Annotated in this window: 152 protein-coding genes, 3 tRNA genes, 1 other RNA gene and 1 pseudogene (1 of these 157 cut by a window edge); 16 read left to right on the forward strand and 141 right to left on the reverse strand. The window is 42.2% G+C overall.

From position 1 onward, the window contains the following. From DWW70_RS01805 to DWW70_RS01970, 34 genes are all read right to left on the reverse strand, one after another. Positions 1-760: the 5' portion of a HipA domain-containing protein gene (locus DWW70_RS01805; protein WP_117548932.1), read on the reverse strand. The gene continues 191 nt to the left of window position 1, outside the view; the window shows 760 of its 951 coding nt (coding positions 1-760); it begins with the start codon at positions 758-760; its stop codon lies off the left edge, out of view. Beyond that, positions 757-1,092 (reverse strand): HipA N-terminal domain-containing protein, encoded by a 336-nt coding sequence (locus DWW70_RS01810; protein WP_082418041.1) that lies wholly within the window; start codon positions 1,090-1,092, stop codon positions 757-759. Before DWW70_RS01810 ends, DWW70_RS01805 begins: the two co-directional genes overlap by 4 nt. Beyond that, complete coding sequence (locus DWW70_RS01815; protein ID WP_015534972.1) at positions 1,092-1,292, reverse strand: type II toxin-antitoxin system Y4mF family antitoxin; 201 nt, start codon at positions 1,290-1,292, stop codon at positions 1,092-1,094. Before DWW70_RS01815 ends, DWW70_RS01810 begins: the two co-directional genes overlap by 1 nt. 248 nt (positions 1,293-1,540) lie before the next feature. Further along, positions 1,541-2,122: a dipicolinate synthase subunit B gene (locus tag DWW70_RS01820; RefSeq protein ID WP_117548931.1), complete on the reverse strand. Its 582-nt coding sequence runs from the start codon at positions 2,120-2,122 to the stop codon at positions 1,541-1,543. A 47-nt stretch (positions 2,123-2,169) separates the two neighbouring features. Then, a complete protein-coding gene (locus DWW70_RS01825) occupies positions 2,170-3,087 on the reverse strand; it encodes a dipicolinate synthase subunit DpsA (protein ID WP_117548930.1) in 918 nt (305 codons plus the stop codon). A 60-nt stretch (positions 3,088-3,147) separates the two neighbouring features. Further along, on the reverse strand, positions 3,148-4,335 hold the full coding sequence (locus DWW70_RS01830) for a D-alanyl-D-alanine carboxypeptidase family protein (protein WP_118649157.1): 1,188 nt from the start codon (positions 4,333-4,335) through the stop codon (positions 3,148-3,150). Positions 4,336-4,436: 101 nt separating this feature from the next. Next, a complete protein-coding gene (gene scpB, locus DWW70_RS01835) occupies positions 4,437-5,111 on the reverse strand; it encodes an SMC-Scp complex subunit ScpB (protein WP_015534975.1) in 675 nt (224 codons plus the stop codon). Positions 5,112-5,124: 13 nt separating this feature from the next. Continuing rightward, positions 5,125-5,883, reverse strand: coding sequence for a segregation and condensation protein A (locus DWW70_RS01840; protein WP_022216424.1), 759 nt, complete (start codon positions 5,881-5,883; stop codon positions 5,125-5,127). Positions 5,884-6,005: 122 nt separating this feature from the next. Next, positions 6,006-7,472 (reverse strand): stage IV sporulation protein A, encoded by a 1,467-nt coding sequence (gene spoIVA / locus DWW70_RS01845; protein WP_118649158.1) that lies wholly within the window; start codon positions 7,470-7,472, stop codon positions 6,006-6,008. Between the two features lie 174 nt (positions 7,473-7,646). Then, on the reverse strand, positions 7,647-18,293 hold the full coding sequence (locus DWW70_RS15305; protein WP_118649159.1) for a Cna B-type domain-containing protein: 10,647 nt from the start codon (positions 18,291-18,293) through the stop codon (positions 7,647-7,649). A 217-nt stretch (positions 18,294-18,510) separates the two neighbouring features. Next, a complete protein-coding gene (locus DWW70_RS01855) occupies positions 18,511-19,500 on the reverse strand; it encodes an NAD(P)H-dependent glycerol-3-phosphate dehydrogenase (RefSeq protein WP_022216421.1) in 990 nt (329 codons plus the stop codon). A 375-nt stretch (positions 19,501-19,875) separates the two neighbouring features. Beyond that, positions 19,876-20,535 carry a glycerol-3-phosphate 1-O-acyltransferase PlsY gene (plsY, locus tag DWW70_RS01860; RefSeq protein WP_015534979.1) on the reverse strand — a complete coding sequence of 220 codons (660 nt, stop codon included), beginning with the start codon at positions 20,533-20,535 and terminating at the stop codon, positions 19,876-19,878. Between the two features lie 2 nt (positions 20,536-20,537). Next, on the reverse strand, positions 20,538-21,860 hold the full coding sequence (der, locus tag DWW70_RS01865; protein ID WP_117874205.1) for a ribosome biogenesis GTPase Der: 1,323 nt from the start codon (positions 21,858-21,860) through the stop codon (positions 20,538-20,540). A 25-nt stretch (positions 21,861-21,885) separates the two neighbouring features. Next, positions 21,886-23,196, reverse strand: coding sequence for a DUF512 domain-containing protein (locus tag DWW70_RS01870; RefSeq protein ID WP_015534981.1), 1,311 nt, complete (start codon positions 23,194-23,196; stop codon positions 21,886-21,888). A 62-nt stretch (positions 23,197-23,258) separates the two neighbouring features. Then, on the reverse strand, positions 23,259-24,104 hold the full coding sequence (pgeF, locus tag DWW70_RS01875) for a peptidoglycan editing factor PgeF (RefSeq protein WP_055222865.1): 846 nt from the start codon (positions 24,102-24,104) through the stop codon (positions 23,259-23,261). A 13-nt stretch (positions 24,105-24,117) separates the two neighbouring features. Continuing rightward, positions 24,118-24,477: a YraN family protein gene (locus DWW70_RS01880; protein ID WP_015534983.1), complete on the reverse strand. Its 360-nt coding sequence runs from the start codon at positions 24,475-24,477 to the stop codon at positions 24,118-24,120. A gap of 40 nt (positions 24,478-24,517) precedes the next feature. After that, a complete protein-coding gene (locus DWW70_RS01885; RefSeq protein WP_015534984.1) occupies positions 24,518-25,273 on the reverse strand; it encodes a ribonuclease HII in 756 nt (251 codons plus the stop codon). Positions 25,274-25,337: 64 nt separating this feature from the next. Beyond that, entirely contained in the window at positions 25,338-26,363 is a 1,026-nt protein-coding gene (lepB, locus tag DWW70_RS15375) for a signal peptidase I (RefSeq protein ID WP_022216417.1), read from the reverse strand. Next, positions 26,364-27,212, reverse strand: a complete 849-nt coding sequence (gene ylqF / locus DWW70_RS01895; protein WP_015534986.1) for a ribosome biogenesis GTPase YlqF — start codon at positions 27,210-27,212, stop codon at positions 26,364-26,366. Between the two features lie 10 nt (positions 27,213-27,222). Beyond that, positions 27,223-27,795: a signal peptidase I gene (gene lepB, locus DWW70_RS01900; RefSeq protein ID WP_015534987.1), complete on the reverse strand. Its 573-nt coding sequence runs from the start codon at positions 27,793-27,795 to the stop codon at positions 27,223-27,225. 110 nt (positions 27,796-27,905) lie between these two features. Then, entirely contained in the window at positions 27,906-28,253 is a 348-nt protein-coding gene (gene rplS, locus DWW70_RS01905; RefSeq protein ID WP_022216416.1) for a 50S ribosomal protein L19, read from the reverse strand. A 319-nt stretch (positions 28,254-28,572) separates the two neighbouring features. Then, positions 28,573-28,914: a transfer-messenger RNA gene (ssrA, locus tag DWW70_RS01910) on the reverse strand. A 94-nt stretch (positions 28,915-29,008) separates the two neighbouring features. Then, positions 29,009-29,356 carry a hypothetical protein gene (locus tag DWW70_RS01915; RefSeq protein WP_015534988.1) on the reverse strand — a complete coding sequence of 116 codons (348 nt, stop codon included), beginning with the start codon at positions 29,354-29,356 and terminating at the stop codon, positions 29,009-29,011. Between the two features lie 154 nt (positions 29,357-29,510). Further along, on the reverse strand, positions 29,511-29,984 hold the full coding sequence (smpB, locus tag DWW70_RS01920; RefSeq protein ID WP_022216414.1) for an SsrA-binding protein SmpB: 474 nt from the start codon (positions 29,982-29,984) through the stop codon (positions 29,511-29,513). Then, positions 29,947-32,130 carry a ribonuclease R gene (gene rnr, locus DWW70_RS01925; RefSeq protein ID WP_022216413.1) on the reverse strand — a complete coding sequence of 728 codons (2,184 nt, stop codon included), beginning with the start codon at positions 32,128-32,130 and terminating at the stop codon, positions 29,947-29,949. Before rnr ends, smpB begins: the two co-directional genes overlap by 38 nt. Positions 32,131-32,246: 116 nt before the next feature. Then, entirely contained in the window at positions 32,247-32,498 is a 252-nt protein-coding gene (gene secG / locus DWW70_RS01930; RefSeq protein ID WP_015534991.1) for a preprotein translocase subunit SecG, read from the reverse strand. Between the two features lie 91 nt (positions 32,499-32,589). Next, complete coding sequence (locus tag DWW70_RS01935) at positions 32,590-35,253, reverse strand: YfhO family protein (RefSeq protein WP_118649161.1); 2,664 nt, start codon at positions 35,251-35,253, stop codon at positions 32,590-32,592. 107 nt (positions 35,254-35,360) lie between these two features. After that, the gene (gene thiD, locus DWW70_RS15380) at positions 35,361-36,842 is read right to left on the reverse strand and encodes a bifunctional hydroxymethylpyrimidine kinase/phosphomethylpyrimidine kinase (RefSeq protein WP_082431249.1); all 1,482 of its coding nucleotides are present in this window, start codon (positions 36,840-36,842) and stop codon (positions 35,361-35,363) included. Positions 36,843-36,867: 25 nt separating this feature from the next. Continuing rightward, the gene (gene thiE / locus DWW70_RS01945) at positions 36,868-37,512 is read right to left on the reverse strand and encodes a thiamine phosphate synthase (RefSeq protein WP_201858981.1); all 645 of its coding nucleotides are present in this window, start codon (positions 37,510-37,512) and stop codon (positions 36,868-36,870) included. A gap of 71 nt (positions 37,513-37,583) precedes the next feature. Continuing rightward, positions 37,584-38,405: a hydroxyethylthiazole kinase gene (gene thiM / locus DWW70_RS01950; RefSeq protein ID WP_118649162.1), complete on the reverse strand. Its 822-nt coding sequence runs from the start codon at positions 38,403-38,405 to the stop codon at positions 37,584-37,586. 140 nt (positions 38,406-38,545) lie between these two features. After that, positions 38,546-38,965 (reverse strand): large conductance mechanosensitive channel protein MscL, encoded by a 420-nt coding sequence (gene mscL, locus DWW70_RS01955; RefSeq protein WP_015534993.1) that lies wholly within the window; start codon positions 38,963-38,965, stop codon positions 38,546-38,548. Positions 38,966-39,110: 145 nt separating this feature from the next. After that, complete coding sequence (gene gpmI, locus DWW70_RS01960) at positions 39,111-40,655, reverse strand: 2,3-bisphosphoglycerate-independent phosphoglycerate mutase (protein WP_015534994.1); 1,545 nt, start codon at positions 40,653-40,655, stop codon at positions 39,111-39,113. A 109-nt stretch (positions 40,656-40,764) separates the two neighbouring features. Next, entirely contained in the window at positions 40,765-41,523 is a 759-nt protein-coding gene (locus DWW70_RS01965) for an exodeoxyribonuclease III (protein WP_055144946.1), read from the reverse strand. A 267-nt stretch (positions 41,524-41,790) separates the two neighbouring features. Next, positions 41,791-45,426: a carbohydrate binding domain-containing protein gene (locus DWW70_RS01970; RefSeq protein ID WP_158576500.1), complete on the reverse strand. Its 3,636-nt coding sequence runs from the start codon at positions 45,424-45,426 to the stop codon at positions 41,791-41,793. Between the two features lie 224 nt (positions 45,427-45,650). Between DWW70_RS01970 and DWW70_RS01975 the strand changes: the two genes are divergently transcribed. Next, entirely contained in the window at positions 45,651-46,409 is a 759-nt protein-coding gene (locus DWW70_RS01975) for a helix-turn-helix domain-containing protein (protein ID WP_022216405.1), read from the forward strand. Positions 46,410-46,542: 133 nt separating this feature from the next. On the opposite strand, the gene tpiA is transcribed toward DWW70_RS01975, so the two are convergent. From tpiA to gap, 3 genes are all read right to left on the reverse strand, one after another. Beyond that, positions 46,543-47,295 carry a triose-phosphate isomerase gene (tpiA, locus tag DWW70_RS01980; protein WP_004852916.1) on the reverse strand — a complete coding sequence of 251 codons (753 nt, stop codon included), beginning with the start codon at positions 47,293-47,295 and terminating at the stop codon, positions 46,543-46,545. 92 nt (positions 47,296-47,387) lie between these two features. Next, on the reverse strand, positions 47,388-48,602 hold the full coding sequence (locus DWW70_RS01985) for a phosphoglycerate kinase (RefSeq protein ID WP_022216404.1): 1,215 nt from the start codon (positions 48,600-48,602) through the stop codon (positions 47,388-47,390). A gap of 214 nt (positions 48,603-48,816) precedes the next feature. Then, on the reverse strand, positions 48,817-49,854 hold the full coding sequence (gap, locus tag DWW70_RS01990) for a type I glyceraldehyde-3-phosphate dehydrogenase (RefSeq protein WP_004852921.1): 1,038 nt from the start codon (positions 49,852-49,854) through the stop codon (positions 48,817-48,819). A 334-nt stretch (positions 49,855-50,188) separates the two neighbouring features. Here gap and DWW70_RS01995 point away from each other — a divergent pair, with 334 nt between their 5' ends. Beyond that, positions 50,189-51,010: a histidinol-phosphatase HisJ family protein gene (locus DWW70_RS01995; protein ID WP_243017641.1), complete on the forward strand. Its 822-nt coding sequence runs from the start codon at positions 50,189-50,191 to the stop codon at positions 51,008-51,010. A 155-nt stretch (positions 51,011-51,165) separates the two neighbouring features. On the opposite strand, the gene DWW70_RS02000 is transcribed toward DWW70_RS01995, so the two are convergent. The 18 genes from DWW70_RS02000 to thyA form a co-directional block, all read right to left on the reverse strand. Beyond that, a complete protein-coding gene (locus DWW70_RS02000) occupies positions 51,166-51,624 on the reverse strand; it encodes a hypothetical protein (protein WP_147360129.1) in 459 nt (152 codons plus the stop codon). Positions 51,625-51,875: 251 nt separating this feature from the next. Continuing rightward, complete coding sequence (gene mnmA, locus DWW70_RS02005) at positions 51,876-52,961, reverse strand: tRNA 2-thiouridine(34) synthase MnmA (protein ID WP_262563259.1); 1,086 nt, start codon at positions 52,959-52,961, stop codon at positions 51,876-51,878. 39 nt (positions 52,962-53,000) lie between these two features. Then, positions 53,001-54,182, reverse strand: coding sequence for a cysteine desulfurase NifS (nifS, locus tag DWW70_RS02010; RefSeq protein ID WP_055222707.1), 1,182 nt, complete (start codon positions 54,180-54,182; stop codon positions 53,001-53,003). Between the two features lie 164 nt (positions 54,183-54,346). Continuing rightward, the gene (locus DWW70_RS02015; protein WP_055144343.1) at positions 54,347-55,834 is read right to left on the reverse strand and encodes an MATE family efflux transporter; all 1,488 of its coding nucleotides are present in this window, start codon (positions 55,832-55,834) and stop codon (positions 54,347-54,349) included. A gap of 600 nt (positions 55,835-56,434) precedes the next feature. Continuing rightward, a complete protein-coding gene (locus tag DWW70_RS02020; RefSeq protein WP_015535002.1) occupies positions 56,435-57,496 on the reverse strand; it encodes an electron transfer flavoprotein subunit alpha/FixB family protein in 1,062 nt (353 codons plus the stop codon). Between the two features lie 27 nt (positions 57,497-57,523). Then, positions 57,524-58,309, reverse strand: a complete 786-nt coding sequence (locus DWW70_RS02025; protein WP_022058361.1) for an electron transfer flavoprotein subunit beta/FixA family protein — start codon at positions 58,307-58,309, stop codon at positions 57,524-57,526. A 17-nt stretch (positions 58,310-58,326) separates the two neighbouring features. After that, a complete protein-coding gene (locus tag DWW70_RS02030) occupies positions 58,327-59,493 on the reverse strand; it encodes an acyl-CoA dehydrogenase (protein ID WP_004852934.1) in 1,167 nt (388 codons plus the stop codon). Between the two features lie 42 nt (positions 59,494-59,535). Further along, on the reverse strand, positions 59,536-60,408 hold the full coding sequence (locus DWW70_RS02035) for a 3-hydroxyacyl-CoA dehydrogenase family protein (protein WP_022216397.1): 873 nt from the start codon (positions 60,406-60,408) through the stop codon (positions 59,536-59,538). A gap of 154 nt (positions 60,409-60,562) precedes the next feature. Next, positions 60,563-61,354 carry an enoyl-CoA hydratase-related protein gene (locus DWW70_RS02040; RefSeq protein WP_004852940.1) on the reverse strand — a complete coding sequence of 264 codons (792 nt, stop codon included), beginning with the start codon at positions 61,352-61,354 and terminating at the stop codon, positions 60,563-60,565. Positions 61,355-61,379: 25 nt separating this feature from the next. Continuing rightward, a complete protein-coding gene (locus DWW70_RS02045) occupies positions 61,380-62,564 on the reverse strand; it encodes an acetyl-CoA C-acetyltransferase (RefSeq protein WP_022058363.1) in 1,185 nt (394 codons plus the stop codon). 140 nt (positions 62,565-62,704) lie between these two features. After that, a complete protein-coding gene (locus DWW70_RS02050; protein ID WP_118649166.1) occupies positions 62,705-64,684 on the reverse strand; it encodes a YgiQ family radical SAM protein in 1,980 nt (659 codons plus the stop codon). A gap of 4 nt (positions 64,685-64,688) precedes the next feature. After that, positions 64,689-65,681: a rod shape-determining protein gene (locus DWW70_RS02055; protein WP_015535004.1), complete on the reverse strand. Its 993-nt coding sequence runs from the start codon at positions 65,679-65,681 to the stop codon at positions 64,689-64,691. 112 nt (positions 65,682-65,793) lie between these two features. Then, complete coding sequence (locus DWW70_RS02060) at positions 65,794-69,303, reverse strand: hypothetical protein (RefSeq protein WP_243017643.1); 3,510 nt, start codon at positions 69,301-69,303, stop codon at positions 65,794-65,796. Between the two features lie 79 nt (positions 69,304-69,382). Then, on the reverse strand, positions 69,383-71,719 hold the full coding sequence (locus DWW70_RS02065) for a tetratricopeptide repeat protein (RefSeq protein ID WP_118649167.1): 2,337 nt from the start codon (positions 71,717-71,719) through the stop codon (positions 69,383-69,385). 38 nt (positions 71,720-71,757) lie between these two features. Further along, positions 71,758-72,759, reverse strand: coding sequence for a rhomboid family intramembrane serine protease (locus tag DWW70_RS02070; protein WP_117874190.1), 1,002 nt, complete (start codon positions 72,757-72,759; stop codon positions 71,758-71,760). A gap of 15 nt (positions 72,760-72,774) precedes the next feature. Beyond that, positions 72,775-73,884: a heavy metal-binding domain-containing protein gene (locus tag DWW70_RS02075; protein WP_022216390.1), complete on the reverse strand. Its 1,110-nt coding sequence runs from the start codon at positions 73,882-73,884 to the stop codon at positions 72,775-72,777. Positions 73,885-74,005: 121 nt separating this feature from the next. Continuing rightward, on the reverse strand, positions 74,006-74,506 hold the full coding sequence (locus DWW70_RS02080) for a dihydrofolate reductase (RefSeq protein WP_015535005.1): 501 nt from the start codon (positions 74,504-74,506) through the stop codon (positions 74,006-74,008). Positions 74,507-74,548: 42 nt separating this feature from the next. Then, on the reverse strand, positions 74,549-75,379 hold the full coding sequence (gene thyA / locus DWW70_RS02085; RefSeq protein WP_022216389.1) for a thymidylate synthase: 831 nt from the start codon (positions 75,377-75,379) through the stop codon (positions 74,549-74,551). Positions 75,380-75,534: 155 nt separating this feature from the next. Here thyA and DWW70_RS02090 point away from each other — a divergent pair, with 155 nt between their 5' ends. Further along, positions 75,535-75,936, forward strand: coding sequence for a helix-turn-helix domain-containing protein (locus DWW70_RS02090; protein ID WP_015535007.1), 402 nt, complete (start codon positions 75,535-75,537; stop codon positions 75,934-75,936). 60 nt (positions 75,937-75,996) lie between these two features. Beyond that, positions 75,997-76,440, forward strand: coding sequence for a helix-turn-helix domain-containing protein (locus DWW70_RS02095; protein ID WP_015535008.1), 444 nt, complete (start codon positions 75,997-75,999; stop codon positions 76,438-76,440). 5 nt (positions 76,441-76,445) lie between these two features. Here DWW70_RS02095 and DWW70_RS02100 read toward each other — a convergent pair whose 3' ends face one another. The 5 genes from DWW70_RS02100 to DWW70_RS02120 form a co-directional block, all read right to left on the reverse strand. Then, positions 76,446-77,324 carry a TIGR01212 family radical SAM protein gene (locus DWW70_RS02100; protein ID WP_118649168.1) on the reverse strand — a complete coding sequence of 293 codons (879 nt, stop codon included), beginning with the start codon at positions 77,322-77,324 and terminating at the stop codon, positions 76,446-76,448. Between the two features lie 27 nt (positions 77,325-77,351). Next, complete coding sequence (locus DWW70_RS02105; protein WP_118649169.1) at positions 77,352-78,998, reverse strand: putative manganese-dependent inorganic diphosphatase; 1,647 nt, start codon at positions 78,996-78,998, stop codon at positions 77,352-77,354. 170 nt (positions 78,999-79,168) lie between these two features. Beyond that, entirely contained in the window at positions 79,169-82,375 is a 3,207-nt protein-coding gene (carB, locus tag DWW70_RS02110; RefSeq protein ID WP_055144327.1) for a carbamoyl-phosphate synthase large subunit, read from the reverse strand. Then, the gene (locus DWW70_RS02115; protein WP_022216387.1) at positions 82,375-83,448 is read right to left on the reverse strand and encodes a carbamoyl phosphate synthase small subunit; all 1,074 of its coding nucleotides are present in this window, start codon (positions 83,446-83,448) and stop codon (positions 82,375-82,377) included. The genes carB (DWW70_RS02110) and DWW70_RS02115 overlap by 1 nt, the downstream gene beginning before the upstream one ends. 192 nt (positions 83,449-83,640) lie before the next feature. Beyond that, positions 83,641-84,300 (reverse strand): epoxyqueuosine reductase QueH, encoded by a 660-nt coding sequence (locus DWW70_RS02120; RefSeq protein WP_118649170.1) that lies wholly within the window; start codon positions 84,298-84,300, stop codon positions 83,641-83,643. A 164-nt stretch (positions 84,301-84,464) separates the two neighbouring features. On the opposite strand from DWW70_RS02120, the gene DWW70_RS02125 reads away from it, so the two are divergent. Next, positions 84,465-84,695 (forward strand): hypothetical protein, encoded by a 231-nt coding sequence (locus tag DWW70_RS02125; protein ID WP_022216385.1) that lies wholly within the window; start codon positions 84,465-84,467, stop codon positions 84,693-84,695. A 98-nt stretch (positions 84,696-84,793) separates the two neighbouring features. On the opposite strand, the gene DWW70_RS02130 is transcribed toward DWW70_RS02125, so the two are convergent. From DWW70_RS02130 to DWW70_RS02160, 7 genes are all read right to left on the reverse strand, one after another. Continuing rightward, positions 84,794-85,210 (reverse strand): putative ABC transporter permease, encoded by a 417-nt coding sequence (locus DWW70_RS02130; RefSeq protein WP_022216384.1) that lies wholly within the window; start codon positions 85,208-85,210, stop codon positions 84,794-84,796. A 55-nt stretch (positions 85,211-85,265) separates the two neighbouring features. After that, positions 85,266-85,787 (reverse strand): DUF6106 family protein, encoded by a 522-nt coding sequence (locus DWW70_RS02135; protein ID WP_022216383.1) that lies wholly within the window; start codon positions 85,785-85,787, stop codon positions 85,266-85,268. Between the two features lie 67 nt (positions 85,788-85,854). Continuing rightward, positions 85,855-86,409 (reverse strand): 2-C-methyl-D-erythritol 2,4-cyclodiphosphate synthase, encoded by a 555-nt coding sequence (gene ispF / locus DWW70_RS02140; protein ID WP_022216382.1) that lies wholly within the window; start codon positions 86,407-86,409, stop codon positions 85,855-85,857. A 59-nt stretch (positions 86,410-86,468) separates the two neighbouring features. Then, positions 86,469-86,542 (reverse strand) — tRNA-Met (locus DWW70_RS02145). A gap of 12 nt (positions 86,543-86,554) precedes the next feature. Then, positions 86,555-86,627: transfer RNA gene (locus DWW70_RS02150), tRNA-Val, on the reverse strand. A 92-nt stretch (positions 86,628-86,719) separates the two neighbouring features. Next, entirely contained in the window at positions 86,720-87,253 is a 534-nt protein-coding gene (locus DWW70_RS02155) for a DUF1700 domain-containing protein (RefSeq protein WP_117548890.1), read from the reverse strand. A gap of 37 nt (positions 87,254-87,290) precedes the next feature. Further along, positions 87,291-88,358: a transglutaminase domain-containing protein gene (locus DWW70_RS02160; protein ID WP_243017646.1), complete on the reverse strand. Its 1,068-nt coding sequence runs from the start codon at positions 88,356-88,358 to the stop codon at positions 87,291-87,293. Positions 88,359-88,591: 233 nt separating this feature from the next. Here DWW70_RS02160 and argH point away from each other — a divergent pair, with 233 nt between their 5' ends. Beyond that, positions 88,592-90,001 carry an argininosuccinate lyase gene (gene argH, locus DWW70_RS02165; RefSeq protein WP_118649171.1) on the forward strand — a complete coding sequence of 470 codons (1,410 nt, stop codon included), beginning with the start codon at positions 88,592-88,594 and terminating at the stop codon, positions 89,999-90,001. A 5-nt stretch (positions 90,002-90,006) separates the two neighbouring features. Next, positions 90,007-90,204 (forward strand): hypothetical protein, encoded by a 198-nt coding sequence (locus DWW70_RS02170; protein ID WP_022216378.1) that lies wholly within the window; start codon positions 90,007-90,009, stop codon positions 90,202-90,204. Between the two features lie 91 nt (positions 90,205-90,295). Here DWW70_RS02170 and sigG read toward each other — a convergent pair whose 3' ends face one another. The 21 genes from sigG to DWW70_RS02280 form a co-directional block, all read right to left on the reverse strand. Beyond that, positions 90,296-91,078, reverse strand: a complete 783-nt coding sequence (gene sigG / locus DWW70_RS02175) for an RNA polymerase sporulation sigma factor SigG (RefSeq protein ID WP_022216377.1) — start codon at positions 91,076-91,078, stop codon at positions 90,296-90,298. Positions 91,079-91,246: 168 nt separating this feature from the next. Further along, positions 91,247-92,842, reverse strand: a complete 1,596-nt coding sequence (locus DWW70_RS02180; protein WP_055222719.1) for a peptide chain release factor 3 — start codon at positions 92,840-92,842, stop codon at positions 91,247-91,249. A gap of 21 nt (positions 92,843-92,863) precedes the next feature. Further along, positions 92,864-93,364 (reverse strand): helix-turn-helix transcriptional regulator, encoded by a 501-nt coding sequence (locus DWW70_RS02185; protein ID WP_015535018.1) that lies wholly within the window; start codon positions 93,362-93,364, stop codon positions 92,864-92,866. Positions 93,365-93,401: 37 nt separating this feature from the next. Continuing rightward, a complete protein-coding gene (locus tag DWW70_RS02190; RefSeq protein ID WP_158576501.1) occupies positions 93,402-94,148 on the reverse strand; it encodes a 4'-phosphopantetheinyl transferase family protein in 747 nt (248 codons plus the stop codon). 93 nt (positions 94,149-94,241) lie between these two features. Next, positions 94,242-96,812: a tubulin-like doman-containing protein gene (locus tag DWW70_RS02195; protein ID WP_118649173.1), complete on the reverse strand. Its 2,571-nt coding sequence runs from the start codon at positions 96,810-96,812 to the stop codon at positions 94,242-94,244. A 171-nt stretch (positions 96,813-96,983) separates the two neighbouring features. Beyond that, a complete protein-coding gene (locus DWW70_RS02200) occupies positions 96,984-97,946 on the reverse strand; it encodes an NYN domain-containing protein (protein WP_022216373.1) in 963 nt (320 codons plus the stop codon). A gap of 20 nt (positions 97,947-97,966) precedes the next feature. Continuing rightward, on the reverse strand, positions 97,967-99,397 hold the full coding sequence (locus tag DWW70_RS02205; protein ID WP_118649174.1) for an alanine/glycine:cation symporter family protein: 1,431 nt from the start codon (positions 99,395-99,397) through the stop codon (positions 97,967-97,969). 235 nt (positions 99,398-99,632) lie between these two features. Then, positions 99,633-102,356: an FtsX-like permease family protein gene (locus DWW70_RS02210; protein ID WP_118649175.1), complete on the reverse strand. Its 2,724-nt coding sequence runs from the start codon at positions 102,354-102,356 to the stop codon at positions 99,633-99,635. 1 nt (position 102,357) lies between these two features. Then, positions 102,358-103,059 (reverse strand): ABC transporter ATP-binding protein, encoded by a 702-nt coding sequence (locus DWW70_RS02215; RefSeq protein WP_117874179.1) that lies wholly within the window; start codon positions 103,057-103,059, stop codon positions 102,358-102,360. Positions 103,060-103,304: 245 nt separating this feature from the next. Beyond that, positions 103,305-103,946 (reverse strand): TetR/AcrR family transcriptional regulator, encoded by a 642-nt coding sequence (locus DWW70_RS02220; RefSeq protein ID WP_055144308.1) that lies wholly within the window; start codon positions 103,944-103,946, stop codon positions 103,305-103,307. Between the two features lie 97 nt (positions 103,947-104,043). Further along, positions 104,044-105,216, reverse strand: coding sequence for an ABC transporter substrate-binding protein (locus DWW70_RS02225; protein ID WP_158576502.1), 1,173 nt, complete (start codon positions 105,214-105,216; stop codon positions 104,044-104,046). Positions 105,217-105,330: 114 nt separating this feature from the next. Further along, a complete protein-coding gene (locus tag DWW70_RS02230) occupies positions 105,331-106,824 on the reverse strand; it encodes a GGDEF domain-containing protein (RefSeq protein ID WP_022216363.1) in 1,494 nt (497 codons plus the stop codon). Positions 106,825-106,884: 60 nt separating this feature from the next. Further along, positions 106,885-109,356, reverse strand: a complete 2,472-nt coding sequence (locus DWW70_RS02235; RefSeq protein ID WP_055279922.1) for a 6-pyruvoyl-tetrahydropterin synthase-related protein — start codon at positions 109,354-109,356, stop codon at positions 106,885-106,887. After that, the gene (locus DWW70_RS02245) at positions 109,353-109,802 is read right to left on the reverse strand and encodes a 6-carboxytetrahydropterin synthase (RefSeq protein WP_118649176.1); all 450 of its coding nucleotides are present in this window, start codon (positions 109,800-109,802) and stop codon (positions 109,353-109,355) included. The genes DWW70_RS02235 and DWW70_RS02245 overlap by 4 nt, the downstream gene beginning before the upstream one ends. A gap of 64 nt (positions 109,803-109,866) precedes the next feature. Next, on the reverse strand, positions 109,867-110,976 hold the full coding sequence (locus tag DWW70_RS02250; RefSeq protein WP_022216360.1) for a hypothetical protein: 1,110 nt from the start codon (positions 110,974-110,976) through the stop codon (positions 109,867-109,869). Beyond that, on the reverse strand, positions 110,973-112,379 hold the full coding sequence (locus DWW70_RS02255) for a TIGR03111 family XrtG-associated glycosyltransferase (protein ID WP_022216359.1): 1,407 nt from the start codon (positions 112,377-112,379) through the stop codon (positions 110,973-110,975). The genes DWW70_RS02250 and DWW70_RS02255 overlap by 4 nt, the downstream gene beginning before the upstream one ends. Next, positions 112,351-112,956 carry an exosortase family protein XrtG gene (gene xrtG / locus DWW70_RS02260; RefSeq protein WP_015535028.1) on the reverse strand — a complete coding sequence of 202 codons (606 nt, stop codon included), beginning with the start codon at positions 112,954-112,956 and terminating at the stop codon, positions 112,351-112,353. Before xrtG ends, DWW70_RS02255 begins: the two co-directional genes overlap by 29 nt. A 47-nt stretch (positions 112,957-113,003) precedes the next feature. Then, entirely contained in the window at positions 113,004-113,777 is a 774-nt protein-coding gene (locus tag DWW70_RS02265) for a Firmicu-CTERM sorting domain-containing protein (RefSeq protein ID WP_015535029.1), read from the reverse strand. A gap of 69 nt (positions 113,778-113,846) precedes the next feature. Next, complete coding sequence (locus DWW70_RS02270) at positions 113,847-114,299, reverse strand: 6-carboxytetrahydropterin synthase (RefSeq protein ID WP_022216358.1); 453 nt, start codon at positions 114,297-114,299, stop codon at positions 113,847-113,849. Between the two features lie 326 nt (positions 114,300-114,625). Beyond that, positions 114,626-115,909 (reverse strand): aminotransferase class I/II-fold pyridoxal phosphate-dependent enzyme, encoded by a 1,284-nt coding sequence (locus DWW70_RS02275; RefSeq protein ID WP_055144300.1) that lies wholly within the window; start codon positions 115,907-115,909, stop codon positions 114,626-114,628. 311 nt (positions 115,910-116,220) lie between these two features. Beyond that, positions 116,221-116,898, reverse strand: coding sequence for a TIGR00266 family protein (locus DWW70_RS02280; RefSeq protein WP_022216357.1), 678 nt, complete (start codon positions 116,896-116,898; stop codon positions 116,221-116,223). Between the two features lie 246 nt (positions 116,899-117,144). Here DWW70_RS02280 and DWW70_RS02285 point away from each other — a divergent pair, with 246 nt between their 5' ends. The 4 genes from DWW70_RS02285 (at position 117,145) to carB (DWW70_RS02300) (ending at position 123,183) form a co-directional block, all read left to right on the forward strand. Next, positions 117,145-118,032 (forward strand): transporter substrate-binding domain-containing protein, encoded by an 888-nt coding sequence (locus DWW70_RS02285; RefSeq protein WP_118649177.1) that lies wholly within the window; start codon positions 117,145-117,147, stop codon positions 118,030-118,032. Positions 118,033-118,092: 60 nt separating this feature from the next. After that, positions 118,093-118,803, forward strand: a complete 711-nt coding sequence (locus tag DWW70_RS02290; RefSeq protein ID WP_004853031.1) for an amino acid ABC transporter permease — start codon at positions 118,093-118,095, stop codon at positions 118,801-118,803. Continuing rightward, a complete protein-coding gene (locus tag DWW70_RS02295) occupies positions 118,787-119,611 on the forward strand; it encodes an amino acid ABC transporter ATP-binding protein (RefSeq protein ID WP_004853032.1) in 825 nt (274 codons plus the stop codon). Before DWW70_RS02290 ends, DWW70_RS02295 begins: the two co-directional genes overlap by 17 nt. Before the next feature lie 344 nt (positions 119,612-119,955). Then, positions 119,956-123,183: a carbamoyl-phosphate synthase large subunit gene (gene carB / locus DWW70_RS02300; RefSeq protein WP_118649178.1), complete on the forward strand. Its 3,228-nt coding sequence runs from the start codon at positions 119,956-119,958 to the stop codon at positions 123,181-123,183. 584 nt (positions 123,184-123,767) lie between these two features. On the opposite strand, the gene DWW70_RS02305 is transcribed toward carB (DWW70_RS02300), so the two are convergent. The 11 genes from DWW70_RS02305 to DWW70_RS02355 form a co-directional block, all read right to left on the reverse strand. Beyond that, positions 123,768-124,520 (reverse strand): alpha/beta fold hydrolase, encoded by a 753-nt coding sequence (locus DWW70_RS02305; RefSeq protein ID WP_004853039.1) that lies wholly within the window; start codon positions 124,518-124,520, stop codon positions 123,768-123,770. Positions 124,521-124,558: 38 nt separating this feature from the next. Next, complete coding sequence (locus DWW70_RS02310; RefSeq protein WP_118649335.1) at positions 124,559-125,029, reverse strand: hypothetical protein; 471 nt, start codon at positions 125,027-125,029, stop codon at positions 124,559-124,561. 17 nt (positions 125,030-125,046) lie between these two features. Further along, entirely contained in the window at positions 125,047-125,976 is a 930-nt protein-coding gene (locus tag DWW70_RS02315; RefSeq protein WP_330423945.1) for an acyl-CoA thioester hydrolase/BAAT C-terminal domain-containing protein, read from the reverse strand. Further along, complete coding sequence (locus tag DWW70_RS14960) at positions 125,973-126,122, reverse strand: hypothetical protein (protein WP_199669313.1); 150 nt, start codon at positions 126,120-126,122, stop codon at positions 125,973-125,975. The genes DWW70_RS02315 and DWW70_RS14960 overlap by 4 nt, the downstream gene beginning before the upstream one ends. Before the next feature lie 640 nt (positions 126,123-126,762). Beyond that, positions 126,763-127,047 (reverse strand): hypothetical protein, encoded by a 285-nt coding sequence (locus DWW70_RS02325; protein ID WP_118649180.1) that lies wholly within the window; start codon positions 127,045-127,047, stop codon positions 126,763-126,765. Between the two features lie 25 nt (positions 127,048-127,072). After that, positions 127,073-127,657 carry a DUF2318 domain-containing protein gene (locus tag DWW70_RS02330; RefSeq protein WP_243017647.1) on the reverse strand — a complete coding sequence of 195 codons (585 nt, stop codon included), beginning with the start codon at positions 127,655-127,657 and terminating at the stop codon, positions 127,073-127,075. A gap of 4 nt (positions 127,658-127,661) precedes the next feature. After that, positions 127,662-129,029, reverse strand: coding sequence for an urease accessory protein UreH domain-containing protein (locus tag DWW70_RS02335; protein ID WP_118649181.1), 1,368 nt, complete (start codon positions 129,027-129,029; stop codon positions 127,662-127,664). A 218-nt stretch (positions 129,030-129,247) separates the two neighbouring features. Continuing rightward, positions 129,248-130,663 (reverse strand): alanine/glycine:cation symporter family protein, encoded by a 1,416-nt coding sequence (locus DWW70_RS02340; RefSeq protein ID WP_022216350.1) that lies wholly within the window; start codon positions 130,661-130,663, stop codon positions 129,248-129,250. A 165-nt stretch (positions 130,664-130,828) separates the two neighbouring features. Continuing rightward, positions 130,829-132,157: a Na+/H+ antiporter NhaC family protein gene (locus DWW70_RS02345; RefSeq protein ID WP_022216349.1), complete on the reverse strand. Its 1,329-nt coding sequence runs from the start codon at positions 132,155-132,157 to the stop codon at positions 130,829-130,831. Between the two features lie 24 nt (positions 132,158-132,181). Continuing rightward, positions 132,182-133,771 carry a family 43 glycosylhydrolase gene (locus DWW70_RS02350; protein WP_118649182.1) on the reverse strand — a complete coding sequence of 530 codons (1,590 nt, stop codon included), beginning with the start codon at positions 133,769-133,771 and terminating at the stop codon, positions 132,182-132,184. Positions 133,772-133,909: 138 nt separating this feature from the next. Then, on the reverse strand, positions 133,910-134,344 hold the full coding sequence (locus DWW70_RS02355) for a hypothetical protein (RefSeq protein WP_118649183.1): 435 nt from the start codon (positions 134,342-134,344) through the stop codon (positions 133,910-133,912). A gap of 173 nt (positions 134,345-134,517) precedes the next feature. On the opposite strand from DWW70_RS02355, the gene DWW70_RS02360 reads away from it, so the two are divergent. Both DWW70_RS02360 and DWW70_RS02365 read left to right on the forward strand, forming a co-directional pair. Then, positions 134,518-134,901 carry a BlaI/MecI/CopY family transcriptional regulator gene (locus DWW70_RS02360; RefSeq protein WP_118649184.1) on the forward strand — a complete coding sequence of 128 codons (384 nt, stop codon included), beginning with the start codon at positions 134,518-134,520 and terminating at the stop codon, positions 134,899-134,901. 3 nt (positions 134,902-134,904) lie between these two features. Next, positions 134,905-136,743, forward strand: a complete 1,839-nt coding sequence (locus DWW70_RS02365; protein WP_118649185.1) for a BlaR1 family beta-lactam sensor/signal transducer — start codon at positions 134,905-134,907, stop codon at positions 136,741-136,743. On the opposite strand, the gene DWW70_RS02370 is transcribed toward DWW70_RS02365, so the two are convergent. The 10 genes from DWW70_RS02370 to pflB form a co-directional block, all read right to left on the reverse strand. Continuing rightward, positions 136,731-138,926 carry a DUF6070 family protein gene (locus tag DWW70_RS02370; protein WP_147360131.1) on the reverse strand — a complete coding sequence of 732 codons (2,196 nt, stop codon included), beginning with the start codon at positions 138,924-138,926 and terminating at the stop codon, positions 136,731-136,733. The genes DWW70_RS02365 and DWW70_RS02370 overlap by 13 nt on opposite strands. 273 nt (positions 138,927-139,199) lie before the next feature. Next, positions 139,200-139,379, reverse strand: coding sequence for a GNAT family N-acetyltransferase (locus tag DWW70_RS02380; RefSeq protein WP_330377939.1), 180 nt, complete (start codon positions 139,377-139,379; stop codon positions 139,200-139,202). A gap of 52 nt (positions 139,380-139,431) precedes the next feature. Further along, positions 139,432-139,827, reverse strand: a complete 396-nt coding sequence (locus DWW70_RS02385) for a C-GCAxxG-C-C family protein (protein WP_004854122.1) — start codon at positions 139,825-139,827, stop codon at positions 139,432-139,434. Between the two features lie 260 nt (positions 139,828-140,087). Further along, the gene (locus tag DWW70_RS02390) at positions 140,088-142,178 is read right to left on the reverse strand and encodes an ABC transporter permease (RefSeq protein ID WP_118649187.1); all 2,091 of its coding nucleotides are present in this window, start codon (positions 142,176-142,178) and stop codon (positions 140,088-140,090) included. Then, entirely contained in the window at positions 142,165-142,932 is a 768-nt protein-coding gene (locus tag DWW70_RS02395; RefSeq protein WP_055280061.1) for an ABC transporter ATP-binding protein, read from the reverse strand. The genes DWW70_RS02390 and DWW70_RS02395 overlap by 14 nt, the downstream gene beginning before the upstream one ends. Positions 142,933-143,167: 235 nt before the next feature. After that, on the reverse strand, positions 143,168-144,184 hold the full coding sequence (locus DWW70_RS02400) for a sensor histidine kinase (protein WP_118649188.1): 1,017 nt from the start codon (positions 144,182-144,184) through the stop codon (positions 143,168-143,170). Positions 144,185-144,242: 58 nt separating this feature from the next. Beyond that, the gene (locus DWW70_RS02405; protein WP_044998415.1) at positions 144,243-144,905 is read right to left on the reverse strand and encodes a response regulator transcription factor; all 663 of its coding nucleotides are present in this window, start codon (positions 144,903-144,905) and stop codon (positions 144,243-144,245) included. Positions 144,906-145,075: 170 nt separating this feature from the next. Next, entirely contained in the window at positions 145,076-146,290 is a 1,215-nt protein-coding gene (locus tag DWW70_RS02410; protein WP_118649189.1) for a 2-hydroxyacyl-CoA dehydratase, read from the reverse strand. Between the two features lie 363 nt (positions 146,291-146,653). Then, positions 146,654-147,496, reverse strand: a complete 843-nt coding sequence (locus DWW70_RS02415; RefSeq protein ID WP_118649190.1) for a radical SAM protein — start codon at positions 147,494-147,496, stop codon at positions 146,654-146,656. Between the two features lie 210 nt (positions 147,497-147,706). Beyond that, positions 147,707-149,983 (reverse strand): formate C-acetyltransferase, encoded by a 2,277-nt coding sequence (gene pflB, locus DWW70_RS02420; RefSeq protein ID WP_118649191.1) that lies wholly within the window; start codon positions 149,981-149,983, stop codon positions 147,707-147,709. A gap of 402 nt (positions 149,984-150,385) precedes the next feature. Here pflB and DWW70_RS02425 point away from each other — a divergent pair, with 402 nt between their 5' ends. Further along, complete coding sequence (locus tag DWW70_RS02425) at positions 150,386-151,081, forward strand: Crp/Fnr family transcriptional regulator (RefSeq protein WP_004854105.1); 696 nt, start codon at positions 150,386-150,388, stop codon at positions 151,079-151,081. A 98-nt stretch (positions 151,082-151,179) separates the two neighbouring features. On the opposite strand, the gene ftsH is transcribed toward DWW70_RS02425, so the two are convergent. The 9 genes and pseudogenes from ftsH to DWW70_RS02465 all read right to left on the reverse strand — a co-directional run bounded on the left by ftsH (position 151,180) and on the right by DWW70_RS02465 (position 157,982). After that, complete coding sequence (ftsH, locus tag DWW70_RS02430) at positions 151,180-153,000, reverse strand: ATP-dependent zinc metalloprotease FtsH (RefSeq protein WP_117874165.1); 1,821 nt, start codon at positions 152,998-153,000, stop codon at positions 151,180-151,182. Between the two features lie 386 nt (positions 153,001-153,386). After that, positions 153,387-153,460 (reverse strand) — tRNA-Cys (locus tag DWW70_RS02435). A 5-nt stretch (positions 153,461-153,465) separates the two neighbouring features. Beyond that, positions 153,466-153,557 (reverse strand): annotated as a pseudogene (locus tag DWW70_RS02440). Between the two features lie 97 nt (positions 153,558-153,654). Beyond that, positions 153,655-154,305: a hypothetical protein gene (locus tag DWW70_RS02445; RefSeq protein ID WP_004854102.1), complete on the reverse strand. Its 651-nt coding sequence runs from the start codon at positions 154,303-154,305 to the stop codon at positions 153,655-153,657. 126 nt (positions 154,306-154,431) lie between these two features. Further along, a complete protein-coding gene (locus DWW70_RS02450) occupies positions 154,432-155,214 on the reverse strand; it encodes a metallophosphoesterase (protein ID WP_022216336.1) in 783 nt (260 codons plus the stop codon). A gap of 102 nt (positions 155,215-155,316) precedes the next feature. Further along, entirely contained in the window at positions 155,317-156,159 is an 843-nt protein-coding gene (locus tag DWW70_RS02455; protein WP_055272816.1) for a TIGR02452 family protein, read from the reverse strand. Positions 156,160-156,246: 87 nt separating this feature from the next. Then, positions 156,247-156,624 carry a hypothetical protein gene (locus DWW70_RS15110; protein WP_243002884.1) on the reverse strand — a complete coding sequence of 126 codons (378 nt, stop codon included), beginning with the start codon at positions 156,622-156,624 and terminating at the stop codon, positions 156,247-156,249. A gap of 64 nt (positions 156,625-156,688) precedes the next feature. Continuing rightward, positions 156,689-156,877 (reverse strand): tRNA(His) guanylyltransferase Thg1 family protein, encoded by a 189-nt coding sequence (locus tag DWW70_RS15115; protein WP_055272812.1) that lies wholly within the window; start codon positions 156,875-156,877, stop codon positions 156,689-156,691. Between the two features lie 172 nt (positions 156,878-157,049). Beyond that, positions 157,050-157,982 (reverse strand): RNA ligase family protein, encoded by a 933-nt coding sequence (locus tag DWW70_RS02465; protein WP_243002883.1) that lies wholly within the window; start codon positions 157,980-157,982, stop codon positions 157,050-157,052. Positions 157,983-158,528: 546 nt separating this feature from the next. Here DWW70_RS02465 and DWW70_RS02470 point away from each other — a divergent pair. Further along, a complete protein-coding gene (locus DWW70_RS02470) occupies positions 158,529-159,782 on the forward strand; it encodes a deoxyguanosinetriphosphate triphosphohydrolase family protein (protein WP_055272807.1) in 1,254 nt (417 codons plus the stop codon). Between the two features lie 109 nt (positions 159,783-159,891). On the opposite strand, the gene DWW70_RS02475 is transcribed toward DWW70_RS02470, so the two are convergent. The 18 genes from DWW70_RS02475 to DWW70_RS02565 form a co-directional block, all read right to left on the reverse strand. After that, positions 159,892-160,449 (reverse strand): HD domain-containing protein, encoded by a 558-nt coding sequence (locus DWW70_RS02475; RefSeq protein ID WP_117874162.1) that lies wholly within the window; start codon positions 160,447-160,449, stop codon positions 159,892-159,894. 75 nt (positions 160,450-160,524) lie between these two features. After that, positions 160,525-161,292 (reverse strand): alpha/beta fold hydrolase, encoded by a 768-nt coding sequence (locus DWW70_RS02480; protein WP_118649192.1) that lies wholly within the window; start codon positions 161,290-161,292, stop codon positions 160,525-160,527. 48 nt (positions 161,293-161,340) lie between these two features. Next, positions 161,341-162,288 (reverse strand): cation diffusion facilitator family transporter, encoded by a 948-nt coding sequence (locus DWW70_RS02485; RefSeq protein ID WP_015535053.1) that lies wholly within the window; start codon positions 162,286-162,288, stop codon positions 161,341-161,343. Positions 162,289-162,323: 35 nt separating this feature from the next. Next, positions 162,324-163,838 carry an RNA-binding domain-containing protein gene (locus DWW70_RS02490; protein WP_015535054.1) on the reverse strand — a complete coding sequence of 505 codons (1,515 nt, stop codon included), beginning with the start codon at positions 163,836-163,838 and terminating at the stop codon, positions 162,324-162,326. Positions 163,839-163,945: 107 nt separating this feature from the next. After that, a complete protein-coding gene (locus tag DWW70_RS02495) occupies positions 163,946-164,224 on the reverse strand; it encodes a YrrC family ATP-dependent DNA helicase (RefSeq protein WP_243440908.1) in 279 nt (92 codons plus the stop codon). A gap of 401 nt (positions 164,225-164,625) precedes the next feature. Beyond that, positions 164,626-165,321, reverse strand: a complete 696-nt coding sequence (locus DWW70_RS02505) for a hypothetical protein (RefSeq protein WP_242857260.1) — start codon at positions 165,319-165,321, stop codon at positions 164,626-164,628. A 5-nt stretch (positions 165,322-165,326) separates the two neighbouring features. Beyond that, entirely contained in the window at positions 165,327-166,487 is a 1,161-nt protein-coding gene (locus tag DWW70_RS02510; protein ID WP_015535057.1) for a hypothetical protein, read from the reverse strand. A 13-nt stretch (positions 166,488-166,500) separates the two neighbouring features. Next, the gene (locus tag DWW70_RS02515) at positions 166,501-167,655 is read right to left on the reverse strand and encodes a hypothetical protein (RefSeq protein ID WP_015535058.1); all 1,155 of its coding nucleotides are present in this window, start codon (positions 167,653-167,655) and stop codon (positions 166,501-166,503) included. A 39-nt stretch (positions 167,656-167,694) separates the two neighbouring features. Further along, complete coding sequence (locus DWW70_RS02520; protein WP_015535059.1) at positions 167,695-168,213, reverse strand: hypothetical protein; 519 nt, start codon at positions 168,211-168,213, stop codon at positions 167,695-167,697. Positions 168,214-168,280: 67 nt separating this feature from the next. Further along, entirely contained in the window at positions 168,281-169,456 is a 1,176-nt protein-coding gene (locus DWW70_RS02525; RefSeq protein WP_055144236.1) for a hypothetical protein, read from the reverse strand. A 47-nt stretch (positions 169,457-169,503) separates the two neighbouring features. Further along, positions 169,504-170,229, reverse strand: a complete 726-nt coding sequence (locus tag DWW70_RS02530) for a metallophosphoesterase family protein (protein ID WP_055144234.1) — start codon at positions 170,227-170,229, stop codon at positions 169,504-169,506. Positions 170,230-170,262: 33 nt separating this feature from the next. Next, on the reverse strand, positions 170,263-171,012 hold the full coding sequence (locus DWW70_RS02535) for a hypothetical protein (protein WP_147360132.1): 750 nt from the start codon (positions 171,010-171,012) through the stop codon (positions 170,263-170,265). Between the two features lie 141 nt (positions 171,013-171,153). After that, positions 171,154-172,836 (reverse strand): type IV secretory system conjugative DNA transfer family protein, encoded by a 1,683-nt coding sequence (locus tag DWW70_RS02540; protein ID WP_015535062.1) that lies wholly within the window; start codon positions 172,834-172,836, stop codon positions 171,154-171,156. After that, positions 172,836-173,681 carry a hypothetical protein gene (locus DWW70_RS02545; RefSeq protein WP_015535063.1) on the reverse strand — a complete coding sequence of 282 codons (846 nt, stop codon included), beginning with the start codon at positions 173,679-173,681 and terminating at the stop codon, positions 172,836-172,838. The genes DWW70_RS02540 and DWW70_RS02545 overlap by 1 nt, the downstream gene beginning before the upstream one ends. Positions 173,682-173,891: 210 nt before the next feature. Then, a complete protein-coding gene (locus DWW70_RS02550) occupies positions 173,892-177,116 on the reverse strand; it encodes a CHAT domain-containing protein (RefSeq protein ID WP_015535064.1) in 3,225 nt (1,074 codons plus the stop codon). After that, positions 177,113-177,730: a hypothetical protein gene (locus DWW70_RS02555; protein ID WP_147360133.1), complete on the reverse strand. Its 618-nt coding sequence runs from the start codon at positions 177,728-177,730 to the stop codon at positions 177,113-177,115. Before DWW70_RS02555 ends, DWW70_RS02550 begins: the two co-directional genes overlap by 4 nt. Continuing rightward, positions 177,705-178,583 (reverse strand): hypothetical protein, encoded by an 879-nt coding sequence (locus tag DWW70_RS02560; protein WP_147360134.1) that lies wholly within the window; start codon positions 178,581-178,583, stop codon positions 177,705-177,707. The genes DWW70_RS02555 and DWW70_RS02560 overlap by 26 nt, the downstream gene beginning before the upstream one ends. Before the next feature lie 77 nt (positions 178,584-178,660). After that, positions 178,661-179,584, reverse strand: coding sequence for a hypothetical protein (locus tag DWW70_RS02565; protein WP_055144230.1), 924 nt, complete (start codon positions 179,582-179,584; stop codon positions 178,661-178,663). Between the two features lie 675 nt (positions 179,585-180,259). Between DWW70_RS02565 and DWW70_RS02570 the strand changes: the two genes are divergently transcribed. Beyond that, positions 180,260-180,529 carry an IS110 family transposase gene (locus DWW70_RS02570; protein ID WP_242857259.1) on the forward strand — a complete coding sequence of 90 codons (270 nt, stop codon included), beginning with the start codon at positions 180,260-180,262 and terminating at the stop codon, positions 180,527-180,529. A 144-nt stretch (positions 180,530-180,673) separates the two neighbouring features. On the opposite strand, the gene DWW70_RS02575 is transcribed toward DWW70_RS02570, so the two are convergent. From DWW70_RS02575 to DWW70_RS02595, 5 genes are all read right to left on the reverse strand, one after another. Then, positions 180,674-181,645 carry a transglutaminase domain-containing protein gene (locus tag DWW70_RS02575; protein ID WP_055144228.1) on the reverse strand — a complete coding sequence of 324 codons (972 nt, stop codon included), beginning with the start codon at positions 181,643-181,645 and terminating at the stop codon, positions 180,674-180,676. 422 nt (positions 181,646-182,067) lie between these two features. Further along, a complete protein-coding gene (locus DWW70_RS02580) occupies positions 182,068-182,667 on the reverse strand; it encodes a hypothetical protein (protein WP_055144226.1) in 600 nt (199 codons plus the stop codon). An 83-nt stretch (positions 182,668-182,750) separates the two neighbouring features. After that, the gene (locus DWW70_RS02585) at positions 182,751-183,224 is read right to left on the reverse strand and encodes a hypothetical protein (protein ID WP_147360135.1); all 474 of its coding nucleotides are present in this window, start codon (positions 183,222-183,224) and stop codon (positions 182,751-182,753) included. A gap of 157 nt (positions 183,225-183,381) precedes the next feature. Further along, the gene (locus DWW70_RS02590; RefSeq protein WP_055144224.1) at positions 183,382-184,503 is read right to left on the reverse strand and encodes a protein kinase domain-containing protein; all 1,122 of its coding nucleotides are present in this window, start codon (positions 184,501-184,503) and stop codon (positions 183,382-183,384) included. A gap of 3 nt (positions 184,504-184,506) precedes the next feature. After that, the coding region (locus tag DWW70_RS02595; protein ID WP_207664164.1) for a protein phosphatase 2C domain-containing protein at positions 184,507-186,426 on the reverse strand (1,920 nt) is incomplete at its 5' end.

The following is a 186,426-nucleotide window of genomic DNA, read 5'->3' on the forward strand; positions in this document are numbered from 1 at the left end:
TCACATTTCTCTTTTTCCCATTCATCGGTATCGCCAATTGCTCTGTATCCTCAGGCATGATAACATTTACCGGCAGCAGATCATAGGCTGGTGAGAGAACATAATCTCCGCTTCCCACCTCTGTTTCAATAAGCGAAAAATTCTTCAAATGCATATCGGAATTGCCAGTCACGAAAGAAAATACAATTCTCATATAGAATTCTGCCATATCCAGACCTACACGACTTGAATATTTTTCTATGATCTTTGCACATCGCTCGTATGAACCTTTATATTTGTCCTGTGTAAGACGATAGTCCAACTGACAGAAATCTTCCATTGCAAGCATTTCAACAGTTGTTTTCTCGAATATCCTATCCACTCTTTTAGTAATATATGCCATCTGCCCATTTCCTTTGATCAATGCATGCGGCACCGTTGAAATTCCTATCATATCAGCCATAGACATCACAAGCTGCTCCGCTTCAGGCATCGCTTTAAATTGATCAACCTGAGGTTTAAGTATATATCCTGTTGGGTAGTTTACCAATGTAAGTCTTGGATTACCTGGTTCAGAAAGCAGGTGTAACGACAGTTTCTTCTGCACACCCGGGACCGTATAACCCTTGTTTATACTTTCCTCTGCAAGGACTTTTAGTTTCTGATCATCTATATCTATATCTGGCAGCTTAGTCGTCGTAAAAAATCTCTTCACACAAGCTTTATGCCAGCCTGTTCCGTCGTCATTTTTCAAAGTTTTTCCACAGCACAAACAATTCATACGCGATCCTCCATGACACTTACATTGCCTATCGCATCGCGGCATGCAACAAGCAGCAATCCAAACCTGTCCCTTACATCTATTTTCCAGTTTCTGCTGACAACATCAAGCAGCCAGCCCTCGGGGATTAGTCCATCAAAAAAAGAAAATAAAGTCTTGGATCGATACATGTCCTTCGACAATGGCATGGTAAGTGATACAGCACTGGCATTTTCTCTCTCAAGATATTCTTCATCGTAAGAAAATGTATATCCCTCGTCGGTCTCACATAAAATTCCCGCAAATTCATTTCTTATATATACATAAGCCGTTCTAAAAGTATTATCCACCATCAATCATCCTTTCTCCCTGGAACCGCCTCCATGCCGAACATTGCAAGAGCTTCATTGACCTTGTCCATACGCACAGTTTCTTTCCCCTGTTCAAGTTCGCGGACAAATCTGAGTCCAAGGCCTGATCTTATTGCAAATTCTTCCTGTGTAAGACCCGCTTCTTTTCTGTTAGTCTTTATAAATTCAGCTATCTTATTCATCGTTATTACCTCTTATATGTGATTCCTCCTACACGTGATTTCTCTTACACGTGATTCTTCTTATACGCTATTCTCCTTATACGCTATTCTCCTTATATATTACACCCGATAAGGTATAATTTCAATCAAATATAATATTTTTTATACCATAACGGGTATAAAAAATATTATATAAAACAAAACTACACCCGATAGGGTATAATAGCCGCAATAAGCAACAAACTTATACCCTATCGGGTGCAGTGAAACTACTTTATGAGAACCGGCTGTATCTGCCTTCCCTCAAGAGCCTCCTCTATGGTGGCTGGGATTAGATCAAGTCTGCTTATGAGTGAATTGGGTTTTTTCACACAGTTATCCTGTTCAAATGGAACAAAATAAATATTTTTCATGTTCATGAGCTGACCGATATTCTTGAAGTTCATACCCATGGCATCATTTGTCGAAATCGATATGATGAGCGGCTTATTGTTCCTCAGATGCGCCTTTGCCGCCATGAGCACCGCGGTGTCAGTTATGCCATTTGTCAGCTTGGCGATGGTGTTGCCGGTACAAGGTGCTATGACCAGCGCATCAAGATAGGACTTGGGGCCTATAGGCTCAGCCTCCTGTATGGTGTAAATGCCTTTTCTCCCTGCTATCGTCTCAACGTCATTTACGAATTTGTCAGCTTTTCCAAATCTTGTGTCGTACTCTGCGGAGTGAGGCGAGAATATCGGATACACATTTATTCCCATCTCAACCATTTTCTTTATTTCTATCTTAATCTTATCAAAGGTACAAAATGAACCGGTTATAGCCATACCTACATTGCACTTTGATAAATCCATGTTATATACACTCCTATTTATTAAGCGTCAGTTCATACAAATCCATTTCAGCGGTGAGCCGACACTGCCTCTACCACTGCATCGGCAAGAATCATCCCCGAGGTCTTTGGAGACAGCTTACCCGGGATTCCCAGGCTGTGTTTATAAGGAATATCATGTTCCTTGCAATAATCAAAATCCACCCCTCCCGGCATAGATGCTATATCTATTACAACCGCATGTCTGCTGAGCAGAGACAGGATATCTTCACATACAACTCTCGCAGGTACTGTATTGAAGCAAAAATCCACTTCTGACAGTATATGCCTATATATCGGAATATCCTCAAATGACATAACCTTGTAGCCTATGAGCGCCGCATCACTCCTCTGCTTTGGACGTCTTGCCATAACTATTACATCTGCTCCCCAGGATGCAAGCCTTTCGGCAAGAACCCTGGCACATTTGCCAAATCCCGTCACCAGACATACGCTTCCGTCTATATTAATATCAGACAGCTCCTCCGCATCGCAGACTGCCCCCTCCGCGGTTGCAACTGCATTTCTCTCGGCCACAACATCATCTGCAAGAAAATCAAATACATAAGGACTATTTTCGTTTGTATCAGACATATATTTGCCTATCCCGCCTCCAAACACAATGTCAAATTCCTTGCTGCATTCCAGAATGCTGTTCACGGTGAGAAGGGTTCTGCCGTTGACAAATTCACCATCCCTCGTAACAGGCACAGGAAGAATGATAGCTTTCAGCATTTCTACAGATGGAGACGCACATTCGCCCTCTATCAGTCTGCGAAAGCCCACTCCTGAAGCCCCCGAAATAATGGTGACCGGCGAATGTCTCAGCAGATCGGCATCATATGGATCGAAATGAAACACATTACTGCCTTTCTCCGCCAGACTGAGAGACATATAGCAGCTTCTCCTGTCACCGCCTACCACGTAGTATACACAATCCATATCCATACCTCAGTGCACCGCCCTTATATTATTGATAATTTAGGATATGCCTGTGCCAGGCAAATGTTACATTGCAGCACGATATAAAACTTTTATTATCTCATCCTTAAATGTCACATCTGCTATCTCCTCGGACACAATAACATTCTCAACATCTATAAGTTCATCGTCCAGGTACACTTCAAGCGAACCGGCCACAGCGCCTTTATGCACAGGTGCCTTTAATGTATCCGCGACTTTGTATACATACTGTATACTACCTTCAGATGCTGTCACAGTCCTGTTCAGCCTGCATTTTGTCGCTGTGCTTCCATCTGCCGACGAGCCCGATGAATATGTTATCCTGATGTCAGGCGGAGCAGGCGCCTTAAGCTCCGTGTATATGGTGTGTTCCTGCGCAAATGCCACAAGTGCCCTGGAATCTTTCCATTTATAAGTCTTATTATTCGGCCATCCGCAGCCAAGGAGAGCCCATATATATGTATGTCCCTCAACCTCCGCAGCTCCTATATAGCAATATCCAGCATCGCAGGTAAAGCCGGTCTTTCCTGACAATGCGCATGGCATCATATCGAGAAATGCATTGTGATTAATGCATGCAAATGTTCTATTTCCGGTATTATCAGTGAATGTGTATGATTTTGTTCGGGTAATCTTCAGAAATTCATCCTTTTGGGGTGAAATAAGAATACAATACCTCATGATCCTGACAAGATCCTCCGCAGAGGTGCCATGGACGCCATTTTCGTCCTGGGCATCCAGACCATTTGGCGTGATAAAATATGTAGAATGGCAGCCTATCTCCTCAGCCTTTGCGTTCATCATCTCCGCAAAGTGCTGCACACTGCCACCGATATGTTCCGCTATGACTACAGCGGCGTCGTTGTAGCTCTCGAGCATCATGGCGTACAACATGTCTTCAAGTGTGTACTTCTCGCCGTCACGAACCCCAAGTCTGACCTCAGGCATCTTGGATGCATAGGATGAAGCTGTCACATCATCCGCCAGATTCCCGCACTCGATCGCAAGTATACATGTAAGTATCTTGGTCGTGCTGGCGTTGGGTCTGCGCTCATCACTACATTTGTCATATAGTATATCTCCAGTCTCCCCATCCAGCAGAATCGCATTTCTGGCAAATAGCTGTACATCCGCTGTATTGTCTTCTTCAGCATACGCTTTTATAAATATATTGTTACCAACGAGAAACTGTATTACCAGACTTGCTGCAGTCCAGGCTGCAACAAGCAACATAAACCGCCTTATGCGTGATCTTTTTCCTGTAGAAAACATATGCATATACCGTCATATCCTCATAATATTGGTCATGATATTATATTACAGGAACATGTCTGTTATTCTTCGGATGTCGTATCTACACTGAGCGTGAAATCTGCTTCCTCCAGCGCTTCTTTCTTGAAGTCCTCTATCTTATCAGGGCTTATCATCGGAAGATCATTTGTCGATGACACTCCAAAGCATCTGAGGAATTCCTCTGTTGTTCCAAACATGATAGGTCGTCCAGGAGCATCAAGTCTTCCAACCTCTTGCACGAGATTGTACTCTATGAGCTTGTTTATGGCATGTACACATGAAACTCCTCTTATAGCCTCGATCTCGGGCCTTGTTATCGGCTGTTTGTATGCAATTATAGACAAAGTCTCAAGAACAACATCCGTGAGGGAAAGCTTCTTCGGTGTATTGACAACCTTGGCGAGAATTCCATAGTATTCGTTGCGCGTACAGAGCTGAAGCGAACCGTCAAGATCTATGATCCTGATACCCCTGTCGCTGTTGTTGTAATTATATATGATACCCTCAAGCTGCTTTGTAAGCTTCCTCTTGTCCATCTCAAGAGCTGAGGCAAGTCTGTCGATCGATACAGACTCACCCACTGAGAAAAGTATAGCCTCGATGGCGGATGTGAGATAATCGTCACTGTACTCCTTGTCCGTCCTGGCCTCCTCATTCTCTTCTGAAGGGGTATTTACTTCGTCTATTTCCTCATTCTGTAAATCTTCGTTATTCATCGTTACCTCATCTCTATATAGTATCCAGAGAATCAATGATTATCTCTCCGAATATATCTTCCTGTCTGATCGCTATTGCGCCTATCTTCATAAGCTCAAGTATGGCAAGGAATGTGACTATGATATTCATCTTTGATGCCTGCATCTCAAGCAATGTCCTGAAGTTTATGCCCTCCAGTCCTCTGACTTCTTCTCTTACCTCCGCCATCTTCTCCTCAAGGGAAATCTCCTCCCTCTCGATCTCTTTGAATTTGCTTCGTATCGGATCTACCTTGTCGACCTGCTTACGCATAACCGATTTGAATATCTCATTGAGCTTCTGGAGATCCACATCAGCCTTGGAGATCAACTCATAAGGATCGACCTCCTGCTTGACATTCTTCACCTCAGCCGGTATGGTCGCCTTCTTGAAAAATGCCTTGTTTCCCTCAATCTCCAGATCCTTCAGTTCACCAGCAGCATACTTGTACATCTTGTACTCAAGCAGTCGTCTGACGAGCTCCTCTCTAGGATCCTCTTCATCCTCAGGATCCTCCTCATCCTTCGGCAGGAGCATCTTGGACTTGATCTTGATCAGAGTCGCCGCCATGACCAGAAATTCGCTCATGACGTCAAGATCTTCTTCCTCCATGTTGTTCACATATTCCAGATACTGCTCTGTGATAGTGACGATCGGAATATCGTATATATTGACTTTGTTTTTCTCTATCAAATGCAAAAGAAGATCCAGTGGACCCTCAAATACATTAAGCTTTACATCTATCGCAGACATATGTACGTCTCCATCCTGAATTGATAACCACCATAATGTTCCATGCCCGGACAATCAAATGTCTAAGGCATCCACCAGAACACCTTAGACATTTTAACATAGCCTGCCATAAATATGCAATCTTATATTATTATGCACACCATTCCGCCATTTCCGTCATTTACGATCTTCTCCATGGTATTCTGAAGCTTCTGCTGACTCTCCGCACCTATCTTGCTGACCTTGTTGTTAAGTCCATCGTCAACGAGTTGTTCTATGGTCTTGCCAAATATATTAACTCCCCACATATCTCCATCATCGCTGTTGTCAGATATGTATGTGACAAGATCATCCGCCTGCTCCTTGCTTCCCACAAGAGGCATGATCTCGGTGGTGATATTCGCCTTGATCATATGTACCGATGGCGCGCTTGCCGATATCTTCACTCCAAATTTTCCTCCGGTCTTTATAACCTCAGGACTTCCGAGCTGGACATTCGACTTATCCGGCATAACGAGGCCATAACCTCCATTGTTCACCTGCTCAAGCGCTCCCATGACACTCACACAATACTTACGATTATCTGCCATGGATTTGAGCTCAGTGATAAAATCGTACTCGTTTGTTATATCTGCGCCCATCATATCTGACAGCATTGCGTAATAATAATTATCGTAGATATCGACGTCTATATTCACACATCCATCCGCCATATTTATGCTGGAACACTTATACCTCTTGACATATTCATTCTCAGGGTAGTCCATATGATCGATATCCCTCAGGCTGTCTGCAGCCGCCATTATCTGGGCTGCATCACATATAACGCTGCTCTTGATCTCATTGTCATCATCGACAACCTCAAGCCATTTCGGTATCTCAAAATATATAGATGTGACAGGGAAGCTCATAAGAAGTTCTGTAAAAATATATGTAATATCCGATTCTCTGAGCTGCTCCACGTTTACCGGAATAACACTTGCACCATATGTATCGCTCATTTCTGCCGAGAGCGCGGCCGTCTGACTGCTGGATGGTTTGTCGGTGTTGAGAAGAATGACAAATGGCTTCCCAATGGCCTTCAGCTCATCAACAGTCTTCTGCTCAGCTTCAAGATAGCTCTCCCTCGGAAGCTCACCAAAGCTGCCATCCGTGGTCACAACAATCCCAACAGTTGAATGGTTATTTATAACCTTGTTTGTGCCTATCTCCGCCGCCTTGGAAAACGGAATGTCATAGTCAAACCACGGCGTTCTCACCATTCTCTCCTTGCCATCCTCAAACTGACCCTCGGCATCCTTGACGACATATCCCACGCAATCGATCATCTTTACCTTCATATCCAGATTGTCAGCAACATTGATTGATACAGCTTCCTTTGGTATAAATTTTGGCTCAGTCGTCATTATGGTCTTTCCTGATGCCGACTGCGGCAGTTCATCCTGTGCAAGCTGCCTGTCATTTTCCCCTGAAATGTTAGGAATAACCATCTGGTTCATAAATCTTTTTATAAATGTGGATTTTCCTGTTCTCACCGGACCGACTACGCCGATGTATATTTCTCCGTTTGTTCTCGCCTTGATATCCTGATATACCTGATACTCCTCCATACATCCTCCTGACATGCTATTTATTTACATAATTATATTACTGTAAACACAATAGATCTACGGTCATTTTCTATATATAGCATATGAATGTAACTGCTGTTTTATGAACAAAAAAATCCCCCAGAATACCACCATATAAGGTGATATTCCCGGGGGACATGTCACAGCTTTGTATTACTTGCTGCTCTGATTATCTTTTCTCTTTTTAGATGCCACAATAACACCGCATCCGGCAAGACTTATTAAGAGCACAACTGCTATTGGTACAACAGGAGCTCTGTCACCAGTATCCGGCTTGTTCTTGTCCTCTGTTGTTATTTCAGTTGTCTGTGTTGTCTCGGTTGTCTCTGTGGTTTCCGTAGTCTCGGTCGTTGTTGTCTTCTTATCAACCATTGTGATAGTCACTACAATATCCTCACCGGCTGCAACCTTATCATCAGAAACTGTGAACAGTATATCATCAGCCTTGTCATAGCCCGAAGGAGCCTTAACCTCTATGAGTGCATAGATCTTGCCAATTACAAGTACATTGTTGACTTCATGCGCACTGCCATCTGTTACCCACTCATCAATGAGTTTTCCATCAGCATCCTCGAGTCGAAGTGTTGCGCCCTTTACAGGAACACCATCCTCATCTACTTTCTCAAAGCTGTATTTTACTGAAGGTTCAAGCCATGTAATGTTTCCATTCTCATCAACTCTGGCTGTGACTTTACCTGTGTCAGTATTAAAACCACCGTCAAATGATTCAACTGTAATCTTTCCGTTCTCATCTTTCTTGAACTTGATTGATATTGGCTGTTCAGATACATAGTATCCATCCGGCGCCTGTATCTCTCTGATCGTATACTCTGTGCCGATCAAAATACCGTCAAACTTGAGAACTCCGTTGCTGTCTGTTGTAGCCTTAGCGACAAGCTCTTCCTCACCATTCTCGTTCTCCTTGTAGAGTCCGTATACTGAATTTGGAAGCTTTATGCCATTGTTCTCCTCTGCAACCTTCTCTATCTTGAGATCTGTTCTAGGAAGATCATTTATCAGTGTGTTATCCTGAACACCATTTAACACTGCATAAGTGTCAATGTTTGCCTCTGTTACCTCTGCTGTGTAGACTGTGTTATCGATAATATAATCTCCGATAGTCTTACTCTCTTTTACAAGATACGTACCAATCTTAAGATCCTTGAATGTCACAACACCATTTACACTTGTTGCTGTCATTACAGGATTCTCACACTCTGTATCTGTACCCTCATAGAGCGCAAACTCTACACCATCAAGCATTTTTACATCATCAGGTTCTTCAGCACATGACTCCTTATAAAGTCCAGCCTTAGTGAACTTGACAGTGCCAAGCTTGTAGGTATCAACGAACTCTACATCGGCTGTATTTCCACCAATAAGTGTTATTCCGGATGCATCTGTTCCTTCACCGTCTATTCCATCCACAGTATAGCTGACTGTTACCGCTGCTCCATCATATGCATATGATGTTTCCTCAACTGTATATGTACCATCCGGCACATTTACAAGAGTTATCTCATACTTGCCATTTCCAAGCTTTGCCACCTCAGAGTCTGTAAGCTTTATGATCTTACTGTAGCCTGCATTGTTTGTAACATTGAACGTTACATTTGCCGCTGCATCATCTGCTGTAATATCTCCATTTATGGTCTTGGTAAGTTTTATAACATTTGGTTTGTATGTGTTTGTTATGTCATATCCAGTAACAGATGCCTTGTATCCCGAAACAGCATTCTCTGATACAGAATACTTGATCAGGGTTCCATTATCTTTGTACTTTGGTAAATCTGTAAAGCTGTAATTCCAGTCAGTATCTGCTGTAACCACGAGGCTCTTTATAACAGTACCATCTGCAAGAAGCTTAACTGTTATTGAATCTGGTCTCTGACCATCGTGATCATCGTCATCAATCCACGTCTTAGTGCCTGATACATTGATCGTCTCAGGTGTGTGCTGATTGTCAACCACATATCCATCAGCTGCATTTCCTGTTATGACTGTTGTGTAACCATCTATAGTTGTAGTCTCCTCAACTGTGTAGCCGATGGTCTGTCCATTTTTCTTCTCGTCAAGAGCGTTCCATGTATGTGTCCAGTTATTTGCCTCGCTGAGTGTTACCCCAGAGCCAGCTACAACCTGTCCATCAGCCAGAAGACGAACCATTACGCTAGGTGTTCTCTTGCCGTCCTGGTTATCGTTATCACTCCACTTCTTTGTAACTGATACACTTGTCTTTCCCGGTGTGTAACTGTTCGTGATATTATAACCTGTAACCACACCTGTATATTCTGGTACATCAACCTCAGATACAGAATACTTGATCTGAATTCCACCATCTCTATACTTTGGAAGATTTGTAAAACTATACTCCCAGTTTTCTGCCTCGGTTACCGTCTTTGTAGCATATACGCTGCCATCTGCAAGAAGGTTTACCTTGATATTTCCAGGTCTCTTGCCGTCCTGATCGTCCGCATCATCCCATGTCTTGCTGCCGCTCACTGATGTCGTCTCTGGTGTATAGCTGTTCTTTATTGTGAATCCTGTCTCAGCATCGCCTGTGACTGTGGTTGTATATCCATCAATTGCGGTTATCTCTCTTACACTGTAGACGATATTCACACCACTCTTCTTGACATCAAGTCCTGCCCATGTATATGTCCAGTTGTTGTCAGCACTGAGAGTTGTTTCTGATCCAACGACAGGAGTTCCATCAGCAAGGAGTTCAACCTTTACTGAACTCTCTCTCTTGCCGTCCTGATTGTCGGCATCATCCCAAGCCTTTGTAACTGATACACTTGTCTTTCCTGGTGTGTAACTGTTCGTGATATCATATCCATTTACAAGTGTCTGATAATCCTCAACAGCATTTTCTGTGATACCGTATGTGATCTCGTTGCCACCTGCGTACTTTGGAAGATCTGTAAAGCTGTACTTCCAGCCGTTCGCAGCTGTAACTTCCTTATCAGCCACCTTCACTCCGTTTGCAAGAAGATTTACTGTGATCTTTCCTGGTCTCTTACCATCCTGATCATTTGCATCATTCCATATCTTCTTACCACTTATTGAAGTTGTCTCTGGTGTGTAACTGTTCTTGATGATATAACCGGTCTTCGCAGATCCTGTGATAACTGTTGCATATCCTTCAACCGATGTAATCTCTTCAACAGTATATTCAATAGGTGATCCATTCTTGTTGATATCAAGATCACTCCATGTATGACTCCAGTTGTTGGCATCACTGAGATCCACCTCAGAATCTGCAACTACGTTTCCGTCGGCAAGAAGTCTTACTTTTATATTTCTAGCTCTCTTGCCATCCTGGTTATCAGCATCATCCCAGGCCTTTGTAACTGATACACTTGTCTTTCCTGGCGTATAACTGTTCGTGATATCATATCCGTTGACAAGTGTCTGATAGTCCTCAACAGTATCCTCTGTGATGGTGTACGTGATTTTATTGCCATTTTTGTACTTTGGAAGATCCGTGAAATTGTACTTCCAACCATCTGCCTCAGTTACTTCCTTCGTAGCATATATGTCTCCATCTGCAAGAAGATTTACCGTAATCTTTCCTGGTCTCTTGCCATCCTGATCGTTTGCATCGTTCCAGGTCTTTGTTCCTTCTATATTGATCGTTTCAGGCGTGTGACTATTGGTAAATGTATATCCGTTTTCTGCGTCTCCTGTCACAGCTGTAGTGTATTCGGAAACAGCGTCCTCAGTTACTTCGTATGTTATCTCTGATCCATATGCATATTTAGGAAGGTCTGTAAAACTAAACTTCCAGTCATTTGCTGCTGTGACTTCAAGACTCTTGATCTTTGTTCCGTTTGCAATCAGGTTGACTGTGATACTTGGAGGTCTGATACCATCCTGATTCTCACCGTCGTCCCAGATCTTAACGCCCTTTACTGATGTCGTCTCTGGTGTGTAGCTGTTCGTAACTGTGTATCCTGTTGTCATATCTCTGGTTATCACTGGAGTATATCCTTCAGTAATATCTGTTTCTTCTACAGTGTAAGCTATCGCAGCTCCATCCTTGTTCACGTCAAGATCTGTCCATGTATGTGTCCAGTTGTTATCTGCTTTTAATATAGTCTCTGAGCCATCTACTGCTATTCCGTTCGCAAGCAGCTGAACCTTTACACTCGTAGGTCTCTTTCTGTCCTGATTGTTTGCATCATCCCAGCTCTTTGTGACTGATACACTTGTCTTTGCCGGTGTATATGTGTTTGTAATGTTATATCCGTCTATTACAGTAGCATAATCACCGACCGCATCCTCTGTAATGATATAAACTATCTTGTTGCCACTGCTATACTTTGGAAGATCTTTGAAACTATACTTCCAGTCTTCCTCAGCTGTAACAGTCTTTGTCTTGTATAACTGACCATCCGCAAGAAGATTTACAGTTATGCTCTCAGGTCTCTTTCTATCCTGATTGTTTGCATCATCCCATGTCTTTGTACCAGCTATATTGATGGTCTCTGGTGTGTAGCTGTTGGTTATTACAAATCCTGTCTTGGCATCACCCGTGACCTTCTTCGTATATCCGGTTACTGTGGCTGTCTCATCTACTGTATAACCTATAGCTGTACCGTTCTTATAAACTGCAAGATCTTTCCATGTATACGTCCAGTTGTTGTCCTCTTTAAGAGTTACCTCTGAACCGGCAACCTCTGTGCCATCAGCAAATAATTTGACAGTGATTTCTTTTGCCCTCTTGCCGTCCTGATTTCCAGCGTCATCCCAGATCTTCGTGACATTGACATCTGTAGTCTCTGGAACATGTGTGTTTGTAATATCATAACCATTTGGAGCTGCTGTATATCCCTCCACACTGTCCTCTGTGATGGTATACTTTATCTCCTGACCATTGCTGTACTTTGGAAGACCTGTAAAGCTGTACTTCCAACCTTCTGCCTCTGTAACAGTCTTTGTCTTGTAAGTCTGACCATTTGCAAGGAGATTTACTGTGATGCTCTTAGGTCTCTTACCATCCTGATCATTTGCATCATTCCAGGTCTTGGTTCCCTCGATATCAATAGTCTCAGGTGTATGACTATTGGTAACAGTGAAACCTGTCTTGACATCTCCTGTAACTTCAGCCTTATATCCTGGCACATTGCTTGTCTCTTCAACAGTATATGTTATATCCTTACCGCCGGACTTAAGTGGAATATCGTTCCATGTGTTTGTCCAGTTGTTATCGGCATTCAGTGTTACTTCTGAATCTGCAACATCTGATCCATCAGCAAGGAGCTTGACCTTAACACTGGTTTCTCTCTTGCCATCCTGATTATTGTTATCATCCCAAACCTTTGTCACTGAAATGCTTGTCTTACCAGGTGTGTAGCTGTTGGTGATGTTATATCCATCTATCAAAGTTGTATAATCTTTAACAGCATCCTCTGTTATTGTATACACGATCTCTGATCCGTTGTCATACTTAGGAAGATCTGTGAAACTGTACTTCCAGTTATCATTCTTTGAAACCTTCTTTGAAGCAACCTCATTGCCATTTGCAAGAAGTCTTACTGTAATCTCAGGAGCTCTCTTTCCGTCCTGGTTATCTGCATCATTCCATGTCTTTGTTCCGCTGATATCAATTGTCTCAGGTGTATGACTGTTGGTGATGACAAATCCAGTCTTCACGTCGCCGGTTATCTTGGTATCATAACCCGCAACCGCATCCTCTTTAACGGTATAAGCTATCTCATTGCCGTTATCATCGTACTTTGGAAGATCAGCAAAGCTGAAATTCCAGTTACCTGACGCATCAGGGGTAACCGTCTTACTTGCGACCTCAGTCGTTCCATTCATAAGACGGACTTTAATATCCTCAGCTCGCTTGCCATCCTGATTATTATTGTCATCCCAAACCTTGGTTCCACTTACCGTGATAAATGCCTTGTATTCATTCGCCACAGTCACAAGTGATGATGACGATGATGAAATAACAACATCCGCAGCCGTATTGCCTGTTGATGAACCTACAGTATATGTAACTTTATGTGTATATCCATCAAACGCTGCACTTGTCTCTGTTACAGTGTATTTTCCATATGGAGCATTATTGATAACGTAGCTTCCTAAGTAAAACTGATCATATGTTACGATTGTAGGTCCCTTGTATCCCTCAGGGCCTGATATTGTAAATGTGATCTGCTTCTTCTGTGCATCTGTGAGCTTTGTATCATCGAGGTCTCCGCTGAAGAACTTCGTGATAACAAGGCTTCCAACATTCAGCTTGTTTGTGATCGTTGCAGCGGTAACTACATCGTTCTCATCCTTTGTGAGCTGAACATCGCTTGTATATCCTTCTACGTCATTCTCATATACAGTGTAGTTGATAAGATTGCCATCGGCATCCTTCTTATCAAGATCTGTAAATGTTCCACTCCAGTTATTTGAATCATTGAGTGTAAGTGTCTTGTCAACGATCTTTGTTATATTGCCCGCCGCATCCTCTGTGGCAAGTGTAACTTTGATGTTCTTTGGTCTCGCTGACAGAATGTTGTCGCTGTCATCCCACTTCTTGGTTACAGGAATATCGATCGTCTCATTTGTCACCTTTGTATTGGTGTTCGTGATGGTGATCGTTCCGGTTGCTGTTCCATTATTACTTATTGTGACCTGGTAATCAGCATTATCGAAATCCTCTTCTGCAAAGTAGTAGAGGTAGTTGCCATTTGCATCAGCTACTTTAAGCTCTATCTCATCGCTTGTCCACTTATTTGCACTATTTAAGGTAATTGTCTTTACAACAGGATCTGTGTTCTTGTCGTAACTTGATGGATTAGTTGATGCATAGATCTTAACTGTTATACTGTCAACCGGAATATCCTTCAGTGTTCCACCTGCGGCATCCTTCCATACCTTTTTAACAGTTATCTTTCTGTTCTCAGGAGTGTTATCTACTGGCAGTGTATAATCCTGTGAACCTTTGCTGTCAAGGACTATGTCTGAGATAGAATCAGTTGTCACCTCAGCAGGTTTCGGTCCTGTCAGGCTGGATGAGATATTGTTCTCATATATGTATATAGGATCTGTGAGCTTCTCATAACCCTCTGGTGCTTCCACCTCTATAAGCTTGTAATAGTAATTATAATACAAACTTGATAATGTAAGTCTTCCCTGTTCGTTAGTTACTCTTTCCTCATCGCTTCCAGGTACCATGAGATTCCAGTTAGTGTCTGCACTGTTGTTTGGATCACCATATCTGTAAAGCTCAAACTTCGCACCAGCAAGCTTGATTCCTGTCATTATAGAGTCAGTTTTTATTATCGAAAGATTAAACTGCTCTGTATCAGTTCCCATTGATGAATCCTGATCATTGATGTTCGTGTCCGTCGATGACGAATCTGCCGAACTTGTAGATCCAAGAATACCAACGCTGTTCTTAACATCCGCTGTAAGCTTACCTGTATATACAAGAGTATATGTATACTTCAGAATAAACTTTGTCTCATCCGGCATGGTGAGTGTCAGTGTAGACATCTTAGCTGTCGTATCATCTGCATATGTATAGCTGTATTTGTCCGCCGGAACTTCAGCGCCTGTATCTGCGTACAGAAGCTTAAACGAACCATCCTTGATAAATACTCTCTTTACTGCATCCGCATTGCTGTAGTCATACTTGTCAACTACAGTTATGGATCCTGTATTGCCAAGAGCCTCACCCTTCTCATTGATATGCACAGTATATTCAATACTGTTGGTGTCATTATCATAGTTTCCTGCAGTTTTGGTAATATTCGGTCCAGTCACAGTAACCTTTGCGCTGTCATCCTTGGTCTTAGTTGAACCGTCGGTTCTGACAACTGTTGCCGAACAATTGTTGGTGAATTCCACGTCACTGCCACCAACAACGGATGATATATCCTTTGTGACCTTGACTGCATAGTAGACAACAACCTTGACATTTATGGTATAAAACTCAAGTGACTTTATGTCAAAACTAATACTGTTGCTTGCCACATTAAAGTTCTCTATATAATTATTTGCACCTGTCTGAGGTCTCGTCTTATTATCTGCATAATAAGAAACAAAATATATTCCAGCATGGCCAATAGTCTCTCCTACACCCTCTGGAAGCATATCACTCTTAAGGTATGTAGTATCGAGCTCAGTTCCTGCAGGAAGTGTATCTGTAAAGGAAAGTCTGTCTCCATCTCCATACGCAAAGTCACCGTTGAGAACTACCTTATATACGAACACATTGTTAGCCTTGTCATATCCTACAATGCTTTCTTTCTCATCAGTACCATTAGTGTAGCTGTACTTCTCTACAACAGACCCCTTCGTTATTCCAGATACAGGATGTGAATCCTGTGATGTCTTGGATGAACCATCAATAGTAAGAGTACCCTTGTTGACTGCCGTATACTTGCTGTCAGACTTTACTGTCGTATTATATGTGATAACATAATCTATCGGGGTCTCCTCCGTGCCTGTTATATCTCTGAGGAATTCTATTGTATATCCTATTATGTAGTTATCAGATGATGCCGGAACATCTGCAACGCTGTCAATAGTTGAAAGCGTTGGTGCCCATACATTTGAGAAGTCAGCGTATGTTACCTTTACCTTGTAGTCAACTCCCTCTGTGAGGCCAGCTATTGTAAGTCCGTTTATCTGATCTGCCGTAAAGTAATGCTTTGGAAGTGCTCCATTATCATATGTTACAGAGTCAGTATATGTATCATTCGCATTGAGCTTGTCAACGCCAGATATTGTAGACTTCCATGCAAGGGTATATGTATCATCGTTCTCCGTCTCTGATACGAATTCCTTCTTTACTGAATCACCGGCCACCTCTACAGTCGCCTCGGCGCTGTCCGTAACTCCGTTCTTCTCTATTGTCGCTACATTCTTATAAACATCAGTCAGCTTATCAAGCTTGGATGAATCTGTTGTGTAGGTGAACACGATCTTGGATTTGTTCTCTGTCACATCAACCCTTGAAGTTCCATCCGTCAAATAAAGTTTACCATTCTCTTCCACAAAGCTTGCAGGAAGATTGATAGTGGTTGAAACATCTGTGTCATTTATGGATACGCTGCACGTCTTTTCGTCTGTGAGCTCTGTCCCATTCTTTGTGAGTATATCCGATACTGACATTCCTGTCAGATTCTTCTTCTTATCCGCATTCACGGTTACTGTCCATGTTATGGTTGACTTGTCACCTGACAGTGAACCGGTCTTACTTATGGATGCTGTAGACTTGCCGGCATTGTACCATGTACTGCTGTCGTTATCAGTATGCTCGTCATGTGAATCATCTGACACGTCTACACAATTCTTATTGTGTACATTTATGCTTCCGATGTCATCGGCAATATCTGAGACAATAACCTCGTATGTGATCTCATACTGTGAATTAGCGTCAAGCTTCGGAAGCTTTCCATTTATAACTGTTTCACCATTTCCTATGGTTCCTGTTGCAGGAGTCACATATCCATTTGCTGTGACATCCGTGTACTGTCCGTTGCTGTCCTTGAGCTTGCATGTAACATTCTGTACTGTTCTCTTGGCATCAGATCCAAGTTTTGAGTCAAGTTCATTTGCAAGAATATCATCAAGTGTAATATCACCATCGCTTCCATACTCAGAACTTACTATAACCTTGTACTTGTAAATTATCTTGTGATCGTCAGGATCAATGCTCACACCATCTGAGGATTTTGTAACCTTGAGATCTGTGGCACCGTCCTTCACATATTTGTAGCCCTTGTTGGTCTGATCCTTATCATCAACCTTTGAATTCTTAGCCTCTGCAATATTGCTCTGGTTCAGATTGATCACGTCCTGAGAAAGATCATCGACTTTACTCTTTACTGTATAGGTTATCTTATATGACTCCTTTGCACCGAGTGCAGGAAGAGTTCCTTCTATAGTAGAGGTACTACTGTTATATGTGAGTGATGAGCTGCAGTCTGTGTTGTCAGACTTAATCACCTTTATATCTGTAACTTCAGGTATGACACCTGCTATGTCGTTGGCTATAACATCACTAAAGTTCAGATCCTCACTGGCACTTCCATGGTTGGATGAAACTTCTACGGTATAGTCAAAGTATACATATCCATCCTTAGGATCTGTAACTCTACCCTCGGATGCGGTCTTCTTCACATCCACATCAGGCTTGAAATCCACATCCACAGTCACAATCACAGTGCTTGTGAATTTGTTCTCGACCTGGTTTTTCTCATTGTACTTTGTGAGATCCATATCGATCCACGCCTTGAAGAAAGCCTTGAGCTGGGCTCCCCCCTCGAGTGCTGTATGATCGATCGTCGCAGTAAGGACTCCGTTCACAACTGAATACGAACCGATCCTGTTACCACTTCCATCAGTTATATTCTCATTCAGAATATCGGAATTAAACTTTATGGTATCCGGCATCGTATAAGTAAATGTTGCATCTTCACCAGACTCCACTATGCTATTAACAACATTTTCCGGAAACACTATATCCATAGACATCTGGATATCTACACCGGCTTTTGTAGGATCATTTGGATCTACAGGAAGCGGCGTTGTGGACGGTCTGGAACTGCTACCATATATATTACCTGCTTTATCAGCAATCGTAGCTCCAGTAATATAATCTTCAAGATTTCCGGTTACTGCTGCACTCGACAGCATTGCTATCGAATCAGTAGCCGTGGCGTATGCGTCTCCCCCTCTCGTCTCGGCCGCATTGGACCAACTATAATTAGAAGGCGAAATCAACGTAGTTATCATAACTACCGCCAGCAGCAGTGCTATAAGCTTTTTCGTAGTTTTTGCCATTGTAATACCTCTTTTCTAATTATTTTTCGACTTACACACTTGCTTTAAATTTATCATAACACATGGTAATTGTAAACAGTTTGTGAACAAAAAGAACAGTTTTCTGTTGCTTTTTTGTTCACATTTACTTTATCGTTTAATTATTAGGTGATTTTGTACTACTATTCTTCGGCAGCATAATCTATCGAAATATATCAAACATATAAAATATAATCGATTACAATTCACTCTTTCTGTCTCTGTTGAGAAGCTCTGTGAGAGCCTCTTTTGCCGTCATGCCATTAAATAATACGTTATTGACTGCTTCAACGATAGGCATCTCAACCCCATGCTCCCTGGCAAGTGCCAGTGTTGCCTTGGCAGAATAAACACCCTCAACAACCATCTTGACCTCCGCCATAGCTTCCTCATAGGTCTTACCCTGACCGATGAGATATCCGGCATTCCTGTTACGGCTGTGCTTGGATGTACATGTAACTATAAGATCTCCCATTCCTGAAAGTCCTGACAGCGTCTTGACATCTGCGCCCATGGCAAGTCCAAGTCTCATGATCTCCGCCATTCCTCTGGTCATAAGAGCAGCCTTCGTGTTGTCGCCAAGTCCAAGTCCATCTGATATTCCGGCTGCCAGAGCTATTACATTCTTCACTGAACCACCCAGCTCAATACCAGTCACATCAGTGCTTGTATATACCCTGAAATAATCGTTCATAAATGCGTTCTGGATTGTCTTTGCAATCTCTATATCACGGGCACCGGCAACTACCGTTGTAGGTATTCCGCGGCCTACTTCCTCTGCATGTGACGGACCCGAAAGGACAGCCACCTTAGCCTGTGGGATTTCTTCCTCAATGATCTCCACGAGAGCCTTGAGTGTGGACTCTTCTATTCCCTTGCTGACATTCACGATAAGCTGTCCGTTGCTCACCTTGTCAGCGATGTTCTTTGCTGTGCTTCTGACAAACGGAGAAGGCACTGCGCACACTATCATCTTCTGACCAATAACAGCCTTTGACGCATCTGTTGTATATTCAATACTGCTGTTAAGTATAACGCCCGGAAGTCTGTCTCTCTGCTCATGAAATTCCTTGAGCATGGCAACCTCTCTCTCATCTATAGACCACACTATAACCTCGTGTCCATTTCCTGCCAGCAGATTAGCAAGTGCAGAACCCCATCCACCTGCTCCGAGAACACCTATTTTCATCGTAAAATACCTCCAAAATATTTATATTTCTTTTTTCAATCCTTGAATCATTTTTTTCTATTTTAACTTTTTTTCATCATTTAATCCAGTCTATAGTGACAATACATGGATGTTTTTGCAAATTTTTACTGTATTTTTAGATTTCGGGCTAGTTATGTAAACTCACATTATTCTAATCAACAGTTTTTAATACACATTTCACTGCGTATAAATATCACATAACCATAATCTCGGTTTTATGTATACTCATTATGTTATCTGATTTTGTTTTATCCAGACATCTATAAAACGTTGCTCACTACAAAAAATCCCCTCCTTCCTGTTTTATCCAGTAAGGAGGAGATTCAATAACTCTCTATTCGCTTCCGCTTTCCATCAAGCCTTCTTAGAACCAAACGACAACTTATTCTCCGTTCCCGCTATCAGTCTCTTGATATTCTGCCAATGTCTTATCACGGCCATTCCGGCTATGATTCCCGCCATGATTATTCCTTCGATCATTTTTGCATTCGATGTGAAATTATAATCTCCATGAATTGCAAATACTGTGTATAATATGAAGAATCCGATCATGATCGTAAGTGATCCAACCGATACATATCTTGTTATCACAACACTTATAACGAACGCTGCAAGGAGTATCACTACCAATCTCCAGTCCCACAGACCTACTATCATTCCGCCGCTGGCAGCAATTCCCTTTCCGCCCTTGAACTGCATATAGAATGGGAAGTTATGACCAAGCACAACTCCAAGCCCTGTATACAGTACGAACATGTATGCATTACCTATACCTAGCTGGCCAAGTATGATATGTGTCAGTGAGCAGGCGATTATTCCTTTGAGGAAATCCCCCAGGAAAACTATCAGTCCAGCTTTCTTTCCAAGAACTCTCAGTGCATTTGTCGTTCCCGCATTTCCACTTCCATACTTTCTTATATCAACACCTTTTATCCTGCCGTAAATATACGCTGTCTGAATGAGTCCTACTCCATAGCCCCCAACCAGACATATAGCCCTAATCAACATCTCCATGACTACTTCTCTTTCCTCTCCCTGATTATGAATTTTAGAGGTGTACCTCTGAATCCAAAGGATTCTCTTATCTTGTTCTCTATATAACGTGTATATGAGAAATGCATAAGCTCCTTGTCATTTACAAATATGACAAATGTAGGAGGTTTAACTGACACCTGGGTAATATAATAGAGCTTAAGTCTCTTACCCTTATCTGATGGTGGCTGCTGCATAGCAACCGCCTCACTCATAATCTCATTCAGAACACCAGTAGCTATGCGGAGTGAATGATTCTCTATAACAGCATCTATGGTCTCGAACAGCTTTGGAAGTCTCTGTCCGGTCTGGGCTGATATGAAGAGCAGCTCCGCATACGGCATGTATGAAAGCTTGTTTCTGATCTCCTCTGTAAACTTATATATGGTCTTGTCATTCTTCTCGATAGCATCCCATTTGTTCACAGCTATTATCATTCCCTTGCCACGATCATGTGCGATTCCCGCGATCTTGGCATCCTGATCGGTTATTCCCTCCGTTGCGTCTATTACGAGGACTGCAACATTACATCTCTCAACCGCTGATACTGTTCTTATGATACTGTATCTCTCTATATCCTCTTTAATCTTGCTCTTTCGTCTGAGTCCCGCTGTGTCTATGAATACATATTCTCTGCCATTTCTGACGATCTCTGTATCCACGGCATCTCTTGTGGTTCCGGCTATATCTGATACAATAACCCTGTCCTCACCGAGAAGCTTATTAATTATAGAAGATTTTCCTACGTTTGGCTTTCCTATGATGGCGATTCTAGGTCTCTCATCCTCCGTGTCATCCTTTGCAGACTCATTGAAGTGTGATACCACCTCATCGAGCATATCTCCTATTCCAAGTCTGGATGAACCTGATATAGGATGTGGATCTCCAAGTCCAAGATTATAGAACTCATACACATCCGGCATGAACTTTTCAAAGCTGTCTACCTTGTTGACAACGAGAACTATAGGTTTCTTGGATCTTCTGAGCATATCGGCAACCTTGGCATCATCATCAACCATTCCCTGTCTGACATCCGTCATGAACAGGATGACGTCCGCTGTCTCTATGGCTATCTCTGCCTGTTCTCTCATGCTCTTAAGTATAATATTGTCTGACTCCGGCTCAATTCCTCCTGTGTCTATCAGAGTGAAATTGTAATCCAGCCAGTTGATATCAGCATAAATTCTGTCTCGCGTAACTCCCGGTGTATCCTGAACTATGGATATCTTTTCTCCGGCAAGCACATTGAACAGAGTTGATTTACCTACATTGGGTCTGCCCACTATGGCAACTATAGGTTTACTCATTCTATCTTCCTCCATATATAATTAATTACATATCATCGCCAATTACTGCATGAATAAAATCAGCACCACTTGATTCTACAATACAAACATCGACTTGTAAAGCATCTGTGAGCTCTGCAAGCGTCACATCATCAAGGAATTTTGGCTCATCCGCCATAAGAGTATTGGAAGGCAGTATAAGCCGCTGCCCAAGAGGCTTTCCTGTGAGCTGCTTTCTTATATCTCCACCCGTAAGCAATCCTGTCACGGTTATTCTATGTCCAAAAAAATCATTAATGATCTTATACAGATGCACCTTCACATTAGGGAACTTCTCAGGGATCCTGTTAGCAAGGAGCTTTATGGAATCATATACGAGCACTCCAGTAACCATGGACACCTCATACTCTCTGTCATCGCCCTCTACGCAGCTCCACTCTTCATCAAACTCATCTATGAGCAGTCTCACCATGCCCACACCATTTTCAAGCTGGATAAAGCCATCATACCTGTCAGCCTCAGGGAAATCCCTGCCAGCATTTATATACCATTCATCACTTGCCTGGACAAAATGTGTGCCATGCTTTTCAAATGCCTTTTTCTGAAAATGTTCTATTATATCAATAACCTCGCAGGCGTCCTCTCTGTTGAACGGTTCAAGATGGAACAAGCCATCTCTGTAATCTGACAAACCGACAGGGACCACGGATAAGCTCTCCATAACAGGAACAAACTCCATAAGATCAGAGATCGTACGCCACAATTCCTCCCCATCATTTATCCCCTTGCACAGAACTATCTGTCCATTCATAGGAATACCAGCTTCATAAAATTTCCTTATATAGTCAAGTATGGCACCGGCAAATCTGTTGTTCAGCATACTGCAGCGCAGCTTGGGATTGGTAGTGTGCACCGATATATTTATCGGAGCAAGGTGATAATTGATTATTCTGTCAATATCCTTTTCCTTCATATTAGTAAGGGTAATATAATTTCCCTGAAGAAATGACAGTCTGGAATCATCGTCCTTGAAATATATAGTGTCTCTCATACCTTTCGGGTTCTGATCGATAAAGCAGAATATGCACTTGTTATAGCAAGACTTGTAATTATCCATCAGGGAATTTTCAAAAACAATCCCTAGATCCTCGTCATAATCCTTATCTATCTCCAGAAGCCACTCCTCGCCGTCAGACTTCCTCACGAGAAGTTCTATATATTCGTCATTTATGAGATACTGATAGTCAAATATATCCTCTATAGGATGGTCATTGACCGCCAGAATATTATCTCCCGGTTCGATCTCCATCTCCTGGGCTATACTTCCCTCAAGTATTTCCTTTACAATATGTTCCATAATTTCCTCTTTTATATTAATTGTCTACTGATCAAAAGCTGCAGCAAATGAATAACGCCCTATCATTCAGGGAGCATGATCACTGCCGCAAGATTACCCCGCAGGCCTTTGCTCGCCCTGTGTGAAAAAAGCCATTCGCTGTTACAGCATGTACATATATTTGTCACGTCAATATTCTCAGGTTTTACACCTGAATCAACAAGATTGTAATAGTTGGCCTTGTGGAGATCAAGCAGATATTTGCCATTACCCTTGCTAAATACGATCTGAGCCGCCTCTGCTTCCGTATATGCCGCCATAAAGCGTTCAGCTACATCTTCACTCACCTCATAGCAATTCTTGCATATAGAAGGTCCTATGGCGCAAATGAGATTCTCTGGAGATGTTCCATATTCAGACTTCAATCTGTTTATCATATGTCCGCTTATCTTGCTGACGGTTCCCTTCCACCCGGAGTGATTCGCCGCAACAACCTTTTTCACCGGATCATAGAACAATACAGGGACACAGTCCGCATAAAATGTCATAAGTGGTATCCCCGGAACATCCGTCATAAGTCCATCGATCTCCAGAATATCCGACTCTCTGATTATTCCCTTTCCGGCATCCTTCTCTGTAACTTTATATATGTCTGTCTTATGCACCTGATCTGAGAACACAAGCTTTTCGTAATCATACCCCACTGCAGTGGCAAATCTGCGGTGATTCTCCATTACCAGATCCGCATCATCGCCTCTGTGGAAGCTCAGGTTCATGGAACCCAGATATCCCTCACTCACTCCGCCGATCCTGGTGGAGAATGCATTTACAACTCCGGCTCTGTCCAATTTGTCAAATGATATATAATCCACGCCATCCACCGTGTGGACATGTGTTGAATTGTCTTTCCTAATATACTTTATATCCATATCCGCCATCCTATCAATATCCCGAATACTCAAATGCATTTTCTATATGATGTATATCCTCACCAAGTATGGTTATCACATCAAATCTAACCGGGGTGTCCATTCCATATCCATATTTGTTCAGGAAGAATAATGCAGTCCTACATATCTGTCTCTGCTTGCGCACATCGACAGCCTCCTCCGGCAAGCCCTTATGTACTCCGGACCTATACTTCACCTCGATAAACACTATATATCCATCGTGTTTTGCCACTATATCTATCTCACCGCTGGCCACCCTGAAATTCCTGCACAGGATCTCATAGCCCCTGCCAGCCAGATGATCAGCAGCTAAAGCTTCCTTTTCATTACCGGTTGCTCTGCTGTTATACATCATTTCACCTTTCCATGAATATATGTGTGATGAACAATTGTTATACAAAGTTCTTGATAAACGTCCTTCTGTGTATTGCGCACGGACCGATCTTCTTGAGCGCATCAATGTGCTCTGCCGTACCATATCCCATGTTTTTTGCAAATCCATAACCCGGATACAGACTGTCATACTCAACCATAAGCCTGTCCCTTGTAACCTTTGCAATTATACTTGCTGCCGCAATCGACGCAGACAGCGTATCACCTTTTATTATGCCTACCTGCTCGATATCAACACCCGGAATATTAACCGCATCGTTTAACAGGAGCTGTGGTTTAACCTGAAGCTTCGATATAGCCTGCTTCATCGCCTCGTAATCTGCATTGAGAACATTTATCTCGTCAATTACTTTCTCGTTTGCCATACCCACGCCTACAGCTACAGCCTTCGCCATGATCTCATCGTATAGAGCCTCCCTCTTCTTCGGTGTGAGCTGCTTGGAGTCGTTGAGGTATAAAATATCACAGTCCTTTGGAAGAATGACTGCAGCAGCCACTACAGGGCCTGCAAGCGGGCCTCTTCCGACCTCATCTATACCACATATATATCCCTTATCAGCGTATTTTCTCTCAAATTCAAACATTTTATAGCTGCGGGCTTTTTCCTTTTCAAGAGCATTGATCTTTTTCTGAGCGGACGCTATGATCTTCTTTACCCCATCTCTCTCATCGTCGCCATACTTCTCGATAAGCCCCGAATATTCACTTATATCAGCATCAGCAAATACTTTTTTTATCTCCGCTATACTTTCCATATGTCCTCCACCTAAAAACAAGGACCATTGCCACTTTTTAGGCAACAGCCCCTGATATCTTATCCTATTCTATCTTGCCAAAACCGCCTGTAAATCTGAATACAGCCCTGCCGATGATGTCTTTCTTGTGTATATTGCCAACATCCTCCACACGGCTGTCACGGCTGTTGTTTCTGTTATCTCCCAGAACAAAGTACTCGTCATCACCCAGTGTGATCTCCTCGGCTGCAACTCCGCGCTTGTCGCTGGCTATGGCCTCTCTGCCATACACATCGCCCTCCAGAGGCTCGTCATTTATATAGATAACACCATCTTCGTCTATATACACTGTCTCACCCGGAAGTCCGATTATACGCTTGATGAAGAAGGTCTCATCATCGTCTCCATACGGGAATACAACCACATCAAATCTCTTCGGCGAGCCAAATTCATACTCAAGCTTGTCGATCCATAATGTATCTCCGCTGTGAAGAGTATTGCTCATGGACTCTCCACTGACCTCTGTTCGCTGTCCGACAAATGTGAGCACAGCCCAGCATATGCCAATTACTATTATTATATAAATACACAGAAATATGAGATCCTTGACAATATTGACTTCCTTTTCGGCCTTTTCTTTCTTTTTTGCCTCTTTCTTCTCTTTCCTGAGCTGCTTCTTTAAAGCCTTCTCGTCAAGTTCTCCATCCTCATTGTACACTTCTTCAGAAGAGTCTGTATTAACCGCTTCTGCAGTTTTATCTGAGCTCTCAGATTTAGCTGCTCCTGCAGCTTCTTCCGATGTCTCCTTCTGAGATGCTTCTTCCGATTTATCTGCTGTCTCCGCCTTTGCATCAGCCGAACTCTCAGCGACTGCTTTGTCCCAGGACCAGGAGGACTTCTCCTTATTTTCCTGCTCATCGTCGGCAGTTTTCTTTTCAGCTTCCTTTGCTTCCTTCGCAGCCTTTTTTGCAACCTTCTTCTGTTCTTTATCTATCGCTTTCTGACGCTTCTTCTCATATTTGGCGATCTCTTTGTCCCTTTCCTTCTTCGCAGGGTCATCCTCAAATATATCGTTTAACGCATCAGCAACATTCTTGTTTTCTTCACTCATCTAGTCTTCCTTCGGGGTCTCCAATGTAATACGCCCCAGCTTTCCCGATCTGAAATCATCGATCAGCAGAGCCGCAGCCTTGTCATAATCGAGCTCCCCGCCCTTCTTAATGCATTGTCTCTTCTCTGCGATACCTGTCAGCATCTGTACAGGATCATCAACACTTTCAATATTATACCTTTGAACAAGGGTATTACAATAGTTTGCCTGTAAAAATTTAATTAATTCAACCGCTATATCCGTTATGCTGAGTATCTCATCATTGATCGAACCTATGAACGCAAGTCTGAGACCAACGGCCTCATCATCGAATTTCGGCCATAAAATACCGGGAGTGTCCAAAAGCTCAATATTCTTTCCAAGTCTTATCCACTGCTTGCCTTTTGTGACACCAGGCTTATTTCCAACCTTGGTGCAGGCCTTTCTCGCATAGGAATTGATAAACGTGGATTTGCCGACATTCGGGATGCCGACTATCATCGCCCTTATCGGACGGTTTATGATTCCCCTTTTTCTATCCCTCTCTATCTTCTCTTTGCAGGCCTCCTGCACGATATTGTTGATACTCTTCATCCCCATACCGTCACGGGCATTTATCTTTGCAACGGCAAAGTCTTTATTCTTATAATAGTTTTCCCACTTTGTTGTGACTGCATCATCCGCAAGATCTGATTTGTTGAGGAGTATGAGTCTGTATTTGTTCTTTGCAAGCTCGTCTATATCAGGATTCTTACTACTGAATGGGATTCTTGAATCCACCAGCTCTATGACGATATCTATAAGTTTTATATCCTCCTGCATCATTCGTCTTGCTTTTGTCATATGTCCGGGATACCACTGTATATTCATATCTCTACCTCTATTTTATCTTTACTCTGCCCAGCATCTCGCTCTTTTGCACATTGCCAGCCGCCTGAAATCTTGAATCCTGGCTGTTGTCCGGATTGTCTCCGAGCAGGAAGTATTCATTCTCTCCAAGTGTGATCGCAGATTCCGCTATTCCGGCTGTTTTTATCTCACAGTCGACGGGATAATCTGCAAGCGGATTGCCATTTATATATACCTGACCATTCTGGATAAGCACAGTCTCACCCGGCAGACCTACCACTCTCTTGATGGAATAGTATTCGTCCTGATTCTCAACTATACGATACGCTACCACATCGTATCTTTCCGGGGATGTCACCAGATAAACAGCCTTATTGACCAGATACGATTCTCCATCCGTCAGTGTTGGCTCCATGGATGGTCCTACCATATATACCGTCTGGAATCCAAATGCAACAAAACCATAACCAAGTATAGCCGCTGTCAGTATCGATATGAACCAGCCAAGTGCGCTCTTCATAGTCTTTTTCAATGATCTCTGTTGTCTTCTCTGACGCCTTTTTTCTCTCCTTATCCTTCGGAGTCTGTCATATCTCTCACTCATGAATTCTATCCTTCAATCATCAATATATTTGTTCAGTTCATTTCATCCATTCTAAAAATGGCTGGAGTAGAAATACTCCAGCCACTTTTACTTTCATGTTACAAGCTTTATTATTTAACAAGCTCCTTAACCTTTGCTGCCTTACCAACTCTTGAACGTAAGTAGTAAATCTTAGCTCTTCTAACTTTACCTTTTCTTACAACTTCAATCTTCTCAACGAAAGGTGAGTGTACAGGCCATGTCTTCTCAACACCGCATCCGCTAGAGATCTTTCTAACTGTGAATGTCTCTCTGTTGCTTCCGCCCTGTCTCTTTACTACAGTACCCTCGAAGATCTGGATTCTCTCCTTGTTACCCTCTTTGATTCTGTTGTGTACCTTAACAGTGTCTCCTACGTTGAACTCATCAACGCTCTCCTTCATCTGTGAAGCTTCAAGATTCTTAATGTAATCGTTCATTGTGTTCCTCCTTAATATTCTGATGTTCTTACTACCATATCCACCGGATATATGGGCACAGAGGACCATCACTCTTTTCACAACTCATTTAATATAACATACTGAAATTGTAGATGCAAGAAGAATTTTCGGATTTTATCCGTTTTTTAGCAAACAGGGCATATAGATTGATTTCTATATGCCCTGTTGCATTAAATATCTTGTTCGACTTAATTCAGTCAAGTGGAGCAGACGCATTAGAAGGCGAACTTCGTTCGCAGGCGTCTGCGTGCTTCACAAGGATTCCTCCCACCTACGGCGGGCCCCTCCTTATGAAAATTAGTGGAGCTGGCGGGAGTCGAACCCGCGTCCAAAAGCTCATTCACTACAGTTTCTTCCATCACAGTCAGTGCTTTAACATTCCCTCAGCCTATCGCCCACTAACATGCTATAGACCTTAGTAGCTTCATGGATTTTCCTACATCGCAAAGCTTAGATGCAGGAGTTTGCCGAAAATCGACGCCATTCCTAAAGGCTCGGCGTTCCTAAAGGATGACGACTGCCCTTAGGCAGCGTATGCTAAATTATCGTTAGCGTTTATTTTTTTTCCAGCTTTTAGCGTGGCTCTGGTCCACGGATGGCTTCCATAGCTTCAAAACCCCTGTCGAAACCAGTCAACCCCTGATCATAGATCAGTGATAACCAATCATTTATAATATATGCAGCAAATATCAAAATAATACCTGCGCCTATATATCTTAATTTATCAGATGCTCTTACTCAGCGTCAGCAGTTGTATCTTCCTCTGCATCTGTCGCCTCTGCTGTATCTTCTGCATTTTCAGTTGTGTCTGCTGTGTCCTCAGCATCGGAAGCTGTAGCAGAAAACAGAGTGTCATAACCGCTGTCCTTCCAAGTCTTGTCTACATATTCTGACAAGCCTGAAGCATCAACATACTTAGGTATCGCCTTATATATCTTCACACCCGCAACGCTTCCAACTATAGCAGCGATAACAACAATCGTAACTGTTATAGCAATAATCTTCTTGATCTTCTGCTTCCTAAGTATCTCCTTGCGGTGCTTTTTCTCATATTTCTTCTTATCTACTTTACTCTGACTCATAACGCCCTTCTCCAGACTATCGTTTATTTGATTCCGATACACACATTATATCTGAACCAGCTTATCTTATTCAACACCTTGCTAGTATAACACAAGCTGCATTATAATTCCAATAATAAGTTTGATTTCACAGAAATTCCACAAACGCTCACGATCAGAAGTCCTTGCTCCTGCTCTTAAGATCTCTCTCCATCTCGCGCTTCATATCCTTCTTGGCGATATCCTCACGTTTGTCGTAGAGCTTCTTACCTCTTGCCAGACCTATCTCCATCTTGACAAGTCCATCTCTGATATATACCTTGAGCGGCATAATGGTATAACCCTTCACCTTCTGCTGTCCGATGAGCTTGTTGATCTCGTACCTGTGGAGCAGCAACTTTCTCGTCCTGAGCGGATCTTTATTGAATATATTCCCCCTCTCATATGGGTTGATATTCATTCTGTACACATACACCTCGCCGTGGTCTATTCCGACAAATGCTTCCTTGATACTGCAGTGTCCCTGTCTTATGGACTTTACCTCGGTTCCCACAAGCTCTATTCCGGCCTCAAACTTCTCTTCTATAAAATACTCGTGATATGCCTTTTTGTTATTTGCGATGAGAGTGTTTCCTCTTTCCTTTGACAAATGTATCCTCTCCTTTATATACAATACTGAAATCTATCGACTTCGTCATCTTGTCTGTATTCTTCACCTTTATCTGTATAGGATCACCGATGGCATATTGTTTGCCCGTGTCCTCACCTATCATAGCATAATCTTCCTGAGAAAAATAGTAATAATCGTCGCGCATATCTGCCACGTTCACAAAGCCTTCCACCGTATTCGGCAGTTCCACGAACATTCCCCGGTTTGTAACTCCTGAGACAAATCCGTCATAGACCTCGCCAATGTGAGCTGACATATATTCCACCTTCTTGAGCTTCTCCACATCACGCTCAGCTTCCTCAGCTCTTCTCTCCTTGCGCGAATTGTCATCAGCCACCCTGTCAAGTATCATGCTGTAATGTTCTATTCTCCTCGAGTCAAGTCTGCCATGTATATTTTCCTTTATTATACGATGTATCTGCAGATCTGGATATCTCCTTATAGGAGAAGTAAAATGACAGTAATACTTACACGAAAGTCCAAAATGTCCTGTGCACTCCGTTGAATACTTCGCCTGTTTCATGGTCCTCAGCGCCATCCTGCTCACAAGATTCTCATAAGGCTCACCCTTTATCCTGTCAAGCAGCTTCTGGAATTCTTTCGGATGTATATTCTCCTTTGATGCCTTAAAGTACATTCCAAAATTACTTATAAGGAGCGCCAGCTGCTCAACCCTGTCTGCATCAGGTGTCTCATGGACTCTGTACTCAAATGGTATATCCTGCCAGAAATAATCCTCAGCAATCGTCTCATTTGCAGCAAGCATAAAATCTTCAATGATCTCATTGGATCTGCGTCTCTCATATACACCTATTGATACAACTTTGCCGTCGGAGTCTATCTTGATCTTCGATTCGTCAAAATCAAAATCTATTGAGCCTCGCTTTCTTCTGTTAGCTCTGAGAAGATCCGACACATGAAGCATCATCTCGAACATAGGCACAAGCTCCTCATATTTTCTGGTCTCCCCTGGATCGTGATCCTCGACAATTGCAGACACACTTGTATATGACATTCTACGGTCCACATTGATCACAGTCTCACATATCTTATGTCCTACTATGTGGCCCTTCTGATCTATGTCCATAAGGCAGCTCAGCGCCAATCTGTCCTGCCCTTCATTCAGCGAACAGATACCATTTGACAACTTGTGCGGAAGCATAGGTATTACCCTGTCCACGAGATAACAGCTTGTACCTCTGTTAAGTGCCTCTTTATCCAGAGGGGAATTCTCCTTTACATAGTGGGTCACGTCAGCTATGTGCACACCAAGCTTGTACATTCCGTCCGCCTCATAGAGTGTTATGGCATCGTCCAGGTCTTTTGCATCCTCGCCATCTATCGTCACTGTCTGAAGATGTCGGAGATCCGTTCTGCCTGCCATCTCCGATGCGCTGACAAAATCAGGGATCTGTGAGAGGCTGTCCATGACCTCGTCAGGAAAATCGACTGGAATGTCCAGCGCTCTGACCACAGACAGCACGTCACTCTCCGGATCATTTATATGTCCAAGTATCTCTATAATCTTTCCCTCCGGAGACTTCACTTTGTCTCCATAACTGATGATCTCCGCCACAACCTTATGTCCAGCCATGGCGCCCATGGAATTTTCCTTGGATATAAATATGTCTCCATCTATTTTCAGATTGTCAGGTATGACAAATCCAAAGTTCTTATTCTTCTGATAGACTCCGACAACCTTCTTTAGTCCACGCTCAAGTACCTTTATAACCGATGCTTCCTGCTTCATTCCCTTCGGTCTGTCCTCCGCACGTATGAGGACTGTATCACCGTGGAACGCTCCCATGGTATTCTTCTCAGGGACAAAGAAATCCTCCTTCATGCCCTCAACGCGGACAAATCCAAAACCTCTCTGATTGCCGATAAATGTTCCCTTGTATGTCCCTTCTCCGACCTTCTGATATCGTCCTTTTGCCGATCTGATGATCAGTCCCTCCTCTGTGAGGTCATTCAGTATATCGAGAAATGTCTGTCTCTCATCTCCCGGGACCTGAAGGAATGTACACATCTCCTTGAACTTCATAGGCGGATAATCATCATCGCATATAAATTCATATACCGTCTGTTTTCTTCTGTTGTATAACTCCAAATCCTTATTATCCATAACAAACCCTTTCTATATACATTATGCCCGCATCCCTACCGCACAAATACATTGCATAATGAGCAAAAAAATGCTTACATATATCAGTTAATATATGTAAGCATCAGAAATCATTATTAGTTGAAAAGCTTTGAGTCAAGCAGTAATGCAAGTACAAAGAAGAGAACTGTGAGAACTGCTGTTATCTTCTTAAGTATCTCCTGCTTTGAGCTTCCCTTATTCTTGCTCCAGTAGGAATTGTCAAATCCGCCGCCTGCTCCTGATATGGAACTTGTAAGGCTCGCATCCTTTCCTTCCTGTGAAAGAACCACTATTGCTAATACTATACATACTATAACATAAATTACCATTAATATTGTCTTCAGCATCTTAACACCTCCGTTTCCGAAAAAATGGTGTGTGTATAATTTTAACACCAACTTGAAACATAATAACACAACAAAATAATATATTCAATAACTATTTTCTTCGTTTTCTGTAAAACTCCGCAAATACCAGCATTGCGATACCTATTATCGAACAGGCAATACCTGCGCCTGCATATTTCACATGGAATTTCATCTCAACAACATTCTCACCCTCAACAAGACTTATAGAATACAGGCTGTCTACCACCTTATCCGGCTGTACCTTCTGGCCGTTAACTTTGACTGTCCAACCATCACAGTAAGGAATAGATGTGAATAAACTCTGTCCTTCCTTGGCATTTACAACAAATTCTGCGCTGCCATTTTCTATATCCATCACATCAGGGGTATATTTCTCAAGCTCCTCTGCTATGCTTTTCAGCAAATCCAGATCAAGAACATAAAACTGCTCTGCTCCATCATCCAGATCTAGCTTCTGCTTTGAGTGAAGCACAACCTTGTAGTAATCACGATCCTCATTTACAGGAATATTGAACACTGACGGCGAAAGCCATCTGGCATATCTGGTCCTGTATATTCCATTGACATTCAGCTTTGCATTAAACAGACTGTTCCATGGGATATTGCCATAAGCGATGTAATTGCCTTCCGGGATCTCCATCTTGTATACACGCTTCTTCGCTTTACTTACAACCGTCTCGTACTTTAAAGGCTTATAGATCTCAACCTTTCTGCCGAGCAGCTCGCTGTAGAGCTCATTTTGATATTCAAACGGATTGCCGTTATATTTTGCCGCTGTATATTTGCCTGAATCATATACAAATGCCATAGGCAGGCTGTATGGGTTCTCGTATACACCGGCTCCATTTGCATTGTCTGCAATATCCTCTACTTTATCCATGCCCTCCAAAGCATAATCAGATACGATGTATCTGACTCCCAGCAGTGAATCAGTTCCAAGCACCGGCATGTTGACAACACTTAGGTTATCGCCTTCGCTCCTGTATCCCGTGTCCACAAGGAAGTTCAGCACTGTGCTGTCAGCGGTTGACACATACGATCCTATCGCCCAATACCCATAACCAAACGACTCGTCATAATTTGCTCTGACATTGTTCTTATATTTAAAATTATCATCCGTATCTTTGCCATTATTGTTTTTCTTTTTTTCGAGTGATCTTGTCGCCCTTGATCTGGTCTGGCTGATCCTGTATGTATCGGAATCATATTCTTTCAGATCATTTATAAGGCCTTCCATAGCCGTCTCATACTCAACAAAACTCTCACCGTTGTCGATATGGATATTGTCCATTTGCAACATCACGCTGTATCCTGTCTCAACAGTCAGCACTGCACACAGAATGACCGTAAATATAATTCCGAACACTCTTCCGGCTCCTACGTTTTTCGAAAGCCTGCTTATGAGTGCTATCAAAACGGCTACCCCTACAATAAGCGCATCGGTCAGCCATACAAGTTTGTTATCCTGGACTCCATGCAGATAGTTTACACCAAGCATAGCCGCACTGAATATCGCACTTGCAATGATAACCCGCCATTTTACAGCATTCAGATCCTCCGAGAGGAAAAATTCAGCGGCAAAGAATAATATGCAGAATATTCCAACATGTGAATATCTGTACCAATATGATCCAACCTCTTTGAACAGAGAAAATGCCATGCACAATGGATTCCAGTAAAACATGAGCAGCATTACCACAAGCGTGACAAATGCTAATATCTTCTGCTTTACATTGTGTTTCTTACCGATGAAGATTCCAATAAATCCTATCAACGCCAGACATCCGCAGTACAGAGACACGCTTCCCTTCTGACTCTGTGCGCCAAGCGAATATCCGTCTATCACAGATGAAACATCACCGATAAATGACATGTCGAGCAGAGAGCCTAAATCAAGACTTCCTCTTACACTGTAACGCATCGCACCTATCGTCGGAAGGAACAACACCCCACTGATCAGAACTCCCGCCAGCATTGAATATATAAACCGTCCAAGTTTTCCGGCAAAATCCTTTATGACAGTCTTCTCAGCCTTAGTATCCCCACTGTACAATCTTGAATATGCAAATTCAAACAAAAACCAGAAACAGGCAAATACACAGTTGATTCCGCCCATATACCAGTTGAACAGAACTGCCAATGCAACTGATACGGAAAGCATAACAGGCCTGCCACCGTTAACCACTCTGTACACGCCCAGCATTATGAGCGGTAACATATAGAAGCCGTCAAGCCACATTATATTACATGCCTGGGCGATTCCATACTGACTCACTGCATAGCTCACCGCCAGAAAAATGATAAGTGCCTGTTTTTTCACAGAACCATCATTCCACTCTTCAAATCTCCTGTTGAGATAAAATGCAAATGTCGCCGCCGCACAGGCAAGCTTTAACGTTATGATCACATGTACGAACAATACAAGCTGGGATTTGTCGAATAACAACAGCAATAAATTGAACGGGCTGGAAAGATAGTAACTGAATACTCCTATGCAGGCCCCTCCTATAGATTTGCTGAAAGAATAATCTATATTATTTTTGCCGTCAAATACATCCTTCAGATATGCCAGAAAATCAAGATACTGAAAATCAGCATCCTTGGATGCGAGTGAATGTACTCCGAACGGCACATACTTTTTTATATAAAACAGAAGCCACAGCAGGCAGAATGTGATAATGCCCGCTGTAAGCATCTGAATAACGAGCTGTTTTCTCTGTTCTTTCTCCATCATATTCTTCTCCAGATTATTTAGTTTTAATATAATACTACACAATCTGTGAAAATACTATATAGATTAAAAATTTTTAATGAAAGAATTTCTAACTTTTACATACTGATTTATAACATATACCTACTTCGTATATCGAAACCATGATTCAGCGGTCCACTGCCCGATCCCAGATCCAGCATGGCCGCCAGGGCACCGGATATATATTGTTTGGCCATTCTAACTGAATCACTTACATCATATTCCTTTGCGAGATTTGAAGCGATCGCACTTGAAAGCGTACATCCTGTGCCATGTGTATTCGGATTATCAATACGCTTACCCGAAAACCAGGTGATATTCTCCCCGTCAAAAAGCATATCATTTGCATCATTTATGCTGTGTCCACCCTTTACAAGGACAGCGCAGCCATACTTTCCGTATATACATCTGGCAGCATTCTCCATATCAGCTACGCTCTTCACCGATATACCAGTGAGCGCCTCAGTCTCAGGTATGTTTGGCGTTATGAGCTTTGCAAGTGGGAACAGTTTACCGGTCATGACCTCCACCGCATCATCGCTTATAAGCTTAGCACCACTGGTCGCCACCATCACAGGGTCAAGCACGACATTCTCCGCATTGTATCTGGCAAGTCTGTCAGCTATCACATCAATAAGTTCAGGAACAGATACCATTCCTATCTTGACCGCTTTCGGCCGTATATCGGTAAACACCGCATCTATCTGGGCGCCAAGTACATCAGGGATAACGTTCATGATAGCAGTCACTCCTGTGGTATTCTGAGCCGTGAGGGCTGTGATCGCACTCATACCAAATACGCCATTTGCCTGCATGGTCTTGAGATCCGCCTGCACACCTGCGCCACCTGAGGAATCGCTTCCGGCTATGGTGAGGACAGGCACAAGACGGCTTCTGTCAGAATTTATACTGCACAGCATGTCATCCATACTCTTAAAATAATGATCACAATGTGCTATAAGATCTCCCTGTCTGTCCCTGCTGGATTCGTCAAAGAGACCGACCACAACAAATCCTCCGTTCTGTGCTGTCTCCGCCGCATGATATGCGTCCTCGAATACAAATGTATCCGAAGCCGGAGTTCCCATAAACTCAGCCGCCATCTCATATATCTTAGGTGAGGCTGCCTTGCCCACGCCCACCTCAGAACATGTAAATATCCTGTCAACATACTTCATAAGTCCTGTCCGCACAAGTGCTGCCTCAACATGGCATCTGTCTGTGGATGTTGCAACAGTGACCGGGATATCATATCTCTTTAAGAACCTCAGCAGTTCAGGCACACCTGACTTCGGCTCAACTTTATTTGCATAGAAATCGCGCACAGTCTCATTGATACCGTCTATAATCTCCTTCGCGCTGAGTTCAAGTCCATAGTGTTCCTGCATATATTCTGCGCCCTTCATCATGGTCATGGTGAAAAGCACCTTCTCAAGATCAGGTTCTGCCTGTATCCCTTGCCCCGCCAGATACATCTCTCCGGCATGATCCCACATAGGCATAGAGTCAAGCAGAACCCCATCCATATCAAATATCGCACCTTTTATATCACTGATAACTATTTTTTTCATGTACACCTCTATATCATATATTTAGTCAGGCATCAAGCATATTCTCTACAGAAAACTTGAGCTCCTCTGTGGCCTTCTGTATGTCCTTCTGTCCGAATATGGCACTTATAACTGCCACACCGCATATTCCAGAGCCCGCAAGCTCGGCCACATTATCCTTTGTTATGCCGCCTATGGCAATGACCGGTATGGACACCGCCTCACAAATGGCCTTGAGAGTTTCATGGCTCACATCGTCCGCGTCATCCTTTGAACCTGTTGTAAACACTGCTCCTACACCAAGATAATCTGCGCCGTGCTTTTCCGCTATAATCGCCTGCTCGACAGTCTGTGCAGACACTCCAAGTATCTTGTCAGGGCCGAGTATCTTTCTGACGTCCATGGCCTCCATATCACTCTGTCCCACGTGTACACCGTCAGCATCTATATCTTTTGCTATGCTGACCTCGTCATTGATGACAAATGGAACCCCATATTCCTTACAAAGCTTCTGTATCTCCTTCGCCTCAGCGAGGAAGTCTTCTCTGTCGAGCTTCTTCTCCCTGAGCTGTACAAATGTTGCACCGCCGTCAAGTGCCTTCTTTACCTGATCATACAGAGTCTCTTCACCAAGCCAGTGTCTGTCAGTTACTGCGTAGAGCAAGAGCTCTTTCTCACTGCAATTTATCATACTATCCGTCCTTCCTATATGTTTCGATCCCGATCTGATGCAGATCCAGGCAATTATTAGACTTCCGTCAATTATCTAATTTCAAACTTTGCGCCCTGTTCAAGTGTATCCCCGTCCATATTGTATATGGCGTCGATTATCCTGTTCCTGTATGTTGAATTCCCCTCAAATGCCTGCAGATGGGAATAACCGATCTCCCCAGCAAGTCCCATGACCATGACAGCCACTGCAGCAGCCTCAAGCTTGTTGTCCTGATTTGCCACAACATATGCTGTCATCATTCCTGAGAGCTGGCAGCCTGTTCCAGTGATCTTACCCATCTCAGGACGGCCGTTTCTGATTACATAACATTTCTCGCTGTCCGCAACAAGGTCTATTGCGCCTGTTACAGCTATGATAGATCCCGTTTCAGCAGATAGCTTCTTAACAAATGCCACTGCATTATCAAGCGTATCCTCCGTAACCGCATCTGTCACATCGGCATCAACACCCTTTGTGCTGCCGGAACCATATGCCAGAGTTTTGATCTCAGAGATATTTCCCCTTATAACATCAAATCTAATCTCCTTCATAAGTCCAACAGCCGTATCAGTTCTGAGCTTACTTGCTCCTGCTCCAACAGGATCGAGAAGTACAACATGTCCAAGTTCATTTGCCTTCTTCCCTGCCAGGTACATTGATGGAATAGTGTTCTTGTTAAGTGTTCCTATGTTGATATTCAGACCACCACATATACTTGTGATATCCTCCACGTCACCCTCATCATCCGACATGATAGGACTTCCACCGCACGCCAGAATGACATTTGCCACATCATTTACAGTTACATAGTTTGTTATATTGTGTACCAGAGGTACATTCTTTCTCACATTTTCAAGGCACTCTTTTATCATGTTTTTCTATCTCCTTTATATATACTCTGTTGTTTATCTGCTAATCTTTTTTGTCGAAAAGCGGCCATACCATAAGGCACAGCCGCTTTTTTTATGCTGTATGTATCCCTACGCTGGCACTGATCCAGGTCAGACCTGATCTACTCCTGAGCAGGAGGTACATCAGATGTACAATGCATACACTTTGTTGCTTTGATATCTATCTCCCCCATACAGTATGGGCACTTTCTTGTGAGAGGAGCTGCCTCCTCTTTCTTCTTACCAAGATCCATGATCGCATTGATTCCCTTCATGATGACAAATATAACAAATGCCATGATTATGAAGTTGATAACTGCTGAAATAAACGCTCCATACTCGATATACTGTCCTGTATGGAATATCTGAAAATGTCCACCAATCTCTGCTCCACCGATGCTGTTGATTATTGGTGTGATGAAACAGTCTGTAAAAGATGTAACCAACGACTGGAACGCTCCACCAATGATAACACCGATTGCAAGACTCATCACATTTCCCTTAAGGGCAAACTCCTTAAACTCTTCCAAAAACTTCTTCATATGTATCCTTCCAACTGAATACAGCACCGATCATAACAATCTTATATTATAATTCGGTGCCGTATCTTTTATTTATTGTTTCTCGCGCGATTGATATGACATATATCTACATTTGCTGTCATCGCTCATCGCACATCATCTTTTTTTACTTTCTTACAATAAGTGACTTGCCTGTCATCTCCTTAGGCTGAGGAAGTCCCATAACCTCAAGAAGTGTAGGTGCGATATCTGCAAGACATCCGCCCTCACGAAGCTCTACATCTTCACCATAGTTGTAAAGGATAAATGGTACAGGGTTAGTTGTATGAGCTGTATGTGGAGCACCGGTCTCATAGTTGATCATCTGCTCTGCGTTACCATGATCAGCACAGATAAAGAGAACACCATCAACCTTATCAATTGCCTCTACAGCAGCGCCAACGCACTTGTCAACTGTCTCTACAGCCTGGATAGCTGCTGGGATAATACCTGTATGACCAACCATATCAGGGTTTGCAAAGTTGATGATGATCACATCATACTCGCCACCAAGGATAGCTGCATTGAGCTTCTCGCTTACCTCTGGAGCACTCATCTCTGGCTGAAGGTCATATGTTGCTACAGCAGGTGACTTTACAAGGATTCTGTCCTCGTTCTTGTTAGGCTCCTCAACACCGCCGTTGAAGAAGAATGTTACATGAGCATACTTCTCTGTCTCAGCAAGTCTGAGCTGCTTGAGGCCCTTAGCTGCAAGGTACTCACCAAATGTGTTGTCAATCTCTTCCTTCTTGAATGCTACAAGCTTGTTAGGTATTGACTCGTCGTAGTCCTTGAAACATACATATGTGAGTGGCATGCGGCCATTTGCTCTCTCAAATCCATCAAAATCATCACAGCAGAATGCTCTGGTGATCTCGCGTGCTCTGTCTGGTCTGAAGTTGAAGAATATAACTGAATCATTTGGCTTAACAAGTGATACAGGCTTACCATTCTCTGTGATTACGGTAGGAAGAACGAACTCATCATATACTTCCTTGTCATATGACTCCTGCATAGCCGCAACCGGGTCCTCAGCCTGAACGCCCTCACCTGTTACAAGTGACTTGTATGCAAGCTCTACTCTGTCCCATCTGTTATCTCTGTCCATTGCGTAGTAACGGCCTGACATAGATGCAACCTTACCTACACCAATCTCCTTCATCTTTGCGATAAGCTCCTCAAGGTATCCCTTACCTGATGCAGGCGGTGTATCTCTTCCATCGAAGAATGGATGAACGTATACGTTCTCAAAGTTCTGCTTCTTGCAGAGCTCAAGGATCGCATAAAGGTGTGTATTGTGGCTGTGAACACCACCATCTGAGAGAAGTCCCCAGAGATGAAGATCTGAATTGTTCTTCTTGCAGTTTTCTATTGCAGCAAGCATCTCCTCGTTCTCAAAAAAATCTCCATCAGCGATTGCCTTTGTGATTCTTGTAAGCTCCTGATATATGATACGGCCTGCGCCGATATTCATATGACCTACCTCTGAATTGCCCATCTGACCGTCTGGAAGTCCTACAGGAAGTCCTGAAGCTGCGCCCTGCACAAATGGTGCTGTAGCCATAAGTTTGTCCATAACAGGTGTCTTTGCAAGTGCTACTGCATTGCCCTCTGTCTTGTCACTGAGACCATATCCGTCGAGGACCATTAAAACTACTGGTTTCTTACTCATAATTTTTCTCCTTTTTATTTATTCCGGCTAAATGCCTCTTAATCATAATTCACTCATTTGAGATTATACTTATATAATGCCTATTTTTCAAGTTCAAATCCAACTCAAATCACAGGTCAATATCCAGTTCAACCGGGCAGTGATCAGATCCCATGATATCAGTGTGTATCTTGGCATCGACAAGCTTGTCCTTCAAACTCTCAGATGTGAGAAAATAGTCGATACGCCAACCTGCATTCTTCTCCCTTGCCTTGAATCTGTACGACCACCATGAGTAGATATTTTCCTGATCCGGATAAAAATATCTGAATGTGTCGATGAAGCCATCATCTAGAAGCACCGTCATCTTCTCTCTTTCCTCATCAGTAAATCCCGCATTCTTCCTATTTGTCTTTGGATTTTTCAGATCTATCTCATTGTGAGCCACGTTCATATCACCGCACACTATAACAGGCTTATTCTCCTCAAGCTTTTTCAGATATGCTCTGAAATCATCCTCCCACTTCATCCGGTAATCAAGCCTTGCAAGCTCGTTCTGTGAATTTGGTGTATATACCGTCACCATGTAGAAGTTCTCATATTCAAGTGTTATGACACGCCCCTCATGGTCGTGTTCATCTATGCCTATACCTTTTGTTTCACTCAAAGGTTTCTCTTTTGTGAAAATAGCCGTACCTGAATATCCCTTCTTATCCGCATAGTTCCAATACTGATAATATCCTGGCATATCAAGTGTGAGCTGTCCCTCCTGCATCTTGGACTCCTGTATACAGAATATGTCTGCATCTATGCTGTTAAAAAAGTCCATGAAGCCTTTACCGGCGCATGCCCTTATTCCATTTACGTTCCATGAGATAAGTTTTTTCATAAATTTATATACCATTTTATCCTTTCATTATTATTTGGGGAAAATCATGTTTTATTTTAACATGTCGCCTACCGGCTCCATGCAGGCATTCGCATTATGACGGCTTGCGCAAGCGCATCCGTCGCAATGCTCATTATATCATACAAACACCCATTCTGACTGTCAAATCATTTAAAAATTCACCAAAATCCTGCTATGGCCACAATGAAAAAGGCAGCGACGATCCGCCGCTGCCTAAGGGTATATATTATTTTTTAGGGGTCAAATTTAATTTTTTACAAATGATACATTTGATATAGAAACTGTATGTGCTCCAAGTGTGTATCCTTCAACATATCCCATTGAGAAGAATAATCCGGCACCTGTATCAACAGTGATACCATCTGTGAAAACTTCTTCCTTAGGTGTAATTGTGAGTGTTACATCCTTAGCCTCACCAGCTGTAAGAACTACATCTTCACCGCCATGCCATGCATATCCGGCTGAAGGAGTCATAACAGCAACCTTCACAACTCTATCAACATCAGAAACCAATGTACATTTAAGCGTATATGACTCGCCCTGCTCAAGAGATAATCCCATCTGCTTAAGCTGGATGTTCCAGTCTGCCTCACCCACGTTTTCAACACTGTATGTGATCTTTCCATCTCCAGCCTCAAATGTGGCATCTCCAGGAGCAGTTACTGCATTTTCCCAACCGGCAAGGCTACCATCCTCACTCATCTCAAATTCTGAATTTGTGATAAGATTCTTGCCTACAGGCACATCTATCTCTGGAGCTGAAGTCTTTTCAAGGACAATATTGTCAATACAGATTCTATGCTGATCAGTAATTGCCGAACCATTTTCTCCGCCTGCGCCAAGTGCAATATTGAAAATACTCTCTTCGTCTGTGTCACAGGCCATCTGGAATGTGTTTGAAACAGTCATATATTTCTGATCAGCCTGATCGTATGCATCAAGCTTTACTGTTTCCTGAACATATGGTGTCCAGTCCTCTGCACCTGTACTATCCTTATGCGTGCTTCCATCCCTCTGTATCGCATACTGAACAGTTCTCGACACAGAGCTCTTTATATCAAATGAAAGCTTGTACCACTGTCCTTTCTCAAGCTTGATATTATTCTGCTTGAGCTGTATCTTCCAGTTCTGGTCACCTGAATTCTTTATTGTGAAGTCAGCAGCATTGTCCTCCTTCTGGCTGTCCACAACAGACTCTGCATCCGCACTGCTGTCTATATACACATCATATCCAGCAAAATCTGCTGAAAAGTTCCCATTGAGAAGAAGTGAATCCTGCATTATCTTCACATTGTCTAACAGAACTTCTCCGCTGTTACCAAAATCAATGCTGATTGAACTGTCAGTCACTTCTTCTCCGGTCTCAAACTTGTAAACATAATTCTTAATTCCTTTATCCAGAGTTACAGCAAACTTTGAATCTCCTGTAGTGATAATTATATTCTTTCCCTCAGTTGCAGTCTCAGCATCAAATTTAAGTACATACTTTGTATTTGGGGCATACGCAAGCTCATCCTGTGATAATACGAAGTTGCCATCTATACTCTCATCCAATGACTTGTATGAAAATCTTCTTCCGTCAGACAGACCTGTCACCTTATACTCAGCACCGCAATTGTTGCTGACTGTCCAATATCCAAGTCTTCCTGTTCCTTCCTGAAATTCTCCATTGTAAACTAGGTTTCCATCAGCGAGGATCGTCTTCTTGTCAACTATCTCAGTCTGATTTGTCTTTACCAGCTTTACATTTGCAATATGTACACCAGCCACGCTTCCCTGATTGCCGAAGTTGAATTCTATTCTTCCCTTGTCATCAGATGAATCAGTCATCGTATACTCATACTCAAATGTCTGTTTCTCTGTTGTCATATCAAATTTTGTATCCTTAAGATATCTTCCCCATGATCTGGTTGGCGCTGAGACATCAATTATGCCTGTTCTCGCCTCATCCGCCCACGCATCAAATGAAAGCTTGTATGTGGCACCTTTTTCTACAGGAATATCAGGCTGTACCAACTGTATGCTGTAATCAACAGTTCCTGCATCAATTGTATTTATGTTGATTGTATTGTTCTCGATGACCGCTGTTCCTTCGCCGCCATTCTGCGCCATAAAAATCCAGTTTTCTGCATCTCCCAGATCCTCGGTCTCACTAAAATCACCATTTATTACATAATTGCCATTTTCATCCGGATCACGAATTATAACTTCACGCTCTGGCTTTGTCACATTTTCGTCATAAGACTCCTTCTGGTATACTCTCACATAATCAACATATAAGCTCTCACTGTTAATATAATCTGCATCTGCATCCGGATTTCCTGGCCAATTGCCGCCAACTGCAAGATTGAGTATTACATAGAATGGCTGATCAAACGGTGCCGGATAAGTAACTGTACCTTTTCCGGCAGTTGTAGAATACCAGTCATTTTCCTCATGCATCTTAACTTCATCTACATACCACGTAATTTTTCCAGGCTCCCAGTCACATGTAAATACATGATAGCTGTCCGCAAATGACTTTCCATTTGAAAGTGTATATTTTCCCTGTGACTCTGAATGCGGATTGCCATAGTGAATCGTTCCATAGGTTGTATATGTATTGTCTCCAAGAACCTCCATCACATCTATCTCACCACATCTAGGCCACTGTCCATACAGACTCTCATTTGTAGGCATCATCCATGCTGCAGGAAGATAGCCCTTACCTGTAGGTACCTTTGCTCTGAACTGTACTCTGCCATACTTGAAATCCTGCTTATTCTGTGTGTTTACTCTTCCCGATGTATATGATATAGAACCATCCTCATTCACTTTTTTCTTTGAGCTTATAATAAGTGTGCCATTCTTGACTTTTATATTATCTTCAGAATCAACATATGACTGAAGCTCATTATTGACCCAGCCAGGCTCATGGAGTTCAACATTCCAAATATCACGGTTGAGCTCTGTTCCGTCAAATTCATCATGCCATAAAAGTTTATACCCCTGCGACTCGTATTTATTTTCTACAGTCACCTTCTTATTTACAGTCACTTTACATGTTGCTTTCTTTCCTGAACCGTCAGCAGCTTTTGCTGTGATTGTAGCTGTACCTGGTGCTATAGCCTTCACAACGCCTTTTGCTGAAACCGTTGCAATCTTTTTATTGCTCGATGTCCAACTTAACGTCTTGTTGGTTGCCGATGCAGGAGCGACAGTAGCTGTAAGAGTTTTACTGCTTCCCTCTGTGATAGTGAGTGTTGCCGCTGAAAGCTTGATAGAAGTAACTGGCTGTTTTACTGTAATCTTACATCTTGCATATTTGCCACTTCCATCCATAGCCTTCGCAGTTATATATACTCTTCCAACCTTAACTGCTTTTACAACACCTTTCGAGGAAACTGTTGCTATTCTTTTATCTGATGATGACCACTGAATTCTCTTATATGTGGCATTCTTTGGAGCAATTGAAGCTTTTAACGTCCTGCTGGTTCCTTTAAACATGTTCACAGCCTTTGCAGACAATTTAACAGTCTTCGTAGGAACCCCAACATAAACATTAAACCTATACATTACCTTTGGGTTTGCAGCACTCTTCACTGCTACAACCGCTTTTCCTGATTTTACCGCTTTGACAACACCCTTGTTATCTACTGTAACTATCTTCTTATTTGATGATACATATGTTACTTTTTTGCTGATCTTACCTGTAACTACAACTCTAGGTTTCACCCGAAACTTTGTACCCTTTTTTAGTACAAGTTTATTTGTGACAAGATTTGTCACAGTTACAGACTTTACCGCAGCTTTTGATGTTCTAGCACTAACGTCTGATGGACACAGAGTGATCAACATACAAACTACAAGTATCATAGCCACAAGCTGTTTTAACCTTCTCATAAAATACTCCTCTCCAAAAATAAAATAATAATATTTACGACGTCGCATCTTTATAAAGTATTTTGATAATAACATCTTATACATTTGCCATATATCGTTTTATTGCTTTTTATATAGTTTACATGATATATTATAGAGGAGTTGTAAAGTAAGACTTTTATAAACTTTTGATAACATATAAATTTTTACCCTGACACAATTTACTGGAAAGGATTTATACACATATGAAATACTCAAAGGAAATATTCTACCAGGAATTTATAAGACGCGAAGATTCAACCAATAGAGCGCCCTATAACCCTGAACTTGAATTTTACTCAATAATACAAAATGGAGATATAGAACAGGTTAAAGAATTGTGTAAAGCCTCACCACTTAAGGATAAAAAAGGACTCGGCTTACTATCTGAAAAGCCGGTCAACAACATAAGATATCATTTTGTCATAACAACAGCCCTTGTTGCAAGATACTGTATTGAAGGTGGTCTCGATGTGGCAACTGCTTACAATCTCAGTGATTTTTATATAAAAAAGTCAGATACAATGAAGTCCGTGGAGGATATATCTGAATTACATGCGTTCATGTGCATCGACTATGCAAAAAAAATGCGAAACCTTAAGAAAAATTCCATATGCTCCAAACCGGTCGCAGAGTGCATAGACTACATATACGATCATCTGCATACTAGGATCACTGTTGAACTTCTGGCAAAACGTGTCAATCTCACCCCGTCATACCTGTCAAGGCTGTTCAAAAAAGAGACCGGAGATAATATCGGACATTATATAAAAATGCTAAAACTTGATACTGCAAGGAACATGCTCATATACTCTGATTATAGCCCTGCCCAGATAGCACAGACTCTCGCATTTCCAAGTCAGAGTTATTTTACCGAACAGTTCAGATTACATACTGGTCTAACACCTGCGAACTATAGAAATATAAATTTAAGGCAAACCCCATTTCATAAAAACAATACTTAGTTCCTGAAATATACCACCTTGTTTTTCTAAGCGTAAACAAAAGGGATTACCTTGTGATAAAGCACTTGATAATCCCTTTCAATATTCTATATCAGATTTAATCTAAAACTAATATATTTTGGCCTGTTTAAAATTACTTTCCAGCATTTACAACCTGACCGAAATCAGCCTTGAGTGAAGCACCGCCGATAAGACCACCGTCGATGTCTGGCTTTGCAAGAAGCTCAGCAGCGTTGCCAGCGTTCATAGAACCGCCGTACTGAATTCTTACCGCCTCAGCTGTATCTGTATCGTAGATCTCAGCGATGAGATCACGGATTCCCTTACATACTTCCTGTGCCTGATCTGATGTAGCTGTCTTACCTGTTCCGATAGCCCAGATTGGCTCGTAAGCGATAACCATTGACTTAACCTGATCTGCTGTTACGCCAGCGAGATCTGACTTGATCTGAAGACGGATCCAGTCCATAGTAACACCGAGCTCTCTCTGCTCAAGTGACTCACCACAGCAAAGAATAGGTGTGATACCAGCCTCAAATGCCTTCTTAACCTTCTTGTTGAGAAGAACATCATCCTCCTTAAAGTAATCACGACGCTCTGAATGTCCGATGATTACGTACTTAACACCAGCATCAACAAGCATTGCTGCTGAGATCTCGCCTGTGTAAGCTCCGCTCTCCTCGAAGTACATGTTCTCTGCACCTACGGCTACGTTTGTTCCCTTTGTTGCCTCAACAACTGGTACGATATCGATAGCTGGTACACAGTATACTACATCTACGTCATCATTCTTTACTAAGTCCTTTAACAGGTTAACAAGCTCAACAGCCTCGCTAGGAGTCTTGTTCATCTTCCAGTTACCTGCAATAATCTTCTTTCTTGCCATTGTAATCTACCTCTTATATTTGTATTTTTTGATGAGTACCGGCCTGAACCGGCACCCACCAGTATAATCTTTATATCTCAGCGATATACAAATTACTTGTCGTTAGCTGCTGCTACGCCCGGAAGCTCCTTACCCTCAAGGAACTCAAGTGAAGCTCCACCACCTGTTGAGATGTGGCTCATCTTTGAACCGTAACCAAGCTGGTTAACTGCTGCTGCTGAATCTCCACCACCGATGATTGTTGTAGCATCTGTATCAGCAAGTGCTGCTGCAACTGCCTTTGTACCGGCTGCAAGTACAGGGTTCTCGAATACACCCATAGGTCCATTCCAAACAACTGTCTTAGCTGTCTTAACTGCGTCTGAGTAAAGCTCGATAGTCTTAGGTCCGATATCGCAGCCTTCCTTGTCTGCAGGCATCTTGTCAGCGTCAAATACCTCTGTCTTGATGCTTGGATCGTCGATAGGGTTAGGGAAATCCTCGATCATAACTGTATCAACTGGAAGAAGAAGCTTCTTGCCAAGGCTCTCTGCCTTTGCCATCATCTCCTTGCAGTAATCGATCTTAGAATCGTCTACAAGTGACTTACCGATCTCATATCCCTTAGCCTTAAGGAATGTGTAAGCCATACCACCACCGATGATAAGTGTATCGCACTTCTCAAGAAGGTTTGAAATAACGTTCAGCTTGTCAGCAACCTTAGCACCACCGAGGATAGCTACAAATGGTCTAACTGGGTTCTCTACTGCATTGCCAAGGAAGTCAATCTCCTTCTGCATTAAGTAACCAACTACTGCTGTGTCAACAAGTCCAGCAACACCAACGTTTGAGCAGTGAGCTCTGTGAGCTGTTCCGAATGCATCATTTACAAATACATCACAGATGCTTGCAAGATCCTTAGAGAAAGCCTCTCCGTTCTTTGTCTCCTCAGCTCTGAAACGAGTATTCTCAAGAAGGATTACATCTCCGTCCTTCATAGCGTCAACTGCAGCCTTAACTGTATCATCAACAACCTCAAGGCTTGGTACGAACTTAACTTCCTGTCCGAGGAGCTCTGTAAGTCTCTTAGCAACAGGTGCAAGAGTCTTAGTCTGCTTGTCCTCCTCTGTCTTAACCTTTCCAAGGTGTGAACAAAGGATAACCTTTCCACCGTCAGCGATAAGCTTCTTGATAGTAGGAAGAGCTGCAACGAGTCTGTTCTCGTCTGTGATCTCTCCGTTCTTTAATGGTACATTGAAGTCGCATCTGCAAAGCACGCGCTTGCCCTTAACATTGATATCATCTACTGATTTCTTGTTTAATGACATTTCTAATTCCTCCTAAATAATGTTATAGAACAGAAAACTATAAGTTGTCATCTGCCCAGCTACCTACCCGCTCTTATGCGGGAACATAGAAACGCATAATTGCTTCCTACGAAGAAAAAAGGGCCCGGTCCTTGGAGACCGGACCCTCTATTAGGTCTAATAAATACTTTTAAATGAGCTTACATTATAAAAGCTAATTATAGCTTGAAATAACTTATGCTAACTCTGCGAAGTACTTGATTGTTCTAACCATCTGGCTTGTGTATGAGTTCTCATTGTCATACCATGAAACAACCTGAACCTCATATAAATCATCAGCGATCTTTGATACCATTGTCTGAGTTGAATCAAATAATGAACCATATCTCATACCGATAACATCTGATGAAACGATTGGATCTGTGTTGTAACCGAATGACTCTGAAGCAGCAGCCTTCATTGCAGCGTTGATTCCATCAACTGTTACATCAGCACCCTTAACAACTGCTGTAAGGATTGTTGTTGAACCTGTTGGAACTGGAACTCTCTGAGCTGATCCGATAAGCTTGCCATTTAACTCTGGGATAACAAGACCGATAGCCTTAGCAGCACCTGTTGAGTTAGGAACGATATTAGCAGCACCTGCTCTAGCTCTTCTTAAATCGCCCTTTCTGTGTGGTCCGTCAAGTATCATCTGATCGCCTGTGTAAGCGTGGATTGTTGACATGATACCAGACTGGATTGGAGCATAGTCATTAAGAGCCTTAGCCATTGGTGCAAGACAGTTAGTTGTACATGAAGCTGCTGAGATGATCTGATCATCAGCTGTTAATGTATCCTGGTTAACTGAGAATACGATAGTCTTAAGATCATTACCAGCTGGAGCTGAGATAACAACCTTCTTAGCACCTGCGTTGATATGAGCCATTGACTTCTCCTTTGAGCAGTAGAAACCAGTACACTCAAGAACTACATCAACACCGATCTTACCCCAAGGAAGGTTGTTTGCATCTGCCTCCTTGTAGATTGTAAGAGTCTTACCATCAACTGTGATTGTGTTAGCCTCATCATCAGCTGAAACTGTGTGAAGGTTCTCACCGATCTTGCCACAGTATCCACCCTGTGCTGTATCGTACTTGAGAAGATCTGCAAGCATTGAAGGCTTTGTTAAATCGTTGATTGCAACAACTTCATAACCCTCTGCACCGAACATCTGTCTGAATGCAAGACGACCAATACGTCCAAAACCGTTAATTGCTACTTTTACTGCCATTTTTTATTCCTCCTAGGTTTTTGAAATATAATAAAAGTATTTATCAATCTGCTACGCGGGAACGTAGCAAATAAATCGTGTTAAATACACAAGCTAATCATACATTCTTTAGGTATAAATTTCAAGCCTTAATCTCATTTTTTTAGTTATCATCTATCCAAAATAGACAAACTTGTTTTAACAAATTATACTAATGGGCTGAGACTACAGAAAAAATGTTACTACTACAATTTGATAATAATAAGATTACTCAACAACTTTGCTTTATATATTTTTTTCAGTGTTTTATGTTATAATATGAAGTGCAATGATTATAAACGGAGGTATACAGAAAATGATCATCTGTGATTCGCATATACATTCGGAGTTCTCAAGCGACTCTTCCGCCCCACTGGACAGCATAATCCAGCAGGCAATACAACTTGGAATTCCAAAGATCTGTCTGACAGACCACCACGATATAGACTTTCCTATCAATCCGGAGGACGGTTTTGACTTCCAGCTTGATTTCGATTCATATTTTGCTGCGCTGGATGAAATCCGGGACAGATACAGAGATAAGATAGACGTGAGAAGCGGCGTGGAGCTCGGTCTCATGAATACCGTTGCTGATAAGGCAAGGGATATTGCAGGCAAATACAAAAACGAACTGGACTTCATCATAGGATCATCGCATCTTGTAAGAGGTCTCGACCCATACTATCCAGCTTACTATGAGGGACGTACAGAGATAGAAGGCATCCGCGATTACTTTGAGTCCATCCTTGAGAATGTGACTCTGATAGATGACTTTGACGTATATGGTCATCTTGACTACGTAGTAAGATACTGCCCATCAGGCGAGAAGATCTTTAGGATGGCAGATTATAATGATGTGCTTGAACAGATTTTCAAAATAATCATCCCAAAAGGGAAAGGTATAGAGATCAATACCGGAAGCCTGTACAAGAATATGAGTTACGCACATCCTCACATGGATATCCTGAAACTCTACAAGGATATGGGCGGTGAGATCATCACAGTGGGGTCTGATGCACATAAGCCCGAATATCTGTGCTATGATTTTGAGACATATGCAAGGGATGCCCTCACATCACTCGGCTACAGATACTACTGTACATTCAAGAACAGAAAGCCGGAATTCAATCCGCTGTAAAATAAAAATTTCCAAATTCGAATTTTGAATTATAAAAAAGTTTGAATCATAAAAAAGATGGAACACATACACCCTTCTATGGCTTATATGTTTCATCTTTTTATGCTGTATTTTTAATTCTGACAATCACCTGACTACTCTAATTGTTTCATATCTCACTGTGTATTGTTGCCTGTATAGTATGGACTATGTGGTATATCATGAATGTCTGTTTTTCTCATTTTTTTAAGATACTCGCCGCCAGCGCCATCCAGATCACCATATATCGCATTGGGGCAATAACTAAGGATCGTGTCAAGGATTCTCTTCCTTCCCTTTCCTGTCTTATAGCCATTTAAATAGATATGTACATCATTTTCAGGATTTCCGGTATGCATACAATAGTATTCCAATTTTCCATATCTCATGCTCCTATATACATATGTTATGAGATACACATCCCATCTGTATGCAAGGTTATATCTTACTTTCTTTGATGCGATAACCTCATGTGAAACCATAATATATTTATCCTCATAGATAATATCGCCGTACAATTTGTCTGCCATTTCATACACACCGCCACCATGGTTTCTATTCTCCCGGTTAAGTAACTTCTCCGGAGTGCGTATCATCCTAATGCCATCCCATATGCATATAACCGAAATTACAGTCAGAAAAATCAATGGCCCTGTGAAACTATTCAATTCAAACTCTCCATTATGTATCATGGAGCATATAGTGATTATCATAAAAACAAAAATCACTGAAAAGATACCAAACAATATCCATCCACGCACTTTGACGTCTTTGCGCAAAACTTCTCTGCCTGTATCACCCATACGAAATCTCCTTATGTCAGACCATCACTCTTTGTAAAACCCTGTCAACAGATGCTTCCTCCGCCAAGCACATGATCATCTTCATAGAACACTACAGCCTGTCCCTTTGTCACAGCTCTTACCGGCTCGTCAAATACTGCTTCTACCAGATCTTCATCTATCTTTCTTATGGTACACATACTTCCCTTATGATTGTATCTGATCTTCGCCTTGACATGCATTGGCTCCGTGAGATCCTCTATGGACATAAAGTTCAGTCCGTTGCATATCAGCCTTTCTGAAAATACATCTCCGTTCTCTCCTATAACAACCTGATTTGTCTCAGGTATGATGTCCACCACAAATACCGGATGCCCCATCGCAAGTCCAAGTCCTTTTCTCTGTCCTATGGTGTAGTGTATGATTCCCTTATGTCTTCCGATCGCATTGCCATGTATGTCTACAAAATCTCCCGGAACCGCCTTAAGTCCTGCTTCATTCTCAAGATAACCGGCGTAATCTCCATCTGGCACAAAGCATATATCCTGGCTATCCGGCTTGTGAGCCACCATAAGTCCGTGATCCTCTGCAATTTTTCTGATCTCAGGCTTGCTGTACTCTCCAACCGGCATGAGTGTCCTGGCGAGCTGCTCCTGGGTGAGATTGTAGAGAGCATATGTCTGATCCTTCTCTATTCCCCTGGCCTCCTGGAGAGTATATCTTCCATTTGGAAGCTGTATGATCCTTGCATAGTGTCCCGTAGCAATATAATCGCCCCCGATGGCCATGCATCTCGTAAGCAGAGACTCCCATTTTACATATCTGTTGCATGCAATACATGGATTCGGAGTTCTTCCGCATTTGTATTCGTCCACAAAATAGTCTATTACGTACTTCTTGAATTCTTCCTTGAAATTCATAACGTAATACGGAATATCGAGCTGCGATGCCACACGCCTGGCATCATCCACAGCAGAAAGTCCGCAGCATCCGGCATGGGCACTCACCACGTCCCTGTCCTCATCCTGCCATATCTGCATGGTAACTCCTATTACATTGTAGCCCTGCTCCTTGAGCAAAAGTGCGGCAACCGACGAGTCGACTCCGCCTGACATTCCAACACACACTGTCTTCTTATCTGTATCGACCAAATTTTTTCCCTCTTTATACATAGTTATATCTTGTGTAATTTACATGTTTCTCCTGGCAAAATCCTGATACGCAGGTGACATTTTTCTGAGATTTTCCACGATTCTCTTGAGATTATCTACCACCGCATCCGCCTCATCCATGGTGTTCTCATATCCCAGAGTCAGTCTGACCGCACCATGGGATATCTCCTTCGGAAGCCCTATAGCTGTCAGCACATGGGAGGGATCAACAGAACCCGATGTACATGCGGAACCGGCAGAAGCACATATGCCCGCCATATCGAGCATGATGAGGATCGTCTCGCCCTCAACGAACTGGAAGCTGACATTTACATTGTTCGGAAGTCTGTCTTTGTCATGTCCGTTCAGTCTGGAATAAGGAATCTCCGATAAAATTCTGTGTATCATATGATCTCTGATATCTGTCTCCTGCTTCATCCGATCTTCCATTGAGAGCATCGCAAGTTCCGCAGCTTTGCCCACTCCTACAATCCCCGGTACATTCTCTGTTCCGGCACGTCTTCCTCTCTCCTGCTGGCCTCCGTGGATAAAGCTTCCAAGCTTTATTCCGCTCCGTATATACAGGAACCCGATTCCCTTCGGGCCATTAAGCTTATGTCCGCTGCTGCTGAGCATATCTATGTTCATGGCATTTACATCCAGTGGTATCTGTCCATACGCCTGAACCGCATCCGTGTGGAATAGAATGCCATGTTCATGCGCAATAGCTCCTATCCTGCTTATCGGCTCTATGGTTCCTATCTCATTGTTTGCAGCCATAACCGAGATGAGGATCGTATCCGGTCTTATCGCCGACTCCAGCCTGTCAGGATCAACCATACCCTTCTCATCCACATCCAGATATGTCACGTCAAAGCCCCTCTTCTCCAGATACTGACATGTGTGAAGAATGGCATGGTGCTCTATCCTGGTCGTAATTATATGTTTTCCCTTATCCTGAAAGGCTTCCGCTACAGCCTTTAAAGCCCAGTTATCCGATTCCGAACCACCGCCCGTGAAATAGATCTCCTCAGGCTTTGCGCCAAGCGAATCAGCAATTATATCCCTCGCCACATTTATCACATCCTTATTTCTCGATGCAAATGTATATACGCCTGAAGGGTTTCCAAACTTTTCTGTAAAATAAGGCAACATGGCGTCGAGCACTTCAGGTCTCACCGCCGTCGTCGCTGCATGATCCATATATATTAACTTTCCCATTTTCGCTCTCTTTCCATTACCTTTTCTGTCACTTGTCAATGACAAATGCAACACTGCATTCATCACACGAAACTATATTACTATATAGTATTCTACCACTATACAAATGCCACGTGCTATGTATATATTATTATGCTCTCATCATATCTCATTATCTTCGTCTCTTAATCTCTTTGGACGCTTTCCATAGGCTTTACTATTTTCTTATAGACCCTGAGAAGAAAGATCGTCGATATGATCACACTGAAAACCTCTGCGATAGGGAACGCTGCCCACACACCATTCACGCTGTTCATTGCTTTCGACAGGAAATATGCCACAGGAAGTATGACAAAAAGCTGTCTCGCCATAGACACTATCATACTGTACACGCCCTTTCCTACAGCCTGAAACATTCCCGAACATGTGACAGAAAATCCTGCAAATATAAACGCTGTACTCATGATCCTGACCGCTGGTATCCCCATCAACAGCATCTCATCTGTGGCATCAAATATTTTAAGTATCTGTCCCGGAAATACCTGCATGATAGCAAGACAGAATACCATAATGGAACAACCGACCATCACACCAAGCTTCATGGTGCGTTTCATTCTGTCAGGTTTCTGCGCTCCGTAGTTGTATGAAATTATCGGTATCATTCCGTTGTTCAATCCGAATACAGGCATAAATGCCATACTCTGCACCTTGAAATACGCTCCGAACACTGCAACGGCCAATTTCGAGAATGAGTACAGTATCAGATTCAGGAAATAATTCATCACAGAACCTATTGCAACCATGATAACCGACGGCACACCTACGCTGAGAATCTTACCAATTATCTCGCCATGTGGCCTGAATCTTCTGAGTGTTATATGGAGATCCGGATTCTTCTTGATATTGAATATCATAGCAAGAGTTCCGGCTATACACTGTCCACATACAGTTGCAATGGCAGCACCCTTTACTCCCATTTGTGGACATCCGAGAAGACCAAATATCATTATAGGATCAAGTATAAGATTGATGACAGCACCGAGTATCTGGGTTATCATACTGTACATTGTACGTCCCGTGGACTGCAGCAATCTCTCAAATGTCATCTGGAAAGCTATACCGAAAGCACAACAGCAGCACACCTCGAGATACTCTGTTCCATATTGGATTACCCGTGCATCCCCCGTCTGACTTTCCATGAATGTCCTTGCAAAGAATAAACCTATTATCAGGAATATCACATATCCTATCGCCTCAAGGAATATTCCCTGTCTGGCAACTTCATTTGCCCTGTCAAATTTCTTCTCTCCAAGTGCCTTGGATATAAACGCATTAAAGCCAACTCCCAGTCCCGAGAAAACTCCTATCATCAGATTCTGTATCGGAAATGCCGTGGACACAGCCGTAAGTCCGTCCATGCTGAATCTTGACACAAACACACTGTCCACAACATTGTACATAGCCTGGAACAGCATGGAAATAATCATAGGAAGTGACATTGACATCAGAAGCTTTCCCTCAGACATCACTCCCATCTTATTTTCTCTGCTCTCACCTGCGAACGCTTTTCCATTAGCAGATATTGTTTTATTATCAGATATTATTTTCTCACCAGATTTTTTCCTGTTATCAGGTGATTTTTCATTATTTTCGACGCTGTCTTTCTCTTTCATATGTACCTCTCCTCTGAATGCTCCTGCTGTGCATAATGTACTGTACCTGCCATTTGTGCTTATCCTCACACACACTTATCTTCACTTGCACTTATCCGCACATGCATACTCTCTTTATCTACTATACTCAAACTAATTAATACTACATTATTTTTGTATTATTTACAATACACTTGTATTTTGATTTTCGATCTCTATTTTCTGATTTCTAATTTTCGATTTATCGATTTCTCATCGACTCAATTCACTGACTCGTATATTGGACCCATATATTCACATTTACAATCATCAATTCATTTATAGCTCACTAATAATGCTATTCACTCATCATCGAGCAGAGTATCCCTAGTAATGAAAACGGACACTCAGCAAAGAACAGCACGTTATTTTTCGCCAGTATATCCTCAACACGACCCTCACGTAGCCGCACACAAATCGTTCCGTACCTGAATTCATCCTGCAACAGCCCTATGCAATTCAAACGATTCTACAATTCAGACCACCATACAGCTCAAAAAATCCCCCTCTTGAACATCAAATCCAAGAGGGGGACTTATAATTGATAATCTAAAATTATCTATATGACAAACAAGCTGTTAATTACTTATTAGCAAGCTCTGCCTTGATAGCCTCTGTAAGAGCTGGAACGATCTTGTTGAGATCTCCAACTACACCATAGTCAGCTACATCAAAGATAGGAGCATCCTCATCCTTGTTGATAGCAACGATGATGTCTGACTCTTCCATACCAGCTACGTGCTGGATAGCACCTGAAATACCGATTGCGAAGTATACCTGTGGACGAACTGTCTTACCAGTCTGACCAACCTGAAGCTCCTTTGGCTTCCAGCCTGAATCTACAACTGCACGTGAGCATGATACCTGTCCACCAAGTACCTCTGCAAGATCATCAAGGAGCTTGAAGTTCTCTGCTGAACCAACTCCACGACCACCTGAAACAAGGATTTTAGCATCCATGATATCCTTGATATCTGAGATAGCCTTTGAGATCTCAAGAATCTCAACATACTTGTTGTTAGGTACGAATCCTGGATTGTACTCGATAACCTCTGCCTTCTTACCAGCTACCTTGTCAAGCTTCTGCATAACACCTGGACGAACTGTAGCCATCTGTGGACGGTTGTCAGGACATGCGATTGTAGCGATTGTGTTACCACCGAATGCAGGACGTGTCATAAGAAGCTGATTGTGCTTCTGCTCCTGATTTGGAAGTGCAACAAGAGGGAAATCACCGATCTCAAGTAATGTACAGTCTGCTGTAAGACCTGTAGCAACTCTTGCTGAAACTGTTGGACCAAGATCTCTACCGATTGCTGTAGCACCAACTAAAACGATCTCTGGCTTGTACTCATTGATAACTGATGCAAGTGCGTGTGCATATGGCTCAGTTCTGTACTCCTTGAGCTCTGGATCGTCAACAACGATAACTCTATCTGCGCCGTACTCTGCAAGCTCATCTACAAGACCCTTAACGTCTGAACCGATAAGGACTGCAGTTACCTGCTCATCAAGCTTCTCTGCCAGTCTCTTTCCTTCGCCGATAAGCTCGAAAGAAATACCACTTAACTTATTATCTACCTGCTGTGCAAAGACAAATACGCCTTTGTAGTTCTTCATTTCTTCTGCGTTCATTGCGCCCATTTTATTCACCACTTTTCCTTTACTATATTAGATTACATGCTTATCCTTTAACTTGCCAACAATATAGCTAACTGCCTCATCTGGAGAATCAGGAACAACCTTCTCGCCTGCACCCTTTCTTACCTTATCTGAAGCCTTAGCGATCTTTGTAGGTGAGCCCTTAAGACCGATGTTAGAATCATCAACATCAACGAGGTCTGCTCTGCCAAGTGTTGTGATCTCTGCATTAACTGCATCGAAGATTCCACCTGGAGTCATGTATCTTGGCTCATTTAACTCAGAAAGTGCTGTTACAAGGCAAGGCATCTTAGCCTTTAACATATGATATCCGTCATCATACTGACGCTTAACGATAACTGCGTCTCCGTCAACCTTGATCTCCTGTGCATATGAAATTACAGGAATTCCAAGATGCTCAGCGATCTGTGGTCCAACCTGAGCTGTATCTCCATCGATAGCCTGACGACCTGTTATGATCAGATCATAATCAAGCTTTCTGAGAGCTCCAGCGATTGTTGTTGATGTAGCCCATGTATCAGCTCCACCAAGAACACGGTCTGTTACAAGAACACCCTTGTCAGCTCCCATAGCGATTGCTTCCTGAAGAACGTCAGCAGCCTTTGGAAGACCCATTGTAAGAACTGTTACCTCTGCACCATACTGATCCTTTAATCTAAGTGCAGCCTCAAGTCCTGCCTTATCATCAGGGTTCATGATTGTAAGCATTGCTGCTCTGTTTAATGTACCGTCTGGGTTGAACTGTACTCCACCCTTTGTATCAGGTACCTGCTTTATACAAACTATAACCTTCACGTTAAGTACCTCCTATATTACTTTAATAAGTTTGCAGAAATAACCATACGCTGAACCTCTGAAGTTCCCTCGTAGATCTCTGTAATCTTAGCATCACGCATCATACGCTCAACATCGTACTCCTTGATGTAACCGTAACCACCGTGTAACTGAACACACTTTGTAGTAACTTCCATAGCAACCTCGGCTGCGTAAAGCTTAGCCATAGCTGCCTCTACTGAGTAAGAAACCTTAGCACCGCTCTGGTACTCATCCTTCTTTCTTGCTGCCTTGTATACGAGAAGCTTAGCTGCCTCGATCTTTGTTGCAAGGTCTGCAAGAACAAACTGTGTATTCTGGAACTGAGCGATTGATCTGCCGAACTGCTTTCTCTCTTTAACATAGTTTACTGTTGTCTCGAGAGCGCCCTCTGCAATACCAAGAGCCTGAGCAGCGATACCGATACGTCCACCGTCAAGTGTGTGCATAGCGATATTGAATCCCTTACCCTTCTGTCCAAGAAGAGCGTCCTTTGGAATACGGCAGTCTGTGAAGATAAGCTCGTATGTTGAAGAACCACAGATACCCATCTTGTTCTCCTTTGTACCGAATGTAAATCCAGGTGTACCCTTCTCTACGATGAATGCTGAGATCTCCTTCATCTTTCTGCCACGCTTCTCAACGATACCAGTAACTGCGATAACGATATATACGTCAGCCTCTTTACCGTTTGTGATGAAGCACTTTGATCCGTTAAGTACCCACTCGTCTCCGTCAAGTACAGCCTTTGTCTGCTGTCCCTGAGCATCTGTACCAGCACCTGGCTCAGTAAGACCGAAAGCACCAAGCTTTCTGCCTGAAGCAAGATCAGGAACATACTTCTCCTTCTGAGCTGGTGTACCAAATGTTACGATAGGATCAACACAGAGTGATGTGTGTGCTGATACGATAACACCTGTAGTACCACAAACCTTTGAAAGTTCCTCAACGCACATAGCATATGTGAGAATATCACAGCCCTGTCCGCCTAACTCCTTAGAAACAGGGATTCCTAAGAAACCATACTTTGCCATCTTCTCTACAGTCTCTCTAGGAAATCTGTGCTGTTCGTCAATTTCCTGAGCAAGAGGCTTTACTTCATTCTGCGCGAACTCTCTGAATAAATTCTGCGCCATTTCATACTTCTTGTCTAAAGCGAAATCCATTCTAATTATTCCTCCATGAATATATTATATTACTTAGCACTATTACTGAGCATCAACTGGTGTCTTTGTACGATCAGCATTGTATACATAGAATCCTCTGCCGCTCTTAACACCAAGGTTGCCGCCACGTACCATCTTACGAAGTAATGGACATGCACGATACTTGCTGTCACCTGTCTCATTGTACAGAACGTCCATGATTGCAAGACAGATATCAAGGCCTACGAAATCACCTAACTCAAGTGGTCCCATTGGATGGTTAGCACCAAGCTTCATAGCAGCGTCAATACCAGCTATGTCTGATACACCTTCCATCTTGATGAATGCAGCTTCGTTGATCATTGGGATGAGGATTCTGTTTACTACGAATCCAGCAGCCTCGTTAACCTGTACTGGAGTCTTACCGATCTCCTCTGAGATCTTAACGATCTTCTCTACAATCTCAGCTGGTGTATTAACACCTGCGATAACCTCGATAAGCTTCATTCTGTCAGCTGGATTGAAGAAATGCATACCGATCATAGGACGTGTAAGACCATTTCCAATCTCTGTGATAGAAAGTGATGATGTGTTTGAAGCGAATACACACTCTGGCTTGCAGATCTTGTCAAGCTCAGCAAATGTTGTCTTCTTTACTTCCATGTTCTCGAAAGCAGCCTCAACTATAAGGTCGCAGTCTGCACATAAGTCTTCCTTAAGACCTGGAGTGATGCTGGCAAGAATACCATCAACCTTCTCCTGTGTCATCTTTCCTTTTTCTACGAGTCTTGCATAACCCTTAGCGATCTTGTCCTTACCGCCTTCAGCCCACTCCTGCTTGATATCACAGAGTGCAACCTCGTATCCGTCAACCTGAGCAAATGCCTTAGCAATGCCCTGACCCATGGTTCCTGCACCAATTACGCCAACCTTCATTTTTATGTCCTCCTAAATCTTTTTTTCCGGTAAACATGAGAAATTCATATACGTTTCGTTTAACATGCTACCATAATACTTATATCACACATTTAGGATGGTTTACCTTTATCAGATTCCCCACCCTAAATGTTAATATCAGAACTGTTAATTATTACTTATTCTGGAAAGGAACAACCTTAAGTTTCTTCTCCTTGTCTTTCTCAAGGAAATTGCCCATTCCTGCCTTCTGATCCTCTGTCTCGAAACAGTCACCAAAAAGCTTCTCTTCAATAACAATTGCCTGATCCATATCTACCTGTAAGCCATCGTTGATAGCCTTCTTGCAGTTTCTTACTGCAATAGGAGCGTTTGCTGCGATTCCGGCTGCCATCTTCTTAGCTGCTGGAAGGAGCTCCTCAAGTGGATAAACAGCGTTCACAAGACCGATTCTGTAAGCCTCATCTGCCTTGATGTTTCTTGCTGTGTAGATAAGCTGCTTAGCCATGCCTGCACCTACAAGACGTGCAAGTCTCTGTGTTCCGCCAAAACCAGGTGTGATTCCAAGACCAGCCTCTGGCTGACCGAATATTGCATTCTCTGAGCAGATTCTGATATCACAGCTCATTGAAATCTCGCATCCGCCGCCAAGAGCGAATCCATTCACTGCTGCGATGACTGGGATAGGGAATGTCTCAATGGCTCTGAACACATCGTTACCCTTCTTACCGAAGGCCTCTCCCTCTGCCTTTGTGAGTGTTGACATCTCACCTATATCAGCTCCGGCAACAAATGACTTCTCACCGGCACCTGTAAGAATAAGACATCTTGTTGTATCAAGATCAACTGCCTTGAATGTTGCATCAAGCTCTTCAAGAACTGCACTGTTGAGTGCGTTCAAAGCCTTTGGACGGTTGATTGTGATAATTCCTACATATCCATCCTGTTCGTATGTAACAAACTCCATGATGTATCTCCTTTATTATCTAAAATTAGTCCTCGATCTTAACGACTGTTGAGCAGCCCATTCCACCACCGATACAGAGAGTAGCAAGACCTGTCTTAGCACCCTTTGCCTGCATCTCATGAAGAAGTGTAACAAGAATACGGCATCCTGAAGCTCCAACTGGATGTCCAAGAGCGATAGCACCACCGTTAGGGTTAACCTGCTTGTCAACATCAAATCCAAGTTCCTTAGCAACTGCTACTGACTGTGCAGCAAATGCCTCGTTTGCCTCGATAACATCGAAGTCCTCAATCTTGAGACCAGTCTTAGCCATAACCTTCTTGGTTGAAGCTACAGGTCCGATACCCATGATTGAAGGATCAACTCCGCCAAGTGCTCCAGCTACCCATGTAGCCATAGGCTTAACGCCAAGCTCCTTAGCCTTCTCCTCGCTCATAACAACGATAGCTGCAGCACCATCATTGATACCTGAAGCGTTACCAGCTGTAACAAATCCGTTAGGATTGATTGTTCTGAGTCTTGAAAGTGTCTCAACTGTTGTACCAGGTCTTGGTCCCTCATCCTTCTTGAACTCAACCATCTCTTTCTTCTTCTTTACCATAACTGGAACGATCTCAGCATCAAATGCACCTGACTCCTGAGCTGCAACAGCCTTCTGCTGGCTCTTTGCTGCAAACTCATCAATCTCCTCACGTGTAAGACCCCACTGCTCACAGATATTGTCAGCTGTCTTGATCATGTGATAATCATTGAATGCATCCCAGAGAGCATCGTTTACCATTGTATCTACGAGTACACCATTGTTCATTCTGTAACCGAAACGACCCTTCATCATAGCGTAAGGAGCCATAGACATATTCTCCATACCACCTGCAACTACGATATCAGCATCTCCTGCCTCGATCATCTGTGCAGCCATGTTGACACAGTTAAGACCTGAACCACAGACAACGTTAACTGTAACAGCAGTTGTCTCGATTGGAAGTCCAGCCTTTATTGAAGCCTGACGTGCTACGTTCTGTCCCTGACCAGCCTGGATAACACATCCCATGTATACGTGGTCTACCTGATCTGCAGGAACTCCTGCTCTATTGAGAGCCTCCTTGATAACGATTGAACCAAGCTCTGTAGCTGGTGTTGTGCTGAGTGATCCACCCATTGTTCCGATAGCTGTACGACATGCGCCTGCTAAAACAATCTTCTTTGCCATTTTCAAATCCTCCATTTAAAAAAATATTAGTGTGACATAAGACTACATATAAAAAAACCTTAAAGGTTCACACAATCTGCCATAATTCTAGCACAAAAGCATGTGCCACGCAACCAAAAATGAACGACTCCGCGAAGGAGCTATTTCCTTTTATTCCTGTTTTTGCCATTTTTAGCATTCTTCTGCCCGGATGATTTTGTGTTTTTCTGTGGAACAACTTTATTATTTTTGCTGTTTTTACCATTATTGATTGAATTGTTCTTACTTTTATCATTTTTGCCATACGAACGTTGTCCCTGGTGTTCACCTTTCCTGTCCATCTTTCTCGGCGCTATCAGACATTTTTTATCAAAACCGATAAGATCCTGTCTGCCGGCCTTTATGAGCGCCTCTTTGACCAGATCATAATTCTCCGGTTTTCTATACATCATAAGAGCCTTCTGCATTGCCTTTTCATGTGGATTATGAGGTACATATACCGGTTTCATGGTTCTAGGATCGACTCCGGTATAGTACATACATGTGGATATCGTGGACGGCGTAGGATAGAAATCTTGCACCTGTTCAGGCATATAGCCTATATCCCTTACATATTCGGCAAGCTCCACCGCCTCCTTCAGCGTGGATCCGGGATGTGATGACATCAGGTACGGAACAACATACTGCTGCTTTCCAGTCTTTGCATTTACCCTTTTGTATCTATCAATGAATTTCTCATATACACTGTTCTGTGGCTTGCCCATCATCCTGAGAACATTATCCGATACATGCTCCGGCGCAACTCTGAGCTGTCCGCTTATGTGCTTCTCGCAAAGCTCTTTCAGGAATTCATCGTTGCTGTCCGCCATCACATAATCGAATCGTATTCCCGATCTGATAAATACTTTTTTCACACCTGGAACCGCTTCCAGCTTCCGCAGAAGCTCAACATAATCCTTGTGGTCAACCTTCAGATTCCTGCACGGTTCCGGGAACAGACACTGCTTGTTGGTGCATACACCATATTTATCCTGCTTTGCACATGATTTATGCCTGAAATTCGCAGTCGGCCCTCCGACATCATGTATATAGCCTTTGAAATCAGGATCATGCGTCATGCGCTCCGCTTCCTTTATCAGTGACTCGTGGCTTCTTGTCTGTATGATCCTGCCCTGGTGAAATGTCAGTGCGCAGAAGCTGCATCCTCCGAAGCAGCCCCGGTTGCTCGTCAGGCTGAATTTTATCTCTGATATAGCCGGGATACCGCCCGCCTCCCCATATATCGGATGGTAGTTATTCATATATGGCAGATCATACACATCGTCCATCTCCATCTGGGTGAGCGGATAAGCCGGAGGATTCTGAACAACATATCCTCTGTTTCCGTATCCCTCAACCAGCGTTTTAGCCGAGTATGGATCTGTATTTATATACTGTGTATAAAAGCTTCTTGCATATTCCAGTCTATCCTTTGAAAGACTGTCATAATCCGGCAGTATAATGGAATCCTCGGGCACACCGGATATATCCTTTGTCCTGTAGCATGTACCCCTGACAAATGTGATATCTTTCACATCTATTCCGCTGTCGAGCGCCTCCGCTATCTCTATCATGCTGTGCTCGCCCATGCCATACGAAAGTATATCGGCGGATGAATCCACCAGAATGGAATGTTTCAATTTATCAGACCAATAATCATAGTGTGCCATACGTCTGAGGCTGGCCTCTATACCTCCGATTATGATCGGAACATCCTTGTACGTTCTCCTTATCAGATTACAGTATACCGTGGTGGCATAATCAGGCCGAAGTCCCATCTGTCCACCTGGAGAGTACGCATCCTTCTGTCTTCTCTTCTTGGACACAGAATAATGGTTCACCATGGAATCCATATTGCCTCCGCACACCAAAAAGCCCAGTCTTGGTCTGCCAAAAACATCAATGCTCTTGTCATTCTTCCAATCAGGCTGGGCAATCATACACACCTTATATCCATATCTCTCAAGCAATCTGCTTATGATTGCAGGGCCAAATGAGGGATGGTCAACATAGGCATCACCTATGACAAACACAAAGTCCGCCTGTGTCCACCCTCTCTTCTTCATGTCCTCCATGCAGATCGGCAAATAATCTCTTTCCATACATTTAATCTTCTTTCTTATCGCTGAGGTTGACAGACATTCCAGCGCCGAGAGCCACTGCCTCAAGTGCTTTTTCCGATACATATGCCTCTATCCCTGTGCGCTCTTTGATTATTCTGTCCATTCCGTATATAAGACTTCCTCCTCCGGTAAGCACAATGCCCGATACCGCAATGTCAGCCACCAGCTCCGGCGGTGCAGTCTCAAGAACATTGTGTATTGCTCCAAGAATATGCTCTGTAGTCTCCTCAAATGCATCCACTGTTTCATTCGCAGTTATTGTTACAGCCTTTGGAAGTCCCTTGATAAGATCACGGCCCTTGATCACATACTCAATATCTTCATCACGCTTTACGACTGAGCCAACAGCAATCTTCGCATTCTCCGCTGTCTGATAACCTATAAGCAGGTTGTATTTTCTTCTGGCATACTTGATGAGTGCATTATTATAGTCATCTCCGGCGTATTTTATGGAGCTGCTCTCCACTGCACCACCAAGGGATACGACCGCAATATCCGTGGTTCCACCGCCTATGTCGACCACCATATTACCCTTTGCCTCATAGATATCTACATTTGCTCCTACAGCAGCAGCCAAAGGTTCCTCCATGACATACACAGTCTTGGCACCGGTCTTGTACACTGCTTCCTCAACAGCTCTTCTCTGCACCTCGGTAACACCGCTTGGAACACACACGCATATCCTTGGTCTTCCAACTCCCGAACGTTTCTCCATTGCGCTTCTGATAAATGCCTTGAGCATTATCTCCGCTATTGTATAATCAGATATAACTCCCTTATTGAGAGGTCTGACGACCTCTATATTCTCCGGAGTCTTTCCTATCATTTTCTTGGCTTTTGTTCCTATTGCTATTACTTTTTTTGTAGATACTTCATATGCGACAACAGACGGCTGGTTTACAACAATTCCCTTACCTCTTACGCTGATCAATACATTTGACGTTCCTAAATCTACTCCAATATCAGTTGAAAGCATATAAATTCTCCTTTATCACAACAAAATAATACCAGTGCTATAACACAGATATTATAAGCACTGGTATTGTTTTTTTCAACAAAATTCTACAACGGTATATCCGTCACAAAACTTATTTTATCTCTTTTTTAAGAATCTTCTTGTCGATAGGATCTCTGGTCTCAGCAGCCTTCATGGCATCATCCATAGCACCGAGAAGTCTGTCGATATTTCCTGACTCCATCGCCATCAAAGCATTCTTTATAGCTGTATCTGCTCCGCTCTCAAGCTTGAAGCCCTTCTCATCAGCGTAGCACTCTGCCACATTGATCATTCCACTCTCATTGATCTGGTCAAAGTATACTCTGTTGTTGAACGATCTTGCCTGAGTCATATTTGCTGCAAGCATATTGCTGAGAGCTGTCTTCTCTCCTGTGAGGATGATCTTAACATCATTCTTCTCAGGTGAACACATATCAACCATCTCTTTGAATCTCTCAGGTGTTATAAGTCCTGCACTCTCAATGATAAGACATCCGCCCTTGAGCTTGCCAACTGCTCCTGCAAGCTTACCGCTGTTTATAACCTTTGCCTTAACCTTTGCCTTTGCCTCAGACTTGCAGATTCCCATATCATAATAGAACTTTGCAAAATCCTCACCGACCATGGTAAGTCCAAATCCGTGCTGTCCAAGAATAACAACATTCTTAGATCTCTTAGGATCTACCTTGAGAGTCTGGAGAACGTTAACGATCTGTGCACCAGCAGGCTCGACTCCGAGATACTTGTAGAGGTACTTTGCCTCCTTAGGCAGTGATTTACGTCTCGCAGCAACAGCCTCACTTACTGAAGCAGCCATAGTTGCTTCTTCATCCTGTGTGATAACCTGTGCAGCTTCCTCAACCTTGCCTTCCTTCAGAAGCTCTTCCTGCTTCTTGTACTCTTCCTCACGCTTTATAGCCTTTTCAAGTACCTTTGCAGCAGCAGTAGCCTTGCTTCTTATATCCTCGAGCTGTTTCTTGACATCAGCCTCGGCCTTGTCTATTGCTGAGAGATCTTTCTTCTTCTTCTCCTCAGCCTCGGCCTTGGCCTGATCAGCAGCCTCTTTTCTTGCAACAACGCGCTCAGCCTGTTTTGTCTTGAGCTCAGCGATCTTGTTCTTTAACTCTTCTTCTTTCTTCTTTGCATCATCGAGAAGCTTCTTAGCATCAGCTTCAGCCTTTGTCTTCATATCTGAGGCTTCCTTCTCAGCCTTCATAGCTGCAGTCTGAACCTTCTCGAGCTCACTTGCCTCTGCCGTAGCATACTTCTCTTCCTCAGCAGCAAGGAACACCTCATGCTTGGTCTCTCTATCTTTTCCTTCTGCCGTAAGCTTATCTGTCTTTTCCTTGGCAGCAGCTTCCGCATTCTGGATCTCAACCTCTTCTGCGATCTTAGCCTCTTCGACTACCTGCTCTGCTTCCTCGGCAGCAGCCTCTGCCTTTGCCAGAAGATCCTCAGCCTCAACAAGAGACTTCTTAGCTGAATCGAGAGCTTCCTGAGCCTCTGCCTTCGCAGCCTTGAATGAGTCATTCTCCTTCTTTGCAGCGGCAACATCCTCACTGATCTTCTTGTTGTCGTTCTCAGCAGTTGTAATCTGATCAGCAACCTTCTTTATGAACTCTTCGCTGTCTGAAATCTTCTTCTGAACCTCTTCCTTGGCTTTCTTTGCTGCCTCAAGAGCCTTTGCAGCCTCCTCCTCAACCTTCTCTGCCTTCTTCAGTTCTTCCTTCTGTATTGCAAGCTTTGTGTTTGCATCATTTCTGCTGTTCTTTGCATTCTTAACAGCCTTCTCTGACTCCTCAAGCTTCTTCTGGAGCTCATCAAGAGTCTTCTGTGACTGACTCTCCATCTCAGTGGTATTCTTAAGATTAGCATCAGCCTCTTCCTCAGCCTTCTTAGACTCGCTGAATATTGCACCAGCCTTTGTCTTGTCTGCCTCGGCAGTCTTCATGATCTTGGCTGCTCTTGCTTCCTCATCTGTGCGCTTCTTCTTGGCCGTCTCTATAGACTTCTTCTTATCCGCATCTATGTCTGCCAATTTCTTCTTATCAGCATCAACAGCCTTGTTGTACTCAGCAACACCCTTATCCACATTAGTCTTCTTGGTGTCTGCAAGTGCCTTTATAGCCTTGTCGGCAGCAGCCTGAGCCTCATTGATCATATTGTTCTTATATGTATCAGGATTACTCTCCTTGAGGATTCTGTCTGACTCTTTCTTAGCAGATTCATTTGTATCTGATATCTCTTTCTTGAGCTTTGCAATATTGGCATCAAGCTCTTTCTCCTCTCGCTCAAGCAGTTCAGCATCATTCTTCTTCTTTGCCTCAGCCTCCTGTGCCATCTTTGCATCATAGTTCTGCTTCTTGGCAGCAAATTCTTCAAGCTGCTTTTCGAGATCCTTCTCTGTCTTCTCGCATTCCTCGATGGTCTTCTTCGAGGTCTCAGCATGTTTCTTTGCCTCTTCAGCATTCTTTCTGGCATCGTCGATCGCCTGCTGCTTCTTTGCCTCAGCCTCAGCCTTAGCCTTTTCAGCAGCAGCCTTCTTTCTTGCCTCTTCTGCCTCTTTGCGCTTCTTCTCCTCTTCAGCCTTACGCTTAGCCTCTTCCTCGGCCTTCTTCTTAGCTTCTTCCTCAGCCTTCTTCTTGGCTTCCTCCTCAGCTTTCTTCCTAGCCTCCTCTTCAGCCTTCTTCTTGGCTATCTCCTCAGGACTCTCCTCGTCTATATTGGACAGGTTCTTTATTCCTGCTCCAAGGAAATCGTCATCATCGTCATCATCATCATCAAAATCATACAATGACTCTCCAGCCGCAGCCTGCTTGTTTCTATCTGGGAGAATGCTGAACAGATCTCCGTTCGCATCACTGCCTCCCTTAGGTGACTTAACTTTATTCACCTTTGCATTCTTATCAGTTACCCACTCAAGTGTCTCTTCATCCTCAGCATTTTCATCATCATCAGTGAGAACAATATTGCTTCCACCTGTTGACTTAACTGTACCTTCAGTTCCGGCGCCGAACTTAAATCCGCCACCAAGACCGCCTTCTGTTTTAGGTGTTTTTCCAAGACCGCCGCCAAGGCCGCCTGATCCAAGGCCTCCCTCTGTCTTAGGTGTACTTCCGAGTCCTCCGCCAAGGCCGCCTCCGAGTCCTCCAAGACCGCCTTCACCTAATCCGCCGCCAAGGCCTCCTCCGAGACCACCGCCCGACATATCATCAGCGATGCCTCCAAGGTTAAGACTGAGCTTAGGTGCAGCTCCCTCTGGTTTTTTATCTTCTTTTTTATCTTCAGGCTTCAGTCCCTCTCCCTCTTTTGGAACATCGTCCTGCTTTTCATCCTCAGTTGAAGTTTCCGGTTCATCCTCATGAACAATTCCAAGAGCCTCTTCTCTCTTACGGCGTTTCTTAGCCTCGATTCGTTCTAACTCCTCCTTGGACAAAGTTTTGTGTTGGCTTTTAGCAGTCTCAGCATCTTTCTTCTTGCTGCCGCTCTTGAGAAGTTCTTCCTCTTCTTCCCTCTTTTTCTTGGCAGCTTCTGCAGCTCTTTCCTTTTCAAGCTGTGCCTTGATCGCCGCAATCATTGCTTCTGTCTGATCTACAGCCAATTCCCTCGCCTCCTTCCGTTTGTTCAAATAAAAAGCAATACACTATATGTATGATCATGCTACTTTATTTCTTCTTTGATCAGCCCTTCAGTCTGAACGGCTTTTTCTTCGGTTGCTCTGGTTCAGCGTCAACCGTTTCCTGTTGTGGGGATTCCTGCTCATCTGTCTTCTCCTCGTCGGGAGCTGCCACATCATCCTCTTTATCTTCATCATCAAAATTCAATATAGAATTGAATTCCGTGTTGAATTTAATTCCAAGTCTTGCAAGGAGTCTGTCTGTTTCACCGATAAGATCCTCCTCTTTCTTAAGACTTTCCGATATCTTGGCTTCATCAGCCTCTATCTCTGCATTTATATCTTTCTCTGCCGACAGATCATACAGTGCTGCATTCTCTGTGTTGTAGTCAGGGAACAGACTGCTCTTAAACACCGGGAAGCCATTATTCTTTGGCTTTTCCGGTTCTGTCTCCATCGCAATTTTCTCTTCTGACTTATCCTCTGCTTCCATTGTGAATTCCTCTTCGACCTCTGATTCAGCTTCAGCCTCAGTTTCTTCAATCTCCAGTTCAGCCTCAGCTTCAAATTCTTTCACCTCTGGTTCGACTTCCACTGGAACTTCTTCCATCTCAGATTCCTCAGATTCCGCATCGATTGTAAATTCTTCTAACTCTGGCTCAGCTTCAGTCTCAAATTCATCTTCAATCTCCGCTTCGGCATCGATCGCGAATTCTTCCTCAACCTCCGGCTCTGCCTCGACTGTTAATTCTTCCTCAGTCTCTGGCTCTGCCTCGATCGTGAATTCTGCGCCAACCTCAAGTTCTTCTTCGAATTCAGGCTCAGAATCTGCATCTACCTCGAATTCTTCTTCGATCTCCGGTTCGATCTCAACTGAGACTTCATCAACTTCTGGTCCATTCTGCTCTACACCCGGCTCAACAGCAGTTTCTTCCACATCATTCTGAGACTCCGCATCTTCCATCAGATCCTCGAGATTTTCATCGTCAACCTCGAACTCCTCAAGAGATTCAAAGGCTTTATCAAAATCAAACGTTTCTGATTCAACCGGTTCATCAGGCAAAGTCTCCGGCTCTGCATCCGCCTCAAATCCATCCTCAAAGTCTCCCTCGAACTCAGGATCAAAGGTCTCCACAACAGTATCGTCTTCAGAATCGCGATCTGACGCACTGTCAGATACGTCATCAGAATCGTCACCATCAACTTCAACCATGACTACTTCCTCCGGCTCTTCTTCGATAACATAATTATCTTCCTCCACCGGTTCGGAATCCTCATACTCATTGTCGTTATCTTTGTTATACACCGCTGCATCCTCAGGAGTCAGCTCCCCGCTTATCTCGATCATATCCTGCGACTTTCCCTCAGGAGCTTTCTCACTGTCACTGCTCATCGCCTTGAGCTCAGGCTTTGCCGTATTCCCGGCATCATCAGCGGTATCGGAAATAACTTCCTCGAGCAGTTGTTCCTTGTCAAGATTCTCGTTCTTCAGAGATTCCATCTCCTGCTCGACAAGCTCTTCCTCTTTCCTTGACATCAATCCAAATAAACCTCTGGATTTCTTCTTCGGCTCAGAATTCTCTTCTTCCTGACGAGCTTCCTTTTTCTGCTCTTTTTTATCCTTCGATCTAATCCACATCTGCTTGAATTTCATGGAACTCGTCACAGGTGCGTCATCCTCGACCATGATCATGATCTTAGCATCCTTTGGATGCATTCTCAGATCGTCTTCTTCCAATATCTTATTTTCATTTGCTCTTGTATCTGCCTGCTCAGGATCATCATCCGACATCTCCGTGTCAGGATAACAATAGATCATGGATTCAAGATCCACATCGCCGCCCATGAGCTTGTCCAGCATATACAAATGTGAAGAGTTCTTGTAATGCGCTCTGAATTCAACACAGGCGCTGTCAAACTTCTCCCTGTTTCTTATGTACGCATGAAGCAGAAGCATCTCAAAATCCCACTCTTCATCCGTCTCAACATCATTCGCCGACACCAGTATGCTGTAAAGTTCATTCACTGGCTTCCTGTGTGCCTTGGCTATCATATATTCAAGTCTGTATGTACCTGCATCCTTATTGGCCTGATTAAATGTATATATCTCAAAATAATGCTCTGCAAGCTGTGTAAATCCCATGGATAAATACAGTTTTATCAAAGAATATATTATCTTGTTACCAGCCGGAGCCATGGCATGTGCCTTGACAAGCGCCGCTCTGGCCTCAGGATATCTTTTGTTCTCGTAATACACCTCGCCGCATATTCTAATAAACTGTGGACTAAGTGACTTCGACAGATCCTGATGTTCAAGTATATCGAGAGCGAGACTGTAATCGCCATTGTCTGCAAGTTCCTTTATTTTGTTTACACTTGACATACTGATTCCAGTACTCATAACCCAGCCTCCCACTTTTTTATCATCGTATTATTTTATCATAAACGGCTATTCTTTACAACCTTTTGATTGGTCAGCAAAAGGACTATCCCGGCCACTAACCCGGCCGCAAATCCCGCCACATGGGCAACATTATCAATACCTTCTGACATCTTTCCGTTAACCAGTGTCAGAATAAATAATATAAGCATATTAATAAGTGACAGATCCTTCACCCGGCCCTTATTATAAAATGCTATGACAACCAGCACTCCCAGAAGACCAAATATCGCTCCGGATGCACCAGCCGAGTAAGCATATGTATTATTATAAAAACAATCTATGTATGATGCAAATGACGCAGTAAGACCCGTGGCAATATAAACTATGATATAATTGAATCTGCCTATTATATTCTCAACCCTCGCACCGAGTGCGATCAAAATTACCATATTTCCAACCAGATGTGCTATTCCAAAATGTGTAAACATTGATGTCAGGAATCTGTAATATTGTCCTTTTTCTGATATCGCAAGCACTTCCACAGCCAGTTCCGTAGGTTGATAGACAAAGATACATGCAACGTACACCAGAATATTTATCAACAGTAATATCGGTGTTACAACACCGAACATTCTTATCAGATTGTGCTGGGATCTGCGGTTATCCACCACCGTTTTTTTATCGATCACATCATAGAGTGAGTCAAAGTCAGTGGGCTGATTCTCAAATATATACAGCTTTCCGTAATCCTCCGCGAACAGCCAGACATTGTCCAGTTCTTCAACTATCTTTTTTGTCATATCATCAAACATTCCGTTTGGAGTGATGAGTATATTGAGAAGATTGACTTTTCTATGCGAATCCGAAGAAACATCAAGCAATATTTTATTATTGAACTTTTTCAGAGTCTCAGAATCAAGATTATGATTACTGCCTATAACAACAATATATACGGCATCGCTGTCTGCTCTGCCGTATACATTGTTACTTTCCGGATTGAGTTGTCTGTAACCCTTCTCCTTAAGATTTTTTATTATCTGTACCATGTACTGTTGCATATTGTCTTATAATCCTTATAATCCAAGGAAGAGATTCTCAACTTTCTCAATAACAGAATCCTTCATGGATCCTCTGCTCTTCTCGTAATTAAGACCGGACTCCATGATCTCAAGAAGCTGCATTCTCATTCCTGTATCAATGTCCTTGATGTACTTCATGAGTACATCCTTGATCTCTATTACATACTCTTTTGTCTTCATCTCTTCAAGCATAGGCTCGTAGTTGAATGTGATAGAGTTCTTCATCTCATCCTGCTTTCTTCCACAGATCACACATTCCTCTGCGCCGCCTTCGTTTACGTGTCCACAGTTACATGTCCACACAAGTCCGTCTGACTTGTAGTTTGCAACTGCATCAATTCCCTTTTTGAGCTTGAGTGCCTTAAACTTAACGTCAGACATCTCAATTCCGATAGAATCCGCATCTATCTCGTATACTCCGCTGGCCTTGACATACTTCTTGATGTATACCTTGACGGAGGATATCATCTTTATATACTTGTCCGGAAGCTTACACTCCACATAATCCGACTTGAGGAGCTTGAGGTTGGTCTTATCAAATGTAAAATCAACATCCGGCAGTGTTATATTGTCACCATAGATATTGGTGAACTGAAGCTCTGCCTTAAGTGCCTTTATATCGTCGTTATTGTAGTTGTTGAACCACACGGAAATCTTTGTTCCCTTGCCCTCTGATGCAAGCACCACCTTTGATGCTCTTGGCACGAGCAGGTCGTAATAGTTTCTTACATATATCTCGTTTCTGATGAAACTGCTCTTGTCAAATTCCGACTTGTACTGCTCCTTTATGTTTACCAAAGTTCCACTGGCAACAACAGCAGTTACGTTGTTGGTGTATTCCTCAACACCTGTTCTGAATCCAACTACAGCATTGTACTTCGTCTCACGGACCATATCTGTGAAATTATTGATTGTTTCATTGAGGATCTCATCGATCTTCTCCTGATAGATATCTCTTCTATCCGTGGCAATATCCGCAATAGATGTTCCGAAATCCTTCAAAAAGTTGGAATTAAGTATCGTCTGTGTGAACTTGTATGTTCCATAGCCAACGATATCATATCCCTCAAAGCTTGTTCCCGATGTAATTAATACTTCCTTCATTAGCGCACCTCCCAAATATAAAAAAATTGTATCACAATAATCTTCATTTAACAAATGTTTTTTGTGAATTTTTAATCAAAAAAAGGTGCTTTTTTGTGAATATTATAAAAATAATTATAATTTATTTCTTCAGGTCACTATTTTTATATGTGACAAATGTGAAATTCACCTCTGACACATCCTCACCCGGTCTCTCATCCGTCACATCCCAGTTGTCCAGTTTGTCGAGATTCGAAATGAAGGCATCGGCCTCAAATTCCCTGTCTATTTTGGTGATTACTGCCTCATCACAATATGGTATGAGCTCATCGTAGATAGTCTGTCCGCCTATGACAAAAATGTCATCCGTGTCATATTTTGCCAGTTCTGTAAACAGTTCGTTCATTGAGTGGACAACCACCGCATCCTCAACTGCATATTCAGGATTCCTGCTGAGAATTATATTTGCCCTTCCCTTGAGCGGTCTTCCGCCCGGAAACTCCTCCAGAGTCTTCCTTCCGAGAACAACGACATGCCCCATCGTGGTCTGTCTGAAATTTCTCTGATCCTCCGATATCCTTATCAGTAATCTGCCTTTATTTCCAATGGCCCAATTCTTATCTACCGCTGCAATAAACTTCATATGTCCTCCATCTGTATAATTCCCGTCCCATGCTTCATAGTCTTATATCGCAATAGGAATATTCTTAATCTGTGGTCCTGTCTCATAGTCTTCTATCCTGAAATCATCCAGAGTAAAGTCATAGAAATCTTTGACATCCGGATTCATATAGAACTTTGGAGCAGGATGTGTAGGTCTTGTTATCAGCTCCTTGACTATCGGTATATGTCTGTCATATATGTGTGCATCCGCGATCACATGTACCAGTTCTCCCGGCTTAAAGCCCGTGACCTGGGCAAGCATATGTACCAGTACCGCATACTGGACAACATTCCAGTTGTTGGCCGCAAGCACATCCTGGGATCTCTGATTCAGTATAGCGTTGAGCCTGTCCCCTGTTACATTGAATGTCATGCTGTACGCGCACGGATACAGATTCATCTCACTCAAGTCCTGATGAACATATATGTTAGTGAGCATTCTTCTGCTGTATGGGTTATTCTTAAGGTCATATATCAGTCTGTCCACCTGATCCATCATGCCCTCTTTATATTTATGCTTTACACCAAGCTGATATCCATATGCTTTTCCTATGGAACCGTTCTCATCTGCCCAACTGTCCCATATATGGCTTTTGAGATCATGAACATTATTTGACTTTTTCTGCCAGATCCAGAGCAGCTCATCAATAGCCGACTTCACATACGTCTTTCTAAGTGTTATCGCAGGGAATTCCTTTGACAGATCATACCTGTTGACAACACCAAAACGCTTTATGGTGTAGGCATATGTTCCATCTTCCCACTTTGGTCTGACCTTCTCCCCCTCCGTACTATATCCATTATCGATTATATCTTTACACATGTTTATAAAGAGATCATCTGCAAGACTCATTTTGGTAACCTCCGATTGTTTTTTCAGATAATTATATCATACTCTCCATCCCACATGTGATTAATTATTACATCAAACAACACTTTTATTACATTTTGATTTACAACGGACTATTTTTGTGTACAATGCAGAAAAACATTCAAAGAAGGTGAAACATGAAACCACATTCATCCAATCCACTACCTGCCCTTCTCAGATACTTCAGACAGAAGGCAGGACTCACACAGCAGGATGTCGCAGCAGCGCTATCTATTTCCAGATCCGGATATGCCAACTACGAGGAAGGGAGAAACATCCCTAATATAGAACAGGCCATAAAGCTGTCAGAGCTTCTCAACCACGATTTTCTATATGCATACACCCTGTCATCAAGATACATGCAAGGGCATCCAAAGCCACTACAGATCGTCATGGAGGACAATTCATACATGACCGCCATAGAATCTAACCAGAGCACAGCAGACATGCTGGGCAATTACAGATCTCTCAGCGACAGCGACCGTCAACTTATAGACACATTTGTGGCAAATCTAGCATCTAAAAATTCCAGACTGTAGATCCAGTATTATACCCACCAATTACAGTAAATATTATTTTTAAGGAGAAAACAGGAAAATATGAAAAAAAGAAAAGAACGCAACATTGATCCGTCGGTGTATGAAGACGATTCATCCGATCAGGATTTTAACTGTGCAGTGATAGGCGGCGCACTGAAGTCTCTAAGGCGCAGCCACGGAAAAAGGCAGCAGGAAATAGCCGCCATCTTGAAGGTGTCCGTCTCCGCCTACTCGCACTATGAATGTGGAGAGCGAATCCCGGATCTCATAAATCTTATCAGGATATCCAATTTATACAGTATTAATATGAGTCATCTGGTGCTGCTCACCTGCATCGATATAGCAAAGAAAAATAAGATGGACATCAGCGAAGTGTTCCTCGCCTACAGCCACGGCAGGACTCTTCCACCGGAAGCGACAGGAATAATGTCCGACTGTGATCAGCTTGACGACAACGGCAGGGAAAATCTCAGGCTGTTTTTAAAGTCTGCACTGAGCTGCTAGCAGACTCACAATTTCGAAATAATACGGTTCAGATCGTTTATAACTCTCTTCTTATCAGCACTCCACAGAGGCGCAACAAGAATATTCTTAGGCCCATCCCCGGTGAACCTGTGAACAACCATATCAGGAGGAAGCTCTTTAAGGCAATCACACAAAATATCTGCGTATTCATCAAATGTCAGTGCACGGAACACTCCTTCCTCATACATTTCTTCAAGAACAGTTCCCCTGAGGACATGAAGCAATTGGAGCTTTATACCATTTGCGCCGCTTCGCACTATGTACCTTACCGTATCAATCATATCCTCCTTCGTCTCACCGGGCAGGCCTATTATCATATGAACTATAATGTGAACTCCCAGTTCTCTGAGTCTGTTCATCGTCTCATCATACACACTTATGTCATAACACCTGTTGATGAGCTGTGCTGTCCTGTCATTTGCTGTCTGGAGGCCAAGTTCTATCCACACAGGTTTAACAGCTATTATATCTTTTATCATATCTATGACCTCCGGGCCAAAGCAGTCCGGTCTGGAGGCTATCGATACAGCCGCAATGTCATCCCTTCTTGCAGCCGCCAGAAACTTTTTGCGCAAAGCATCGACATCACCGTATGTATTTGTATATGACTGGAAATACGCTATATATCTGTCGCATTTGCATTTGCCTGATATCCTCTTTTTTGCCAGTTCTATCTGTTCATCTATGCTCATGACTGCATCCTCAGAGAAATCTCCCGAGCCGCTGGCACTGCAAAAAATACATCCACCTGTCCCGGCTTTACCATCACGGTTGGGACAGGTGGTTCCTGCATTCAATGATATCTTATATAATTTCTCTCCAAATGTATCTCTTATATACGCATTTGTTGTATATATATCCATACTGTTACCTTCTATATACGATCCTGTCTATATCTGATGTGTCGCCTTTACAAGAGCAGGAACTATCTGTTTCTTTCTTGATACAACACCGGAAAGATATGCATAGTTATCCTCAAGCTGCACATCAAATGCTTTGCTGCACAGTTCCTGTGCATTCTCTCCCACGCATATGATACCTGAGCCCTCCTGAAGAATATTGGTCATTGCAAACAGGACCACATCACAGCCAGGCTCCATATATCCACCGAGGAATTCACGCATACCGTTTCTTATTCTGTCTATCTCTTTCTCATTGACGGAATTGATCTGTCCAACAGCAACAACCATATCTCCAATGTCGAATTTCTTGAAATCCTGATGAAGTATCTCATCCATGGTCTTGTCCTTGAGGTTGCTTCCCGCGTCGAACATCTCCATGGCAAATTCATATATGTCTATCTCTGCAAGCCTTGCAAGCTCCTTTGCAGCAGCCTCGTCTATGAATGTACACGTCGGAGACTTAAATGCCAGTGTATCGGAAAGTATCGCTGCGCAGAGCAGTCCGGCTATCGGCTTATCTATCTTGACATTCTGCTCTTTGTACATCTGATAGATGATCGTAGCAGTACATCCAAGTGGCTGATTTCTGAAATACACAGGATTCATGGTCTCTATATTCGCGATCCTGTGGTGGTCGATTATCTCGAGTATCTCGGCATTCTCCACGCCGTCAACAGACTGGGTTCTCTCATTGTGATCAACAAGTATGAGCTGTTTCTTTCTCGCATTGATGTAGTTACGCCTTGATACAAGTCCCTTGTAGTTGCCATAGCCGTCCGTAACCGGAAAGTATCTCACTCTGGTCTTTGCCATGGTCGTCTTAAGTGTATCTATATCGTCATCCTCATAGAATGTCATGATGCGGTCTCTTATCATGAAGAATCCGATAGGCATGCTCTGTCCGATAAGTCTGGCAACAGCATAGGTGTCAGTCGGTGTTACGACAACCGCACATCCCTTGTTCTTAGCAAATTCCAGGACAACATCAGATATACTGTTCACAAGACATACTATAAGCATGCTCGCACCGCAGTTTATGGCCGCAAGCTGAGCCTCAACCCTGTCACTCACTATGACTATGTCATTTTCCTTGACATGTCTCTCAAGGATGTCAACCTGGGCAGCTCCCACGATCACTCTTCCATCCTTAACATATTCGTCGGCGTCACCGTACACAAGCTCGCCATTTATAGTATCTATTATGTGTGAGAACTTTGTACCAGCTATGAACAGGGAATTATCATCCTTCTCAAGCATATATGCCTCGGCTATATCTCCGACCGTTATTATTCCCTTTATCTTGCCATTATTGACAACCGGAAGTGTCGTGGCGTCGTTATCCTGCATTATCTCAAATGCTCTCTTCATGGTGATATCTCCCGACACACCATCAACTATTCTGTATGCTATATCCTTCACCTGTACATTTACATTGCTCACAAGTGCCGGCGCCTGCACACCAAAATAATCAAGGACAAACTGTGTCTCTTTATTTATATTTCCAGCTCTCTTTGGAATGTATTTGTTCTCATGCTGATTTTTCAGATGGGCGTACGCAATCGCTGAACATATAGAATCCGTATCCGGATTCTTATGTCCTATGACAAACACCTCATCTGTAGGAACATTATGCATATTTCACCTCTTATTTCTATCAATTATAATGTATTCATTTCTATGCCACGCAGGGAAGATGCCTTGTGACATCCCACATGCTAACAAGCATAAATTGAATGAGGCAAAATGACAACCCCTTTTAACGTTGTTTATCATTTTGCCCCATTTTTTATCTGTTTAATCAGAACTTATATCTCGCTTATATCCACGAGTGAAAGCTTTGTGGTATCAGCGGTCTCAAGGCTTGTGAGCAGCGCATCGGCTGTATCAAGGCTTGTAAGACATGTAACACCTGTCTCAACTGCGTGACGTCTGATAATAAATCCATCCTTGCTTCTATCAACACCCTGTGATGGAGTGTCGATTATCAGATCGATCTCATGGCTCAGTATCAGGTCAAGCAGATTTGGTGATGGCTCCTCAACCTTGTTGATGAGCTTTGCAGGAACACCATTCTCATTGAGAACTCTGCATGTGCTTCTTGTTGAATATATCTCATATCCAAGAGCAGCAAATCTCTTACCGATATTTATAGCATCCATCTTATCTGAGTCCTTGACTGTGAGGATCATCTTCTTGGTTTTTGGAAGATTGATTCCGGCTCCAAGGAATGCCTTGTACAGAGCCTCATTGTAGTTCTTGGATATACCAAGGCACTCTCCTGTTGACTTCATCTCAGGTCCAAGGCTTATCTCAGCGCCTCTGATCTTCTCAAATGAGAATACAGGCTTCTTGATCGCGAAATACTCTGACTCCGGCTGAAGACCAGGTGTGTAACCCATATCCTTGATCTTCTCACCTGTGATAACACGTGTTGCAAGATCTACGATAGGTATTCCTGTTACCTTGCTTATATATGGAACTGTACGGCTTGAACGAGGATTTACCTCTATTACATATACCTCATCATTGTATGCAATAAACTGTATATTTATAAGTCCGATTACGTGCAGGCTGTTTGCAAGCTTCTTGGTGTAATCAGCGATGACTCTCTTTGTCTTTGGTGAGAGTGTCTGTGCAGGATATACCGAGATACTGTCTCCTGAATGTATTCCGGCTCTCTCAACATGCTCCATGATACCAGGGATAAGTATGTCATCTCCATCACATACAGCATCGACTTCGACCTCTTTACCCATGATGTACTTATCTACAAGTATTGGGTGCTCCTGGGTATGTCTGTTGATGATATCCATGAACTCTATGATATCCTTATCAGAGATCGCGATCTGCATTCCCTGTCCACCGAGAACGTATGAAGGTCTTACAAGTACCGGATAACCCAGCTCATTTGCAGCCTCAAGCGCCTGCTCTCTTGTAAATACCGTCTTACCAGCAGGTCTTGGTATACAACACTTCTCAAGGATCTCATCGAAGAGCTCTCTGTCCTCTGCTGCATCTACATTCTCTGCACTTGTTCCAAGGATTGGTACCCCCATCTCCATGAGTGCCTCTGTGAGCTTGATAGCGGTCTGTCCACCGAACTGTACAACAGCTCCATCCGGATGCTCCAGATTTACTATAGCCTCAACATCCTCCGCTGTAAGAGGTTCAAAGTAAAGCTTGTTTGCTATATCAAAGTCTGTACTGACTGTCTCAGGGTTGTTGTTGACGATGATTGTCTCGTAACCCTTTCTCTCAAATGCCCATGTGCTGTGAACTGAACAGTAATCGAACTCTATACCCTGTCCGATTCTGATCGGGCCTGAACCAAGTACCATTACTTTCTTCTTTGAATTGTCCTCAGCGACCTCGTTCTCCAGAGAATCAAAGCATGAATAGTAATATGGAGTCATGGCATCAAACTCTGCTGCACATGTATCAACCATCTTGAAGTGTGCTGTTACACCGTAGTCGTAACGCATCTGTCTGATCTCTTTCTCTGTCTTGCCTGTGAGTCTCGCGATAACCTTGTCAGGGAACTCAACTCTCTTGATCTCCTTCATTAGCTCCTTGGAGATATCTCCCTTGGACTCGATTATCTTTCTCTCAGCCTTAACAAGGTTGTGGATCTTGTCTATGAACCATCTGTCGATCTTGGTAATGTCATAGATCTGATCGTATGATATTCCACGTCTGATAGCCTCAGCTATGACATAGATACGTCTGTCATCAACATGTCCGAGAAGCTTTATAACCTCTTCGTCTGTCATATCCTTGTATCTGCTTGACCAGAGACTGTCTACATGCTGCTCCAGTGAACGGAGAGCCTTCATAAGTGCACCCTCAAAGTTTGTACAGATACTCATAACCTCACCGGTTGCCTTCATCTGTGTTGTCAGATCATGGTCAGCGGCGATGAATTTATCAAATGGAAGTCTAGGAATCTTGACAACCACGTAATCAAGTGCCGGCTCAAAGCTGGCATATGTCTTCTTTGTAATAGCGTTCTTGATCTCATCCAGGTTGTATCCAAGGGCTATCTTGGCAGATACCTTTGCAATAGGATATCCGGTTGCCTTTGATGCAAGTGCTGATGATCTTGAAACTCTTGGGTTTACCTCGATAACACAATACTCAAATGAATTAGGATTCAGAGCAAACTGAACGTTACATCCACCCTTGATGTTGAGCTCTGAGATAATGTTCAGTGCTGAGCTTCTGAGCATCTGGTACTCCTTGTCACCAAGTGTCTGTGATGGAGCCACGACTATAGAGTCTCCAGTGTGTACTCCGACAGGATCAAGGTTCTCCATGTTACATACGGTTATACATGTACCATTTGCATCACGCATAACCTCGTACTCGATCTCCTTCCATCCTGCGATACATCTCTCGACAAGAACCTGTCCTACACGTGAAAGTCTCAGACCGTTCATGAGGATCTCCTTGAACTCTTCCTCATTCTCAGCGATACCACCACCTGAACCTCCAAGTGTATATGCAGGACGGAGAACTACAGGGTATCCAATCTTCTTGACAAAGTTAAGACCGCCCTGAACTGTTGTAACGACCTCTGAAGGTGCTACAGGCTCATGGATCTTCTCCATAGTCTTCTTGAACTCAAGTCTGTCCTCGGCCTTCTTGATGGTCGTTGATGATGTTCCTATGAGAAGCACGTCATGCTCTCTGAGGAAACCTGACTCATCAAGCTCCATGGCGATGTTGAGGGCTGCCTGACCGCCGAGTGTCGGCAGAAGGCTGTCCGGCTTCTCCTTCTCAATGATAGCCTTTACAACATCAACCGTAAGAGGCTCAATATATACCTTATCTGCTATATCCTTGTCCGTCATGATGGTTGCAGGGTTTGAGTTGATGAGGACAACGCACAGTCCCTCTTCCTTAAGAGAACGGCATGCCTGTGTTCCGGCGTAATCAAACTCAGCAGCCTGACCGATGACTATAGGACCTGATCCGATAACTACAACCTTTTTTATATTAGGATTCTTTGGCATTACTTTGACACCTCCATCATATTCATAAATGTATCAAACAGTGAATCTGTATCCAGCGGACCTGCACATGCTTCCGGATGGAACTGAACTGTCTGTGCATTCTTTCCAAGATAGTGAACTCCCTCTACTGTTCCGTCATTTACATTGACGAAGCTGACCTCTGCGATCTTTCTGTCGAGGCTGTCTTCCTTGACCATATATCCGTGATTCTGTGTTGAAATATATACCTTGCCGGTCTTCATATCTCTTACAGGATGGTTTGCACCTCTGTGTCCGTACTTCATCTTCTCTGTATCACCGCCGTTGGCAAGCGCCATGAGCTGATGTCCAAGACATATAGCAAAAATTGGAATATCTGTATCGAAAAGCTTCTTTACCTGAGCTATTGTGACCTTACACTCCTTTGGATCTCCAGGACCATTTGTAAGCATGATTCCGTCCGGAGCGTCTGCGATGATCTCCTCAGCAGGTGTCTCTGCAGGATATACAGTAACCTGACAACCTCTTGCAAGGAGGGACTTGACGATGTTCTTTTTAACACCGAGATCGATGACTGCAACCTTGAATCCGTCACCAGGATAGAATATTTTCTCCTTACATGTAACATCGAGAACAACATGTCCCATCTTCCATGCCTTAATACGCTTCATGCACTCATCAAAATCATAATTCTCATCAGTTGTGATCATGCCTCTCATGGTACCATCTTTCCTGAGGATCTTGGTAAGTGTTCTGGTATCTATTCCTTCTATACCAGTTATATTATTCTCAACAAGAAATTCGTTTATGGTCATCTCGCTTCTGAAATTACTAGGAGTCTTGCAGAGCTCTCTAACAATGAATCCTGACTGCCAAGGTCTGCCAGCCTCCATATCCTCTCTGCATACACCGTAGTTGCCTATAAGCGGATATGTCATACATACTGACTGCCCTGCATATGATGGATCTGTAAGAATTTCCAGATAGCCGGTCATCGAAGTATTGAATACTATCTCACTGATTATCTCGTCAGTAGAGCCAATACTTTTACCTTCAAACACGTGTCCGTCTTCAAGTATCAAAAAAGCTTTCATAATCGTATTCCTTTCGTTTTTTCTATTTTTGCTCAAAAAAAAAGAGTGAAAACGGGGGGAACGCTTGAGATAACCCACATTTATTGGCCTCTTTTTTCTTAATTTAATAAATACTACCACATTTGACAAGGCGGTACAATATTTTTTTCGATATATTTTTTATTTTTGTGTTCACGGCAAAAATCTTGTTTTTTATTCAATATTTTTATTAATTTTTTCATCTCTGAGCTCAGCAGCCCGTCTGCTAAATTCACATCCACAGAAATTCTGTCTGTATAATCCATATTCCTTTGACAGCTCTATCGAGTGCTTATATCCATTTTTCTTCTTGAAATCACTGAACAGATAATCTATGTCGTATTTCCTGCTCATCTCTGCACCTATCTCGTTCAGCCAGTCCGCATTCTTGTGGGGGCTTATCGACAATGTGGTCGTAAATACGTCATATTCATTTTTCTTCGCATGGATCGCGCTCTTCTCAAGTCTCAGCTTATAGCAGTCATAGCACCTGAGTCCTCTCTCAGGAAGATCCTCCCTGCCCTTAGCCATATCCAGAAACACCTGCGGCTCATACTCCGCCAGTTCGACATCCACTCCTTCCACATATACTTCATGTACAAATCTGTCAAGCTCACGGAATCTTTTTATGTACTCATCGTAATCCGTTATATTTGGATTGTAAAAATAAGCTGTTATGTCAAAATGCTCCGCAAGGACCGACAGACAATGGCTGGAACATGGCGCACAACAGCAGTGCAGCAATAGTTTTTTTCTGCCGCATTGTGTATTTTCACTATCAAATTCAGCTATCTGTCTCTCCATCATTTGATAATAATTTGCATTTTGCATCATTGTTTTCTCCTTTTTTTGTTGATATTTCACACCACATTTTACAACATTCGATTATCTTTTGCACATTTGTGCATGTTTACTAGTTGACTTTGTTATATCTTTACAATATACTGTAGATAGTTACTAAAGCACGTTATGATCATTTATCAATGGAGGTGTAGATTATGACAGTTCAGCAGGCAATTAAAAAGTACAAGTTAGAGCCGCTCAGCGTCAGCGTTGCCAAGGTCAAAGCCAAGGAGCTCAACGTTGATGAAGTTCTTTACATGAATGTGCAGAAGAACAAATATGCGTATATCGTACGCGATTCACGTGGTATAATGTTGTACTCTGATGAGCGCAATCTTTATACTAAGCTTTATAAGGGTTTAAAGATTACTCCCCTTGAATCATAATATTTTCACACGGAATTTATTAAATATGCACACACATGGAATATGGGAAAAAGCTGTTACTCCACTCCCCTATGGAATCAAGAGCTTTTTCCCATATTTTATATTAATCTGTACTCAGGCCTTTCTTCATTATACATATGACACCGTATCTCATCATCCACATATATTATGATCAGCGACAGGAACATCCACAGGATAGAATAAGGCACACATATCTGCCCCGCAAGATTTAACGGCATATCAGAGTAATCCCACACGTTAAGTCCTAGTCTTATATTCACAACATACCCGGTCAGGAACTCCAGCTCAGATATTATCACAGAGGAAACCAGCATCTGCGCAAGTATCCCCATCTTCGGAAACATCTGGTTCAGTCCGCCGCACAAAAGCGTAGCAAGACCTCCACAAATTATCATGGAATAATGGGAATAATGCCTGGCTGATATCTCCAGGAAATAATATATCATCCCACCCGTCATAAATATAGTAAAGCACTTACACACAAAGACCCTCACAGCGACACCTCCTGTATATATACAGTTTAGTATCAACCGTGAGGGTCAATATTATTTATTCTTTATACTTTCCTCTGAAAAAGTTATTTACATGATCAATAGTTCTGTCTGAGAGCTCAAGCTTCACAAATTCAGCCTTGCCGTTCTTGTTGAGGACAAACACATACACGCCATCCTGATTCTGCTTATTGCCTGATGTGAAATCCCTGGTCTTTATTGAGCTGTCCTGCTGAAGCTCATTATCAAGGTAAATGCATCCCTCTTTAGCAATAAACTTTACATCGGCGTTGCTGAAGCTCATAATCTTTTTTCTGCTCTTCTTAGCAATGATCCTTGCGATGTCTATATCCTCATTCACCATTATATATTCATACTCCGTCTCTCTTCTGGAAACAAAAATACCAAATACAACAGCGCCTGCAATCGCAACAAGGAATCCAATACTGCCAAAACCCTGAACGAACATCGCTGCGCCAAGTCCGGCGATCATCAGCACGATTCCGGCAGCCATACCGCAGGTAACACTCGCAGGTGTCTTCGCCTTAACTATATGTTCTGCATAACCATCATTTAACATACCTTTTTTCTCCTTAAGTTCTTTAAAATTCTAAGCCCTTATATTCTAGCATACATGGGCTGTTTTGTCATCTTATTCCCGCTGGACATCCACCGCATCCGCCACAGCCTGCCGTTCTGACAGCTCCGGCATCATCTCCGGCGTAATTAAATGCCGACTCTATGAGGCACACCGCCTGGGAGCTTATTCCAAGTCCCCCTCCGGTAAACCCAAGCTTCTCCTCCGTTGTCGCCTTGATATTGACCTGATCCTTGTCTATACACAGGCAATTACAGATATTCTCCCTCATCTGATCAATGTACGGCGCCATCTTAGGGCTCTGGGCAATTACGGTCGCATCTATGTTCTCGATGATGTAGAGCTTCTCCTCGAGAAGTCTCTTCACTTCTGACAGGAGCTTCATGCTGTCCGCTCCCTTATACCTCTCATCAGTATCAGGGAAATGCTTTCCAATATCCCCCAACGCCGCAGCACCGAGAAGCGCATCCATTATCGCATGAAGAAGTACATCCGCATCGCTGTGTCCAAGGAGTCCTTTCTCATATGGAATCTCAACTCCTCCGATTATAAGTTTTCGTCCCTCAACTAGTCTGTGGACATCGTATCCCATTCCAACTCTCATGTGATATCCTCCTTATATGAATAAAAAAAAGACGGAATGTCTTCCGTCTCATCAAATAGTAGCGAGAGGGGGATTCGAACCCTCGACACTGCGGGTATGAACCGCATGCTCTAGCCAACTGAGCTATCTCGCCATGTCTTGTAAATGGGACCTATAGGGCTCGAACCTATGACCCTCTGCTTGTAAGGCAGATGCTCTCCCAGCTGAGCTAAGATCCCATATTACTTCGTGTCATCGCTGACACCTTTGTTAGTATACTCAAGTGACCATGTTTTGTCAACAACTTTTTTCACTTTTTTTATTTTATTTTTTATCGGCCTCCACCAAACAGGTAAATAATGAGATTCACTATGAACAGAATGATGACAACAGGTATCACGATATACCACACTATCTTAAATCCCAGCCAGATAACTCCAAGCACTATACCTATAACAAGTGCAGCCACAAGAATGAGTATTATCGCTGTCAGCACCTTGCCTATCGGTGAACTGAAATCAAGCTTGCCATAAGCAAAGCTTGTATTGCCCTCGTCGTCCACATTTACATGCCAGCCCTTCTGACTGCTTCCGCTGGCTTTGCGGGTGTTGTAGCTGTCATCATACGAAGAGGATTCTGTATCATAATATCTTCCGCTTGCGCCCTGTCCCTCTGTGTCAATGATCGTCTTGGCGATCAGTCTTGCAGATCCCAGAGATGAACATATCTCCTCCTCTGACTTGCCTGCTTCTTTCTGCTTCTTAAAATAATCCTCATAATAATTTATCGTGTCATAATATGTCTGCGTTGAGACATTTCCATCAAGAGCTTTCTTCAGCTCATCCATAAACTCTCTTTTTCGCATATCGCACCTCCGCGCCATTATGTCAATTCTATTTTTATCACTTCATATTAAGATATACGACGACAACTTTGTAGCCGCCCATATCTTCCACCACATAATTTATAGACCTTATATTGCCATAATTGTACAGAAATGACAAGTCAAATGTTTCGTCATCTGTATATATAGCAGCTTCCAGCACATTACTGCCGCCCATCTGTATCCTTATGCCTTTTTTATACTCATCGAACGAGTCATAGGTATAAAACCTCTTTTTATAGAAATTATACGCTGTGTCGGCACACTCTCTGTAGAATTGCTTTTCCCATGAGTGAGTCAGTTCCAGTGTGCTGTCATCGACATTCACATAGGTGTGCTTCAGATAGCTGCCCATATCCGGCAGCGAGTCATCCCATGTCAGATCCACATTATACCATTCTCCGCCGAGCTCTATCTGATTCCATGCATGAAGTCCTTCCTCCGTGCTTCCGACTACTATGTCACATTTGACGCCCAGACAGGACATGATTATGAAGAACGCCTCAGCGTAGCCGTCGCACACGCTCTGGTGAAGCACCAGCGCTCCATATGCCGTATATGCATCATCATTATTGTCGGGATATCCATAGACACAGTTTTCCACTATATAATCGTGCACGGCGATCTCCTTGTCAAGGTCGCTCATGCCATCTGAAATGTTGTCATTTATAAAGCTGTCGATCACCTCATATATCTGCTTCGCCCTTATGTTGTCCTCCGGGATATCCGTTCCTTCTATATATTTTCTGACAGCATAATAATTATCCGACAGTTCATAGTTGAGCTGTATTGCCAGATATCTTCCCGTCTCAATTATTATCCTGTACGTATCCACTGAGCCGTATGCCGAATCTATATATTTGTTGATGTTGTGCACATCATTTTTCGCCACATTACTTACATAATACATGCCCGACGCGTCTCCGTCCTCCATATCCTGGACAACGGCCGCCCGGAACTCCACCAGGCCATCAAGCATCTGGCTGCTCTTGATCACATTGAAGAACAGCCACCGCACTCCCACCATCATCAGCGAGAGAACAACTACAATACTTATAACTCCAAGAATCTTCTTTTTTGTACCCAAACTTCCTGTCAATCCTCCATCCCTGCTTTGCTGCGGTTATCCGCCTGTATATTTTATCATCTGTACTTTTGCGCCGCAAGCACCAACCACGCATTTCCTGTGGTTATAAATAAACCTTATTTGTGTTGATATGCGCACTTTTATGTTGTAAAATGTACGTTGTTTGAAAACTACCTTATAATTTACTCAGTTTTCAACCTAAAACAAAAAAATAACAGAAAAGAGGATTTAATATGGCTCAGCTCTGGGGCGGACGCTTCACAAAAGAAACAGACAAATTAGTATATAACTTTAACGCATCTATTTCATTTGATCAGAAATTCTACAGACAGGATATCCGCGGAAGTATCGCACATGTAACCATGCTCGCTTCATCCGGTATTCTCACTGACGAAGAAAGAGATCAGATCATAGCGGGACTTAAGGGCATACTGAACGATGTGGAGAACGGTTCTCTGCAGATCACTTCAGAATACGAAGATATACACAGCTTTGTCGAGGCAAATCTCATCGACAGGATCGGCGATGTGGGCAAAAAGCTCCACACCGGACGAAGCAGGAACGACCAGGTCGCATTGGACATGAAGCTCTATGTAAGAGACGAGATCATCGAGCTCAAGGAGCTTATTTACAAGCTTCTGACTACTCTTCACGGACTTATGAATGAGCACATCGACACATACATGCCTGGATTTACTCACCTCCAGAAGGCACAGCCAATAACTCTGGCACATCACTTTGGAGCATACATGGAGATGTTCAAGCGTGACTACGACAGAATGAACGATATATATGACAGAATGAACTACTGTCCTCTCGGATCAGGTGCCCTCGCAGGAACCACATATCCGCTCGACAGAGAGCTCACCGCTTCTCTGCTGGACTTCTACGGTCCGACTCTCAACAGCATGGATTCAGTTGCCGACAGGGATTACTGCATAGAGCTTTTATCCGCCATGTCTACCATCATGATGCATCTCTCACGTTTCTCCGAGGAGATCATCATCTGGAACTCAAATGAATATCAGTTTGTTGAGATCGATGATTCATACAGCACAGGAAGCTCTATCATGCCACAGAAGAAGAACCCGGATATAGCCGAGCTCGTAAGAGGTAAGACAGGCAGGGTTTACGGTGCTCTCACCTCCCTTCTCACAACCATGAAGGGAATCCCTCTCGCATACAACAAGGACATGCAGGAGGATAAGGAGCTCACATTTGACGCGATAGACACTGTAAAGGGATGTCTCGCACTGTTCACAGGCATGATAGCCACCATGACAGTCAACAAGCCTAGAATGGAAGCATCAGCCAAGAACGGATTCACCAACGCAACAGATGCCGCAGATTACCTTGTAAATCACGGTGTACCTTTCCGTGATGCACACGGCATCGTCGGCCAGCTCGTTCTGAAGTGCATAGAGGAGAACATCTCCCTCGACCAGCTTAGTCTCGACGAGTACAAGGCCATCTGTCCTGTATTTGAAGATGACATATATACAGCCATCAGCATGGAAGAATGTGTTCAGAAGCGTAACACAATCGGTGCTCCGGGACACGCTGCAATGCAGAAGGTGATCGATGCAAACGACAAGTTCTTAGCATGGGCTGAGCAGGATTTAAACAAGCACACCAAGGAGTGATTTTTATGAACAATACAACAAAAGCCAAATACGATATGGCAGAAAAGATGCTCAAGGTCGATATCTCTCTTGAGGAGGTTGCTCTCATGACTGAGCTTCCAATGGAAACACTGAAAAAGATACAGCACGACATAGAAAAAGATGGCCTTGTGACCAGACACGATGTAAAGGATGTTGATCTCGGTACAAGTTATCTCATCTGATCGTCTTCTATCACTATATGCATGTATTGCACAATAAATATCCCCGCTGTTATTGTAAAAACAGCGGGGATATTTATATTGTGTATCACTATTACTTGTCCTCAAGATACCTTCTAAGACTTTTTATCGCATTCTTCTCGAGGCGGCTGACCTGTGCCTGGGATATGCATATCTCCTCCGCCACCTCCGTCTGGGTCTTTCCCTCAAAAAATCTCAGCCTCACTATATTCTTCTCCCTGTCGCACAGCCTGTCCATAGCCTCTCTGAGATCAAGGTTTTCAACCCACATCTCCTCCTTATTCTTTCTGTCTCTTATCTGATCCATGATGTACAAGGTGTCTCCACCCTCCTGATACACCGGCTCATACAGGGACAGCGGTGCCGATATGGCATCAAGCGACATGACTATATCTTCCTTCGGTATACTTATCTCCTCCGCTATCTCCTCTATCGTCGGCTCCTTATCCTTTGTCTTCTGGAGATTTTCCTTGGCATATATCGCCTTGTAGGCTATATCACGCAATGACCTTGATACTCTTATAGCATTGTTATCTCTGAGATACCTTCTGCACTCACCTATGATCATAGGCACAGCGTACGTACTGAATTTGACATTGAGACTTCTGTCAAAATTATCCAACGCCTTGATAAGCCCTATACAGCCAACCTGGAACAGATCATCCGGATTCTCATTTGAACTGCCAAATCTCTGGATCACGCTGAGCACAAGGCGGAGATTCCCCTCTATAAACTCCTCCCGGGCAGAGCTGTCTCCCTGCTCCATCCTGTCAAACAGCATGTTCTTCTCATCCTCTGTAAGATATGGTAATTTCGATGTATTTACACCACATATAACTACTCTGTTCAGCGCCATATCATGTCCCTCCACGTGTTATCTGTCTAACACTAGGATTGTCAGATACATGCTAATTTATTCATATTTGCACCACTTTTACTGATATATATGCACGCAAAAAGACCATGAAAACCAATTTGTGTCCTAAGTCACTCATCATCTTCATGGTCTCTTATCTTCGTATATCTAGTTCTTTCTGAACTCCTCAAGTTCAAGTCCCTCATTATGCTGGAGGACCTGATCGATGACCCACTCATTTGCAAACAGGAGAAGCGGATTACCCTTCATGTCCTTAACCTTCTTGACATCGCTCACACGCTTGAGCTTTGTCACGTCTATGGTAGGATCCTTCACCCATCTGATATAGTTATATGGTATCGGCTCAAGTCTTATCTCACAGCCGTACTCATTCTCAAGTCTGTACTTAAGTACATCAAACTGAAGCACACCTACAACTCCGACTATGATCTCCGAAAGTCCCGCAGTGTACTCCTGGAATATCTGTATAGCACCCTCCTGGGCAATCTGGGTAACGCCCTTGACAAACTGCTTACGCTTCATGCTGTTGAGCTGAACAACCCTGCAGAAGTGCTCCGGTGCAAATGTAGGGATACCCTCATACTCAAACTTCTTTCCGCCTGTTGTGAGCGTATCTCCGATGGAGAACAGATCAGGATCAAATACTCCTATAACGTCACCGGCATAAGCCTCATCGACGATCTTTCTGTCCTGAGCCATAAGCTGCTGAGGCTGGGAAAGCTTGATCTTTCTCTTGCTGGCAGCATGATATACCTCCATGCCTGCCTCAAACTTACCAGAGCAGATTCTCATAAATGCGATTCTGTCTCTGTGAGCCTTGTTCATATTTGCCTGGATCTTGAACACAAAAGCTGAGAACGGCTCTGTTACAGGATCTATGATTCCCTCTGATGAATTACGTCCGATAGGAGGTGTCGTCATCTTAAGGAAATAGTTCAGGAACTGCTCGATACCAAATGTATTCAGCGCAGAACCGAAAAATACAGGGGAGAGCTCTCCGGCTCTGACCTTCTCTATATCCATCTCCTCTGTGGCACCATCTATAAGCTCTATCTCCTCATTGAACTGGTCAAAGAGGTATGGGCCGACAAGCTCCTTGAGAGCCTCATCGTCTATATGATAATCTGTTTCCTCCGCCTTCTTGGCTCCACCTGTCGATATAGCCTGGAACGTAGACACTATCTTGGTCTTTCTGTCATATACACCCTTGAACTCTTTTCCTGAACCTATAGGCCAGTTGACAGGGCATGTCTTGATACCGAGAACAGTCTCTATATCATCGAGAAGCTCAAATGTATCCCTTGCATCTCTGTCCATCTTATTTATAAATGTGAATATAGGTATATGTCTCATGACACATACCTTGAAGAGCTTTATGGTCTGAGCCTCAACACCCTTGGATGCATCGATCACCATGACCGCAGAATCCGCAGCCATAAGTGTACGGTAGGTATCCTCCGAGAAATCCTGATGTCCAGGTGTGTCAAGTATGTTTATGCAATATCCGTCATAATTGAACTGCAGAACAGACGAGGTTACCGAGATACCTCTCTCCTTCTCTATATCCATCCAGTCCGACACTGCATATTTGGAATTTGCCTTTCCCTTTACAGATCCCGCTGTGTTTATTGCGCCGCCAAAGAGCAGAAACTTCTCTGTGAGTGTAGTCTTACCTGCATCAGGATGTGAAATTATGGCAAATGTCCTTCTTCTGTTGATCTCTTCTCTTAACTTGTCATCCATTATCTTTTCCTCATATACAATTTATTGATTCTTATTCTTCAAAATGTCCCTGTTCTTCTGAGCCCAGAGCATAAGCGACTGTATATTCACAGACATCTTCTCCAGCTCCTCAAGGACAGCATCAAAAGCTGCAACCTCAGTCTCGTCGACTATTCCATCAGCGGTGATCTCTATAAGCTGCTCAGATATATCTTCCATCTTCTTGGAGGATCCGAGGAACTGAAGTATGAGCCTGTCAAGGCTGTCCGCATTTATCGGCTTCACCGTCTCTTTTCCTATAGGGCAGTCGCCTGAACAATAGCTGTTACAGAGCTCGGGTATGTCATACGCCTTTGACATGGAAAGTACCTCCTCAGGGTACGGAACTACTGTGCCAAGCTCTATTCTTGAAAGCCTTGTCCTGTCTATATTGAGCACCTCTGCACTCTTCTCCCTGCTTGTAAGGTTATCGTTCACCTTAGACGCATTATATCTTGCGACATAATATTTATTGTTAAGCGCCTTTGTAGCTTTTTTACTCATTTTTTTCTCCTTATGTAGTTCTTCCTAATACACCTAATTAAACATAATAACACACAATATCAGCCGAATCAATCATCTTAATATCCGGTGAAAAAGTTCCATCAGAAGCTGCGCAAAATGCAGCTATAAAGTCTATATTCATATCTCCCTCTGCATGCGCAGGATCCGCTATTTCATCCATATGCATACGGCCGTCACACTCAGCCCTGCATACGGCATAATTGCCCAGCCAGATATTCTTCTTCTCCATATGTGCATTGTCCATGACCATTTGCTGTTCCTCATCCTTCATAAGTATGCCTGTTCCGGTCATCTTGCTGTACGCCTCGCGCCTTGTCCACACACATGTGCTGTATATTTCCGGGTGTGCACACGACATCACACATTTTTTGTCCTCATCCGAATACAGGCGGTTAACTATGCTGTCCGATATCCTTCTGACTCTCTCAACGTCTATACCACAAGGCTCACCGCCTATCGCAGCCGCCACACAACCCTCGGTATGGCTTATCGAAAACTGAATGTCCTTTATAAACGGCTTTCCCGCCTTATTCTTCTCATACGTGACCAGCCGTTCATCAATTCCGGCACATTCCCTGAGAGCATGTGCAAGCAGGATTCCCGCTGCAAGACTGGCATTCCTGTCATCCCGCCTCCTGAGACGTTCCACCTTACACCTTCTGTATTCCGATACTGCATCCAGACATCTGCCATATATCCCATCGTCAGCAAATGCCCCCGTATCCATTATATATGCTCTGTATCCGTTAAAAGATTTATTCAAATCCAATTCCATCTCTTTCTACCAAATACGCCATGGTCATAACAACAATACAGCCCCTTAATACTCGCATATTAAAGGGCTGTATAAACTAACCTATATTGTGACAAAATCAGGGAAGCTCTTCATATCCTTGTTCACCTCATCAATATGAAGTCCCTTGTAATCATATACTGCATTGTAAGCCATCTGCATCTCCATCGCACACTGCATCATGGATACCGGAACACCGACAAATATATCATCGATCGAGATCTCTATCTCACCCGGATTGAGCGTTATTGAATCCTCCTTCTCATTGTAAGGTGGAGCCATCAGTATCGCTTTGACTGCCTTGCTGAAATACGGCATCACATTTGGAACCGATATATATTTCTTTGCAAGAAGCTTCTCCTTATATCCGTCAGCAAGAACACACAGAGGCTGTTCCTCTGATATATCATCCACAAACGCCCTGGCAGCCTCCTCCATGATGGATGTTCTCCTGTCGTTGATCGGAGATCCGTACATAACGTTGAGATCCTGCTCCGTGAGCTTCTTATCAGCAAATGCCACTGTGAACATCTTCTCAGGACCATATGCTCCGACACCGGAAAACAGCTCTCTGTATATCTTCTCCATCTCATCCTTGACAGGAACAACTCTTCCACTGTCTATATTGGACTCGTTGTCCAGCATGAGCTTGATGATCCCTGTCTCCATCTCTTTTATCCTTCTGGATGTGACATAATCAGTCGGAAGGAATTCATGTCTCTTGGCTTTCTTGAGTATATTGCCAACAGCCTTATCACCGTTATTCGCAAGATCCTCGATGGAATTCTTCAGATCCTCTCCAAACTGTGAATATATCTCGTCAAGTCTCTCTGCCCTCTGCTGAAGCCATCTAAGTGTATCTCCAAACAGATCCTGTGCATCGAGTTCATCTATAAGCTTTGTTCTCTCCGCAGCAAGTGCTTCCTTGATGCATGCATCGAAATAACCATTCTCAGTCTCCCTCTTCGCTGAAGGGAAAGTGAAGAATCTCTTCGCAACAATGGTCTTGATGGAATCAATGATTCTGGTATATTCACCCGACGGTGTATAATCCTTCATCATCTTCTCAAGCTTTCTGACTTCAGCCATCATACCCTTTGTAGAATCTGTTACACCGGCACTCGGTGCACCTATGACATCTATTGCGCCATATGGGCCAAACTCATTCATATATTTGGATATCACATCATCAAGTGAACTCCAAAGCTTGTTCTTCATCGACTTTATGATAACCGGAAGTTCCTTCTCAAAGTTCTCCATCTTCTTGGCAAAGCCCTCTCGAAGACCGTCCGTATTCTTCTTTATCATCTTATATGTAGGCTTGGTGATCTGACCGTACTGTATGAGACCGTTCACGGCAAGTTTGATATTCTCACCCTGCTCCTCCTGCAGGAATACAGTGAGCTCTGTGAGTACATTCTTGATATCCTCCTCGGCATTGCCCTCCTTGAACGGAGATCTGAACAATCCCTTATATGCCTGGGAAAACAGATCATTCTCACACATATTCTCTATCTCTTTGATAGGAATATGGTAGTCAGCCTCGCTTACTACCTTGTAATAGCAGTTTGACTTCTTGATATTCTCGTCACTGTGCTCCATCTTCCAGTTCGTGATGGAATATCCCTCATTCTCAAAAAATACATCCCTGAGAAGCTTCCTGTCGTTCTCCACGTCATTGTTGCCAATGAACTTGTTGCTGGCTAGCCTGTAGAGGAAGCTTGCTGTATCCCTTGTAATGTATCCCTCAGGTATGTAGCCCTGTTCGTCCTTTCTACCTGATACAAGCATGCAGGCATCAAAGAGATTCTCCCTGATGACCATCTTGTTTGACTTACTGATAAATGTATAGTTGTCATCCTTCTCGGAGAGCTTCATATAATAATCAACTTCCTTGAGGGTCGCACATCCATTTGCATTGAGTCTCGCCACAAGCTCTGTATCTTCATATACAGCCTTATGACCGAACAATACATCCGGTGTGAGCAGGCAACCGCCAATCCTCAGATTGTTCCACTTCTTCGCCTTGCCATACGCACGTATGTTATATGCGACATCTGAGAGGATTCCACTTCCGGTTCCTCCGGCGATTCCGGATACGATCAGAACATCGACTGTTCCCTCCGTCGTCTTGTCGTATACATCCTGAAGCTTATCAAAAAGGAGCATTCTGACATCCGTATATGCATTCGAGAACATCAGACGTCCAATCTGTCTGTTCCCCTTTGCTCCGTCTCTTCCTATCGTGATAGCCGGGAATTCAGGATCCATCCAGTTTGCAAGATTCTCATGGATCGGATTCTTCTGGATTCCATTCTCCAGAACATTCTCAATGTCCGGTCTGTATATACTGATAACCTCAAGGGCATTGAAACCTACACCCTCCTTGCTATCATCTATGGTAGCCTCCATCTCTGCTATATCTGAATCTATCATAAGGAAATTAATGTTATCCTCGGGTGTGATGTTATCCATCAGCATACCCTTAAGCGCGCAAACGGTCCTGCCTCCAAGTCCCCCAAGACCTATTACGAGCAGATTCTTGTTGAATCTGTTCTCATGACTTATACGTCCAAAAACACGTATGTCTTTTAATTTGCTAAACTCCTCTTTTTGAGTATCAATAAGTATCATAGATTATGCCTCTCCTTAATATGCACGTACACTTCTTCCCCCATAGTGAATTTTCTGTACCTGAAAACCCACATTTTCAATTTATCACTATTCTTATTGATTTTCAACAAAAAGCGTTAATTTATTTGGCATTTTTTCTAAATTTTGACATATTTAAGCATTAAACACTTTCTACTTATCTGTCAATTTTACCCTGTCTCCCACGATCTCAAAACAACCGAAGCTTTTGAGAAAGCTTGAAAACTTACTGTATCCATATTTCTTTATGCTGAATCCGGGTATAATATTCTTAAGTTCTGTATTCAGCAGTCCCATATTGTACATAGTGTCAGAATTCTCCGTGAGAAGTCTCACTATGCGCAGCTTGACAGCACTCTTAGGATCGATATGGTTCTTGATGGACACAAATTTCTGCCTGCCGCTGTCTATATCCAGATCGTCAAACTCCTCACTGAGGAATGTTGACAGCTTGGAATATCCATAATTTCTCACGTCAAAGTCAGGATATTTGTTCACAAGGCGGCTTCCGATCTCACCCATATGAGTCTTCTTATCCTTGTCATCGTTCTCATCTATTATATTGTAGACCGTCTTCTTTATGTCCCTTATGCTTGTGATATATGACTCGTCCACAGCCGCAGCCTCAAGCATGGCATTCTTCGATGCCGGCTTGTTGAGATCCTCTGTCACCAGTGAATCAAGGATCTTGAAGCTTGTACACGCACTCACGAACGCTTTCGGAGTCTTGCGTTCTCCCATTCCGATGACCTGCTTGCCAGCCTCCCTGAGTCTTGATGCAAGCCTAGTGAAATCGCTGTCGCTTGTCACCAGACAGAATCCATCTATATTGCTCGTATAGAGAAGATCCATCGCATCTATTATCATGGCCGAATCCGTTGAATTCTTTCCCGCCGTGTATGAAAACTGCTGTACAGGCTGTATAGAATATGACAGCAGACAATCCTTGTCCCAGCCATTGTTATTCTTTGACCAATCCCCATATATCTTCCGCACCGTTATTGAGCCGAGCCTTGACAGCTCATCAAATATACTCTCAATATATTTTGCCGATACATTCTCTGAATCGATAAGTATCGCATACTTGTTAGAAATCTCACTTGATATTTCTTCCATATAAAAGTCCCTTTCATTTATCAGTTCTCTTTGCCGGTCTCAACCCCAAACTTGCCCGGTCCATCCTGAAAATACTCACGGGTAAGCTTCACAACTGTACCTGACAGCATGAATACTGCGATCAGGTTAGGTATGATCATAAGTCCGTTGAAGGTATCCGCTATATCCCAGAGAAGTCCGAGATCCATGGTCGCACCGATGATCGCGACAAATGCATACACAACCATGAACGGCTTGATAAGCTTACTTCCAAACAGGAATCCGACACATCTTGAACCGTAAAGTCCCCATCCGAGTATGGTTGAGAACGCGAAACAGCACAAAGCCACCGCTGTGAATATCGATATCCAGTTGCCGTAGGTTGCAACAAAGCCGTTGATCGTGAGATCGGCTCCTGCAGCCTGTCCGTAGGCTACCTCAGTTCCACTGCACAGTATTACAAGTGCCGTAAGCGTACATATAACTATAGTATCGATAAATACCTCGAATATTCCCCAGAGTCCCTGCTGCACCGGATGCTTTACATCAGAACATGCATGGGCTATGGATCCTGTACCAAGACCTGCCTCATTGGAGAAAATACCTCTCGATACACCCTTTCTCATGCTGAGGAACAGACTTCCAACTATTCCACCGGTCACGGACTTCGGATTGAATGCACCTTCAAATATAGAAGCGAACACTCCCGGCACACTCTTGATATTGAATATTACAAGAATTATAGCCATGATGATATACATAGCAGCCATGAATGGCACCAGCTTCTCTGTCACGCTTCCTATTCTCTTGATTCCTCCTATAAGTATGAGACCAACAAGAATAGCTATTATGATTCCTATCACAAGATTGATTGTAAATGTATTGCTCTTGTCAGCCAGATTATAATTAAAAAGTGCTGAATCTATAGCTGTTGTGATGGTATTGACCTGTGTTGCATTTCCTGTTCCGAACACTGTGAGTATACCGAGGACTGAATATGCTATAGCCAGGAAGTAAGCATTCTTGCCTAGGCCATTCTTAATGTAATACATTGGTCCGCCGACCCAGTCACCATTCACATCCTTCTCACGGTAGAACACTGCAAGTACGACCTCTGCAAACTTTGTTCCCATTCCGAGAAGTGCTGAGATCCACATCCAGAATACCGCACCAGGACCGCCTATGGCGATGGCTCCAGCAACACCGGCTATATTTCCCGTTCCAACCGTTCCCGCCAACGCCGTACACATGGCCTGAAAAGGACTGATGGCACCATCTGAAGTCTCCTTCTTGTTGAATATCCTTCCAAACGTATGCTTGAACGCGTATCCAAACTTTGTAAACTGAACCCCCCTGTTTCTTATGAGGAGCCACAGTCCCACGCCCACGATACATATCATGGATGGCACTCCCCATATAAAATTGTTCACCGATGAATTCACATCGGCAATGATCTTAAGTAATTTCTCCATATCTGTACTTCTCTTTTCCTATTACTTTTTTGCATATCATATATGATTTTACAATATAAACTGCACATTGTGCAAGAAAAAACGCGTATATATCCCGTATAGTCCCACCAACAATCACAATACCTATCCGCTTTTCAGACAAATTTTGCACACAAAATAACGGAGACGATTATTTATACCGCCTCCGCAATCATATATTATTTTAAGGTACTTTTATATCATACTGCCACTATCTTTACTCTCTGTTCTTCAGCACCTCAGCCGGCACGATCTTGTTCAGTCTGCCAACCAAAACTCTGTTGATTATGAAATACAGGACAAGTATTCCGCCGTAAAGCACAGCCCAGAGCCATGGGGCAAATGTCAGCTTGACGCCGCAGTTTACATTTGACACCAGAGAAGGATACACTGCACTCATTATAAGCTTTGCAAGTGGCAGGCATATGGCTGCTCCGATTGCGATTATGAAGAAATTACCATCCAGATATAGCTTTCTGATCTCCTTCGTCCTGAAACCAAACACCTTTATCAATGAAATCGAGAATGCTGATCTGTCAATCATAACCTTCATCATCAAATACATTACCACTACGAATATAAGTGTCGAGATAATAACTATCATAATAACCATACTTCTCATCTGATCTGCAAATATTCCAGCAGCCGACTCTATATCGGCCTTTGTTGTGGTTGCGTAAAGTCTTGCAGGATCAACCTCCAGATCCTTGTCTGAAAATACTACATTGTACTCATCACTTCCAGCTCCGAACAGCTCCCTTGCATCATCTATAGTCATGAAAACATAAAATGCCGGAGTATACTGTGTCACACTGTCCACTGTAAAACCATAATCTATATCATTCTCCTCGTCGTGGAGCACGATTTCGTCACCCACACCATAACCATATTTCTCAGCAAATGATGATGATATGGTAACTCTGTTCTTGCCATCCTTAAGGTCAACATCAAAATACTTAGTATTCTTTGAAAGTCCAAGAACTGTCACATCCCAGTTGTAACCATATACCCCTTTCTTCAAAGTCTTAGCATACGCTGCCTCACCGCCCTCAGGGGGATTCTCTGTAGGATACTTGTATGTATACATATATTCATAGTGGGTATCCTCCACATTCTGCTTCTTGACCTTTGAACAGAAAGTTGCAGTGTTAAGGCTTAACATCAGGCATATGAGGGCTATGAACATTCCGATCACAACGGTCAACCCTGTTCTCATCTCTCTGAGCATCTGTCTGACTCTGAATCTTCCGACAAATCCCATGTCTCCGAGATCGACATTGCTGCCCTTCGGCTGCTTGACCTCATTCTTTATAAGTGAAAGAGCTGTCTGTGAGAGCTTCTTTCTGATAACGAAGTAGTTCACAACTATCGCTACCAGTGGCGGCATCACGATACCATACACTATAAGAATCAGCGGGATCTTCACATCCATAGCAGGGATGGAATAATACGCATATGCATCTGCCATCTGAACAGGGATTCCAACATTGCTTATTCCGATCAGGAAACCGATTATGCCTGCAACTGTTGTGACTATGACCGGAAGTGTCAGATAATGCATCATGAGATCTCTTCTCTTGACCCCCAGGGCATAAAGTGCACCTATGACGCTGCTCTCCTTCTCTATTCCATGTACAACGAATACCGATATGACATATGTGAACAGAAGCATGAGCAGCACACCGAAGAAATATCCCGCCTGTACATTGATCTGCTGGTCATCAGCGGCTCCGCCTGTTCTCGGATTATCATCACTTGTCACAAATGATGTAATATTTGCAAGATCTGTGTCGTAATCCTTGAGGAATGAATCCGTCTCCTTCTTGAGTTCTGCTACTCCATCCGCAAGCTCATCCGAGCCATCCTTTGCCTCTGCAGCTCCGTCGGTATACTCCTTAATACCGTCCTTGAATGCCTTGATGCTGTCAATGTCACTCAGGGCACTTTCAATGCTCATCGCCAAAACTCCGCCCTGACTGTCGGCAATCTTAGTCATCTCGTCATTGTAATTATCCTCTGTGAGCTCTGTATCCAAACCATACGCTGAGAGAGATGATGACGCCTGTTCAAGGTATGCGTCAAACAGCTCCTGTGCCGCATTGTTGAGCTTCCTGTTGTTATCAGTGAGTTCTCCAAGTCCATCTGCAAGTTCATTTGCACCTGACTTAAGTTCCTTTATGCCATCCTTGAAGTCATTTACGGCTGCACCTGTTCTATCCCAATACTCCTGGAAATACTCATCATCTATTCTGTCTGTGTCAACCTTAATGTCCTCAAGAGCGTCCTTCACATCATCACATGTGGTCTTGCCCTCGAGTCTGAACGCATAAAGATATGTCTCTGTCTTAACACTCTCGCCTGTTGCATGAAGTTTATCATATGCACCCTCTGTAACGAATACTGTTCCAAACACCTTGCTGTCGACAACTGTATCTGACATCTCCTTGAAAAGAGCATTATAATCAGGTGATGTCCCTATTCCTGTCACCTTGAATTCATTTCCTGCTATCTGTATTATATCTCCGACAGAAATATCATTTACCTGACTGAATCTCTTCTCAACAACTATCTCATCATCAGCCTCCGCAAGGTTTCCCTCATCACATTCCACAAGATCTATGTTCTCCCTGTTGGCAAATACCCTGATAGTCTTGCCATCCATGACCTCGTAGTCCTCGTAGAACATCCCCTCAACCTCAGTACCCACATCCTCAAGCCGGGATATCTCTTCATCGCTCAGTGGAACGAATACAGAAAACTGACCATCCTCTATCTTATTTGCCTCGTCATGTGTCTCGCCATTGTCAATGATCGTATATCCGGCTCCTATCAGCGAGACAATGACATACATACCCATGATGATAAGAAATGCAAGTGCTATGTATCTGAACAGATTCTCCTTCAGATCCCTCAGAACCCTTTTTCTCAAAACCTTCTGCATATTACAAATCCTCCAATTCTGACGCTGGAACTCTCACTTCGTTCTCATACTCCTTGCTTATAAGGCCATCCTTTATGAAGATAACCTTGTGAACCATATTCTTGATGGAATTGTTATGTGTTACTATCAGCATGGTCGTTCCATACTTCGCATTTATCTCCTCGAGAAGAACAAGAATATCTCTGGATGTCTTGGAGTCAAGAGCTCCTGTCGGTTCATCACAGAGGAGGAGTTTTGGATTTTTAACCAGAGCTCTCGCTATAGCACATCTCTGCTGCTGTCCACCTGAGAGCTGTGAAGGAAACTTGTTCTGATGCTCCGTAAGTCCCAGTGTCTCGATCAGGTCATCCATAGGAAGCGGATCATCAGTCAGATACTCACATACCTGTATGTTCTCTCTCACTGTGAGGTTTGGAACCAGATTGTAGAACTGAAATATGAATCCCAGATTATCACGTCTGTAGTCCGAAAGCTGGTCGCTGGTCATGCCAAATATCTCTGTGCCGTCAACCTTTATTGAACCCGAATCCATATTGTCAAGACCACCTATACAGTTCAGAAGTGTTGACTTACCTGAACCTGATGTTCCCTGTATAACACACATCTGTCCTTTTTCAACACCTGTGTTTATACCTTTAAGCACCTGCACATAGCTTCCACCCTCTCCATAGCTCTTCTTTACTCCTGACACTTCCAAATACATAATTTTTCCTCCTTTATGATATCCTCGTTGTTCTAATTTTCATTTACTTTATTTTTTATAGCAATTCATTACACTTTAGTAGCTATTCAAATGTTCATCTGCGTACATAACGCTGTTATGGTTTAAGCCTTTTTTTAGGTCTTCCCTGTAATTCGGAAGACCTGTAATAAGACATAATGGGAATTTGATTCCCCTGTACCACATTTTTCATTTTACTGTTTTCAATTTTCTATTCCGGTCAAATCTTATTCTGGATCCTGCCACGGCTTAACCAGGCCATACCAGCCTGAGATCAGATATTTCATACCTGTCTCAACGAACTTCAAGGCATCCTTCTCATTGTCAATATGTGTCACCATGAATATAAACATATCAATCTGTGAATGAGACATCCAATGTACCACATTCCTGTCAACCATCGGTGTTCCATAAGCCCTGCACATCGCCTCACATATAAATGCATTGTGTGCATCCATCTGATCCACTATATTGTCTGGCATGCTCTCCATGCTGGATCCCTGTGACTTCGTAAGAACAAGAAGCACTTCTTCTCTATGCATATAAATCTCATGCACTATGTTCCTGGCCGACTCAAAATCACTGTCCTCATTGTGGTCTGATGCCATGCCATTGTTCATCTCGTCCACCTCAACGGAAAAATGCTCGGTTAACACAGCATTGAGTCTGTCCATCATGTGTCCCACAACATTGCAGAACAGATCGTCCTTATCCTTAAAAAAGAAATATAAAGCTCCGGTTGTCACTCCTGCCTTCTGACATATATTTCTAAGTGACGCACCCATAAATCCCTTATCCATGAACTCTTCCTTGGCACACTTTAGAAGTTCTTTCCTCGTCTCGCTGTCATGTTGTATTTTCTTTGCCATAATCCTCACCCATTTAATTATAATATAAAATAACATAACAGTGTTACGCTTGATAACACCGTTATGTTAAAACATATCGATCATTTTGTCAACTATTTTATTTCTTATACATATCGCTATAAATTCTGTCTATAGTCTCATCACGGCTCAACTTATCGTACAGATAATAGTCAGAATCTGATTTAAATGATCCATACACATCCTCAGATTCCAATATCGGTGCCATAATCGACAATTTGTCGCTGTTTTCTTTTCTCATAGCATCTGCCTGTACCTCAAATCCAGTCAGCATATCATGCTCATCAAGAACAGCAAGTGCCGAACTGCTGATCGGAACACCCTTTTCTGTTCCCTGTCTTAAAGTCATTTCCTCACCGTTCAACAGATAATTCAACAGCTTTGCGGCCGCTTCTGGGTGTTCAGTATTATTACTTATCGCATACATTGTTGCAGGTTTAACAAACCAGCCTAAAGATTTTGCCCCCGGCTCACATATGTATTCTCCTATTTTTACATCATATCCATTTTCCTTCAAAGGATCACAATATCCTCCTGCATCACTTACCCACGCAAGAGTGCCGCCAACCTCACCGCTGGCAAAAGCATTCCTGTTAAATGAATCTACAGACATTAAGACTTTTTTATCAAGTAGTTCCTTATAAAAATCCAACATGTCACCTATCTGTTCCTTATTCAGATTCAATGTGCCATCAGATTTGACCGGATCATTTCCGGTTGTCTGTATATAATGTGAAAGCAGCATAAAAAATAATGATTTTTTTGTCATGCCCAGAGGATATACCCCATCTTTGCTCATGATTCTGGCTGCATCAAACAAGTCATCCCATGTTCTGGGAATACTAAGTCCATATGAGTTCCAAAGAGTCTCATTATAATAAAAAGTCTCCGTATTGAACGCGATAGGAACAGCATTTAATCTTCCATTTTTTGTTCCAAAGGCAAGCTCTTCTTCAGTATAGTTTTCAAAATCAATATAATCCGAAAGCGTATTAAGATCATAAAAGCCAGATCCGTCAGAAGAATATGTATCAAGCCAGCCATAATTTATGAGCATAACATCCGGAGTCTCCTGTGATTTCATATATATATGCTGTCTTTTCTCGTATCCATTCCACACACCATATTTGCATTTGACGTTTATTTCTGGATTTTCTTTTTCAAATATATCAACAGCATCCAGTGTGTACTGGTTTCTACTATCATCGCCCCACCAGGAATATTCTATAGTTATCGTATCCCCGACAGCCATATCTGTTTTTTGCTCTCCGCAACCACTAATTACAAAAAGCAAAAAAAGCATCATCAAAACCGATAATCCTCTTTTGTGATTTTTAATTATATGTTTCATCTGTTTCACCTCTGATCAATCCTGATTTTCAACGAACCAGCTATACTGACTTTTTCCGTTTCTCTTTGATTTATACAAAGCGGTATCAGCCTTCTTCATCATGCTTTCATAATCAGATGAGTTCTCTCCATCTACTATGTAAACACCTGCTGATAACGAAAGATTACATTCAGTATATTGTTTCGAAATCGTTCTGGTAAAATCTTCAGCCAACAGTCTCAGCTCAAATTCCATTTTCTTTCTAACACTTTCCAAAGTCCATCCAGTAAACTTCCTGTACACTGCAAACTCATCACCACCTACCCGTCCGATCACGGAATCTGCTCCAAGCATTTTTGTGAAGAGTTCAGCAGTTTTAGACAGAACCACATCCCCTTCTCCATGACCCAAAGTATCATTTACCTTTTTAAAATTGTCCATATCTATCATTATAAACACATGTGTGACTGTTTCTGACTTTTCCTCAAGACAGGATCCAACAACTTCTCCAAACGAAGCTTTATTCATAAGTCCTGTAAGCTGGTCATATTCAGCCTTTTGCTTTAATTCCTCAATAGCTCCGGAAACAGGTGTATATATTCTTTTCAATACAATGCTTCCTGTCACAACAACCAATAAAGCCAGCACAAGAGTTGCTACAAATGAATACAATTTCAATCTCCCTACTTCTTTGAATATCTCAGATTCACCTATGTAAGACACTACTCTCCAGCCATTTGAACATTGTGCTACGGATATAACATATCCATCCGAATTTGTCTGATATTCGAAGTCGTCATTTTCCTTTGGAAGGTTCACTTCAATTTTTTCTCCAACGCATTTTGCATTATTTGAATACGCAACTTCCTCGGAATCATTTACAAGACACACCCTCATATCCTTGAGTTCATGACTTAAATTCACCACTGAACTTAGTTCCCTGCTATAGAAAGAAGTTACGATCACAGCATTTTCATTAAGTTTCTTGACGTAGAAAAGCCTGTCTGGACTGTTTAAATAATCAAAAAACCAACCGGACATTGTCTTCTCGTCATTTATATGTCCAGTAAAATATGTATATATTCCTCCATCCGGAAAAGCCTGAAGTGTTGTGTTGGAAATCCATCCCACGCTCTTGTCATTGGAATATACGACACCAAAATCTGTAAAGTTGTCAAACACACCAAGGTCACTTATCCTATTCTGAATCGCCGCTTCCTGCTGTATTCTGGTAAATTCATCCAGACTATCATCTGTGGCATCATACTCACACAGCTGATCATCGGAGAAAAAAAGAGCCACTGTATCTTCTATACCGACAAGATAATTGTCGACGTTGTATCCAAGCTGTTGGTTGTTAGACGATATAAGATTCACTATCTTGCTTCTCATATTATCAACTGCCTGTTTTGTTATGATAAAAGATATCATACCTGCTGTGGCAACAACAGCAGCTAGGAAGATGATAGCGAATCTCCTCCTGGCTTTGCTTATCTCATATTCAGTTCTGTTCCTGCTGTTTGCTGACATATCTTTCTTCCCCCGTGTTATATACATAGCTATTATATAACAACTATTATTTGTAAATTGTCAATCTTTTTTCTTTCCGTAATCTTTACACGCTAGTATCCATATTGCACTCATTCCACAAAATCCTACTATACTCACCAACACTCCTGGCCAAAATAATGGATATTTAAACTTTATGTTTGTCACTCCTGTTCCAACACACAGCATATTATTTTCATCCATTATCTCCGAATCAGATACGAAAATATCCTGATATGCAAGAGTAGTATTTATCACGGCTCCATCAGCAATATCTGCCGGAGCATCATTTACTGTTATCACCATTCCACCGTCCGTTATCTCACTACTTATAGGAATCAGCGTTCTCTCAGGAAGATCCTCCGGGCTCACGCCAAGAATATCCTCAACTATCTTCTCTGCACCGCTGTCCCCTGTCACACTATAATAGTACAAAAGATTCAGTCCCACATATTTGATATTCTGACTGTTCTCGTCCGTGGCTGCAAATGCAAGCTGTTCCATCTCATAAGCGAATGTACCTGTCACGTTCATGGCTCCGGTTATATATCCGGTATTCCACTCTGACATATCATCAGGAAATCCTGTAGTAGATATCTGCTCACCGTCATAGCTAAAAATCGGATAGCTGGACTTTAATGATACAGACATATCCGTAACTCCAAGAAATACATGCTGCCTCGTTGCGCTGTCCGCTGGGACATGTGTCATGTCTATGACAACATTTACACCAGAATCCGCAAGAGATCTCACCATCTCCTCAGCCTTCTGTCTGGTGTCATATGAGAATCCGGTCAAAATTACAGTATGGTAGCTTTTCAGTTCGTCCGTAGAATAATCCTCTATATTTGAGGACATTCCTGCCTTAAAAGAAGGAAATGCAAGGGTTATCCCATCCGCATAGTCACCTATGACAATGCCATCATACTGCGTGACAACACCGAACTTCTCCGGACCATCAAGCTTAAACAGGCACACCTTATCCGACTCATATGTCAACGTGTAGCCACTCTTCTTTGCGCTTGCAGTGACATCATCGAGAGTCTTTCCCTTTGCACCTATATACTTTCTGTCAATTGCAACTGTATCGTCTCCAAGCTCGACCGATCTGTCAAACAGATAATCATACTGTTCATTCTCAAGTGCCTGGTTGAGCAGCATTATGTTGTCAGCGGTCGCAGCCCCCTGCCATGCCCATCCAAATGTATATGACGCCCCCCCATCTGTACACACTCCGTACGATGGATAGGAACCGAGACTTGAAAGATCCATGAGCGATGCCCTCTGACTTGTGTTATCCCTCAAAAGGCCCGCCACAGCCACACCGTCATCATTTGCCGGAACGCTGTACCTCTCAAATGTGAATGACGGTATCGCATCCACCACAAGTATGATCACCGAGGCAATCACAAATGGCTTTCTGAGCCGCTCCCACTCTATGAGCGACAGGAAGAAAAATCCATATGCTATAACTGTAAATCGCGTCATCCAGAGTGCCTGACTCATCGGCATCTTTCGAAGTATCGGCAGAACATCCGGTGTCGTGAGCACAAGGATTACAAGAGCCAGGATAAATCCTGATTTTTTCTTGTTATCTGCAAGCAAAATTCCCGCTATGGAGAGCAGGACAACGGATATTCCAAAATAAAATGCGCCGATATCTCCATTTATACGGTTTAACGGATTGAGCGATGAAGAAAGATCAGACATCCACATCGTCATTACATCTGATGCTGCCTCGGAATCCATGGATGATATTCCGCCCGAAAGTGATGGCACAAGCCACACTCCCATGATGAGTATGCCACATATCATCGTGAGCAGGATGATCACCTGACGTCTTATACCCATTTTCCTGTGATGATCGAACAACAAAAACAAGAAAGTTCCTATTCCGATCATAGCTATCATCATGATATGGGTAACGGTTATGAGCATTGTAAATATGAGAATCCCGGCAAGTGCCCATCTCTTCTCTTCCCTGAGATACACCCAGATAAAATATATGAGATATGGGAGAAGGAAGGACACGACCATTCTCGGCATATTGCCCTCATCAATGTACATTCTCGCATTTTCAGGCATGAAGAACCACAGCACAGCAAGTGCTGTTCCAAATACAGGCCTTCCGATTCTTCTGCCGATGAGCAGAAATGCCAGTCCGCCGAAGAATATATACACGCCGAACAAGAGGTAATATGCATTTATCACATTTCCCCCTGTGAAACACATGAGAAGTGCTGTTATATAATATGAAAGAGGCGGCCAGTACCTGTATAACTGGATTCCGTTATACCATGTCTCGTCATACAGAGGATATATCTGTCCACGTTTCAGTGCCTTATAGAGATACTCCGACTTGTACATATGCCCCCATACATCATTTCCCGATGGTTCAGTCACTACGTTCTTAAAGTGTATGACTCCAACCGCTGCCAGTGCGGCAAGGACAACCACACCAAGAGCGAAATAAATATTAAGTTTTCTCCTGCTGAGTTTATCCTTTTCTGTCATTTGGTCTCGTCATTTTCCTTTATATCTTTGAGTATCCTGTCAGTTATGGAGTTTATCGTCTGCATCTCCTCCGTGTAACTATCGTCGATAAGACTTACCACATACGACATCGATGGGGACTCGCTGATCTCCATCATGAGAAATATCCAACCGTTTCTGTTCAATATCTTCGTTAGTTCTTCCTTGAAATACTCACATATATTCTCAAGTGTCGGATTGATCATATCAAACGGCGGAACATCGTTTAACGTCTTGTCCTGGTATGCACTTAAAAACTCCTCAACCCTGTGTTCAAGATGGTGAAACTTGACAGTCTCATCACGTCCCTTGACAACATTTATCACAATCTCCCATGTGTGGGGATGTGTTTCTCCCATGACTCCATTTTTGTATATGCCATGTCTGGCATTCAGATAGAATTTGAATTTATACTGTCTGAACCTCATATAATTCACCTCTCAAAACATTTGAACTCAACATCATTTGAATTTGTTCTCATCTGCAGCCGCCTTACCAGTTCGCAAGGTCCAGCAATCTGTCCTTCTCATGGTAAAATGTATTTCTTGGATTTTCCGTGGATACAACTTCTCTGAGTACAGTCTCCAGCTCCGCTCCTTTAGAAAACGCCTCCCATTTGGACAGCATTTCCTCTCTCGTCTTTTCAGCTGCTGCAAGATCCGTCTTGTACATGATCACCACGAAATATCCCTTTGAAAGTTCCGCTGTAACATGATTTTTTCCCATGGAACCCTTTATAAAGTCCATGATCCTGAAAATGGCATCCCGTGAGAAATACCTGTCTCCCATCCTGACGCGAATGAACATAAAAGTGATCGGAAAAAGTTCAGTATCCGAAGATTTCGACAACAGCGTGTCAACTATCTCCAAATCATAGTAACCTTCCCTCTTTATCTCCGTCTTATCGAAATCCCTGTTTCTGAGTTCTTCCTCGTACTGGTCTGTCAGTCTTTCATACTCATCAAACTTTTCATTCCGCTCTGTAAGATCGGACTGCAGCGCAATAACTTTTCTTCCCTCATGTCCAATCCTCCCTGCAAATTCAATTAATATACATCCAAACACCAGTATCGTAGCTATAACGGCTGTCACAATGTAGAATTCCATATTTGAGGTTCCATACTCCTCAAGAACATAATCTTTGTCTGTAAATACACCACACACATACTCTGTTCCAGACACAGACGCCTCACTGACTATTCCGCCCAAATCTTCCATATAGAGTTCAAATTCCGCCTTAGATGATATATTCTCCAGATTCTTTGTTGTATCATCATCCTTCATATACAGCACTCTGCCATCTTTGAGAATGAATCCCCACGTAGTTCCGGATACCGGCACAGAATGTCTTATGAAATGTATCATCGCATCCTCCGATTTCCCAGCCAGCCCATCTGCAATAATCTGCGCTGTGCTGTCCTGTTCATTCTTAAACGAATGTACAACATTGTCCCTGTTGTCCATGATATGGTATCCATAATATATGATCTCAAGCAAAGTGGTGACCAAAACAACTACAAATGCTGCCACCAGTCTTCCCCTGTACGTTTTTTTATTTTCTTTTCTCTTCTCTGTATTTTTATCTGTAGATCTGTCCATCATCTGGTCTCCTCATGTGCACCTGCCAGCTCATCCTCAGGATAGTTGACAAATCTGCGTACCTTATCTAGTCCGTGTGTAAACCGCAGAAAATCGCTCCTTACTACGCCCACTGCCGTATCCCTTTCATCTGAAAAAGTCTGCATCTTCCAGCTGCCCTTTGACTTCATGGAATTTATTATTCCGGCAAACCTGAACCAGAATACAACAAAATTGTAAAGTGGCAGCAGAAATATCAGATAAATTTTTCGCACATAGTATCTTCTAAGCTTTTTAAAGGGCTTTAAAAACAGGCTTATACATATATAAAGAAGTGCTGTGGTAAAAACATACAGCATGTACATAATGATGACCGACTGTATGATAAGACTAAATGGGTAATTCACAAATCCCAGACATATTAGTGCGAAGTACCATATCATTCGCGGAAATGCAAATGTATGATCAAACATGACAAGTCTAACTATGAAATCCGAGAAAAATCCCCTGACCACATTCATTCTGTTCTTCATGAACATATGGACAACCTCTATCTCCCCACGCTGCCATCTCTGCCTCTGGATATACAATCTGTTCACGTCTTCTATCGGATCAACGTAAAATATCGCCTCACTGCAGAGAACCACACTTTCACCAAGCACATCTCTTATCTGAAATGTTACGTGTGTGTCCTCGCACACTGTATCCGTATTGTACATATTGGTTCTCATGATGGTGGAACGTCTGAACGCTGAAAAAGCACCGGAAAGTGTAAATATGTTGTTGAATTCTGACTGAAAGTTTCTTCCGGCAAGAAAAGCCTGGGCATACTCAAAAAACTCAAGTTTTCTGAGCAGGCGAAGTCCGAATCCCTTTGTCTCGTCTATCATCTCAGGATTTGTCATGATTGTACCCGTCATACAGTCAATATCAGCGTTTCTCTCAAACTTTACGACCATATTTCTTATGGCATCCCTCTGCAGAACACCGTCACTGTCTATATGGATCACATATTTGCCAAAGCTGTTGAAAAGCCCAAGGTTCAGTGCCTTAGACTTGCCCTGCTTTGAATTTACCCAGTTCATGGTAAGTTCCGGAAACTCCTCCTGACACTCGCAGAACACTTCAAAGCTTCTGTCTGTACTCATGTTGTTGACGACAAGTATATATATCTTATCATTTGGGTAACTTGAATCATTAATTGACTTGATACACCGTCTAAGACTGTGCTCTTGATTGTACACCGGTATTATCATGGTTATCTCAGGTGAAAAGTTTACTGCCTTCTCCTTATGTGACACTATCTTTTTCTTTATCAGTATCACAAAGTTGCCTATGGTCGGAATGATCTCCATAACTATAGGTATGATGACCCAGGCTGCCCAGAATATAATAGAACTATGAAATATCTGCATTATGTGCGTCAAACTTAAAACCTCCAACCTTCTGTCTTATTATCTGCGACTTTGTAAATACAAAGAAATATAGTGCAACCGTGCATGCATAGAACACAAGACGCCCTATTATCGTATGGGCAATGAAGTATGAACTTTCTCCAAACATATATATTATGAGGCAGATCACAAATATCCTGAGTACATTTGACACAAATATCGCAAATCCTCCCACTACGCTGAGCACGCTTTTCTCATATGTGTGATACAAAGGAAAAAACCACAGGAGCGCCAAAAATGCCAGTATCTCTATGATGCCTGAGCACTCATAGTCTATATACATTGAAAGGTTTGTATCCCCTGTGGATATAAATATTACATTTTTGTTGAAATAAGACTCGTATATTCCAGTCATATCCCCAAACATCCCTGCCACTGCGGATACTGCTTTTTGCAGTGGGGCAAGAATGACCGGCTCAACCAGTATAAGCATGTATATAAAGAGACCCACACTGCCTGCAATGAAATACCAGAATTCGAGTTTGCCACGTTTTAGAACCGTAAGCACATATATCCATATAATAAACGTTACGATCAACAGTATGTTCATCCTGTGTTCTGTCTCCTTTTCACATAGTAATTTTATTATACGAGGGTTTACCTCTTCTTTCTTCTGCACACAAACACTCCGCCTGTTGCAAGTGCCATCGCCATAGCTGCCCCTGCCCACGGACCTGTCGGAGTTCCGGTTATAGTTACGCCCTGCGCGCCGATATTAGGGTTGGACACTGTGATAGTCGCCCCCTGATCAATGTTTATACCCAGATAATCAGCCAGTTTCTTCATTGATATTGAAAACTCTATCTCATCACCCTTTCCCGTCTCAGTGTGTGCTGCATCATAAACCGTAAATGCCACATCGCCATCTATATCTGTATAGTAACCTGCGAACACACCAAAATTCCTGTATATTCCCTCACCTAGATTATACATCTGTCCCGACCAGTTGATCGAACCATCTGAATTCACAGGTAATACATTGAGCACACACTGTTTACCATCTACTGTAATGTTCCAGAACTGGAACTGCATCTGTGATGTGTACAGGTCATTCATGGAAAAATGCACATACAGCCTGTCGCCATCTATCGCAATCTGTCCCTTGTGAACCGAATAGCCATTGTTGCTGTTATATGTTATATCAGCAGATGGATACTGACTCCATTCACCGTAATATCCATCTATGGCAAGCCCTGTTGTGACAGGTCCACTTGAATTGCTCTTTGCCGCATCTGTCTGGGTTGCAACTGCATCATCCGCAAATGCCTGTATTCTGCCGCCCATAATAGAAAAAACTATAAAAATAACAGCGAAAGAAACAGCCATAACGCCTCTGTTCAAATGTTTCTTATACGATTCTCTTTTCTTCATACTCATCACGCCTCATCTCTGTAGTATATTTTCATTGCTCAATTTATATATGTATATATTTCATCTATATCAGCTAAGTCCTGTCATACTCTCAAGTTTCAATATATCATCAAATATCTTCTGATAATTTCTGTTGCTTGTATCCATGTTCATGGTCGGCAGCAGCATCCTGTCAGATACCTGATACACACATAGCGGATTCTCAGATATATCAAGCTGGTATAACTCCATACCACTTTTCATAAGCTGTTTTCGCAATTTCTCGTAGAAGTAGTCGCCTATTGTCTCAAGGGTATTACCACATCCCTCAAACTCAGGAAGTTCATTAAGATACCGTCCCCTATACTGATCTATAAATGACGAGATGATTGCTTCCAACTTAAAAAAGGGAATATCCTCTTTACTATCCTTCATACCTATATAAGTGACAACTGTAAATGAGTGTCCATGTATCTTCGTTATGTCGCCATTAAAACTATGTTTTGCATTAAAGTAGGTTCTGTATATATAGTAGTTAAACAACCATACCCCTCCCGACCATAAACTTCTATTTCAACTTAATAAGACTCATTCTTATCATCTCTAAATTATAAGTACATCATTGTGATATATCAATGATGAAAAATTGCCAAAATAATGTCTGTTTTATGAACATTTTGTAACTTTATGTATAGTCAGAACGTTTCAACCGATTGCGCTGTTCACATTTTATTATCTGTTTGAGTGTTATTGATTGAATAGTCACAGAATCAGTCAAACAGTCATGATGTGAAGAGTCAAAAAAAGATCCCATCCATATGAATGAGATCTTTTTATCTATATCTGCATTATTGCCCCGACATTGCCATTTATGACTCAAGCAGTTTCTGAACACTTACAAGCTTTACGCAGAGAACAAATATCTCTGTTGCCTGCTGCATCTCCTCCGGTGTAGGGAATGAAGGTGCGATTCTGATGTTGCTGTCCTTTGGATCGTTGTGGTATGGGAATGTTGCTCCTGCGCCTGTGAGGATAACTCCTGCCTCCTTGCACTTTGCAACTATAGCCTTTGCACAGCCTTCCATAGCGTCAAATGATATGAAATATCCGCCGAGAGGCTTGATCCATGAACCAATTCCAAGTCCATCAAGCTCCTCCTCAAGAACTTTGAGAGTTGTTTCAAACTTTGGTCTCATGAAATCAGCATGCTTCTTCATATGCTCCTTGAGTCCGTCAAGGTTCTTGAAGTATCTTGCATGTCTGAGCTGATTTACCTTATCGTTTCCTATGGTCTGTATTGTGTAATGCTTCTTGGCATCCTCAAGATTTGCATGTGATGTAGCCATAGCTGAAACTCCTGAACCAGGGAAGCTTACCTTTGATGTTGAAGCAAACTCAAATACCATATCCGGATTGCCGGCCTTTTCACACTCTCCGATGATATCAAGTATCTCTACCTGATTGTCCTCATACAGATGATGGATGACATATGCATTGTCCCAGAAGATTCTGAAGTCCTTAGCTGCTGGTCTTAGATTTGCAAATCTTCTTACTGTCTCATCGCTGTAACAGATTCCCTGTGGGTTTGAGTACTTTGGCACGCACCATATGCCCTTTACTGTTGGATCTGAATTTACAAGTTCTTCAACCATATCCATGTCTGGACCTGTCTCTGACATAGGTATGTTGATCATCTCTATTCCAAAATGCTCTGTGATGGCAAAATGTCTGTCATATCCTGGAACAGGACAGAGGAACTTCACCTTATCTAGCTTGCACCAAGGTGTCTCTCCCATTATTCCATGTGTATATGCTCTTGATACAGTGTCAAACATAAGAGTGAGACTTGCGTTACCACCGATGAAGATATGATCCTCAGTGGTTCCCATCATCTCAGCCATAAGTCTCTTGACCTCTGGAATTCCATCAAGGCACCCATAGTTTCTGCAGTCTATGCCACACTCTGACTTCATATCAGAATCACTGTTGATAACATCCATAAGACCAACAGATACTCCAAGCTGGGTTGGTGATGGCTTACCTCTTGACATATCAAGGTTCAGGCCAAGAGCCTTCTTCTCTTCATATGCCGCAAGCAGCTGCTCTCTAAGTTCCATTAACTCTTCTCTTGATAATTCACTGTACGCTTTCATAAAAGTCTCCCTTGCTACCTAACAATGTTATAGTTATATGTCCAGGTTGCACGTCAAAATATTCTACATCAAATAGACTATCCTAACGTTCAACCCTTGTATCATATAATTTATTTCTCCGGTTGTCTAGACCTTAATCGCATAAGTTTGCAGTATTTTGCAAATTTTGGTTGAAAAATCTAAGTTTAATCACTGTATTCGACTATATTTTCGTCAAAATTATATATTTAACTTTTTATTTTCAAGTTAGCCGACATTGAAAGATGCTGCAGTGTTCTTTTGGGGTCGGCTTAAATATATGGCTCTATTGGTTATTTAGATGGTATCATGGATGCTATCTCAGCGGCAAGCTGCGACTTCGGCATGGTCTGAAGTGTTATCTTGCCAGGACCAGTTACCACTGTATTGAAGAATCCCTCTCCTCCAAAGAACATATTCATGGCACCACCCTTTACTGTCTCTGCGTTTAAGGAACATGTTGCATCCATCATTGCAAGATAACCTGTGTCAATGACCATCTGCTGTCCCGGTGCAAGCATGTAATCCACAACAGAACCATCGATTTCAAGGAACACTATTCCCTGACCTGTAATCCTCTGCATAATAAATCCCTCACCTCCGAAGAACCCACCGGCTATCTTCTTTTGAAAAGCTATCTCCAGATTGATTCCCGGTGTCGATGCAAGGTATGCTGACTTCTGACAAATGATCTCCTTGCCAGGTCCTATCTCAACCGCCATAATATTTCCCACAAAGCTTGAACCGAATGCTATCAGTCCAGGTCCCCCCTGAGCCGTATATGTATTTCGGAACATCGATTCACCGGATATGGCTCTGGTGAACATCTTGCCTACTCCGCCACCTGATGTCTGCATCTGCATATTCGGAGACATCCATACCATTGCACCTTTTTCGCAGTTTATAGATTCCCCTGCCTCCAGAATGATTTCTACCACAGGCATCATGCCGCCTTTGATCTCGTATCTCATATAATCTGACCTCCCTGTATTCTCCATATTTAATATGAGTTTCATTTTTTTAATTGGTACAAATGTATTATATAGTAAATACTATTCATATAACAATGTTTATTTATAAATCATGAATAAAAGCCTGTTTTTATTAGGCATATCACTTTTTCCCACTTTTGGAACGAGTTTTTTCATATATTAATTGCTTTTTTTGAAACACAATGGTATATTTATTCAGATAAAATATGAAAGGAAGATGTAAAAATGAAACTCAAAAAATTATTAGCAATTTCAATGTCAGCAGTTCTGGCTATGACAGCTCTTACTGCATGTGGAAGCAAGGATGATTCTTCGGAGGCAGGTTCAGGGAGTGCTTCATCAAAGAAGACTGCAAAGGTCATCGAGATTGACCTTACAGACGAGCAGTATGCTTTCGGTGTTGACAAGGAACAGCCTGAGCTCTTAACACAGGTTAACGATTTCATCAAGTCAATGAACGAAGACGGAACATTTGAAGAGATCTGCAATCACTACTTCGGCGATGGCGAGCCTGTTGCAGTTGAGTCAGCAACACTCGATGCAAACAAGGATCAGCTTATAGTTGCAACCAATGCTGCATTCGAGCCATTTGAGTATACAAAGGGAGAGAACTACTATGGTGTCGATATGGAGATAGCTAAGGCTCTCGCAGACAAGCTTGGCAAGGAGCTCGTTATCCAGAACATGGATTTCGATGCTGTATGTCTCTCAGTTGGTCAGCACAAGTGTGATATCGCTATGGCAGGTCTTACTATAAAGCCAGATCGTGAGGAGTATGTAAGCTTCTCAGATTCATACTACAAGGCTTCTCAGAAGCTTATCGTTACATCAGACAATACAGAGTTTGATGATTGCAAGACAGCTGATGATGTCAACAAGATCCTTCAGGCTAAAGGCTCAGACATGAAGATTGGTTTCCAGACAGGTACTACCGGACAGTTCTACTGCGAGGGTGACGCAGACTGGGGATTCACAAAGCTTGCTATGACTTCAACAGGCTACAAGAACGGTTCTCTTGCAGTTCAGGATCTTTTAAATGGTAACCTCAACTATGTTATCATCGATGCTGCTCCTGCAGCCAGCATCACTGCTGCTCTTAACGCAATGCAGTAAATTTTAATTCGAATTTAGTAATTTTAGTATTAACGCCAATTATGTTTGAAAGGATATTTCATGGGAGACATTTCTACAAAAATACAAAAGTTCATAGAAATATTCATCGACAACAACGGGTATGTTAAGGTAGTCGAGGGTCTGAAGAATACTGTGATAATAGCCATTGCCGGTCTTATCATCGGTATAATAATCGGTACCCTCATTGCTACCGTCAGGGTAATTCCAAAGTACAAGCGTCTGCCTAGGGTTCTGGATGCGATCTGCAGTGTATATGTAGGTTTCTTCCGTGGAACACCTATGGTTGTACAGCTTCTTCTCTTCTACTATGTTCTTCTTCCTATAGTGGGAGGACACATGACAGGAGTTCAGGTGGCTATGCTTGTATTCGGACTCAACAGCGGTGCCTACATCTCAGAGATCATGCGTGGTGGTATACTCTCCGTTGATCCAGGTCAGATGGAAGGTGGACGTGCCATGGGACTCAGTTTTTCGACTACCATGCTCAAAATCGTTATACCTCAGGCAGTCAAGAATATTCTGCCAACCCTTGGAAATGAATTTATTTCTTTAATAAAGGAGACTTCAGTTGTAAGTTTTGTCGGAGCAACTGATCTCTACGTTGCATTCAACTACATCGGAAGTAACAGCTACGAATTCATGGTCCCTTATCTGGTCATGGCACTTATCTACATCGTGATGGTGCTTCTCATCAGCCTGGGAATCAAATTAATGGAAAGGAGCCTGAGAAAGAGTGATAGACGTCATTAATCTTGAAAAAAGCTTCGGTGATAACAAAGTCTTAAACGGCATCAATATCACCATAGACAAAGGCGATATAATGGTTGTTATCGGTCCCTCAGGTTCTGGTAAAAGTACATTTCTTCGCTGTTTGAACTGTATGGAAGACCCTACCGGCGGCCAGATTATATTCAATGGTGTTGATATAGCAGACCCTAAGGTTGATATCAACATACACCGCCGTCATATGGGTATGGTTTTCCAGCATTTCAATCTGTATAACAACAAGACTGTTATACAGAATATCATGCTTGCTCCTGTCTATGTCAGATGTCAGGATTTGAAAAAGGCAAAGCGGCATAATCTTCTGCTTCCTGTCACCAATCTCTTCCGCAAGGAAAAGCAGACAAAGCAGGAAATAACAACAACAAAATCAGAGATCATTGCCGAGGCACATGCAAAGGCGGAGGAACTCCTGAAGAGGATCGGTCTGGAGGACAAGGCGGATGTATATCCATCTACTCTCTCAGGCGGCCAGAAACAGCGTGTTGCCATCGTCCGTGCGCTTGCCATGAATCCTGATGTCATTCTGTTTGATGAGCCAACCTCAGCTCTCGACCCTGAGATGGTCGGCGAGGTTCTTGATCTCATGAAGGCTCTTGCAGATGAAGGCATGACAATGATCATTGTTACCCATGAGATGGGATTTGCCAGGGAGGTTGCCAATAAGGTCGTATTTATTGACGACGGACAGATTCTAGAATCCGGTACACCGGAGGAATTCTTCGGCAACCCTAAGAATCCTAGACTTAAGGATTTCCTTTCAAAAGTGTTATAAGACATTTTATCCGGCATGTGTGTTTTTTCATATGTGCCGGATTTTTTATAAAAAATTCCATGCCATTCATAATTTTTACTATATATTCATACGTACTTTCCAATTCAATTCTTGATCCATTTCATATTTCAGTTCATTTTTTCAATTTATTTCCTTATTAGCTATGTACTTTTGGGCTCTTATACTTTATAATGACAATAATTTGGGCATTTTTATAAAAGAAAATAAACGATGTCCGGCAATGTTTAAAATCACATTAAAATACTTCTTTATTTTGTGTGATTTCATGTAGTTTTCAGTGCTCTCGCTCTGAACAAGAATCATTTTACAATAAGGAGAAAGATATGCCAAAAAGAGAAGACATTAACAAAGTTCTGATAATAGGATCTGGTCCAATCATCATCGGTCAGGCATGTGAGTTCGACTACTCAGGTACTCAGGCGTGCAAGGCCCTTAAGAAGCTTGGTTACGAGATCGTATTGGTCAATTCCAACCCTGCTACCATCATGACAGATCCTGAGACAGCTGATGTCACATACATTGAGCCGCTCAATGTCAAGAGACTTGAGCAGATAATTGCAAAAGAGAGACCTGACGCTCTTCTTCCAAATCTTGGAGGACAGTCAGGACTTAACCTTTGTGCTGAACTTGCAAAAGAAGGCATCTTAGACAAATACAATGTCAAGGTCATCGGTGTTCAGGTAGATGCCATTGAGCGCGGTGAGGACAGAATCGAATTCAAGAAATCCATGAACGCAATCGGAATAGAAATGGCAAGAAGCGAGGTTGCCTACTCTGTAGATGAGGCTCTCGCCATCGCAGATCAGCTCGGATACCCTGTTGTTCTTCGTCCTGCATACACCATGGGCGGTGCCGGCGGCGGACTCGTATACAACAAGGAGGAGCTCAAAACTGTCTGTGCAAGAGGTCTCCAGGCCAGCCTTGTAGGTCAGGTCCTCGTTGAGGAGTCAATCCTCGGATGGGAGGAGCTTGAGCTTGAAGTTGTACGTGACTGCGAAGGCAATATGATCACTGTATGTTTCATCGAGAACATCGATCCTCTCGGCGTACACACAGGTGATTCATTCTGCTCCGCTCCTATGCTCACAATCTCTGAGGACGTTCAGAAGAGACTTCAGGAGCAGGCATACAAGATCGTTGACTCTGTTGAGGTCATCGGTGGAACAAATGTACAGTTCGCACATGACCCTGTATCTGACAGAATCATCGTAATCGAGATCAACCCTAGAACATCCCGTTCTTCTGCTCTGGCATCAAAGGCTACAGGATTCCCTATTGCCCTTGTGTCAGCCATGCTGGCAACAGGACTTACCCTCAAGGATATCGAGTGCGGTAAGTATGGCACACTGGACAAATACGTTCCGGACGGTGACTATGTGGTTATCAAGTTCGCACGTTGGGCATTCGAGAAGTTCAAGGGTGTTGAGGACAAGCTCGGAACCCAGATGCGTGCCGTAGGTGAGGTCATGAGTATCGGTAAGACCTACAAGGAGGCATTCCAGAAGGCTATCCGAAGCCTTGAGACAGGAAGATACGGTCTCGGCTACGCCAAGGACTACAATACAAAGAGCAAGGATGAACTATTGCGCATGCTTGCACATCCATCAAGCGACAGACATTTCATCATGTACGAGGCGCTCAGAAAGGGTGCTACAGTAGATGAGATTTTCGATATAACAAAGGTTAAGCACTACTTTGTTGAGCAGATGAAGGAACTCGTTGAGGAAGAGGAAGCACTCGCAGCACACAAGGGCTCTCTCCCATCTGACGAGGCACTCACCACTGCAAAGAAAGACGGTTTCTCAGACAGATACCTCAGCCAGATCCTTGAGATTCCTGAGGAGGACATCAGAAATAAGAGAATCGAGCTCGGAGTTACTGAGGCATGGGAAGGCGTACACGTAAGTGGAACAAAGGACAGTGCTTACTACTACTCCACATACAATGCACCTGACAGCAATCCGATAAATGAGAACAAGCCAAAGGTTATGATCCTCGGCGGAGGTCCTAACAGAATCGGTCAGGGTATCGAGTTTGACTACTGTTGCGTACATGCATCACTGGCACTTAAGAAGCTCGGATTTGAGACTATCATAGTAAACTGTAATCCAGAGACTGTTTCAACTGACTATGATACATCAGATAAGCTCTACTTTGAGCCACTTACACTTGAGGATGTTCTCAGCATTTACAACAAGGAAAAGCCAGTGGGCGTCATCGCACAGTTCGGCGGTCAGACACCTCTTAACCTTGCTTCTGACCTTGAGAAGAACGGCGTAAAGATCCTCGGTACATCTCCTGCTGTCATCGATCTTGCAGAGGACAGAGATCTCTTCCGTGAGATGATGGATAAGCTTGAGATCCCTATGCCAGAATCTGGTATGGCTACTACTGTTGACGAGGCAGTTGAGATTGCTCACAAGATTGGCTATCCAGTCATGGTCCGTCCATCATACGTTCTCGGTGGACGTGGTATGGAGGTCGTATACGATGACGAGAGCCTTGACGGATATATGAGAGCTGCCGTTGGTGTCACACCTGACAGACCTATACTTATAGACAGATTCCTGAATCACGCCCTTGAGTGTGAGGCAGATGCCATAAGCGACGGAACTCACGCATTTGTTCCTGCCGTTATGGAGCACATCGAGCTTGCCGGAGTTCACTCAGGTGATTCAGCCTGCATCATTCCTTCAGTACACATCACTGCTGAGAATGTTGCTACTATCAAAGAATATACAAAGAAGATCGCTGAGGAGATGCATGTCGTAGGTCTTATGAACATGCAGTACGCTATTGAGAAAGGCAAGGTATATGTTCTTGAGGCAAATCCTAGAGCATCCCGTACAGTGCCTCTCGTATCAAAGGTATGTAACGTGCGCATGGTTCCTATCGCTACTGATATCATCACATCAGAGCTCACCGGAAGACCATCTCCTGTTCCAGCTCTCAAGGAGCAGCACATACCATATTACGGAGTTAAGGAGGCTGTATTCCCATTCAACATGTTCCCAGAGGTTGACCCAATCTTAGGACCTGAGATGAGATCTACAGGTGAGGTTCTCGGACTTTCAACCTACTATGGAGAGGCTTTCTATAAGGCTCAGGAGGCTACACAGACTCTCCTTCCTACAAGCGGAACTGTCCTGATCTCTGTAAACAGAAAGGACAAGGATGAGGTTATCGAGATCGCTCAGCTCTTCGAGAAAGCTGGTTTCAAGATCCTTGCTACAAGCGGAACATATGCCATAATTACGGCTGCCGGAGTTAAAGCTGAGAAAGTCAAAAAACTCCAGGAGGGCAGACCAAACATCAATGATCTTATAACAAATGGCTCTATAGACCTGATAATCAATTCTCCGAGCGGTAAGGAAAGTGCCCACGACGATAGTTACCTCAGAAAGGCTGCCATCAAGGCAAAGATTCCTTATGTGACTACAATTGCAGGCGCAAGAGCAACCGCAAAGGGTATCCTGTACGTTCAGGCGCATGGCGACAGCGATGTGAAGTCACTGCAGGAGCTTCACAGTGAGATAAAGGACGCTGAGTAATATCGGGCGCGGGCGGCTTTGCCGCTCAGGTGGCCCGGATTGCCAGTTAAAGGACTAGAGGCTTGCTCTAGTTTACAATTTGTTGGCCAGCAAGACCTCTAAGCATTCAAAAGTGCATAAAATTTTATCTAAAATGACAAAAACCAGGAAAAGGATACAATTTCTAATGTCTTTGTATCCTTTTCCCGGTTTTATTTTAATTTGCGAAAATATTATGCGCTTTTTATTGATTACACTTCTCTCCAAGCTACCCTTCTCGCCAAACTACCTACACTGAGAGTCGAACATTTGTTTGATGTGATATATGCGGTGCTACCCTATTCGGTAGGCGGTTAGCCTTCATCACAGGAGTTTATAGCCATAATCAGCTTTATGCATCACTTGCTTTGCTCTTGATTATGCCGTTGGCTCTAAGAGCAATGATAAGACACAAAAATAACCGCCCAGTCCTAACAAACTTTAGCGGTTACTTTTGTATCCAATAATATCAGGGCTAACCGTCTATCGGTTGCACCTTTTGATATTATATTAGCATTCTCCACCCCCTTCATGTCAAACGTATATTAACTCATATTTTCCATATCTCACTGAAACTTGCTCATCATTTCCTCAAACAACTCAGGCCTGAGTAAGACAAGTCCGCCGTGTCCGAGTTCCGGTAATACTTCAAACTCCGTCTGAGGTAGCCTGCGCCTGATATACGCTATATCATTTTTCCGCTCTTTTTCTTCATTCTTTGCGTACCAATAATGGATGTGCGTATCAATCTTCGGAACAGGATCCGGCACCTTATAGTTATTGCACGATTCAAATGTTCGCCACAGTGTTTTGCTGCTGCAATGTCTCAGAACATCCGCAACATACTGCAGATCTTCCTTGGAATAGTCGTCTGTAGCAAATGCCTTTTCCAGCAAAGCCACACCGCCTGCTCTGCCTATCATCATCATTAGATAATCCTTGAGCGCAATAAAGCGTGTCACGATCCATGGCAACTGATACGGTGTGATTCCGCCGTCTATTACACAATGCTGTATTCTAACCTTCTGTCCCAGCGCAACCATAAGCGCAACGGAACCGCCCATAGAACAGCCATATACAGCATATATCTCCGTGAATCCCTTCGCCTTGATCCAGTTATTTAAGTCTGATGCAATCTGCTCCACGCTTGTAAAGTCATTGTCATTGTCAAAATCATAACCCGGAAGTGCCGGAACCAGCAGATGATAATTCTTTTCTAACAGAGGAATTACATTCTCAAAGTAATCCCACTTCACAACAGATGGATGTATCAATATTATCGTTTCTTTATTCTCTTTTCCGAACTCATGGATAGTCATTGTATTTTTCCTTCCTCATACCATATTCTTTCTTTAGATCATGATGAAAATATTCCACATTCCGTATAAGTGTTATAGAATTCGTCTACACCTTTCTCGTAGTGGAATTTCCAGTCAAGCTCATGCTTTGATGTCTGGCTTGCTATGCTCTCCTGCACCTTTTTGTCCTGAACATTGTCAGTGAAGAGCGTACACTTCTTGTTCTCATGCGCCTTCACCATGAAAGGCGAATCGAACACCGCAGTGACCATCTCATCCACAACTTCAGGTGTGATCCTATCCGGCTCTGCCTTGTGCAGTGAAAATACAAATGCTGCGATATACAGGTTCATCTCCAGTGAGCTTCCACCTATATCGGGAGTTCTGAGAAGCATCTCCTTGTACTCTCTCTTCACGGATCTTTTATATCTCTTCATGTCCATATCAGGATATATCTGCGCAAGCCTTGCAAGTGCCTGCTTAAAACACAGCAGTTCCACAGCCTTTGCATACATTCCATATTTCAACATTCTAATCGCCTGCCTTTTTATTCCTGTATCCATTCCTTAAGTGCGGCTGAGAGTCTTCTGTCTATATCCTTTCTCGTCGCCTCGCACTCATTTGGATAATCCTTTGCAGCCTTGAATATAAACTTCATGACAAATTTCAGTCCAACCGGAAGCGCCATACGAAGCATCGATTCCGGCAGCACAAAATGGGTTCCGTGCTCATACACAAGCGGCACATACTCACATGTATGCGGGCGCTCCTTCAGACGCTGATCCATTCTGCGGATGTATTTGCCCGCCTCCCAGAATGAGTCGTCATCTGCGCCAATTAAAAACAGCTTTCCCTTTATGTTCTCGACCTTGATCATTTCCTCTTCCGTATGTTCCCTTGCCTTCTCCGAGTCGATGAACAGGCAGGTACTGCGCTCAATGTCGCCGGAGTCCTTTGTCTCCTCCTCGATTTTCTGCCAGTACACAGGATGCTCATACACAAATGGCATATAAGCAAGAGGCTCGCCTCTCCACGAAAGAGTCGATGCACCCGGTATCGGCCATTCCTTACATCCGTCTTTGTTGCCCTGTTCAAATCCCTGCCATACAAAGTCACTTGCCGTAAGTCCAAATGTCAATGTGATATCAGAAAAATACGAGGCAGCAACAAGGGAATCCATTCCAGCCGTACTCATTCCCATGATTCCTATTTTCCGGTTTCCATGACTTTTCAGCCATGCAATAGCTGTCTCTATTCTCTCAAGCGGATTATTTACATGGCTGTAATTCTTTCTTCCAGGAGATACACAAAGTGCGTTCACACCATTTTTGTGCAGCCACTTTGCTCCGCACTTCGCCATAAAATCATTCGGATCGTCTCCAAACAGTCCTATGAATGCACAGTCAGCCCCATTTGGATTCTCGTAATATGTTCCATAGAATCCGTCCTTCTCGATCTCAAAAAACTGTTTTTTCACAACTTTTTTCTCCATTTTCCTGTATGCTCCAGACCGCCCTCGCTGCCTGATAACACAATGACAACTTTATCTCTTCTGTCACCAACCGGATATAAGAAACAATCCGCCTTGTGCATTGTTTCTTTTATAGTCTCAGAACCTTTCATTTGTTACATCCCCCTGATCCAATTCTCTTAACAACCACAATGTTAGTCGCTGCTAACTTTATTGTCAAGTGTTATTGCTTTGTAAATCAAAAAAACTCCCGCAAATAAAAAAGCACCCGCAAACACATCTTCTAAGACCTAATGATGTGTTTGCGGATGCCATTTGCACCGTATTACTCTTCTATCGTCTCCTCCCGGTAATCCGGGTCTTCATACCAAATATTGAAGTAAAGCTTATCTCCTTCACGAAAGTTGAAAGTTTCCCTATCATCTATTGCAAAGCTCACTTTCTCGGGCCAGATGATCTCAAATGTCCCATCATTTGACTGCCGTGTCAGCGATAACGGAGAGGTATAAAGAATGAGATTATAGCTATCATCAGCTTGTGCATTACATGCTTTGCTCTTGGCTATACAATAGGTTCTAAGAGCAATGATAAGACACAAAAATAACCGCACAGTCCTGAGAAAACTTTTGGCGGTTATTTCTAATCACTAATATCAATATCAGGCTAACCGTCTATCGGTAGCACCTTTTGATATTATATTAGTATCAAGCCTCACTCATGTCAAACATATATCGATGGGAAGACACCTTATAGCAAACAATAATATTCAATACTTAATTGATATATCCAATTTCATTCATTTGTTTTGAAATTTTTTACCGCCATTGCAATCATTGCCACACTATATATCAATACAATTATCAACATAAATCGTGAAATCATAAAACCAACAGTGAATTGTATCGGAATACAAATCAGCGGTATTAGTATAATCGAAAATATGATTGAAAATATTGGATGTTTCCTCTTGATATTGAAATATAGAGCAAGTATTGCCATAACAATGCCACTCAAGAACATAATTCCCAATACTATAAGTAAAAATGTTATTGTATTTCCCATTACAAACTCCCCCATTCAAATCTCCTTTTGGTGTTTCAGATTACTTGACAGGCCCACCCCAAGACGTAAATCTATCTGCATATGTGTCAAGATCAGCCGTGCTCACAGTCAGTTTACCATCTATATTTTTATAGTCAATATAGGTTGGATTACACCCTCCCGATGTCTCGCCCACGCTGTCCATAGTGAATGTATTTCCACAGTTCTGGCATACCAGCTTTCCATCCTGCTCCTTAAAATATGCCCTTGGCGACGGATTACATACCTGACAAGTGTTAAGTGACAGGCGTGTTGTCCCGTCAGATGCTTTAACAGCGATAAGCTGGATGTTTGTTCCATTTGAATCATAGTTAACATATATCGGATCAGAAGTCAATGTGTCTGCGTCAATTGCAATCTCGCCATTTTCAACTGCGGGAGTTACATATACATCCGCCTTGTTCTCCTCTGTAGTATAATCGATTTTTCCACTCTCAGATGAGGTTGAATTTCCTGATGCACTTGTATTTCCTGACGTATTTGAACTTCCACAGGCTGTCAGCATTGATGCCACAAGTAATGTCATTATAACTGTAAGTATTTTTCTGCTTGTATCTGTTTTCCTTGTCATTGTTTTATTTCTCATTATCTCATTCTCCTTCTCTGTCAATGATATTAATCTTGCCATTTATCATTCCCATCCAGCATGTATACTGAACAGTCCCCGATTCTCCCGGTGTAAATTCGATCACATTCTCTCCCGGTGTAAATTCATGGGTTATACCATACGCGCTCAATACCATCTTGTAATTGCATCCGTTGATGACCTCCTCCGGCACATTTATTGTCCATTTGACCGGAATTCCGCTATAAACTGTAATCTCTGGGTAACTTCCAAAGTCCAGTTCACTGCTTACATATTGCACATCGCCTGATTCTGATATCTCTGCCATGTTTAACTCTTCCGTGTTTTCTGATAAAGTGGCTGTTCTGTTCATATTAATTCCAGACAGGCTTACCCCCTGTGAAAGCATCGCAAGTCCCAGAACCACAACAAGAATACATCCTGCACGCATGACAATCTTTGTATATTTCTTGCCAAGCGCAGACACGATACTTCCAAATCCAAGCATCAGGGGAACTGTACCCAAGCTGAACATCAGCATTGCAAATGCTCCTGTGATAGGATTTCCTGAACCAAGCGCGATGATCTGCATAGACTGCATGGGACCACATGGCATCAATCCGTTCAGCAAACCTACAAAAAATGGACGCTTTTCTCTTATCTTTCTCGTGCTTATTTTATTTGCAAGTTTGTTCGGAAGTCTTATCTGCAACTTTCTCAGTACAGGAATAACTCCCAGCATGTTTATTCCCATTATCACCATAAACAGACCTGCTATTATCTTCAATATCCCCTGTAGGATCAGTGGAATTCCTGTCTCAGACCAACCTGTTAAGATCATGCCGATTCCGCCAAGCAGAAAACCGATTACTGTATAAGAGACCACCCGCCCTGTGTTATACAGCAATGATGGCATAACCTCACTGTTTCCATTCCCACTGTCATCTTTCCCCGAAGGTATACATTGCGACAGATTTATACCGCCGCACATCGCTATGCAGTGAACCGATGTTAGTAATCCCACTACAAACAACATACCATAGCTCATCGTTGAATCAGCAAGCATCGATGGAACAAGCAGGTTCAGAACACCAAATCTCTGTAACAGATAATACAGACAGATAATAATTGCAAATGTGCCTATTGAACTGCCAATTTTCTTATAATGTATTTTTCTTTTTTGTATTACTGTATAATCAAGGTTCTGAATGATATCTATAATACTTTCTAGTGTCAATATATCACCGTCAAACTCGATTTCCGCCTGCCCGTTGCTGTATGAAACTTGAACTTTAGATATTCCTGCCATATTTCGTAAAGCCTGCTCTACCCTGTTCTGGCAGTTGACACATGTCATTCCCTCAATCAATAGGATTTTTTTCTCCATTGTCATACTTATAATTCCTTTTTATATACCCCTACAGGGTATTTTTAACATTGACAATATAAACACCTGCATTATATTTGTCAATATTTTTCACAAATTATTCAAACATTAGAAAACACAGTTTCCAATTTTCTGCCCCATATAAAAAAGCAGCCAGACAAAATTTTGTCTGACTGCTGGTAGGTGTTCATCCAATTATTATAAATATTTACTTCTATTGAGCCCTACAGTTCCTTGTGACGTGCAAAGTAATCCTTTGTCTCTGCCACAACCACACTGCTGAGTGCAAGCAATGCTATGATATTCGGAATCGCCATAAGTCCGTTAAATATATCAGCGATAGTCCATACAGCCTTAACTGTCATGTATGGTCCGATAAATACGCAAAGTATGTATAACCAACGATAGATCTGAACTGAAACCTTGCTGCCATTTGTGAGGTACTCAAGACACCTCTCACCATAGTAATCCCAACCAAGGATAGTTGTAAATGCGAAGAATACAAGGCAGATCATCAGGATGAATGCTGCAACCTGACCTGGCATAAAGAAAAGTCCCTTTTGGAATGCATCAGTTGTGACTGCGATTCCCTCAAGGCTGCCATCCTGCCAGCTTCCCATCATAACGATTGAAAGACCTGTCATTGTACATACGATGATAGTATCAATAAATGTACCTGTCATTGTTACAAGTCCCTGACGAACAGGCTCCTTTGTCTGAGCTGCTGCTGCTGCGATAGGTGCAGAACCAAGACCAGCCTCATTCGAGAAGATACCACGTGCAACACCTTTCTGCATGGCTATTGCAAGACTTGCTGTAACACCACCTGCAAATGACATAGGCTTAAATGCGCACTTGACTATTGTTTCAAATGCAGCTGGAACTTTATTTATATTAACTATGATAAGAACCAGACACACCACGATGTAGAGAACTGCCATGAATGGTACTATAATCTGAGAAACCTTTGATATTCTCTGGATTCCACCGATTACAACAAGTCCTACAAGGATTGCAAGAATAAATGCTGAGATGACGATGGCTATTGAGTAGTCATTTCCAAAGATTGATACTGTATTTGCCTTGTCAGGATCAAAGAAAGCCTGAACTGCAGAAGCAATACCATTTACCTGTGTAAATGTACCGATACCCATAAGACCTACGCATGCTCCGAAGAATGCAAATATCTTTGCAAGCCACCTCCACTTGTGACCCATACCGCTCTCAATGTAATAGAAAGGTCCTCCGAGAACGTGTCCATCCTCGTCAATCTTTCTGTACTTTACAGCAAGCAGTCCCTCTGAATACTTTGTTGCCATTCCAAAAAGCGCTGCGATCCACATCCAGAAAAGTGCTCCGGGACCACCGGCAAGGATACCTATAGCTGTTGCTACTCCTACGATATTACCTGTACCGATAGTTGCTGAAAGTGCTGTACATAACGCGCCAAAGCTCGTCACCTCTCCTGTACCGTCTTCCTCATTCTTAATCATGAATCTCAGTGCCTTTGGCAGATGAACTATCTGAAGGAACTTAAGTCTGATCGTCAGATAGATTCCGCAGACGATGATGAGTATTATGAGTGGCAAGCCCCAGACAATATCATCAACTTTGCCTAAAAAGTTTGTGAATGCGTCCATGTTACTCCTCCTATTTTTTATTTATAATTCACAAGTGTAAATTATAGCATAAAAATTCTTAAATAAAAACGAAAAAACACGCATTTTCAAGATTTTTCTTGGTTTTTTGCATGTTTTTTCGAATATTTATTTATTATATTACGAAATCTCGTCCATCTATATTCTTTACCGTCTCTTTGCCATATGTGGTTTGTCATTACTTCTTATAAGCATCCACACAAGCGAACTGACAAGAAGGAGTATTGGATAAAACAAATTTGGGATTATCTGGAATGCTGATATCTCATGTCCCAGCTCCGACACCGCTGATATTGCAACCAGCATCTGGGCACCGTAAGGAATGATTCCCTGGAATATGCATGAAAATGTATCAAGCAGCGACGCTGATCTCTTCGGGGATATACCATAATCCTCTGCCATCTCCTTTGCTATCGGATTTGCCATGACTATCGCGACCGTATTGTTGGCTGTGGCTATGTCCATGGCTCCAACCAGAAGTCCGATTCCGAGCTGACCTCCCTTGTCACCCTTGAACACCTTCTTTATAGCCGAAAGCAGCGCCTCAAATCCGCCATACTCTCTGATGAGTGAACACATGGCAGCCACAAGTACAGCTACCATACTCGTCTCGAACATTCCCGCTGCACCGCTTCCCATATTCGTCAGGAGATCCACTGCTGCCGTCTGCCCTGTGGCAAGCATGATGATGGAGCCTGACACGATTCCAACTATCAGGACTACAAACACATTAAATCCCACTATTCCTCCTATGAGTACCAGAACATAAGGTATGATCTGTATCATATTATAATCATGTTGTACTACTCCGCCTATCTCAGTATTGAATGACTTAACCAAGATTACTATGAGCGTCACAATCGCTGCAGGAAATGCTATCCAGAAGTTTGCCCTGAACTTATCTTTCATGGCACACCCCTGACCATTACATGCTGCTATGGTCGTATCCGATATGAACGACAGGTTATCTCCGAACATCGCACCGCCCATGATGGACGCCACACAGAGCGGCAGATTAAATCCTGACGCATCGGCAACTGCAACTCCTATAGGCGTCAGAAGTGTTATTGTTCCAACAGACGTTCCCATAGCTGTTGAGACAAAGCACGCTACAACGAACAAAACTGCCACGGAAAATCTCGCCGGAATGATACTCAGCATAAAGTATGCCACACTCTCGGCACTGCTCCGCCCCACGACTCCCACAAATATTCCCGCCGTCAGGAATATGAGCAGCATGGTTATAATATTTTTGTCTGTAAGTCCATTTGCCATGATCTGAAGCTTCTCATCAAAGCTTACCTTTCTGTTCTGCAGACATGCCACAAATATCGCCACCATAAAGGCAACCACTATTGGAATATTGTAAAATCCCATCGGGATCTTCAGCACGTACTCAAACAGTATTCCAAGTCCCAGATACAGGACAAGAAAGACGTATATCGGTATCAGTGCCGCACCATTTGACTTCTTCATAATTCTCCCTCTTCTTTCAATATTTTACCTAAATCGTATATCTTTTAATTGAACCTTTATTCTGCCATGGTATACAAGATACACCGCGTGGACTCCCTCTGGGAAATCCACTTTGTTCTCGCACCATCTCCACTCTGTCTCTGAGATATCTTCAGATACAGGTATATCTATTCTTCCGATACTCTCACTATCTTCTGTCACACATATGTCAAAGTATCCTTCTACATTCTCTGCCAGATCGTTTGCATCCTTGAGCTGCTCCTGATTCTCGCATCTCTCGTCTACCCTGACAGGTCCCTCATACACCACCTTGTTGGCATCCGTCTCATATCTGACATTCACGCCAAATGTACTGCTGCCCCCAAGCGCAAAATACTTATACCCTATGAGTGTTCCATCCTCTATCTCCGCAATAAATCTATCCTCACCCTTGTTCGTCACATTTGGGAATTCTATCGTGTATATACTGTTGGAGCCGTGCGGCATATGTCCATTTGTCAGGTTGCATGCTATCACCGCTGGATACGTGCCATTTGCCACAAGCGGTCCATTGTTCAGTCCGCAGCTCGTAACCTCCACCTGGTCTATGTGTCCATCCGCAGCTATATAGATCTTCTCGGCACAGGCCTGTCTGCTGTAGTCCGACTTATGTGTGAGCCTGTGATAGAACACGTACCACTGACCATCTATGCACTCTATACTTCCGTGCGTGGTTCCGGTCATATTCAGCTTGTTCTCGAAACTTCTTCCCTTATATCCCACATCGCCATTTGACACTATAGTGCCACCAAATGTAAATCCGTGATCCGGATAATCGCTCACCGCATAGCACAGCTCATGGTTCTGCCATGACGAATAAACAAAGTAGTATTTATCTCCCACCTTTCTCATGGATGAACCCTCGAAAAATGGATGCTCCTCAAATGATGTTCCCTTCACGGCATAAGGTATGATGTGCCTCGGTTCTTCCTTAACCGTCAGCATGTCGTCCTCAAGCACCACCATGATCGGTCCCATGATGCTGTCCTTATAGCCAAGTATCTCCTCCTTTGTTCTTCCAAACATAGATACCTCATCATCCAGCCTGCCATTTGTCAGAAAATCAGGCTCTTCCTCGTATCCGTACTGGGTTCCGTAGAATATCCTGATGGTTCCGTCATCATTCATGGCTGCCGGATCAAAGCAAATATACTTCTTCATCACAGTGCCGTCCTTGTAATGCACATGGCCAAGATATTCGTATTTACCCGCCGGCGTATCGCACACAGCCACACTGATTGGACCTGTGTATCCGCCGTAACCGTAGTCACCGCCCATACAGTAATACAGATAATATCTGCCATCATTCCCCCTCACAACATCTGGCGCGTACATATACTTCAGCTCCGGGTATGCCGGATCCTGACTCGCCCTGTATGTAATGCCCTCGCATCGCCAGCTTGTCAGATCTTTTACCGGCGCGGAGTACACCACATAATCCTGCATACAGAACGTGTAACCGCCCTCCTTATCGTGAGATCCATAATGATAAACCCTGTCGCCCCATACATGCGGCTCGCCGTCCGGTATGTACTCATTCAGCGGCAAAAAGGGATTGTAAACCTGTCTGCTCATATATCTTCTCCTTCTTATATCATTTTTTTCTGTTCCCCTAAAACAATAAATCCCCAACATGATCCGCGTCATCTACAGACATGTTGGGTTCTCATATTTACAAGTATATTTAATAAAACTTTTTTAGTCAACAAGCACTTATAAAAAAGGCTGCATCTGCTCGCAGAGTTTCTTCTCAAGCTCTATGAGTCTCTTCGTCTTATCCTTCGCCCTGTCATCCGCCACCTTATATTCGTTTAGATATTTATTCAGCGACTTCACACCCATATTGCAGCCATCCGTCATAAGCTCCGCTATGGTATTGTCAGACTCATCCACTATGAGTTTCACATTTGTCTTGATCCAGGACATGCACTTTGCTATTGGATTTGGATCCTTGCCATCGTCATGGTACTCATCCAGTAGTTTCTGTATCTCCTGTTTTATTGCGTCGTGCTCCTCCTTACATTCTATAAGTATCTTCTTCATCTTCGCCGCATGCACATACCCAAGCACCTCATCAATAGACGAAACACCCATCTTGATCCCGGCATCACATTCCCTGAGCAGCTTTATTGTGTCTGGTGATATCATCTCATATACCTCCTTAGCCTGTATATGAGTATGTTACCCGGTGTTTAAAAATTATATACTCTGCTAAACAATCCTTTTTGGAGAGTTTCCTCATATGTATAGACAAAGGTTGACACCCCACCCCATAATCTTTATACTGTTATTACAAATGTAGTATTAAAGGAGTATAATCTATGAAACACATTCCCCAGATTTCCGAAGCCGAATATGAAGTTATGAAGGTTATATGGAAATATGCCCCTATAAGCACAAATGACATTACTGACAAACTGTTGCAGACCACTTCATGGAATCCTAGGACTATCCAGACTCTCATCAAAAGACTTTCTGATAAGTCCGCCATCTCCTATGAGAAAAAGGGCCGCATGTTCGTCTACTCCCCTGTCATCAGTCAGGAGGAATATCGAAAACATGAAAGCTCATCTTTTCTAAAGAAGTTTTTCAATGGACACATATGCGACATGGTTTCTGCGTTTGTGGATAGTGATGAGCTTAGTGCTGATGATATAAAGGAACTTCAAGACATATTAAATGTAAAAGGCACCGGGAGGAAATAAGGCTTGACTGAATTTTTCACACATTTTTTTATCAGCAATATATCCATAAGTTTCTCTCTGCTGCTACTGATATTTGTTCGATTTATGTTCAGAAAACAGCTAACATGTAACGGCAGATACAACACCATATATATTGTGCTGTTTCTTCTCGTAATTCCATTTATCCCTGTAAATAATTCATTTATATTCCAGGTCATAGGTTTCATACGATCATTATTTCACAGAAGTACTTCTGCCGCAAATACAGTTACTCCTGTGCCTATCAATACCAGCCCTTCATCAAATGGGAACTGGATGAACGACTTTGCTATATCTGTAAACAGTACATCTACAATATATCCAAAGCTCCTTTTTATTATCTGGCTTGCCGGAGTTTACATATTTTCCATCCGTTTAATAGTGTCAGGCATATCACTATACAAGCTGAAAAAATCTGCTGTTCCAGTCACCGACGATACTGTCATATTGAATATATATTCGGAATGCCTTGAGCTCTGCAATGTGCGCAGATACAAACCGAAATTATATTCCTCCTCTGCTTTATCTGGAGCGGTCATTGTAGGTGTATTCCGCCCTGTTATATATATTCCACGGCAAATCAACGACTGCATATCCGATTACACAATAACCGACCTGAGACATATTTTGTTACATGAACTACAACATTTTAAACGCAGAGACAATGCCGTGAATATGTTTATCTGTATATTCTGCATACTGTATTGGTTCAATCCTGTTGTTATATACACATTACATACAGCAAGACATGACAGAGAAAAAGCATGTGACAATGATGTATTGCAGTGCCTCGGTCAAAACTATGCCGCAAAGTATGGGCAGACCATCCTCCGTGCGGCTACAAGCAGATCCAGTAATTCATCATCGGTATCATTCAAGAGCAAAAGCAGGAAAAAATTACTTAAAACAAGGCTTCAGCTTATTGTTAATTTCAACCCTGTCACCAGCAGAGAAAAACGGAAATGTATATATGCATTTTCCATTATCATATTGCTGATGACTGTATGTGCGCCATTATCTATATATGCTCTGGATGATACACAATACAAGGATTTTGCCCCGGTGAATCTGGAATCCTTGGATCTATCCAGCTACTTTTCTGACTACAACGGCTGTTTTGCTCTGTACGACAAGGGAAATGATAAATGGTATATCTATAACCAGGACAAAGCCCTATGCCGCACTTCACCGGATTCTACATATAAAATATATGACGCAGTGATGGCTCTTGAACATGGCATCATAACTTCCGAAAACTCATTTATGCGCTGGGATGGGAGCTCTTACCCTTTTGATGCCTGGAACACAGACCAGACACTTCGATCTGCCATGACCGGATCTGTAAACTGGTATTTTGACAATCTGGATGTAGCTATGGACCACACAGATGCGAAAAATTTTCTTGGTCTTATTGAATATGGAAATCAGAATATCAATTCAGCTCAGAACTGTTACTGGCTGGAATCCTCTCTGACTATATCCCCAGTAGAGCAGGTAGAACTGCTATGTCACCTGAAAAATAATGATTGGAAGCTGTCTAAGACAAATGTGGATACAGTCATAGAGTCCATGTTTATTGCAAACTCAGATGGAAAAAGTCTGTATGGCAAGACAGGTACCGGCAGAGTTGATGATATAAATATAAACGGCTGGTTCGTCGGATTCATTACATCTAATGATAATGATTACTTTTTCGCCACGAATATATCACTTTCTGAAAATGACAATCAGTTTTTATCAGCGGACGGACTTTCCGCATCGAAGATCTCACTGTCAATACTGCGTGATCTTGGAATATATGCCTATGGATATCAGTCAGAATAAACCGGTATGTCACATTCCACCTTCTCTATATGATTTGACATATATTTGAAAGTACCATCATCTTCCGATTTTACTGTAAGTGTATTTCTAAATGCAATGTCCGATCCTTCGTCAGCCCACACCGCATCAACAATAAGCGAAACCGTTCCATCATCATTGTAGGAATAGTCCACAACCTCTCCAAATGGTGGATACTGTTTCCCAAGGATGACATGATATCTGTATGAATCTTTTTCTAAATTGTAATCACAATTATCCCTCAACTCCGTCACAGTGACAGGGAACATTGACAACATAACAGACTCATATTTGTCTGCATCTATCCATCCACCATCAGGTTTCAGATTTTCACCAGTGTACAGTCTGTATATATCATCAAACATACACGGCACAAGTATATCTGATGCATTTGACTCATCCCAATCGATAACAAGCATATTGTAATTCACATAACTAAGCCCATACACATATTTTCTTGTCAGTTCCCTGCATTCATCCGTCAACGGACTGACTCTGAAATACTCCTTCAGCCCACCATGAGCTATTATATTTGAATATGTATATATAAAGTAGCCTTTTTGTGTGAGTTTCATATCTTTTAAATCCCGTATGCCAGTCGCTATAAACTTCCAGTCATGATTCTCGAATTTTGCTGTGTTGAAAATCATCTGTATCCGGCTGTCATCATACACAAATGTCATCTCCGTCACACTTGCATCCCTGTTTACCCTATATACGCAAATGTAATCACGCCCTCCACCATCTGTATAATTTCTATAAAAAGACTGAAATACCTGATAATTATACATATTGGTATCATCAGAAAAACATATCAGTCCACTGCTTCCCAAAATATCAACTGCGTCATATATTAAATCACTATTATTCGAAATATCCTCATCCTCATACAACTTTCTTATGGCATCTGACTGCAATATTCCTATTATATTTACTTTAACATTCTCCATTTCGTCATCGGATAACAGACTATCATCAATAACATTTCCATTCTGATTTATTGTGATGGTCTTTTCTGTATCTCCGTAGTACTCCTGCCACTCTTTATCAGAAAGTCTGTCTCTGTACCAATATATTCCCTCTTTGCACCTCGTCAGTACTTCATTTGACACATACTCAAATCCATCATTTTCTTTCTCCTTTATTGTAACCTTATGAGTAAATAATCTGCCACTCTCATCTTTCTCCGAAACAGCATTTACTATGAGGGTTATTGTTCCGTCAGCATTATACTCAGCATCCACTACCTCTGGAAATGGAACCAATGGTGTTACACTGTGATCAAACATCCCCCTCGTTCTGTACTGATACATTTGTCTGTACACATCATACACATTGACATGCTGAAGTACATCTGTAGACACAGGCAAATACTCCTGAAACACCTTCTCGTATAACTTCCCTTCTATCATATATGTAACCCCCTCGTCCGAATATGGACTGGACATACCATATTTCATTTTGTAAAGTGCTTCATAGATATCATAATAATTTATTTTGTTCATATCTGATTCATCCCAGTTTGTGGTAAATAAATTATTCGAATCATATCCAATCGTCTTGATATACTTTCTGTTAAGTACCCTTAACTTCTCATCCAGAGGCTCAACTCGTAATGCCGTATACGCAGAATCTCCGTCATATCCTCCCATCCTGTACCTCTCAAAAAATAGATATCCGTCTGTGTATTTCCATGTATAGGCCTTATAGTTTTCTTCATTTTTCTCAACAAAACAGTTATTCTCCCGCACATAGAATCGCCTGGTTATCATCACATTGTTACCGCCTGATTTAAAATCAAACCTTACAAAGGACTTATCATACATGACCTGCAGTATTGTACATCCCGCATCTCTGTTTTCAGCCACCTCTGATAAAAACATCTCCGCATTCTCTGCATTTGCCATATTGATCTGATTATCCACATCCACAGCTATGTACCCCTTACTTCCCATCGATTCTATTACTGTCCTAGTCTGATTCAGTTTTTCTTCCTCGGTCTTGCATTTCATATCCTGACAGGATGAATATATATCATCCAAATCTGCAATAAACTGATTTTCATCAGATATACTAAAATCAATAACTGTCCGCTCTGCGTCTGCCACTGCATTTTTATTGGAACAACTGCATAACAATATGGCTATGCCAACCAAAAGTAGCATACAATATAACTTCTTGTATATATTACACACGTAGTATTTCAAGATAAAAAAATATAAGTTCATCATATCAAAACTCCTTTATAATAAATATTACATTTGTAGTATTTATTATAAAGGAGTTTATTGATGTGTCAATACTAATTACTTATAACTTCGCCCTAAAATAAGTAACTCCCGGCAGCACCGAAACATTCGTTCCGATCCAGACGTTATCTCCCACTGTGATAGGCAAGGCAATCTCTAAATGTAACTTTTGCTCCATCATCATATATACTACAGCTTATACTGCATGAAATTACCATTATGAACAAATCCGAAATCCGTATACAACTTAACCCCCATGTCAGATGCCGTGATCTGTATAGTTCCACATCCATAATCCCTTGCATCATTTACAACACGGGATAACAGTTCCTTTGCAATGCCCTTTCTTCCATTACTTGCATCCTCCATTCCAGAATCCCTTTTCCCTCCAGGATAGTTAAACACGTTGTTCTTGTTATATTTATTCACTCTTCACCAGTTCATCTATCAGCTCTATAGCCTCCCTGATCATGCCGTCACAGTGCACTTTCTTGATTCCACCCTTTTGGGCATTTGCCTTTAACAGATCAGCACAATCGGTCATGCCATTGTGGTTATCTGCTATCCTGCGCCTGAACTGATTTATCACGTATGGATTCTCAACGCCCAGAGCGCCAAGTACCATAAGTCCTCCTGTGATCGCACCGCAGGTTGAACCACACTTCATGCCACCACCGAAATTAGCACTGAGCTTTGCCGCCATATCTCCTGTTATTCCGAGCTCGTCCGCGTAAGCCCGCAGAATGGTCTGCGCACAGTTATTGACCATCGGTGTCTCGTTTCTTATCTCCATAGCTTTTTCTACATGTTTGTTCATTATGACTTCCTCCAATCCATATACAAATAATCATTTGTTAACCATCAAAATTCCTTTTTATGTATCCCTTTGAGGAATTTCCCCATTACAACTCTATATAAAAAATGGCGGGGAGTCTCCCCGCCTAATTAGGTTGGACCTGGGTCTTACGACCAGCCCAGACAATGTGACATGTCACATTTATATCGTATGTTGATGATAACATAATTATGTTATTCATTCAATAAAAAGTGCAATTATTTTCAATAATAGTTATATCCTCACTCACTGATAATCTTCCTGCTGCACAGATACGTTATAAGGAAATATCCGCCATATATGATTACCACAATGGCAGCCGTGATTCCGATAGCACCTGCTATATCATACGCTCCCATAGTGTCAAGAATCTTCGTGCTGACCATCATTCCAAATACCGAATGGACTATGGCAAGAGCAAGTGGGAATATGAAGAATAGTCCCATCTGCGAGAAAAGAGCCTTGTTGATCATGCGCTGATCCACGCCAAGCTTTCTGAGCATCTTGTATCTCTCTATGTTGTCTGTGCTCTCCGAGAGCTCTTTGAGTGCAAGGATGGCTGCACCGGATATGAGGAATATGAGTCCGATATACATACCTATAAATGATGCTATCGCTCCTACTCCCACGCTGGCTGCTTTCACGCTGTCCTTAGTATTTACTGTGATAAGTCCGCCGAGTTCATCCTTCTTTGATACATTCCTTATGATCGTATCACTATCCTGTATGACATCCCTGTCCTGATCGGCATACTTTCCGATGAAATATTCCTTTGCAAACTGTGCACCTTCAACGGCTGAATCCGGCACGATAAACACGCCTGTATTGACCGGCTGTGTGGCAAGCTCTATATCTCCGTCTATACAGTATGAGATAACCGGCTTAAGCTTGTTGCCATATACCTCTATCTCTTTGCCCTCCTGAAGTCTCTCGTCACGAATCTTCACGAATATTCTATAATTTGCCAGGATGGCATATTCGTCATCGTCAAGCTGGAGCTCAGCATTGTCATAAAGCTTTGCAATCTTGTTGTAGTCGGACTGTGATATGATCTCCTCCGTTCCATCAAATCCAGACCAAGCGTTTACATCTATTCCAAGAGAATCAATCAGTGCCTCATCTCCCAGATAGTTTCTGATAGTAAGTGTAGGACATGTATACGTGTGTACGTCAACATAATCTGAAAAGTATGTTCCGAGATCTATATTATTTTCACTATATACGTCCTCTATGCTCTTTCCATCAGTAACTTCAAGTTTCTTCAAAAGATCATTTGTCTCGCTGTCATTACCCATCTCGTCTTCATCATAATAGATTGAATCACCGCTCTGGGTCTTTGATATACACACATCCGCTCTTGCATATTTCGCAATGCCCTCATTTAATGAATTCTTTACTGCAAGTGCTGATGAAAGCACACATATTGTCACAAAAAGCATAAGGCAGATTAATGATATTGAAAGTACATTTGTGTTGACACGGCTGCTCATCTGTCTCACGACAAATGAATTGAGTCCCTTGTAATACACATTCTTCATGGATGACACGATCCTGAAGAGCATTCCGGATACCGACCAGAAGAAGAGCACTGTTGCAATACATCCAGTCACGATCCACTTGTAGAGATCGTTCATGTACATGTCATTTATATCGGTAATTACCGCATGATAAGCATATCCAAGTGATACAGCTGATATCAGGAACACGATAACTGATACCCATGGATTCTTGATCTTGACGTTCTCAGACTTTCTTCCATTCTGGAAGAGGTCAATGAGCTTACATTTGCTGATGATAAATGTGTTGAAGATTATAACCACCACATATATGATTGCAAAATACAGACAGGTCTTGGCAAATGCGCTGCCGGAGAATACAAAGCTGTATGATGACATATCTGCATCGAACATGTTTGCAACAAGTACACTTGTTATCTGTGAGATTCCTATTCCGGCAAGAAGTCCTACCACAAGTGATACAAGTCCGATGATCAGTGTCTCGATGAAAAGCATTGTGGACACCTTGCGTTTTCCCATTCCAAGAATGAGATACAAACCAAATTCCTTATTACGTCTCTTCATCAGGAAACGGCTTGCATATATGATGAGGAATCCAAGCACAAATGCGATGAACACGCTGACTCCCGCGATCATCTTGCTCATGAGCTGTACGACCTGTCTTGTATCAGCTGATATCTGGAGCATGGCAGTCTGGGTCTCTATGGCATTGAACACATAGAAGATTGCAACACCGAGTACCAGAGTGAAGAAATATATGGCATAGTCCTTTATACTCTTCTTCATATTTGATGCAGAAAGCTTAAAGAGCGTCATTCAGATCACCCCCAAGCAGTGTCACGACATCTATGATCTTATTGAAGAATTCTTTTCTGGTATCTCCGCCTCTTCTGAGCTCATGGAACACCTTGCCATCCTTGATGAAAAGGATCCTGCCTGCATAGCTGGCTGTAAATGAATCGTGTGTTACCATGAGTATCGTTGTCATGAGATCCTCATTCAGATGCTTAAATCTCTCAAGCAACAGCTTTGCCGACTTGGAATCGAGTGCTCCTGTAGGCTCATCTGCAAGCACAAGCTTTGGGTCAGTGATGATGGCTCTCGCAGATGCGACTCTCTGCTTCTGACCGCCCGACATCTGATACGGATACTTCTTCAGAACACTCTCGATCTCAAGCTCCTTTGCAACAGCCCTGACCTTCGCATCTATCTGTTTTGCAGGCACATTCTGTATTGAAAGTGCCAACGCAACATTCTCATACGCCGTGAGTGTGTCAAGAAGGTTGAAATCCTGAAATATAAATCCCAGCTCCTCTCTCCTGAACTCGTTGAGCTTGTTGCCCTTGAGTGTTGTGATATCCTTGCCGCCCACATAGATGTGGCCGCTGCTAACCTTATCTATAGTTGAAACGCAGTTAAGCAGTGTCGTCTTACCGCTTCCCGATGCACCCATGATAGCAACGAACTCTCCTGCCTCCACATCAAATGATATTCCATCTATGGCCTTTGTCATATTGGATTTGTTTCCATAATATTTCTCAATGTTGTCAATCTTTAATATTGTTTCCATTGAATTTCCCACTGGATTTTCCATAGAATTTTTCGTTGAATTTTTTGTTGGATTTTCCATTGAAATGCCTCCTCAAATGTTTGTTTAATACTGTTCTCACCATTGAACATATTTGCAGTTTACACATTTTGAAAGCAATTGTCCTTTTTCCATTATTACCTAACATTACAATTCTGTAACCTTGGGAACGCTCACCCGATCTGGTATCCCACTATCGCAAAACGCAATTTTTACATCATCCAATCTTGTATATATCATTATGTCCAAATACTATGCTCACATCTGTGTATTCTTCCACCTTTGACGTTATATTCAGCTTATGCCCCAGCTGCCTGCACAGATTGTCTATTATATAAAGACCCATACCTGTGGATTTCGCATATTTCCGACCATTTTCCCCTGTAAATGATTTCCTGCACACAAGTGGAATATCAGACTGTGGTATACCTATTCCATTGTCCTTTATGTGCAGAGCCTTGCCGTCACCCACTTCTTCAGCCCAGATCTCTATAGTCTTTTCCTGTCCCCGGTCAATATACTTGATGCTGTTGCTCACGATCTGATTTACCATAAACTCAAGCCACTTTGAATCCGTCACAACACATTCATCCACATCATGGACATTCAGCGATATGTCACCATCAAGCAGCATATCCTTGTTCTTCAACGCCACTCTTCCGATGACACTCTTAAGATTTGTCTCAGCAAATCTGTAATCCGCCGCAGCATGCTCCGCCCTCACATAGTAGAGTACCTGATCCGCATACGCATCGAGCCTTGCAACCTGTTCCTCGTATTTTCTCGGGATCACATCCCTGTTGTTGTGACACATGAGCACCAGACTGGCTATCGGAAGCTTGATCTCGTGAACCCAAATCTCTATAAAGTCCTTGAAATTCTCCACGCTGTCCCTGTACTTTCTCACATTCTCAGTCATGGACTTGTTGATGTCGTACATAGCTGAATACACCAGCTTTCCCTCGTAGAAGTCAGGCTCGTCCAAAGTGTCAAGTATGAGATACTTCTGATCCAGTTCATCCAGATGTCCGACCAGACTGTTGTAGAACTTATATTTTCTCAGATAATCGAAAGCGATAACCGAGACGACAAATATCACAGCCACAACGACGAACATGATTCTCATCTGTAACTGTGAGTGAAATGCCATCATGAGCAGATATGTGAATATCACAAATCCCACATATCCCGCAATTATTCCAAGTTTATCCTTTATATACAAGCCAAATTTCATTTTACAAAATTACTCCAATCTTTTGTCACTGTAAATGACATATAATCCCACTTACCTGTCATACAAGTCGATATCCCTGCTTCTTCCTGGTCTCTATGGCATCATCATATCCAAGATCCGCCAGTTTTCCTCTGAGCCTGCTGATGTTCACCGTGAGTGCATTGTCATTTACAAACTCATCATTATCCCACAGGTCTGTCATGATCTCATCCCTCGACACTATCTTTTCCCTGTTGGCAAGCAGCAGCTGGAATATGATCATCTCATTCTTGGTGAGAACCATCTCCTGATCACCTTTGCTGATAGTCCCCTTGCTGAAGTTGACCTCCGCATCTCTGTATGATGCCGTATTCTGGCTGCCCTCCATGCGCTTGAGCACCGCCGCTATCCTAAGCAGAAGTATCGTTGGATTGTATGGCTTTGTTATATAATCATCCGCGCCATAACTCATGGACAGCACCTCATCCATCTCGGAAGTCCTGCTTGTAACCATGATGATAGGCACATCAGATTCCTTTCGTATCTCCTTCACTAGGTTTCTGCCGTTTATCCCCGGAATATTGATATCCATGAGCACCAGATTCGGTGCCGCTTTCAATATATCGTCCTTTGTATTGTCAAAGCTCTCAAGACTCTCAGCCTCATAGCCCTCGTTCTCAAGTATCTGCACAAGCTCCTCACAGATGCTCTCATCATCTTCCACCACAAATATCTTTTTCAAGTCCGTTCCTCCATTATGTGTATTATAATTTGTCGTCAAACACGCACATATTGACAACCACACGTACCAACACACTTGTCTATAACCTGTTTCAATCGTTTTCTATTTACATTCACATTATGACAACTCAATGAACCTCAATTGTCGCTATGTTCACCACCGTTTGTCATTTATTTGTTTCTCAGTGGCATATCCACCAACATCCTCGCCCTGTTGTAGACATTCAGCTTTGAACCACTGGAATCCACATCACAGCTCACTATCATGCCCTGCGGCAGTTTCTTCTGAAGTGAAGGGTACAAACCTCTTCCACATGTGTGATTAGGCATACAGCCAAATGGCTGAACCGCCAAAACCTTTGGACACTCATGGAGTATGTGTCCCGTTATCTCCGCGCCGATGAGCCAGCCATCTCCAGTTTTATATCCCCAGCTCACATACCCATCAGCCTCACGCTTCATCGTGAAGAAATCCTCCATGGTATAGAACCCATATTTTCTAAGCGCCTCTATCATTGCTCTCTGCAGGCTGCCGAAGAACTTCAGCCCCGCCTTGTAAAGCAGAGATTCAAATGTCATATTGTCCGTAAGGTGTGAATCCATATAGTACATGGCATACCAAGAAAGCCCATTTGTATGGCTCTCACATCCATTTGACTCAAGGAACTTTATCATATCCCAGTTTCCCAAGTGGCAATATTTTATGTACAGTTCCCCAACTATCCCAACACGCTGTTTTCTCTTATCATTCAGCCTTATCCTTGAAAAATCCCTGGCTATCCTGTCGAAATTTCTCTTCATCTTTCCAAGTGTCAGATTCTTTCCCTCTTTCAGATCTCTGGACAGGATATTTATCCACTTCTGCCAAACCTTTTGTGACTGCCCCTTTTTCACCTCATTTGGCCTTGTCTGATTGAGGAGCAGCATGAGTATATCTCCGTAGAAAAGTCCGAACAGGGCTCTCCACACCATGAATGGCTGCACGCGCATCTGGCAGTCCTTTTCCAACCCCTTAACATTCAGGGATAGTATCTTTACCCTATCAAATCCTGCCTTTCTCACCGACTCCTTTAACACATGTAGGTAATTAGCTCCCCTGCAGGCATCCCCCGCCGTCGGCATGAGAAGTCTTGTCCGGTTGATGTCATACTTGCCTGACTGCAGTGCATCTATCATCTGCCCGGCATTTAACACTATCGGATAGCACATATCATTGTTCACGTACTTAAGTCCCACATCCGTGATATGATCCTCATTTGACAGTATGACCGGATGATAATCCTTTGAATAAAAGGCGTATTTTATCAGAGGAAAATGCGCATCCAGCATGGCAGGGATCAGCAGTATATATTTTTCATTCCATGTATCTTCGTCTATCTTGTACATTCTCTACTCCCTATACTTTGCAGTTATATAACGTATTTGCAGCACTTCAATCAAATATGACATTTTTTGAAAATGGACAACCCCTGGTCCATTTTCAAAAAAGCTTAAATATCTAATCTAATTTCAATCAACTTACATTATAACTTCTTTTGCATGCACCTAGCCACTGTTTACTAATTAATTATGTTAAACTTATTTGTTGATATAACAAAGACACAGGTACTATATAAAATGTCACACCCGTTACAACGGTTTTAACATCTTATATAGCACCTGTGTCTCAATACAAATATTTTTATACACTGCTACAGCATCGACTGGGAATTGAACTATCGATGATTTTCCCAGTTCTTGTTCTTGAATTTATTCCAGAATACTCTTTGCAAGCTTCTGCTCCTCATCAGTAGGCGGGTCGATTCCCTCAAGCTTATATGGTATTCCAAGTCTCTCCCACTCAGTGATTCCGAGCTTGTGATATGGAAGTACCTCAACTTTATCGACAGTCTTGAGAGTATCTATGAACTCCTTTGTCTTCTTCAGATCATCCTCATCAGTTGTGATGGTTGGTACCAGTACGTGTCTGATCCACATATGCTTACCCTGATCTGACAGATACTGTGCAAGATCAAGTATATTTCTGTTGGAGAATCCTGTGAGATCTCTATGCTTGTCATCATTGATCTGCTTGATATCGAGCAGGAACAGATCTGTGAGGCTCATCAGCTCATTGAACTTGGAGAAGAATGGCTCCTCCCTTGTAAATGGATTGCCGGCTGTATCTATTGTTGTATGAATACCCTCAGCCTTTGCAAGCTTGAAAAACTCGATGAGGAAATCCATCTGAAGCAGCGCCTCACCACCGCTCACTGTTATACCACCGCCGTTTTTCCAATATGGCTTATAGCGGAGTGCCTGCTTTAACAGATCCTCAGGGGTCCTCGCCTCGATCTTGACGCCCTTATCCTTCAGCAGCTTTGTATTCTCTTCTATCTTCTTCTCAAGTTCTTCTCTCTCAGCATCGCTTGTTTCATCTGAGTAAAGCTTACTATAGTCTGTCACAAGATTCCATGTCTCTGGGTTGTGACAATATTTACATCTCATCTTGCAGCCCTGTAAAAAAACTACAAATCTTATGCCTGGACCATCTACTGCTCCAAAGCTCTCTGTCGAATGGACATATCCTAAAACCTGTTTCTTTTCAGACATATTTCACCTCTAAGTTCTTCCTATTCAAATACAACTCTCAATTAATGAAAGTAATTACAAACAAAACTACATGTCTATTATCTCTTATAAAAATGATATAAATACATATTCTTAAAAAAAGTCCCGGAGAGGTTATCCCCGGGACCATGGTTCTTGTTATATCTGACAAAGCATCTATAACTTCACTGAAAATCCAGCGTCAGCTAAGAATTAAAGTGAGTCATGGAATGTTCTGTTGATAACATCGAGCTGCTGCTCACGTGTAAGTGATATGAACTTAACAGCATATCCTGATACACGGATTGTGAAGTTAGCGTACTCTGGCTTATCTGGATTCTCCATAGCATCAAGGAGCTTATCCTTACCAAATACGTTTACGTTCAGATGATGAGCGCCCTGATCGAAGTATCCATCCATTGCGCTTACAAGCTTTGTAGCTCTCTCTTCCTCATCATGTCCAAGTGCTGATGGGTTCATTGTCTGTGTATTTGAGATACCATCCAGTGACCACTCATAAGGAATCTTTGCAACAGAGTTAAGTGATGCAAGAAGTCCTGATGTCTCAGCGCCGTAGCTTGGGTTAGCACCTGGTGCAAATGGTGTCCAAGCACGTCTTCCATCTGGAAGGTTACCTGTGTACTTACCATAAACTACGTTAGATGTGATTGTAAGGATAGATGTTGTAGGCTCTGAATTACGATATGTGTGTCTCTTCTTGATGTCTGTAAGGAACTCATGAAGAAGCCATACACCGATGTTATCAGCTCTGTCGTCATCGTTACCATACTTAGGGAACTCGCCTTCGATCTCGAAATCCTCAGCAAGTCCTGTCTCTGCGTTACGGATAACCTTAACCTTAGCGTACTTGATTGCTGACAGTGAGTCGATTACGTGTGAGAATCCAGCGATACCTGTTGCAAATGTACGACGTACATCTGTATCGATAAGTGCCATCTCAGCTGACTCATAGTAGTACTTGTCATGCATGTACTGGATGAGGTTAAGAATATTTACATAAAGTCCTGCTAACCAGTCAAGCATCTTCTTGTACTTAGCAAGTACTTCATCATAGTCAAGGTACTCTGATGTGATAGGTGAGTACTCTGGACCTACCTGCATTGGCTTACCAGTCTTCTTGTCAAGGAACTTCTCATCCTTACCACCATTGATAGCGTAAAGAAGACACTTAGCAAGGTTTGCACGAGCTCCGAAGAACTGCATCTCCTTACCAGTCTGTGTAGCTGATACACAGCAGCAGATTGAGTAATCATCGCCCCAGATTGGCTTCATTACATCATCGTTCTCATACTGGATTGAGCTTGTTCTTACAGAGATCTTAGCAGCATACTTCTTGAATGTATCCTGAAGAGCTGATGAGTAAAGAACTGTAAGGTTTGGCTCTGGAGCTGGTCCCATGTTCTCAAGTGTATGAAGGAATCTGTAATCGTTCTTTGTAACCATTGAACGTCCGTCAACACCGATACCACCAACCTCAAGAGTAGCCCATACAGGATCTCCTGAGAACAGCTCGTTGTATGACTTAATTCTTGCGAACTTAACCATACGAAGCTTCATTGTGAAATGATCGATAAGCTCCTGAGCCTCAGCCTCTGTAAGCTTACCAGCCTTAATATCTCTCTCAATATAGATATCAAGGAATGTAGATACACGTCCAACTGACATAGCTGCACCGTTCTGAGTCTTGATAGCTGCAAGGTATCCGAAGTATAACCACTGAACAGCCTCTTTAGCGTTTGAAGCTGGCTTTGAAATGTCATATCCGTATGACTGAGCCATAACCTTCATCTCTTTGAGACGCTTGATCTGCTCTGCAAGCTCTTCTCTCTGACGGATGACATCATCAAACATGTTGCCATCGCCACAGTTAGCCTTATCCTCTTCCTTCCAAGCGATAAGCTGATCAATACCGTAAAGAGCAACTCTTCTGTAGTCACCTACGATACGTCCACGACCATATGTGTCAGGAAGTCCTGTTACGATATGTGTATGACGAGCTGCCATCATCTCTGGTGTGTAAGCATCAAATACTGCCTGGTTGTGTGTCTTGTGATACTCAGTGAAGATCTTGTGGAAGTTCTCGTTTGGAGTATATCCATACATCTGAAGAGCCTCCTCAGCCATCTTGATACCACCATAAGGCATAAATGCTCTCTTAAGTGGCTCATCTGTCTGAAGACCTACAACCTGCTCAAGATCCTTTGTCTCTGGATCAATGTAGCCTGGGCCATAAGATGTGATGCTTGATACAACATCAGCATCCTCCTTTAAAACTCCACCGTTATCTCTCTCAGCCTTCTGAAGTGCCTGAAGCTTATCCCAAAGCTTGTTAGTAGCATCTGTTGGGCCTGCAAGGAAACTCTCGTCTCCATCGTACTGTGTGTAGTTGTTCTGGATGAAGTCTCTTACATTACACTCTTCCTTCCAGAGTCTACCTGTGAATGATTCCCATTCCTGGTTCTGTAACATGATAAAATTTCTCCTTTCAGTGTTTTAATATGTGAAAATGTGACACACTATTTACTTATTATACAGAATAATCTTCTATAATTCAATAATGCTTATCACATTCCTTGCTTTTCATTTGTAAGTATATTATACTTTACTCATAAATTCGGTTGTTATAACCACGTAATAAAGATTTAAACAACTTTTTTTGAAAAAATTTGAGAAAATATATGAATAATATATATTGTGTATGGACACGGGATAATTTATTACACATATACAATATACTGTGTTTTGAAAAAATATACATCCTATAGCCGAAAGCCTGATCGCACCCCTGCATCATGACACCTTGTCACTATAATATACTACGCTGCAGACTGCTGCTCTGCATAGAAATAAATAATAAGATGGAGGTTATGTATGAAACTTAAAATTCCTCAATATCAATTGTCTGAAGTACTCAACATGATGGCATTTAAAGGAATCTCGGAAGCCGATATCAAAACCATGATGGATCTCAGGATCCTGCGCGAACACTATTACAGATACAACTCCACGATATTCAAAGCTGGCGAAATAACCGAGGAGCTTGGAATAGTCATCAAAGGCCGGGTAATAGTTGAGAATGTAGATTACTGGGGATCCAAAAGTATCCTGAGTTCCGCTCTTCCGGGAAAGGTGTTCGGTGAAACATACGCCCTGTCTGGACACAAACTCATGATCGACGCAAGAGCAACAGAGCCTACCATAGTATTCCTGCTCAACGCACAGGATATCATGTCCGGCAAATACAACAGTTATCCGTGGCATCTGCAAATGCTCAAGAACCTTCTCCTGCTGTCATCAAGAAGGAGTCTCACACTCTCACTTCACATCTTCTATATAAAGCCAAAGAAGATACGTGAGCGTGTCAGCTATTATCTCTCAGGACTTGCCAGCTCTCTTGGAACAACTGAGTTCGATATCCCATTTAACAGGGAACAGTTTGCCGACTACCTGAATGTCGACAGAACTGCACTGTCAAAGGAGCTGTCCAACATGCAGAGTGAAGGACTTATAGAGTTCAAAAAGAATCATTTCAAGCTGTTGGAGCTTGACCACGAGGAATTGACGTAATACTACTATTCTGAATCCAGTACAAGTCTATCTTATGGTTGCCGGGTGCGGAATTGTAAAATGCCAGCACCCGGTAACTGAAATTATATCTAAGAGAATCATGAATTCAATATCTTCATAAACTCCTCACCTGTGATCGTCTCCTTCTGATACAGATAATTGGAAAGCTCATCAAGCTTCGCTCTGTTCTCGAGGATAATGGTTGCCGCCTTCTCATGCTGCTTTCTTATAAGCTCCACGACCTTCTTGTCTATGAGTGTCTGCGTCTCTGCTGAGCACGAAAGTGATGAATCACCGCCAAGGTATTTGTTAGTCTCTACCTCCATAGCTACCATATCAAACTCTTTGCTCATTCCGTATTTGGTTATCATAGCTCTTGCAAGCTTTGTTGCCTGTTCTATATCGTTGGAGGCTCCCGTTGTAATAGATCCAAATACTATCTCCTCTGCAGCTCTTCCGCCTGTGAGTGTCGCTATCTTATTCTCAATCTCTTCCTTGGTCATAAGATAGTGATTACCCTCATCCACCTGCATGGTGTAACCAAGAGCTCCTGATGTTCTCGGAACTATGGTTATCTTCTGGACAGGCGCTGAATCAGTCTGCTTGGCAGCTACAAGCGCATGTCCGATCTCATGGTATGACACGACAAGCTTCTCCTTGTCTGTAAGTATCGCATTCTTTCTCTGGTAACCTGCAATTACGACCTCTATGCTCTCTTCCATATCGGCCTGTGTCACGAAGCCTCTGCCGGCTCTGACAGCCCTGAGCGCCGCCTCATTTACAATATTTGCGAGCTCGGCACCTGATGCACCTGATGCCATTCTGGCTATCTTATTGAAGTCTACATTGTCTCCTATCTTGACCTTCTTGGCGTGAACCTTGAGTATATCCTCACGTCCCTTGAGATCAGGAAGTTCTACAGGTACTCGTCTGTCAAATCTTCCCGGTCTGAGCAGTGCAGGATCAAGCGAATCCGGTCTGTTGGTTGCTGCAAGAATGATGACACCATTGTTGCCTTCGAATCCATCCATCTCGGTGAGGAGCTGGTTAAGTGTCTGCTCACGCTCATCATTGCCGCCTATCTGCCCGTCTCTCCTCTTACCTATGGCATCTATCTCATCGATGAACACTATACATGGAGCCTTTTCCTTTGCCTGCTGGAACAAATCCCTTACCTTTGAAGCACCCATACCTACGAACATCTCAACGAACTCTGAACCGGACATTGAGAAGAAAGGTACATTCGCCTCTCCGGCTACAGCCTTGGCAAGCATGGTCTTACCTGTCCCCGGAGGACCCACAAGAAGAATACCCTTTGGCATGGAAGCGCCGATCTCCTTGTACTTTCCAGGATTGTGAAGATACTCAACTATCTCAGTCAAATTCTCCTTCGCCTCATCCTCTCCGGCGACATCTGTAAACTTTATTCCCTCTGTGGAATTAACATATATCTTCGCATTACTCTTGCCCATTCCAAACATCATGGAATTCTTGCCGCCTCCGGCGTGCTTCATCATCTGATTGGCAAGCATTCTTCCAAGTAATGTGAATATAAGTATAGGCACGATCCAACTGAGTATAAAACTGAGTATCGGTGATGTCTGCTTGATCTCCTGACCTGAGAACTTGGCTCCCGACTTGTAAAGTCGCTCGGTTAAGTTCTCATCACTCACCATAGCAGTCTTATACACCTTCTTGTCATCTTTGCCTGTAAAATAGATGACATTTGACTGTGCCTCAATGTCTACCTCATCGATCTTCTTGTCATCTGTCATGGATATGAACGTACCATAGTCCACCTCCTCTATACTTCTCTCAGCAAACCATGGGACAAATATGAAATTGAGAACCATTATTATGATAAGCACTATCAGATAATAAAATATCAGCGGCTTCTTTGGCTGTTTTACTTCTTTCATATAAAAATCCTCCTTGTGATATTTTTTAGGATATATATGTCTGACACAATACAGAAACGCCATTATCATATATATTATTCTAACCTTATATCACAAGGAGGATTTATTCAATTAATTATTTCTAAAATTTGTATAACGCTTTTGAAAACACAGGCAAAATTATAAATATTGCTTACAGTACAGCCATGTGGGCAGCTTCGGGCTGATCAGTCAGCACCTCCATTAACCATTCTCATGGATTTCAGCATCACATTCTGATGCCTAAAGAACAATTATTATATATCTGATATCTATTCAACACTCTTATAAGTTAACCAATACCCATTATCTATTAACCGGTGACTATTAACAGTTCAAGCCCGCCTTCCTTAAAGAAGAATACCATTTGGGTTCTTGTACAGGGATCGAACCTGTATTCATGCTGTTGCAGAGCATTGTCTTACCATTTGACCAACAAGATAATTTTGGCGCGATTAGAGGGAGTCGAACCCTCGCGGCAAATATTTTTTGCCCTATGACTGTTTAGCCATTCCCTTAAACCACTTGGGTATAAACGCTTAAGTACACACTTATCGCCGTGTGCTGCGGACTGAATAGAAGCTATTCGTACTGTAAGCAATACTTATGAAGAATTTGCCTGTCCGTTCTGAAATATCAGAACTCTACATATGTAGTCGCGTTCGATATTCTTATAGCGCTCTCAAGATTAGCTTTAAGCTCATCCTGTCTGCCCTGTAAGTCTCCAACAACCTTTTCAGCGTCAATTGGATCCACCATGCTGTATACAAGATTATCGCAGTAGGCAGATATGCTTTTCAGACTGTCGTCACTGAGAACCTTCTTATCACTTGAAGCAAGCGCTGTACTCATGGCCTCCTTCTGTCTGTCGGCATTCTCCTGTGACTTATTGATAGCCATCTTGGCCTTGGTGAAATCGTTATTTATCTTTCTGATAAGAGCGTCATCAAAGTTAGTATTTGAGAAACTTCTTCCAAGTAAAGTCTTTCTGAGATTGATTGCCGCTGCCCTCGTCATGGTCACCCCTGCCACCTCTATATCCGTAGTGGCATTTGCAAGCAGGATCGCTGCATCAAGCCTGTTGTATCTGCTTATGAGATCCCTTATACTCTGAAGATCCGCCCTCGCCTCGTCATCAAACTCCTGCACGCTCTTCTTACCACCGATAACGATATCATCTGATGTCTTTTTCACTGTCACAAAACTGGCTCTGTCTATGGCATCATTGATCTTCTTTATCAGAAGGTCTCTCTCATCCAGAGCTCTTGTCACTATCATTTTCTCCATAATATTCGTATCCTCCTTATTTTAATAATTACATTTATATGTTATCCCCTTTTATTTCAGGTGATTTTTAACATCTGGCTCTTCAAATATGATCTGTTCATCACGATATTTGCTATCTCTAACGAACTAATTCCATACCACAGGCACCATATCATAATATATAAGTCTGTGCTTCGTATCCACGTACATATCCTCGTGATAATGTCCGAAGTACCACATGGAATATTCAAGTTTTCCTTCAAGTTCCTCAAAGAAATCCGTCAGTATATTCTGAGCGTACAATTCATGCAGGCGTCCATGCATCCTCTTTATATCTTCAAGCTTCAGCTGTATAGTGTTTGATGCGCAATGGGTTATGACATAGTCGACCTTGTAATCACAGCTCTCAAGATTTACCCTTGCTTCCTCTATCTCTGTATCTGTCGGAAGCTCCTGTTTCCACCATGATGTGTTCAATATTCTGAACGGTCTGCCACTCCCCATTGCCAAATTATATTTATGCTCGAACAAAGGATCATCCTTATCAAGCACGCCACCGCTTATATCGTGGCTCTGTGCTCCTCCGAACGTAAAATATCTTTTTCCCTCTATATCGAATACCTGTCCGCGCTCAAGAAGTATCACCTTATCACGGACTATATGCCGCACTTTGCCACCATGCCACTTCTCCACCGGGTATTCATCTATCATATTGTAATTCTCATGATTTCCCTGAACCCATAGAAGTGTAAATGACTGCTTTGCGAAGAATTCACAGTCCTGTTCAAAGGACTCTCCTTTTGCCCAGAGCAAACCAAGATCCCCGCATACGATCACTGTATCATTTTCAGTTAGATCCGGGCAGCAGGAAAATCCTCCTGACATAAATCTCCCAAACCTCCCGTGACAGTCGCCTGTAATATAAATCATTTCAAAATCACTCCTTTATTTAATTGCCTTGTAATCCGGCTCATCCGGCAGACTTATGTTCGCCTTTGCATACTCAAGTCTTCTCTCGTACCAGTTTGTTTTTTACAATGAACTTAATACGCTATTAAACACTCTGTAATTGGAATCGTCGCTTGGTCTGCAGTATACAGCAAACTCGATATTCTTAAATGCGTACATATAATCCCTCACCACATTTGCCGCAGCAGTTGCCACGACCTGCGGTTCGTTACAGAATGCTCCGCAACCAAACGCCCCGAGTATTACTGTGTCTGCATGATTTATAACCGCGCTGTCAAGTATTCTTCTGAGTCTTTTCTCATGGATGACCTGAAGTTCTCTATTGCTGGGTGTCACCGCTCTCGTTCCATCTCCGGAATTATATCTATTGCTGGGGTTTTCCCTGAGATTTGGCGCCGCACATGTGATCACATCAACTATATACCAGTCATCACGCTCCATTAGTTCCGGACGATCTGTATCAGTCTTGAACACAACGATATCTGGAGTGTATATGATGTCATCGTTATGTATTGGATCATGCGCCGCTCTGTGCGGTGTGTAGAACATTCCCCACATATCAGGGGTGTTCAGACAGAAATACAGATTGGAACATCTGCAGAGACATTCCTCCTGCGCCCCCGCACCATTTACAACTCCGCCGCCTGGATTTGTCGCTGATGCAAAGTTATGCACTGCTACATGATTCCCTTTATAGGCCTTTGCCGCCTCATAGCTTCTCTTCTTTGAGACAACCACATTTGCCTTTTTGTAAATATTCAGTTCAGGCGTTGGTATAACCTCCGCCTCTGCTATAAAGCGCTGATTTGCCACCGATATCTTTGTGACAGCTGAAAGCTCAGCATCCGTCTTGCACATGCGCTCTGTATCCTGAAATATACTTCTGTTCATCTCTCTGCGATCCATATTTTTTACACCCCTTTGATATTATGCTATTACATTACTCTATTATCCTGTTAGTTTTTTAACCTGCTATTCCAATACTCTCTGTTTTTACTGCTCTCCAATATATATAAGATGGTCAACATACTCTCTTTCCTCGCCCTTGAATATCGGTATATCATTGTCTATCATCCATCCTCTGAAATTTTCGTTGCTACTGTCTCCTGTACATGACGGGACTTCATCTGCCTGTCCCCTGATGCAGCAGCTTCCCCTCTTGCATGTCACCGGGAAGTCATTCCAGTTTATATTCTTCTCAAGCATCAGCATATCCTGTATATCACCGGTGGACTTGCCATGCATCTGCTTCTGTGAGAAATTGGCATGCCCAACCATCTGTATCGAATTGCGGGATGCGTCGAGCTGCCTCCAATATATGAGATTCGTCACCTCTTCCTTCGGTATATTGAAGCATCTTGAATCAAACATCGCCCCAGTCTCACAGGCCTTATCAAGGACTTTGATATATTTGGGATCCTCCGTACCCTCTTCTTTAACCGCCTGCCTGCATAGCTCTCATAAAAACAGAATCAAACGGTCTCTTAAAATTCCTTGTATATGTATGAAATGCCTTGCCGTCTATTCGTATCGCAACCGGACAACGTCTCATAAGCTTTGTCTTCGGTATCTGCTCATAAAAATTCTTCATTCTGGTACCTATATCATCTCGAAGTCTTGCCACACTGCCACTTCCTTTCTTCCAAATCTTTCATATATTTCAAGTCGTTCATATCTTTCAAATCTTCCGCATATTCATTTATTGATATGCCCTAGTTTATATCACATCCGGCTGATTGGCTATAAACCCGTAGTTTAAAAATCTAACTGTTCCTCTTTACGCTTATAGCCGTGTATCAAATTTTCCATTCTTTTCTGAATATCTCTATCCCAACCTTCATACACATCTTTCCGGCATAGTTTCCCGCCTTCTGAATGATTTCGGGTTCTTCTTTCAGGCAGTCTTCATAAATTCTCTTTGGAAGATTCTTATAAATAATCTGTAAATCCTTCCTCTCGATTTTTTCGAGCATTATTCCTTCATCCACAAGCTTATTTACTATTTTCCGCACCCTGGCCTCGGTGACGATCATTCGGACATATCTTTCTGCCTCATCCATGTCTGCTTTTTTCTGTGAATCATCCCTTTTCCTCTTATTCTGCCTGCGGTTATCCACCTTTATCTCATAAAATTCTGGATTTACATACTTCAAAACATGTGGCTCACGTCCCTCCAAAAGAGCTGTCTGATCCTTTATGACAATTCCCTCCTGCTTTTTTCCATAGGCGGGATCATTTGCAAACTGTTTACAGTGTTCCCAGCTTATAAATTTCCCATAATAGAGTTCATGTACATATGGAATGCCACATTCATCTGCAATAGATTTCACAGAGTCCTGAGACAGCCACTGATCAGCATCTCCATCGAATATGCTGAACAGATAAAATTTGTCATAGTTATCTTTTTCATATATCACCGTATGTTTCACAAGCCACTCTCCGAAAAATATGTAATGTGGATACCTTGCAAATGGTTCCTTGTCCATTTTCTGAACATATTCCCAGAATCCTCTTAAGTTCTGGTCCTTACTCAGCTCATTATTACGGCTGAACGCTCTGAGGACATCCTCTTTTTCGTCATACCGTATACTTGCATTGGCCCCATCCACTTTTTCCGTGATACTGATGATATCTCCAACCTGAAATGCCCCTGTGTTTACCGGGAGTGTGATGTCATCGAGCATTGTTTCTCTTTCCCTTACCACCTGGATATCTATATATTTCTTCACAATCGACCTCCAAATTTTTGACATTTAACAGATCTGCTTGCAACGCATTATAGCTAGTGTTTCTGCCGTTTTCAACGCATTTCAAGCAACTTCTGCATTTTCAGTCAAACGCTGATTTTCAGCCATTTGTGGGCATTTTCAGGGATAAAAAATTTGTTACCCCTGCACAAAACTTAAGCTGGAACATAAGGTGAATTTCTACCCCATAGACAAATAAAATGTAGAACATAAGATAACCGATTTTACCCCATGCACAAAAACGGGCAAGAAAACGACATGCCCGAAGCTTCCCAGGCACATAATGAATTGTTTCCCCAAGGTTTAATAGTCTCACAAAATATAGTATTTTTAAAGTTTATGATAGAATATAATTTATAATCACTGTCATATGGTCCTCAAATATACCGATTTAGTAATAAATAACTTTCAGCACATTTGACTTATGATCTCAAGAATATTTATAATAATTCATATGCATTCTGATATATATGGTCTAAGCAGGCTGCATATGTTGACTATCACATTTTACTGAACAGGAGATTTTTAATGAGTGTAAATAAAGATTCAAAATACCATTCTTTATCAAAAGAAGTTTATGAACAGATCTTAGGCGACCGTGAACACGGCAAGATAAACCCATATGCATGCAATGACTCTGACATTATAAGGCGTCAACCAGACCATGATGCCCCACATCTGTGGAGACCTGCATTTGTCATGGATGTGGAAAAGATACTTCACAACAACTATTACAATCGCTATTCTGATAAGACACAAGTTATCTCATGCTACAAGAACGATGACATATCAAGACGTGCACTCCACGTCCAGCTTGTATCCAGAATTGCAAGGACTATCGGAATGACTCTTGGACTCAATCTTGATCTAATAGAGGCGATCTCCCTTGGACATGACATAGGACATACTCCATTTGGTCATGCCGGAGAGCGTTATCTGAATGAGATCTACAACGAGCATACCGGAAGGCTCTTCAACCACAACATCCACAGCGCCAAAGTCCTTGACAAACTTATATTCCGAAATATCAGCCTCCAGGTGCTTGATGGTGTTATATGTCACAACGGTGAAATGGAACAGCAATGCTATACACCTAAGACATTTAACACTGACGATCCATGGGGGGAATTTGACAGGTCGGTGGAGGACTGCTACACAGATCCTTCTGCAAATAAAAAACAGATCCCAGGTACACTTGAAGGCTGTATCATGAGGATCAGCGATATCATAGCCTACCTCGGAAAAGACAGGCAGGATGCAATAAAGATCGGTCTCATTCCAAATGATGATTCTTTCTCTGCAGGCAGCCTTGGATCCTCCAACGCCCAGATAATTCACAATATGACTGTCAATATCATAGAAAATAGCTACGGAAAACCTTATATAAGCATGGATCCGGATGTATATGAGACCTTCTCCAAAGCCAAGACTGAGAATTACCAGAACATATATAACAATGACAGCCTCAACACAATGTATAATGACAACATAAAGCCAATGTTCTATTGTATATACGAAGAATTACTGAGGCAGGCTAAGAGCAAAGACACTGATTCCATACTGTATAAACACCATGTCAACTACATAAAAGATGCAAACCGGTATAGCAATTATTTTGGTAAAAAAGAATTCATCAACAATTATCTCAGTCAGGATCCAAACGAAATCGTAGTAGACTTCATCGCCAGCATGACCGACGACTATTTCATAGATCTATATGAATACCTTTTCCCAGATGGACCATACAAGGTCGACTATGTCGGATACTTTGACAACATCTGATCATAATTGTCAAAACAAATACCTCCCAGGCAGATTGTTATATTTCCATCATCCGCCTGGGAGGTATTATCATACATTTTTGTAATTAAAAATAACTATTCACTATCGACTACTTGCCGGTCTGATCTGACATTTTCTCTATAAGTTTCTTACATTCAGCCTCAAATTCATCTTCCACTTCTCGCCATGGTCTTTCGGCCTCAGCAGGGACTGAACTAAGGTTGTCCGTATTCCTGTACTCCTCGCCTTTCATCAGATTCTTAAGTTCGAAATTCATCATCTCATCATCTATCTGTTTCCACATAGCATTTTCTTCTTCGCTCAGATCAGCAAGTCCAAATCGCTCAAGTATAACGTTCATGATCGAACTCTCTATCTCAAGATAATTGGACAAATGCGCTTTTACCGGTCTGATTATGTCTGATATATACGCCTCGCTGGCATCGTGCAACAGACAGGCAAGCTGTAACCGCTCTGACCATCCCCTTGCCTTCGCCTCATTCATACAGTTGATGGAGTGCTGTGCCACAGAAAAGAAATAGGACACATGCCCTCCACCGCGGCACGTGAGGCTTAACGCATGCGCTATATCCTGTATTGATATGTCAGCAACTGCCATATTCATCGGATCTATTTTGTTTCCTGTATACGTGTTCATCGTTGCCATATCACAGTCTCCTTATCCTTATTTATCAGCATTTTAAGATAGTATATCCTTGTCGTATCATATTCCACTTTTAATTCATTCAATGTCTAGCAATTCAGAAATAATATCATTGAATTGTCTGCTCTGATCTATGTTGCACACGTGACCACAATGCTCTATTATTATCAGCTCCGCATCTGTCAAATCAGCTTCCTCCACGATTCCATTTATAAAACACAGATCACCACGCCCGGAAATATATACATTCTCCTCGTGTAATCTGCTCACGAACTCGTCACAAAGTGAAAAATGCTCAATAAAAATATTCATATACGCCTTAAATTCCTGACTGTTTAATGCCTTGGCACATTTGCAGAACACCTTCCTGCTTGTCTTGCTGACTTTCCATGGCATAAATAACTTTGCCATTATTCTGTAGACAACAGGAAATGGAAGTTTGTCACCTATCTTAGCAAAGACATTGACAGCACGCCTGAGTGGTTTTCCAACCGTGACAAGCGCACCCACAAGTATTGCTTTATCTATGTAACTTCCGCATCTCATCTCCATATATTTGATAAATATAGTTCCAAGTGATACGCCCATAAAAACAGCTCGCTGTATCCCCCGCTCATCAAGCACCTGTGTTATCTCACCCACGACAACATCCAGCGTACTTCCCATCTTGGACAATTTCAGTTCACTGTCTCCATGACTTGGCAGAGTTATCGCCAGAACATTAAACTTCTTCTGAAGCAAGGGAATCTGATTCTTCCATACCCTGTTGTTCCCTCCAAATCCGTGAAGCAGAACTATATATCTATCGGTATCACATGAGCTTTCAAAAACTTCATAATGTAACATATCCTTGCATCCCCTTGATCATTTATATTTTGTATTACAGCTTTACCATCAATCTGGTATGACCTCTATATACACCTGATCATACTTATCCCTAAGCTCCTGTTTTATCTCGTCTCTCACCTTATGAATGATACTTATATGTATCACATCCGTCTGATTTCCTATATATACCTCAACCCAAAGCTTCCGCCCGGTCTGGATGACATCCAGAAAAGTGACCTCATATGGGTAATCCTTCATATGCTGATCCACTATGCCTCGTATCTGATTAAGCGTCTCTTCCTCCGGAGCAAAAAGAATAAGATTCTTGATACTCTGGAATATCTCGCACACCGGCTCTTTTATGAGAAGAAGTGCCATAACCACCGCTACTGCCGGATCAATATAAGGGGTCATAAAACGAAGGCTTGTATGCAAAAGAGCAGTCTGTACCGCAAATGCTATAGCAACTCCCATACTGCTTATTACGTCAAGTTTCCACATATACAGCTCCGCTTTGATAGTTGTAGACTCATATTTCTTACTGTAATGGCCAAGTATCGCATACATAACCGCACAGCATACACATACAAGAAATTCAAATACCGCTATGCTCCCCGCATCTACCTCATGTCCCCCATGAAACAACAGCTTTATATTCTCAACCATGAGATTACATGTGAGTGCAAGTAATACACTGTACTTCACAAGGAGAAAAAGTGATTCCACCTGGGCATAACCATATGGATGTTTCTCTGTCACCGGTTTATACAGAAGCGGAACAAGCACCATAAATGGTCCTATCATGACCAGATCTGCGGAGTCGAACAGGCAGTCCGTCCAAAGTGAATGTGAATGGGTATACCATGCCATCACGCCCTCCGCAAGTATGAAGAAGACACTTCCCATAAAAGACAGACGAAGTATTCTCTTCTCTATTGCAAGCTTGTCCTTTCTCGACCTACGTTCCTTCTTCTTAGCTTCTCTTTTACTAATTTCTACATCTCTTTCATTCATTATATATTCTTCCTATGTTTAATTTTCATAGACAATTACTCGTTTATTTCCCAATATCCGCTCCGACTTGAGCCAACTCTTTTTATAACACCATCACTCTGCAATTTTGATATATAACGTTTAATTGATCTAAGTGAAGTTCCGGTTTGTTCCTGCATTTCTTTCTGCGTTATTTTTTTATTTTCACGAATCAACTCAACAATCTTTGCCTCAATATCCTCTTCGTGTACATCCGTTCCGGTTTTGGTGTCATTGGTGCCAGATTTGGTGCCAACTTTAGTGCCATTGGTGCCAACTTTAGTGCCATTGGTGCCAACTTTAGTGCAAGTTTTGGTGCCATTATCATCAACACGTTCACTTTCATTGCGTTCTTTAAGTGGAACTGTCAGTTTAAACACATCTCCCTCTTCAAAATCAGGTTCACCGCCCGAATATATTTTTGTATACTTATACAAATTACGAACTCCTGAACCTAATGAATCTGCATAGCCAATATTAACAAAGAAATTTGCCAACACCGGATTTTTGGGATACGGTGTGAAATTTTGAGGTTCTATCCGTCCTACTCGTTGCGCCCTGTTCCAATTCTCTGTATATATCTTGTCCGGTTCAACCACAAGTTTCGCCGGAAATGCCGTACTAAACTCACGATGTACAAGAATATTGCTTACAATTTCACGTGCAATCGCATTTCTAACACTTACACTAACATTATCAATCAGGAAAAACTTATCATTTGTATGCTTGGCAATAAAGTTCATCAATAGATCATAGCTTTCTATCAAATTCTCCTCAACAATCAGTCTGTCATCATATCTGTCCATATTTTCTGCGCGGTAGATTGCATCCGTCTTATAGCCCGGCACACAAGACCTTATAACCTCCGGCTTGCCAAACAGTAAAATTGCCGCAAGATTAAATCCCTTTTTCCCAGTCATTATATCTTCCTCGTAAAGTCCTGCACTTTTCATCAGTTCCATATCATCCATATCTTTCCACGGATGGTTCTCGTTCCTGTTCAAAGCAAGTGTTTTTACCCTCGGTATCATCTCCATTTTCAAATGTTCTTTTGTACAGTATGGGAAGATGATGCGTTCTGTGTATGTTTTTGATTTCCGGTTCGATATGTTTGACACCAAATCAGACGATGTCGTAATATCCTGATCTGCATCATTGTTTCTATCGTAAATCCTACCACCACACAACTCAATCTGTGAACTGACCGGTACATACACCCATAGTATTTTCTTATCACCATAATCAAATTCTTCAAGATTTAAATACAATGACGGACTCATCTTCTGTGGATTATTCAGCACATTCACAAAATTATTCTTCATATCCACAATGCATTTTGGATTAACACCTATTACCCTGCCCTTGTGGTCTTCTGTCTCTTTAACTCCTAAAATAATATGTCCGCCATAGCGATTTGAAAAAGAACAAACCGTTTCAAAAACACTGTTATTCAATCCATTTACGCACTCTTTATACTCAACGGTGAAGCCCTCTCCAGCCTGCAACATTTCCTCTAATTTTTCGGTTGTCATACTCACTCCTTCAATACATAAACAACTATCCAACAACATCTTTTTTATATATACTTACCAGATATTTCAATTTAAATTCAAATCAAACTCATTGAGGCACAGATTATTCACTTCTGGACAATTCGCTTCGCAAACTTCGAACCGAAACCTTTAATCAATCCGCTGCCGAGGTATTTCTCTATTCCATATACCGTTGCCGGCAGCGTTTCCTCCCATTTCTCTACCTGCAACTGTCTGCCGTATTTGCTGTCCACTTTCCATGTGCCTTCAAGCGACAGCACAGAGCCGACATGTGCGTCACTCTGATATGTAATTCGTTCCACAACACAGCGCAGGTGTTCCATGTGCATGTTTTCTTTCTCAAATCTCGCAATAAATTTTATCACATTTAACAGTTCTGTGCCACAGTCATGTTCCGATAATGAATTTATCATGTTGAAAAATAAGAAGAAGCAATCCACGAAAGATTGCTTTCCTTTATAATCTCATTCTTCATCTATAATATTCCGCACCGGTCTCGACCTCGTACAGTGACATCCGTCCGCCCTTTCTGCCTCTGCAAGATCAGGAAGTTACCATAGTAATCCATGACCCATGAGTGAACGACGATATGATACAATCCGTCAGGAATCCTGTTTCCACGCTTGTGGTGATTTCTTACCCAGACTCGATTCCTATTAAACAAATCCCAATATTCAACGCTGCTCATAATTCGCGTCACCTCCCTCATCGCAAGTGCCTCCACGCTCATACCACCGATTATTATTCTCAAGTAGCTACTCAAATGTCACCGGTTCGTAATTGATGAATTCTTTGAACGTTTCTTATAACGGACTATTCCTACCGGTTTATCACCCTCAAGTGCAAATTCTCTCCTCCAATCGAATTCCTCTACTTTTTTCTTATTAACATCCTCTTCATCATCCGTCTCTGATTCAGGAGCATAATAATACATATTTTTTCTTGACCAAGTCACCCGCATAGTAACGTCATCTTCCTGTTCAGCTTTCTCTGCCGGTACAAATAAGCGGAAAGTGTCTCTTTTTTGATCAGACCAGATTGTTCGAACGATCAAGCCTGTCGCATATAACTCCGCCATAAGTATAATAACACAAATAAATACACCCATATTTACCGTAAAGACTTTGTTCCATACCGACAATCTTGAAAATGCCACACAAAATGTTTTAAACGGATAATCCGTTACATAAAGCATGTTAAAGCTATCCGGATACCTTTTGTACATCATATCGAACAGCAACAACTCTGTAACCTTGATATTACACGGAATTATCACAATAAAAGCAAACAAAAATGACCACAGGCTTTCATGCCCGGATGTAAAGCCAACCATTCCAATCATAACAAAAAACAGCAATACTCCAATTCCGCCATCAATCAGATCCCGTTGAGCAGCTCCCGTATAAAGGAAATACCCACTGTTTACACCCAATATTAATAACTTAATTATATCAAACGCCATAATCATCACCCCATCAATCCGACATAAAATATGATCAAGCTCCAAAATCCTATATGCCCTATAATCTGGAGAAACACTATCAATGCACACACAAGCAAAGCGCCGACTGCATGGATTCCCCTTTGAGCCAGAAGTTCATGCCTTGTATCACTGTCACGAAACAGTCGGCCAAGATAACTCAGTCCATAGGAAATGTGATTTGCATGCATCATTGCATCTAACACTTGGATACAATCCTCATGTAAAAATGACGGAAAGAAATGTACCGCGCACCTTATAAGAATGCCAAACAACATTCCGCTGACAATCCAATAGAGAATTGTATTTTCCGTGTGAAGCAACACTCCTGACAAAATCGAAGCAATCAAGAAGTCACAATATGCGCCGGCAAGCCTGATGTGCATCCTTCGGATTGCATAATATTTCCCGATAACCACAGAGTCATCTATCAGATACCAATCGCCATGCAGCAATGAACCATTTAAAAATCCCTTATAAATGACACGGGCTCCGAACAACCTGCCGACAGCACCATGACACAAATCCCTCGGAAACCCTTCTAAGAGGAATACAACCACAGTACTTAACATCATAAGTAAAAATCCACCAAGTTCCCATTCCATGTCATTTGCAGCAGCCGAAATCAACGCCCGAGGCAACAAGGTTGCTCCAAAGGAAAATAATATTACACCCAACAGGGATAACACGACTGTCCATAACATCGGATGAGCCGACTTGCTGTATGTTCTCCACTGCTCTTTATAAACCTTTTTTGCTTCTGTAAGAGCCTCCTCACATACGAGCTCCGTTACATATTCTCCGGTCTCGTCCACCTCTGTCTTTACGTGACCTGTCACACCCTTTTCTTCATCTATGCTCTCCTGAATCGTAGCGGCAAACTCCAATATTTCGTGTTCTCTTATGTCCTCTTTCTCGATATATGATTCTTTCCACAAGCTGTTGCAGATATCAGAAGAACATCTGTCCACAATCGGATCATTGTTTCCGGTCATACTAAACAGGAGACGTGCCTCATACTGATTCAGTTCCCTCTCTTTACCCAGAAATTCATTGTGCAGCACTACCTTTCTACCACCTTCCGATATCTCGGGAGTGACCCAGCTTGCAATACAGCCATATTCTCCGTCTACATCTAATAATCTCATATATCATCACCCCCTAATCTTCCTGGTCTGGATTCAGATAATCATACACGTGATTTCTATAAGATCGCGTTTCCGTTTCACCTGTTAATTCTGCAAGAAATTCAAAACTTCTCTTGTCGTCATCATTTTCATAACCAAGAAGAGGATCTCCATTCAGATAACGTATATATGCAGCGCAATTATCAAACTTCCAAAAAGCGCGTTGCGTGTCTGTAAGTGTTATATAGATATCACAAAGTTCCTGCTGATAAATGTGATACACCTGATGAATCACCGCCTGACAAGCTGTTTCAGAATCAGACAGACATTCTGTACTGATATACACCGTGGATTGATCCGCATTATATTCATACTTCCCATACTCATCCTCGTAAGAATCATCGCTGAATACAAATTGCATCTTACTGCCAAGTCCCTGATCATTTGCATAGGCGTAAGCTACAGCCTGTAAAGTTGCCTCCTTCTCCGCATCGGAAATCGTCGGCCAAATGCTGTCATCAATGTTCTTGATGGTTTCGATATTATTATCCAGAGAATACTCATCTCCATATACATATGTTGGCTCATAGGCATCATCGGCTACAGCATCATAGCCGACTTTTTCATAATATGTGCTCTTGATCTCCGCGTCATCCATACACTTCACAGAGATTGGCATAAAAATGCAAGCTGTAACAGCCGCCAGGCAGGCTCCCAGCCAAGCGATCTGCAATCCCGGAACATTACCTCTTCCATCTACCGATTCATTTTTCTTCCGGCTAAATACAGCCAAACCCATACCAACAATCGCTACACACACCTCTATCGTCAGTATCAATCGGAATCTGTCTGATGACAGATGATAATCCATAAATGTCCAAGCGACATAAGCTCCAAGTCCGGCAAGTACATTCACACAGATATATTGCCACCTCCTGTCACGCCATGTAATCAGAATCCCGACTGCACAACTAATCAGCAGGCAGACCGAAAGACAAACCACCGACTCATCAAAGGCTGCTATCCGAATGAACTTTGGCAGGAAATGTAGCAGATCATATCCAAGCACCGCCGCAAGTAAGATATGCTCGACGATGTAACCTAATGCTGTACTTGTAAACGGCGATTTGCCCTCCGACACGGTATTTAAATCGTTTGCATCATTTGTTGTTTCATTACTCATTGACATAGTGTTCATCTCCCTTGTAAATTTTAATAAATCTTTGTATCAGAAACTCCTTGCAAATATAGCCACGTCATGACTGATCAACTGCAAGCAGATTTCACGCGCATTCTCTTTTTCGCATCCCACCTCATACGATAAAGAGAATCTGTTTTTTGCTTTCACTGCTGCCTCAACCTCACAGGATTTTGCGAGCGAAGATATAAACATGCAGCCCTGCTTCTTACTAATATCTTCTGCCATGTCCATCAAGCAATCTCGAAATTCCTCATCGAATTCCGTAAGGAGCTCATGGTATACGAAGAACTTCTCTTGCTGTAAATCATCCTTCTTATCCAACACAGTTCTGAAAACAAATCTAAGGTCATACCATCTTGTATATGTCCGATTTAATTCAAATCCACCGATTGCCTTATCTTCGTTCCGAGCAATATTATCGGATGCAATACGAATATGTACCGTTTCCCCGCTGACATCCTTCAATGTATCAAACTGTCGAAGAAACCTCGCATATGGTTCCATTTTCAGAATCTCTGCCTGTGTCTTGCTTTCGTTTCCAAACATACGACCACCTCCTGTGATTTGAAGCTATAAAATATATCCTTGCTATCCGGTAAAATGTCGCATGAATTCAATCAGAATTTTCATCGGTATAGCATACATCTACAACATCCCCTATATTTTGCATGTACGAAACCCATGAATAAGTCGCGTATTCCTTTGCCGCCTCTTCAATGGGTTGCGATTCATATGCTTCATAGCTGGAATTGCCGCCTATCACATACGAATCATTATTCTTAATCCATGCCCCCACATCTTTAAAACACCATAAGGACTTCTGCGACTCTGTCAGCGTTTGTGAATAAAGTTCCATCATGTCGTGTTCATATGCATGGTAGACTTCCTCAGCAATCACCATAAAAACCTCATCATTATCGTAATCGAGAAGTCCATCTTTTATCGTTATTTTTCTATTATTCGAGTCATACTGAGCCCTAACCTCGTAATACAGAGAGCTGGGAAGATTATCCGAAAACTCAAGGGACACGGCATTTTGCACGCCAAGATACTTAGATTCACAATCAAAGATTGCTTTCACTGTTTCTTTTTTCTGCTCAGTAGCAAGACTTTGCCACTCATCATTATCGTAAATCCGTTTGATTGTATCAAAGTTTTTTTCAATACCGTGATCTTCATAGTAATTTGTCGCCGCATAATCAAAATCAGCATTGCTTCCCATTGATCGATTCATTTGATTGCAATAGATTTCATACAATTTCATCCAATCTGTGTGACCCACTGCAAGCGGAATCAGGATTGCACAAACTCCACAGGCAATACAAGCATTCCGTCTAATAAGATCCCTGACGCGAATTCTTCGCGCCATCGCCAATCTTTGCCTGCTCACAGTCCTTGCTCCGGTATGTCTAAGGCAAATCCTTACGATTCCAACACCGGAGCAAATAGCAGCCGCAACCATTATCGCAATCAGAGTAGCGACAGAATAACAGCCAAGTTGAAAAATTACATATAGCCCACAGCCTGCCGCTATATTACAGATCACATTGCTACAAGTCCTTCGAGCGGAAAATGTAACTGCTATTCCAATCGAACAGACTAATACCATGCAACCAAACAGCCAGACAGGTGAATCATCATACAGCGATGACGGCACACTGGTGAATAGTGAAAGCCAGAAAAAATACCAAATTCCAATAAATCCGCCAACCCAAATATGCAATATTACATATAAAAATTTGCTGAGCGTTGACTTATCTTTCAGTCTTACTTTCTTTATGTACAGCACATTCATTCCTCCAATCCTCACTCATATCACTCGTAATTTTCCTTTCACTAACTGAATTCTGTATTGTCTTCCATGTTCCGAAGTGAAAACCATAGAATTGTTTGATGACGCCACACATCTTCATCACGATGAAGATGCCCCATATACCAGTGTTTATACTGCGTTTTTTCACGAATATACTCTAAGAAACCGTTAAGTGGCATTTCATGTACATGCTCTGGATGAAAAATTGACATTGTTTCTTCCGGAGCTGCATGTGTAAGTATATAGTCCACTTTCCAATTAGCAGCCTCTAAATTCCTGGTTGCTTCGCTCATGTCTTCCTCATTTGGCATCTCCTGTGGCCACCAGCTTCTTCCCTCAATCCTCATGGCCTTGTCAATGCTATACGCACCACCAAAAACAAAGATTCGCTTTCCTTCTATTTCGTATACTTGTCCTCGCATTAAATGGATGACTTTAGGAGTCCCATTTTCATCCGTTTTTATAATATGTACCTTACCGCCATTCCAAATTGTAACATCATAAGCATTTATCAAATCAAAATTCTCATGATTTCCATCACAAAAACAAATGGTATACGGCACATCTTCTGCAAGGTATTTTAGGAATTGCCTTTCTCTGTATGAATCGTCAAACAGATAGCCAAAATCACCACAGATAAACAAATAATCTCCTTTTTGCAAATGCTTGTTTGCTGATTCTTCTGGATAAAGAAATCTGCCTTCTTCTCCATGTGTATCTCCTGTAACCGCTAAAATAGGTTTATGCACAGCAACTCACCTCCTAGTATAATAATGGTGTAGTCAATCAAGACGGCACTTGTCTACGCTAACGCAATAAGCCGCATAAACAATATGATATGCATTAAGTACCAACTGAACTTCTTCCTTTGTCAGTTCTCTGTTATACTGGATTTCGTATGCGCCAGACTCAAGATTGTATGAAACCACTCCCGGTCTATCCAGCCACTTTGCAAACAGCATATCTCCAATGCACATGGCATTTCTGATTTCCTCTTTATGGGCAACTATCCTTCCCTTCACTATGGAAAAATAGCCCACATATTTAGCACAATCGCTTTCATAAGTGTCATTGTCTATAGAATCATCTTCCCAATATGCATCTTGTAGGAGTTTCTTTTTTAACTTGTCCTTATCGTTAATTATACTCGACAGCTTTCCTGTTAAATGCAATTCGTTCAACTTCCAATACACACCATTTCTGATAAAGCTGAGGCTTCTATCCTTAGTTAATCTCTTTGACACATCTGACAGCACGAAGAAGTAGTCTAATACATCCTTATCAGATGGCAAATATGCTGCTAACAGTTTAACTATAAAATGATATGTTCTCGCTTCCCTGTAATCTTCCAAGTCATATCTACCAGTCAGGAACCTGTCAAAATAATCAAGTGAAAAAACAACATTTTCATTATATTCTCCTGTTTTTAACTTGTCCTCCTCATCATCGAGAAAAGGACTTCCAAAATCGCATATATCATCGTTTACCTTTTCCATCACATAGGCAATCGCATCATTTTGGGAAATTTCCATCCTCGAACCATCAAGCATTAAAATATTATGTATATCAACAAACCTTCCGATTTTGTCGCATGTGCGGACAAATCTTTTGCCTAAGCCTACAATATCACAGCTTCAGCGATAATTTTTTTGGGAAAAGCACACTTGTGAACTCTATGACTTCTCATCACCACTGTCATCGTCCTTCAGCTCATGCTTGTTATTTCTACTATTAGCTTTCTTTCCTTTGCTATTGCTTTTCTTGTGAATCTGCGCCCGCTTCTTTTCCTCGCGTTCTTCCTCTTCTAGTTCAGCAATTTTGCGATCAATCTCCGCTATCATCTTGTCTATGTCCTCAGGCGGAATGACAGGCTCATTGCGCTCATCCTCAGCCCGTTTTTCAGCCATCTGCTCACGTTTCTGTTTATTAACAATCTCCTGAAAATCTATTGGCGTCAAAGTTTGTCTCTTCCTCTCACTCACATTGACATGCTGTGTCGGAGACAACGGATATGCAGATATATCCGGCAGATATCCTACAAACGGTCGAGCCCGTTCAAGAAGAAGCAGAACTTCTCCCTTGTCCTTATTCAGATACCTCAGGTGATCCATCGACATCAATGGGTGTCTTGCACCGGTCAGTTCATCGGAATACAAGCCGCACATGGCTGATATTCTTTGCAAGAGCTTAATATCGGTCGAGTATAAATATACAATGTTTGCGCAATTGCCAAAGATGATGGACGCACCTTTATCCCCATATAAGAGATTGAGCTGTTCCATATTCTGACAGACAATCAGCCAACGAATGTTACGGCTTCTGCCAGCAGTAATCTTACCCTGCATGTTGTTTATCTCAGCCAGATTGCCGAATTCATCAAGAATGAAGTTGATTCTCCTTGGCAATCTGCCGTCGTATTCTTCCTCGGCAATATCAATCAATCTCTCGTAGATCTGGTCAATATTTGCTGAAATGAGCTTGTTGTATACGCTTCCCTCATCCTTTGTGATAATAAATATCGCGCACTTCTTCTCCACAAGGTCTCTCACATCAAATGTACTGTTTGCGGTCGCATCCATAATGTCCTCGTTCAATATGAACGGCGTAAGGCAAGACGTATATACAGAATACAGACCACCCTGGGTGTCATTCGGAGCGTTAATTGCCGGAGCCGCCAGCTTGTATGAAGATGATTCCTTTGCTCCGGGGCGGCAATAAAACTCTTTGATGTACTTCGAACACCCATATTTCTTATCGCCCTGGATGTGTAAATCATATAAATGATTGATTGTGCACTCTTTTTCAGGGAGCAACTCTGCCTGAAGTAAGGATAAACCTGTTAAATATGATGAGGCAGTAAGATTCCAGTATGGATCTTTCTCACTTTTGCGATCTGAAAACATCGTTTCACCAAACGCCTGAAACATTTCCGCAGCTCTTGATGTATTCCCCTCCCTGTATAGTTTGGACGGATATTCAAGCGGATTATATCTGTCGCCGCGAAGAGGTCTTCTGTAGTCAAGAACAATAACCTTGTAACCCTCTTTCTCAAGGTCTCTGTACATGTATTTGTTGATCTCTCCTTTTGGATCATGAATAATCAAATTCTCGTTCTTCCGTATACAGGAAAATGTATACGGCATTAGCACCTTACGAGTCTTGCCGCTACCGGACGCACCCACGACAAAAGTTGAAGCCTCTGAGTCATCTACATATGCAGTTCTTCCTGTACTGATAACCGGAACGCCAGCGCCCTTAACCTTTTCCGATTCAAAATTTACCTCTGTATATCTGTCTTTAATCTCCTCTTCCGATTCGAAACGAACCTCTTCCGTAATATGTGTTGCATTTACCATTATCTGCCACCTCCGCTTATACAAAATCCAACACTGTTTCCCTCTGACACCGTAATATCCGGAAGTGCCTTATTAACTGCCTTCTCAAAGCACTCCATGTCAACATTTCCGATTCCGATCAGAAACAGTTCATACTGCATCCTCTTGGCTATCAGTTCCAATGAACCGTATCCGTCAAACTCTGTCTGCTCCATCCACCCTGACAATGCCGTCTTGAACTTCTCCTTATATGTGTTCGGAAGCGAGATACCCACGTCTGCAAGTCTTGTCCAGACATATTCAGTTGACATCTCCAGATTTGGATGGTCAAATTCAACCCTTACCATGTGAAGAATCCTGTTCAACGACATTTGGAGCTTCTCTTTTTCCGTAAACTCCGGGAGCACATGAAAAATGAAATGCATGTTATCCCTGTTCTGCTCTACAAACTCAAGCAGCGTATCAAAGTACGGATTGGTAAACAAATCCCTGCCCTCAAAACGTGAGAAAGACAACAAAAATGTGCCATAAAAATTATTCTGCGTTGAAGCCGCCACACGTGGCGACGAGAAAAACAGATTGTACTCGCGCGGTGAATCATCACATGGAAAATCCAGTTCAAGGAAAGTACTCAATCCCCGAATATCATAGATATGATTCTCATCTATAATCCGGCTGTATACTTTCCCGTACTCCGTTGTGCCTGCACCGGACGGACTCACCAGTAGCAAGTTTGGAACAAGCTGCTTGCAATATGAAGCATCCGATCTGGCAATCGTCTGAATCTGGTACAAGGCAGTCTTTGCCTTCGCATCAATATTTAACTTTTCAATATTTTTTTCAATGGATTCTTGTACTTTGTTCATAAAAAATGCGCCTCCTCTTATGCCATTTGAAATAACTTACATGGAATATATCCAAGGGCATGCGAGAAATGACGCATAAATTTTAGATGATTTAAACTTTTTTAGTAAACATACATTTTTAAAGAAGATTCAACAGCTTCACCATATTATCCAGCATTTGATATGCTCTTTTATTATCGCCATTTGTTCCTCTCCTCCTGTATCAAACCGTCAAATCTCTGCCACAAACCCAGCCCAGTAAACGGGCTTTTCAAACAAGCGTATACCCGCAGGAAGCTGTGACAGCCTTCTCATCTCATCAGCCGCAAGTCCTATACGTCTGATTCTCTGCTCCCCATACCACCCTGCGTCAGCAAGTTCTCCGTTCGTGACCGTCATGATGTATTTCTTTGCCTCCCACAAGGCAGACGTCACTTCCATCGTGCGGAGATTCTGATAGAATCTGGACATCAAAACAGCCGCAGCAAAATCATCGACCTCCCACAGACTCATCACGCACGCAGATATACCCTGCGCGCAAAGCGCAGTGTGCATACCTATAAGTCCATCTGTGTAACTGATGTCTCCTGTATTCGTGAGACATGCAGACATCACAACCATCTTCACTCCGCCCCAGTCATATGTGCAGATTTCCTCCGCGCTGACCACACCATTTCCATAATGGTCTGTTTCCACGCCTGACACAATCCAATCATTTGCTCCGGCAAGAAATATACAGCTGTGCCGCATCGGATAGTCATATTCAAACGGTCCGGCTGCAGGGTCAAAATGCTCATCCTGCCGAAAATCCCCATGTGTTGCTATATGAAGAATCGGAACATGCACTTCCTCAAGCAAATTTTTCCGTGCTGCAATCTTCTGCTTGATTCCTGCACCTAGAAAATCCGCTACCGTCTGCGCCTCCACCTTGCTGAGCGGAAGTACCGACAGCTTCTTCTCTTCATTTTCACCCGATAAAACTTTCTCTTTATCAAGCGTGAACTGCGGATTTCCAATCACCAAAGCTCCCTCATCACGATTCACATAGACATCGTGATGAATGCTCCGCATAGAATTCACATAGCATACGTTAAACTCCTGCAGCAGCCGACTTCCCCTGCTTGTCGTGAGCATATCAAATGGGAAAGATTGAAGTTCTATGTCACCGGAAATAATCAGTCTGTCAGGCCTTGGCTGTACATGACAGCTTTCTACAGAAGCACGAAGCAGAATGTCATACAGTTTTCTTGATACCGACACATCATACAGCCACCCCGAAGCACTCTGCTTCCTATCATAAGAGCGATTACCCCTTGTTCTCTTATCTATGATATTACATAACTGTCTGACCTCATAGGCGTCAATCACAGGCTGACGATAAATCCGACATCCCTGCTCTGTTTTAACAACCGTCAGCACCGCATACCGCATATTCTTCTCGGTCGGCTTTTCATAATCAGTCACAAACTGAAGGTAGTCAATGTATAGGCAGTCTGTCGGCAGCCTGCCTATCAGCTCATCTGCAGACAGCCACCCCATTACCTTCGGCTGCGCCTTGGCATACAGTTTGTTCTCAACGCTGCGTTTCCTGTCGTCAAGCTCCGTGAGCTGTTCCTTGTCTGTCTCATGTCCAAAGTATCTTGCCATGTCAAGTTCTATGATTCTGCGTTCCACCCTACAAAGTTCCTCATAACTCTTCCGGTCGCAATCCGAGAGGCACTCCCGCCTGGCTGAAAGTATATCCGGGCAGATACTCTTGAGGTTTCCGAATATCTCCAGCAATTCTACGTCAGAACACACGATACTCCCATCGTACACAAATGATACGACAATGTGAAAAAACAGATTGATTCTGGACATCCTTGCGAACATGGACTTTTGCTCCTGATACAGCACAAGCTCCGTCAAGCGCATCGGCGTAATCCTGACCAGCGTAAATAACAGACTTTTCAACTCCTGCATCGAGAACATTCTTCTGACAAATGAGATGTTATCGCAGATTACATCTATAACCATCTCCATATCCGGAAAGCAGCGCTGACTGAATTCATACATACGGTCAAACCACAATCGGCTCTGCCTTGCATCTTTCACCACTATAAAATATGCAGTCCTGACATCCAGATAGAAAAGCCACAATTCATTTGATTTTTCTTGCAGTAATAACTTCTCAATGTGCTCCAGCATGTTCAGAATAAGAGTTTTCTCTTTTCTACCCGCATTGCCTGCCCGCAGATTCATCTTTATGCTGTTAAGTACAAACGGAATATCCCTGAATGATACATTCTCCGGTCTGCATTTTCCAAGCAGATTCCTCACCTGCTCTTTTGATGTTTCATCAGCTGCGTCATTTGCAAGACTACTGTACGTGTTGCTGAGGTATGCCGCGCCGGTACTCTCCTCCAGATGATACTCTGATATAACAGAAAGCCCCTCGTCCAGACGTTGCTTGCATGATTCAGCGTCTCCCTGATTCGCAAAGGCGATTGCCATGTTATTCAGGAATAAAAGTAAATATTCAGCATGAGCTTCCATGCTGCTTTTACAAACAGAATATCCGTCCTCTGTATATCGAAGCGCCGATACATAATCCCCTCCGACAATCGCAGTTCTTGACCTCTCCAGCAAATACTTTATCTGCAGTTCTTCTCTCAGCTCTGAATCCTCTACATCTGATATATGTTCTCCAATCTGATTCAGCAGATGTTCCGCTTTCTCTCTGTCTCCATGCGTATTTTTCTCCGCCGCCGTCTGCGCCATGTAAAGGTCTGTCAAAAGGAACAGATACGCCATATCCGCATAACAGCATTCCCGATATTCCCCAAGCCTTTCATAATATCCGCTCATCTCATCATATAAAGCGCAGCATGTGGCACTCTCGCACAGATTCGCCAGACAGAGCACATAATCCGTGTCCGCAGCCTCGTCTATATGCGGAAGCAAATCAAGCAGCATCTGCCCCATCCGCATACCGTTTCTGTCATGAACAACATCCGTCAGTTCCGAGAATACACCGGCATAAAATTCAGGATACTCATATATATGCCCGCCCAAAATGTCCAAATCCAGCCTGTCATAATATTGTGCAAATATCTCGATTCTATTGGTCTGGTACAGAAGCAAAAGATTCTCCAACAATAGTACCTGAAATGTAAACTTGTTCTTCCACGAAAGTCCATTCACAGTCTCTGCGCTGTGTTCTGCAAGTTTTCTGCATGCTTCCATGCCGTGCCTGTCATTCCATGCAGATAACACATAATCATACATGTCAATAAAAGCATATATATTTATACTCTCCATCACAGCCGGAAGATCTTTCGCCCTGCCGGATATTCCCAAACACAATAAAAGGGCAGAGACATACTGCTCTACCTCATTCGGGCTTGTCTCTGCTCCCATATCTTCGTATATTGACATCTTTAAATCTTCTATAACCTGTATCAGTTCATCATTCATTTATTTTCCTTATCCGTCTTTCCGATCATGATGTCATATGTTCCATCATTCGGAACTGCAACAACAGCCGTGTATCTTCCGTCCAACAACTTCATCTCATCACAAAAGCACACATTCCTATCCGCATCTGTCACAATCAAAACCGGATTGCCGCCTTCCCAATCCTCCGCATCAAGACTGACTGTAAGTTTCTTATCATCAAGTGTCATGCGATTGTAGTCATTTTCTTCATCAACGAGACGCGACATATCCTCATCACCGGCTCCACTTCGAGCGGCAAGCGCTAACGGATGCTCAAAGCTGTAATCAAGCCCTGAGGCAAGCTGCTGTATACCGTCAAGAGCAAGCCTGCAGCCATTTGAGATACTCACGGACAAGCTGACAGCTGCGCTTTTAAGGAGCTCAGGGAAAGACACCGCAGCGAACTTCTCATCACTTAACTCGTCCTCACGCCAGTCTCCTATGGTCTGTATCGTATCATATATGTGCCTGCAGCTGTCGCACTTCATCACATGCGCCTGAACGCGGTGTATCAATCGCATATTGTCCGGCGTCATCTCATCTGCATATATCGCATCAACGATATCCTCAAAATTCAGGTGTTCTGTCATCATCCGAGCCTCCTTCCTGCTGTTCCTGCTTTTGTTCTTTCTTCGTTTCCTCATCACGGTCAGCGTCCAGCTTCTTGTGAATCCTATGCACTCCATCGGTAATCTGTCTTACCTGCAGGTCAAACGATTTCTCGCCTATGGCATGTCCATCACTGTCTATGATATCAAGTTTCTCCCGAAGCGGCAAGAATGTCTCCTTCGGAATAAAGCCGTCTATAACCGACATAAGATCGTCCACCATGCATTCATATAAATCATACAATCTAAAGCCATACAAATGTTCATATACCTTCGACGGTTTACCGCTCACCACATCTCCTATGTACGGGAAAATCAGTCTGGAATAAGTAAACGCAATCAGCTTCTCCGGCGACGTATTGATTGAATAGAGCTGTGTCAGCTTTTCTAGAAGCTTTTTGCTCACTTCCGATTCAACCATTATCGTTTCCGGGCTCTTCGTCGAATCAGACCCCTCAGCTAACTTAATCGGGGTATGCGTCTCTTCGTTTATTTCATGCAGCATATCCAAAGACAAAACTATGTTTTTGGGCTGCTTGGAGCCCGTCTGACTTCCCTGCTCTTCTTTCTTCTGCTTATTCATCCTATATTTTTTCTTAAGCCACGAAGCTGACTTTCCGTCAACAATCCGATTCAACCACGACTGTCTCTGTGCTTCATGCATGTCCTCCGAGTTCAGCAGATATCGCGGCAACTGGCGTATCACCGACCATGCAACCTCCTGAAACACATCTTCCCAGTCTTCAAATCCCACATTCCTGATTATCCTGTATTTCGTGTCATGCAACAGAACCTCGTAGAGTTCCGTATATATGCTGTCGTCACTATTTTCATCCATTATGGATTCTTTCAATTTGTCAAAAAATTCTTGCGATGCAAAACGCATGGGCGTCACCTTCTTTAAACAATCATTATCTATATATCTTCTAATACTTTGGGATTAGGAACATAATATCTATAATCAACAAATGTCGTACCATCTTCATAATCGTTATAAATTCTTGTTATCTCCAATGATTGATATTTCTTTTTCATATTCTCAGCTATCAGTTCAATTATTGCCCACTCCATTCCTCTCCAATTAAAGCTATTTGCAATTCCATAGTCATAAGGGTTCGCTTCCTGTTGATCAACAGTAATAACATTATAATTATAGGAACCAACATGACTTACAGTTCTATAAGAGAAATAGCTACTGATAACATTACCCTCTTGTTCTTCCAACGCCCATGTAATTTTTTCTATGGGAAATGAAGATAAATAATCAGCCATTGCCTTGACTTTCTCATGTTTTTTGTATCTTTGCCCATCAGAAATACTTAAGTTTCCAAAGTAGTCCCTTGGATAATCCACTTCAATACCACAGCATTTGTTATATTCCATATTAACACCATCCATAATTTTATATACTTTCTTAGGGTTGAACGTCACATCGCACACAAGCTCGACAGATTTTATTTTATTACCAAACAACTCCTGATACCAAAATCCTTTTAAATGGAAATTATCAATATTGTTCTTAATAAACTCAAGATAAAAGCCTCCTGTGCTAGTCATACATCTATCTGTTTTTTTTCGAATCAATAATTTAAAATTTACCTTAGCCTCCTTAGCTTCAAAATGTCTTTTTATCTCTTCTAAAGCATTTCTTCCTTGAATGGTTAATCTGCATCCATTGTAAAAATACGAATTAACCGGTTTGCATGTTAATTGTATTTCCTTAGCAACATCAATAATCTTCTCAGTAAAAGATATTGTTGTATCAAAACTTAATTTTTCTGCATTTTCACTCATCTTCCCTTGAAGCCTATTTATAAGATTTTCTACTTCTTTATTCATTCTCTTTGCTAACTCCTCCTGTCTCTGCGCTTCAATCGTATTACCCGATTTCATCAGATATCACGTCAACTGACGAATTACAGCTCGTACTTCCTAAAACACGTTTTTCCAATCCTAAAAACCTACATTACTGATTATCCCATATTTCGTGTCATGCAACAGGGTCTTGTAGAGTTCCACATATATGCTGTTGTCACCATTGTCGTCAATGATGTTTTTTAGTTTAAGCGCATTAATCCATATCCATAAGGGCACAGTAATCACTATTCACCCAACTGTTAAAATTACCACGAAGTATGTAATTCTTCATAGAAATTATTCCTTGCTGTATACGTTACACTAACGCCTTCAAATTTAACTGTATTGTCATATTCATTGTGGTTAAAATGAATATTAATTTTAACACTTGTATGATAATTAGGAAGTTAATTATCACACTTTTCCTTTCTTTTAATATCGTGGTTATAATACATTCAGATACTGTAGACTTTTGATTTTTTCCTGTAGCTTGACTACTCAACTGGAGTGTATTGCCGCTACCTTTATCTGAATTGTTTATATGCTGGATGTACCGGAGCACATTGTTCCAATGAGTACTTATTTCAATCAAGTCTACGATGATAATCGATGGTGGATATCACGGTATCAGACTTTATGAAAGGGAGGTACAACCTCATGATTTACGTTGGTATTGATATTGCCAAACTTAACCATTTCGCCGCTGCCATATCTTCAGATGGCGAAATACTCATCGAGCCGTTCAAATTTACAAATGACGCTGATGGCTTCCAACTGCTGACTTCCAAACTCGAATCATTCGATAAGGACAGCATCATCATCGGTCTTGAATCGACGGCACACTACGGCGACAACCTTGTTCGATACCTTGTTGCCGAGCTTTACAAAGTGTGTGTTCTCAACCCTATTAAGACGTCTCAGATGTGAAAGAATAACATTCGCAAAACCAAGACAAATAAGGTCGACACATTTGTTATTGCTAAAACTCTTATGATCAAATCAATAATTTATAATTTATCTTAACTTCTTATAGCACTAGCGGAATAACTAATCGCTTGTGTTTATCACATATTAATAGTCAATCTTAATATACCCAGTACTGGCCGTGTCGTTATAACCATAACTAACATTCGAATATGTATTTCGACACTTTTCAAAAGCATCTTTTAATATATTAAGCATGACATCTGTATTCATACCATCTCCGTTCAATCCTAAATATCTAAAGCCAATCTCGGGCTCTCTTAGTGTTATTTTATTTATGAACAATTTAAATACATCCAAATGATTTCTGCATACCAACTTCTCTCTCATATAATATTCAAGTGAAAGGTCGTTACAATTCTCAATAGCATTATCCTTCCATATGTGGTCTCTCATTGCCAATGCATCATCTATCAAAAAGTAATCAAGGAACCTGCTTCCTGTCGATTTTGTACTTATATCCCATGTCACATCAAGATGATAATACTTGCCATTCAAGCGAACAATATTCCACATATGCTCGCTATTATACGATTCCTTTGTCCCATAACCGCTTACTACGCCACATTCAATGCCCACTCGATTAATAACATAGGAAAATGCAAGTGAAAATCCATCACAGACAGCCCTTTTATATAAAAAAGGACTTGCAGGATAATGGAATTTTTTATTTTCCGCATCAACTTCCTCATACTCAAAATTATCCACAAAGTACTTATAAACATTCATTAATCTGCCTACATTGTCAGCTTCTTTCATTGCACTGCTAATTATATCTTGTATTTCAAACTCCGTTCCGCTGTAAAAAGTTACTCTCTTTTCATATTCTGGGCAAGTATTTACATACAGTATCATATAGCTTATCTTTTTAATAACTTTTATTTTCCCTGGTACATATAATATCCCGTTTTTACTTTTGCTTATTGCCTTATCATACAAATTCAAGATCTTATCGGTTGAAAATATCGGTAGACTAATCTGCGTTAACTTATTATCCAGCGCATTTATTATTTTATTGTATACGTTATATTCTTGGCTAGAAAATTTGTATATACTCATATCAGCTCTGTGAGTTAAAACTATTCCCTTCTATTTTTTTTATTGTTCCTGTGACCTCTCCGGTGCTTCCACAATGGTCACATATAAACCTACCATTCCCCGAATAACAAGTATATTTCTTGCAACTCCCGCACCTCACAAATTCCTTGTTTCCGCAATAAGGACATCTATACTGAGGACCTAGCTTTGAATTTGAAATATCTATATCAAATGAGTTACTGCCATTTTGTTCAATACCAACATCAGTGGGGACTGTTTTAAGTCCATAAGTAAGCACCCAATCTCCATAATAATCAGTGTCATATCGTGCATAAAATTTACTGTGCACATTGCAACAATTCACTGGTAAAACAAAAGTTCTGCTGAGCATAACAAATTCCTTTCCTAAATATACTTTTTCTAATAACTACTGATATTTTTAATCACGCAAAAAATTTTACAATTTTCACTACTATATATATAATAATGCAAACAATAAGTATGGCAACTAAAGCAACAAAATTAGCAAATACCGCACCAACAATAGATATAATAACATTAAATGCTGTTTTTCTCGTGGCATCTAAATATTCTGTAGCAATAACCATACCACTGATTGCGCTCGCTCCAATAATAAATACTAGCAATATAATATCTCCAACAGAATGGGTTCCATACTCAAGTACCAGTACTAAAATCCAATAATCCGCAATGACAGATAGTACTAATTCAACTAAATAATATAATATCCATGGACTATTCTCTTTAACTAAGCTTTTTCGTTTTTTTCTTCGTTCAGATTTTTCTCCTTTACGAATCTTATCTATTAAATCTTTGGTCGTATCGCTTCTTTCCTTGTCAACAGTATCTTTCTCCCTTTTGTAAGACTCATCCTCCACGATTACGGGCTTTACATCCACCTTAGATGTTTTTTTTATTTCGTTTAAATTACATGAAGCACCGCAACATCTGCACGTCGCAGTCTTCTTGGCTTTATCAATTATTTCGTTTTCAGTCCCACATTCCTCACAAATCCAATTCATGAAAATCCTTCCTCGTTCATCGCCTCAATATTGATAGTATTAAAAGTATAAACTAAATACGCGTCATACACTTTATTTGATGTTTAAACTTGAAAAAATTCTCTATACACCAATACAAAACACCACAAATATATCAAACTGATAACAGTCATACTTATCCATGTCAAAATTATTTTCAAACTTTTATTCTTGATATCCACTACACCATATGCAGTAAATATCCCGAGAAAAGCACTTACCATGTTTGCAACTATGCTGTACGTCGTGCTTGGCATTGCCTCAAGTATAAATTTGCATAGAAGTAGCATCATTTTATAGTCAATCAGAATCAACACCCCATATAAGAGTAAAAAGTATACACATTTTAATAGTGCTTTAATGTAACTTTTCTTAACCGATTTGTTAGATTCCTTTGAAGTATTCTTATTAGCAGGGCTATAATACAAAGCCATGCAGCATCTACATTTTACGGATTCTCCAGGGTTACAATATACTATATTTTCATATCCGCATTCATTACATATCCATTTTACGGATTTCCGGTCTTGTTCTGACATAGTATACTCACCTTCTCTCTAACAAATAATTTCTTACCTGCCGTAGCAAAGATCTCTATATGTTAATTCTTGACTACCTCAAAACGTAGATATTACCATGAATCAAATATTATAAACTGTGATATTTGATTCATGGCATTTTAAATCATTTGACTTCTTATCTCCGTTCTACAAACCCCTGTTGGATTGCGAATTGCAAATCATATATTTGTTCCTCACCATTACTAAATCTTACCTTGATTTTTCTCGGATTCCTTAACTGAGTAATATTTGTCACGGTCGAACCATTCCCCCGTCTGCCAGCACCGGGTACTAACGTCTCGCCTAATGGCTCTGCCTTTAAGCTACCACCAGAAGATACTACTGTTTTAACCGGCACATCTTTCGATGCTGCTGCTTTTAATTCAGGTTTTAATATGTGTAACAGCGTACTATGAACCTCTTCCATACTAGGTCTATTGTCCGGTTCTAACTCTAACATTGACTCAATCAAATTCTTGAATCTAGGCTCAATGCTCGGATTAATTCTAGGTTTATTCCCTTTTCCTAATTCCTTCCACACCCTAGATTCTGTACACTTTGGGCCTTCGCCGCCCTCAGTACAATACTGGTGAAAAATTATTCCAAGCGAAAAAACATCCGCTTTGCACGAAAGCAACTTTCGAAACGGATTATCCTTGCCTTCATACTGATTATACAGTGCGACCTCCGGACTCCACCAATACTCCTTAGACATTATACTTTCAGGAGGATTATCTGCAAAAAATGAATCTGTAAAATCAATCAGTTTTGTAATTAAATTTCCGCCAGTCGAACGAGAAATAAGTATATTACCTGGATCTAAATCTCCATGCACAATACCCTTATTATGCATATCCTCTAGCACGGTTGATATAGTAAGCATAATCCTAGCTCTTGTTTCCTCTGACTCCGCATACATCCTATCATAAGGTATACTACCATTATCATCAATGCAATATGCAACCTCATAATAGGTCGCGCCATCTCTAAAATACTCTATTGGCTTAACAAGATTACCCTGACCATCACCCGGCAGAGAGGAAATTATTTTCTTGCGATATCTTAGCCATGCATCGCACTCTTCAATTTTTTCTGATATATAATCATCAGAAAATTTGCTTGATACCGGATACTTAGGATATAACATCTTTTTAATAAAAAACTTTTTTCCGTCTTTAGTGGCAATATTACACATGCCACCTCCGCCTTTTGCTTTCCATGCAACCTCATCCAACTCATAACCATTTAATATTTGCATAGTTTAAAGTACTCCTTTCAAACTTGCTTTTGTATATAACTGATATAAATCTTTGTAGCTATCCCATACACTGTTCACATTTGACTGTGCATCTTCAATCTTTTTAGAAATTGATGGTAAATTCTGGTTAGCCTCTTTATACAATCGAATATGTTCTAAATTGTATAATTCTGTTTCATACTTATTACTATAGATATCGCCATTATATGCTATAAAATTGTCTATAATCTCTTCTTTATTCTTCATCCAAAATTCGTCGATGATTTCTCGCGCGCTTTTGTCAGGAACTTGTTGTTTTTGACTCTTCTCCTGTATCCCTTTTCTGTATTCTATCAACTCCTTATCTGTTAAACTACTTACAAATGGTTGAATTGCATGTCCATCAATAACTTGTTCAAACCTATGTGTCAATGACCCATCTGCTAAATATTTGTTACGTTCATCCCTCCATATTGGCGATAAATACTTTGACTGTTCCCAAAGATCTGATATTATTGGGTCACCACTATTTAACAGTTCTGATAGCTCAATTAATATACTAACTATAAAATTGATGTTAAGCTCGGATTCAGCGTCATAATTATTCTGCAACTTCACATTCTTTTTAAAGCTAGGATGCTGTAACATTTCCGCACACATAGATAAATATTTCCCGGCAGAAATAATGTCACAGTTTGAATCTTTGTAACTTCTCATCCTTTGTGAGTACTTATTCTTCAAATAGTCAGCGACAAGAAAATCCATGCAAAGTTTTCTTGCTTTATCATCTCCATAAGTTTCTTCTGTATAATCTCGCCTACTTGCCGACTCGATTTTTTCCTTATATTTATTGTAATCTTTTACTGACGCTAACCAGGTATATTCATCTAGTGAACTATCTAAGTTCATTAATGAAGTGACTAAATTGTAAACCAAAGTCTCAAACTCACTTGCGTATAATCTAATTGTTTTATTCTTCTCATCGCTTTCTCGTTTATACTCATTAAGGTCATTAATATATGTATTTATCTTTTCTACCGTACTCTCAAATTCCTTCATTCTTGGTTGATATGTATTTTTCAAATCATCAATAGAACTCATACCCACAATGACACCAGCCATCGTAGTATCATCACCAATTTCCCTGCACATAACATCCAAAATATTTTCAGCCAGAATTTCTCCAATATTATTTTCAGAATTACCACTTTTACAATTAATTATTGTATACAATAACGCATACTCAAAATGCAAAGGTGATTTTCTGAAATCAAAACAACCATCAGAACAGCAAAAAATTAAGCACGGAGAAGTAACTTCATATAAGGCATAATTAAGTTTAAATTCATCGCCATATAAAATTACATTGGTCATTTGCGAATCACTATTCATTTTATTTTCAGAATCAACAGCATCATCCAAACTCAATAATTGAAGACCATTTTCCCGTGACAAAACATAAGCCCGAGAATCCCCAGCCCATATAACTAATACACTCGTTTTGTTTCCATTGCTAATGTAAACCGTAGAAGCTAACGTCGTAGGAAAATCCTTAAATGTTTTACTGTTTGATGGCGTTATATTCCATTCCATCATTTTTCGATTCAACGATTCTATCACATAATTCTTTAATCCATTTACAAATTTTTCTATAACTTCTTTTACACTATCACAGTTCAACAATGTTCTATTAAACTCTTCAAGATTGTAATTGTAGTAGTCATTTACACTATTGCATACAATTCTTGACCCCAAATAGGCGCTTGTATGTCTAACTTGAGTCCCCGTTTTTTTATCATTTAAACAATGCTTTGTTAGACCTGACGCTCCAACACCATCACATACAATTGAATATCTCTCATCTGCTATTGGTAAAGCGTCCTCACACTCATCTCCTTTATTAGACAATATGTAATGACCTCCACATTGTAGGTTCGTGGATTT

The sequence above is a fragment of the Coprococcus sp. AF16-5 genome (assembly GCF_003479365.1).
GTDB lineage: Bacteria > Bacillota > Clostridia > Lachnospirales > Lachnospiraceae > Coprococcus > Coprococcus aceti.

What these genes read in the sequence shown, in the direction of transcription:
- DWW70_RS01810 (WP_082418041.1), bottom strand. Translation starts at nt 1,092, where the DNA reads ATGGTGGATAATACTTTTAGAACGGCTTATGTATATATAAGAAATGAA.
- DWW70_RS01815 (WP_015534972.1), bottom strand. Translation starts at nt 1,292, where the DNA reads ATGAATAAGATAGCTGAATTTATAAAGACTAACAGAAAAGAAGCGGGT.
- DWW70_RS01820 (WP_117548931.1), bottom strand. Translation starts at nt 2,122, where the DNA reads ATGGATTTATCAAAGTGCAATGTAGGTATGGCTATAACCGGTTCATTT.
- DWW70_RS01825 (WP_117548930.1), bottom strand. Translation starts at nt 3,087, where the DNA reads ATGGATATGGATTGTGTATACTACGTGGTAGGCGGTGACAGGAGAAGC.
- DWW70_RS01830 (WP_118649157.1), bottom strand. Translation starts at nt 4,335, where the DNA reads ATGTTGCTTGTTGCAGCCTGGACTGCAGCAAGTCTGGTAATACAGTTT.
- scpB (WP_015534975.1), bottom strand. Translation starts at nt 5,111, where the DNA reads ATGAATAACGAAGATTTACAGAATGAGGAAATAGACGAAGTAAATACC.
- DWW70_RS01840 (WP_022216424.1), bottom strand. Translation starts at nt 5,883, where the DNA reads ATGTCTGCGATAGATGTAAAGCTTAATGTATTTGAGGGTCCACTGGAT.
- spoIVA (WP_118649158.1), bottom strand. Translation starts at nt 7,472, where the DNA reads ATGGAGGAGTATCAGGTATATCAGGATATCAAGGCGAGAACAAACGGA.
- DWW70_RS15305 (WP_118649159.1), bottom strand. Translation starts at nt 18,293, where the DNA reads ATGGCAAAAACTACGAAAAAGCTTATAGCACTGCTGCTGGCGGTAGTT.
- DWW70_RS01855 (WP_022216421.1), bottom strand. Translation starts at nt 19,500, where the DNA reads ATGAAAATAGGTGTTCTCGGAGCAGGTGGATGGGGTTCTGCACTTGCT.
- plsY (WP_015534979.1), bottom strand. Translation starts at nt 20,535, where the DNA reads ATGGAGATGTTGATTAGGGCTATATGTCTGGTTGGGGGCTATGGAGTA.
- der (WP_117874205.1), bottom strand. Translation starts at nt 21,860, where the DNA reads ATGAGTAAACCTATAGTTGCCATAGTGGGCAGACCCAATGTAGGTAAA.
- DWW70_RS01870 (WP_015534981.1), bottom strand. Translation starts at nt 23,196, where the DNA reads ATGGAACATATTGTAAAGGAAATACTTGAGGGAAGTATAGCCCAGGAG.
- pgeF (WP_055222865.1), bottom strand. Translation starts at nt 24,104, where the DNA reads ATGGATATAAAGTATATTAGGAAAGACAATTCAACACATGTCCACACG.
- DWW70_RS01880 (WP_015534983.1), bottom strand. Translation starts at nt 24,477, where the DNA reads ATGTATAACAGCAGAGCAACCGGTAATGAAAAGGAAGCTTTAGCTGCT.
- DWW70_RS01885 (WP_015534984.1), bottom strand. Translation starts at nt 25,273, where the DNA reads ATGGAAAGTATAGCGGAGATAAAAAAAGTATTTGCTGATGCTGATATA.
- lepB (WP_022216417.1), bottom strand. Translation starts at nt 26,363, where the DNA reads ATGAGTGAAGAAAACAAGAATGTTGCTGATGCGTTAAACGATATATTT.
- ylqF (WP_015534986.1), bottom strand. Translation starts at nt 27,212, where the DNA reads ATGAATATACAGTGGTATCCCGGACATATGACAAAAGCAAGACGAATG.
- lepB (WP_015534987.1), bottom strand. Translation starts at nt 27,795, where the DNA reads ATGAGTGAGAGATATGACAGACTCCGAAGGATAAGGAGAGAAAAAAGG.
- rplS (WP_022216416.1), bottom strand. Translation starts at nt 28,253, where the DNA reads ATGAACGATTACATTAAGAATCTTGAAGCTTCACAGATGAAGGAGAGC.
- DWW70_RS01915 (WP_015534988.1), bottom strand. Translation starts at nt 29,356, where the DNA reads ATGAGTCAGAGTAAAGTAGATAAGAAGAAATATGAGAAAAAGCACCGC.
- rnr (WP_022216413.1), bottom strand. Translation starts at nt 32,130, where the DNA reads ATGGATAATAAGGATTTGGAGTTATACAACAGAAGAAAACAGACGGTA.
- secG (WP_015534991.1), bottom strand. Translation starts at nt 32,498, where the DNA reads ATGCTGAAGACAATATTAATGGTAATTTATGTTATAGTATGTATAGTA.
- DWW70_RS01935 (WP_118649161.1), bottom strand. Translation starts at nt 35,253, where the DNA reads ATGATGGAGAAAGAACAGAGAAAACAGCTCGTTATTCAGATGCTTACA.
- thiD (WP_082431249.1), bottom strand. Translation starts at nt 36,842, where the DNA reads ATGAAAAAAATAGTTATCAGTGATATAAAAGGTGCGATATTTGATATG.
- thiE (WP_201858981.1), bottom strand. Translation starts at nt 37,512, where the DNA reads ATGATAAATTGCAGTGAGAAAGAGCTCTTGCTCTACGCAGTAACTGAC.
- thiM (WP_118649162.1), bottom strand. Translation starts at nt 38,405, where the DNA reads ATGATAAAAGAGTGCCTTGAAAATGTGAGAAAGAATGTACCTCTGGTA.
- mscL (WP_015534993.1), bottom strand. Translation starts at nt 38,965, where the DNA reads ATGAAGAAGTTTTTGGAAGAGTTTAAGGAGTTTGCCCTTAAGGGAAAT.
- gpmI (WP_015534994.1), bottom strand. Translation starts at nt 40,655, where the DNA reads ATGAGTAAGAAACCAGTAGTTTTAATGGTCCTCGACGGATATGGTCTC.
- DWW70_RS01965 (WP_055144946.1), bottom strand. Translation starts at nt 41,523, where the DNA reads ATGAAAAAACTTATCTCATGGAACGTAAATGGAATAAGGGCATGCGCC.
- DWW70_RS01970 (WP_158576500.1), bottom strand. Translation starts at nt 45,426, where the DNA reads ATGAGAAGGTTAAAACAGCTTGTGGCTATGATACTTGTAGTTTGTATG.
- DWW70_RS01975 (WP_022216405.1), top strand. Translation starts at nt 45,651, where the DNA reads ATGAAATACTCAAAGGAAATATTCTACCAGGAATTTATAAGACGCGAA.
- tpiA (WP_004852916.1), bottom strand. Translation starts at nt 47,295, where the DNA reads ATGGCAAGAAAGAAGATTATTGCAGGTAACTGGAAGATGAACAAGACT.
- DWW70_RS01985 (WP_022216404.1), bottom strand. Translation starts at nt 48,602, where the DNA reads ATGTCATTAAACAAGAAATCAGTAGATGATATCAATGTTAAGGGCAAG.
- gap (WP_004852921.1), bottom strand. Translation starts at nt 49,854, where the DNA reads ATGGCAGTAAAAGTAGCAATTAACGGTTTTGGACGTATTGGTCGTCTT.
- DWW70_RS01995 (WP_243017641.1), top strand. Translation starts at nt 50,189, where the DNA reads ATGATCATCTGTGATTCGCATATACATTCGGAGTTCTCAAGCGACTCT.
- DWW70_RS02000 (WP_147360129.1), bottom strand. Translation starts at nt 51,624, where the DNA reads ATGATACGCACTCCGGAGAAGTTACTTAACCGGGAGAATAGAAACCAT.
- nifS (WP_055222707.1), bottom strand. Translation starts at nt 54,182, where the DNA reads ATGGGAAAGTTAATATATATGGATCATGCAGCGACGACGGCGGTGAGA.
- DWW70_RS02015 (WP_055144343.1), bottom strand. Translation starts at nt 55,834, where the DNA reads ATGAAAGAGAAAGACAGCGTCGAAAATAATGAAAAATCACCTGATAAC.
- DWW70_RS02020 (WP_015535002.1), bottom strand. Translation starts at nt 57,496, where the DNA reads ATGGGCGCAATGAACGCAGAAGAAATGAAGAACTACAAAGGCGTATTT.
- DWW70_RS02030 (WP_004852934.1), bottom strand. Translation starts at nt 59,493, where the DNA reads ATGGATTTCGCTTTAGACAAGAAGTATGAAATGGCGCAGAATTTATTC.
- DWW70_RS02035 (WP_022216397.1), bottom strand. Translation starts at nt 60,408, where the DNA reads ATGAAGGTTGGCGTAATTGGTGCAGGAACCATGGGTCAGGGCATTGCT.
- DWW70_RS02040 (WP_004852940.1), bottom strand. Translation starts at nt 61,354, where the DNA reads ATGGAGTTTGTTACATACGAACAGGATGGATATGTAGGAATTATCACA.
- DWW70_RS02045 (WP_022058363.1), bottom strand. Translation starts at nt 62,564, where the DNA reads ATGGCAAAGAAGATTGTTTTAGCAGGCGCATGTCGTACAGCTATCGGA.
- DWW70_RS02050 (WP_118649166.1), bottom strand. Translation starts at nt 64,684, where the DNA reads ATGGAAAGAGATTATTTGCCGATCTGCATGGAGGACATGAAGAAGAGA.
- DWW70_RS02055 (WP_015535004.1), bottom strand. Translation starts at nt 65,681, where the DNA reads ATGCTTTCAACTGATATTGGAGTAGATTTAGGAACGTCAAATGTATTG.
- DWW70_RS02065 (WP_118649167.1), bottom strand. Translation starts at nt 71,719, where the DNA reads ATGAGTACTGGAATCAGTATGTCAAGTGTAAACAAAATAAAGGAACTT.
- DWW70_RS02070 (WP_117874190.1), bottom strand. Translation starts at nt 72,759, where the DNA reads ATGCAACAGTACATGGTACAGATAATAAAAAATCTTAAGGAGAAGGGT.
- DWW70_RS02075 (WP_022216390.1), bottom strand. Translation starts at nt 73,884, where the DNA reads ATGAAGGAAGTATTAATTACATCGGGAACAAGCTTTGAGGGATATGAT.
- DWW70_RS02080 (WP_015535005.1), bottom strand. Translation starts at nt 74,506, where the DNA reads ATGAAGTTTATTGCAGCGGTAGATAAGAATTGGGCCATTGGAAATAAA.
- thyA (WP_022216389.1), bottom strand. Translation starts at nt 75,379, where the DNA reads ATGAGTCTTGCAGATGATCTCTTTATAAACATGTGTAAAGATATAATC.
- DWW70_RS02090 (WP_015535007.1), top strand. Translation starts at nt 75,535, where the DNA reads ATGAAACCACATTCATCCAATCCACTACCTGCCCTTCTCAGATACTTC.
- DWW70_RS02095 (WP_015535008.1), top strand. Translation starts at nt 75,997, where the DNA reads ATGAAAAAAAGAAAAGAACGCAACATTGATCCGTCGGTGTATGAAGAC.
- DWW70_RS02100 (WP_118649168.1), bottom strand. Translation starts at nt 77,324, where the DNA reads ATGGATATATATACAACAAATGCGTATATAAGAGATACATTTGGAGAG.
- DWW70_RS02105 (WP_118649169.1), bottom strand. Translation starts at nt 78,998, where the DNA reads ATGCATAATGTTCCTACAGATGAGGTGTTTGTCATAGGACATAAGAAT.
- carB (WP_055144327.1), bottom strand. Translation starts at nt 82,375, where the DNA reads ATGCCAAAGAATCCTAATATAAAAAAGGTTGTAGTTATCGGATCAGGT.
- DWW70_RS02115 (WP_022216387.1), bottom strand. Translation starts at nt 83,448, where the DNA reads ATGAAAGCTTTTTTGATACTTGAAGACGGACACGTGTTTGAAGGTAAA.
- DWW70_RS02120 (WP_118649170.1), bottom strand. Translation starts at nt 84,300, where the DNA reads ATGATGCAAAATGCAAATTATTATCAAATGATGGAGAGACAGATAGCT.
- DWW70_RS02125 (WP_022216385.1), top strand. Translation starts at nt 84,465, where the DNA reads ATGACAGTTCAGCAGGCAATTAAAAAGTACAAGTTAGAGCCGCTCAGC.
- DWW70_RS02135 (WP_022216383.1), bottom strand. Translation starts at nt 85,787, where the DNA reads ATGTTAAATGATGGTTATGCAGAACATATAGTTAAGGCGAAGACACCT.
- ispF (WP_022216382.1), bottom strand. Translation starts at nt 86,409, where the DNA reads ATGAGAGTTGGAATGGGATACGATGTCCACAGACTAGTTGAGGGACGA.
- DWW70_RS02155 (WP_117548890.1), bottom strand. Translation starts at nt 87,253, where the DNA reads ATGCGAAAAAGAGAGTTTATGGATGAGCTGAAGAAAGCTCTTGATGGA.
- argH (WP_118649171.1), top strand. Translation starts at nt 88,592, where the DNA reads ATGGCTCAGCTCTGGGGCGGACGCTTCACAAAAGAAACAGACAAATTA.
- DWW70_RS02170 (WP_022216378.1), top strand. Translation starts at nt 90,007, where the DNA reads ATGAACAATACAACAAAAGCCAAATACGATATGGCAGAAAAGATGCTC.
- sigG (WP_022216377.1), bottom strand. Translation starts at nt 91,078, where the DNA reads ATGGCGCTGAACAGAGTAGTTATATGTGGTGTAAATACATCGAAATTA.
- DWW70_RS02180 (WP_055222719.1), bottom strand. Translation starts at nt 92,842, where the DNA reads ATGGATGACAAGTTAAGAGAAGAGATCAACAGAAGAAGGACATTTGCC.
- DWW70_RS02185 (WP_015535018.1), bottom strand. Translation starts at nt 93,364, where the DNA reads ATGAGTAAAAAAGCTACAAAGGCGCTTAACAATAAATATTATGTCGCA.
- DWW70_RS02195 (WP_118649173.1), bottom strand. Translation starts at nt 96,812, where the DNA reads ATGATACTTATTGATACTCAAAAAGAGGAGTTTAGCAAATTAAAAGAC.
- DWW70_RS02200 (WP_022216373.1), bottom strand. Translation starts at nt 97,946, where the DNA reads ATGGAAGAAATATCAAGTGAGATTTCTAACAAGTATGCGATACTTATC.
- DWW70_RS02205 (WP_118649174.1), bottom strand. Translation starts at nt 99,397, where the DNA reads ATGGAGAAATTACTTAAGATCATTGCCGATGTGAATTCATCGGTGAAC.
- DWW70_RS02210 (WP_118649175.1), bottom strand. Translation starts at nt 102,356, where the DNA reads ATGCAGAAGGTTTTGAGAAAAAGGGTTCTGAGGGATCTGAAGGAGAAT.
- DWW70_RS02215 (WP_117874179.1), bottom strand. Translation starts at nt 103,059, where the DNA reads ATGTATTTGGAAGTGTCAGGAGTAAAGAAGAGCTATGGAGAGGGTGGA.
- DWW70_RS02220 (WP_055144308.1), bottom strand. Translation starts at nt 103,946, where the DNA reads ATGGCAAAGAAAATACAACATGACAGCGAGACGAGGAAAGAACTTCTA.
- DWW70_RS02225 (WP_158576502.1), bottom strand. Translation starts at nt 105,216, where the DNA reads ATGGCTGTCGGGGATACGATAACTATAGAATATTCCTGGTGGGGCGAT.
- DWW70_RS02230 (WP_022216363.1), bottom strand. Translation starts at nt 106,824, where the DNA reads ATGTCAGCAAACAGCAGGAACAGAACTGAATATGAGATAAGCAAAGCC.
- DWW70_RS02235 (WP_055279922.1), bottom strand. Translation starts at nt 109,356, where the DNA reads ATGACAGAAAAGGATAAACTCAGCAGGAGAAAACTTAATATTTATTTC.
- DWW70_RS02245 (WP_118649176.1), bottom strand. Translation starts at nt 109,802, where the DNA reads ATGAGGTTCAGACAGTATAAATTCAAATTCTATCTGAATGCCAGACAT.
- DWW70_RS02250 (WP_022216360.1), bottom strand. Translation starts at nt 110,976, where the DNA reads ATGATGGACAGATCTACAGATAAAAATACAGAGAAGAGAAAAGAAAAT.
- xrtG (WP_015535028.1), bottom strand. Translation starts at nt 112,956, where the DNA reads ATGAACATACTGTTGATCGTAACGTTTATTATATGGATATATGTGCTT.
- DWW70_RS02265 (WP_015535029.1), bottom strand. Translation starts at nt 113,777, where the DNA reads ATGAAGAAAAGAGAATCGTATAAGAAACATTTGAACAGAGGCGTTATG.
- DWW70_RS02275 (WP_055144300.1), bottom strand. Translation starts at nt 115,909, where the DNA reads ATGAAAGCGTACAGTGAATTATCAAGAGAAGAGTTAATGGAACTTAGA.
- DWW70_RS02280 (WP_022216357.1), bottom strand. Translation starts at nt 116,898, where the DNA reads ATGAGATACGAGATCAAAGGCGGCATGATGCCTGTGGTAGAAATCATT.
- DWW70_RS02285 (WP_118649177.1), top strand. Translation starts at nt 117,145, where the DNA reads ATGAAACTCAAAAAATTATTAGCAATTTCAATGTCAGCAGTTCTGGCT.
- DWW70_RS02290 (WP_004853031.1), top strand. Translation starts at nt 118,093, where the DNA reads ATGGGAGACATTTCTACAAAAATACAAAAGTTCATAGAAATATTCATC.
- carB (WP_118649178.1), top strand. Translation starts at nt 119,956, where the DNA reads ATGCCAAAAAGAGAAGACATTAACAAAGTTCTGATAATAGGATCTGGT.
- DWW70_RS02305 (WP_004853039.1), bottom strand. Translation starts at nt 124,520, where the DNA reads ATGACTATCCATGAGTTCGGAAAAGAGAATAAAGAAACGATAATATTG.
- DWW70_RS02310 (WP_118649335.1), bottom strand. Translation starts at nt 125,029, where the DNA reads ATGTTGAAATATGGAATGTATGCAAAGGCTGTGGAACTGCTGTGTTTT.
- DWW70_RS14960 (WP_199669313.1), bottom strand. Translation starts at nt 126,122, where the DNA reads ATGAAAGGTTCTGAGACTATAAAAGAAACAATGCACAAGGCGGATTGT.
- DWW70_RS02325 (WP_118649180.1), bottom strand. Translation starts at nt 127,047, where the DNA reads ATGGGGGAGTTTGTAATGGGAAATACAATAACATTTTTACTTATAGTA.
- DWW70_RS02330 (WP_243017647.1), bottom strand. Translation starts at nt 127,657, where the DNA reads ATGAGAAATAAAACAATGACAAGGAAAACAGATACAAGCAGAAAAATA.
- DWW70_RS02335 (WP_118649181.1), bottom strand. Translation starts at nt 129,029, where the DNA reads ATGACAATGGAGAAAAAAATCCTATTGATTGAGGGAATGACATGTGTC.
- DWW70_RS02340 (WP_022216350.1), bottom strand. Translation starts at nt 130,663, where the DNA reads ATGGACGCATTCACAAACTTTTTAGGCAAAGTTGATGATATTGTCTGG.
- DWW70_RS02345 (WP_022216349.1), bottom strand. Translation starts at nt 132,157, where the DNA reads ATGAAGAAGTCAAATGGTGCGGCACTGATACCGATATACGTCTTTCTT.
- DWW70_RS02350 (WP_118649182.1), bottom strand. Translation starts at nt 133,771, where the DNA reads ATGAGCAGACAGGTTTACAATCCCTTTTTGCCGCTGAATGAGTACATA.
- DWW70_RS02355 (WP_118649183.1), bottom strand. Translation starts at nt 134,344, where the DNA reads ATGATATCACCAGACACAATAAAGCTGCTCAGGGAATGTGATGCCGGG.
- DWW70_RS02360 (WP_118649184.1), top strand. Translation starts at nt 134,518, where the DNA reads ATGAAACACATTCCCCAGATTTCCGAAGCCGAATATGAAGTTATGAAG.
- DWW70_RS02370 (WP_147360131.1), bottom strand. Translation starts at nt 138,926, where the DNA reads ATGCTACTTTTGGTTGGCATAGCCATATTGTTATGCAGTTGTTCCAAT.
- DWW70_RS02380 (WP_330377939.1), bottom strand. Translation starts at nt 139,379, where the DNA reads ATGGAGGATGCAAGTAATGGAAGAAAGGGCATTGCAAAGGAACTGTTA.
- DWW70_RS02385 (WP_004854122.1), bottom strand. Translation starts at nt 139,827, where the DNA reads ATGAACAAACATGTAGAAAAAGCTATGGAGATAAGAAACGAGACACCG.
- DWW70_RS02390 (WP_118649187.1), bottom strand. Translation starts at nt 142,178, where the DNA reads ATGACGCTCTTTAAGCTTTCTGCATCAAATATGAAGAAGAGTATAAAG.
- DWW70_RS02395 (WP_055280061.1), bottom strand. Translation starts at nt 142,932, where the DNA reads ATGGAAACAATATTAAAGATTGACAACATTGAGAAATATTATGGAAAC.
- DWW70_RS02400 (WP_118649188.1), bottom strand. Translation starts at nt 144,184, where the DNA reads ATGAAATTTGGCTTGTATATAAAGGATAAACTTGGAATAATTGCGGGA.
- DWW70_RS02410 (WP_118649189.1), bottom strand. Translation starts at nt 146,290, where the DNA reads ATGTACAAGATAGACGAAGATACATGGAATGAAAAATATATACTGCTG.
- DWW70_RS02415 (WP_118649190.1), bottom strand. Translation starts at nt 147,496, where the DNA reads ATGTCTGAAAAGAAACAGGTTTTAGGATATGTCCATTCGACAGAGAGC.
- pflB (WP_118649191.1), bottom strand. Translation starts at nt 149,983, where the DNA reads ATGTTACAGAACCAGGAATGGGAATCATTCACAGGTAGACTCTGGAAG.
- DWW70_RS02425 (WP_004854105.1), top strand. Translation starts at nt 150,386, where the DNA reads ATGAAACTTAAAATTCCTCAATATCAATTGTCTGAAGTACTCAACATG.
- ftsH (WP_117874165.1), bottom strand. Translation starts at nt 153,000, where the DNA reads ATGAAAGAAGTAAAACAGCCAAAGAAGCCGCTGATATTTTATTATCTG.
- DWW70_RS02445 (WP_004854102.1), bottom strand. Translation starts at nt 154,305, where the DNA reads ATGGAGAAAATGATAGTGACAAGAGCTCTGGATGAGAGAGACCTTCTG.
- DWW70_RS02450 (WP_022216336.1), bottom strand. Translation starts at nt 155,214, where the DNA reads ATGATTTATATTACAGGCGACTGTCACGGGAGGTTTGGGAGATTTATG.
- DWW70_RS02455 (WP_055272816.1), bottom strand. Translation starts at nt 156,159, where the DNA reads ATGGATCGCAGAGAGATGAACAGAAGTATATTTCAGGATACAGAGCGC.
- DWW70_RS15110 (WP_243002884.1), bottom strand. Translation starts at nt 156,624, where the DNA reads ATGTTTGATTCAAGATGCTTCAATATACCGAAGGAAGAGGTGACGAAT.
- DWW70_RS02470 (WP_055272807.1), top strand. Translation starts at nt 158,529, where the DNA reads ATGAGTGTAAATAAAGATTCAAAATACCATTCTTTATCAAAAGAAGTT.
- DWW70_RS02475 (WP_117874162.1), bottom strand. Translation starts at nt 160,449, where the DNA reads ATGGCAACGATGAACACGTATACAGGAAACAAAATAGATCCGATGAAT.
- DWW70_RS02480 (WP_118649192.1), bottom strand. Translation starts at nt 161,292, where the DNA reads ATGTTACATTATGAAGTTTTTGAAAGCTCATGTGATACCGATAGATAT.
- DWW70_RS02485 (WP_015535053.1), bottom strand. Translation starts at nt 162,288, where the DNA reads ATGAATGAAAGAGATGTAGAAATTAGTAAAAGAGAAGCTAAGAAGAAG.
- DWW70_RS02490 (WP_015535054.1), bottom strand. Translation starts at nt 163,838, where the DNA reads ATGACAACCGAAAAATTAGAGGAAATGTTGCAGGCTGGAGAGGGCTTC.
- DWW70_RS02505 (WP_242857260.1), bottom strand. Translation starts at nt 165,321, where the DNA reads ATGGCGTTTGATATAATTAAGTTATTAATATTGGGTGTAAACAGTGGG.
- DWW70_RS02510 (WP_015535057.1), bottom strand. Translation starts at nt 166,487, where the DNA reads ATGAGATTATTAGATGTAGACGGAGAATATGGCTGTATTGCAAGCTGG.
- DWW70_RS02515 (WP_015535058.1), bottom strand. Translation starts at nt 167,655, where the DNA reads ATGTCAATGAGTAATGAAACAACAAATGATGCAAACGATTTAAATACC.
- DWW70_RS02520 (WP_015535059.1), bottom strand. Translation starts at nt 168,213, where the DNA reads ATGTTTGGAAACGAAAGCAAGACACAGGCAGAGATTCTGAAAATGGAA.
- DWW70_RS02535 (WP_147360132.1), bottom strand. Translation starts at nt 171,012, where the DNA reads ATGGAAATTTCCCAAAATGATGCGATTGCCTATGTGATGGAAAAGGTA.
- DWW70_RS02540 (WP_015535062.1), bottom strand. Translation starts at nt 172,836, where the DNA reads ATGGTAAATGCAACACATATTACGGAAGAGGTTCGTTTCGAATCGGAA.
- DWW70_RS02545 (WP_015535063.1), bottom strand. Translation starts at nt 173,681, where the DNA reads ATGAACAAAGTACAAGAATCCATTGAAAAAAATATTGAAAAGTTAAAT.
- DWW70_RS02550 (WP_015535064.1), bottom strand. Translation starts at nt 177,116, where the DNA reads ATGAATGATGAACTGATACAGGTTATAGAAGATTTAAAGATGTCAATA.
- DWW70_RS02555 (WP_147360133.1), bottom strand. Translation starts at nt 177,730, where the DNA reads ATGATGACAGAACACCTGAATTTTGAGGATATCGTTGATGCGATATAT.
- DWW70_RS02560 (WP_147360134.1), bottom strand. Translation starts at nt 178,583, where the DNA reads ATGGATGAAAATAGTGACGACAGCATATATACGGAACTCTACGAGGTT.
- DWW70_RS02565 (WP_055144230.1), bottom strand. Translation starts at nt 179,584, where the DNA reads ATGAATAAAGAAGTAGAAAATCTTATAAATAGGCTTCAAGGGAAGATG.
- DWW70_RS02570 (WP_242857259.1), top strand. Translation starts at nt 180,260, where the DNA reads ATGATTTACGTTGGTATTGATATTGCCAAACTTAACCATTTCGCCGCT.
- DWW70_RS02575 (WP_055144228.1), bottom strand. Translation starts at nt 181,645, where the DNA reads ATGAGTATATACAAATTTTCTAGCCAAGAATATAACGTATACAATAAA.
- DWW70_RS02580 (WP_055144226.1), bottom strand. Translation starts at nt 182,667, where the DNA reads ATGAATTGGATTTGTGAGGAATGTGGGACTGAAAACGAAATAATTGAT.
- DWW70_RS02585 (WP_147360135.1), bottom strand. Translation starts at nt 183,224, where the DNA reads ATGTCAGAACAAGACCGGAAATCCGTAAAATGGATATGTAATGAATGC.
- DWW70_RS02590 (WP_055144224.1), bottom strand. Translation starts at nt 184,503, where the DNA reads ATGCAAATATTAAATGGTTATGAGTTGGATGAGGTTGCATGGAAAGCA.